Below are 230,686 nucleotides of genomic sequence, written 5' to 3' on the forward strand. Positions count from 1 at the left end.
GCCAATCACATTCATGCTGGATAACGTTTGACTAGCGACTTGCCCCAGACTGTCGCCTGTCACGAGTGCCAGTGCTCCTTCACGCTCAGCCAGCATCGTTGCAATTCGCAGCATAGACCGTCTCATTAGCGTAATAATCAGATTATCCTGTCCAGTGCGCGTAAAGGCCGTCTGCACCTCTGTAAACGGGACAAGGTGGATTTTGATCCGACCCGCATAGCCTGCTAATACCCTTGCCAAATCAATAACCTTTTCTTTCGCACGCTCACTTGTAAATGGATAGCTATAAAAATGTACACATTCGATTTCCAATCCTCTACGCATGGAAGACCATCCTGCTACCGGGCTGTCAATTCCACCAGACAGCAGCAGCATAGCTTTACCGTTCGTTCCTAACGGAAAGCCCCCTACAGCCATAATAACATCGCTGAATATATAGGCCGCCTGCTCTCTAACCTCCACACGTAACTCAATATCTGGTTGATGTACATCGACCCTCAACGCTTGAAACTCTCGCAATATAGGAGAACCAATTAAATGATTCATCTCTTGTGAGGAATGAGCAAACTCCTTCCATACTCTGCGGGCATTTACCTTGAACGTCGTTCCCTCGGTCACATTCAGCTCAACCATCAAAGCTACAGCGGTCTCAATGATAGCACCCAGCTCGACAGGAGCCATTTTGACAGGACTTATTGTCGTGATGCCAAACACTTTTTGTAACACCTGAATGATCTGTTCATAAGGTTCTCCACCGAGAACCACATAAATCCGTCCAAATTCCTTCCGCAAAGAAGCACCGGGAAAGGGTTTGAGCAGCAGCTTCACGTGATTCAGTACAGCCTTTTCAAAACGAGTCCGATTCTTCCCTTTTAATGTAAATTCACCGAAGCGAAGTAACAGCATATCATAGTGCATTTTAACGTTTCCACCTTTCAAGGGATTCCAGCTTGGCTACAGCCTTTCGCAGTGCAAGTATAAGCTCATCGATATCCTGTTCCGTATGTTCATCACCGAAGCTGATACGAATGCCGCCAGACGCTTCCGCCTCATTGCATCCCATCGCCAGCAGCACCCGACTGGGTTCAGCCAATTTAGAAGAGCAAGCCGATTTGGTGGATACTACCACACCCAGTTGCTCCAGCGTATGCAGCATTACCTCGGCTTTCATGCCCGGATACGAAAAGTGGACAATATGTGGCGCTTCTTCCCCGCTGTTCAGCCGCAGTTGAGGGAGTGTCTTCACCTCTGCGACCACCCGTTCTCTCCACTCGGTCATACGGCGTGCTGTCTCTACTTGCCGTTCGCCCGCCAACCGTATCGCCTTAGACATACCGACAAGCACCGGTACATTTTCCGTACCTGCACGAAAACCCTGCTCCTGAGAGCCGCCACTATGCAGTGGGAAAAGCTCTACACCTTCCCGAACGAATAGTAGTCCAGCACCTTTGGGTCCACGCAACTTATGCGCAGAGAGACTGTACAGATCAGCCTGCCATCCCCGGATATCAACCGGTAGCTTTCCAAACCCCTGTACACCGTCAATATGAAATAGTACACGGGGGAACTGTTTCTTCAGCGCAACTCCGATATCATGCAACGGTTGCACCCTTCCCGTCTCATTATTGACATGCATGATACTGACTAAAATCGTATCTTTACGGACAGCGGCACAAACCTGTTCGGCGCTCACATGCCCTTCTGCATCGACAGGTAAAAATGTAACCTCAAAGCCCAGATTTGTCAGTTGTCTGCAAGCTTCATACACAGACGGGTGCTCTGTCGATACAGTAACAATATGCTTGCCTCTGGTCTGATACTGCAAAGCTGCTCCCTTGATAGCAAGATTGTTGCTTTCCGTTGCCCCAGATGTGAAGACAATCTCTGATGGATACACTCCCAAAGCCGCAGCACATACTTCGCGCGAACGCTTAAGCAACTTATCCGCATCCTCTCCATATCGATGCATCGAGGATGGATTCCCGTAGTGGCGTCTCATGACCTCGGCAACTGTTGTAATCACCTCTTCAAAAGGCGGAGTTGTCGCGGCATAATCAAAATATTTCATTGCACTCCCCTTTTCCGCTCTATAACTGCTGCAACAAAAAAAGACCAAAACAGGGAAAGGCCGCTACATTATAGCGACACCCTTTCCCCATATTGATCCTGTCTGCGGACCTAATCTAATTGAAATTACGCACTTTTTCGTTGTAAGCTATAGGGCTTAGATCGTATATTTTTCACGTGCCTTTTGAATTTTGGTAATATATCTTTGCGTTTCCACCGGAAGCTTGTCCAGTACAGCCATTAACTGTTCATCACTATTTACACCAAGCCGCTGCACTCGTCCGGGACCTGCATTATATGCAGCCAGCGCCATATTTTCTTGTCCGTTAAATCGTTTAATCTGGTAGGACAAATAACGAACACCGGCATCAATATTTTGAACAGGATCATATGGGTCGCTGACTCCCAGGCCTTGAGCCGTAGCATCCATAAGCTGCATAAGCCCTTTGGCTCCGGCCGAAGAAGTGACCGACGGATTAAACGAAGATTCCGTATCAATAACCGCTTTAATCAACGCTACTGGAACGCCGTATTTCTGGCTAGCCTCGTTAATCAAATCATCATATGCTGTAGGTGTTGTGGGTCCGTCTGTTGCTGTGCTGGAAGGAGCGGGGTACAATGACGAAGCCGTCCCCCTCGAAGGTCCCAATTGAAGCCATAGCAAACCGTTTTCGTCTCTGGTAACATCACTTGAATTTTCTCGTGTCACAGCACCATCTGTTTCCAACTGACCTACTTGTTCCAGTAATCCGGAAAAAGCGTCCGTTGTACCCGTCTGGGTTGTAGCACTCATATTATTTAACAGCTGCATGTCTAACATGGACTTGGACACGCGCGGATCAATTTGCATGTGGCGTTCCCAACTTTCTATAGTTGTTATATCCCAAATAGCTTGTCATTACTGCTATGATACAACTTTTTACTATGTACTTCCATACCTTTTGATGAAAAAAGCTCCGTTTCTGTCGAAAAGACAGCGGAGCTTTATAGATCAGCTTTAATGTAATTATATCACTAAGATGATTTTTCTTGGATATACAAAAGAAAACTGAGCTTGTTCTCCAGTAGGGTCAACGAACGAACGGGATAAAAGCAAAATAACTCAATGTCGCCAGCGCTCCCAGACCAATCGACCAAATGCCGGTCGTTTTGCTGCCATTCACATAAGCATAAAAACCTAAAACTGCAGCAATAGGTCCCAGCACAATTGACCACATAAACAATGAGGCAATTCCTGCAGCCAGACCAATATAGCCAGAAATACGGCCACTATTGTTTATAACCTGCTCTTCACCCTTAACCTCATGTCGAGTCACAGCTGAGCCGGGAGCAACCTCTGCTGCATATTCCTCACGATCATTACGGCGCTTGGCAGATCGTTCATGAATGTGACGGGGGTAATCTACACGTTCGCGGCTAACATGCTCTTTACTCTGATGCTTGTCATTTTCATGATCTTCCATAATAAACTGCACCTCCAAATGCGAAATGAATCGCGTAATAAAATTTACACGGACTTCGGCTTAAAAGTGTGGCAACAGGTTGCGGCTGACGTGGCAGCCTTATCACGTTCTTCTGAACTGAAGCTTTCTCCCGCATATTCTTCTTTAAATTTCTTACCGGCATGACCATCAACTTCAATCATGATCAAATCTGCCTTGCACAAGTTGTTTTCTCCCCAATAATGGCAATTGGCTACGCTACACTTAACGATTGGCTTGGCCTCTTGGCTCATGATCATCACCTCGGATTCATTGTCCCCCCGCTACCCTGCACCTATGCGTTCATGGTATATGGCAGTTGGTGACATACGAAAAAAGCCGTTTCCTTCACCTCCTCCAAAATGGCAGGAAGCAAGTAGAAAACGGCTTGCTTGTCTTGTTTTAGTTTTTGATTAGAAATGATCTTCCCCGTTGAATGCTTTAGGCATGAGTACGTCGAGTCTGCATCCGGCGCTGAGTCAAATAGTCACTTTCATAATAAGTCAGATCATCACGCAATTCTTCAAAATTTTTCGTAATGTCCATGATCACTTCGCGAGCGGCTGGCACTGGCGTTTTACGGAAGCGAATAGCATCTTGTCCCGTATACGCATAGCGTCCATCCTCTGCGTAAGATTCATTTTTGGGATAAAAAAAGCTGTTCACGCAGTCATGGTAAACGTTATACAATGCCTTTTCCGCAAAATCGACGTCAAAATTGGCACGGCGTAAAGCCACACCCAGCTTTTCATAAGATACTTCGGAAAAAACAAGGACATGACGGAGATCCGACAAAAAGCCTTTGTAAAAAAGTACGGACTCCTCATTGCCATCTACAGCAAGTTGCGGCAGAGCATGCTCATTGAGGAATGTTTCCACCCGTTTCACGGCAGTTTTCAGTCTCTCCTGCGCCGACTCACATAATTTTTGTACGTTGACTGCTGACATCAAGGCAGCTCCCCCTTATTTGTTGCTTGTTCATCAATTTGGTTACCCGAAAATAGTCCCTTCTAACCGAAAGAGCTGTAATTTTCAGTATTTATCCTACCACAAATGAGCATTGAAAGGTATAAAAACATGCCAACCTCCTCACGCTAAACCATAAATTTATGAATACTCAAGGAGGACGGTCCCATGTCTCGGCGAAAATGGTTAAACCCCCTGCTCGGAGCAGCTGCCGGGGTGCTTCTCATCACACTGATGCTGCCTTCCCGTGATCACCGCCATACACCGCAGCCCGAATATACGGCCAAGATGGTTCCGCAACAAGAGAAGCAGCTCAAAAAAGGAATGTTGGCTTTGGACCTGTCGGCTACGGATACCCTCACACGCATGGATGCAAGGCAGGATATTCAATACGTGATGCGGGAGCTTGATGGTAAAACTGCTGATCAGAAAAGACAGTTTACTCGCACACTGCAGCAATCGCACAGTCATCTTCATACGTTACTGTGGATTCACACACGCGACGGGAACACGAGCACCTATACGGGCAGCAAAGCACAAACTCGTCTGCTCAGTCATCCTCAAATCAAAAGCAGCTTGGCTGCGGCTCGCCGTTCCGTCATGCAAAATAAATCCTACGAATCTGCTGCATTTCAGGCTGAAGGCGGTAAATATTTTGTCATGGCAGAACCATCGGCTGACGGAACATGCGGCGTTGCTGCCCTGGTCAGTCAGCAAGTATTGCGTGACGTGGAGAAGCATCAGCGGAAGAATTTGCGTTTAATTCCCTATCCAAAAGAAGGCAGCTACAAAATCGAATCCGTACATCCCGACACATTGCACGATATTACTGTCAAGACGGGCCATGACAACGAAAATGCAAGCCATTATTTCGAAAACGAAATTGTCGTTCGCTTCCGTCACAATCCTGATTCACGACAGTTGCAGGAAATTGCAGCAGATTTACACTGTGCGCCAGGCCGCAAGCTTGGTTATACCTATGTATTTCATTCGGATAAGATGAACTTCAAGGAACTAAAGCAATATTTTTCAAGAAAGTGGAACCCGCTTTATACTGAGCCTCACTATATGTATCTAACCAATGAGAAAACACCTATCAAAGCGGACAGCTCTATCCCCAATGATTTGCTCTTTTCCCGCTATCAATGGAATCTGCCGGCTACTGAAACCAACCGGGGTTGGAAATTAAGCAAAGGCAGCAAGGACGTAATTGTCGCTGTCGTAGATACGGGAGTAGATTTGGATCACCCCGACCTAAAAGGTCAAATCCTTTCAGGTCATAACGTGGTAAATCCGTCTGAAAAGCCTTATGATGACGTCGGTCACGGAACGCACGTCGCTGGCATCATTTCTGCCCTCGTGAATAATGGTGAGGGGGTCGCTGGCATGACATGGTACAACAAAGTCATGCCGATTAAGGTACTTGACCAATCCGGCTCCGGTACGACTTACTCGGTTGCAGAAGGTATTATATGGGCAGCTGATCATGGGGCCAAGGTCATCAATTTAAGTCTGGGCAATTACGCACAAGCTGAATTTTTGCATGATGCGATCAAATACGCCTATGATAAAGATGTCGTATTAGTTGCAGCCACAGGTAATGACAATACGGAACGACCTGGCTATCCAGCAGCGTATCCAGAAGTATTTGCCGTTTCCGCTACAGATTCTTCTATGCACCGTGCATCCTTTTCTAACTATGGAGATTATGTAGACGTCATGGCTCCAGGTGCAAGTATCGCCAGTACGTACCCAGGAAATCAATATGCTGCACTGTCAGGCACTTCAATGGCCAGTCCCCATGTATCAGCGCTTGCTGCACTGATTCGATCCATTAACCCCGATCTGACCAACAAAGAGGTAATGGAATTAATGAGAAGCAGCGTAATTGACTTGGGCACACCAGGGCATGACAAATATTTCGGGTATGGTCAAATTGACGTGTATAAAGCGTTGAAAGCAGCACAACGTCCATATGTTCCTTTGCAATTCTATCCACAGCATTTAAGTGACAAGTTAAAATCAATTTTAAAGAAACTGGAAACGTAAGATTCCTTATTGGAAAAAAGCAGCCATGTTGCTCCATGGCTGCTTTTTTGGGCTTTATTAACGCTTGGAACTGCTGCGAACAGAACGCTTGCCATGGCTGCGAGTATGACAGCAAGGTTCTCCAGGATCCTTTATACTCACCGGAAATACGTGATGAGGCACAGGTACAATGTGCGTCTGATTTACAATTTCAATCGGATGAACCACAGGCACGACTTGTGGGAAAAATTGATGATTTACAAATTGGATCGGTGGGCACACGATCGGGTCGTAAGGGCAATGACTCATAATGTGCAACTCCTTTCGGTGAATTAGTACAGCATATTAAGAAGGCAGGTGCTGTGCTTGGATGTTTACCCCCTAATACAAATATCCCTTATAAAATAGGCTTCCGCTCAACAATGACCGAACGATCAAGCAGTTCACCCAACAAACGGCACAGTTTGTGAAGACCTGTTTTAAGTGTTTCCTTGTCCGCATACGAAAAAGAAATACGGATATGATTACTGTCCATACCACCTGCATAGCATACTGCCCCAGGTAAAAAGGAAACGCCTTCTCGGTCAGCCAGCCGCTCCAATTCTGGAATATCCACATTAGGAGGAAGCTTAATCCACACATTTAGGCCGCCTTCGGGAGCATACCAGCTGACCTCTGGCGGAGCATAGCGCTGGAGCGTGTGCAATGCGACTGTCAACCGATCCCGCATTTGTTCCCGCAACCAAACAAGATGCTGATCAAGTCGGTTCTTGATAAAGGGCAGTAGCGCTTTTTGCGTTAATAGAGGGCTCCCCAAATCTGTAGTAGACTTGGCAGCCACCAAACGATCCATTACACTGCCCGTGGCCGCTACACAAGCTATACGGCAGCCGGGAGCAACGGTTTTGCTAAAGCTTTTGATATATATCACATGTCCAGACTGATCATGCGCCTTGATAGAGAGTGGCGGCTTTGTTCTATAATAAAGGTCGGAAAATGGATCATCTTCAACAATGAGACAATGGTAACTTTGAGCTAGATCCAGTAATTGTGTGCGTCTGGCCATCGTTAAAGTTACTCCGGTAGGATTATGAAAAGTGGGTATCGTGTAGATCAGTTTTGGGGGATGAGTGTCGCAAAGACGTGTGAGGATATCGATCCGCATGCCCTGCTCATCCATCGGAATCATAATTACTTTGGCACCACGACTGGTAAACACATCAATGGCCCCCGTATATGTAGGAGCCTCCATGTAGACAACATCTCCAGAACCAACAAAAGTACGTGCCACCAAGTCAATCCCCTGTTGGGCACCACTGGTTACGAGTAGCTGTTCTGCCACTGTGCATATACTGCGTTCGTTCAAGTGATCTACAAACACTTCCCTCAGCGCTAAATCACCTTCAAAAGTCCCATATGCTGCCATTGCATCGGGATTTCCAGAGGATAGACGTTGAGTATCAGCAATGATTTCGCGTGTAGGAAGAAGCTCCGGTTGAATTGCTGCTATATGAAAAGAATAGGGAACCTGTCTGCTATGGTTAAAGTTTCTCCATAGCTGTGCGCGCGGCAAATAATCGATCAGCGACATTTGCCATGACAAATCCTGCGCTCCATCTCGTTGAACAGCTACCGAAGGCTCTGCTACATAGCAACCTTTTCCCTGTGTACAGGTAACCAAATGAATAGACTCCAGCTCAGCATACGCCTTGCTTACAGTTACGGGACTTACCGCAAGTAGGCTGGACAGATGACGGACAGACGGAAGCTTTGTGCCCTGAGGCAGCAATCCAGACTGGATGCGATCTGCTAATGTTTTGGCAATCTGTAAATATAATTTGACACTGCTATTGCGGCTGAGATCAATATGCATCGGAACTGTCCCCTCCAAAAATCAACTGTTACATTTAGACGTTTACTGTTATACTTCATTATCGATATAATACAACAAATTTCATAGTACAGTATAGAACACAGGAGATGATTGGATTGGAACACAAATTTTCGGGTATGGCTCGTACTCAGGGCTCGTCCATGGTAAGGGACATTTTAAAGCTGACACAGGGAACAGATGTGTTATCTCTGGCAGGCGGCCTTCCTGCCGATGCCTTTTTCCCCATCGAAGCTGTTGCTAAAGCCTATGAGCGGGTATTTCGCCTCGGCGGTACTACCGCTCTTCAATACGGCCTAACCGAGGGCTACATTCCTCTACGGGAACGTCTTGCAGCAATCATGTCATCCCAAGGCATCTCCGTCACCAGAGATAATATCATTATGACGACGGGCTCACAGCAGACTATTGATCTGGTTTCGCGTGTGTTGCTCGATCCGCAGGATACTGTATTGGTGGAGTCCCCTACTTATTTGGCGGCTCTTCAGGTATTTAATTCCTATGGTGCCAACATTGTCAGTGTAGATACAGACTCTAACGGTATGCAATTAGAAGATCTTGAAGCCAAGATCAAAAAACATCAGCCTAAATTCGTGTATGTCATCCCCACCTTCTCCAACCCGGCAGGAAGTGTTTGGAGTATGGAACGCAGAACAGGCGTTGTTGAACTATGCCGTAAATACGGCACTTTGATTTTTGAAGATGATCCTTACGGACGTCTTAAATTTGACGAAAACCTTAACTTTCCATCCCTTTTCTCAATTGATCAACAGTTAGGTGGAGACAGTCATGTAATGTACACTTCTACATTCTCTAAAACTGTCGCTCCAGGTGTTCGCTCTGGATGGTTGGTAGCCGATCAAGCTATCGTCGTTAAAGTCGCGAATGCCAAACAATCTGCCGATCTGCACTCCAGCAGTATTGATCAACGTGCTTTGAATGAGTTACTGGACTTTTTTGACTTGGACGGACATATTCGTACCGTGTCCGCCGAGTACCACACTCGTATGCTGCGTCTCACATCGCTGATGAAAGAACGCCAATGGGAAGGAATCACATGGAATGATGCACTTGGCGGTATGTTTATGTGGGTTACCCTACCTGAGGGCTTCCGTTCTGACCGGTTGCTGCAACTCGCAATTCAGGAAGGAGTCGCATTTGTGCCTGGACAAGTCTTCTATGCTGACCTGAGCGGCAGCAACCATATGCGAATCAACTTCACGCATACCGATCCTTCCCTGCTTCCAAAAGCAGTTGACCGATTGGATCGAGCACTGAAGATGTACACAGAGGAAAGTGTGGTAAAAAGCGTACGCTGATGGGGTTGGCAGAACACGTACGTGAGGCCCGCTTCACGTTGTTTTTACGATCGCTGTTATCCCTGATTCGTTTGGATTTTGAATAGTGGTGGAATCTGGGACAAAAGCCGCACGCCTCGCTTCTACAGATTCAAATGCGTTGCTACGCTGACTACGTGCCTCTTCCTCGCACGTTTTTACGGTAGAGGGAGTAAAAATTAAAATGAAAGCCTCCAGTAATTATGCTTGGGGGCTTCATCCTAAAAATGCACTATTTCTGCGCAAATACGGTATGTTAAAAAGGGTGTGTCATGATTCCCACAGGAATATGACACACCCTTTTTAATTCAATAAATACATTTGGATTAAAGGCTTTCATGCAAACAGGTCATTTACAAAAGTTAAATTCATACATTTTAAGGTGTTGCAGTGGGGAAAGTTTTCCGTAAGCCGGGTTCTGTGCTATTCGTGGTACAGACGGGAACTACCCTCCCACTACAAGCGACAATCATCTATCTAGGCCGAACATTGCTATTCAGCTCCAGCGACCAACCTAGACACGCCTCGGGCTAAGGCTGCTTCGCGAAGAAGCTGTGTCCCATTAGGTCTTGCTCCAGATGGGGTTTACCAGGAACGAAGTCACCAGCGTTCCTCGGGGTCTCTTACACCTCGGTTCCATCCTTGCCTGTGCCGCAAGCGGCCATCGGCGGTCCATTTCTGTGGCACTATCCTTCAACTCGCGCTGACTGGACGTTATCCAGCATCCTGCCCTATGGAGCCCGGACTTTCCTCTCGCGGCTTACGCCGCCAGCGATTGTCTGTCAAACTTTCCGAACAACATTACATAGTATACAGGGAACGCGCGCACGTTACAACCCTGAAAATATTGTAAAAAGTAGAAAGCACCTTTATTTTCTCATAGACGTTGAGGTTTTACAGAAATTGAAAAGGTTCAGTTTCCACCTGAGATACATGTACTTCCGTTGAGTATCGACCTTCTGCCAAGCATTTACGCATCCACTCTGCAGTTTTAGGCTTCATAATCTTTTCAGCGTTATGTCCAGGGTCAATAATAGCAATCCCCGCCATAAGGGCATCCTGAGCCGTGTGATAATCAATATCCCCCGTGACTAATACATCAGCCCCCTTAAAAAGCGACTTGTTCACATAACGGCTGCCAGAGCCCCCAAGCACGGCTGCCTTTTTGATCGTACGATCTAAGTCGCCCACCACACGTACATGCTCGACGTTGAGACCGTTTTTCACAACATCGACAAACTCCCGTAACGTACAGGCTTCCTTAAGCTTGCCGACCCGCCCCAAACCAAAGCTACGGCCTTGCAAATCCATATGGTACAGGTCATAAGCCACCTCTTCATAAGGATGAGCCTTCAGCATCGCTTGAACAACTTTATTGCGTACACCCTGCGGTACAATGGTCTCAATACGAACCTCTTCACTACGTTCCATTTTACCCGGCTCACCCAAAAACGGCTGTGTGCCTTCACCCGGCACAAAAGTTCCGTAGCCGTCAATGTTAAAGCTGCAATGGCTGTAGTTGCCAATATGTCCAGCTCCCGCCCCCAGTACGGCATCCAGTACCCGTTGATGATGTGTTTTAGGTACGAAAACAACAAGCTTGAACAATTGCTCGGTGTGAACATCCTCCAACGTACCTTCACTTTGAATACCCAGTGCTTCCGCCATCCAGTCATTCATGCCGTCCTCAGCCGTATCCAGATTCGTATGACTGATGTAGACAGCAATATCATTCTTGATCAGCTTTTCATACAATCTGCCCGCAGGCTGATCCGTGTTCAAAGCTTTAAGTGGGCGGAATATAATCGCATGATGCGCAATAATGAGGTCTGCTTTTATGCGGATTGCCTCTTCGACAACCTCATCATTAACATCCAGGGCTACTAATATGCTTTTGATTTCCTTTTGCAGACTACCCAGCTGAAGCCCGATTCTATCGTCTGGAACTGCCAAGTATTTTGGAGCCAGCTGCTCCATGTAGCTAATTACTGTCTGTCCTTTGGCAAACATGCAAGTACCTCCTCTAGCTGTTCAATTTGCTTGCGCAATTGTTCCCGCTTATGCTGTGCGGATTCCTGATCTGACCGTGCCACTTGTGCCAGCACATCCTGAAGCTTGCGAATCTCCAATTTCCATTTATAAAAAAAGATTTCATTCGGTGCTTTAACCAATAGCGGCCCGAGTTGCATTAACAAATCCTGTGTCAGTACCAGCGAACTATCGGGAAGTTTCCATGGTTGATACAGCTCATCCTGTTTCAGTGGGCTTACCGAATCAGGTACTGCCGTCAGAATCTCATATATTTTTCCATCTTCTTCCATAATATGTTCACTTGTTAGTACCCATTGATGTTCGATGAGCCATCGGCGTAAAATATCCTCGCCTACGTTAGGCTGTAGAACAAGTTGTTTTACTGAAACAAGCTTGTCTTTCCCTTGCTCTAGAATGGAAGCGATCAAGGCACCACCCATGCCGGCTATTGTAATAACATCAACCTCATTGGCCTTAATTACAGCCAAGCCATCTCCCTTTCTAACCGCAATGCGATTAGTAAGACCTGCTTCGGCCACCTGCTTTTGAGCCGCACGCAACGGCCCATCGTTGACTTCACCCGCCACGGCTTGCGGTACTCTGCCACTACGCACTGCAGCCACAGGGAGTAGCCCATGATCCGAGCCAATATCCGCAAGTCTGCTCCCGGCAGGAATTTGTTCCATAATATATTGTAATCGTTGAGAAAGTTTCATGACGTCACCCACGTAATCCATTTTTTTCGAGTCCAAAATAAAATCCCTACAACAAATGCCAACTTCAGTATGCTGTAAAACACCACATCTCCCGCTGCTTGATGGCGCAGGATAATCATGTCTGCTTCAGCCATGAATGCTAGTGTCATGCCTATAGCGAAATAAACCAAAGCGAGACGCGGAAAGCGGCGATGCACCCACCAGCTTAACCAGATCAACAATACTGCGTGCAAAATCCAAAATGCCTCAAGCATCACTAAAGTTGCTGTAGGCCAGTAGCGGCCTATAAAGACCGCGTACACTAAAAGCAGCCCAGCAAGACCACAGTAATGAAGTAAGCTGATCCGCAAAGTTAACCCTACAAGACACCATACTACACCGCATAGGCCTACGAGAAAAAGAAACCAAACCTTAGCTTCACCTTGATGGAGCTGAATGATCCACACACCCGAACCCAGCATAATCGCACTGCCTAAAGTGCTCAACATCGCACTCATACTCTTTTCGGAAGACCGCCAAAATGCGGCCACTCCATAGCAAATCGTAGTAACTGCACTTGCCGAGAATATTTGCATTGCCAACGGAAAAGCGGTAAAATAAAAACCGATCAAACAAATGCAGGAAATAATGACAAAACCAAGAAGCCAAGCGATCCCATGCCCGTGTCTAAGATATGTAAGCAGCCCGGTGTTATTACGGTTCTGGCTCTGCGACGGCTCTTCGTCCTCCCGATACAGGTTAGACAAAAAATCGCAATATTGCTCAGGGAGCAGCCGACTTCGCCGCCAATGCTCAATTTCATGTAACAGTATTGCCCGTTTTTTCTCCTGGTCCAAGCTTCTTCCCCTCCACCAAGGCTGCCATGAGATAAAAAAAGACCCCCTGCGCGCTTCAAGCCGCAGAAGGTCCGCAATGTTACGCTTCTATTCGAGGAAATCCTTCAGTCGCTTACTGCGGCTTGGATGGCGCAACTTACGCAGCGCTTTGGCCTCAATCTGACGAATACGTTCACGTGTAACACCGAACACTTTACCCACTTCTTCAAGGGTTCTGGTTCTTCCGTCGTCCAAACCAAAGCGGAGACGCAAAACATTCTCTTCCCGTTCGGTTAACGTATCCAGTACATCCTCGAGCTGTTCCTTCAGAAGTTCATAGGCAGCCGCATCTGCAGGCGCCAATGCTTCTTGATCCTCAATGAAATCCCCCAGATGTGAGTCATCCTCTTCACCAATTGGTGTTTCCAATGAAACAGGTTCTTGGGCAATTTTCATAATTTCCCGTACTTTTTCCACGCTCAGCTCCATCTCGGCAGCCACTTCCTCCGGCGTAGGTTCGCGCCCCAACTCTTGCAACAGTTGACGCGATACGCGAATCAGCTTGTTGATCGTTTCCACCATATGCACCGGAATACGGATTGTTCTCGCCTGATCGGCTATTGCGCGCGTAATGGCCTGACGAATCCACCAGGTTGCATACGTACTGAATTTAAAGCCTTTTTCGTAATCAAATTTTTCTACTGCCTTAATCAAACCCATATTACCTTCCTGAATCAGATCCAGGAAAAGCATTCCGCGACCAACATAACGTTTGGCAATACTTACAACCAGACGCAAGTTCGCTTCTGCCAACCGACGCTTAGCTTCTTCATCGCCGTTATTGATCCGTTTGGCAAGCTCCACCTCATCATCAGCAGAAAGCAACGGTACACGACCGATTTCCTTCAAGTACATCCGGACCGGGTCATTAATTTTAATACCGGGAGGCAGGCTCAGATCGTCATCGAAATTAAAATCATCCCCATCATTGTTTTCCGGGTCGTCATTTTGACGCAATCTGGTAACTTCTTCGTCGTTGTCATTCACAACTTCAATCCCCAAGTCACCCAGTTGCTCATAAAACTCATCCATTTGCTCGGGGTCCTGATCAAACGGCGACAGTTTTTCCATGATATCTTTGTAGTTCAGAGAAGAACTTTTTTTACCCAACTCAATCAGTTGATCTTTGACCTGATCCAGTGTTAGTTCCGTCTCCAGTTCAGTATGCTGATCATTCGCCATCTTTCGACTCCCTCCTCCCTAGAAACATCCGACCTCTGTGTGTTCATTGTCTCTCTAGGGCTATAATCTCACTTGCAATTTGTGCTGCGCGCAAAAAGTCACCCAAGCGCTCAGCGGCTCTCATTTCTTCCCTTTTCAAATCCAGTTGCTCCTGCAATGGAAATTTTCGCACCTGATGAATATAATCATCCAAAATGTGCGGTGCCCATACGCCTGGAGCATCCATCATCATGATCGAACTTACGTTCTTCTCCAGCCGGTCGTCTTGCAAAGATGAAATAAAACGGCTTGTATCTGGTAACTTCCCTTGCGCGTAATAGGCATATAGATAAGCAGCAATTGCTGCATGATCCTCAATATTAAAGGCGTCGCCCAGATGCTTTTCTACATACTCTGCAGCTTCTAAATCCTGCATCATCCAGTGAAGCAGCCTGCGCTCAGCCACATGGTAAGCCGGCAACAGATTAGGTGTGGAGACCTGCCCTTTTTTATGCCTACCATTATTCCACCCATTTTCGTTATTATCCCCAAAGTTCTGTTTTTTTTGCAGGGATTGACGGAGTAAATTGCATTCTTGCTTCAAGGTTTCAAAATCCACCTTAACTTCGGCTGATACTTCGCGCAGATACACTTCCCGCTCGGTCGGGGATGACAGAGGTGCAATGACATTTAATGCTTCGCGGGAATACGCGATTCTTCCTTCTTCCTCTTGCAGTATATGGTTTTTTTTCAGATATATAAGCTTAAATTTCACCGTTGAAACAGCACTTTCGATAATTTGGCGCTGGAATCGTTCGCCGCCGTATTGCCGGATAAAATCATCCGGGTCCATACCGTCACTGACCAGCGCTACTTTCACGTGAAGCCCCGCATTTTCCAACAGCGGAAAATTTTTAAGCGCAGCAGCTTGTCCTGCCCGGTCACCATCATAACAAATAATAACCTCGTCGCACAGTCCTTTTAACATCGTAGCATGGTGCTCCGTTAGAGCAGTGCCCATGGCGGCCACCCCATTTTGTACGCCAGCTTCCCACGCCGAGATAACATCACCATAGCCTTCAAAAAGAACACTTTGGCGTAGCTTGCGAATTGAGGTTTTAGCTTGATGGAGATTGTACAGCGTTCGGCTCTTGTTGAATAGCTTGGTCTCCGGTGAATTCAAATACTTCGGCTGTCCCTCACCAAGTATACGGCCTGCAAAGGCAATAACTTTTCCGTTGCGATTCCAAATGGGAAACATGATACGATCTCTGAATCGATCCACATATCCATCACCCTCATGCCGGGGAGAAATAAGCCCTCCCTTTTCCATCTCCACGGGATCAAAAGAACGCTTCTCCAGAAACTGAACAATCGTATCCCATCGGTTGGGTGCATAGCCAATTTGAAATTGATCAATGATCTTGTCACTGAATCCCCGTGAGCGCAAGTATTCCATGGCTGGTTTGCCGTGCTCCGTATTTTTAAGCAAAAAATGGTACATCTTAGAAGTTAACTCATACGCTTGCAACAGCCTGTCCAACTCAGGATGCTGATGCGATGAATCACGTCCCTGCCATTCGCCGAGCGGGATATGACTTTCTTCTGCCATTGTCCTGACAGCTTCGGGAAAGGATAGTCCTTCGATTTCCATCATAAATTTGATGGCATTGCCTCCCGCGCCGCAGCCGTAGCAGTAAAAAATCTGACGATCCGGTGTCACGGTGAATGAAGGGGTTTTTTCGGAATGAAAAGGGCAGAGGCCTTTCATATATTTCCCCTGCTTGGTCAAATGCACGTACTTGCTTACCGTATCTACAATATCATGATGTTGTAAAACCGACTCAATGATATCGTCCGGTATGTTACCTTGTCCGGCACTCATATTAACCACCTTCATCTCTTTAGCACGTAAATATAATTCGATACCGTTACTCATTCTCCTGCAAGCGAAGTAAAAGTTTTGTCAGTTTATGTTGAAAAACTTCACGATCCTCTAATGTAAACGGTTTAGGACCTTTTCCATAACGTCCTTTTTTCCGTTCTTTGGCAGAAGTATGACGTCGGTCAAGCATGAAATCTATCGAATCGTTTCGATACATAGCTCCGCGAAAAGACATCACTTCACAACCTTTTGCCAAGGCAAGTGCAGCAAGACCATAATCATTGGTGGTTACAATATCTCCGCGGCGGATATGATTGGCAATATAGAGATCGGCACTTTGGTCGCTTCGGTCTACTTTAACGACGCTTACGCCTTCGCTGCCCTGAATGAGATGATCATATGAAGATACCATAATAACCTCAATATGAAAACGGGAAGCTATCTCCGCAATTTCACTTTTAACAGGACAAGCGTCCCCGTCAACAACGATCCGCACATCCAGTAAAGTTCCTGTTCCCTCCATGAGCATCCCCCATCTCCATCCGCATTCGAGTAAAATACGGAACGGCTGCAAGATTACTCTTACACCGTTCCGTATATTTATACCCATTTTTTCAAGTTGTTCATACTACCACAACTGACGTTTAAACTACAAGCTTGGAAAAATCGGCAAAACGCTTCAGTTCTGAGTCAATAGCAGCCAGCAATGCCAAACGATTATTACGAACAGCATCATCCTCAGCCATAACCATAACGGAATCAAAGAATGCCGTCACCGCAGGGGTAATGGATGAAGCAAGCGCTAACGCTCGTGTCGCATCACCTTCCTGTAAAGCTACGCTATAAGATTCATAAGCGCTAGACCATGCTTCGTAAAGCGTTTTTTCGCCTTGCTCCGTAAACTCACTCGTATTAACTAACTTATGCACTGCTTTAGCAGCCAGATTGCCTACACGATTAAAGGATTCAACTGTTGCTTTGAATACCTCACCTGTTTGTACGGCAGTCATTAATGCAGTTCCGCGGTTAACAACGGAAGTGACGTCGTCATATCCAGCTGCAAGCACAGCATCCACAACGTCATAGCGAAGTGTCTCAGACAATAGCTTCTTCACGCGCAATCCGAAAAACTCATGTAATTCTTTACGTATTTCATCCGCGGAACGTTTCATATTTCCAAGGTTCCCGTGCACATCAAGCGCGATATTGAACACATCAGACAACGTAGCCGAAAGCTTACGATCCAACAAGATCTGCACAATACCTGCTGCCTGACGACGAAGCGCGTAAGGGTCCTGTGAACCTGTTGGAATAATACCGATGGAGAAGCAGCCTGTAATGGTATCTATCTTGTCTGCGATACTTACAATCGCTCCAACATTCGTTGAAGGAACTGTTTCTCCTGCATAACGCGGTTGGTAATGCTCAAACACCGCTCTCGCCACTTCTTCCTTCTCTCCAGCCTTACGAGCATAATCCTCACCCATCACACCTTGCAGTTCAGGGAACTCATATACCATTTGTGTTACTAGGTCAAATTTACAAATATCTGCTGCTCGACTAACCGATTCCTGTGTATCTGAGGAAACGTGAAGTTTCTCTGCCAGAGCATCAGCAATACGGCGAATCCGGCGCACTTTGTCTCCAACCGTTCCCAGCTCTTCGTGGAAAACGATACTTTCCAGTTTCGAGAGTGCATCTTTAATTTCCAGCTTCTGATCTTCTTCATAAAAGAATTTGGCATCAGACAGCCGCGCACGCAATACTTTTTCATTCCCTTTAGCAATGACTTCCAGCGATTGACTTCCTCCGTTACGTACCGTAACAAAGTATGGCAGCAGCTCTCCTGTGCGATCCAGCACTGGGAAATAGCGTTGATGTTCACGCATGGAAGTAATGAGTACATCCTTCGGAATATTCAGGAACGCAGGATCAAAACCTCCGAACAGTACTGTTGGGGTTTCCACCAAATACAGCACTTCTTCCAGCAGATCATCCTTGACCGCAATCGTCCAATCTTTTTCGGCAGCCAGCGCTTCAATTTGCTTTACAATAAGCGTTTGACGTTCCTCAATGTCCACAATGACATGCTGCTTGCGAAGTACTTCAACATAGTCAGCTGGACTTGCTACAACGGCATCCTGTCCCAGGAAACGATGCCCTCTTGTCACATTTCCTGACTGCACGCCGGCAATCTCCAAATTAACAATATCGTTACCAAACAAGGCAATCAACCAGCGGATCGGACGAACAAATTTAAAGTCATAACTTGCCCAACGCATGAATTTAGGGAATGTCATGGCATGTAAAATGTGCAATAAACCTTCGGATAGTACATCCGCTGTTGGTACACCTATGCTGCTCTTAGTGGCGTAAATATATTCCACGCCTCCAAGCTCCTTGAATGTGAACTGTTCAGGATCAACACCTTGGCTGCGAGCAAAGCCTAGTGCAGCCTTGCTCCAGTTACCAGCTTCGTCGAGTGCGATTTTGCGGGAAGGACCTTTAACTTCTTCGTTAATATCTTCTTGCTTCTCCGCTACTTCCTTGACAAGTACCGCCAAACGGCGAGGTGTAGCATAAGCCTCTACAGCACCGTAAGCAATACGTGAGCTGTCAAGCCACGCCGTCATACGCTGCTTCAACTGCTGAATCGCATTGGGGATAAAACGTGCAGGGACTTCTTCCAACCCGATCTCAAACAATAAATCCTTAGACATTTGCCGCACCTCCTTTCTTCAACAGCGGGAAGCCCAGCTTCTCGCGCTCCTCCAGATAGGTCGCAGCCACCTGACGCGCCAAATTACGTACTCGTATAATAAACCCAGTCCGTTCCGTCACACTGATCGCTCCGCGAGCGTCCAGCAAGTTGAACGCATGAGAACATTTCAGCACATAATCATAGGCTGGAAATACAAGATGCTGCGCCATCGCTTTATTTGCCTCTTCTTCATACATATTAAAAAGAGTAAAGAGCATTTTGACGTCAGATACTTCGAACGTATACTTGGAATGCTCAAATTCAGGCTGGTGGAAAACATCACCGTACGTGATTCCATTGACCCACTCCAAATCGAACACATTCTCCTTGTCCTGGATGTAGGAAGCAAGACGTTCCATACCATACGTGATTTCTACGGCAACCGGACTGGCATCAATACCGCCCACTTGCTGGAAATAGGTGAATTGGGTAATTTCCATACCGTCCAACCATACTTCCCAACCTAAGCCCCACGCTCCCAACGTCGGTGCTTCCCAGTTGTCTTCAACGAAACGAATATCATGCTCCAGAGGGTTAATGCCCAAACGGCTCAAACTCTCCAAATACAATTCCTGAATGTTATCCGGTGAAGGCTTCAAAACTACTTGGAACTGATGATGCTGATACAGGCGATTCGGGTTCTCACCATAACGTCCGTCTGACGGACGACGAGAAGGCTCAACATAAGCTACATTCCAAGGCTCAGGTCCGATCGAACGTAAATACGTCATTGGGTTCATCGTGCCTGCCCCTTTTTCCGTGTCATACGGCTGTACAATAATACAGTTGTGTTCTGCCCAAAATTGTTGCAGCGTTAAAATCATCTGCTGAAAATTCATTGGTACACGCTCCCTTTCTACTTCCCTCAAATGTTGGTGATTTCTTCTCATTAAGCTCGTATGTACAGGGCTGTTTTATCCCAAAAGCCTTGCTAGAGACAGCAAAAAGCCCCCGCCTCTACGCCTGTACAGACGTAGGGACGAGAGCTGACTCCCGCGGTTCCACCCTACTTGATTGCGATCCTACACACCAATCAGATCGTAATCCTCTTTTCCGTGTCCATTCAGATGCTCCCGAGTGCCTTGTTCACGAAGAATTCCCGCTGGGCTTACACCGTCCCCAACTCGCTAATTACAGAGAATACATCCCGCTACTTTCTCGTTCAATGCATCTGCTCCCGAAGGAGATATATAGTAGGATATTACACGTTTTCAGCAATACAGTCAAGAGAATAGGGCGTTTCACATATCGTACTTGTCGAGCTGATCCAAGAAATTGCGGGATTTCAGCTTGACCTCCAACTGCATATCCATGAACTGACGCATGACATGTTTGATCTCCAACTTAGTGGAGTCCTTCACGTCAATGTTGCCGAGCCGATTCAAATCCATTCTGGCGAACAAGCGCAGCAACTTCAATGTACGTGGAGTCACGCTCAATGCAGCTGGATCAAAATGCTTGTAGCTCCGACACAAAACTCCGCCTAGCCTCGGACTGACAAACATATCTTCATCAGCACATTGTTGACCACTTGAAATACATGCATCAAGCTGAGGAGCATATCCGGCCGCCTGCAATATTTTAAATTCATAAATACTCATGACGATCAGCGGATCTTTGCCACTCTCCAGCGCCTCCAAACATGCCTTTAGCTGCTTAAACCAGAACGCACCTGTTTCCTCATCCTGTAACACCCGATCGAGTAATTCACAAGCATAAGAAGCGTAAGCAGCCTTAGTTATATCCTCGCGTAATGTATGGTGGGATTGGATGATTTCACCGGCATTCAACGTGCCTAAGCCTGTGTTTCGAAAAAAAACGAATTCACCGTACGTAAACGGCTGCGTTAAAGCAGCGTGACGGCTTTTGGACTTTTTTGCACCTCTGACCAGCACGCCTGCTTTGCCTCCGCTTTCGGTGCAAAGCGTAATAATTTTGTTCCCCTCACCGTAATCCATACTGCGGATGACGATTCCTTCCACCCTGTAAAGCATGCCTCTTCCCCCAAACATTCGCGAAGAAGCCAGTGGCTTGTACTATTCACGGGCTTCTTCATGCTCGTCCGACTCTCCCTCATCCGTGTCTTGCTCCCTTGTCACGGCGCTCTCCCGATATAACAGATACGCACCGACATCTCCAGTCATCGCAAAATACTTCCACGAAAAATCTCGCAATTGTATTCATCCTTTCTTCGGAAATGACGTTTGCATCTCAAAAATAGGATGATGCGAAGAGGGGAGAAGTATGCGATGAAATAAATGGATTGCGTTAAAAAAGGCTGCTGTATGTAGATTGGAATACCGCTTCGCAAATGATTTGATCTTACGATCGCTGTTACCCCCGAATTTATTTGAATGTACAAACATACAAAGGGTTAAATTCGGGGGTAAAGGCGAACGCTATCGCTTCTTCAGATTCAAATCCTTCGCTCCGCTACAACGTGCATACAGATAACCTTTTTTTAAAACGTTCGTTATTTCATCACTGGAAGAAAAGGGTGAAAAAGGGCAAGAGTTAAGCGCCGCATATGCGCGGCGCTTTGAATGACCAGTAGACTGTTACTTATCTCAGTCATAGAGATCGGGACGGCTTTTTTATGATGCTTACAACAACTATACATATTTATTTAATATCAATTTTTTTAGCCTCAATAAACCCTTGAACTAAAGTAACGTAGAATCGAATTCTGTTTTTAAGCGTCGCGATGGAAGCCAAGGTCACGAAGGACGCGGTCCTGGTTGCGCCAGTCTTTTTTGACCTTAACCCAAAGTTCCAGGAAAATCTTGGAGCCTAGCAGGTTTTGGATATCCTGGCGGGCCTGTTTGCCCACCTCTTTGAGCATGGCTCCCTGTTTGCCGATAATGATCCCCTTCTGGGAGTCACGCTCTACAAAAATAACAGCCATAATATGCACTACCCCATTATCCTGCACTTTCATGTCTTCAATCATAACGGCAATAGAATGGGGTACTTCCTCACGTGTCATATGCAGAATTTTTTCCCGAACCAGCTCGGCAATAACAAACTGTTCTGGATGATCGGTAATTTGATCATCCGGATAATATTGCGGACCTTCTGGTAAGTATTTTTGCACCTGCTCCAGCAGGGTGTTTACATTGTTGCCCATTTTGGCCGAGATCGGTACGATTTCAGCAAAGTCGTACAACTTGCGATACTGCTCAATCAGGGGTAACAACGCTTCCGGCTCAATGCGATCAATTTTATTCAGCACCAAGATAACTGGCGTTTTTACTTGTTTAAGCTGTTCCGCAATAAAACGGTCGCCACCGCCTAGACCTTCAGCAGCGTCAATAAGAAAAAGTACCGCTTCTACTTCACCCAACGTATTAAAAGCAGTCTGATTCATGTAGTCGCCTAATTTTGACTGGCGCTTATGAATCCCGGGTGTATCCAAAAATACAATTTGCGTGTCCTCTGTAGTAAATACGCCGTGAATTTTGTTGCGTGTAGTTTGTGGCTTGTCTGACATAATGGCGATCTTCTGCCCAATGACGTGGTTCATCAGTGTTGATTTTCCGACATTGGGTCTGCCAACAATTGCGACAAAGCCTGATTTAAAGTGTTTCTTAGCCATTTCATTTCCTCCAGCGCGATTAAGCACCTATTTTATTTTGGTTTTTCCATTAAAACAGCGAACTAATTAACGTCAACATAGGCCTATAAAACACAAATATACCAATAATTACAGCAAAAACCGCTGCCAGGAGCACGGCTCCGGCGGCGGTGTCTTTAGCCGCTTTGGCCAGCGGATGAATATCAGGTGAGATGAGATCCACCGCTGCTTCAACAGCGGTGTTGAACAGTTCGGCTACAATGACTATAGCGATAGCCACGCAGACGAAGAACCAGTCGAGCCGGGAGATGTGCAGAGTTAAGCCTGCTACAATGACAAGGAGCGCCACGGCCACATGTATCCGCATATTTACTTGCGTACGCAGAGCATACATCACGCCTTCTGCCGCATAGCGAAAGGTCATTCTCCAAGGCTGACGTCTCATTACCTTGTCAACCCCGCTTGAGCCAGTACAGCTTCCTGTTTGCCCATCATTTCAGCTTCACTCACATCATCCTGATGATCATAGCCTAACAGATGCAGAAAGCCGTGAACAAACAAAAAACCGATTTCACGCTCAATGGAATGTCCGTATTCTTCGCTCTGAGCTTGCGCTGTCTGTACAGAGATTATAATATCCCCCAGAACATCCGGTACATCATTCAATGAATTTTCTTCATTCGGTTCGTAAATAATTTCAAGCTCTTCATCCAGTGTCTCCTTCATAGCAAAAGACAACACATCGGTGGGACGATCAATTCCCCGATAGTCCCTGTTCAACTCATGAATTTGCTCATCATTAACGAAGGTAAGGGCTACCTCACCGTCTGTGACTCCTTCCACTCTGCCTGCCTCCTCTAATAAGGTGTTCAGCAGCGTAATTAAAGATTCGTTAATTACCATATCGTTTTGTTCATTATTCCAAGCTAATTGAAGGCCCATGCCAACCGCTCCTTTTAATTCTAGTGCTCTACCCGTGCTTCATGCACAAGTTATATTAAGCTTTTCCGTTTTCAGACTTGGGCCTTTCCTCTGGATACTCAATACGGGAATGGAAAATCCCCATTACTGTTTCCTTGAGGGTTTGAGCCACGATATCAAGCTCCCGCATGGTCAGCTCGCAGTCGTTAAATTGGTGATCATCAAGACGGCTCTTAATAATTTTCTCAATCATGGATTCAATCTGTTCCACCGTCGGCTTCCGTAAGGAACGAACTGCTGCCTCCACACTATCAGCAATTCCCACCACAGCAGACTCTTTAGACTGAGCCTTCGGTCCCGGATAACGGAAATCATCCTCCGTGAAGTCAGGCTCCACCCCCCGCTCTTCAGCCTCACGCAACGCCTTGTGATAAAAATAGTGTAAGAATGTCGTTCCGTGGTGCTGCTCGGCAATATCGCGAATTGGCTTGGGTAGCTTGTAATCCAATTGCATTTCCACGCCGTCACGAGCATGGGCGATAATGATGGATTTGCTAAGCTTGGGCTCTATTGAATCATGTGGATTTTCCAACCCATTTTGATTTTCAATGAAGTACGAAGGCCTCTTGGTTTTACCAATATCATGATAATACGAACCAACCCGGCACAACAAGCCGTTTGCTCCTATAGCCTCCGCTGCGGCCTCTGACAGATTACCCACCATTACACTATGATGATACGTTCCCGGTGTCTCCGTAAGCAGCTTGCGGAGCAATGGATGGTTGGGATTCGACAGCTCAACAAGCTTCAGTGCCGACAAGATACCAAAAGTAGACTCAAAAAATGGCATTAGCCCAATAACAAGTATTGCTGTTATCAGACCGCCTGCAAAAGCAAAAGCTACCCCATAGAGCGTCGTCGTTTGAGTCCAATTCCCTTGGTCAATCAGTGCCAGAGAAAAAACAGACAGGGCACCGAACAGGCATACCATAATCGCCCCTTTGAACAGTGTTGAACGCTGGCTGGCTCGATGGGTAGAGAAAATCGCTGCCAGACAGACCACAATAGCAAAAAAACCAAAATTAAAGTCAAAAATTTGTCCCTGACGGACATTCAAAATAACACTTGCCAATATACTGAATATAACGGCACATACAAAAGCCAACGACATATCAAGCAACAGCGTTACGAGCATAGCTCCAAGCGCGATAGGCGCCAGATAGCCGAGATAGGAACGTTCACTGTTCTGCAGTATAGAAATTAACATCATTGCTCCAACTGTTATCACAAAGATTAATACTAGCATGAGCAACTGCGCATTATTATACTTGAAGTTTCGTGTTCGTGATTGGAATTGACGAATATACATAAACAGGCCCAATGCCAGCATCATAGACAACATCAGCAGCCCAAATTGTGGCCAATAATTGATTTTATCCTTGAGCAATTCATTTTCATCAAGCAGTGTATAGATTTCCTGGGTAATAATCTCACCCTTCTTGACGAGTACTTCACCCTGTTTAATGTAAACTGTCGGTGTATCTTCACGAGCCTGTACCTTGGCGTCCTTCGTAGCTGTATCATCATAAAACTTGTTGGCGGTAATCACAAGCCTTGCAAGTTCCTGAACAACCTCCCGTGAAGTACGCTTAGTAAGCGAGCTTGTACTAACCCGCTCAGCTACTTTTGCTCGGGCTGTCTGAGCATCCGTAATTTGATCATTCATCAACCCTGTCACAATCTCACGGGCAACAGGCCGCATTTCAGCAATATCCTCAGATGTAAGGCGCGGAATTTTAATGAATGTCTCCTCTGGAATTCGGTACGTTTGCTCTTTCGTTTTTTCCAGCACTTCATCCAGCAGCTTATCTGGGTAGGCATCCGCATTACGGCTGTTATTCACAAAATTTTGCACAAATTCCCGTGCACGTTGCGGAATCTCATCCTTATAAATCGAAATCTTATCTGCTCTGGAAACCTGATCATCCTGATTGAGCCGTTCAATTCGATCCAAAATACCAGTAATCAGGTTATCGTTGCGAACGGGCACAATGGTATACATGGGCTGCACACGTTCAGCTGATTCCTCTTGAGCCTTCAAAGTCGCCTTACTGTTAGGAAGCTGCATCGGGGCGACAATTTCCTTTTCACTCGGTTGATTTACCCGAATATCATAACGCTCGGGAAGCAGCTTGGACGCAAAGCCTACATAAAAAAGAACCACCAAAAATAAAAACAGAAGATAGCGTGTCGCCACGCTATACTTCCATCCATTTATTCTATGCTGGAACGTTTTCCCTTTAGATAATTCCTTCGAGGTCATCTAAAACAATCCCTCTCCATCATCTTTTTCAAGGCAGCTACACTGCTCATTTTATACTTTTTCTGATCGTACACACCATACTCGTGATTGAATGGCTATCCATGATTTTCGGCAACACGGTCATAAGCAACAATGATTTTTTGAACGAGGGAATGACGGACAACATCCTCTTCTGCAAACTGGACAAAGCCTATTTCCTCAATCCCTTGTAAAATCGCATTCGCTTCAATCAGACCGGATTTTTTGCCACGAGGCAAATCAATTTGCGTGACATCGCCGGTAATAACCATTTTGGAGCCGAAGCCAAGTCGAGTCAAAAACATTTTCATTTGCTCGGGTGTGGTGTTTTGCGCTTCGTCCAAAATAATAAATGAATCATCCAGCGTACGTCCCCGCATATAAGCCAAAGGTGCAATTTCTATTAACCCGCGCTCCAGTGCCTTTGCTGTCTGCTCTGGGCCCATCACATCGTATAGGGCATCATACAATGGACGTAAATACGGATCAACCTTTTCCTGTAAATCCCCTGGTAAAAAACCTAAATTTTCACCTGCTTCCACCGCAGGGCGAGTCAGTACAATGCGCTTGACTGAACCTTCCTTCAGGGCAGCTACGGCCAGCACTACAGCCAGATAGGTTTTACCAGTACCCGCCGGGCCAATTCCAAATACAATATCGCGTTTCTTAATCGTGGTTACATAGTGCTTTTGTCCAATCGTTTTGACGCGAATCGGTTTACCCCGAAACGTCGTCGTAATTTCACCCTTGAACAAATCGAGCAGCTGATCAGCGCGCAAATCTTTGGCCAATTCAATCGCATAATGGACATCCCTTTCGGTCAGTATATACCCATTGCGAATTAACTGGAGTAATACATCGAACAATTGTTCGAGCACTTCCACCTCGTTTGCATTACCAAAAACATTAACTTCTGCCTCACGAGATGCTATTTTTGCTGGAATAGCGGCTTCGATTAATTTTAAAAAGGAATCCTGCGGGCCAAATAACGCCTGTCCTTCTCCCGCATTGTTCAATGCAATTTGTATGCTGCGTTGTTGTTCTGCCAAATAGCCTCATTCTCCTTGGTTATGAACTAACGGAAGTTCTTCCGCAATATCCTGCTCCACTTCAAAAAGCACTTTCATATAAACTTTACCATTCTCTCTCTTCTCATGCAAAATTTTTTGGCTCATTATTTTCGTTCCTTTGCCGTATTTAGCTAAAATATCAGCTCGCGCGCCTTCTATTCCTGACATTTTCGCTTCGGCTTCCGTAAGCTTCTGCTCTTGTATCTTTGTCTCCCTCACACTTTCGGTCATCCAACCCATTGGAAGTTTGTAGGAACGCCATGTTAGCGGATCATGTTCAACAGTTGTTTTATGTGTAGAATAAGGTATTTTCCCATATCCCCACAATTGTATCGCACGGTTGCCTAACACCAGATACAAGCGGTCGTGACTTGTACCTGTATACGTGCTGCTGCGTTGCACCGTGGGACTGCTAATTTCGTATTCATGCCATACAAGACCCTTAACCTCTCCTTTGGCTACGACCTGCTGCTGATTCTCCTCATCTCCAAGCGTTCCCGAGATGAGAATGGCTCCTTTTTTGACACGCGTATTTTTATGCACGACAGGACGACCCTGCTCGGCAAAAATTTCAGTGACTACCGCGTCTGCCTTACTGATGATATGACGTGGGCTGTAGAGCGGCGCAGGGGTAGGCTGTGAAGCTTCAACAACCTGAATCGTTACCAAAGTACCCTGCTTTTCCACACCGATCCAGGATGCCTCTGGAAGCTTCTGCATGAGCGCACGGGAAAGCTTGTCTTGACTGGAAAGACGAAAGCTCCATTGAAACGGATACAACCCCTCCTGTCGGGCGGCTTTGAGAACGGATTCCGTTGAGAGCTTATCATTCCCCTTCACTTCAATGTCCCAGATAAGCGAAGACATCAGCAGGAGACCTATCCAGAACAAAGCCAATCCAGCCAGAAAAAATTTACGTTTGGCAAGTCGTATAACAGTAAAGGGAAGCCCTTGCCGCTTCAGAACATGCATTTTACAGCCTGTCCTTCTCAAAAGCGGGCGTAGGAGGAAGACGTGCGGCAGCAGAAGGTTCATTTCTGCATGTCTAGTACCCATCGGCCGCACGTTCCAAACAGGTATATGTTGATCGGTGAGTAAATTAATAAAAGCTTCCACACTTTCGCCCTTGACAGCAAGGGTAACCGTGCCATGCAGCTTTGCTAAAGCAGGATGTTTCACGAGCCTTCCTCCGTTCCTTCCATTTGGATATCCGTTATATGTCCCTCCACACTTACCTGCTCTGGCAGAATAGACGTAATGACTAGATCATGGCCGGACACCCTCAGCCTGCCTTGCGCAAGTGCAAGTACGAGCTGATCCGGCGTAAAATCCACCACGCCCCGGTGATTCTCCACATAAAGCTGGCGGCTGCCGATGAGGGTTAACCGCGGCAAGTCAAATAGAATGTCCTGCGGAAGTTCCAGCGTCTCGCTGGCCCACTTTCGCAGTTTGCGGCTCATCCTGCTCATACGGCGAAATCTCCTTTCCCGTCATCAAAACATCTGTTATCCAACGGCTCATAGTTGTTTTGATGACAGCACGCTGCTATTTTTTCATCTTCTGTTATTGCCATTCGGACCCATAGATGTTTCATGGCAGCTACGCTGCTGGCTTTTCATCATATATTCTTATTATCAGTGAACACCATTACACCAGCGCCACAGATATCTGTTCTGTACATTTTATGATCCAGTCCCCGCATTTATGAGGCTAAACTTACAATTCGTAGCTGCTACTATATTGCAGAGGCAAAAGATGGGTTCTTTCAAAATTCACAACCAAAAAAGCCAACCTCGTTTTCATATCGAAAACAAGGTTGGCTTTTTTGATTTTCATTATATGACACGGTTATTTCTCGGTATCTCGATTCAAAAGAGAGTTTTTTCTAGAGTATAAGAAGTAAATAGCCATACCAATGACAAGCCAAATAATAAAGCGAATAAATGTCTGACCATTCAAATTAAGAATGAGCACCCCACATGAAACGATAGCCAGGATTGGAATATACGGAACTCCAGGACATCGGAAGGCCCTTGGCAAATCAGGTTGTGTTTTTCTCATAACGATGACGGCGATCGAAATCAGAATAAATGCTGACAGGGTTCCAATGTTCACCAAACTAGCTAACTCATCCAGCGGGATCAGCCCACCCATTAATGCAGATAAAGTACCGAAAAACAACGTGCTAATGTAGGGCGTTTTATATTTGGAATGAACCTTGGATAATACTTTGGGGACTAAGCCGTCACGTGACATAGCAAACATAATGCGAGTTTGACCATAGAGCATAACCAGCATGACCGTTGTCATTCCTAAGATAGCTCCTATATCTATAATACCTGCAACCCAATTCTGACCTGCAACCTGCAATACCAATGACACAGGGTGAGAGATACCTTCAAATTGCATAAACGGTACTATACCAGTCATAATCGCGCTAACAACGACATACAAAAATGTACAAACAACAAGTGAGAAAATAATGCCTCGCGGTAAATCACGAGCGGGATTTTTGGTTTCTTCAGCCGCTGATGAAACAGCATCAAAACCAATAAAAGCAAAAAACACAAGAGCTGCGGCTCCAAACACCCCACTGAACCCAAACGGTATAAACGGTGTCCAGTTATCTGGCTTCACATATTTAAAAGCAACGATGATAAACAATAAAATAACAACAATTTTTACGATTACCATGATGTTGTTTATCCGTTTTGATTCTTTTATCCCAAAATAAAGTAAGAACGTGATACCCATCAAAATTAAAAAAGCTGGGAGATTAAAATAAGTCGTTTGGTCTTTTAAAGCCCCAGGTGCAGCAGTGAATTCAAGCGGAATGTGAAGGCCAATTCCATTCAAAAATGATACAAAGTAACCCGACCAACCTGCGGAAACGGCGCTGGCTGCCAGCATGTATTCCAAAATCAAATCCCATCCAATAATAAAGGCCAATAGTTCCCCCATCGTTGCATATGTAAAAGTGTAAACAGAACCGGATACTGGAACGGTGGATGCAAACTCCGCATAAGCCAATGCTGCGAATAAACAGGCGAGTCCCGCAATCACAAAAGAAAGAACCAAGCCTGGACCAGCTGTAACTGCTCCCGTACCTGTCAACACAAAAATCCCTGTTCCAATAATGGCTCCAATTCCAAGCATCGTTAAATCAAACGCACCCAGTTCCCTTTTGAGTGCTTTTTCCCCCCGCGTAGCAGCAATCAATTGATCAATGCTCTTCTTTCTGAACAAGCTATTCCCCATCCATTCCATCCTCCTAAAAATTAATTTTTCATTTTTATAACCTCGTTTTATCACCTCAATTTAAATCAAATTTTAGCTAAATATGGAGTTAATTTCATAAGTATCTATCATTGAGAACATTATATATAAAAAAGAAAAAATGAAAACTGCTTTCGGAAAGCCTCATTCATATTGTTACATTTGATCATTTTTCACGAATATATTTTCATAAATGAGACGCTAAATTAGACAAAATGCCACCATTTTAGATGACAACAAATGTGAGAAAGCTAGAGCACACAAGGGATTATCACATTCGTTGTCAGGTAATTAGAGCATTTGTCGGTAATTCACTTTTTATTCTGAGCATGCTTATGTATTCCCAAAACATCACAAAAAAAGATCCGCCACAGCCAAAGCCGTGACGGATCCACTATCATTTTAACGTCTTCCTCCACCCATGTAGCGCTTGGAACGCGGAGGACCTAATATTTCTGACCAAATCACACCTTTGCGCAGATCAGCCGTATCCACCCTATTACGGTCTTGCGAAGCTATCTCTGGCGCATCTGTAATTTCCCCTGACTCCCTCGCGTTGGATATACGATCGAGACGGGCTAAAACCATTCTGCGTTCTTCTTCCATAGCACGGATCCGATCCTCTAGAGTCGAACCGTTATCTAATGAATCCCGGTCCATCCGTTCTTCCGTTTCTGACAGATCGCCCACTTCTTCTATCCGACGAGCTTCCATAACCGCCCGTCGTTCATTAGGAAATTGACGTTGCAACTCACCAGCAACATCCTGCTGACGCTGCTCTTGCCCATGTTCCGTTGTGAAGGGTCTGGATGACGTCGAGGGCCCGCGAGAACCATGATCACCCCCAAAGGTAGGCATACCTTTTCGCGGCGGTGATTTTCGCCCTGTACCTTGGATGCTTTTCCCCAAAAAGGACACCAAAGCAAAGCCAATCACGATCAGGATGTACAAATGTTCAAAGATCCAGCTGATAAAGTTCATTACTCACCACCTAGCTGCCGTAATTCATCGGCTATGTCCCGTTATTAATCCCGGTTCTTGTTGTCATTCCCCGAGTTCTCATTCGGTTTGCTTAAGGAGCCACGCATTTGCGTATCCGCCTCAATATTTTTCAAATTCATATAGTCCATGACGCCAAGTTTCCCGCCGCGCAGCGCTTCAGCCATGGCCAGCGGCACTTCGGATTCGGATTCCACCACGCGTGCTCTCATTTCTACAACACGCGCCTTCATTTCCTGCTCCTGCGCTACAGCCATCGCACGCCGCTCTTCCGCTTTTGCCTGCGCAATACGTTTGTCGGCTTCCGCCTGCTCTGTTTGCAGAAAAGCACCGATATTTTTACCTACATCAACGTCCGCAATATCAATGGACAAGATTTCAAATGCTGTCCCGGCATCCAAACCTTTGGACAATACAGTTCTTGAAATTGAATCTGGATTCTCCAATACGTCCTTATGCGAGTTACTGGAACCTACGGTTGTAACAATACCTTCACCGACCCGTGCAATAATCGTTTCTTCTCCGGCACCCCCAACAAGTCGATCAATGTTGGCACGCACCGTAACACGAGCTTTAACCTTTACTTCGATACCATCCTTGGCGACCGCAGCCACAATAGGTGTCTCAATAACACGCGGATTAACGCTCATTTGGACCGCTTGCAGAACATCCCGTCCCGCAAGGTCAATCGCTGCCGCACGTTCAAACTCAAGCGGAATGTTAGCTCGCTGCGCAGCAATCAACGCATTGATCACTCGGTCTACATTCCCTCCTGCGAGAAAATGGCTTTCCAGCTGGTTGATGTTCAAGCCCAGACCCGCCTTGGTTGCCTTAATGAGCGGATTGACAATTCGGCTTGGCGTGACGCGCCGTAACCGCATAGCTACCAGCGTAATGATACCAATGCGCACACCCGAAGCCAATGCTGAAATCCACAGCATCACCGGGAAGAAACTGAAAAATACGCTCAATACAATAATCACTACAACGGCAATCAGCAAAACGCTGACAATACCCGATTCGAACACTCGCATCATCCTCCATTAATCTAATTCTTTGTTGTTTACTTGTTTAGACGCTAGTGTCTGCCTTGACCACAATTCGCCCACCTTCTACTTTGGATACTATAATCGGCATATCTGTAGCAATAAACTCGCCGTTCGTTACAACATCGACTCGCTCATCAGCGATCAGCACCGTTCCGGCTGGACGAAGTGGTGTCAGACTGACACCCCTTTGACCTAATAGCATTTCCCGGTTCACAACTGAAGAAAAACCTTGGTCAGCCGTTAAACTTTCTTTAAGTATAAAACGGTTCCATATCCCTCGGTCCTTGAATACAACCGCGATGATCGCCACCACGGCAACCGCAGCTGCAAAGGCAATGCCCAAAGATATAAACGCGTGCTGCATGTTGTATGCTGCGCGAACAACTCCGGCGACAAGACTGACTGAACCCAAAATGCCCAAAATACCAAAGCTTGGGATGAACATTTCAAGGATAAGCAGAGCCAGACCGATAATAAACAACAACCACGTCTCCGAACCTGCAAAACCAGCGATATAATTGCCGAAAAAATACAACCCAAATCCGAGTATGCCCAAAATTCCCGGTACCCCAAAACCAGGTACGAGCAGCTCAATAACGACACCCGCGATGCCGATAAATAAAAGCAACGTCTGCACAATTGGGTTGGTCAATATCTCGGCTGCTTTTTCAGCCCATGTTCGCTCCACATGAATGACATCATCCGTGCTATAACCCATCCACTGGATAACTTCTTGTTCGGAAGACGCGATGTGATCCGCATAACCCAACTCCAGCGCTTCCTCACTGGTTAAAGAAATGATCTGACCATTTTCCTTATTAAAGTTCATCTCTGGAATAGATATGGTCGTTTTAGAGTCGACCATACCTCTGGCAATATCCGGATTACGTCCGCCAGCTTCTGCGGCAGATGCCATGCTACTCTTCCACCAGGCTATCGTTTTTGGATCTGTGATAGCCTGCCCCCTGCCGTCTACTAACGCTGCTGCTCCGATAATACTCCCCGGTTTCATAACAATTTTGTTTGCGCTCAACGCAATATAGCTACCCGCTGAGGCCGCTTCGCCCCTTATATAGGCTACGGTCGGAATTGGACTGTCTTTAATCAGTTTGCCCAGCTTCTCCGCTGTATCTACCCGTCCACCGGGAGTGTTAATATCCAGTAAAATCAGACCTGCTTTGAAATCTGCTGCTTCTGCAAATCCACGTTCCATAAATTTGCCCAGACCTTGCTCAATTTCCTGATCAACTGGTATAACAAACACAGCTCCACCTTTAGTTTGGGCCGCCGCTGATTCGGAATGAACTAAGGGTAACAGCAAAACGGATACCATAATCCACAACGTTAAAAAGATCAATTTGCGACTGGAGTGGTGATGTTCTCTATGCATTTCTCTCCCCCCTTTCGATCTTTCTATGTTACAGCATACCAAACTTTGTTAGACAAACTATACAGTTTTCAGGATTTAATGTGAAATTATTGGGTATATTGCTAATCCTGACGGCTGTCAGATACTTTACGCACCCAACGGACATCACGTTTCACACAATTAACGATAACGCTTACATATAAGGATCTTCTCATCATTACATTCTATGGTAGGCATCGCATATATAGAAATAACACCCTCTGTAAACAGAGGGTGTTGTGTTTTCCTGTTTGTCGCAGGTTTATTGCAGAAATTGCTGAACCGCTTGGTTCACGAGCTTACCGTCAGCGCGGCCTTTTACCTTAGGCATCAAGGCCGTCATTACTTTCCCCATCTCGGCTTTCGAAGAAGCACCGGTTTCCTGGATGGTCTGCTGTACAATAACTTTAATTTCTTCCTCAGAAAGTTGTTCGGGAAGGTACTGAGCGATGATCTCTATTTCTGCTTTAGTGCTTGTCGCAAGTTCATCACGACCGGCTTTTTCAAATTCATGGAGGGCATCTTTTCGCTGTTTGATCTCACGACTCAGAATATCAAGCACTTCGTTGTCGTCCAAATCCCGTTTCAAATCTATTTCAAGATTTTTAATCGTAGAACGAACCATTCGAATGGTGGAGAGTTTGAACTTGTCCTTACTCTTCATTGCTTGCTTCATATCTTCGTTCAATCGTTCGCTCAAATTCATGATTGCTTAGATCCTCCTAGAACTTTCTCTTACGAGCAGCCTCGGACTTTTTCTTGCGCTTTACGCTTGGCTTTTCATAATGCTTGCGTTTCTTCACCTCAGCCAATACGCCATCCTTAGCAATGGAACGTTTAAAGCGACGAAGTGCAGCATCAATTGTCTCGTTTTTGCGAACTTTAGTTTCAGACACCAGTTTTCCCTCCCTCCGACCAGACCGTCCAAGAGCAATAACACGGTTCATCAAATTTTATTATAGGTGAAACGGAAACCAGGTGTCAACCTATAAGAAAAAATGAATACATAAAGGGCTATTTTTCTCCATTCACTTCCGTATTACTGAAAAGACAAGCTCTGTCATTTTTTAAGAATGTGAGTCCGAAATACCTGTCAAGGCACCCAATTTGGCGCCGCCCAGTAAGTGATAATGCAGATGCCCCACCGCTTGTCCACTATCCGGGCCACAGTTGTTAATCAACCGATAGCCAGACTCAGCGATTCCTAACTTTTTCGCAACCTCAACCGCAACACGATGAATCTCCGCGATAAGAGGAAGATCCTCCTCCGTCACAGCGTTCATCGAAGGAATATATTTTTTGGGAATAATGAGCACGTGTACTGGCGCCGCAGGCTGGATGTCATGAAATGCGAGCACATTGTCGGTTTCCAACACCTTTTTGCTGGGGATGGTTCCATCCACAATTTTCAAAAACAGATCGTCCATTCAAAACCCTCCTTTGGCAGTGAGCCGATCATAAGTAAATAGGCATAAACAGCCCTTGCTCTCGGCATTCAAAGTTATGTATTTCCCACACTGAATAGAAACATATACAGCCATGTTTGGTTATACTTATGTTTCTATATGTATCATAACGGAAAAAGGGTCTTAATACCAGTTTCCCTTACTAACTTCCTCTATAATAGCTTTCACCCCTGCATCAATTTGATCCAACTGCGCGCGCGAAATACTTATGCGCAAAAACTTCTCTTGTTCCCTATAGCCTGATAAATAAAAGCCTTTGCCAGCTACAACCTGGATGTTCCTGGCGGAAAGACACTGTACCAAGCGTTCCAAATTCACCGTCCGAGGCAGTTTAAACTGCATATAAACTCCTGAGGTTACAGCTGAAGTCTGAACGTATCCGGCCTGATTGTATCGGTCCACAGCCTTGTTAAGAGCACGAACGCGCTCCGAATACAGTTTGCATATCGTGTGCTTGTGGCGTTCATACATTCCATTTTTAATATAAATATCAAGCGCCGCCTGAGACAAAATAGATGTGTCGACATATCTTTTATAGGTATTAAACGTCTTCAATAGGGCTTCTGGCAATACCGCAACTCCTAATCGCAAGCCGGGGAAAATGATTTTCGAGAAGCTTTTCAAATAAATAACATGGTCCGTCTGGTCGTATGCATAAATGGGATCAAACAGATGATCGGCCCCCAAATCTGCCATATAGTCATCTTCTACGATGTACACATCATATTTGGCGGCTAAGGCAGCTATCGCTTTTCGCTCCTCTGTGTTGTAAGAGACTCCTAATGGATTATGATATCTTGACATGGTATAAAAAAACTTGATGCTCTCGTTCTTAAATTGATTCTCCAATTCGTGAAAATCCATACCTTCCGCTGTCCGGACGATGGTACTGACGGGTATGTTCTCTTCCTCCAGAAAACGCAAATATATATCGTAACTTGGCTGCTCGACCAAAACCTTTTCTTTGCCATTGGGAAACGGCATTTTAGCGAGTATCTCCAATGCCTGCTGAACACCCGAAGTAACGATAATCCGATCCATTTTTGCAAACACCTGAGTATCAGCTAAATGGGAAACCAACGTATGACGCAGTGTTTCCAGTCCTTGCGAATCGCCATAAGTGAACAGATGATATTTGTAGGTGTCAATAGCCTGATTCAAACAATGTTGGAAATCCAGATAAGGGAATACATTTAAATCCGGGGAGGCCGAAGCAAAATCAACGAAGTCTTGCATATGGCTATGGTGTAAATCGCCCGAATTTTCCACTACATAGTATCCACTTTGCGGTATGGAATAGATGGCGTGTTTCTTTTCAAGTTCAGCGTATGCCCGCAAAATCGTGCTTTTGCTGCACCTGTATAATTCAGAAGCCTCACGGACCGACGGCAGCTTGTAACCTGATTTATATTGTCCCTCGCGAATTTTAAGTTCTATATCCAATAAAATTGAAACGTATTTTTTCACAATATCCTCCCACCTGCTCTTTACATACTCATTACATGCTCATTTCATTACATGCCTATTCCGTCTGATGTTTCTTTACACGCTAGATGTTACCATGGTTTATAGATAAACAGGATACCTCATTTCATTGAACTGTACTGATACAGTTTTAATTATTGGACCATATTTGGGATGGTTTACGTGAAAAAGAGGCTGTTTCTTCATAATGGAAGAAACAGCCTTGCATGGTGATGATGTATGGATGCGCCTACAGTTCTTGTACTGTACAAGAACTGTAGGCGGGAGAGAGCAGAGAATTCACTATATCTGGCGACTAAGGAATTAGGATTAGTAATAAGGCAGCAAGCTAATCGCTGTCAACGCTGCAAGTGGCAGAATCAAACGATTAAAGCGACGGCGTCCGTATGGGAACCCATATGCATAAGCGGGTACTGGATACGGGTACGGGTACGGATGCGGATACGGAGGATAAGACGCATAGCCACCATAAGCACGGGAGCCGCAGCCACAATTGTTAGGCGGATATGGGAGATTAACATTGACATTCTCCATCTCGTCTCCACCCATAGGAACGGCTAAGTATATCTTTTCATCATCCACATGCTCTACAATGCCGTCATACATTGTCCCGTCCTTCACCCATACGCATACATAACGATGCATATGCTTTTGACATAGTGCTTTAGCATCCGTCTGTTCCGGTGCTGTAACTTTTTCGGTTGTCATGCTTTTTTCCATGGTTGTTTCCTCCTAGGCTCTTGCATGTATACCGTATGTTATTCAAAAACGGGCTATTTGCTACATCAAATTGGGCGAATTCCGGCTTGCAAAAAAAAGAAGCACCCCGGGAGCTCTTCGCAGAGCCCCTCTGAACGGACGTATGACGGGAAGATTTCTTCCGCAGCATACGTCCGCCGGGGTGCTGTATGATTAACTTGTCGGCTTGGCTGTATTATAACAATAGTTTGAAACTGTATCTGTGACCTGTATCACATTACTTCAAAAAGTTTCCATAACCACACGTGAGCCGCCTCCAGCCTGCTCTGCTGGAAGAACAACTAGCTTGCGCGGCAGACGGGCCCGTAGTTCAGGCACATGACTAATCACACCAACAGACAATTGATCGTGGTGCAGCTTTTCCAGTGAGGTGATCACTGTGTCAAGCAGCTCAGGGTCCAACGTTCCAAAGCCTTCATCCAGAAAGAAAAATTGCAGAGGGTATTGGCCCCGCAATTGAATTTGAGCCGACAGCGCAAGCGCAAGCGACAAGGAGGTCAAGAACGTTTCGCCACCGGACAAGGTCGATACTGGACGTTTGACCCCACCGTTGGCATCGTCACTAATGACAAAACCACCGCTGGAATCTACCTCTAGCGCGTAACGCTGCTTGGTCAGAAAACGCAGGCGGCGTGAAGCCGATTGACTGACCTGCATGAGCTGCTCCTCGGCAATATATTCAACAAAGGCATTGCCGCGAAAAACAGACTGGAGCTTGGACATTTTTTCCGCTTCGCTACGCAAATGTATACGATTGGACTCCAGCTTCATCCAGCGGACGTGCCGATGCTGCAAGTCCTCTAAATCACGCTCAGCCTTGGCGCGATTCTGAAGCGCCTCTTCGTCGCGTGCACGGCAATCACGTAGCTGTGCAGTGGCCGTTTCCCACTGTTCCTCTGTTACCGTTGCTCCATTCAGCTGCTCTTCGACATGTTTTAAGCGGGAAGACAGCTCTTTTTCCCGTTCTCGATGCAAGCTCACTTCACGCTCATAGCGTGCGGCTTCTTCCGGTCCCAGGCAGCATTCCATGACCTCTGCTTCCGTAGCAAAAGAGGAGGCTTCCAGACGGCTGCCCCAACGGGACTCTGCCATCAGCCGTCTCTCTTCTGCCGAGTCGGAGGCCTGCCGGGCAATCAGTGAAGCATGGACGGCTTGCTGTTTGCGTTCTTCCGCTTCGGTACGGCGGCGTGCCGCGGCTTCGGCTCCGTTTTTCAGCCCCAATAGTCGCGAGGACGCTTCTTCCAGCAATGAAGCCGCTTGGCCATCTCCAACCCATTTTCGGAGCTGTGCTAGCTTTTCACGAAGCGAATCATCTTTGCTTTGGAGCCCTGTACGACGGGCAATAATGATTTTGTCCTCCTCGATGATACTCTGCTGTATCTGTTGAACACGCGCCGCCTTTCCTTCGAGGAAGGTCACACTCGTCTCCAGCCGGGACCGCAGCTCTTCCGCACGCCCATCGCGCTCCTGCATGGCACGGTAACGCTCCGCAGCTTCGCTCGGAGCGACATCCGGCAGCTGCGCCGCCCATTCGGCGCGCAGCCCCTCGCTGCGCGTGGTGCATGCCTCGCGCTTGCTGCGTGCCTGCGTCAGCGCTGCAGCTGCTGCCTCCTGCTCGGCAGCAGCACGGATGCGCCGCTGCTGTCCGGCGGCGTCTGCCTCGCGCAGCGCCTGTGCCTCGGCAGGCAGCGCATGCGCACGTGCGGCTAGCTCTGCCGCAGCACGCTCCAGCGCCGTGCAGCGTTCCACCCAAGCGGCAATACCGCGCGGCTCTGCTGGCGCTGCCACAGGCGTGAAAGGCTCGCCCGTGGCGGCAGCGCCGCTGTCTGCGGTGGCGGGCTGCGCCAGCAAGCTGCGCTGCTCGTGCAACTGCTGGCGCAGTGTGAGGCGCAGCTCCTGCAAACCAAGCCGCAGGCGGTGCAGCTCATCTGGCGCAGCGGCATCCGCGCTATGCGCCGCGACGACGGCAGGCGCGGGATGATGCAGCGAGCCGCACACTGCGCACGGCTCGCCTTCGCGCAACTCGGCAGCGAGATGCTGTGCGAGACGCCCCAGCTCCTCGGCACGGAGCTCGTGGCGCAGTTGTTCTTCCTCGGAGGCCAGTGACGACATATCGGCGGTGATCTCTGCCTCCAACGTCAGCAATGCCTCAATGCCATCAGCTGCCTGTGCAGCAAGGGCAGAACGTCGTGCCTCTGTCTCCTGTGTCTCCTGGTCCGTCAGCTTTAAACGTTCGTCAGCTTGCGCAAGCCGTTTCTCCTGAGCGGTGTACTCCAGTTCAGCTTCACGCAATTGCTCATCCGCGATTTCCAGCTGTTGCAACCGTTGCACAGCCTCTTGCAGCATACGCCGCTCATCTGCCCGCACTTCATTTTGCTTTAGCTCTTGTTGAAGCTCCTGCTGTCGCTTCAAGCCTCGCGTCTGTAGCTCTTGTTCCTTTGCGAGTCCTTCTGCATGTTCAGCAAGGGTTTGTTCGCTTTGCACAAGCTCGGCCGCCAGACGGTCTCGTTCAATACGCAATGCTTCCGTATCACGCTCCAGTTGAAGTGCCTGCTCTAGTTGGTCGATCCGAAGCAATAGCTTCGGTTCTTCGGCACTGAGTGCTTGCCGGGCCTGCTCATCTGCTTGCGCAGACACAAGCGCAGCCTCCTGCGCGGTAGCGGCCAGGACTTCCATTTCTTCGGCACTCTTTTGCCGTTTTTCCGCTTCAGCACTGGCTTCCTTCCAATCCGTCAGCGCAGGCAACAATGCCTCGGCTGCAGATGCTTGTCGAAGCTTGTGCTCCAGCAAAGCAATGCCTGGCTCCTGTGCTGCCAACTGCCCCAGCTCGTTCGATCTTTGGCTGAGCTCGACAACCAGCTCACGGGTTTTGTTTAGCGCCTCCCATTCACGTGAGACACGCTCTAGCTCACGACGCGAAGCTTCTGCATTGGCAATCGCCTCTTTGAGACGCAACTCTACATGTTCAAGCGCTTCAGCACTGGCATCCCCCAGCCCTTGCTGCTCCGCCTCTAACGCTTTCAGTGCGGTATCGTTATCTTTCACACGACGGCTTAGCTTCTGTGCAAGTTGGTCTCCGTACTTCTCCAGATGGAACAAACGCTGTAGCATCTGTCTGCGTTCACTGCCTTTTAAGGACAAGAATTCCGCAAACTTTCCCTGCGGCAACACGACAGCTCGTGTAAAATCGTCCATTTTCAGACCGATATACTCCTCCACACAGCGCGTCACATCCTGCACCTTATCGGCAAGCACTTCCTCGCCATCCTCTGTTAACGCAATAAAACGGCTAAGCGTATTATTAACCGATACGCCTCCAGCACGTTTGAAACGTCGTTCTACACGGTAACGACGAGGCCCTTGAGCTGACATTAATTCAAACGTAAATGCAACAGACAATGTATCCTCAGCATGATTCATAATGCCTTGTGTACCATTCACTGCCCGCTCCACTTTACCGTACATAGCCAACGTAATGGCATCCAGCAGCGTTGATTTTCCACTACCCGTTGGGCCAAATATCCCGAACAGTCCAGTTTCGGTCAAATCGTCAAAGCGAATTTCCTGCGACTCCCGGTAGCTTTGCAACCCCGCCAGTTTTAGAAGGATTGGTTTCATGCGTCATCCTCCTCAGCGTGGTCTCTTGCATCATCCTGTTCCACCAGTTCCAGAAACAACTGCACTAATCCGTCATCTGGCTGTGCTCCACCTGTCTGCCGCTGATAGAATGCCCGGAACAACTCATGCACTGGCAGTTCTGATCGTTGGTGCTCCAGCTGTGCGGCAGCCATTTCTGGATACATTGGGCGAATATGAATGATGCCTTCACGGCTTTTGCGCAGCCGCTGAATATCTCCCATCGACATCGCTTCATCCAGCGTAATTTCCAGATCAATAAAGGCATCGGCATCCAATCCTTCGTCCAGCCAGCGATATACTTCCTCCAGACCTCCCCGTGCGCGCCACCTCACTAATGGGCGTCCACTGGTAATATACAGTTCCTCGACCTGAGCAGGCTTGCCAGCAACCACGTCAATTAACGTAACCGATTTGGCTTGTCCGGCTTCGGAAAAGCTATAAGCCAGCGGCGAGCCACTGTAACGCATCAGCCCGTCTCCCTTCACATATTGGGGACGATGCAAATGTCCTAGAGCCGTATACTGTGCCCCAATACTCAAAGCAGACGGATCTACGGTATACGCCCCCCCGACCTGAATCGGGCGTTCCGAGTCCGACTCCAGCCCGCCGAGCACATAAATATGGCTCATCGACAAATTAACGGTGTCAGGCCGAAATGCTGTACCCAGTTGTGACATCAGCAAGCCCACACGGCGACTGTATGCCTCGCGCAAGACTGTTTCATCTCCGTCTTCAGACAATAGCTCGTTCAGACGAGACTCGGACGGATATGGCAAGGCTGCAATGCATGCCATTTCACCCGTTCGCGGTGTACGAACGCGTACCGCTTCCCCATGGGGCAGTCCCAGCAACGTAATTCCACGCCCGCTCACCAGCGGTGTGACCGAGGATACCCTTTCCGGCTGATCATGATTGCCCGCAATGACGACTAGTGGTCTTCCTCCAGCCGTGAGACGGGCAGACGTTTCATAAAACAATTGCTCGGCTGCGGCCGAAGGATTGACTGAGTCGTATACGTCTCCAGCCATCATAATCAAATCAGCCTGCTGATCGTCAGCCATTTTCGCCAACTCTTCCAAAAACGCCTCCTGCTCCTTCAAACGGCTGCGTCCTTCCAACGTGCGGCCCAAATGCCAATCACCCGTATGCAAAATCCGCATGCTATTCCTCCTCTCCCTATCTATATAACTACAGCTGTACACTCTCTCCAGCTTCTAAAAAATACAGCCACTTCTCAGCAACCTTTTTGCTTGTAATCTCTTCGATCACACGGGCATACAGCTCCAATTGAAAACGATATTGGTCTATTAAATGGGACAATGTACGATATTCAGATATCCGATCTGTTTTATAATCCACCAGCACGAGTCCTTCGGGAGTTTCAAATAGACAGTCAATAATCCCGTTCATCAGCACTTTATCGCCGTCCTGTCCACCTTCCGAATCTGTTTCTTGTCCTGGTGACATCGATGGTAAGCTGTGGTTCCAGTAATCGGTTGCCCGCATGGTATAAGTAAACGGAAGCTCTCTTTGAACATGGGATGCCCCCAGCATTCTGCTACCCAGCTCACTAGTGAAAAAGCGTAATATTTTATCCGTATCTAGCGCCTTTGCATGAACATCCAGTAACATACGCTGATTGAGCAAACGAGCCTTGGTTTCCTCAATAACTTCGGCGCTCATCCCCCCATCTAATGGCAAATGCAGCATCAACGTATGATAGACTGTTCCTCGTTCCGTTGGAGTCAGTCGCTGATTCCCCATAAACTTAGGTCTGCGCAAGTGTAATTGACTTCCCCCAGTGTGAGAATCCTCCCGATCCTCCGGTGACTCTGCTAGTAGAGAGTTAGATAGATTCAGCCAATCGTCCGAACCCATCTCCTGCATTTCCAGCCATCTTTTCATCTCAGTAACCGATGTATTGGCTGCCGTCTTGCCAGCCCGTTCATACGGATAGATCCAGGAAAGAGCAGCTTCAATATCCGTTTCACTCTCTTCGTTCAAGTCGATTAGCTCCGCATTTCTCAGTGCTTCTGTCTTCTTTTGGCGCTCTTCGCCCGACACCTCTTCCTCATGATCTGAGTTCACACGAGAGCCGGAAAGTGTTTCCGAGGCGACGATTTTAAATAACCAGTCTGTTCCCGGCATATGTTCCAGCCTGTGATAGTACCCATCCTGATCACCTGCCGCTTCCCTCAACAAAGTAGCAGAAGGATGCCGAATCAAAGCAGGACCTACCCAGTCCAGATAACTGCGGCCTGCCGCCAGCATATAGTCTGGTAAGACCGTTTCCGTATGTTCTTTGGCACGTGCCCAACCCGCTGCGCGCGAAGCGAGATCCTTCACAGTTCCGGTCATAATCAGCTTTTCACGCGGACGCGTAAGCGCCACGTATAACACCCGCATTTCCTCAGCCAATAGCTCCAGCTGTGAGCGTCGGCGGATCGCTAAATTAGGCAGCGTAGGGTAGCTGACACGATTTTGTTCCTCCACATATTTAGGACCAAACCCCAACTCCTTGTGCATAAGAAACGGCGCATTGAGATCCTGTTGATTGAACATTTTTGCTGTCCCGGCAATAAACACGATAGGGAATTCAAGTCCTTTACTTTTATGAATGGTCATAATACGGACAGCCTGATCGGGTTCAGTCCCCCCGCTAATGGATCCTAAATCACCGCCTCGCTCCCGTAGACGGGAAATGAAGGTCAGAAATCGGAACAATCCTCGGTTGGACGTAGAAGTCTCATACTGTCTCGCTCGGTCATATAGCGCCCGCAAATTGCTTTGACGCTGTGAGCCGCCAGGCAGTCCACCGACCCAATCCAGATATCCTGTTTCCTCCAGCACATTCCAAATCAATGCACTTAAGCTTCCTTGTCGGGCTTCCTGCCGCCAGGCTTTCAAATTACGCAAAAATGAACGTAGTCGGGCTGATAACGTATTCCCATCATTTCTATTACCAAAGTCAGATGAAGATAAAGAGTCCTTAGGGAAAATATCCAACTTCATGATGTCAGCTGAGATCCCTTTTTCACTTTCTTCCAGTGGGTCAGCTTCTGCCGCCGCCAGCAATGCGTCATAAAATAATCCATCCGGCTTCTCCAACCGAATTTGTGCAAGTTCATCTTCAGTCAAGCCGACAATCGGCGAACGAAGCACGGATGCAAGCGGGATGTCCTGCTGCGGATTATCAATAATGTGCAGCAGAGACAACATCACCTCAACTTCAGTTGCTTTAAAAAAGCCTGTCGTCTGCTCCCCTGAAGCCGGAATGCCCTCAAGCCGCAGTTCCTCTACAATTAGGGGGGCCCACACGCTTGCGGAACGAAGCAAAATGACGATATCGCCGTAGACTGCCGGGCGCATCGCTTTTAATCCTCTGTCGTAAATCAACAGTGGTTGTCCAGTGTCTCCGGTCAGTTCTTTAATCCGTTGCGCGATCGCACGAGCCTCTAACTGTGCCGTTTCTAGCTCCGCAAGCTCAGCCAGCTCACTTTCCTGTAGAGCAGATTCGTCCCCCGTTTCGGACAGCTCCGAAGCCTCGGAAAGACCCTGTCCACCCTTATCAACTAAGAGCAGCTCAGGTGCATATACAGATGCGGTGTCTTGATCCGACGGGTCGGGATAGGATGCGCCGTGTACCAGCCAGGCTCGTTCATCGTACTCAATTTCCGCCACATCCACACTCATAATCTGGCGGAACACCAAATTGACCGCATCGACAACTTCCTGCCGACTGCGGAAATTACGCGCCAGATCAACTAAAAAACCATCTTCCTGCTCCTGCATGCCGTACCGTTGATACTTATTCAAAAACAGACCCGGCTCCGCCAGCCGAAACCGATAAATACTCTGTTTCACATCGCCCACCATAAAACGGTTACCCGGTTCCTCCCGTGATACCAGCCTAACGATATCTTCCTGTACGGTATTCGTATCCTGATACTCATCCAACAGCACCTCGTCAAATTGCGCCTTGTATTCGAGTGCAGCGTCGGAAGGTAGCAGCTTGTACGGAGTAGAATCGGGATGTCGTAATATTTTCAGACAATAATGTTCCAAATCCCCGAAATCCACCAACCCTTTTGACTGCTTGTGCTGTTGAAATCGTTCCCCGAATACAATTACGGTTTCTACCAACTCGTCCATCAGCGGAGCCGCGGCGTGCAGCTCCTCCCAATAGGCTTCTGCTCTCCTGCCAAACAGGGAAGACTTCATATCTGTAATCATTTTTTTGGCTGCTTCGCGCAGCGTCTTAACCCGTTCCTGCAATGCTGGCTCAGTCTGATCTTTTTTGACGGGCTTGAGCTTACCGAAGGCAGCTGCCTGAAAATGATTATATAGAGATGCCCACGGCTGTGTCTCCAGCTCCTGCAGTAATCCCTTCACCATCGTCGCATCCTCTTGCAGCGTCACGGCATAAGGTGCAGGACCGCCGGGCTGCATAGCTATTTCATGCGCCTGTTCCAGCAAGCTCGCTGCTCCGCGCAAAGAAAGTACGGCATCCGCCAAAATGCTGCGAACCCAGGGAGTCTCTCCCAAAGCAACTACATCCTGTACACGAAATGCTGCCGCTGTCTCCCGCAGCCAATGTTCTGGCCAAGGATGACTTTGAGAAAAATCATACAACCGCTGAACAAGCACGTACATTGCATCATCGGTGCGTTCTCCACTAAACCAGTCGACCAGTCTGCGGAATGTACTGCCTTCATCATGAGCCTCATATTTCTCCTCAAACAGTTCTTCTAGAAGCTCCTGACGCAGCAATTCTGTCTCATGCTCATTCATAATCCGAAAACCGGGATCAAGGGGAATGGCCTGATAATGCCTGCGGATGACCTCCATACAAAATGAGTGAAGCGTCGTAATCGAGGCCCGATTCAGCAACGATAGCTGACGGCGTACATGCTCACTTTCCGGTTCCTGCTCCAGTACACGTTCCAACGCTTCGCGTATCCGTTGACGCATTTCGGCGGCTGCAGCCTTCGTAAAGGTTGCTACCAGCAACCGATCCACGCTGAAGCCAAGCTGGGGATCGACAATTTTACGAATAATACGCTCTACGAGCACCGCTGTTTTACCTGACCCTGCCGCTGCCGCGACCAGCATGTTGTTACCCGATTCCGAAATGGCACGCCACTGGTCATCGCTCCACATACTGCCTTCCGGCTTCGGCATGTCTTTAGTGTTTGACGTGCCTATCATCGGTCCATTCCTCCTTTCCCTTCCTGTGTATGACCCAACAGATTCCAGATTTGATCCTTACCGGGTTTACCCCATTGATTGTAGCCACTGCCCTCCAGACTGTCGTCAAATTGACAAACAGGCTTAAAAGAACAGAAGGTACAAGCCGTCTCTTGCTGGATTCGATAAGGTTCAATGGCCACATCGCCCTCTGTCATCCGTGTGCCAATCGTCCGAATATTATTACGCACCGAAGCTAGCAGGCTGTCCCACTGTTCCGGCGAAGCAACCGAAGCACTGCTATAAAAACTGCCGTCTGCTTTCACCGCAACAGGTAAAATAGAGGAATATCCTTTGTCCAATGCTGTATCCATTTGTCCAACTACATCCCGATCCGCAAGCAATAATCCCTTCATCTTAAAACGTTTCAAAAGCTCCTGACGAGCCTGTTCTGCGCTAAGACCGTTAGGCGACTGCAACATCGGATTGTGGACGTGAAAATACAGGGTACCCGCTGGATAAGCTGTCTCGCCCAACCATTCCTCCGCCGCATTCAGCAACACATCCAGGTAGGTGAGCATTTGCAAGGACAGGCCATAGTACACTTCATGCAGCTTGAGATCCTTTTGGCTAGATTTGTAATCGATGACACGCAAAAGTAACCCCTTTTCTCCCTCTGCCACATCTACACGGTCAATCCGTCCGACAATTTCCATCACAACGCCGTTATCTAACCGGAAGCTTAACGGAGGAAGCTGCTGACCCGGTCCAAAGTCCAACTCCAGCCCAATCGGCTCAAAACTACCTCTTCGCGCATGTTCACCTAAAATCAACGAAGCACGGCTCACGATGTCTTTCAATTTGCGCAAAATGTAGCCATACCGCTTGGAACTCATTAAAATCTCGCCTTGCAGACGAGGAGCCAAACGCTCCACTGTACTTTCCGCCTCTTGTCGGCATTCCTCGGTGCTGAGGCTGCCCCAGCTGACATTGCGTTTACGCAGATTGATCGCCATCTCTCCAAGCGCTGCATGGAATAATTGTCCGATATCCGGGGCCTTCAGGCGATACATTTGGCGTTCCTTCAAACGAAGACCGTGAGAGGCAAAGTGCGAAAATGGACATGCCACAAAACGTTCCATACGAGATACGCTGGTACGCAGCTTGCTACCGTACAGACGGCGGCTCGTTTCCTTCTGCATTTCGGCATGGTTCTCATAAAAAAGTGAGGTCAACAGCTGACGCAGCTTGTCCTTCTCACGCCCTTGCTGGCCTGCATACCAGTTATATACCTCCCACCAAGGAGATAAAATGTCACTGCCACGTCGCCAATGCCGTAATTGCGCAATGAGCTGCGGCAAAGCCTCGGACGGATGAGAAGCATACTCCCATTGCGTCGTCCAAGCATCCCCAGGCAAAGGGTATCCAGCCAACGGACGTTCGTCCAGACTAGGAAACAGGTGCCGCACATGTCGTACTAACTCAGACGGCAACAATGACTTGCCCTCTTCATCAGTCACTGCATAGCTCATCCACAGGCTTTTACCGGCTGAAGTAAGGGCCGTATAAGCGAGAAAACGTTCGTCCAACAGACGTCTTGTCATATCCGGCGCCAGCTCTACGCCTTGTTCGTTTAATGCCGTACGCTCCTGCTCATTCAGCACACCGTCCTCATGGAACACAGCCGGCATCACACCTTCGTTCATACCTAGCACAAAGGCATGTTGAATACCGGATACACGCGTACGGTCCGTGTTTCCGACTAGAACCTGATCCAGAGCCGGCGGAACAAGTCCCATACGGAACTCGGCCAATCCCGTTTCCAGCACACCTGCAAACAAAGAGGTATCCAGCCTCTCATCACCCATCATTTCGACGATTTGATCCAGTAGTTCAAGCACTGCATCCCATACCTGACGATGCTCCTTGGCCTGCTCAGGTTTTCCTGCTTCCTCTGCCTGATGAATGAAGGCGTCCAGCTTGTGGCCGATTTCTGCATCTTCCAGTAACAGATATACCGCTTCACACTTCTCAAGTGCAGTTCGTGCCTTGCCCACACGTTTCTCAAACGCACGTAAAGGCGTCACGATCACATCCCGGCATAGCTCCATCAAATCCAACGTTTCATCCCGCCTACGGTTCCGTTCCTGCTCCTCCAGCTCCAATGACAAGCTGGGCACAGCCTGCCACGGCCGACCATCTGTCCAACGGCTGCCTTGTATTCCGCAGGCCAGAACATAGTTTTCCAAACGGTCCATCTCCTCGCGGCTCACCCGACCGTCCAGCGGCAGTAGAAGGTCTGTTTTGACCGCACGGAATACATCCTCATATCGCCAACGCCGCTGCACGATATCCAGCGAAGCCCGAATCAATTCCACCAAAGGATGATGTAATACACTTCTTCGCTGATCCAGAAATACTGGAACCTCATACTGTTTGAATATCGGTTCCACCCATGGCTCATAATCTTCAATATGACGTACAAACAGAGCCATCTCCCGGTAACGCGCGCCTTCCTCTCGGGCCAGACGGCGCATTTCGCGTACAGCCCCTTCCAGCTCTGCACGGCGATTAGCCGCAGTGTACAGTTTTATGCCCTCCGGCTGTTCTTCTGTCCACTGCTCTCGTAGCTGCTGCAGCCGCATCCGTTGTTCCTGATTCCGTAACCCTGTACGATGTTCAAAGTTAGCCTCCAAATACGCCAACGCCGGACGCTCCTTAAATCTCGGCAGCGGATCAGGGCGTAGTAATTGTGTCTGCGTCTCTATCATCAGCTCGTCTGCCATTCCTTTGAGCTTTACATACGTAGCCGCCGAAGGATGAAACAAATCCAGCTCATGCGGAAGCTGTCCGCTCTCGTAGCTACGGTTGCAAGTCAGCGCCACCGTCAACGAAGAGGCATGCAGCATAAGTTGCTCCACCACCTTGTATTCATGTGGTGTAAATCTACGGTAGCCATCCATCCAAATGTCTGCTCCACGCACAAGGGAAGACTCCGCAATCTGTTCTGCCAGCATACGCAACGTATCTTCACCGTCTATATATTTAAGCGTCAGCTCTCGTTCAAAATCCTCGTAGATTAGACTGATATCTTTGAGCTTGCCGCGCAAAATCGGAGTTGACTCTCCCACAGCGTTCATTCGCTCCAGTTGCTCGGGTACAGACCGAGTATCATTTCCATACTGCTTTAGCTCCGTAAACAATGTATTCAACCGATCCACAAAGCCGAGCTGGTCTCCCGAATCCTTAAACAAGCTCAGTTCATCCTTGCGACGACGAATAATTTTATATAAAAGCATCTTCTTGCCTTCTTCCGTTACAGGCACCAGTGCTGAACCCCCGGTTTCCTGCATAACTAAATAGGCAAGACGATGAAATCCCATCACTTGGGCGCGCACCGACCCCTGAATACCGTTTCCGGCTTCTGTAAGTAACGCATGCTCGGAAGCAAATGACGATTGCTCCGGTACAAGTAACAGCATAGGCTTACCTAGCGGCTCCTCGCGTAACATAGACGTCATTTCATTGCGGATTAACGTACTTTTACCACTACCAGAGCGGCCAATCAACAAGCGGACCGACATGATGCGGCCTCCTTTCCAACGAACAACATTCTATTAAACAGTATAGCATATCAGGCAAGGGAGAAAAGAACGTACGTTTGCCATGTTGTAGCAATTCATCCTCCCCCTAAAAATAAATCAGTCCCGCAGGTTGGCTTGGTGCATGCCTTCTCTACAGGACTGATTTATACCTAAAATGAGTCTATTTTACCTATTTAATCACCAAAAAGGCGATTGACTTTGACTTTGTATGAAACCTAAAGCTGTGTCCGGCTGCGCACCTCAAAGATGGCGAATTTCAAGTAATGGCCTTCCTCCACACCCAAAATTTGAGGATGGTCCTTACCAGCCGCTCTCCAGTCTACCAGACGAAGGATTTTGCCGGCATCTGCCGCCGCTTCCTTAATGGTGTCCAAAAACAGCTCTGGCCGCATATGGAACGAACAGCTCGCTGTCACCAGATAGCCGCCCTCATTGACAAGTTTCATCCCATGCAGGTTGATATCTTTATACCCACGTGTAGCTCCTTTGACAGCGTTCTTCGTTTTGGCAAAGGCTGGCGGATCGAGAATGACCACATCAAAGGTGCGTCCGCCACCTGCTGTCAGCGGCTTGGATGTATCTCCTTTGCCCCCGGCTCGTGCATTGCGTTCCTCTACGCCTTTCACTTGATTGCGCAAATATTGAAAAGCATCGTCGACGACAAACTCGACGCGTTCCTCAAAACCGTTCAGCTTGACATTATCCCGCGCACTTTCAATCGCATGCTCAGAAATATCAAGACATGTTACTTTTTTAGCACCATGTTTACATGCATTGAGCGTAAAGCTTCCCGTATGTGAAAAACATTCCAATACGGTTGCGCCATCCCAGAATGGGAATTCAACAACCTTACCACTTTTATTCACTGGCTTCATGACCGTAGTGCCCGCATCCCCTGAGTCTGCAGCTACTTCTTGTAGCGTAATTCCACTACGTGCTCCCCAACCTGTCATCAACGGTGCTATAGCCGCACGATTTTCACGCTGGTCAAAGAAATACCCCGTCTTCTGGCCCTCTACGATATCAACCTTGATTTGCAGGCCATTTTCCGTCACCACCACATGACGCGGGCAATCACCGTACAAAGGACCCTTCGTTTGTTCCAATCCTTCCAGCTCACGGATGGATACATCACTGCGCTCATATATACCAGCAGGACCCACTACTTCAACGAGCGCATCCCTGATTTCTTCCCTGCGCAGATCCATGCCAAGCGTTAACAACTGCACGACTAACACATCACCAAATCGATCTACAATCAGTCCAGGCAAAAAATCAGCCTCGCCGTACACCAACCGATAAGCGTTTCCCCCGGTCACAAAACGTTCGCGGTGCTCCAGACATTTGCGAAAGCGTTGGGCAAAAAAGTTTTGATCCATTGCTTCCAGCGGCTCGTAGGACATCACACGTACTGTAATTTGTGAAGCCGGATTATAGTAACCTGTCGCCAAATAACGCCCCTGATGGTTAACGATGCTGACCAAATCGCCTGCCTCTGGGTCACCCTCAATCTTGGCTATTTCGTTTTTAAACACCCAAGGGTGTGCGTGCTCCAGCCTTTTTTTACGGCTGCGTTCTAATATTACTGAAGGCAAAATCCTTCACTCCCATTCTTGGATTACTCAAAGTGTTAAAACGTTGTTCGATAGGGGCGCGGCTCCGCGGATCATTTGATCTTACGATCACTGTTGCTTTTCCAGATTCAAATGATCCGCTTCGCTACTGCCCGCCTGTATATCGACGTCACGCTTTTAAAGCTTGTGAAGATACTACAAAAATTATCGTTCTATAAAAAAACAGCTCGGCCATGCTTGTCATGGCTGTCCTCGGTAGATCATAGGCTGTTACATAAGTATTTTCACCTAGAAAAGGGGGCTATGCCCGTGTTTATACATGTTATACTCCCGCTGTGCGGCGGGCTGTTTATTTTTTTGGGCGGGATGAAGCTGATGGAAGCAGCCCTCCGGCATTTGGCCGGCCCCTTCCTCACCCGCTGGCTGAACCGCGCCACAGTTTCCCCTTGGCGGGGCATGCTGTTCAGCTCAGGCATTACCGCCTTGCTGCAAAGCAGCACCGCCGTAACGGTGCTGACGATCGGACTGGTTAACGCCGGGCTATTGACCTACGGCCGCACGCTCGGCATCATTCTCGGCACCAATATCGGCACCTGCCTGACCACCGAGCTGATGGGGCTCCAGCTTGGCATGCTGGCTGTTCCGCTGCTCTGCGGCTCATTGCTATGCTGGAGCACTGCCGTCCTGTGGGGTGAAGCTGTCCCCAATCGCCAGTATGCGTCCGCCGGAGCTTCACCCGGCTCCAATGGGCTTAGCCGTCCGCAGGCTGTACAATATATCAGCCTCGTCTTTGCTGGATTTTCGCTGATTCTGGCAGGTATCCGCGTAATGCAAACAGTCGGCCCCTGGATTGAGCAGGCCGGACTATTCCGCTGGTTTCTTGATCACGCTGCGGCCAACATGTGGTGGGCCTTCGCTGCTGGAGCCTGTCTGACCGCGCTGGTTCACAGTAGCGCAGCCGTCATTGGCATGGCGATCAGCCTTGCCGCTGCGGGAGCCTTGCCAGCCGATGTGGGGATCGCCATCGTCATCGGCTCCAATGTAGGCACCTGCGTAACCGCCCTCATTGCCGCTGTTGGCGGCAGCGTGTCCGGCAAATTTGTAGCCTGGTCCCACGTGCTGCTGAACGTAGGCGGAGCCTTGCTCTTTATGCCGTTGATCCCTGGTCTGGAGATGGCCGCTGCCTGGATATCTACCGAGCCCGGAGTCAAAGTAGCCCATGCCCAAACTCTGTTTAACGTTATTAGCTCTCTGCTGGTCTTGCCTCTCTGCTATCTACCTGTGTGGACGCGTTTAGAGGATCGTATATCTCCCGACAGAATCAAACATTAATTCCTAGCATGGACAGCGCCTTGCTTAAAATGACATCATTATTGTCATATCCACCCTGGCGCTGGAGACGCCATGCTTCCTCAGGCGTATGCCACGCAACTCCTTTAATTTCTTCGATCTGTGCCTGTAAATCCCCATCCAGTGCCTCTACGAGATAATAGTGTACTTCTTTATCTACTTCCCCAAATTCTGGATGATGATACGTATAAGCAATCATATCTACATGCTGGATAATCCGCCCGTTCAACCCTGTTTCCTCGCGAATTTCACGTAAAGCCGTCTGTTCGATTGTTTCTCCCAACTCCATTTTCCCTTTAGCCAAGGATACCTTGCCATATCGGTCAGTAATGAGCTGAATTTCAAGTTGCTCCCCCTGTTTGCGAAACACAACGCCGCCTGCGGAAATTTCCTTTTTTGCTGCCATCCTGTAATCTCCCTTCCTTGCGCAACAAGGATTCCGTCCTCTCTGTAAGGAAAGGCGAAATCCTTGTTTGCCATCTCTATTGCCTGTTCAGGCTTTTTTTGTTCTTACAGAGCTGTTTGCAGCCCATTCTCTAGTACGCGAACCAATTGGCCTTCACTTTCATTAATGCCCGCCTTCGTCAGCTTCACGCGGCATACCTTGCCAACCAGATCCTCAGTACCTTCAAACGCCAGTTGAATATAATTGTCACTATATCCATGGAGTATGCCGCTATCTTCGGTCCCTTTCGGTGCAACTTCCGGAATGACCTCCAGCACCTGACCTACAAACTTCTCAGCATACGCCAATTGCATCTGCTCTGACAGTTGTATCAGCTCATGCACTCGTTCATTTTTCACGTCTTCGTCCACCTGATCCTCCATACGCGCCGCAGGAGTTCCGCTGCGCTTGGAGTACGGGAACACGTGCATTTCCGAAAAACCGATTTTTTTCATCAACTCATAGCCATTGCGGAACATTTCATCCGTCTCCCCAGGGAAGCCGACAATCACGTCCGTTGTAATCGCTACATCTGGCATTGCTTTGCGAATCATAAGCATTTTGTTATAAAACTCTTCTGTCGTGTACTTGCGACGCATCCGTTTCAACACGGTGTCGTCCCCCGCCTGAAGCGGTATGTGAAAATGACGAACCAGCTTGGTGGAACGATTCAGTACATCAAGCATTTTTTCATCAATCTGGCTGGCTTCAATCGAACTGATACGGATACGCTCCAGCCCTTCCACCTTCTCCAGATCCCACAGCAGATCAGACAGGTCATAGTTTTCCATGTCGTCACCATAACCGCCAGTGTGGATACCTGTGAGCACAATTTCCTTGTAGCCCGCGTGTACCAATTGACGCGCCTGTGCAATAATGCTCGCGGCGTCACGACTGCGGGATAGCCCCCGCGACCACGGAATGATGCAGAAGGTACAGAAGTTATTGCAACCATCCTGAATTTTCAAAAATGCCCGAGTATGATTAGCAAAATCAGGCACATCCATTTCCTCAAATACACGCGTTTTCATAATATTGCGCACGGCGTTCACCGGTTGACGCGTCCCTTGAATTTCCTGCACGAACGGAATGATTTTGTCCCGATCCTGAGTCCCGATAACGAGATCAACGCCAGGAATATCCATAATTTCGGCAGGAGAAGTTTGGGCGTAACAGCCCGTCACTGCCACAATGGCATCTGGATTCCGGCGAATCGCGCGGCGAATAATCTGACGACTCTTTTTATCGCCGGTATTCGTAACGGTACATGTATTAATAAGATAGACGTCAGCAGTCTGCTCATCAAAGTCCACCTGTTCATAACCTTCATTTTTAAACAGCTGCCAGATCGCTTCTGTATCATAAAAGTTAACCTTACAGCCCAATGTGTAAAATGCCACTGACGGCATATTAAACCCCTCCCATTTCTCCTGTCTCATATAAAATGCATGCCAATGCAGCCATTCCTGCGGTCTCCGCACGCAAAATACGTCTTCCCAGTCCTGTAGACTGGGCTCCAGCCTGCTCGGCTTCCAGGCTTTCCGCTTCAGTAAAGCCACCTTCCGGGCCTACCACCAGCAGAACACGCGGCATGTCCGTCGACGCCCATTGTCCTGCCAAAGGTTGGATTACATCCCGTAGCTGTTTACCCTGCTCTTTTTCATAACAATAACATATCAAATCATACCCAGCAAAAGAAGCCAGAAGTTCTTTCCACGTCATGGGCGCGCTAATTTCTGGAATCCGGTTACGGTGGCTTTGTTCAGCCGCTTCCTTCACAATCTTGCGCCAACGCTCCAGTCGCTTGCCTTCTTTTTTGGCATCATACTGCACGACCGTACGCTCGGACAAAAACGGTACAAACCCGGTTGCTCCGATTTCTGTACATTTTTGCATCACCGTCTCCATCTTGTCTCCTTTAGGAAGACTCTGAGCGATGGTGACCTGCACATGCGGTTCAGAGGTCATCTTTAGCAGCTCAATAATCGTCGCCGTAACATGATCCTGCTCAATCGTATCCAAAGCAACCAGCGCTTCTCTAGATACCCCGTCACTAACTATAATTTTGTCACCACTACGGCCCCGCATGACTTTGGCGATATGCCGCGCGTCCTCACCCGCAACAATCACGTGATCTTCTAGAAATTGCTCTGCCGGAATAAAATAACGCTGCATTCTCTCTCACACCTATTCCTGGATTTTGCAAAATCCTCATTCTAAAAATAACTGTTATCCACTAACGTTCCGTACAAAATCCGAATAAATCACCAAGCAACATCATATCATCTTTTGCGCCTGTATGACCAGTCTGTTCCCTCTTCCATTCAGGTTATACCTACCTATTCTCGTAAAAAAAGGAGCCCTTAGGCTCCGAATAATCCAGTGATATAAAAAGAGAACTGCAAAAACTGTATATAAATCATCTGGGCCAGCGTGTAAAGAGGTTCAATCGTTACAGCTCGAACCTGCGGAATGACCAGTATAAGTAGAAAAATAAAGATCGACCACTGTTCAAACTGCTGGAGTTTGCGGCGTACAGGAGTAGGGGCCACATCTTCCACAATCCGGTATCCATCCAGTGGAGGCAGTGGGATCAAATTAAAGATAAATAAAAACAGATTTAAATTGATCAGGGCATTGATAAACAAGTAGATTGCTTGAGCCACCCGTTGGTTCTCCATCCCCGGCAATACTTGAAAATGAAGGAGCACGGCATAGATCAAAGTAGTAACAAATGCAAGCAACAGATTGCTGAGCGGACCCGCAGCCGATACGATAATGCCCATGAGGCGCGGACGGCTAAAATTGTCACGATTAACCGGAACTGGCTTGGCCCAGCCAAAGCCTCCGATCAACAGCAGCAGCGTACCCAGCAGGTCAATATGCACTGCCGGATTTAAAGTCACGCGCCCAAGTAGCTTGGCTGTAGGGTCGCCAAATTTATTGGCATAATATGCATGTGCAAACTCATGAACCGTGAACGATATGATCACAGCCAGTAAATAAAAGGGAAGAACATTTAAATTTACACGAAAAATATTTTGTAAAAAATCCATACTTACCTCTTTCTCGCCACAAACGCCAGCCAATCTTCATCCCGGCTTATTTCGGCAATCTCAAAGCCAGCTGCTTTCAATGCAGTTTCGACAACTTCTTCTTTGTTCTTCCAAATCCCTGAAGCAATATAAATACCACCTGGTTGCAGGGCTTTATATACATCATCAATGAACAGCAGAATAATCTCTGCCAATATATTAGCTACCACCAGCTTGACCGGTAACTGGATACCCAGCGTTGGATCGCTCGCATTAAGCACGGATAGCAAATCACTTTCTTTAATGGTAATGCGTTCCTCCAGTCCGTTCAAACGCGTATTTTCCCGCGCACTGGATACTGCCACCGGGTCCAGATCCAAGGCAAGTACATGCTTCGCTCCCAGCTTTACAGCTCCAATGGCCAAAATACCGGAACCCGTGCCGACATCAATGACTTCTTCCCCGCCCTTAATTACAGATTCCAGCGTTCTCAGACAAAGGGATGTCGTAGGATGCGTTCCTGTCCCAAAGGCCATACCAGGGTCCAGCTCAATGATTTTTTCCTCTTCACTCGCAGGCTCATAGTCTTCCCAAGTGGGTTTAATCGTCAGACGGTCCGACACACGCAAAGGCTTGAAATATTGCTTCCAAGCATTTGCCCAGTCATCCTCATCAACTGTTTTCAGTTCATACTGAACCTCACCAGGGTCAATATCGAAAGTTCTCAATTCTTCGACGCGCGGCTCAATTTGCGAACGAATACGATCCATGTCCACTTCTTCGGCAAAATAGCCTTTGATGATCGCTTGTCCTTCAGGTATGTCGTTCAAAGGCCGATCATACCACTGTCCATAGGACGTATCCCGCGGCTTGTTGAGCGAACCGGATTCTTCAATGGAAACCCCTCCTGCACCTGCTTCGTGCAGAAAATTCGAAATCATTTCGATGGCTTCTTCGGTTGTATGTATTGTAATTTCATTCCACAACATGTTTTTCATTTCCTCCTCATTTCACATGCATACATTACATTGTACTATATACATGCATAGGAGTTCAAAAAAGCTAATATTATCGGTGCTCAAAATATTTTTTGTAGAGCTTGTATTTGTTGTCCTCTCTTTTAGTCCAAGCACCCTTAACTCTAGTACATACAATACAATATACTAGAAAAGGAGTGATTTAGTATGGCAAAGGCGGTGTTAGATTATAATGCCAGTGTTATTACACCTATCACGAATGGTATCAATCTACCTGTTCCGATTTCTCCAGCCGGACTTGGAATTGCTACGACGTCTGTATTTATTGATCCTGCTATTTCTGGAGCTGTCAACAACCGAGTAGAGTTAAAAGCCTCGATTGGACTACGTTTTGTCGGTGCCGGCAACATTAGAGTGCTTGTACGGATTTGGAGAGCCGGCAAGGAAATTTATTACGGACTGGAATCCAATGTCTTCGATAACAATATTATTCTTAATGTCGAAACGGTAGACGTTGCGCCTCTGGGCGTGCAAAACTACCAACTGATTATTGAAAATCAAACGCCTGCGACTACTGCTTTCGTCGCCGGTCCTCTTGTTTTTAGTGCAACAGCATACAACGGATAATGAATAGAAAGAGGAAAGAACACAAATAAGACGGGCTATCCCACAAATTATCCTTATTAATGGAGATAACCCGTCTTATTAAATTCTACTCATTGTCGTTTATGATACGTTGCTGACGACGGTCAGCTACTTCGCTACGCCGGATCGCTTCTAGATCCTCAGCATCTGCCTGATCTGCCGAGAACTCAACATCTTCATTTTTAGCAGATTGCATGCGTTTGATTTTCTCCGTTTTGGTCAGCACTTTATCAAACCGTTTGTTTTTGGACATCGGTCACTACTCCCTCCAAACTTTTCACAGCATTCCACCCGCTTGTTCCACGATGGACATCGCCTGATGATGAATGGATTCATCCACCACAGCAGTCAACAAAATATCGCGGCCCGTCGGTCCGCCCTGTCCTCCATCACTCATGCCACTGGCGGACGGATCAGCCGCAGCCAGTATTGCTGGAGTTGCATCTGTAAAGTCCACGCCCTGTGTCAGTGAGGACAAGCTGCTAATCTGTCCTGAAAATACAGGCAATCCGGCGTTGCCAGTAGACTGCCGCGGATACCGGCTAAATCGGTCTATCGACACATCGGCTACCCGGAGAGCTTCCAGTTTTCTAGCGGCTCCCTGTGCTTCCTCAGGACTTTTGAAATACGCCAAAATATTTTTTTCGCCCATCTCAAAATCTCCCTGTGTAGTATTGAGCGTAACTGCTCTTCAAAAGCATAGAGCGTTACGCTTTGTTATATCCTGCTCATCGGCACGATTTTATATTCCCTACGAAGGCTAGACGGATCAGGCAGGCCAAGACTGTGAACCATAGTTTGTGAAGAATATAACTTTTACGGGTGTAAAGTAGCAGCAGGAGCTTCACCTGACTTGGCCACTCCTGTCTCCCATGCAGCACGAATGACAGCATCCCGTACCTTTTGAACCACCTTCGGATTAAAAACATTCGGTATGATATAAGTTTCACTTAGCTCCTCAGGACAGATCGCATCAGCGATGGCAAGTCCGGCAGCCAGTTTCATTTCCTCATTAATCGTCGTAGCATGGCAATCTAGAGCACCCCGGAAAATTCCCGGGAAGCATAGCACATTGTTAATCTGATTTGGAAAATCGGAGCGGCCGGTAGCAAGCACACGTACATGAGGTGCGGCTACAGCCGGATCAATTTCCGGCTTCGGATTCGCCATGGCGAACACGATAGGATCAGTTGCCATGCTCTGTATATCCTCCACAGTCAGTATATTCGGGCCTGACACACCGATGAATACATCAGCTCCCACAATCACATCGGATAAACTTCCACTTAAATTGTGCGGATTAGTCATGTTCGCATACTCTGTCCAATGCGGGTTACTGTACTCCACGTCACGATGAATAGCTCCCTGTCGATCAACGCCAATCAGATTGCGCACACCTGCCTTAAGCAGCATACGGGAGCAGGCCATACCCGCCGCACCAATCCCTGCAAATACAACTTTAACATCCTCCATTTTTTTGCCACATACCTTTAATGCATTGACCAGACCCGCTAATACAACAACTGCCGTACCATGCTGATCATCATGAAATACTGGAATGTCCAGTTCCTGCTTCAACCGTCTCTCGATTTCAAAACAGCGTGGCGAAGATATATCTTCCAAATTAATACCGCCAAAGGCAGGAGCAATCATTTTGACAATTTGAACAATTTCATCAGCGTCCTTCGTGTTGAGACAGATTGGGAAGGCGTCAACACCTGCAAATTGTTTGAACAACACTGCTTTACCCTCCATCACAGGCATAGCGGCCTCCGGTCCGATATCTCCTAACCCAAGTACCGCAGTTCCGTCTGATACGACTGCTACTGTATTCTTTTTGATCGTTAATTGATACGCTTTGGCTGGGTCATTGGCGATTTCCATACAGATTTCAGCTACACCCGGCGTATACACTTTGGACAACCCCTCCATCGTTTCAATTGGTTTCTTTGGTAAGGTCTCCATTTTGCCACCTGCGTGTAATTCTCTAATTTCATCTATTAAACTGCTCATATTTTTCTCCGTCCTTTCATGTCTCTTTTTGGATATGAAACTCAGTCCTGTGTATAAAACTCATCAGCTCCAAAATTGGAGTAACAAAGTTGCTAAAATGACCGTGCCTGCCCCGCCAATACGTGTTGCAATTTGTGCAAAAGGCATCAGTTCCATCCGATTGGACGCAGACAGAATGGCTACATCTCCCGTGCCCCCTAATCCACCGCGACAGCTAGTCACCAAAGCAGCTTCTACGGGATACATGTGAATCCATTTTCCTGTGAAGTATCCGGTAACAATCAATGCAACTACAACAGATGCGCAGGTAATGGCATAAGGAACCGTTAAAATCCCAACTACACTATCCAAAGGTACATACAAAATACCCAATCCCACCATCAAGGGCCACGTCAGACTTGCCGTTATACATTTGTACAAGTGAAAAGCTCCCTGCTCCAATGTGCTCGGCATGATCTGAATACACTTTATTAATGCCGCCGCCAGAATCATGAGGATCGGACCTGGAATATGGAGATACGGCTCCAGCAGCTTACCCACAATAAAGAAAGTACAGGCCAACAGCAGACCCCCTCCCATCAATGGAAAAGAAATCGATTGTTCCAGACTTGCCGGGGCTAACTTGTCTGCATCTTTATCTAGTTTTAGTAACTTCCCGTTACCTGAAGTTTTTGGATTTTTCTCTGCTAATCTCTTCAGAACACCCGCACCTATGATTGCAACAATGTTCCCAATTATTGCAGCCGGGATAAACTGGGATACGAATACTGCCGAATCCTTGCCCAGCACCAATCCATAAGAAATGGACAACGGTAAAATGCCTTCCCCAATCCCACCGGAGATAATTGGAATGATGATGAAAAAAAATGTATGATAGGCGCTATAGCCAAAAGCCATACCCACCACCATTCCCACGCCAACAGCTGCAATAGATCCTATAATAATGGGGGCAAAAATTTTGACAATTCCGTTCATCAGCATTTTGCGATCCATGCCAAGAATACTTCCCGTTACTAGACATGCGATGTAGAAGTAAAGAAAATTCGAGGTTTTCATCAGCGTGTGTACTGCACCCATCGCAGATGGACTAAACATATTCCAAAATACCATTAACGATGGAACCATAAGAGATAAAATGGCCGGCCCGCCAATATGCTTAAGCAACGGAAGTTTGGCCCCTAGATCACTGAGCAGTATACCTAAAATCATGATGACGGCAAACCCGCCCAACAGATCGTTTGGAAGTCTTTCAGTAACTGCAGCTGCATAAACAATCAGCGCGATTACGGCATAGAGTGGAAGAGGAATAACCCCCAACTTTACCCTACCCAGCATTCTGATGCCATCTACAAAATTTTTACTCCATCTTTGCCCCTTTTGAATGACAGGCTGATTCGTAGCATTTTCCATAAATCTCCCTCCATAAAGTGAAGAATGATGATCATGTTTCCATTCTACACCTTGGAAAACGCTTTATTTGGTTTTATAACTAATCATTCACTTTTGTAATTAAAGTAATCAGAAAGAAGATTTAAATAAAACTATTCATGATGCCTTCTGCCTGTGGCAATATTCGGTATTGGTAAACAGGGCGCCCTATGGTACCGTATATGGTTTCCATGGAAAGAGCCTCAATCTCTGTCATAAAAGCCAGGTATTTGCGCATAGACACCCTGGATATCCCTGCGCTCTCCGCAATATCCTCGGTGGAAAATAGCACCTTATTATGCCGCTGGATACAATTCCATATCATAGCCAGCGTGGATTTAGTTATGCCTTTGGGCAACCGTGCCAAGTCTTTAGTCAAGCTTTTATGATAAATCAGTCGGTCCAGTTCCTCCTGAGAAAGTAGACTGTGCTCACGCACGATGCTAATGTGCTCTCGGTACCCCGTGAGGGCCTCCAAAAAACGGTTAAAGTGGAACGGCTTAATCAAGTAATCCACCGCGCCGAAGTTCATCGCTTTTTTGACACTGTTCATGTCACTTGCAGCCGAGATGACAATGACATCTATATTTACACCTGTCTTCCGTATGAATGACAGTAGATCGAGGCCATTGCTTTCCTGCATATACACATCTAGCAATATCAGATCAATGGCCTGTTCAGCTATATATTTCTTAGCCTCTTCCACAGAAGAAGCCCAGCCCCCACATCGAAAACCTTCCACCTGCTCCATATATTTGCGGTTAAATTCCGCAACCATCGGATCATCTTCTACAATCAGGACATTAATCATGTTCATCATTCCCCGCTATAATGTATGGAATCGTAATCTGAAAACAGCACCCTTGCTCGGCTGGGTTCAACTTTATACTTCCCTGTAATCTTTTCACGCTTTGCGTCACCAGATAAAGGCCCATTCCTCGTGACTCTCCCTTGGTCGAAAAACCTTTTTCAAATATAGCCTTTACATGCCCTTCCGGTATACCCGGACCATTATCGCACATGATACAGGTCAGATAGCCGTTCTTCTGGCTTTCCTCATAATAAAGTGAAAGAGTAATCCGCTTGTGCTCCAAAGATTCCATCGCCTCCACCGCATTATCAAACAGATTGCCAAGAATAGTAATCAGTTCATGCGTCGTTTGAGTTTGACTGGATTCGGGCAAGTAACTACCTGGAGTCAGTTCAAAATTCACCCCTACCTCTCTGGCCCGGCTTAATTTCCCCAACACAAATCCCGCCATAACCGGGTCCCTGATCTGCCGGGTGATGGAGCCAATCTCCACTTGATGATGCTCAACGGCATCCATAATGTAATGCTCCAGTTTATCGTACATTCGTAAGTGTACCATCCCCATAATGACATGCAGCTTGTTCATAAATTCATGAGCCTGCGCACGTAGTGCTTCCGTGTACAGGGACACTCCTGTCAAACGTTCCGCAAGCTGGTTCATCTCCGTTTTATCCCGAAAGGTTACAATTGCTCCAACAATTTCCCCTTTGACCCGTATCGGAACACTGGTGGTCAGCAAGGTTATTCCACCCAGCTCCATTTCCTCATCCATCTGTGGAGTACTCGCTTCCAAGACCTCTTGCAATCGAAAAGCGGATAGATAAACGGTAATTTCCTGTCCGGAGAATGAGAAATCTTCAATCCCCGCTTGTCTAAGCAAACGTATCGCTTCTGCATTCATCAGCATGACGCGACCGAATTCATCCACCGCAATAACTCCTTCCTTGATGGATTGCAACATAGCGCTGCGTTCCTCCAGCAAGCGTGCGATTTCCGGCGGCTCCAGACCAACTAGCATATTTTTGATTTTACGAGCCAGCACAACCGCACCTCCAGTGCCAATCAACATTCCGATGCCAATGGCGATAGCAATAAGACGATTGTTGCCTTCCTGAGCCATCTGTACATCTTGCATGGATATACCCACAACAATCGCCCCTACCTGCTTCCCCGTTGAACTAAACACGGGGGAAAAGGCTCGCATGGACAAGCCCAATGTTCCCTTCGCAACGGACACGCTCTCATGGCCATGAAGTGAAGTATACTCGTCTCCGCCGACAAAGGCTTTGCCGATCATCCTAGCATCCGGGTGCGTTTTACGAATTCCCTTCATATCCATAGCCACGATAAACTGGATGTGATTTGCTGCTGAAACCCTCTTCACATACTCCTGCATGGAAGGAGACGAACCCGTCCCTTGCAATTGCTCGGCAATAAGTGGCGTATGGGCGAGTGTACGCGCGATGGACATTGCCTTTTCTTCCAGTCCCTTCTCAGTTTCATGCTCCACTCTCTCAGCAAATAACAGGGTTACAGGCAGAAGCACAAGTGCCATAACTAGACATACTAGCAGTGTAATTAGGCCTCTGAGCTTTAATAGCGGTTTACCCCGACGTAGCTTGAGCTGTACATTTCCGATGGAACTCACCCTTTCTACTTGATATTAAGTCTCAACAGTTCAACATGCCTATACAAAAATGGTTATGTATGTGTTTACGTGAATATAAAAAAAGGAACTATCCCGCAATTACGGAATAGTTTCCTTTGATTCATGGTTGAAGCTCCGCGATTCCTAATTGGGCTTAGTCGCCTCGGAAGGCGCGCTTTACACGGTCAAAAAAAGACTGCTCATTCTCATGTGTCTGCTCTCCGCTAAGCGAAGAGAATTGACGCAGCAAATCCTTTTGTTCCTCACTCAACTTACTAGGCGTTACCACAACGACCTTAATATGCTGGTCACCCTGACCTACGCCACGCAGTTTTGGCACACCTTTTCCTTTAAGACGGAAGTAAGTACCTGTTTGCGTACCTGCTGGAACTTTCAGCTTCACTTTCTCGGTCAACGTCGGGATCTCGACTTCATCTCCCAATGCTGCCTGTGAGAACGTCAGCGGAATTTCACAATAGATATCGTCTCCCTCACGCTCAAAGAAGTCGTGCGATTTCACACGGAACACGACGTACAAGTCACCTGCCGGTCCTCCGTTGACACCGCCTTCGCCTTCACCGTTAATACGCATTTGTGCGCCGTCATCCACACCCGCTGGAATGCGGATATGAATTTTACGTTGCTTCCGTACCCGACCCGAACCGCTACAAGTCGTACATTTTTCTTTAATGATTTTACCGGAACCGCCGCAATTGGAGCAGGCGCGTCGATTAACCATACGACCAAACGGTGTATTCTGCACCACTTCTTCCTGTCCGCTGCCGTGGCAGACGGAGCAGGTTTGTGGTTGAGTACCCGCTTTGGCTCCCGTACCGTGACACGTATCACATGTTTCCGTACGTTCAATATGAATGTCGGTTTCTTTACCGAACACCGCTTCCTTGAATTCAATCGTCATCGTATATTGAAGATCGTTCCCACGTTGCGGTGCATTCGGATCACGTCGACCGTTGCCGCCGCCAAAGAACATATCAAAAATATCGCCAAACCCGCCACCGAAGTCGGCGCCACCACCGAAGCCGCCTCCCATGCCCTGGTTCGGGTCTACATGACCATACTGGTCGTATCTTGCCCGCTTCTGACCATCGCTGAGAACATCGTAAGCTTCTTTCACTTCTTTAAATTTAGTTTCCGCGTCCGCAGCCTTGTTCACGTCCGGATGATACTGACGCGCAAGCTTACGGTAAGCCTTTTTGACTTCTTCATCCGAAGCGCCCTTCGCGACGCCCAGCACCTCATAATAATCACGCTTATCAGCCAATGTTCCACCCCCATGCCTACAACGTGTCTGCACTACATATAAAAGGAAAGCCAAAGGCACGGGATGACCCGGCTTTGACCTTCCCATCATTTCAAGGCAGTACAACCCGTAATATGCTTATTTATCTTGGAAATAACTGTTACCCTTCGGCTAATTGTTATTTATCAAGGCAGCTACGCTGCAATTACTATTCAGTATATCATAACGCATCGGTGTACCGTAAAGCTACCACATACCCGATCCGTAGCTTAGTCTTTCTTCTGGTCTTCGTCAACAACTTCATAGTCCGCGTCAACCACATTGTCGCGGCCTTTGCTGTCTGCTGCACCATCTTGAGCTTGTTGAGCCTGTGCTTCTTGAGCAGCTTGCTCATACAGCTTCACAGACAATTGCTGAACGATTTCAGTCAGTTCTTCAGTAGCTTTTTTGATGTCTTCCAGGTTGTCGGTTTCCAGCGTTTTTTGCAGATTTTCTTTAGCTGCATTTGCTTTTTCGACTTCGCCTGCATCCGCTTTTTCGCCCAGATCTTTAATCGTTTTGTCTACGGAGTAGATCAGTTGATCCGCAGCGTTTTTCGCTTCTACCAAATCTTTGCGTTTTTTATCTTCTTCCGCATGCAACTCGGCATCCTTCATCATACGTTCTACTTCCTCATCGCTCAAGCCGCTCGAAGATGTGATCGTAATTTTTTGGCTTTTACCTGTGCCTTTATCTGTAGCGGATACGTTCACAATACCGTTCGCATCCAGATCAAAGGTAACTTCGATTTGTGGTACACCACGTGGTGCTGGTGGAATATCTCCCAATTGGAAACGCCCCAACGTTTTGTTGCCTGCTGCCATTTCACGTTCACCTTGCAACACGTGAATTTCTACGCTAGGCTGATTGTCGGCATACGTCGAGAATACCTGCGATTTGCTCGTAGGGATCGTCGTGTTACGATCAATCATTTTAGTAAATACGCCACCTGCAGTTTCAATACCGAGGGACAGTGGAGTTACGTCAAGGAGAACGACGTCTTTCACATCACCAGTCAGTACACCCGCTTGAACTGCCGCGCCCAAAGCTACCACTTCATCAGGGTTTACGCCTTTGTGAGGTTCTTTACCTGTCAGCTTTTTGATTGCTTCTTGTACAGCCGGAATACGTGTGGAACCGCCGACCAGAACGATTTTGTCGATGTCGCTGGCACTCATGCCTGCATCTTTCATCGCTTGACGAGTAGGTCCCAAAGTACGTTCTACCAGACCTTCAGACAATTCTTCAAATTTCGCACGAGTCAGGTTCAACTCCAAATGCTGTGGAACGCCATCAGCTACTGTGATAAATGGCAAAGAAATCGTCGTTGTCAGTACGCCAGACAGTTCTTTTTTCGCTTTTTCCGCTGCATCTTTCAGACGTTGTACAGCAGCTTTATCTTTGCTCAGGTCAATGCCTTGATCTTTTTTGAACTCATTTACGAGATAATCAATAATCACTTGGTCAAAGTCATCGCCACCCAGCTTGTTATCGCCGCTTGTTGCTTTAACTTCGAAGAAACCGTCGCCCAGTTCCAGAATGGATACGTCGAATGTACCACCACCGAGGTCATACACGAGGATCGTTTGGTCTTCGGATTTTTCCATACCGTATGCCAATGCTGCTGCTGTTGGCTCATTGACAATCCGCAGAACTTCCAGACCGGCAATTTTACCTGCATCCTTGGTTGCTTGACGTTGACCGTCATTGAAGTAAGCTGGAACAGTGATAACAGCTTGAGAAACCGTTTGTCCCAGGTAAGCTTCAGCATCGGATTTCAGCTTTTGCAAAATCATAGCGGAAATTTCCTGTGCGGAATATTCCTTGCCGTCAATGCTTTCTTTATGATTTGTACCCATGTGACGCTTGATGGACATGATTGTACGATCTGGGTTCGTAATTGCTTGGCGCTTTGCCGTTTCCCCTACAGTACGTTCTCCATCTTTTTTGAAGCCAACAACGGAAGGGGTTGTGCGTGCGCCTTCCGGATTTGGAATAACGACCGCTTCGCCGCCCTCCATAACAGCCACACAAGAGTTGGTTGTACCTAAGTCAATACCGATTACTTTGCTCATCGGACAATTCCTCCTTCTGTATATACGAGGCCCGCAGGCCAGAATGGTTGAATCAAAATGATGTATTTCTAATGTATATTGAAAAAGCTACATGCTCACTTTTACCATCGCTGGACGAAGCACCTTGTCCTTCAGCATGTATCCTTTTTGTACCTCTTCAACGACGATGCCTTCCTCATGCTCTTCGCTCTCCACCTGCATAATAGCCTGATGGAAATCAGGATTAAACGGTTGTCCCACCGAATTCATGGCCGTTACTCCCTCTGCCTGAAGCACACTCTCAAACTGGCGGAAAATCATTTCCACGCCTTTGCTGAATGACTCAGACTCCGCTCCTTGCGGTGCTGTTGCCAGCGCACGCTCGAAGTTATCCAAAACAGGTACCAACTCGGTAACCAGCTTCATAGATGCATATTTGGCAAGGTCTTCTTTTTCTTTCAGCGTACGACGGCGAAAATTATCAAAATCCGCCTGAGCGCGTAAAAACCGTTGCTGATGCTCTTCCGCCTGAGCGCGAAGCTTAGTCAGCTCTGTTTCGCTTTCTTGGTCTTCCAGTGCCGCCGCTTCATTAACCGGCTCTTCCTGCTGGCTCGTTTCGGCGGCTTCCTCTGTGCTTACATTTTGTTGTTTTTCTTCTTGGAAAGCTTGTTCTTCCTTCAAAATGTTTCACCTCCTTCAAGTCATAACTACCTTTACAAAAACACGCAACAATGCACCCGCGCAGGATACAAGCCGTATCCCGGCGCGGAACATGTAGTACCGCAACCTATGCGGTCTTGTTCTATTTAAACCGCTGCGTTAGCATTGCGGTCAAATCCTTAGACAGGATACCCAAAATATTAATAACTCTCGCATATTCCATCCGTGTCGGACCCAGTATGCCTATAGTGCCCAACGCTTCTCCGTCTACTGCATACGTAGCAGTAATTAGGCTACAATTGGCAAACGCCTCATGATCATTTTCAGTGCCGATGCGGACTTGAATTTCAGGTGCTCCGGCAACAGGTGTCATTAGTTTAAGTAGCGTTGGTGTTTCCTCCAGCAGATCGAGAATATGTTTAACCTTTTCTACATCTTTAAATTCAGGTTGATTGAGCATGTTCGTCGCACCGCTCAAATACAAGCGCTGATCCGATTCATTATCCAGTGCTTTATCCAGCACCTTCATAGCGTCCTCAAAATGAGACACATGCTTCTCCATCTCCTGACCAAGTGCGGTGTAAAGACGTGATTTAAGCTGATAAATCGGCACACCGACCAGCTTGCTGTTCAGTAAATTCACAACCTTCTCCATCTCGGAAATCGAAATTCCCGGTGGAATATCTACCGTTTTATTCTCCACCTGACCGGTATTGGTCACGATTATCGCCACAGCCGTCGTTTCGTTGAGCGGCAGCAGCTGAAAATGACGCAATGAAGTATGAAAAACCTCCGGCCCAAGCAGGATGGAAGTATAATTGGTCATATGGGACAAAATGCCTGACGCATGCTGGATCACTTGCTCCATTACATTCAGCTTTTCGGCGTAAAAGGCTTTCAGTTCCCGCATTTCCATAGGCTTCAGCGTATTCAGTGGCACCAGATGGTCCACATAATAACGATAACCTTTATGAGACGGGATGCGTCCCGCTGAAGTATGGGGTTGCTCCAGATAGCCCTGTTCCTCCAAATCCGACATTTCATTACGGATCGTGGCCGGGCTGAATCCGACATCCTGCCTTTTGGATATGCTGCGGGAACCCACTGGCTCAGCCGAACGAATGTAGTCATCAATAATCGCATTCAGAATGAGTCTCTGACGTTCGGTTAACAAGCGAATCCCCCCTTGTTGTTTATCCATAATAGCATGATTGTTAAATGGAATCATTAGCACTCGTTCGCGATGAGTGCTAACCGTTAATACAAAAATACCAAACCGACCTGATCATTGTCAAGTCAGATCAGTATTTTCAATAAACAAGATTTATCACAACAGTTTAGTTTACTGGAATGAATCCACAACGTTTACGATTTTTCACGAAAAATCTCAATATCCAGCGTATAAAAACCGTATTTATGTATAGTGACACAGAAAATAGAAAAATTCGAGACTATGGCTCCATACCATTATAGCTTCTTTGTCCTTTAGGAGGAATTAAATTTGAGAACTAATCGCCGCAATCTTTTATACGCATCGATCGCACTTTTACCTACAATTTGTATGTTTCAGATTTTAATTGAGTTGTTTCCGTATACAGGACTAGGAAGAATAGTTGCTTTGCCATTGGTTTTCATCCTGAATGCAGCCCTTATTATTTCAGTCATCCATTTAATTCGTAAATTAAGCCCCCTGTGTTGTGCCTTAATCTTGGTTCCTACAATACTTTTAAGCATATGGAATACCATTTTGTTTTACCCTCAAGAATTCAGTCCAAGTATTCCCAAGCAAATAAAATACAGTATATCGGCAATACAACATTACGATGATTTAACACTAGCCGGTTGGGAAGGATATACATATAGTCCAAGCAGAAGCGGAGCGTCTGAAAGATATGTTGTCGCCTTGTATAAATATAAACACCGAGTTCCATTAGACGGCACTGCATACTTTTATAATGATACTGATTATCATAAGGACCATCCCATAAGAAGCCTGAATGGAATACCTTCCGAACTGGAGCCTCATCATCAATTCATTTGGTGGTTGCTCAAAACATATGAGAAATGAATCAGGATTAAACAATGTAGGCTGTATAATATACGCATGATTAGGTCCTGAGGAAAAAAGAACTGACCTCATTATTGACAGGTCAGTTCAGTACTTTCAACACTGCGATTTCATCACAATTGTTTTGTTTACTACAGTGAATGCAGTCGGTCCATACCTTTTCAGGGAAAATCTCTTTGCTTACTACATCAAAACCGTTTTTTATAAAAAAGGAGACCTCGTAGGTCAATGCCATAATTTTAGGAATACGTTGCCGCCGTGCTTCTATAATAAGGCCCTCCACGAGCTTGGAGCCAATACCCATACCTTTGTGTCCCTCAGAGATGCCAAGGGAGCGAATCTCTACCAGATCAGCGCCCAATTTGCATAAAGAACCACAACCAACAACTTCGCCGTCCACCTCTGCAACAATAAACAGCTCCAGTTGGCGCGTAAGCACTTCCCTCGAACGTGGCAGCATAATCCCCCGCTCTGCATAGCCGCTAATCATTTGATATAAAGGCTCCACATCCTCAGGAACCGCACTTCTGCACAATACATCTTTACACACTGAAGCCATCTTGCTCTCCTCCTGCCGCTTGCCGCATATAATGAATAAATATACAACATAACGCATAGAATCGCAATACTCCATTTACCCTGCTATGACAGAATGGTGTTATAAAATGATCGTCCCAGCTTATAAAGTTGAAACGTACTGTACTGAAGCCTACGACTTATGAATTTACCGTGATAGAACCGATGAACTCTGCAAATACATCATTTCCGAATAAAATGCCGCGTTCACTCAAGCGATAACCGTCCTCAATGGATTCGATTAACCCGGCATTAAGCATTTTTCCGAGAGGAGCAGTAAATGTATCCTCTAGCGCCTGACCGAATTGAGCTTCAAAGCGGGACTTAGAAACGCCCTCTAGCATTCTCAAACCGACCATAAGAAAATCCTCCATAGCTTCCGCCGCTGGCACCTCAAAGCTATCCAGACGTGGCAAACCATTACGACTAGCCTCCACATAAGGGTTAATACCCTTAATGTTCATATGACGCTCTCTGCCAACATATCCATGTGCCCCTGCGCCGAGACCGTAATAGTCTTCATTTCGCCAATAGGTCATGTTGTGCTTGCTCCCCAAACCTGGTTTTGCGAAATTGCTAATCTCATACTGCTCATAACCCGCTTCTTTCATGCGACGCATGAGAAGTAAATACATTTCCAGTTCATCATCCTCGTGTGGAAGCGGTAGCTGATTTTTCTGATACAGCGTGTGGAAGAGCGTGTTTTCTTCAACCTTCAAGCTGTAGATAGAGTAATGAGGAAGCTCCAGCTCTAGTGCTCTACTCACGCTTTCATGCAGCATGTCCACCGTTTGATTCGGCAAACCAAACATCAGGTCAATCGACAAGTTGTCCAAGCCGACCTTACGGGCGTTTTCCAAACTACGATATACGTCATCTGTACTGTGAATACGACCTATGCCTGTGAGTAGCTCATTCTGAAAAGCCTGTACACCAAAGCTCAGTCGATTGACGCCGCCTTCTTTCATCACAGAGAGTTTTTCAAAATCAGTGGTGCCTGGATTGGCTTCCATGGAAAACTCAATATCTTCCGCCCAATGTGGGAAATAGGTTCGGACACTCTTCAAAAAATATTCCATTTCCTTCGGGTTTAGGGTTGTTGGTGTTCCACCCCCGACAAAAATGGTTTTAATCTCTCCTGGCGGGTGAAGCTTGACTGTATATTCCATCTCCCGTTCCAGTGCATACAGATATTCCATAACAGGTTGATCCTTGAGCACATAAGAGTTGAAATCACAGTAAAAGCATTTATTCGTGCAAAAAGGTATATGCAGGTAAACCGCTTGAGGGGCGGATGAATGTTCATGTTTTTGTATGGATGCGGTCATACCGATCCTCCTTGTCAATTCAGGGAATAGTGAAAAAATGCGCCGAGTCGTGTTCAACCGCTTCGTGTTCCTTTTGATCTTCTGATCGCTGTTACTCCAGATTCAAATGAACCACTCCCCTGCTGTACCAACATCGGTCATTTTTTTGTGGTGTAGGTGTTGCAGTAAGAGTAAAGCATCTTTAGAAATACGCTAAAGATGCTGTTGTTATACTATTTTTGCAACTGAGATAACAAACACTCCATCTCTGGATAGCTTGCTCAAATAAATAACGTCCATTCTCCATGCACGGCAAATGCCCCATGAAAGAATGGACGAATACCGCTTGGAATCAAGCGGATCGTAATACCTTAGGGTACTCACAGAGTAATTGTACCTAAGCTACTACAGGATCATGCTGTTGTTGCTTATGTGTATTCAATTCATATACACAATTCTGATGTATCGAATTCAATACGATGCTGCTGATTCAAGCGGCTTTACTCATCTATTTTCAGTACCGCCATAAATGCTTCCTGTGGTACTTCTACGTTACCGACCTGCTTCATACGCTTCTTGCCCTCTTTTTGCTTTTCAAGCAGCTTCCGTTTACGAGAAATATCGCCGCCGTAGCATTTGGCCAAGACGTTTTTACGCATCGCCTTAACGGTTTCACGCGCCACAACCTTTGTTCCCACAGATGCCTGGATCGGCACCTCGAACATTTGACGCGGGATGAGCTCGCGCAGCTTCTCACAGATAATACGTCCGCGATGATAAGCCCGATCTCTATGCACGATGAACGACAGCGCATCGACCTGCTCGCCATTCAACAAAATATCCATTTTCACCAGGTTGGACTGGCGATAGCCTGAAATCTCATAATCAAAGGAAGCATAGCCTTTGGTACTTGATTTAAGCTGATCGAAGAAATCATATACGATTTCAGACAGCGGAATTTGATACGTAATGGTTACCCGTGTCGTATCCAGGTATTCCATATTTACGTATTCTCCACGCTTGGTTTGACAAAGCTCCATCACCGTACCTACGTAATCATTAGGGACGATAATACCTGCTTTTACATAAGGCTCTTCCACATGTTCAATCCGTCCGATTTCCGGATAATTCGATGGATTGTCGATCTGGATCGTTTCCCCATTCGTCAACTTTATGCGGTAAATAACGCTTGGTGCTGTTGTAATCAGCGGAATGTTAAATTCACGTTCAATCCGTTCCTGAATAACGTCCATATGAAGCAGACCAAGGAATCCACAACGGAAGCCAAAACCCAACGCGCTTGATGTTTCTGGCTCAAAGCTGAGCGAAGCATCGTTCAACTGTAGCTTTTCAAGCGCCTCACGCAGATCGTTATACTCCGATGTTTCGATTGGATACAGACCGCAATAAACCATCGGATTTATTTTGCGATAACCTGGCATCGGTTCTAATGTTGGTTTTTTTGCATCTGTCACCGTATCCCCGACACGCGTATCGCCCACATGCTTAATTCCGGCAACGATAAAGCCAACATCACCGATATTCAGCTCGTCCACGATGTTCATACGCGGCATAAAAGCACCAACTTCAATAACCTCAAACGTTTTGTCAGTCGCCATCATTTTAATTTTCGAACCGGCTCGGATACTACCATCCACGACGCGAACATATACGATAACGCCTTTATAAGGATCATAGTGCGAATCGAAAATGAGTGCCTTGAGCGGATTATCCGGATTACCTTGCGGAGCAGGTACACTTCTGACCACCTGCTCCAAAATTTCCTTGATACCGATTCCAGCTTTGGCTGAAGCATGTACGGTCTCGCTTGTATCCAAGCCGATAACATCCTCGATTTCCTGTTTTACCCGCTCAGGATCAGCACTTGGCAAATCAATCTTGTTAAGCACCGGCAAAATCTCCAGATTGTTATCCAACGCCAAATATACGTTAGCCAACGTCTGTGCCTCGATTCCCTGCGCGGCGTCTACTACCAGCAAAGCACCTTCACAGGCCGCCAAACTACGGGATACCTCATACGTAAAATCGACGTGTCCCGGTGTATCAATCAAATTCAAAATGTACTCTTCGCCGTCATCGGCCTTATAAGTGAGTCGCACTGCCTGGAGCTTGATCGTAATTCCGCGCTCCCGTTCCAGTTCCATCTGGTCAAGCACTTGCTCCTGCATTTCACGAGAAGTGAGTGCACCGGTATATTCTAAAATCCGGTCAGCCAGCGTGGATTTACCATGGTCTATATGTGCAATGATACTAAAGTTCCGAATTTTACGTTGTCTTGCCAAAATGTCAGTCATGCCTTACCCCCACACAATGCCTAGTGTCAATCAGCTTATTATAGCAGTTGTAAGGGGGGTCAGCAATATTTCTATTCTGTTACTCCGTCAAATACAGATACGACCCATCGAATGCCCTGTCTCGACAGGTTTTGAAGCAACCCAGCTGTTTTGTCCGCCATGGTATCCACCGAGGCTTGCTGTTCCTTGACGGCCAGCAGTTCACGCGGTGTCTCCAGGCCCTGAGTATTGACATGCTGCACAGTCGTCGAATACCACCTGGATGCCCCGTGCTCCGTCTGTTCCTCATTTTCTTCCCTTCCAGTAGCTTCGTTTATACCCACTCCCGTTGCCGGCTCAACATTAACATTTCCACTTGTGCTATACGTACCGCTATATGCACGAGTGTTAACTGCGGGTGTATCCTCAATAACCGTCTGTTCATATCCGACTTTCTGTTGATTTACCGATTGAATCGTATCCCCATTCCATTCCGGTCCATACACTGAACGCAGGCCAGATCCTGCCAGTTGCATACCGAGTAGAATACCTGCCCCCATGAGCAGTACAAATCCAAGTGCTTTCTTACGAAAATGTCCAGACATTCCCCTTCCCCCTTACCGCTACCTCATTTAATTGCCGCTGTTGCTCTTTTTTGTATCCGATACGTTAGTGCCCGCTTTCTGAGCTTTCTGATCTTCCCAATACACTTCACCGATCATGTCCGCCAAAACGTCCGAGGTACGTTTTAACTCCTCCTCGGTGTTGTCAACACCTCCGATTTCGATCAAAATACTGTGGGAAGACAAGCTTTGATTGTACTCACCGTTGTTGCCTTTGCCACCATCTTTCCCCCATACACCACGTGATACGCCGTGATACGATTTTTCCAGCTTTTCATGAATACGAGCAGCAAAAGCTTCATTCTCGCGCCAATTTTTGTTGTCATGCCCGATAATAAAATATACCTTGGCATAGGAAAGCCCATTAATGGTTGCTGTTGTTTTTCCGTGACGTTGTGAATCCCGATGGATATCAAGTAAATAAGTTAAACCTTTATTTCCAGCTAAAGCTTCCTTGACTGTTTCGCGTGAATATTTATAGGAGTAGTTCCAATTGTAATTTTGAACTGTAGTGGCATAATCCTTGTTTACATGCAACGTGGATATCCCTTGCTTTTCCAGCCTCTTCTTTACAAAGTCCCCTACCCTTGACACATTAGCTGATTTAGAACCTGAATTAGGATTGGAACTGGTTTTGCTGAGTAGTGGGTTATATGCTTCTCTGGGATGAGAATGGTAGATTAATATACGCTTGTCCCCTTTGGCTGTATCACTTGGATGATCCTCACGTACCGGGTCTGTTTCCGGTGTTGTCGGAATATCCGGCGTAGTAGTTGGTGGATTCTCAGATGTATCTGAGCCACCAGGGGCATCCGTCGTCCCCTGATCGGGCTGATAATCCGTAGGACCCTCTACCTTGGTGTTCCCCGAACCCTTGCGCAGCAAGACAGGTGCTCCTGCAGACATACCAGGAATCTCACGAGAAATGAGACTTTTAGGGTCCTGCGGATTAATACCTGTAAGCATCTGAAAAACAAAAGGCGACCATTGTTCACCCGACAACGAAGATTGCTGCTTCTTTTGTGCCAAATGAGGTACTTCCATACCTAGCATATCCGCGAAAAAACCGCTGGACACCGAACCTGCCAATCCTTTCATGGAAGAAACAGGAGAGGTTTGTAGACGATTTTCTGCCAATCCCCCTAGCCCCAAAACGACAAATAAAAGCGCCGAGCCCATGATCAGCAGCACAAGCGTATGTCCCATCGCCAAAATTTCGATACCTTTTCTTCTCCATCTTCCGACGTTCCAGGTCTGAATTTTTTTCATGTGAGCCTTGTCCTCCTTCGTCCCGTCGAAACCCGCTTTATTTAGGAACATAGGGTTCCTATCTGCTACGGAAATCTCTTATACTTCAACTCTATGAACGGAGAACAATTGCTAGAACACAAAAAATCTCTACTACAGGTATATCACCTCCCTTTTTGAAAGAGATTAGATTCCTGTTAAATAGAGACTTTTGTGTATGAAATACGATTTTATCAACCCTTGATTAATGCGTATATGCGGCGACATTGCCAGGATCAACAGCTTCGTGCAGAGCAGCGTTCAATCCAGTAGCAATGATGTTCGCGATATCTTCAATAAATTCATCAATCTCTTTAGGAGTCACAATCAGATCATGCCCCAGCGGTTGTAGGACCTCTCTCACAAGCCCAAGTCTCTCAGGTTCTGAAATATCGTCCAGCATCCCCAGGATTGCTTTTGTAGAAGCCTTTTCTTTGGTAAAATGTGTTTTCATCAGTTCAATTACGTTATTGACAATGGTCGAAGCGTAGCATACCGTTGGTACGCCGATAGCGATACACGGAACGCCCATAATATCCTTGGTGATACCGCGCCGCTTGTTGCCAATACCTGAACCTGGATGTATCCCGATATCGGCCACCTGAATGGTCGTGTTGACACGCTCCAGTGAACGTGACGCCAGAGCGTCAATGGCAATAATCAGTTCTGGCTTTGTGCGATCCACGATGCCTTGAACAATTTCACTGGACTCGATCCCCGTAATACCCAGGACGCCCGGTGCAATTGCGCTCACATCTCGATAGCCCGGGTTGATTTGATCAGGTGTCAGTTCAAAAAATTGACGAGTCACCATTAAATTTTCAACGACAAGCGGACCCAGCGAATCGGGAGTGACGTTCCAGTTGCCCAGACCTACCACCAGTACCTTTGCCGTATTAGAGATTCCTATTTTTTGTATAAAATGCTCCATTTCTTTTGCAAATGCAATAGCGACACGTTGCTGGAGCCCCGTGTCGCCTTCACGCAAGCCGGGTACTTCTAGCGTGACGTAATGTCCTTGTACCCGCCCAATACGGTTGGCTCCTTCTTCATTCAGTACATCCAGCCGTGTGATTTTGATTCCGTTATCTTCCTCCACGTTCTCACTTATGCCCGCCAAAGGTACAGGCTGATCCCGTTCGGCCAGTTCTCTTGCCTCTAATGCCAAATCCGTGCGTACCGCATACTTCTGCAAATCCAGATCCATCTTTTAAGCCTCCTTGGATACCATCTTTGACTATAGTGTGCGAGACACCCAACAGGTTTATGCACATCCATTTTCATCCTGTAATTCGCATCGCCTCAGAATGTTTTCTTATTGCAATTTGAGGTGTGGCATGCTAAAATATTTTAAGTTGTGAAACGTTTGTGTTCATAAGTAATGCCTTTACAGGAGGTGAATGTAATGCCAAACATCAAATCCGCTATCAAACGCGTTAAAACTAGCGACAAACGCCGCGCGTTGAACGCTTCCCAAAAATCTGCGCTTCGTACAGCAGTAAAAGCTGCCGATACAGCGTTGGTAGGTAACGAAGCTGAAACTGCTGCTGCTGCTTTCAAAGTAGCTTCCCAAAAGCTGGACAAGGCTGTAACTAAAGGTCTGATCCACAAAAATGCAGCTGCTCGCAAGAAATCCCGCTTGGCGAAAAAACTTAACGCTCTTACAGCTCAAGCGTAAGCAAGAGCTACTTTCATACGTTAATGAAAAAAACCTGACCAGCCTTGGCTGATCAGGTTTTTTTAGTTTATAACTTTTATTAATTTATAGAGTCAGCTTTTCACGATACATTAGCTGACTCTATAACAGCACATGGGGGGAATTAGATTGAAGCCCCGGCACCCATTTTCATCAAAAATAGTTCTAGTCCCAGTACCTTGTCAACGACACCTGTTTTCATATGATAATCCAGCTCGCCCAATTCGTAGAGAAGCTGACGCAGCTGCTCAGGGCGAAACCTCCGCGCTTGGTCTCCTGCAACTTTCACCCCATAAGGATGCAAACTAAGCTGACTCGCAATTTGTTGCTGGGAATAGCTTTGACCTGCCAGCTCTTTGACCTGCAACATAATACGGAACTGGCGCGTGATTAAAGCGGCAATCTTGATCGGTTCCTCTTTTTGCTTAAGCAACTCATAGAAAATACTGAGTGCCTTATCCAGCCGCAAATTAGCCAGATCCTCAACCATCGCAAATACGTTTTGCTCTGTGTTACGAGGCACCAGGGATTCTATATCAGCGGATGAGATGGTTCCCTGTGCTCCTGCGTACAAGCAGAGCTTGTCTATCTCAGCAGCCAAGGATTGCAACCCGGTACCTGTGAATTGAATGAGGCTTTCAGCAGCTCCTGCAGCCAATTGCACTTCTCTTTCTCCTGCACGCTTATGAATCCAAGCCACAAGATCATCTCCACCCATTGGAGCAAAAGCAATAACCGAAGCATCACTTTTCAGTTTTTTGACAATCTTTTTCCGTTCATCCAACTTTTCAGCCTGAACCGTAAAAACGATGACGCTATAGTCAGTCGGGTTATCCATATAAGTCAACAGCGTCTCAAGCCGGTGCTCTATCTTACCGCTATCTTTGCCTGCTGCAAATACACTGGTATCCCGTACAATAATCAGCTTCTTTGGTACCAGAAAAGGCGCTGTTTCCGCCTCCTCCACGACCACCTCAATGGGCGTTTCGGTTAAATCATAAGGAATGATGGCGAAGTCACGGTGCTCCTCTTCCACCACTTTCTCTTTAAGCATCTCAACAAACTGCTTCATTTGATATTTTTCACTGCCGTATAGCAAATACACTGGCGAAATGTCGCCTTTGCGAATAGCCTTAGAGGCTGTTTTTACATCCATTTTCCGTTCCCCCCACCCACTGATCGTACCCGACATCCGAACGGAAGGCAAGTCATGATACAAACGAAGGGACCCTGCCTATAGGCAGGATCCCTTCACCACCATCTATATCAACACGGCAGCAGAAAGCTCTAGAAACTTTCGGCCGTCGGGATACGACGTCGGTTCATATAGTTTATTCTCTGTTTTTAAAAGTGTGTCAACTTACGGAAACTATTTTCCAGTGCTGCGCGGGACGGTGTACGTATATTTACTCGCTGTCCCATCCTGCTCCGTCTCATACATAAAGGTCTGGCTGTCTTCTGACCAGCTTCCTTTGACCCAAGCACCTTTTAAAGTACGGACTTCCAGGGTTGTTCGGTCTACACCGTTATCGGAAAGCTTATACACTTTCAGCTTTTTGCCCTCAATAGCCACCGCATAGCTACCATCAGGCGAGTTGAGCTGATCTGTAGAGCCGGATTGGGCACTATAGCTGGAAGCATTATCGTTGTCTGGAGAGACCAGTGAATTAGATACAAAGCCTTCTTTACGAACTGGGTCTTGTGACACGGATGATTGCTGATCATTAGAAGCTGCATTGCTGCTATCCGTTCCCAAGGCATTCCCCGAATCCTTAGTGATGCTTTTGGAAGTCGTGTCTTTCGACGTTTCATTTGACGCAATTCGATCCTGTACCTTCAAATCCTGACTAAGCGACGAAGAAGAATCATTCGTACTTGTGTTACCATTATTATTATCCTGAGCGGTACCCGTACCCGCTAGGGGTGCTTTTTCCATTTTCGGTTCTAACTGTTCATCAGGAGCAATCGTGGGTTGATCAGATTTTTCCTGACTTAACTGTTTGTCCTCAGATTTAGAAGCATCTGCAGCAGACGGATTTTCCTTTGCCAGCTGACGATCCGTACGTAGCTGTCCCTGCCCTGCATCCTGACGAGAAGAATGTTCAGCTGGTGTAGACTTCGTCGAATCTTCCTCCCCAGCTCGCTGATCGTCACGTTTCCCAGCATCCCGTTTGGAAGAGTTCTTTTCATCGTCTGCATTGGTTGCACCTTGTTTGCTCAGGTCAGGTTCTTTATCCGCAGGTGGCTGAGATGCATCCGTTCCTTGCCCCTGCTCTGACGGCTGCTGTGTAGAATCCGAACCAATGGCTGCATCACGACCTCCACTGCCATTGGCTGTATCTGTAATTTCCGTCTGATTTTGCGGATTCGTCACTTCGGGCGTCTGGGTTGTAAGTATGCCTTCCGCATCCTGCACTGTTTTAGGCTCGAAGTTAAATACTACAATCCCCAGCACAACAGCAGCGGCAGCCACGCCCATAGCAGCGCGCCCAGCCATTCGATTCCACCAAGGTGTAGGCTGGGTACGCTGTCTAGGCACTGGTCCAGGCTCTACAGCCACAGGCTGCATTTCCTGAAGCGCACTTCCCTGCTCTTCACGTGCGCGGTCAATGGCATCAAGCTGAGGCATGATGGAATCCACCAGGCTGAACGCCGGGGAAACCGCAGGCAATTCCTCCAGCTCGCGAGAGAGTGTCTGAAGAATAAGAAATTTTTCCGCACAGTCCGGGCAAGTCGCAATATGGTTCATTAATTGGGACGTTTCTTCTTCGCCCAGCTCATGATCCACATAACGCTGCATCCAATCCATCACCTCTTCCCCACACTTCATCCTGATACACCACCTTTCTGATATTCCTGAAGTAGCCCTTGCAATTGCTGTCTTGCACGATATAAGTATGACTTGACCGTATTTAGCGGCAAATCCAGAGAATCTGCAATCTCGTTATAGGAAAAATCCTGCAGATATCTTAAGACAATTACCGTCCGGTGGTGCTCCGGAAGTTGTTGTATAGCCTCACGAACATCCTGTGCCATATAAGAGGTCAACACCTCGACCTCCACGTTTTGGGGATCGTTGAATATCATGTCGTGCTCGTCAATGGAAACCGAGGGCTTCGTTCTTCTGAATTTGTCGATGCATATATTCGTTACAATGCGTTGGACCCAGGTTTTAAACTGCGCTTTTTCCTCATAAGAGTTAATTTTGGAATAGATCCGTATGAGGGCTTCTTGTGAAGCATCCATGGCGTCCTGCTCATTGTTTAGAATGTAATATGCCGTACGGTACACATGCTGTTCTATCTCTCTTAATAGGGTAATGAGAGCGTCGCGATCGCCCGATTGAGCGGCTCGAATGAGTCCCTGCTCTACCACAAAGGATCCCCCTCTCCCTGCAATATTACAGACGTATCCATTTTGCAAATTGTTGCAGGATAGACGTCTGACACTAATTTTATTTTTTTAACAAAAAAAATTATACCAAAAAGCCCAGAATCCCCAGCATATCCTCCCTTAGAATAACAGAAAAAGGGAAGGTAGTCACCTTCCCCTAGCTCCTACATACATCTAAATGCTAGCCTATCGAGCTGCAAGATCATATTGTTACTTCTTGGAAACCAAAAAATCAGATATGAGTTCTAATTGATAAGTCAGAGCAATCGGATCTTGAAAATAAAAATCATCGATTGAGTATTGATATACTTTACCTGATTTAACGGCAGAAAGGTTCTTCCACACACTTTTAGATAAAATATCTTTTCCTTGGTCTGCTCCGTCGCCTCGAATACCCAACATTAAAAAATCGGCATCGCCCAGCATCTCCGGTAAAGCCTCTATTGAAATGCTGGCCCACCCCTTCTCGAACGCTGACTTTTCTACCTTCGCAGGAGCATGAAGTCCCAGCTCATCATAAAGTATGGCTCCTCCACGTCCATAAGATTTTCCATATAGATATAATTCTTTTCCTGTAATCTCAAAAATAGCTATTTTTTTACCCGAATCAATGACGTCAGACAAAGCCTGTTTCTTCTCAGCAATCTTGGTTGCAAAGTCAGCCAGGCAATTTTTCGCTTCCTGCTCCTTGTTTAACACTTTGCCCAGCTCCATCAAACGGTCCTTATATTGATATTTACCATATGGGATAAACACTGTAGGCGCTATTTTTTTCAGATTTTCATATGCTTTCTCATCATAGGTAATGATCAGATCCGGCTTCAGGGTAATCACCTTTTCAAGGGATAATGCGGAACTGTCACCGATATTTGCAACACCATTCAAATATTTTTTATAATATGGAGCATCAAATACAGTGTCTGGAGCCCCTACAGGTGTAATACCAAGTGCTAGCACATCACCTACATAATCACCGACTGCCACTACGACACGCTGGGGATGCTCAGGAAGAGTAATTGTACCTTTATCACTTTCATATGTACGCGTGGCAGCTTCATCCCCGGTTGATGTGGTCTTGGAAGCAGTCGATTGACCGCTTTCTGTTACAGTCCCACCCCCACTTGTAGCGCATGCGCTCAATACCAGCATTAACGAAATGATGAACAAACAAGCTGATGCTCTAAATTTAAAATAACTCACAATATTCCTCCTGTTAATAATGATTCTCATTTTCATTACTCATATGATTCTATCAAAGCTTACAGCTACTGTCCATGCAGATTGGATTCAAAGCAAACAGCCCACTCCTGAGAGTGAGCACCCGTTTTAGTTTGTTGTTGTATTCGTATTTGTTTTGTACTGTTTGCGTTGGTACCGCACACTCAGTTTTCCTTGCTGCGCTCGAATCTGGATCTCTCCCATCGTATCTGTTCGATATATAGCAGAATCAACTGCCGATAAACGTTCCAATACCGCTTCATTCGGATGTCCGTAAGTATTGGTCGCACCGACCGAAATAACGGATACTTTCGGTCGCCAGTAGGATAACCACTCTTCCGAGGTGGAATACTTGCTACCGTGATGTGCTATTTTCATGACGTCTACAGCTTTCCCGACAGCCCCCGTTGCTCCCTTATCTTTCACACTTGATGAAAAACGAGTTAATTCAGAGAGCAACGACGACTCTGCTGCATCATCCATATCTCCTGTGAACAAAAAAGAGGCTCCCTCCATCTCCAATATCATGGCAACAGAGTAATGATTTTGCTCCTTCATAACAGGCAACTGCTCAGATTCGTTCTCCGGTGGCGTAAACGGATAGAGAAAGCGGATTTTCGTAGCCTGGTCTGGCTCCCATTCCATACTATGATGTGCACCGTACAGCTTGATCTGCTTGTCTAAAGCCGTGTTCAACAGCTTACGGAATGGGGCTTTATCTGTCAGGGTACCATTAAAAAACAAGGTAGATACGGGAATCTGGTCAAGCACAGCCTGTAGTCCTCCGGCATGATCATGATCTCCGTGTGTTAAAATGACAGCGTCCAGCCGATGTACACCTCGTTGTTTTAGCAAGGGCACAATCGTATCTTCACCTACCTCGTAGGGATCTGCGCGTTTGCGCCAAGCATTTTTCCCTGTAGCAAAGTCCATTGTACCCCCGCCATCTACCAAAATATGTTTCCCGCCCGGCGTGGTAATTAAAATGCTGTCACCTTGGCCCACATCCAAATATTGAACCACCCCCGTATTTCTCCCACCAGGAGATTGATAACCTGTATACAATATGCCAAGCCAGGCGATAACACTTAGAGCCAGTGCCAAATGACTATAACCATTCCACTGTCGACGCGCAAATTTCCCTGCTCCCTCAGGTTCATGAGCTGTATTAAAAACAGCAGCCCATTCGGCAGAAGCCGCTAATCCCGTATACACGGGTGATGATATGGGAGTGGAATTCAAAACAGAATTATCGTCTGTTTGCCTGCGAGATGTCAGCCACGTTTTAAGCCAGTACAGAACACTATACAGAGCTGCGTAATACGCCATGACCCACAGAATGGAGGAAGACGGCCAAATACTCACATAAGCATCATCCACATTCAGCCATTTCACTAGTAAAAAGGTCAAATCGTTCAATTGCTCTGCCGGCCACGCAAGAATACGAGCCCCATCCCCCCACAAAAAAGAAAGCCCCATCGCCACCGTACCTATTGGAAGCACGATATATGTAATAAGGGGTACAAGCACAAAATTGGCCGCAAATGATAACAGCGAAAATTGATTAAAGTAGAATACCGTCATTGGAAACGAAACAAGCTGTGCCGTAATTGTAATCGCAACCTCACCTCCGATTAGGAAAGGCCATTTGGCGAAAAACGGCTTCATAAGCGGCATATAAATGAGCAACCCACCTGTCACCAAAAAGGAAAGCTGAAAGCTGACGCTAAGAAGATAATATGGATTCCAAATCAGCATGAGCAACGCGGATATACTTAGAATATTAAGTCCGTCTTTGAGCATACCTCGTCGGGCTGCAAACAAGCCGATCATCGCCATAATTCCTGCCCTCACAACAGAGGGAGAAGCACCTGTCAGCAGGACATAAGCCGGAATGAGTATCATCACGACTGTAAGAGATGTCTCGCGGCTAACTCGTAACAGCCTGAGTAAATATAATAGTGTAGCTGCATATACTGCCACATGCATGCCCGATATTGCTAAAATATGCGTTAAACCAAGCTGCATAAACTCGTTATATGTTGCTGGGTCCAACTCATCTGTTACCCCAAGCACCAGTCCTTTCATATATCCTGCGTGATGAAGTGATGTAAATGCCGATTCCATTCTCTGCCCTAGTTGCTCCCTTAACTGATCATTCCATCTGAACAAAGTGTAGCGGTTCCACAGTGAAGCCTCCTGCTTCTGTAACGAGGCTGCTCCATCGCCTTTGAAAAGCCAGTGGATTTCCTGTGTGTGCAGGTATTCACTGTAATCAAAGCCGCCAAAGTTCCCCGCTTTTGCAGGAGCCTTTAAGGTGCCACGCACTAGGATTGCATCTCCACGTTGCCACGCTGCCGCAAGTTGCTGTTCCTGCTTGGCAGCCAACTTGATATGAACAATGACCTGTTCAGAAATTGGTGTACGATTCTCGTCCTTTTTCGAATGACTTCCGTAGTGATTGATTGAGGTGACTCTCATCTCAAACTGTGTTCGGTCACCATCTACCTGTACTTTAGAAGCGATAAGCCCTGCTATTTGAACAGGCATGTCTTCCACCATAGAAGACGATACATGAAGAGCATCGGGAATACTGCTAACATTATGCGTATCATGCCAAAACCAATGAAATCCACCCCCGCTGAATGCAAGCCAAAGTAATACCATATGCCGGATGGGGATTTTCATCCATAAAGCTATAAGCGGAAAGATCAGGGTAACCCCCGCCCAGAGTAACAAAAGCATATGTCCAGAATACAGACATGCTCCCGCACTTCCTGTAATCCAACAAACAGTAAGGGTCAATATAGGTCTAGTTAACACAAGCTTAGCTTGAATACAATCACCTTCCGGTAGCAAACATTGCTTTCTGTCCAAAAAACACAAAATAAAAAGAACCTCTGACAAAATAGCATTCGTCAGAGGTTCTTCCTCGTTTACTTTTTTAATTCATTACATCCATCAGCGTTTCTTTTGGTGGATGATAGGTTTTCAGCATACGAAAGGCGATTCCCTTTTCCTCCATCATAGCACGAACCTTGTCGGCATCTTTGGGATAAGGTCGGTGGTATACAATCTCCACAATACCGCTGTTCGCCAACATATTGGCACACGTCCAGCATGGCTGGTCGGTGACATATACTGAAGAGCCTTCACGATCAATTCGGTCAGTAAACAGCAGCAGGTTCTGCTCCGCATGAATAGTGCGAATACAACGCTGCTTCTTAACCATTTCCTCGCGCCCATCACGGTGAACGACCTCATACTCCTCTGAGATCATGCAGCCTGCCTCAGAACAGTCAGGTACCCCGGATGGTGCTCCATTATAGGCCGTCCCCAAAAGCTTTTTACCTTGTACAAGTACGGCTCCAACATGACGCCGCGCACAGCGCGAACGGGTGGATACCATATAAGCGATATCCATGAAATAGGTGTCCCAGTCCTTGCGTACATCTGCACTCATTTCCATCTCTCCCGTATAAACAAGTTAAAACGTAAACCATATCCGCTACCGCCGTTCTCAGGACCTGTACATTATAATCTTATATAAGTTACAAACTGACATACGGCTTCATTTTAGCCAACATTTTAGCTCCGATTCCCTTTACGTGATCCAAATCGTTCACACGTTTGAACGCCCCGTGCTGATTACGGTAGTTCAGTATAGCCTCGGCTTTTTTAGCCCCAACCCCTGGTAATTCCATTAACTCAGCAGCAGTCGCCGTGTTGATGTTTACCTTTTTTTCGCCGGAATCGGGTGTAGTAACCGAATCACTTACCCTATTGGTCCTACTCGTCGTTGCACCACTCGAACTGACAATACCTGTGTCTGAGCTCGGATTCGCAACACCTGACTGCTTTACGGTACTTGAATTTCCCGCAATAGAGTTTTCGCTCACAGCAGCAGATACACCAGTAGAAATCTGCACAGTATCACGTTTCACATTGTCAGCGGCTTCGGCATTCCTACTGCGCTCAGCTTTGTCTGAAGGTTCTTTTACAACAGGCTTTTTCTGGGCGTAGTCACTGCTGCGCTGCGACTTATTTGGCTCTGTCTCCATCGCCACAGCCTGCTCCACCTTATGGTTAAGTAAAGTCCACTCTTCTTGCGGCTCAGAGCGCTGTCCTCCGGCAAATAAAATAAGTCCACTCCCGATTACAGCAAGCGTTATCGCTGTTCCTGTCCATACACGTTTCATTTCCGTATCGTCCCCTACTCCACATGGATTTCGGGAAATTGAGCCGACTGAAAACACCGTCTCAATCAAACAGAGCAAGTCTGTCCAATTCCCGTTAAACCGGAGGGTGCAAACAACCTCCATACGGTCTCGCTGTGAGCATTTTCACAAAAAAGTGGTACGACCCCGGGGACGATCTAACATGCTCAGACATAAAATTCGTCATGTCGGCCAAGACCAGGCGCATACACTAAGAAGAATGACAGCTGACAGCACAGCGTCTATACCGCAAAGTATGAAAGGAGGACGTTGAACAATGAAAGTTGGATTTATCGGGACTGGCAGCATGGGAAGTCTGCTAATTGAGTCTTTTATTAATTCTAACGCACTCAAGCCGCAGCAAATATCAGCAAGCAATCGAACGCATTCCAAGGTAACCGAGCTAGCCCGTCGCTATCCAGGTTTGCATGCAGCCCAAAGCAACCGTGAAACGGCAGCGGAAAGCGATGTTCTGTTTATCTGTGTGAAGCCGCTGGAATCAAAAGCCGTAACGGATGAAATACGCGACGTCATTACAGAAGAGCAAATCGTCGTATCTATCACAAGCCCGGTGCAGATTCGTATTTTGGAACATGCACTGAAAGCCAAAGTATCCAAAATTATTCCAAGTATCACCCACCAAGTGGGCAGCGGAGCCTCACTGTGCATCCATGGAAGCCGGATTACAGAGGAGGATCGCACCCTTCTGGAAGAGCTTATGTCCCACATCAGCAGGCCGATTCGGGTTAAAGAATCTTATACTCGGATCACGTCGGATTTTTCGAGTTGTGGTCCTGCTTTCTTGGCCTTTTTTATGGACCAGTGGATTCAAGCCGCAGTTCAAGCTACAGGTATAGACCGTACGGAGCTATGCGCCCTGGCCGGTGAAATGATCATCGGCACTGGAAAGCTGCTCACGGAAGGCGGGATGACACCAGCCGAGTTACAGGCCAGAGTGGCGGTTCCGGGAGGTATTACCGCCGAAGCTCTCGCATTGTTGGACATCAGCCTGCATAGCGTCTTTCCCGAGCTAATACAGGCCACGCACAACAAGTATGAAGAGGACATGCAAAAGGTAGATGTCTCCTTCGGCTTAAAGCCGATTAACCGGCAACAATATTAACCAGTTTACCTGGAACAGCAATTACCTTGCGGATCGTTTTGCCGGCCAGTGCCTGCTGAACATTGTCCAACGACACAGCGAATGCCTCCATCGCTTTAGCATCAAGGTCCTTGGCAATCGTTGCACGCTGTACGATTTTACCATTTACTTGCACAACAATTTCCACTTCGGCGTCCACCGTCCATGCTTCATCATAAGCAGGCCAAGCCGCGTAGGTAATGCTATCATTGTGCCCCAGCAGCTGCCACAATTCCTCAGCCAGATGGGGTGCAAGCGGCGACAGCATTTGCACGAAGTTTTCCATTGCTGCACGCGGCAGAAGGTCTGCTTTGTATGCATCGTTGGTGAAGATCATCAGCTGGCTGATCGCTGTATTGAAGCGCAGCGCATCCAGATCTTCGGTTACTTTTTTCAGCGTTTTATGCCAAGTACGATTGAACTCATCGCTACCGCCGTCATTTGTAATTTTATCGTTCAGGCTACCATCCTCGGAAACAAACAGGCGCCATACGCGGGACAGAAAACGATGTGCTCCCTCTACCCCATTCTCATTCCATGGCTTGGTCGCTTCCAGCGGCCCCATAAACATCTCATAAATACGCAGCGTATCGGCGCCAAACGTATTGACAATATCATCAGGATTAATGACATTACCGCGTGATTTACTCATTTTTTCATTGTTGTTGCCTAAAATCATACCCTGGTTGACCAGCTTATAAAAAGGCTCTTTCGTTTCCACTACGCCGATATCATACAGTACCTTATGCCAGAAACGGGCATACAGCAAGTGAAGAACCGCATGTTCCGCTCCGCCAATATACAAATCAACAGGCATCCATTCACGCTGTTTTTCTTTGGATACAAGCTCTTTGTCATTTTTCGGATCAATAAAGCGCAGGTAATACCAACAACTTCCTGCCCATTGCGGCATTGTATTCGTCTCGCGGCGTGCTTTCATACCTGTCTCAGGATCAATGGTTTCCACCCAATCTGTTGCGTTCGCCAGCGGGGATTCACCTGTACCTGAAGGCTTGATATTGTCCATCTCCGGCAGTACGAGCGGAAGTTGGTCCTCAGGAACCGTTTTGATCGTTCCATCCTCCAGATGAATTACCGGAATCGGCTCGCCCCAATAGCGTTGACGGCTGAACAGCCAGTCACGCAGGCGGTAGGTGACTTTGCCGTGTCCTTTGCCCTCGGCTTCCAGCCATTCAATCATCTTCGGAATCGCTTCCTCGTTGGTAAGTCCATTCAGCGGGCCTGAATTGACATGCGGTCCATCCTCAGTATATGGCTCATTAGCCACATCTCCACCTTGGACAACCTCAATGATATTCAATCCGAATTGCTTGGCAAATTCCCAGTCACGCGCATCGTGAGCAGGTACAGCCATAATCGCTCCAGTTCCGTAGCCTGCCAGTACATAGTCAGCAATCCAGATCGGCAGCTTTTCGCCGTTCACCGGGTTCACTGCATAAGCTCCTGTGAATACGCCTGTTTTATCCTTGGCCAGATCCGTACGCTCCAGATCGCTTTTACGAGCAGCTTGTTCACGGTACTGTTGTACAGCATCCTTTTGCTCAGGCGTAGTGATAATATCCACCAATTCCTGCTCTGGTGCCAGCACACAGTAGCTTGCGCCGAACAGTGTATCTGGGCGGGTTGTAAATACTGTGAGTTGCTCGTCATAGCCTTCAATTGGAAAACGAACCTCAGCCCCGGTAGACTTACCGATCCAGTTCCGCTGCATATCCTTAATACTCTCAGACCAATCCAGTTCCTCCAGATCATCCAGCAGACGATCCGCGTATTCCGTAATTTTCAGCATCCATTGACGCATTGGTTTACGGACGACCGGATGACCGCCACGCTCACTCTTGCCGTCAATAACTTCTTCATTCGCCAGCACTGTTCCCAGCGCTGGGCACCAGTTCACGGGTACTTCAGCTACATATGCAAGGCCGCGCTTGTACAGCTGGATGAAGATCCACTGTGTCCATTTGTAATAATCAGGGTCCGTCGTGCTGATTTCACGATCCCAGTCGTAGGAGAAGCCGAGCGATTTGATTTGACGGCGGAAGTTATTTACGTTTTTCACCGTAATTTCGCGTGGGTGCTCCCCTGTATCCAGCGCATGCTGCTCGGCAGGCAGACCGAAGGCGTCCCAACCCATCGGATGCAATACGTTGTAGCCGCGCATTCTTTTATAACGTGAAACAATATCCGTAGCTGTGTAGCCCTCTGGGTGGCCTACATGCAGGCCGGCTCCAGATGGGTACGGAAACATATCCAAAGCATAAAACTTCGGTTTGCCCGGCTCTTCCCCGGTGCGGAACGTCTTGTTCTCATCCCAATATTTCTGCCATTTTGGTTCAATACTTTGCGGTTGATAGCCGTGCTTCGGCTGTGTGTCTGTCATTGTCTTTTCCTCCTCAAACGGTATGCAACAAAAAAACCTCTGCATCCCGTAGCGTGTCAGCGCTAGGGACGAGAGGTTATATTCCCGTGGTACCACCCTAGTTAGCAGAAAGCGTTCTTCGCGTTCTACTCCCTTTGCACCTGATAACGGAGGTGATCCGATGCGGGTTAATAACAGGATACAAGCACCTGTAAAGGCGTTCCTGCGTTGGACGCATATCTCCGAGGCGAGTTCACTTTGCGCTGTCAACCGGCTTGCACCACCCGCCGGCTCTCTATATGTCCAGACAAAGCTACTATTCCTCATCAGCGATTGTTTAACCGTTAATAATGGCACTATTATATTGAAAACCGCGAAAAAAGTCAAATAAGGACTATCTTTGGTGTTAAAGACCCTCTTCATACTAATTGTTCATGACACATGCATACGAATGTTTTATAATAACTTCGAATTAAATTGATGCAAATTGAGTTGAGTTGAGATAAGAAAGGTGAGCTGAGACATGGCACAGATTAAAATTTTCGGAATAAAAGAAGCTCTAAATCCAATCAAAAAGCAGCTTTCAGAGGTGATTCATTCTGCTGTGGTGGATGCATTCAAATACCCTCCAGACAAGAGGTTTCATCGTTTTTTCCCTATGGATCAGGAAGACTTTATATATGCCGATGGTCGCTCTGAGGCGTACACCATTATTGAAATCAGTATCTTTGAAGGCAGAACGACAGAAGCTAAGAAGCAGCTCATCCAGCTGTTATTCCAACGAATTATGGACCATTTTGGCATTGCTCCACAGGATCTTGAGATTACTATATTTGAAACGCCCAAACAGAACTGGGGTATTCGGGGTGTACCGGGTGATGAGCTTCAGTTGAACTATAAAGTGAATATATGAGTGCAAAAAGACGCCCTTCATGTCATCATGAAAAGCGTCTTTCTTTTCCTAAATTTGCTCAATGAGTCTTCACTATTTTACAGCAACATAAAACAGTCTCGCCGCGTCATCTTCTGCTTCTACCCATTCAAAATCCGCATATACCTTCACATCACGAAAACCTGCTTTGGACAATTCTGCTTTCATCCAGTCTGGATCATAGGCACGCTGTACATGAATTTCCTCGAAACGCTGATACAGATCGCGTCCTTCATGTTCTGCTTTCGCAAAGATACTAAGATGATGCTCAATTTCACAACGGGGAGTGTCCAACGCACATGTCCAGATATATGAGATAGAGCGATCATCCAGTACGAATGGCTGCTCTTCATCATAACGTAAAAACGTCTGGGGATGATGTACATCGAACAAGAAGGTTCCGCCAGGCTTCAGTCCAGCATGAGTTCTAAGAAAAGTAGAAATTATATCTTCTTCCTCCAACAAGTAATTCAGACAATCGCAAAAAGAAATTACAGAATCCACAGGCTCGGGTAAAATCCATTCTCTCATATCCTGCTGTATCCAGCGAACGCTTCCCTCACGAAACAATCGCTGTCCCTGGGGAGTGGTTTCCATTTTGCGACGGGCTACTGCCAGCATGTCAGAGGATAAGTCGATTCCAGACACTTCGAAGCCCGAGTTAACTAGGGGAATCGTAATCGAACCCGTTCCACAGCCCAGTTCGGCCACCGTATGCGGCATACCGTACTGATCCCAAGCCTGCCGTGCAAAGCGTAACCAGTCCGGGTACGGCATGTCCTGCATCAGCTCATCATACACATAGGCAAACTTCCGGTAAGAAGCCATTTTTTATTCCCCATTCCCGTCCTTCGGTTTCGGCATTTTCTCCACCAGGTAGGTCCAGTTTTCCTTTTGTGTAACCATTCCTTCCTTCATCAGCTTGCCCATCGCACGCTTGAAGGCGGATTTACTGATACCAAACCGTTGCTTGATAATATCCGGCGGCGTTGCGTCGGAGTAAGGCATGCCGCCACCCGGACGCTCTTTCAGAAAAGCAATTAATCGATCCGCATCCTCATCACGACCTACTTCCTTGCGTGGCGACATCGCCAGATTGACCCGACCGTCTTCGCGAACAAGTGTGACCCGTACCTTAACCTCTTCACCCAAGCGAAGCATCCGGTTGCGTTCCGAGGAGTGAATCATCCCAATCGCACCAAAACCAAGCACACCTCCGTCCACCAGAACGAATGTGCCCATTTGAAGCGGCTTGTACACAGTCGCCTGCACCCACGTATTCAGCCACGAATCAGGGGCGTGGAAGCACAACGGAGCCAGTTCCTGTTCCCCTGCCAGCTTAGCCCGCAGTCTACCTTGCTTGTCATGCTCCATAATGGCATACACATAGTCGCCCACCCGAGGATGTAAATCTCGGTTTTCTGGCAACTCACGAATCGGCAGCAAAAGCTGACGACCCAATCCCATCTCCAGGAAACAACCCAAACGCGGATGCACATCAGCCACTTCAAGCTTTGCCATTTCGCCCAACGACAAGAACGGCTTTTTCATGGTTGCGGCCAAGCGGTCCTCTGTATCGTGAAAAATAAATACCTCCAACCGTTCACCAACTTCAATTTCACGTGTCAGCTCCGTATAATGCAGCAGCACATCCTGCTCACCAACAGTGAGAAAGTAGCCGAAAGGAGATACCTCACGATCCACCATAATGGTGACATAAGTACCGGCGATCAAACTCATACCTTTTCCACAACCTTAGCATCCGACCAGAGTCGTTCAATGTTATAGTATTCGCGCTCGTCGCGATGGAAGACATGCACTACGACATCCCCCAAATCCATTAGAACCCAACGGGCGGAATCCATTCCTTCGATTCCTTTGATGGTTACACCTTCATCATGAGCGCGTTTGCGAATTTCTGTTGCAATCGCCTGTACCTGTGTATCCGAATTACCGTGGCAGATAACAAAATAATCAGCTACTAGTGATATTCCCCGCAAATCCAGTGCGACAATATTCATTGCCTTTTTATCATTTGCAGCATCAACCGCTGTTTGCATTAATTGCTCATTAGTTAGGGTCATTCATGAACCTCCGTTTTTCTCTGTTTTAGTTGTTGAATCAAGTCATTACGCGACAAGACTGTTAGTGGAAAAATAACCTTTTTCTTTTCCAGCAACAATGAAATCGTGGAGTCAAATCCAGCGATAAGGCCCTGCTCCAAGCTTTTCTTTGCCTGTTTACGGATATGCTCAACCCCCGGAAAATCCCGTCCCGGTTCGATGTAATCAGCGAGACACACGACTTTATCCAGCAGGCTCATACCTACGCGTCCTGACGTATGCCAGCGGATCGCATTCCTTATTTCCGGATCATCCACTCCGTAATCTCTTGCTGCAACGCAGTATCCTACCTCTGAATGCCAGAGCTGCTTGTCATGTTCCAAAAGCTCCTGATCACATTCGGGATGACTGCGAATCACCTCTTCCATCTGCTGAACAGGCCAATACTTCGCTACATCATGCAAAATAGCCGCCAGTTCTGCCTTATCCGGATCTGCTCCATAGCGCTTCGCAAGCTCCACTGAGGTATGCATAACACCTAGTGTGTGCTTCCAGCGCTTTTCAGGCATTTGACCAGATACGGCTTCCATTAATTGCTCACGGCTGTACTTCATACAAACCGCCCCTTGTAATATAGTCATGCACACGATCAGGTACAAGATAACGGATAGTGCGCCCTTCCGCAGCACGCTCTCGAATATCCGTCGACGAAATATCCACCACCGGCATATCCGCCAGCAGTACCTTGTCCTGCAAATAATGCGGCAACTCATCCAACGCAAGCTGGAACCCTGGGCGCCGAACACCAATAAAACAAATTCGCTGCGCCAGCTCCTCAATTCCCTGCCAATGAGGCAAGTAGTTCACCATATCCGCACCAATAATAAAATAAAAATCCACAGCAGAGTGCAACTCCTGAAGCTCCTTGATCGTGTCAATGGTATAGGATACTCCCCCACGAAGCACTTCAATATCAAGCACTTCAAAAGCAGGATGACCCGCTACCGCTTCACTCGTCATCTCCAGACGCTCCTTACCGCTCGCCCCCGCCTGATGCTTGTGCGGAGGAATATGAGAAGGCATAAACCATACTTGATCCAGCCCATAGGCATCTCTTGCCGCTTCTCCAGCCAGCAGATGTCCAATATGAATCGGGTCAAATGTACCACCCATAATACCGATTTTCATAATTTTCTCCCCGCGTGTTATCCTCTAGGCAACTCGATTTCCTTATGATCACGGGATTCTTTGTACAAAATAATAGTGCTCCCGATGATCTGTACAAGCTCAGAACCTGTCTCCGCGGCCAGTTCTTCCGCAATTTCATGCTTGTCGTCCAAACAGTTGTTCAAAATTTGCACTTTCATCAGCTCACGCTTTTCAATCGCATCGTTGATGTGACGCATAAGATGCTCATTCGTACCGTTTTTACCTACTTGAAAAACCGGGTCCAAATGATGCGCCATTGAACGCAAATATCTTTTTTGTTTACCTGTTAACATGTATATTTAACCCCTTCGTCGCCACATATACAATGCAGCATTTCCATAATTTTAATGTACAATCTTACTTACGACAGGCTACTCAGCACAGCCGCTCTCATTTGCTCTACAGCAGGGACAACCCCTGTAAAATACTCAAAAGCCACAGCCCCCTGGTACACGAACATGCCCAAACCCCCATGTACAGTGCAGCCGCGCTGTTCACGGCTTTCCTGTAAAAGTCTCGTTTCCAGCGGGTTGTAGATCAAATCACTCACAATGATTCCCTCCGGAATCAAGCTCGTTTCCAGTGGAAGCTCATCCGCTAAAGGAGACATTCCCACCGAGGTTGTGTTAATCAACACATTCACTGTGGCGAGCACGCTCTTGGCATCTTCGTTGGAATAACCCCTCACTGGGATCGCTTCCGTCGTCCACTCTAATGCCAGTTGCTCAGCTTTGTCACGTGTTCGGTTCAAAATAATAACCGATTCCGGTTGCTCCTCCAACAGAGCATGAATCACGCCACGAGCAGCCCCTCCGGCTCCAAGAACAGCAATTCTTGCGCCCTTCAACTCGACAGAAGTCTCTTCTTTGAGGGAACGTACGTAGCCAATTCCGTCCGTGTTATAGCCCTTAAGACGTCCATTGTCATTCACTATCGTATTGACAGCGCCAATGAGTCTGGCCCCTTCATCAATCTCATCCAGATATTTCATAACCTCAACTTTATGGGGAATCGTCACATTGACTCCGCGGAAATGCAAAGCGCGAATCCCCTTCATGGCATCTTCCAGCTGATCCGGTTTGACATGAAGAGGTACAAAATCTCCTTCAATCCCCGCTGCCTGTAAAGCTATTTTATGCATAAGAGGCGATTTGGAGTGCTTGATCGGATCACCCAATACGCCCAATAGTACAAGACCTTGTTCGGTCGCTTCAGACTCCCCGCTGTTCATCGTTGCTCTCCCCCATATTGCAAAATATTAGGCCGCACAAATACATGAATGGCGGCAGGAACCAGTACACCTGTTCCTTGCCGCCCTATAACATGGTTACAGCAACGTTATATCAACGCAGGCCGCAAAAGCACACGGACTCCCCGAGGAGCATGAACCGCAATCAGAGCTCCGTTCTCGCTATTTACCCTGATCCATCCCAAACCGGAAATGTAGATGTCCGATGGAGATTTGCGTGGAACGCGGAACTCATGTCTTGTCCATTCCGGCATCTCTGCCAATTGATCGCGTGTTGGCGGAGATAACAATTCCCCGGCATGATCAGCGAACAACTGATCAGCTCGCTCCAGCTTCGTGCGATGTATCTTAAGACCACCGTTAATGTAGCAGGTAAATGATTGGTGCTGACCCTCCACAAAATCAAATCGGGCCATACCGCCGAAAAACAATGTTTGTCCGGCATCAAGCTGATATGCAGCAGGCTTCAGCGGCTTGTCCGGCATAATAGCGCTCAAGTCCTGACGGGAGACGATTTCGCTGAATCGCCAAGGGTATACAATACCCGGAGTATCAATAATGTGCTTGCCGTCGTCGAGCGGAATATTCACCATATCGAGTGTAGTCCCCGGGTAACGGGACGTTGTGAGTTCCTGCTCCATATCGCTATAATCACGAATCAAGCGGTTAATAAGCGTCGATTTACCCACATTTGTCGCTCCGACTACATATACATCGCGGTTACCACGGAGCTCAGATACCACATCCAACAGACGGTCAAAGCCCTGATTTTTTTTAGCTGAGCACAGTACGATTTCTTCCGTGCGTAGTCCTTGCTCTTTCGCTTGCTTTTGTACCCAGTTACGTACCTTGTTCCAATTCGTTACCTTAGGCAGCAAATCGGTCTTGTTCACAGCCAGTATAACTGGATTGGAGCCTACAAAGCGTTGCAAACCGGAAATCAAGCTACCTTCAAAATCAAAAATATCTACAATGTGGATGACGAGCGCATCTTTGTCGCCAATCTGGCTGAGCAGCTTCAAGAACTCATCTTGATCCACCGTAACTGAAGACGTCTCATTATAGTTTTTGATCCGGAAGCAACGCTGACAGATGACAGGTTCGCGAGTAAGCAATTTTTCAGGAATATATCCCGGAAGCTCCGGGCTAGTGGTCTGCACGGTGATACCGCAACCACTACATTTGACGGCAGTGCCGCCGTCAGGTCTTTCAGTCATTCTTCTTTTCCTCCTCAAGCCATAAGCCTTTCTTACGTAACCTTGTGAGCGCGATTCGCTCCAACCGCCGATTAAATCGGGTCATGACTCCTTCATCATGAATGGATATCGGTAGCACCAACACCGTATGCAATCCCAGTCGGTTGCCTCCCAATACATCCGTCAACATTTGGTCCCCGACCATAATAGTCTCTTCCGGAGTCAGCCCCATCATACGGATGGCTCTACGAAAAGACGAGTTGGAGGGCTTCCGTGCGGCATGTATAAATTCAATGTCCAAAGGCGTAGCAAACACGGATACACGGTCCATATTGTTGTTAGACACGATGACAAGCTTAAAACCCGCCTGTTTGACCTTCTCAAACCAGGCCACCAGCTCGGGAGTCGCATTCGGCGCTTTTGCACCGACCAGCGTGTTATCTAGATCCGTAATAATGCCGCGATATCCTTGAGCATACAAGCCCTCAAGATCAATATCAAAGACGGTATTCACCCGTAATTTGGGCATCAGCATTTCAAACAACGTCGGTCACCTCAGTTTCATACGACAAACTATACCATATTACTATGGCTTAGTAAAAAGCTATCCGCAACAAACGGACAGCTTTTTCACTAAATATATAGCTAAAGATTAAAATAGACGGCGTTTGGACCTAATCAAAAATAGACTAGTCTTGATCCTTCTGATCCGACGCAGCTTTTCGTCCAGCCCATCGTTTTATCCATCCTTCTTTGTGTAACAGAGATGCCTGCTGGCGAACCATATGCCAATCTTCTGCGGTTACGGATGAGGGGCTATAACGCGCTTGTTCAAATCGGCCAAGCAGCTGATGTAAAATTGAAGCGTGTTCCGGTACTTCTAGCGACCATCTATCAACTGATTCCCTCAGCGTCTCGTGACTGGCGCGGACAAATCCCCTTCTTCGCATGTACCTTAACCAGTGCTCAGTTTCGACGACCACCTTTTCATCCAGGGTCAGCGGCTTACCTCTGCGTAAGCGCAGCAGGTAAAAGTGAATGTCTGCGCGATTACGCCAGACGATATAAGCAGCCCACAGCAGCAGAATTGCAGCAGCAGAACCTATGATTACAGGATGAATCTTTGAACCTTCTTCTGGATTAGTCTGCGGGGTTTGTTCAGGCTGTTCTGGTTCAGGCTGATCTTTAACCTCAGGGACTTCTGGAGTCTTTGAATCCTCCTGTTCCGTAAGCAGCGGCATATCAAAACCAGGCGTAGCTTCTACAGGAACCCAACCGTATTCACCTAAATATACTTCCGCCCAGGAATGAGCATCCGCATTTGTCACGGAGTAAGAGGACATATTTTCGTCATTTTCGCCCGTTGTTGCATCATCTGAAAATGTCTGCTGACCAGGTGCATATCCTTTAACCCAACGGGCTGGAACCCCAACAGAGCGAGCCATCATGACTAATGAGGTGGAATAATAATCGCAATAGCCCTCCCGAATCTCAAACAGAAAGGCATCCACAAAATCTCTGCTTCTTTTCCGTGAGAGGTCCGGGTTGTTCGTATATGCATAATTTTGCTGCAAATACTGCTGTAGTAATCCGACTTTTTCATACGGCGTTTTCGCCGTTGACGTTACGTTCTGAGCCAAATCACGAACCCGCTGTGGCAACTCATCTGGAATTTGTAGATAGGCATCCTGTTTGTTTTTTCCGTACAACTCATTAAAAGTTTTTGTGCGTAGCTCTTTCTCAGGGATCACAGGGACATGTGATACCAGAGTATACGTTTTAGGATAAGCAGTTCTTCGGGAGGATGGATTCCAAAGCAGTTCCGCCTGTTCCGGGTTCCAACGTAACCCATCTGCCCGTGAATCTCTGTCCACCGATTGAACACGCTGCACCGAGTAGGCGCCAAACAAAACAGGATAGCTCTGGTCATTTTGCATCGTAATGGTCTGAACGACCTGCTCCGTCGAATGCCGCGTTTCTTGTGTGTTTTCAAGCTCTGCGGTCATTGGAACATCATTTAGCGTTTGATCATCGTTGCCCCCGTCACTCCAACCTGTACCAGAATAGGTTCGTTTCGTTTCCCCCCGCCAATAGCTTCGCTGAGTGGTCGTGATGGTCATGACAGGAGAATAATCAAAATTAAAACCTCCACCCAACCGATTATCCTGGCGACTATAACCTGATGCGGTGTTCATCCGCTGATTCAATGCCCCAGATCCATTGCTAATCCCGGCGGTGGTTGAGCTATTTCTCTGGGTCCACGCTGTATAGGGATCCGTCAAAGCTGGCTGTACCTCTGGCATATTGACACCAGCCATAATAATGAGCGCAAAAATGACCGCAATATTGGCTGCTATTTTATATGGATAGCGTCGAATATGCTTCCAGCCTTGAGGATAATGCTGCCGAAAATACTGAAGATGCTGTGTCACTAGCCAACCCATACCAGCAAAGACGATCCAGGCAACTTCCTCCCACAGCACAGTAGGCGTAAAGGAATCAAGCACTGCCAGCGCGGCGATATTAATACCCACAAAAACAAGAATCCGCTGCTTCGTTGTAACGATGAGCGGCACCATTTCAATAACTAGCCAAGCGATAAGGGAAAACCAAATATAAGGAGACATATTGGATATAAATTGGTCCAGGCGATTGGCTACCCCTCCGAAGGGGATAATGATGGAGTAAGACACCAATGTCCGATACAAAATAAAAAACAGCGCCGCCGCCTTAACAATAAATTCAATCCAAGGACGAAATGGTAGTACAATCTTCACCAGAGCCAGCATTGTAATGGTCATCAGTACAAGTGCTCTTGTCTCTTCAAGCCATAATTCGGAAGCAAAAGAAACCCATTGCATGGCAATAATAATAATCCATAAAAATGTAAAAGCGGGGGCCCAGGAACCCTTTAACGATTGTAACCAGCTCTTCATAGTGTCCCTCCCCCCATTACAGCCGGGAGCTCTTCAAGGCTCTCAACATCGTAGCCCTTGATTCCCCTTGCACGAAGCATGCTCATCCATTCTTCAGCTTCTCCCTCAGCAGAACCTTCTCCTATATAGACATGGCACGGAGTCATCCCCCGAGTATCGGCCCAGCGAAGAAGCTCCATCGCCTGATAATCCTTCAGCGGACTAATCAGTATAAAATAACAGCCTTGCGGAAACTGACGCACACTGCTTTCTACAGCGGATTTCAAGCTACCTTGTGAAGTTGTGTGTATGTCTACCAAGTGATGCATCATTCGTTGTCGTTCCATTGTCTGCTCACTTGGCTGAAAGACAGTGCCTTTTTCTCCAGCTGTGCACAATCCAACCCCCATTCGCTCCCGTCCACCATATTCCAGCAATGAAGCGGTAGAGGATACAGCTAGCTCAAACTGTTCGGCGTTTACATAATGCTTCATGTGTACGTCCAGCACAAGCATCGTTTTTGGAACGGTCTCATGCTCAAATTCCTTGGATTTCCAGCTACCTGTACGAGCCGTCGCATTCCAATGGATGCGCGAAAACCGATCTCCATATACATAGTCCCGTACACCGTTAATTTGTGTCGTTTCACGCCGCGTTCGAGTTTGAACGGTCTGCGGTCCAGACATCCTTGAGCGACGGTCATTCATCTGCCAATATGGAATGAATACCGTTCGGGGCAGCACCCGAAATTCACCGCGTGCGTTCAAGCTGCCTTTGTGCTCCAACAGACCGAAGATGTCCTCACTCACACATTCCGTTTCCTCAAAGTGATAGCTTCCTCGCTCTAAAGCAGGAGTCTGAAATGTAAGCTGACCGCCCCCTTTTAGACTGGGAATGACACTGTCCTCAAACGACCAGGATTCACCTGTATGTCGCTTGAGGACCTCACGGACAATGACATAGGGTAACGGAAGAAAACCAGGTATACTGAGGCTCAGCTTTACATGCACCTGATCTCCCGCATGCAGCAGTTCTCCAAACTGCGAGCCTTGCGAAAGCTGCCGGGAGCCTTGCACACGGCGAACTCCGCTCAGACCAACAATCCATAAATAAACGATTAACAGCGTAACCATAGACAACAGCATGACCGACGTCTTGCCGCCCTGAAACAACAAATATAGCAGGCACACCACCCATATGACCACCAGAAGCCAGATGCGGCCTGACAGCCGTGGAAGCCTGCGCTTCCTTTTGACCATATTCATTCCCTAAGGACGCTCCATTCGTACGGGTACATGAGCCTGCCGAAGGACAGCCTGCAGCACGGACTGGGCACTGGAACTGTCCAGACGCGCCTCGGGACGCAGCAACAAACGATGCGTTAGCACATAAGGTGCCAGCGCCTTCACATCATCAGGCAGCACATAGTCACGGTTGTCCAGAAAAGCGTATGCCTTCGCAGCCATTACAAAAGCAAGCGCCGCCCGGGGGCTAGCTCCCAGCAGCACGGATGGATGTTCTCTTGTCGCACGAACGATATCAAGTAAATAGGACGTCACTGCTTCGTCCATATAAATCCCTCTAATTTCCTGCTGGATGTCAGCAATCTGCTCCATATGAGCTACAGCCTCCAGGCGGTCTGCTGGCTGGCCTGCCTGATGATGAAGCAGCATGTTTCGCTCCGTCTCCATGTCAGGATAACCCAAGCTGATTTTGAGCATAAAACGATCTAACTGTGCTTCCGGCAGCATATAAGTGCCTTCAAAATCAATCGGATTTTGTGTCGCACACAGCATAAAAGGATGAGGCAACATATGAGTGTCCCCATCCACTGTCACACTGCGTTCCTCCATAACCTCCAGCAGAGCCGACTGGGTTTTCGTCGTCGCTCGGTTAATTTCGTCCGCCAGCAAAATATTAGTCATCACAGGACCCGGACGGAAATAAAAACGCTCGTCCCGTGGATGAAATATGGATACCCCTGTAATATCACTCGGGAGAATATCAGGATTACATTGAACACGGCGGTAATCACCGCGCATGGATTTGGCAAGAGCCTTGATCATTTGCGTTTTTCCCGTACCCGGAACGTCCTCGATCAGAATGTGTCCACCCGCCAGCATAGCCGTAAGCAGTAATTTTATTTCAAAGGATTTACCTAATATACATGATTCCAGATTAGAACGGATTGCAGATACAATCTGCACAGATTCTTGACGTACGGGCATAGCTCTGTAAACCTCCTAGATAGCAACATGTTTCCTATTATTGTACATGAAGGTGGGCACAGAGTACACTTAACCCCCTGCCCGTATTATTCAAACTCTATCCTTCTTTCGATCTTTCATGTGCAGAACAATTAAAAACCCTTCGGTCATTAGATCCGAAGGGCACATGTATATAATCATTTATTTTTATGTCAAATCTAAAGTACGCTGCTTTTATATGCTTCCTTTTGGACGAACAAACAAGCATGCCAGAAAAGAGAAAATAATCGCAGAGGAAATTCCTGCACTTGTCAGACTAAAGATCCCTGTAATGACACCCAGCCATCCGTCCTTCTCCAATTCGGTTAATGCGCCGTGTACAAGTGAGTTACCAAAACTGGTAATTGGAATGGTCGCACCCGCCCCTGCAAATTTAATAAGCGGATCGTATATCCCAACAGCATCAGCAATTGCACCTGCAACCACTAACGTACTCATCGTATGTGCCGGCGTCATTTTGAACACATCCATCATCAACTGGCCCACAACACAAATGGCACCACCCACTAAAAAAGCCCATAGAAATATCATACTGTTCCTCCCGCTTCAAAAGCTACAGCATGTGCAACACAAGGAATGCTTTCACCCTGCTGTGTAGTCAAAGGAGATAATAACGCTCCGGTCGCCACGACCAGTACCTTTTGCAGCTCTCCTTTTTCGATCCGCTTCAACAAATGCCCGTAGGTTACAACAGCCGAGCAGCCACAACCACTGCCTCCTGCAATGACTTTCTTTTGCTTATTGATGTCGTAAATCAGCAAACCGCAATCATTAAATTCCGTCTGATTCATATCGAACCCATCTTTTTTGAGCAGCTCCTTGGCAATTGGTAGCCCCACTGAGGCTAAATCGCCCGTTACAATGAGATCATAGTAACCAGGGTCACGGCCAGTGTCTCGAAAATGAGACAACAGCGTATCCGCAGCCGCGGGAGCCATGGCTCCACCCATATTAAAAGGGTCTTTAATGCCCATGTCCATTACACGTCCAATGGTAGCACAATCCACCACCGTTCCTGACTTGGCATGTCCTACAATTGCGGCGCCGGAACCGGTAACAGTATACTGAGCCGTAGGGGGCTTCTGTGATCCGTATTCATTAGGATAGCGGAATTGTTTTTCTACAGTACAGTTATGGCTGGTCGTACCCGCCATCACGTAGTCACCGGCCTCTGAGTCCACAATAAGTGCGGCTAAGGCTAAGCTTTCCATTGATGTTGAACAGGCTCCAAAAACACCCAAATAGGGAATAGCCAGCTTGCTTGCCGAGAAGGAGCTACTGACAATCTGATTCATCAGATCACCACTAATAAAAAACTGCACTTCTTCTTTGTTCAAATTGGCATTAATTAGCGCCAGCTCTGTAGAATGCTCAATCAATCTACGTTCCGCTTTTTCCCACGTTTTCTCGTTGATTTCTATATTGTCATAAATATAATCAAAATCTGTGGACAACGGCCCCTCTCCTTCATCCGGGCCCACAACAGTGGCACTTCCAATGATGCGCGGTCTTGATTCAAACTTCCAGGTTTGTCCTCCCTGTCTTCTCATAAGTGATTGCCTCCCACACCAAGGATGGCATATATAACGCCTACGATAAATGCAGCCACCACCCCGAATACGACAACCGAGCCTGCAAGTTTGAACATATTCGCGCCCACTCCGAGCACCAGTCCCTCAGAACGATATTCCAATGCAGCCGAACACATGGAGTTAGCAAAGCCTGTAATGGGCACAGCGGTTCCTGCTCCTGCCCATTGAGCAACCTTATCGTAAACCCCGATACAGGTTAATATGACCGCCAACAAGATCATCATCGATGAGGTCGGCGGGGCGGCCTCCTTGGCTGATATGTGCATTCCTGCCATAAAAGCCTCTTGAATCGCCTGTCCAATCACACATATCCCGCCTCCAACCAGAAAAGCGCGCACACAATTGGCAAATACTTTTCTCGAGGGTTCATGCTTTTGTGAAATATTCTGATAGTCCTTCTCATTTATGGACAGCGGCGACGTATTGGTACGAAAACCGCGCTGCCCGGATTTAGCTGGCATCATTCACCACCCCTTATCTGTAAGTTTTCGCGCTTGGCGGTTCGAATTGCTTGGGTCTTTTTCATTATGAGCTTTTTGGAGAAATGTTATGTCAGGAAAATGATATCGTGGACATTCGATACAAATCCATTCATACTGAATACATGACGACCACTGGTTAATTAATAAGGAGTGAGGTATACATCATGGAATCAAAAACATTGGAATTGTTTAAAACCTTAACGGAGTTTCCTTCCATTCCTGGACATGAGCGTGAGTTGCGGGCATGGGTTAAGGAACGAATATCCGGTTATACCGATGAAATCGTGCAAGATCGACTGGGCAGTCTTTTTGGGGTGCTACGCGGTCAAGAGAGTGGACCACGTGTAATGGTGGCAGGCCATCTGGATGAAGTCGGTTTTATCGTGAATGGTATTACGGAAACTGGAATGATTCGTTTTCAGCCGGTTGGAGGCTGGTGGAGCCAAGCCATTATGTCACAACGTCTTCAAGTATTGACACCAAAAGGCCCAGTTATCGGTGTAGTTGGCTCTGTCTCGCCTCATTTGCTGGATGAATCGCAACGCAGCAAACCTATGGACATCAAGCATATGTATCTGGATATCGGCGTAGACAGCAGACAAGAGGCGCAGGACCTGGGGATCGTACCAGGAACGGCCATTGCGCCGATCTGTGATTTCACTCCACTGGCAAATCCTAAAAAAATTATGGCTAAAGCATGGGATAACCGCTACGGTGTAGGCTTGGCTATTGAACTGCTTGAAGCATTACATAAAGAAAAAGACAAGCTTCCCAATACATTGTATGCAGGGGCCACTGTTCAAGAAGAAGTGGGACTGCGTGGTGCACGTACAGCGGCCAATCTGATTCAGCCGGATATATTCTTTGCACTGGATTGCAGTGCAGCCAACGATATGGGCGGCGACCCGAATGCTTACGGGCACCTCGGTAAAGGCGCACTGCTGCGGGTATTTGATCCAGGTATGATTACACATCGCGGGATTGTGGAGTACGTGCAAGACATGGCGGAAACTCACAAAATCAAGTATCAATATTTCATCTCCACAGGGGGAACCGATGCAGGTCAAGTGCACTTGAGCGGAATTGGCGTGCCATCCACTGTCATAGGCATCTGTGGACGATACATCCATACTTCCTCGTCCATTATTCACACTGATGATTATGATGCAGCCAAAGAGCTGATCATCAAGCTGGTTCAAAATCTGGATCGTACAACGCTGAATACCATTATTGAACGAGCCTAAGTTGTAACAGAGAATCGCAATCTATAAAAAAACAGTCAAGACACGTACAACGTGCATTGACTGTTTTTTTAATTTAATAGAAACAAAAGATAGAATATATCAAATCAAATGCTTATAACGAAGCAAAGCAATCACTACAAGTACAGTAGTTAAAGCAATACAGACGTTTTCTATCTTAGCTCCCTTCCGGGTTCCGGTACTCATCAATTTAAATCGCAGCTTCCATTTGAACGGCGGCAAAGGTTTAATTCCATTATTCGTCAAGGAATCTGCCAGTAAATGCAGCAAATATGCCATACCTCCAGCCAGCCATATGCTGTCACCGTGCAAACGTGTCGTACCATAAAGCAGCGCAGTCCATGCGACTGTCCCGTATACCGTATGTGTCAACCCTCGGTGTGGGACTAACGTACAAATGATCAGCAGACACCCGGCGATATAATTCCACGGTGCATATGATTCTCCATACCAGGCTAGGCCGATACCAATTAGAAAGATAATAACCTTGCGCATGGATCGTGAAGGCATAAAAGAAGCACTGATCATCAGCAAAGCCAAAACAAGATTCCATGGCGGTGGAGCCAAACGGGTGAAAAATACCCAACCAGCAGCCCCAATCATTAGAAGCTGTATAAGCCTAAGCATTTTGGTTGGGAGCGCACGGCTCACGAGCATGGAGTTAGGCTCGTCAATATCCGGCAACAGTGAACCGACCACAGCAGCTGCCACGGCAGCCGGGGTCACTTCGTATCCACTTAAAGCTAATACCGACAGGGAGACCCCGGTTCCAATAATCAAATGGGCTCTTCCCATCATGGTGCAAAACATCCTTTCGTTGCAGCATACAACAGAGTTCACATCACTCCATTTGAATCAGCATGATTCGATTGTATACGACAAACAAAAAGAGAACAATAGTTCGCTTATTCTATTTAAAAGACTTCATCCAAAAGTCCTAGTTTCGTCCTCATTACTTAATCCTCCCCTTATTCTTTATCTGTACAACCATTTCTAAAAAAACACGCCATATGGCCTATGAGTATGTTGACAAACATCTTCAATATTTTCTTTTTGCCTCAAAGTCCTATTGTACAATTTGAAATATTAGGTAATATAGTGTTTATATTTACTATATGAATCTATTAAATGAATAAGGAGGAAATGTTATGCAAAAAATATCGACGTTCCGAAAGTTCAAAACCATCGGTCTAACATCGTTGCTAAGTCTTGTATTATTCGCCCTTCCCGCTTCAGCTGCTTGGAATGATACATACACGGGGTACGCCACATATACAGGATCAGGTTACTCTGGAGGGGCATTACTGCTTGATCCCATCCCTTCGGATGCCAAAATTACAGCGCTTAATCGCACACAACTGAATTATAACGGAATCAAAGCTGCATTAGCTGGAGCCTATTTGGAAGTTCAAGGTCCCAAAGGGAAAACAACCGTATATGTAACTGATCTTTACCCTGAAGGTCCAAGTGGCGCGCTCGATCTGTCCCCAAACGCGTTCAACCTGATTGGCAATCAAATAGACGGAAAAATTAATATTTCGTGGAAAGTGGTCAAAGCTCCGGTTAACGGCAATGTCTCCTACCGCATTAAAGAAGGCAGCAGCCAATGGTGGGCAGCCATTCAAGTACGCAATCATAAATATCCGGTCTTGAAGATGGAAGTCCAACAAAACGGACAATGGCTCAATCTCGAAAAACAGGATTACAACCACTTTCTAGGTACTAACTTAGGAAAACAACCTCTGAAAATACGGATTACGGACATTCGCGGTGTCGTGCTAAACGACACAATCCCAGCTCTAGCGGAAAATGGTACAGGCGGAGCCTATATCGTTAATGGTAACGTTCAATTTCCTGACTAGTTGCAGTACCGTCATCTTTCCTTCTTTTATTTGAATACACAAACCCGGCCGGGAACCGACGCAATCCAATGCGTATAAGTGTTCCTGGCCCTTTTACGAAAAAATCATTATTTTTCACAAAGAATCGGTTTGTTCACTGTCCTGTTCACAAGATCACACGTATAATGAATACATAAATAGGATGTACTTTACAGCTACGTGCACACAGACAGGAGGCCTGTTCATATGAGCAATTTCAAAAAGCATCACAAGCTTCACAGCAAATTGCTGGTCAGCATTACGTTATGTATTACGCTAACGTTGCTGGTATCCACCACTGTGTATTATTTTTACTATATTCGCGTGGAAAAGGAGCAGGCATTCGAGGCCAATCACAACAGCTTGACGTTGAGAAGCAAAGAAGTTATTAACATGACATCTATTGCTCAGTCGTTGGCATTCCAAATGTATCGCAGCAGTACCCTGTCCAAGTTGTTGTATTATCCAAAACCTAATGTATATGATGTAACCGCTGCCATGACCGAATTGAACAATTATCTTAACTCTATGCCGTATATCGAATCCATCTACGTGTTTAACCCTAAAAGCGGCACCTTCTACATTGCTTCCTCACAAGGTCAAAACGGGCTATTCAGCAAACATGAACTGGCTGATACAGATATCATTCGCGTGCTGGATCATTATCAGGACTATAAACCCTTTACGCCTATTCCACGCACGTATCCACTGCTGTCTGCCTCAGACTCCAGAGCTGAAGTAGAGCAAGCAAGCCCAGATATCGCAGCCTATACGTATTTATGTTATGACGCAATTAACTCGAACGAAGCGATAAATTCGGCTGTGATTGTGAATGTGTCGGCGGCCTGGATGAACAAGGAAATGGCGGCGAATCCAATCTCAGGCGGGACCGCTTATATTTTAGACGATCAGGGCAGACTGTTGTCTGGTACAACATTGACAGACGAAACTTTGAACGAAAAAGAACAGCTATGGCTGCACACGAGAGTCAAAAAACAAGAAACAGGCTATTTTGTAGAAGACTTTCATGGTAAAAGATCACTCATTTCCTACACCTCCCCGGATGGACTAGGTTGGCAGTATATTAGTGTCACACCGTATGAAAGCGTTATCAAAATGGCAAGTGTTATTCGTAATGCGATGTTACTGATAGCCGCTATCATTGCATTGGCAGGATTCGTGGCTTCGTGGCTGCTGTCCAAAATGCTGTATACGCCTATTGGCCAAATTGTTGTGCATATGAATTCACTGGAATCAGAGAAACGAAACAGTATGTACACGATCCGGCAAAACATTTTAAAAAATGTGATCCGGGGAATCCGAAATCTTCCTACCGGTGAAGAACCGGAACGATTGCGCGAGCTTGGGATTACGTTCCAGTTTGACAAAGACTACCGCCTTGTGCTGCTGCGCATAGATGAATATACCCGATGGCAAAGCGAACGTGGACCTGATCTGCTACCCTATAAGTTTGCAATCATGAACATTGCTTCTGAAATATGCGGACAGACGTACCAGGTGGAGACCGTTGATATGGATGAGGACAGTGTACTGCTGATGCTTAACATTCTCGATCCCGCAGAGCATACAGACACTGTACTGCTAGAAACCTTATTACGCCAAATACGTGAAGCTTGCTTTGAATATTTGAAGCTGAGTGTTTCATTAACTTACAGTGCCATCACGAGTCAACCAGAACGGCTGCATCTGCTGTACCGCCAAGTACAAGACGCATCTATGCACCGATTTTTTCAGGGGCACAGATGCATTATTAATGCGCAAAACACTACAGAGGAGGATATCCAAAATACTTACGTATATCCAGCCGATAAAGAGAAAAAAATGCTAGATATGCTACTGTCTGGTCATACGGAGGATGCACACAGTATGTTCAAAGAATTATTGATGCATATGGAAAAATATCCTTTTTCCTCTGTTCAAGTGGCGATATCCCGGCTCATCATGAGTGTAAATAATGCTGTTCGGCATATCAGTGAGCTCAATGGATTTGCTATAGAATCTAAATCTGAATTACCATCCGCTGATCGGTTAGAGACCGCTGAGAATCTTATTGATCATTATCAATTGGTCTTTGATCATATTCGCTCCAGTCTATCGGAAAAACGAAACACGAAGCAGGAACGACTGATACGGCAAATTAATGAACGAATGGAGCAAGCCTATACGGACCCCAATTTTTGTCTCAATCAGATTGCGGAAGAACTGGATATGTCGCCGATCTATGTCAGTAGGCTATATAAGCAACAGACCATGTCAACTATCGTGGACGTCATCCAACAACTTCGTATTCGCAAGGCCTGTGAGCTGCTGGAACAGACCGACTGGTCCGTAGCTGACGTAGCAGAACAAACCGGATTTGCGAGTAGCTCTTATTTCCATCGTATGTTCAAACGTAGCTTGGGTGTAACACCGACAGATTTTCGCCGTTCTAAAGCAAATGCGCAATAAGTAAACTGCTCTACACGCCTGCTCCGAGAACGGAACATTGCTCCCAAAAAATAGACTGACATTAAAAAAGCAAGCCTCCAACTTTCTGGAGACTTGCTTTTTTCTTTATCACAATTCTTTATGTTTTATTTAATCCCCTTCTCCTTTACATAGGCTTCCCATTGTTTTGTATATTCGGTTTGAATTTTCTCCAAACCAGCTTGGTTTGCCTTTTGCAAGAAGGTCTGCAAGCCTTGATCTACATTGTCGATCAGTCCAGCTTGGAGCGGATACAGATATTGCTTCTCAACCTGTTCTAGAGCTGCTTTTTCTGCTTGATATGTCGTGTAGTCCTCTGCAAAGCCTGTAAACAGGTCAGGCTTCTGGATTTTATCCAGCTCGGCAAAAATTTTCTTCACACGGTCAAAGCCAGAATCAAACAGCATGTATTCCGGGTTACGCCAAGCCCAACTATTCATACCTTCGCGTGAAAATCCATTAGTACTGCCGCTACCTATCATTTGGTAGTAACCATCTTTGACTTCGTAGTTTTTGCCTTCAATACCATATTGCGTGAGCAGGTTATAGCGTTTGTCCGTCACCAGCTTTTCATAAAAGGCCAATGCGCGCGCTGGATTCGGGCTGCTTTTTGGAATCGCAAAGCCGTTATGAATCGGATGCACTGGAGTTGCATAACCTGTCGTCAAAGGGAATGGGTAGTACTCGAGCTTCCAGTCCGGGTGAGATGCTTTGAGCTTAATGACCATATCATTAAACCGGGTTGGATTGTCACCGAAAATACTCGCTGCTTTACCAGAAGTCACTTGATCCTGAAGCGTATCTTTTACGTTTAATACGTTTTTGGGAATGAATCCTTTATCGGCCCAGCGTTTGTAAGTGTTCAGCTCTTCCTTTTGTTCATCCGAGCCCCAATATTTATAAACCTCTGTTGGTTTTTCATATTTAATACCAATACCATAAGGCAAGGCACCTACACTCTTCGTTACTAATTCGGTATATCGGTCATGCAGATTTCCCTTGATATCGCTGTTCAGAGATACGGTTTTCATATTTGGCTCATGCTGACGTATCCCATCCATATAAGCCTCGTAACTTTTGATATCTGTCGGTTTAGGCAAATTGTACTTCTCTCGTAAATCCTCACGCCATACAAAGCCGTTAGTGACATACTCTTTATACGTGCCAGGCACGGTATAAATTTTGCCTCCGATTTTAACTCCATCCCACATGTCCTGAGGCACAAATTTTTGCAAGGCAGGTGCAGCCTTAGGCAGCAGATCGTCTAGCGGCAGGAATGCGCCCTTTTTGGCATAGGCCTGATACTGCGTCCAATCTGCAGTGAAGATCAGGTCGATAGGCTGACCCGAAGACAATAACAGCTTATATTTTTGATCCCAGTCTGTCCACGTCGTATAGTTAAATTTGACGGTGGCATTCAGATCTTTTTCCGCCAACTTATTGATCTCTGTCTCAATGGTAGGCAAGTCCTTAGGAGCATCCCCCAGCATATAAAATTGCAGCTGTACTTTCTGGGATTTATCATCCTCTCCATTTGCTTTTTGAGCGCTGTTTCCACTACCTTCTCCACATCCGGCTAATAGCGCCGTGATGACCATTACTGCAATCAGGATGGACATGCGTTGTTTTCTTTTCTTTGTGAATGTCATGTGAATCCTCCCTTTGAAATGGTAGTCTGATTAAATAAAACGCTTACAAAGAGTGCTATTTAGATGGCACAACGTCAGCACGTCATGCCATCACAGTCCTTGAGTGCCACTTTAGCCTTTTACCGCACCAATGGTCAATCCCTTAACAAAATAGCGCTGTACGAACGGGTACAGCAGCAAAATAGGTCCAGTAACTACGATCGCCATTGCCATTTTGGTCGACTCTGTCGGCATATCGTTGGAAAGGGTTACGCCAGTACCTGCACCCATTTGAGCGATAAATTGCATGGAGTTAATTACATTATACAGATAATATTGCAACTGGTATTTATGCGGATCGTTAATAAAGAGTGAGGAGGAGAACCAGTCATTCCAGTAAGCCAAGGCCAGAAACAGCCCCACAGTGGCAATCCCCGGTGTAGATAAAGGCAGCACAATTCGATAGTAAATTTTAAAATCACCCGCACCGTCAATTTTAGCGGACTCGAACAGTTCTTCCGGCATGGAAGAACGAATGAAGTTTTTCATCAAAATGATCAGAAACGGAGTCATCAATCCCGGGAAAATAAGCACTGTATACGTATCAAGCAATCCTAAATACTTCGTCAGCATAATGTACCAAGGTACCAACCCACCTCCGAACAGCGTCGTAAAGTAAATATAGAATGAAAACGCATTGCGGTATTTAAAATCTTTGCGTGCCAGCACATATCCTGCCATCGTCATCAGGAACAGGCCCAACGTCGTGCCTACAACCGTGGTAAAAATTGTCACCCCGTACGCCCTTAACACCTCTTCAGGAAAGGTGAACACCGTCCGGTAACCTTCCAGTGAGAATTGCTGTGGTATAAAGTGATATCCATCCCTGATAATCGATTCATTACTGGTCAGTGAAGCCGAAATAATAAGTAGGAACGGGAGTAAACAAGCAATAGAAGCAATAATGATAATCACATAAGAGATGATTTTAAAAATTCGAGTGTATACATCCTCTTTGATCGCCATCCGTTTGGGTCCTCCTTTCTAGAATAAGGCATATTCGTCGTTCAACTTGCGGATGATGTAGTTCACGGTCATGATCAGTACAAAGCCGAACAAGGATTGGTACACGCCTGCTGCCGAAGCCATCCCCACATCAAAAGTCACTTTCAAGGAACGGTACACATAAGTGTCCAAAATATCCGTCGTATTGTACAGCACCCCATTGTTGCCGATTAATTGATAGAAAAGATCAAATTGTCCTTTCATAATACTACCAAGCGCAAACAACAGCAGCACAACGAATGTCGATTTAAGCATCGGAACGGTAATGTACCAGATTCGTTGAAAAATGTTGGCTCCATCCATTTTAGCTGCCTCATAATATTCGTCACTGATCCCTGTAATTGCTGCCAGATAGATCACCATACTGTAGCCGAGATTTTTCCATAAATAGAACAGGATAATCAGGAAAATCCATACCCATGGTTTGTTGTATACATCCACGCGTTCACCACCAAATTGCAGCAGCAGCGTATTCAGGAAACCATTATCATAATTAAATATGTTATACACGATGACACTTAGAATAACGAAAGAAACAAAATAAGGCAGGAACATCACGGATTGAGCGATCTTTTTAAAGTAGCGGCCTCGCAGCTCATTCAGTAAAATAGCGAGAACAATCGCTAGCACGTTACCGAGTAAAATAAACGCTGCGTTGTATCCGACCGTATTCAATGTCAGTTTTGTCAGCGTGCCGGATTGCCATAGAAAGCGAAAATTTTGGAGTCCGACAAACTTGGCATCAAACAGGCTGGTATTGAAGTCGAACTGGGTAAATGCATAATAAATACCCACCATAGGAATGTAGGAATTAATGAAGAAAAAAATTAAAGTGGGCAACAACATCAGAAATAATACCCGATTGCGGAACAGTTCATAGAAAAAACCGTGTTTCCTACCCGTTCCCAGCCTCTTACCGTTCAGGCGGGAATCCGTTGCAAGCATTGCAGAATTTTTGGGCATAGGCTGATTCAATGTGAGTCACTCCCCCTCTGTGTACGTTACCGACAGCAAGGTTTGTAGCACCGCCGCCGTATAACTATATTTTATGTAAGCGCATTCAAAATGAAAAGTGAAGCCTCTCATACTTCATGAACAAAGGAGTGTCCGGAGGAGTGAACAATTCGGATATTTGTGAAGTTTTGTGTAATATGAGGCGTCTGATCGACGCCTTGAGCCCATTCACAAAGCATATTTGAACGATCTACTCTACTCCTTTTGCCCACCCTGGAATGTGGTTTCATCCTGTTTTACCCGAAATCCGATTTTCTTTGCCTGCTCCAGCAGCTCAGCGGCATTATCCTGCGGCTTATATCCGATTAGTTCTTCCAAGTAGCTAATGTCATAATAATTATCCGTATTGGCTGACGTACCGTACAAATTAAGATAGCTTATCTCTGGACGAGCTTCTATACAGCAGACGGTCAGACGGATCATATCGCGCTCGGAGATCCAAATATGAGCGGCGCGCTCCGAATGGGGCCGATCATCCCCAGGAAAATTTCCGATACGGATATTAATTGAAGATATTTTGCCCTGATCGGCATACAGTCGTCCCAACAGTTCAATGTAGCACTTACTCAATCCATAAAAACTGTCTGGTCGGTAGGGATCTTCTACATCTATGCTTTCGCCTACTTTATAAAACCCTGTGGCATGATTGGAACTGGCAAAAACAATGCGTTTTACCCCATTTTTCACCGCAGCTTCATACAACTTGTAGGCTCCACTAACATTGCCAGACAGCACTTTGCCGAGGAAATCCCCTTCATCCTTGATCCATGCAAAATGAAGTACTGTATCCACTCCGCGTGTAAGCTCATCCAGTCGTGCAGCATCATGTATATCCATTTCCACAATCCCTGCCTCTTCATCCCTCTTCACATCAGCGGCGGTTATTTCATATTTACCTTCCGCTTGTAGCCCTTCATACAATACTTTCCCAATTGTACCTGCCGCACCTGTAATCAATAATTTTCGTGCCATCGTCCGCATCTCCCTTCTTAGCTTGGTTGTATGCTGTCATCCATATCATAATTTTAACCAACTCCCCAGGGAGGAAACCCCTTAAACTCTCGAATTCGGTAGGTCATAATCCACTTAACTGTATCACCTGTCGGCATATAAAAAGGGACCCTGCTATTGTGCAAGAGTCCCTTGTTGTTACTTTGTTTCAAATTCTATGTTTCGAGTTCTATCTTTCAATTTCTTTGTTTCAACTACTACGCTCAAGCTTGTCGTACTACTCTCGCTCTGCGATTAACCAAATAAATGCTAAGCCCGATTAAGATCAACCCGATAAGCAGGAAAGCCGTAATCGCTTCGCCCAGCACCAACGAGCTGACAAATACTGAAATCACAGGCACCAAAAATGTATAGGAAGCGACCTTACTGGCATCCCCCGAATTGACCAGCGTGAAATACAGCAGCCAGGATAGTGAAATTCCCAGCACCGTGCCGAATATCAGCCCTGACACATACGGGACATTCCATACGATATCCGACCAGTTTTCCGTCACCGTTCCAGCTCCCGTCAGCACGATGCCTCCCAGTGTACATTGAAATGCAACCAGCCACAGCGAATCCACACGCTGGTTTACCTTTTTCACATATACCGTTCCCAATGCCCAGCTCACGGCTGTAATAATGGCGATGATTACACCTGCCACAGCCACATGCCCTGAAAATCCGCCCACACTGACAGCTGCAACGCCCAAAAATCCGATGATCAATCCAATCACCTTGAGTCTGGACATCGCTTCTCCCAGCCACATCCATGCAAAAATACCGACCAGCACAGGCTGGAGATATACCAGCACAGAAAACAAGCCGGAGGGGACGTACATCAGTCCCACTGTTTGCAGGCCATAAAACAGTACCACGTTAAAAATACCTGAAATAGCATACACCCGCCAATTTTCTTTCCAACGAATGCGATTCCATCTCGGTACTAAAATTGCTCCTAATAGCAGACCGCCCAGCAGTGTACGTAGCCCTGCAAACAACAATGGAGGTGTGAATTCCAATGCCACTTTATAAATGGGCCAAGAAATGCCCCACAATACAACCAGTAGCGCGATCATCATCATCCGCTTGGCTGTCGTTAACTCTCCCATGACGCTATCGCTCCTCTATGAAAAAAATCACTAGACTTTATATACTACGCCTGCAGAACAACTTTATCAAACAAAAAATATGTATTGGAAAGCTCCACCTTTCATGCCCGCTTGTTCATCGAGGTATGTCTTCGGACAGAGGAATCCAGTCATTTGCCTATGTTACAATATACCAAAAAGACTTATAAAGCTTATAAGGATAGGAGGTTGTCTGCACTTGATTTATATCATCAAATTTTTGTACAGCTTTGTGCTCCCTCCCGGTTTGTTCATTCTCGTGATGGCAGGGCTCGTGATCTGGATATGGAAAAGGGCACGTATACCTGCGGTCGTACTGCTTCTTGTCACATTGCTGCTGTACGCTTCCTCGACCAATCTGGCTGGAGATTTGTTAATCAGTAGCCTGGAAAAACAGTACCCACAACCCCGTACCGTTCAAGGCGATGTCATTGTCGTGCTTGGGGGCGGAGCCACACAGGGAACCCCCGACATCAATGGACAAGGCAATCTGCTAGGATCTGCAGCCAATCGACTGCTCACTGCGGCCAGATTGCACGAAGCAACAGGCTTACCCATTCTTTTCTCCGGCGGGCAAGTGTTTGGAGACAGTGGAAATGAAGCGAATATTGCGCAAAGGCAGCTGCTAGGACTCGGTATTCCAGCAAAGGATATCCTGATCGAAAACCGTTCTTTGAACACACAGCAAAATGCCGTATATACATCCCAAATTTTAGAAAAACATCAACTCACTAGACCTGTTCTGGTGACCTCCGCTTTCCATATGCCACGTGCTGCACTGGAATTTCAGCGTGCAGGCATGCAAGCCATAGCTTATCCTACCGACTATCTGGCAAGTGAAAAGCTGTCACTGTATGCTGGCAAGCTCTCGCCGTCTGCTGGGGCCATGTCTACAACCGGAACAGCCCTCAAGGAATACCTAGGAATTCTTGCATTAAAGCTTAAATAATGTGATGTCTAATCGTATAGCGGCACATAGCACAAACAAGCGTCTTGCGCTCGCAGGTATAAGCCTGTAAGCTAGCAAGGCGCTTGATCTACCCTTACATATTCTAATCCAAGAAAATATCTGATATTTGTTCTTCCGATATGACCTTAAAGCCTTCCTTTTTTAACAAAGCCGAGGTTACCCCGTTACCTGCTATTTTACGATTTTCGAATGACCCATTATATATTGCTGCTGATCCGCAGGACGGGCTGTTTTCTTTTAAAACAACAAGTGTTGCGTTAACCTCTCTGGCTATATTCAAGGCTTCATACGCACCTCTAATGTACATATCGCTAACATCGTTGCCTGAGAACTCGACCACCTTGGCTGTGCCGTTCAGCACATCCTCGCCTGTCCCTCCAACAATCTCAGCAGGCTCTCTCGGAGTCACAAAGCCCCCCAAAAGCTCAGGACAGATCGTCACAGCTTTCTTTTCCTCTACCAACTTCTGAATATGTACATCCAGACTATCGGTCCCGTTATATCGTACCTTCATGCCAGCCAAACACGAACTTACCAGAATCATTAGTTCCACCTCATATCCATTGCATTCACTATTAAGTAGTTAAAGTATAAACAAATTTTCTAGTAGAGTCATCGTACGAAAATTTTGACTCGCCACTACGTCCGCGTTCCGTAAGGATATTCTTCCAGCTGATGACATAATCGTAATCATGATCCTGCACTCTACCCATACCCTTTTGAACTCTGTTCGAAATACAAGTAATGAAAAAAGACCCTGATTAGGGCCTTCAAATACTGCGGAGTTCTACGTATCTTCTTTGTCATTTATCCTTTCTGTTTGTAAGTAAAATAAATTCACTCTTGCTATAAGTCGTAATTTAAGATATATTATTAATTAAATAATCATTCATTTAATTAAAGTTTAGTTTAAAGAGAGGGGAATACATTTGGCAAGACCCATCAATGAAGAAAAAAGACTGGAGCGGCGTAAACGTATCCTAGAAGAAGCTGTTGTCCTGTTCGCAGAAAGTGGATATTCTAATACCACAACGGCTATCATTGCGCAGAGTGTGGGAGTGACTCCTGGAACCATTTTTCAATATTTCCCCAGCAAAGAAGCTTTATACTACGCCGCTGTCCTTGAGCCGCTTGCTGATATTCAGGCGAAATCGCTTGCTTGTCTACAACAGGAGGGGACGCCGGGCGTATTGATTAAGAACATGGTGGCAGAACAATTCAACCGTATCTACTTCTATATAAATGAATTGCGGCTTGTTCAATCTGTCTTAGGACAACGAATAAGATTCCCTGAACTTACACAGAAGGTCCTTGAAAGTATAAAGGTAATGACAGATGCAATCGAATGCGTCTATGCCAAGGGACAGTTAATGGGAGAATTCAACAAAAGCTTTTCTCCAGCAATGATCTCTCGTGCCTATATCTCTTTCCTAAATGGAGTGGGCTTAACTCTTGGAGAAAGTATTATTCATCATCCCGAGTGGGAAAATCTGAAGGGGCATGCCTTTTATTTGTTCGCTCCCATACAACCTAAAGAAAAACTGGAGGAATCTGAATGAATCAGGCATCATTACAACCCGATCTGACAATTAACGTTCGTGTGAAAAAACGAAAGAAAATTTTATGGAGCCTAGGGATCGTGCTTTTGCTTGTAATGGCTCTTGTATTTTTTATATCTTATAAAGTAGTAGACACCTTGTTGCACCATCCTAGAGACACTAATGTCAGCTACGGATTGAATATCGATAAAACTCCCTACGAAGAGGTCGAGTTCAAGAGTTTGAAAAATGATAATACGATTAGAGGTTCCTTCTTTCCTGCAAGTGGTCTTTCTGGTAAAGCAAGTAATAAGACAATTATTGTCGTCCATGGATATACGAGCAATCGTTTAGTCAAAGGGCGGACCCAAAAGTTAGTAGAGCATTTCGTTCCGAAAGGCTACAATGTATTGGCATTTGACCTCAGCTCACAAGGTAAATCCGATGGTGATTTGATTACACTGGGCTTCAATGAAAAATACGATTTGCTAGGAGCTGTAAGCTATTTAAAATCCAGAGACCATACGGGTGATAAGATTGGAGTTATCGGCTTTTCAATGGGTGCTGCTACTTCTTTGCTAGCCGCAAGTGAAAGTGATGACATCAAAGCCGTAATTGCAGATAGTCCTTTTCGTAATGCTGGTCTATTTCTGAGAGAGGGTTTGCCCTTCTTTTCAGGTTTACCTGCATTTCCATTCAGTTATACATCGACATGGATGGCAAATTGGGCCTTTAAGGTTGATCTTGATTCCATATCTCCTATGGATGCGGTAAAAAAGATGCAAGACAAGCCAGTTATGCTCATTCATGGTACTGGAGATCAGCAAATTAGTTATAAAAATACAGAAATTATTTACGATTCCTTAAAAGATAACCCAAAAGCAGAAGTATGGTACCCGCAAAATACGGAGCACATCGATGCCATCAACCATTACCCCACTGAATATTTCAAAAGAGTAGATCGCTTTTTGGATGAGTATGTAGGAAAATAAATTCAGTCCAAGAGAGCCAACTAGCGCAGGAGCTTGTCCTGACGAAGTAAAAATACCCAATAATATCAAGCATTTTTAGCCTGTAGTGTAGAAAACCACTACAGGCTTTTATTTGCGCTTTAAATGAAAATACATAGCAAAATAGTTATTATTTAAGCGAAAAGGAGCAGTTGTTTTTATAAGATAGCCTTAGATAAGAATATTGGATGGGCAGAGGGGAATGCAATTTAAACACGCCTCTGAAAAGAAGCAAGTAATTGAATTATAAAAAGACCTAAAAAGGCCCTGTTAAGGGCCTCAAGCGGCTTCATATATCTCCTTATCCATTACCCCTTCTGCTTGTAAAACTCATGGTACAACTTCATCAGCGCGCGCTTTTCGATTCGTGACACGTACGAGCGCGAAATTCCCAGTTCTCGTGCAATTTCCCGCTGTGTTCGTTCTTCTCCTCCGGCTTCCAGGCCGAAGCGGCCGATCACCACTTCTTTTTCACGCTCATCTAAAATATCCAGGTTGCGATAGATTTTACTTTTCTCAATTTTGAGCTGTACTTTATCTACAATATCATCCGCCTCGGTGCCGAGGATATCAATCAAAGTAATCTCGTTGCCTTCCTTATCAGTCCCTATAGGATCGTGGAGAGATACGTCTTTGCGTGTTTTTTTTAGGGATCGTAAATGCATAAGAATTTCATTTTCTATACAACGGGCTGCAAATGTTGCCAGCTTGGTGCCTTTCCCAGTCTGAAAGCTTTCAATGGCCTTGATCAGTCCGATGGTACCGATGGATATAAGATCCTCCAAATCTTCGCCGGTGTTATCGAATTTTTTCACAATATGGGCCACCAGCCGTAGGTTATGTTCAATGAGTGTGTTACGGGAGTGTGCGTTGCCTTCGGCAAACAGCTTTAGGTGTCGAGCTTCCTCTTTCTCAGTCAATGGCTGCGGAAAGGCGTTGTTTTTCACGTAGGAAACGAGCAGCGTCAATTCCTTGATGAACAGAGCGATAGCGCTAAATAGTCCGGGCACGGATGACACCTCCTGAGGTAGTTGCGAACTTACCGGCCTTTGTTACTTACCGGGCTTGCGGTCTGTTTATTGTATGTAGGCAGGTGCCCATCCGTGCCTGTACTCCGAAAACTGCTCCGTAACAATTTGCCAGATACCTTTCTGGAGCAACCTCCGATACTAAATTCGAAACGTAGAGATCTCTTCGACACAAATCAACGCACTCCATATAGCCAGAGGGAAACCCGGGATAGCTTTACATTATTCATCACTTGGTTTCCTCCTTTTCTTTCAGCAGAGTATTAACTTCTTTCTAAATATGACAATGGGAGTGGGGAATAGACCATTGTATCTCCATCTTCATCTCGTTTTAAAACAATAGGAAACTCAGCACCATTACTTTCATCGCCTCAATTCAGAATCACATCTATTTTGTCGGTAAGCACATTAAATCCACCTATTACAAAATCATTATATTCTTGGGAAGCCGTGTACTTCTCAAATAATTTTCTTTTATATTCCTCAACAGTACTAAAACAAACTTCCCAATCCAAAGGGAATATGCCGTCTCCCAAATAATAAGTGTATATTTTCATATTCTATCCATTCCCATTCTCGCACCTCAATTAGTTATTTATATTCTAAACATGCAACTCCCCGCCCGCAAATGAGCTTGCTATTATGATGTTGGACCGCTTAAACACTAGTATGCATTCCATCATCAAGGAATATATTCATAGAGAGTTCCATATAAATGATATAAATCAACCTTTTCACCACATTCAAAATTAAACTTAAGGAGGAATTTCAACATGGCAAAATTCAGTCAAAATCCAGATAACTATACTTTTTCCGTAGATCCTGTTGTTATAGGAGAGGAAAATGTTTCAACCAACGGGGATTCTAAAAATACTTTTCCGAAAAATGTTTTAGTCGATAATAATCTCTATTGGGAGAGCAGTTTAAGCGGTAAAGGTGGAGAAATCATCTTCAAATTAGATACAGGTAAGACGATCAATGATATTCTTTTAGCTCAGCCATCTTCTCGAGCTTTTATACTTTCATTTTCTTTTCACGGCTCTAATGACGGAGAAAATTGGTTTAGGTTAGGTGAAGTCGAAACTTTGCCAACCACTGCAAAAACAACTTATCAATTTAGTAATGAGATTCCTTTTTCATATTATAAAATAACTGTACTTTCATCCGGCTTGAGTAGTACAACCTCCTATTATGGTATACGATATATTCAGCTTAAAACCGCACTCATTAATGGCGTTCCTGCCTACAGAGCATCCAATATAAACCCCGCTATTGCAGAATAAGTTAGTACACACAAAAAAGGGGCTGGCCAATGCCGCCCCTTGATTTATTCTATTTCATTTGAAGCATGTTATAAATCATCTCTGCCGCTTCCGCACGTGTGACCTCCTGCTTGGCACGGAAGCTACCATCTGGATATCCTTGTACTAAATTAATCTCGGTTAGGCCAAGTACATCCTTTCTGGCCCACTCTACAATTTGAGAGGAATCTGAGTATGCACTGCTTTCTTGCTGTGGTGTAGCCTTAATAATGTTATTCACCATTTTAGCCGCTTGCTCACGGTTAATGACCCGATCTGGGCCAAATTCTCTACTACTAAACCCGCGAGCGACCTGATCTTTAATCGCCGTTTTGAGCAGATCAACGTACCACGCCGATGGACTGATATCCTCGAAGCCTAAAGTCACATCCGTTTCAAGTGGTAATTTCAAGGAACGGACAAGCATCGAAGTAAACTCCATACGCGTCACAGGTCTGTTCGGCTCAAATAGCATGTGAGTTGTTCCCTTTACTACACCCAAATCGGCAAGCACATTTATTTTTTCTTTATTAAATACCCGTTCAATGTCGCTAAAATGATTTGGCTTCTTCTCAACGGTTGAATGTTGAATATACTCTGTTTCTAACGATTCCTTTACAACAGGCTGAATCGGTTTTACACTCTCCGCCCCTCCTGCTCCACCACCTGCGTCCGCAGTATTACCCGTTGTTTTTCCATTCGCTTGTTTTGCCTCTGTGCGTTTTCCTTGACTATTTTCTGCCCATAGTTGAACTTTATACAATCGCTTCTCTTTAAGTTGTCTCCAGATATAGCTTCGATCCTTACCACGATATAGCTCTGTTCCTCCTTCACTAGCGAGAACGAAAATATCATTTTTATGTTCTGACTCCCAATGGATGATAAACTCACTATTCGTTGTTTCCGTCTTCAAAAACGCAAACGCTGGAGACGGCAGCGTCTCGACCTGATCTTCTGTCTGCTTACCTTCACCACTTGTGTTCAATGGCTTGACGGTAATACGATACAATGTAGAACTATCTAATCCATCTACTTTAAATTCATGGGAGGTCGTATGACCGATAAGCCCCCCGTTTTGGTAGACATTGTAAGCATCTGCACCCGGAGCTTCTTTCCACGTAACAAGCAAATCGGTATCCGTTACGCTTTTCATAACCAATCTACTATCCGGTATTTGACCTGGCAACGTACGATGCGTAAAGGGAGCTAGATTACCTCTCCCCGTTGTATTCATGGCCTGTATACCAAACGAGTAAATTACACCAGGCTGGATATTTGAAAGCTTAATATGGGCATCTCTGGTGTCAAAAACTTCCCCCGTATCTCTGCGGATTACAGTGTATTGAAAAGCGCTCTTGATTTCATCCCAGCTCAGCAAAATCTGGCCATCCTCAAGTTCTGTAACATTAACATTTTGTGCTTGAGGAGGAAGTGTCAGCAGCTTACCCAACGCTGGCTGGCTGAAACCACTACTGTTCCCACTGCTCACTTGAAAATCATAGTTTTTCCCACCTGTTAAACCAGATACAACTACATGTGGTTCCGTACTATAATAATCTTGACCGTCGATCGTTACCTTATATTGAGTTGCCCCATCAACCGGGGCCCATATCAATGTGGCATCGTGCTCACGAACATCTTCAGCTGCAAGTTGCACAGCCGAATCAGGTAGTGTTAATGCGTTGATAGATGTATCTTTACCTGTACCACTTCGATTGTAGGCTCGTATTTTAATATTGGCAGATCTACCCGCAGGCAAGCCCTCAAAAGTATAAGAATGGATACCACGCGCAACCCGCACCTTCGGTTCATCGTTAACATTCAAGATGTATCCTTCAGCCCCCTGCACATCCTGCCACGCAACACCGATAGCATACACATCCTTCGTCACACTCGATATTGTAGTTACTCGATCAGGTAAAGTGATGACTCCCAGATGAGCATAGTCTCCGAATCCTGTTGCATTTGCAGCGGAAACGTTATAACCATACTCTGTTCCCGCCTGAAGATCACTATCGGTGAATTCTGTATACACATCGTTATAAACCGATACTTTGTCACGTTCTAGGGCGTAGTAGGTGGCAGTGATTACAGAATTCCACTTCAAGTCGATTCCATCTTCTCTTACAGTTACATTCCGGAATCCGTTCGGGCTGTCTGGTAGACTTAGAAAAGATACATGCTTTTCTGTACCCTCTCCAGTGTCATTAATAGCTGATACAGAAACATCGTAATATTTACCAGGCTTCATTCCCGTAATTGGATTATACACATCCTGTGTAACCGTATCCTTAAATATGATTTCTCCCGTACTTACGTCTGCTGCTGTAATGTTATATTTGTTAGCTGAGAAAACTGGCGTAAAATCAGCCATGATTTCTGTAGAATGACGAGAGACAGGTTGTAACTGGATATGATCAGGAGCATCAGGTAACGTTAATACATGGACTCGATTGGAATATGCATTGCCTCCTACATGGTTACTGGAACGCACTTCATATTCGTATTGCCGTCCTCCTTGTAGCCCCCTAACTGTAAAAGAATTTGTTGGATGCGTAACATCCCAAACCTCATTAGTTGTTAGATTTCGGACTGTATAAACGTAACCATCATCAAGGCCCGACGGGAGAGTCCACTGCAAATCAGCTTCCGTATTTCGTACGGATGTCGCAGAGAGCACAACCGGTTGGGGCTGCTTTTGAATGCACAGAGCACTGCTAACTGTTTCATAAATATTACCCACCCTGTCTTTGACCTTGGCATGAACATACCATTCACCTTCATTTGAAAGATCCATCTGGAGTGTTGTATCGGCTGCAGTATCCCAGTTTTCAGGTGAATCAGGGCTGTTCGTGATTTTATACTGCATTGTCGACGACTCAATCCCCGAATGCTGATCGGCATATCGTATCCTCACATGAATAGGGGTATCTTTCCATTCACGCGAATCCGGCGTCAGTTGGATCGTCGGTGGTTCCAAATCAATATAAGACATTACGGATACTGGATCACTTCGATTCCCAGCTGCATCTACAGCTTGGGCAGTCACTTTTATGATACCCGAATCCTTTAATATTCCCAACGAACCAGGCACATAGGTGCCAGAACCCAATTGATATTCATAATGTACTGCTGTAGTATCCGTCGCACCCGATAGAGCAAACTCCACTGGCTTATTGGTATATCGAGTAGGTGTCGTCACCTCGGAAAACGTAACTTTTGGAGGCGTTGGCTTGGTTCGATCAATCATAACCGATTGAGTCACGATTGGACTAGACACGTCGAGATTATTGATCGTCCGTGCTGCTAATTCGTAAGTCCCTTCTGCGTTTAATGTAAAAGTGCCATTGTATGTCCGCCACTCCCCTAATGGACCCAAGCGATACTGTGTCATCTTAATTCCATTTGTAGAGTCACTTCCTGAATCAATAGCTATATTTACATGACGGATCGTTGGCCCTTTCTCGCTAGCCCGAATGGCAGGAGCAGTTGGTCCCTTTTTATCAATCGTGATTTCTTTGCTTACTTCTTGGCTCACATTACCTACGCTGTCAATGGAGCGTGCATAAACCGTGCTTTTACCATCTTTATTCACATGAAACACTCCATCGTAGTCCTGCCAATCTTGATTCACAACGCCCGTCAAACGAAATTGAGTATGGGCTAGTCCAGAATAATCGTCTGTTCCCGGTTGTAATGAAATGGTATAGTCATTACTGTTTCCCGTTGCGTTTAGGATGGGTGGAGTGGGTGGCATCTTGTCTATTCGGACATTCCCGGAAGAAAGACCACTATACTGGTTATTTACGTCCACCGTTCGGGCATAGATCGTATTTACACCATGGTCATAGACAGTGAAAGGCCCGGTGTATTGCTGAAATGCTCCTCCATTCAGGCTATATTCATAGTATTTTAGTCCTTCAGGAGCCACGTCTCCATTTATCCACACGGTTACGGGTTCTTTGGTCCATCCTGTGATCGCTTGTCCCTCTGTGCCTGCATGAATCTGCGGTGGTTTAGGCATTAAGTCCGATTTGGGAATAACACGGATTCCAAACTTGGATACTTCATTGCTTGTCTGTTGGTTAGTTCCCATCGCTCTGAAATATCGAACATCCCTTAATGTAATAGAGTCGGTGATATCTAACCATTTTCCCTGATAATATCTATCCGCATAGAATTTCGTTACATTAGTCCATGTATATAAGTTTGTTCCATTAGGCCTCCAACTGTCGCCTGCTGCGTTATTAGATGCATATATATCAGTATGATAAGACCCTTCAATGTAAACAAAAATCCTGTAATCCGAAGTCTTAATGGATCTTCCAATATCAATAAAACGATTTGTCGGCTGCGTAATACCATCACATTTATACCCGGCCGAACCCATGCCAGTATATACTTCCGTTGCTCCTACCCCATTTCCTGACCAAGAACCCCAACTATCGCCTCCACCCGGCAAATTGTTTTGGCAAAAAGGGCCCCCCATGATCTCCTGAGCAGCAGCTGATACCCTTTCCGGAAATATGGGAATCATCGTTAATAGTAGGAATACAGCCAAAAATCCATATACCCACTTCCTTACCTTTCGCTTATTTTTTCGATACATACACTTCTCCTTACTTTATTTTATTTTCAAAGAGTTTTACAAACTCGCTTCGGGTAAATAGAAAAAGCACCTCAAACGAAGGCGTTAATGCCTAGGTTTGAGGTGCTTCCTCTATATCACGAGTATGTTTTGAAGCTATTATACTTCGTTCCAAGCAGGATGTAAACAGAACTGACAAATTATTTGAAGATATTAATGAATCTGAACGCCCAAGTTCCGAAAAAATCCTCGCATATTCTGCATGTAAGAATCCTGAGTAGCGGAAGATTCCTTAAGAAGATTTTGCATACTGTTCATAAAAGCAGAAGCTGATGTCGTATCCGCTTTGTCAAACCGATTGTTTAGCGGTGTGTTATTGAGCAACTCTGCGTTCTGTCCCGTACGTTCCTTGTATTTCTCAATCCAATCGGGATGTTGAGGAACCTTTTGCGCAAAATTTAACAGTTGGCTCAGCCCATTTCCTCCACCTTTAATATCATTCATGTACGCAGTATATTTTTGAGGATCAACCTGCTTCATCACTTCCGACAGCTTGACATAATCCTCAGGAGCACCTGACGGACGATCTATTGGAGTCGTGTAGCTAATATCTCCGGTCTCTGGATCAGTGGATCGTGTCAAAGCAATACTAGCAATCTGGTTCATGGTTTCCAGAAACTCTTTGGCCTTGTCGCCTTCCATGTAATGATCGGCAATATACTTGGATTGAGTAACTCCCATCTCCAGCAGCACAGCTCGTTGACTCTCATCCGTTACTGTTCCGTCGACGATAAAATTAGATTCAATCATACTGTACACTGCATTAGACACTTCTTCTGGCTGACCTTCCAAAACCCGGTTTAATGAATCATTGATCTGTGTTGTACCGAAATACTTGGCAGCCTGTGATACAATAGCTCCTTCCGCCAACTGTCTACCGGCTTCACTAATCTCCACGGAGTCTTGAACTACCACTCTGGAGACCTGTTCTTCATGAAGCTGGGGTGGTGGAGCTTGCTTGCTTGTCGGATTGATCCGTAAGCTACTTGCATTAAGAATCGCTTGTTGTGCTCTAAGAGGTCCAAAATTCATTCTATTTCCTCCTGTCATGTTTGTAACAGGCAATCTAAGGCGTATGTATAGTGTAATGTGACCCTGTTTCTATATATATCGGACAAAGCATATATGGAATGAACATATGCTTTGTCCTAAAATTGAACAAATATTGAAACGAACTACTTTTGTTTCAGATATAAAATATTCAAGCAACAAGTTACCTTAAGTGTTAGCTTAATAACCCGTCCATCAGCCGCCATAAATACTATAGGCAAAGTGATATACAATATCTGTGTCTATAATCGAAGTACCTGACACCTGAACGGCTACCCCTGATAGATCATAGTAGTGTGTAAAACTGATGGCTCCAGACAGGTATTCCGCTATACTTCCAGTGGAAGATGGCAGGGAAAGAGTCACACTAAAGGCTCCATTCTGGTCCGTATAAGCTGTGCCTGTACGAGTACGATTTCCGCTGCTTTCAGTCCAGTTCTGATTCAACCAAGTCACATCAACAGGCGCATTTGCCACTGGATAACCATCAGTTGTCTTAACTACCCCCTTCACGGTAAGGTTGCTGCGTTGATTAACCCGATAATGACGACCATATGAGTAGTTCGGATAATCATTAGGACCATTAACAGAATCATAGCCGGTAATTTCAATTTTGCCAGCCCGAAGCACTGGCTTCAGTGTAAGTGTGTATAAATGATTGGGTGAATACTGATTGGTTGTGTACACTCGCACATAGTAGGTTCCTGTATTTAAGCTGACATTATGGTTCGTTTGCGGCAAAAGCGCCATTTGGTTTCCTGTAAGAGCTCCGTAGACTTCCGCTTTGTAGCCATAACCGTCCGAAACACTATCAAGCTTTACGTTCAAAGCATCATAATTGCGGCTGGCAGGGATCGTAACTTGGTACCAGTCATTATCAATGCCTGAATGAATGGAGCGTGAATTAAGCGATGAACCGCCCGTACTAAAGGTAAAGTTATAGGCATGGAAAGCACTCTCATCTGGTTCATATGCATCGTAGCTGGAGCTTGTATCGACCGTTAGATAGAAAGGATCATTGATGCTGGAACCCTTTTTGGCATGAACAGCAATCGCATATGCCTTTTCATATCCGGTAGCGTTACGGGTTCCTACGTTCTCAGGAAGTGAGGCAGCCCCCTGTTCATAATTGTTAAAATAAGTACCATAGGTGGATGCGTCAATGGCATTAGGATTAATGTCACCTGTCGTCATATCAAACTCATATAAGTATAAGTCATAGTCAAGCTGGGCTGAAAATGGACCATCCAACTGGGACTGCAACAATTCACCAGGCTGCAAATAGATCGGATATAAAAATTGTGTGCCTCCCTCTTGCGTAATCGTACCGGAATACGTAGCAGAGGAAACTGTGGCTGATGCAGCCATTGGGTTTGCTTTCAGCGAAGAAATGGGTTCCCTTTTCAATGATGTTGTCTCTGGTGTCTTGAAGTTGAGATTTTCTTGCATGACATAAACCGAAGACGTAACGTTGTCTGGCTTGTCTGCTCGCGTTAAACGCTTAATCACGTCTTCATTTCCAGTTGTTAGCTGAATATCGGATTCCACTTTAATCGCTTGATCCGATGTAGCCTCCGTACTTTCACTCGCATTCGCAGTCATTCCGAAAGCAAACAGGAGCATCATGCTTAACATCACTGCAATAGCCTTTTTGAACCTCTTCATACTGAAATCCCCTCTCAAATGGTTTAAGGAATTCCCGCTATCCCCGGATAAACCAGGGCGATTTCTAGGCTGTATGGCTCTATCATAATACATTATTGGTTCAAATGGAATATACTTCTTAAAACATTCTTATTTGTAATTCCATGTGAATAGGTTTAGGTTAATCAACTTAATTTTGACACTATTTTACCATAAAAATCCTACCATTCTCTTATTTATACGATATAATCAAATAATATGGATAGTTCTTTAAGACTATTAAATAAATCGAATTACCCATAACATACATAAAAAAGGGGAATACAGATGAAAAAACTTAGCGTGTTTATGTTAGTATTATGTTGCTTCTCCATTTTGGCAGCCTGCTCTACCGATCCGATAAAAAAAGATTTAATCACGTATGTAAATGATGGAATGCTTCCTTTGGCACAAGATGAAAAAGCAGTTACTGATAAGTATGAAGCTGTGACTGGAGATAACTTTACAGATGATGTTACACTATATAATGCTTTAAAAGACGATATCATCCCGGAATACACCAAATTTGTTGATAAGTTAGAAGCTGTAAAGACGGAAACTCCTGAGGTAAGAGCCGTCCACGAAACCTACATCAAGGCCGCTAGTACTCAAAAGGAAGCCTTCATTAAGATGCTCGATGCATTGGATAAACAGGATCTGAACTTAATCAATGAAAGTAACACTAAGCTCAGCGAAGGTAGAAAGCTATTCAGAGATTTTGGTGAACAGGTCAACACACTTGCCAAAGAGCATGATGTGGAGATGAATAAGAAATAAATATTAAAACTCCCTTGATGGGAGTTTTTTTATATACTTATGAATATTCGAAGCAAATTACCGCTTTACTTAATTCTTGGTCGTAAAATAAATAGACGGTATCCGCCCCACATGCTTGAAAATAATATCCGGTAATGGAACCGATATAGGTAAAAGTCTCACCATTGGGACGCTTAGGCACATGAAGCAAATTGGTTTGCTCGAACTGTAGCATCTCTTCCAGAGATTCGTCATATTCCTTCATGTAACTTTGAGCCTTGTCAGACTGAAAAGCGATATCCTCCAAAATACCGTTAACTTCTGGGAAACTCAGTCCCCAACCACTGGATTGCTTTTCCTCAAAATCACGGGTGAGCTCTTCCACAGTCTTTTTGGCCTCCCCAAAGGAGGAATATGGATAAATTTTATTGTTTTCCAGGAAAAATGCTTTGCGAGCTTGGTAGTCTTGTTCATTAGCCATGTACACCTGTTCCAGTCCGTCCAACGCCATGACTTCTCTCTTCATACGTAGGTACGCTTTATCCCCGGTAGACTTTAGCGCTTCATAGGTAGCTTCCAATTGCTCTTTCTGATGAAGACTAAAATAATTCCAGTCTGTTTCGAATTTGTATTTGCCGTCAATTACATCGAAACCCAGCATATCTTCCTTGGTATATGAGGTATGAAATTGCTGAGTATTTTCACCCACACAGCCTTCGTATATTTCTTTTACGGAAACAAAATGCAGCCACTCGTCCTGCTCCGGGAATAAAAACTGAAGATTAATCGAGCAAATCGGCAGAAAGTGCTTGCGATGATGTTCAAGATTGCTGGCAAATACGTCCTCGTATGCTGGAAAACGTTTGATGAATCTCTCAGGTATGTTCATGGTACTCCCCCTATATTGTATGGTTTTCCGGCAGCCTTCTGATCTGAAACGTTCCTTCAATGGAAATCACACTATAGAGTTCATCAAATCCTTCTTCGTAGCTTGGGACCTCTAGTTTACTCATTACACTTTTAATACCGATCTCAGGAATATACTCTTTGCCTGTACGCTGCCCATTACGCTTAATAGATTCTGCAAAATCGGGCTCAAAATAGTAGCCAATAATTTTAAATCCCTTATTTTTACAAGCATCTATATATTTCTTCCGTTCTATAACAGTGGCATTTGTATTGTCTACAACAAAGCGCTGCATGGTTTCGATGGAGGCTTGTAGATAAATATTTTCCCTATTCCGTGTTTTAAGCATATCAAGGTTTATTCGCATATGTGTTTTGAAGAAATATTCTATATAAAATGTCGACTTGCCCGAAGCCTGAATTCCTATAAAAATGACACACTCCAAATCTACACACCCTTGTCCAAGTATACATATTGGTTAATATAATCTCTATTTTGTGAAAAAATCGGTGTCTCATGATCAACATCCCACTTGCTTCTGACGGCTTCGCCTTTGTTGTACTGCTGCTTAGTAATGCAAATTCCCCGCTTTTGCCAGACCGGAAGATCGTTCCAGTTTAGCTCTTTTTCCACAAAAAGCTTGTCTTGTAGCTGATTTCCGTTCAATCCTTCTAGTTCTGAATGCCTGAAATGGGCTTGAGCTACCATAGAAATGCTATTTTTAGTAGCATCTTGTTGTCTCCATAGAAAGTAGTTTGTAACCTCATCCTGGGGCAAAACCCATGCTCTCGCATCAAAAGTGGCTAAAGGCTGACATGGGTAAACCTTTTGGATTTCCTCATTAAATTTGGCTGTAGCCAGCGAGGCAGATATGGACACCATCTTTTGAAGATTATTTTCAAACCAGGATTGCGTCGTTAATTTATCATCATTCGTAAGAAGCAGTGAGATTTCATCGCTCTGTTGATACACCAATTTACATCCCATAATGTTATAGGCCAAATATTTACACGTCTCCCATAATGCAAAAATTAGTTTCTCATCAAAAGGCTTCGTCATCCCCCGTGTAAAGGTATGAAAATGCGCACCATCAATTCTGATGATTACGGGTAAACGGCGTGGTAGGCTTAATCTATAGGCATTTTCATATTCCTTCATCCTATTTCCAAAATCATTTTTTTTCATAAACTATGTAGGTTCCTTTCCTGATCCGTGATTTACGTACGCAGTAAAACAATGTATATCTTTCCCAATAGACGCTATAAGAATTGTAACAAATTGACTTATACATCGCTAGGAATTAAGCAAGACAAAAAAACTTAGCAGATGGACTTGCAGAGTCTTTCATTTTTTCTTGGTATCTATTCCCCAAATGTTAGGCTATAATAATTTCAGTTTTACTTTATTCCGATATGAAAAGGACGATATATATGAGCCAAAATCCATCTTCCATTCCGCGTCCGTTAGTCAGGGCTAATCAATGGGTAATTGTTTTATCTGTAGTTTTCACTTGGATCACAGGGGGATATGGGGTGCTAGTTATTCCTCTTATCGCGGGGTTGCTCGGCGTCCTTTTTAACTTCAATCCGGTAATGCGGATAGCCAAGCTTTTCTTGAAGAAAAGCCCCTCCTCGTATATGCAGGAGGACCGAGAGCAGCAAAGGTTTAATCAGCTTCTTGCCGTCTTTTTTCTGTTGGTCGCTTGGGTAGGATTTATGCTCCAGTGGAGTATTGTCGCTTATGTATTCTCGGCCATGGTCCTGGTGGCGGCCTTGGTGGCTATCCTTGGTTTTTGCATAGGATGTTTTGTTCTCTACCAATGGTCCCAATATCAATATCGAAGAAGAAAAAACGTGTAAACAGAAAAAACTCTCTATTCATTCCATTTCAATTAGGACATCGTTAATTAAATCGAGGGTGTAGCCGAACTCTCCAACAATATGGATGCTATATCGGTTCCGCGTTCTTTTTATTTTGCGGTAATATTATCTTCAAATACAAAAACGGAGATGGCTATATCTTCCTCCACTTTAATATCTGAAAAGAGGTGCAGCAGCCGGGAACCCATGTAATCTTCCAGTTCTTTATTGAAGTGTGTGGGATATATTTTTTGAACCATTTTGGTTCGAGCTGCATGTACCATCTCTTTACCGGATTCTTCTTGTGCCAGAAACTTTTCGGATGGGGTTAAATTTCCATACAGCATTGTGATGGCCATATTATCTACAAAGGTTGTATGTATGCGCTCCGGGCCTTTCCCAAACAGCTCTTTACGTACTTTTCGAATAATTTCGTTAAAACCCGTTTCCCTTCTCATATCGCACCGCTCTCCTAAAATCTACTAAAATCCCTATTACTATATCCATCATAACCGATTCCTCTCCTATAAAACAGAGACTAGCGAAAGTGATTTTTGGAACATGATTTTATCTAAAATTATAAGCGTTCATTAATTTTGAGTAACATTTCCTCTAAAATTTTCTTCTCCTCTTCAGTCAGGGCTTGAACAATTTCGTCCTCCACCTTTTGAAAAGAGTCGCTAAAAGCTTCAATCAATTCAATGGCTTTTGGTAAAACATAAATATTTTTTTGCCGCTCATTATTGGCCGGGATTTTGCGCTCGATGAATCCTTTTTGCTCAAGACCTTGAAGTATGCTTGTAATGCTGGCTCCGCGCAGATGAAACCGATCGGCCAGATCCTTCTGAATTAAATTATTTTCTTGATTCTCGTAGATATATCTAATCATTTTTCCTTGTTGAGCATTTAATCCCAACTCTTTTATGCTCTCGTCCGCTCTTTTCTTTAACTTAAGACCAATAATCTGAAACAAATCCAGATAAACCGTATCCTTTTGGGTTTTCATAATCGTACCTCCTCAAATTATTAGAAGTCTAATTGTCAGTAAATAAACTATATAAATCTCTAAACTGTTTGTCAAACGAAAATTAGTTTATTGACAGTTATAAAGCTAATAGTTAGAATTCTAAGTGTTTAAAACTGACCACTAAGGAGGAACGACATGAAGAATGTAACTCAAAGCAGCTCTACAGTAGAAAAAGTTACAGCGATTACGAATGTACGTATTTTCGATGGAGAAAAAGTTATTGAGCCCAGAAATGTTGTCATCCATGGGGAAACCATTATTTCGGTAGGCGGAGACCTTCCGACGCATGCAACGATCATCGATGGGGAAAATGCGACATTATTGCCTGGCCTGATTGATGCGCATGTCCACACTTCAATCGGTGGGTTACGAGATGCTTTAAAATTCGGCGTCACGACAGAACTCGAAATGAACGGCAGTTTTACAGAAAGAGGGCGCAAGATCCAGTTGAAAAACGTGAATGACGTCGCCGAAGTCCGTTCCGCCGGCACAGCGATCACTGCTCCAGGTGGTCATCCGGATGAATTATTGCAGGATGAGGATGAAATTCCTGAGTTCGTATTAAAGGAATTGGAGAAGTTACCCAAGGAAGACCGGGAAGCTATGCTAGCCGCCTACGCTCACGATCACGAAAAAGTGCCCCAAGTGACGACAGTGGAAGAAGCGATCAAACATGTGCATACCCAAGTGGAGAGTGGCGCCGACTTTATTAAAATCATGATTGAAGAAGGGACGGTCTTGGGTGCCCCTGGACTGCCTATTTTAAGCGACGAGATTTTAAAAGCAGCCGTGGCAGAAGCCCATAAGCTCGATAAAATAGTCATAGCTCACGTCTTGACGGCTCACTCTTCGCAAACCGCCATCGATATGGGAGTCGACGGATTGGGTCACTTATTTCTCGACAGGCCCGAATACACATCTGAGTTGGTGAAATCCATAGCGGATTCAGACGCATTTGTTATACCGTGCTTGGTATTGAACTCATCCATTCTGGGGAATCCGGCATCAGAATTGGCGAATGATCCACGTGTTTATTCCAAATTAAGTCCGGAATGGATCGATATTTTGAACTCAAGCTTCCATACTTTCCCGCAAGGCATTTTGGAGAATAGCTTTAAAAATGTGATGGATCTTCACCGTGCCGGTGTGGATATTCTGGTCGGGACGGATGTCGCCCCCGTTCCTGTTCCCAATCTTGGCGGCCTCGCTCATGGAGCCAGCGTTCATCATGAAATGCAATTACTGGTTGAGGCCGGATTTACTCCCATAGAAGCGCTTCAGTCGGCTACCGCGAAACCGGCCCGTTGCTTTGGGCTTAACGATCGCGGCTGTATTGCCGAAGGTTCGCTTGCTGATCTTATACTAGTAAACGGTGATCCGACAACCAACATCTCGGATACTTTGTCGATCAAATCCGTATGGTTAAAAGGTGTGCAACAACTATGTTAATCGGAGCCTATCGAACAGGAACAACTTTCTAATCTCATTTGTATGACTTCCATTTTTACTTTCCGAGGATAGCTTAATCTTGTTGCCAACGCAAAAACACCTTCAAGGTTATCCCCATATCTTACGACATGGGGTTTCACTTTGAAGGTGTTTTAATTGCAAGGAACATTGTAAAAATGTACAAACAGTGACCCCAAATACTTTCGCCATGCACTGTTTGTCATAAAATATAGGACTTACTCGTAAGCACCGATGTTCACAGCGGCTCCCTGTACTCTTGGCTTCCCGTCGATATCCAGTGTTCCAATGATGGCACGTTCCGTGTTCCCGGCATCGATCGCAGGTGACGAAGACTGCAAATGGAAGTCGCTGTTCGCGGCATTCACGAATTTAGGATCGGCAAATAGAGAATGCGTATCGTTGCCGGTCCCCGATTTGTACGTGGAGAAACCTGTATATTCTTTATTTCTCCAGATCCAGTTGGCTTCCGAGCTGCCGCTCGGAGCAAAATATAAATTATAATCCACAACATTGCCGGAATTTTTGGTGTATCCATTGGAGATCAGCATATCCGTGGAGCTGGCCACGAAAATATTGTTTTTGATCACGTTGTTTCGCGTATCATATTGAACCAAAAGCTGACCGCTTCCGTCGTCAAACGTATCGTTCTTGTATAGTGTATTGTTCACGATCTTGCAGTTTACCGTGGAGCCACGCTCCTCATTGTAACCGCCCATGGCAATGCCGGTCAGTCGGTTGTTATATATCACGTTGCTGCGGACCGTAATATTACTGGTTGCTTTACCGGCGTGCTCAGAGGCAATTTCGACGCCGATATCGTTGTTGTAGCTGTAGTTCTGCTCAATAATGCTGTCCTTGCCTCCATCTACATAAATGCCGCCTGCCGAGTTGTCATCGCTCTTGTAAGATGGGTTATTTTGAACTGAATTATTATACACCCGATTGCCCTTCACCAACCCGTTCCGCGCCTGATCGTAAGCGGTATTCGGCGCAGTTCCCTCAAAGCCGATCAAATCAATCCCGATGTTGTCATTATCGTGAATGAGGTTGTTGGTCGCCACAAAGCCATCCACGTTGCCGTTTAAAACGAGCGATTCGCTGGAGCCCAGCACGAGATTGTACAGCTCATTGCCGCTGATCGTAAGGTCGTGAATCGAAGCCGGAGCTTTCGTGCCGTAAACAGCGATACCATGAGCATCCCGACCCAGCCGATCTTTGCCGGTCGGGGTGACCGTGTTTTTGATGTCATGGATTTTGTTGTTGGACAGATTAATGAAGCCGCCCGAACCGTGGACATAAATTCCTACAGGCACCACGTTCTTGGAAGCAGTGGTAAAATTGCGGATTTCAAACCCCTGAACAGTAACGTAATTGACATCGGACAGTTCGATCAGCCCTTCGTTCCCGCTGACCGAAAGTCCGCTGCCATCAATAATGGCGGTCTCTGTCCCATAGTTGGTGAACACAATGGGACCCTGCGAAGCGGAGCCAGAGCGGGTAATCTTTAATTTCTGCTTGTACACGCCGCCTCGGACGTAAACCGTGCTGCCCGCAGGAGCCACGTCGGCCGCGTGCTGCAACGTCTTCCACGGCGCGTCGCTCGTTCCTGCGTTGGAGTCGCTGCCGCTCGTGGCCACATAATATTCTGTACCGGCCGCGGAAGCGGCGGGAGGTTGCACATTTCCGGCCACCAGACCAAGTCCGAAAGCCATGGCTAAGCCTACCAGAAACATTTGCCCGAATTTCTTCATGTTCCTCATCCCCCTTTGTTTTCCTTGTAAATTGTACCATAATTCCACTAAATCTGTTCTATGGCATCGGCCATTAGTGCAACCTGATCCGCGATATCAAGGACCGGGAGGTCACCGTAATCGCTGTCGAAAGAAACAAGAAACCCTGCGTTTTAGTAATCGCAGGGTTTCTTGGTGATCTAAGCTGCTCTATAACGTTGCCGTAGCTGCCCTATCGGCAGACTGTGCATGTTCTTACTCCAGACGGACTACTCCTTTACCAGTCGATTAGAAAGCATCAACATGATAAAAGAGAATAAAATGATGACGGCTACCCAGCTCCAGGAGAGTGTCATATTTCCGACCTCGGACGCAGTGTAAATTGCTGTAGGCAGAGTTTGGGTCTGTTCAGGAATATTACCTGCAAGCATCAACGTAGCGCCAAATTCCCCTAACCCTCGGGCAAATCCGAGAATATATCCTGAAATGAGCGGTCGATAGGCAAGGGGCATCGTAATGTGGCGAAACACTTGCCATTCGTTGGCACCTTGCGCACGTGCAGCCTGCTCTACCTCCGGGTCTACAGCTTCAAATCCTGCTTTAATCGTACGGTAAGCCAGTGGAAAAGCAACAACTACGGCCGCCACCACTGCAGCTCCCCACGTAAATACAATCGTCTGCTCGAACAGGCTTTCGAAGGCTGTGCCGATCCAGCTTTTCCTTCCCAGCAAGATGAGCAAAATAAAGCCGACAACAGTGGGAGGCAAAACGAGCGGAAGAAGTAGGACGGTCTCGATCACGCTGGTTCCCCTCCGCGGCGTGCAGTTCGCCATCATTCGCGCTACCACAGTAGCTAATAAAAAGACGATGATGCTGGCGACGACAGCGACTTTAACAGATACGATAACCGGAGGAAGAAAAGCTGACCAATCCAACGGGACCCCCTCCTTTAGCTGTGAATTCTATTTTCCCGTCATTTCTGTAGGGGCTGAAAATCCATCTTTACTGAACACACTCATTGCTTCATCTGTCCGTAGAAAATCAAGAAACTCGCCTGCTTCCTGGCTATGTTTGGTTGCTTTTACAATGCCTTCAGGATACAGGATGGGTGCATGCAATTCCTCGGGCACTTCCAGTGCTATGACCGTTTTATCGGATGATTTGGCATCCGTTAGATAGACGAGTCCTGCATCGGCGTTGCCTGTTTCAACATAATTTAATACCTGTCTTACGTCCTTGGCGAATACCATCTTAGGTTCCAGCTTGTCCCATAGTCCAGCCTTCGTTAACGATTCTTTGGAATACTGTCCGGCGGGAACGGTAGTAGGCTCCCCAACAGCCACTTTCAGGAAAGAAGGACCCATCAGGTCATTGAGCGTAATGCTTTTGTTATCTGTGCTTTTCGCCTTATCTTGCGGAATAACCACAACCAGTTTATTTTGAAGCAGCACGTTATCCTTTTCCACCAATGAAGCATCGGTTAATGCCTTCATTTGCTTCATGCCTGCCGAAATAAATACGTCAGCGGGTGCGCCTTGCTCAATTTGTTTTTGTAATGTACCGGATGAAGCGTAGTTAAAGGTAAGTTTGATATCTGGGTGCTGTTTCTCATACTGGCCTTTGAGCGTATTCAGACTATCTTGAAGACTTGCAGCGGCAGATACAACTAGTTCTGTCTTGGGTGCGGACTGTGCCGATTGTACAGCAGCCGGAGACGAGCAGCCCGCCAGAACCCATGCCAACAATCCAACGAACGTGAATATGTACCCAAATTTCTTTTTCAACTTGTTTTTCCCCTATCCTATAAATTCCAAAATGAGATGACGAAATGTGATAGCGAAAATAAGGAAACATTGTACATCTCATAACGGGTCGAATCTATTGGGTCAACCCAAATATTTGTGATAAATCGATCTCGCCTCGGCGATGTCCTTCGTGCCATGAATTAAGACGCGTCCATCCTGAAAAAGAACGATTCGATGCGTTCCGATAACAACGGATACCAGGTATGGATTATGCTCCACCTTGCCCCCCTGACGGGATAACAAACGTGCCGCTTCATTCAGATCACGTACAGTACCCGGGGCAGGGCGGATTTGAACCGTATCTCGTCCGCACAAGACAGCCGTTTTAGCCTGATGCTCCGATTGTAAAAAAGGATACACTGGGTGCTCACCACACGTTGGGCAATCGGCTTTCTTCATGGCGCTGATTTGAATCGCCTGATGCTGATTGTTCCACAGATCGAAAGAAATCAGCTTATTTTGCAAAGCCGAATCGTCCCCGGTGAGCAGCTTCAATGCTTCGGCGCTTTGATAAGCGGCCACCATCTGTACAGCCGGGCTAATCACACCGACCGTATCACAGGTCGCACCGCCAAGCGGTACGGTCCCGAGCAGGCAATGCAGGCACGGTGTCTGCCCTGGCACGATGGTAAAGGTTGTCCCATAGCTGCCCACACACGCTCCATAAATCCAGGGAATTCGGTGCTTGACCGCATAATCGTTCATAAGCAGACGTGTATCGAAATTATCGGTGGCATCTACGATAAGATCCACTCCTGCTGCGATATCGTCGATTTCCTCCAGCGAGACGTCCCGGACTAGCGCACGAATGTCCACGTCCGAATTGATTTGCTGCAATCGCTTCTGCGCGGCCACTGCCTTGGGGATCTGACCACGGGCATCCGCTTCGTCATAGAGCTGTTGGCGCTGCAAATTGCTCCAATCTACATAATCACGGTCTACCAACGTCAGCCGTCCGATGCCCGCTCGCACCAGCATGTCAGCATTGGCAGTGCCCAGTGCGCCGGCCCCCACCATCAGCACGTGCTTACTACGGATATTTTGCTGGCCTGTCGGTCCAATTTTCGAGAATAATTCCTGTCTAGAATAACGGGCATGAGACGTATGCGCATGTGCTTGTGCAGCAACTTCCATTTTCTGGATCTTGTCCATTTCTGACATCGTTGATTTACGCCCCCATACTTATCCATTGATAGCTACAAGTTGATTAGACAAGCTAAAAGTTCAAATGTCCTCGCCCTTATGCGAAAGCTTTGGAGTATTTTGAGGATTCCAGCCACCCAGCTGATGCCCCTTCCATTCTGAGCCATCCTCCCACACTTCCTTTTTCCAAATCGGTACGATTTGCTTTAACCGTTCAATGGCATGGCGGCTGGCTTCGTAGCAAGTATCGCGGTGTGCAGCAGAGACAGCAATCACCACACTCGTCTCTCCAATTCTTACTGTGCCAAGCCGATGTGTAATCGCAGTACGTGTAGAAGGCCAACGCTCTGCAATTTCGTCACCAATCTGCTTCATTGTGTTCATGGCCATCGGGACATACGCCTCATATTCAAGCAGCACCGTTCGTTGACCTTGCGTAAATTCCCGAGTCGTACCATTGAAGGTCAGCGAAGCGCCATGAGAAGGGTCGAGCACCTTTGAGGTTACTTCATCGGCATCAATCGGGTCGTACGTAATGGCAAATAAGCCACATTTTGAAACGACCGTCTCCATCCCGGGTGCTGACTGATGAAGAGCAATTGTATCTGATGGAAGCACAAGTTCATCTGGAGAAGCCAACTTTTTATGATGGGTAAAAAAAGAACCTGGCAGTTGTGAAGTCACTTCCGGGTACAGCTCATTCAGCCTTTTTCGAATGTCTGCAATGGTCACCGCTTCCTGTGAAAGTTCTACCGTGATCACATCACCAAGTTGCTCCGCCATACCTACGAATAGCTGAATACGGTATTGCATATGATCTGCCCCCTTGCACCTATTCTATCGAATTCATCTATTCTATTAATAGAATTTACCCTCCTGAAACCGGAGGAATAATCGCAATCTCATCATGGATACTTACGAGGTCCTCAGGAGAGGCGTAGGCTTGATTTCTGGCAACAAAAGAACCTTGCAACTGGGCTGCTGCTTCAGGGAAACATTCGGATAGCAAGTCTTTTAACGCGGCAACGCTCATCGTTTCTTGATCAGTAGGCACCGTGATTATAGGCCCTCCCATTTGTTCCGCAAGTCCGGCAAATACTTGAATATGATAGTTCATTTAACATACCCTCCTTTTCAGTACAGTGACTGTCCACCACATATGTACCAAGAAAAACCAACATGAATGAATACCCCGAAAGGTTTTATTCCATGCTGGTTAACTATGACGGTGTACAATGAGGATTTGTATATTATATTTTAGATTCAACCAGTTCATCAATCCGCTCGGTGTGCGTATATACATTCAGAGAATGACTGCGTATAAAGCCGACGGTTGTAATTCCCAGATCCTCAGCCAACTCAAGTGCAAGCTCTGTGGGAGCTGACTTGGACAACACAACTTCACAGCCAATCTTCGCAACCTTCAACAAAATTTCAGACGAAATGCGCCCGCTGAATACTATGATTTTGTCTTGTAATACAATATCATGTTTTAGGCAATGCCCATAGATTTTATCCAGCGCATTGTGTCGGCCGATATCTATTCTGGACAGGATCATCCCGTCTTTATCGCACAACGCTGCATTATGAACACCACCGGTCTCTTGGAACGTAAGTGCCGAGCTTTGCATTAAATTCATCAAGCGGAAACAATCGTCAAAAGACAGCGTAACATGGGTGTCATTCATTCTTTTTGCCACTTTGGCATCATTCATAAAATAAAAGCCCTGTCTGCTTTTTCCGCAGCAGGAGGTAATGTACCGTTTGGAATGAAAGTTTTGATAAAACTCATTCATTCGACGGGTTTTAATATGAACAAAACCTTCTTTTTCCTGAACCCAAATATCTTCAATATCATCGTACCGTTGAATGACGCCTTCAGAGGCCAAAAAACCTACTGCCATATCCTCCACATACTCTGGTGTACAAACCATGGTAGCAAATTCCTGCTGATTGATTTTGATGGTCACCGGATGCTCCGTCACCACAGTGTCTTCAAAACGCTTGATCTGACCGTCACGATAACGTAGAATCTCACGTTTTACCTCAGCTGGCTTTTCCATGTGCTCCACTCCCTTGTTTCTGACAGGCGGGCTCTTCGGCTCACCCGCCGATGTGTGACATTTCAATTTTAGACGTTGCTTGCTGTGTATGATTCAGTCGTTCCTCTGAATAGCGGTCGGTACGTTCTCTCCAAACACGCTCAATGTAAGCTTTAATCTCGTCATCGGACTGTTCGGAACGCAGCATCGCGCGAAGCTTGTACCCTTGAGAGGCAAACAGGCACGTGTACAAGGAGCCTTCAGCAGAAATTCTCGCTCGTGTACATGTGGAGCAGAAGGCGTCCGTAACAGACGAAATAATGCCGATTTCCCCTTCTCTGTCCTGATACCTGTAGCGCGTCGCCACCTCACCTTTGTACTGGGGTGGAACAGGCTCTAACGGCATATGCTCATGAATGGCTTCGATGATCTGCTGCTTGGAAACGACCTGATCCAATTTCCAGCCATTGGTGTTGCCTACATCCATAAACTCAACAAAACGTAAAATATGCTTTTTCTTTTGGAAATAGTCAGCCATGGGAACAATATCCTGATCGTTAAAGCCCTTTTGCACGACCATATTTATTTTCACCTGCATCCCTGCTTGAGCGGCAGCCTCAATACCATCCAGCACCGCCTTTACACTGCTTCTGCCCCCGTTCATTTGGCGGAACCGATCATCATCGAGCGAATCCAGACTAACCGTCACTCTTTTCAGTCCCGCCTCTCGCAGTGCTACAGCATATTTAGGCAAAAATACGCCGTTTGTCGTCATTGCAATATCTTCAACGCCATCGAGTTGAGTTAACGAATGAATAAGCAAGGACAAATTTTTCCTCAGCAACGGCTCACCACCAGTAATACGCAACTTCGTAACGCCCAGCGAGACAAAAATACGGGAAAGGCGCGTAATTTCCTCAAAGGTCAATATTTTTTCTTTTGGCAAAAACGGATAGTCATGGCCAAATATTTCTTCCGGCATACAATATCGGCACCGAAAATTACATCGGTCTATGACGGATATTCTTAAGTCCCGTAACGGACGATTCCATTGATCGTCGCTCCGGTTCGCCATCCTGTTCACCTCAATCCGTCTTCATTAATAAAACTCTTTACACTCTAAATTGGAACGGCATTTCCATTCATTTTATACTGAACCAAAAAACCGGCATCACAACAACTTCTTCGCTTATGAATATCGAAGAATCTGCTAAATGCCGGTTAATTTATCTACATCAGGATTTTACGAATCCCACTTCATGTGATATAGAAAAATCAAACTAACAAGCGCTGCGACAAATAAAATATACGCGGTTCCCACGCACACTCCATTTACGATTGCTCTGAAATAGATTACATTCCTATTGTTAGCAATCCTGGAACGTTTGTCAATGATTTTTCGATTTCTCAAACGATAATCATTATCAATTAAAAAATTAATAATGTACCGTTGAACTATCTTAAATTTTACGTTATAGTTACACGAGATAACATGCAGAAAATGACATATCTAAGTTATTCAGAAGTTATTGATATACAGACGGTGCGTACTGTTTGTTATTAATACATATTCAAATGGCGGATTGGCCTCCAGGACCTAGAGCTTGGTCACTACTCCACCATAAACACAAGTGCTGAAACACGAGCACTTGTGTTTATGGTGGAGTTTTTTTATTCCTAATTTTTAAATTTAAAATCTGAAAGGAGCCTGAACCGTGACTGATAGTACGATCAAAATTACATTAAACGGACAGGAACTGAAAACGAAGAACAGCGCAACGATCCTTGAAGTGATTAACGAAAACAACATCGCTCATCCCCAGCTGTGTTACGTTCCCGAAGTCGATCCGATCCGCACCTGTGACACATGTATCGTGGAAGTGGACGGAAAACTTATGCGTTCCTGCTCAACACTGGCTTCGGATGGAATGAATATTCATTTACACTCGGATCGCGCGAAAGCAGCTCAAACCGAGGCTATGGACCGATTGCTAGAAAATCATCTCCTCTACTGCACAGTGTGCGATAACAACAACGGTAATTGTACTTTGCATAATACAGCAGAGCTTATGGAGATTGAACATCAAAAATATCCGTATCAACCGAAAGTTGACCCGGCAGAAGTAGATATGTCTCATCCCTTCTATCGATATGACCCCAATCAATGTATTGCATGCGGCCAATGCGTAGAGGTATGCCAAAACCTTCAGGTCAATGAAACGCTGTCCCTCGACTGGGAAGCTGAACGCCCTCGCGTCATATGGGATGACAGGGTTGCGATTAATGATTCCTCCTGCGTCAGCTGCGGTCAGTGTGTAACCGTCTGCCCATGCAATGCCTTGATGGAGAAATCTATGCTGGGAGAAGCAGGCTTCATGAGTGGCGTGAACAAGGATTTATTAAATCCGATGGTGGATTTAATAAAGGAAGTGGAGCCGGGCTATAGTGGGATTTTTGCTATTTCCGAAGTCGAAGCAGCAATGCGTGAAACCCGTACGAAAAAAACGAAAACCGTCTGTACGTTTTGCGGTGTAGGTTGCAGCTTTGAGGTTTGGACCAAAGGCCGCAAAATTTTGAAGGTACAACCTACCTCTGAGGGACCTGTTAACGGTATCTCGACATGCGTAAAAGGGAAATTTGGCTGGGATTTTGTGAACAGCGATCAGCGTTTGACCTCCCCTTTAATTCGTCAAGGTGACGAATTTGTGGAAGCTACCTGGGAAGAAGCCTTGAGCCTGATGGCCAGCAAAATGGGAACTATTCAAGAAACTTACGGCGGTGAGGCACTCGGCTTTATTTCTTCGTCCAAATTTACCAATGAAGAAAACTATTTGATGCAAAAGTTGGCTCGTCAGGTCTTCCAAACGAATAACGTCGATAATTGCTCACGGTATTGCCAATCTCCTGCGTCATGGGGGCTGCAATACACCGGAGGCATCGGTGGGGACAGCGGTACGATTAAAGACATTGCCAAAGCAGGTTTGGTCATGCTGGTCGGTTGCGCGCCGGGAGAAGGACATCCAGTGCTGGCTACTCGTATCAAACGTGCGCATAAGCTGCACGGTCAAAAGTTGATCTCGGTCGACCTGCGCAAGCATGAAATGGCAGAACGCGCAGATCTGTTCATTCGTCCGAAGCAAGGTACTGATTATGTATGGTTATCCGCTGTAGCCAAATACATCATTGAGCAAAACTGGCATGATGCAAAATTCATTGAAGAGCATGTAAACTTCTATCCTGAATATTTGAAGTTGCTAGATCGTTTCACCCTGGAATTTGCCGAACAGGAAACTGGTATTTCCAAAGAGACACTGATTCAGGTAGCGACTATGATTCACGAAGCCGACGGCACTGCCATTTGCTGGGGCATGGGTGTGACGCAAAACATCGCAGGCTCTTACACTTCGATTGCAATTGCCAACCTACTGCTGGTGACTGGAAACTTTATGCGTCCGGGTGCAGGCGCATATCCGCTTCGCGGACATAACAATGTTCAGGGTGCTGCCGATATGGGTACAATGCCGGATATTTTCCCGGGCTATCAGCCCGTGACGAACGATGTCGTTCGTGCCAAGTTCGAAGCGGCCTACGGCGTACAAATTCCAGGTCAACGCGGACTAGACAACATTCAGATGCTGGAAGCTATTGAAACAGGTAAGCTCAAAGCGATGTATATCGCTGGAGAAGAGATGGCATGGGTGGATGCCGACTCCAACCATACCCAAGAAATGCTGGCGAATTTGGATTTCCTTGTCGTTCAGGATGTATTTTTGAGCAAAACAGCTGAATTCGCCGATGTCATTTTGCCAGCCGTACCTTCACTCGAAAAAGACGGAACCTTTACGAACACCGAACGTCGTGTCCAGCGTTTATATGAAGCACTCCGCCCTATGGGAGACAGTAAACCGGATTGGTGGATTTTCAGCCAATTTGCCAAGCACATGGGATTTGATTGGGATTACAGCCATCCAAGTGAAATTTTCGAGGAAATGGCGTCGCTCACTCCATTTTTCTCCCAATGTAATTATGACGTATTGGAAGGCTGGAACAGCTTCCACTGGGGATCGCCGGATGGTAGCAATACACCGCTGCTGCACAGCAACGGCTTTAACTTTCCGGATAAAAAAGCGCGATTGGGACTTTTCGAATATGTACCACCGAAAGAGTACCCCGTTGAATTCGATTTGACCTTAAATAATGGTCGACTGCTCGAACAGTTTCATGAAGGAAATATGACGACCAAATCAGCGGGTATTCAGCTCAAACTTCCAAAAGTATTTGTGGAAGTGTCACCTGAATTGGCTGAGGAGCGCGGAATCACTAATGGATCGCTGGTTCGATTGGAATCCCCTTATGGTGCGGTCAAGCTACGCGTTCTGGTTACAGACCGGGTGCAGGGAACTGAAATTTATGTGCCGATGCACTCTACCAGCCATGATGGTGCGGTCAATCTGTTAACTGGTGGAGCGTTCGATGTGGTCACCCGTACACCGGCCTATAAACAAGCCAAAGTACGGATGCAAATTTTGGAGGTAGACGGTCAAAATCCACTACCACGTATCAATCCGCGTTACAAAAAGCGTCATCCGCAAAATGGGGTTGAAGTGGACCGTAAGTGGAATCGTCCCGGTTACGTCGATTTAGTGGATCAAAAATAAGGAGGTCAAGCCGTGGCTAAGCCTATTTCAATTGTGAGAAAACGCATTTTGACAGAAGAAGAACGGCAAAAACAATCGCTGGATCAGCTTACTGCTGATTTGGCGGACAATGGGGCGGCATTGCAGAAGACACTTGAAATCGTACGTGAGCTGCACGATAGTGGTCTTCTCGAAGCAGCTCAGTCTATGCTAAAGGCTAAAGAAAGCATCGCCAAAATCGCTGTAGGACAAGCGACGCGTAAGCCTGTGACGAACATCATCAATAATCTCATGGGAGCAGCAGGGATGCTGTCTGAGGTAGACCCCGAGCTGATGAAAAAGCTGGCAAACAGCGTTACTAATGGCCTGAACGAAGCCGATAAACATCTAAAGCAGAATAAAAAGACTCGTCTGCGCGATCTTATGAAGGCGATGAATGATCCAGATGTAAACCGGGCAATGGGATTTGGCATTCATTTTCTCAAAGGAGTAGGAAAAAGTTTGTCTGATAAATAGCTCATAGAGCGTGAAGATGGAAGACTAGTAACAACAGACAATAAAAAGAGCTGGCTCCGAAAACGGGGGCAGCTCTTTTTATTTATTTTTTATCCACCTGCAATAGCGTCACCGTTTTAAGAGAAACGGCATCTTTTATTTGCTCCTCTGCGATGACCTTGAGCTTAAGCAAACTGGCAATCTTCGACGTATCCGGCTTGGAAAACAAGCGCCATAGCTGCGGATCAGGCAGTGAATCATACAGCTTTGTATGATCGTATTCCTTGCGGTGCTGCTGTATAATCTTGACTCGGTAGTTGCCAATTTCCCAATCTGATACTTCCTGCTGTGCACAATGTGCGGTAATGTCATTACGCAAATCAGTCAGTTCACCTTCAATTTCTTTTTGCTTTTGCTTTAACTGGTAGTAGCGACGCACCTTGTTTTCCAATCCCATCACGCTCCTCTGCTTACATATGTATGTTTGCAGAAGCGTTTTAGGACAAGTTTTTTGATGTTAGGATTGAAGGCATAACTGCAAAAGCATTTCCCGGGTAATGGAAAGATCCATAAGTTGAGAGCATCATCATCCAAACTTTATTTCAGGATTTTGCAAAATCCTCATTTAGGTACATTCGCCCCTGGATTTACAGGTCCTGCTCCTTGGGATTTCCCCTTACGCTTCATATAATTGGCCCAGTATGCCGTCAGAATAGGTACTAAAATCGAGGTCACAATGACCGAAGCAGCAACTAAGGCCGTTGCAGATTGCGCTACAGGCAGAAACTCAGGCTTGATGTTGGCCACAATGACTGGATTGGCTACTGCTGCACCTGCTGTACTGGAGGCTGCAATCCCTGCTGTACCGTTGCCACCACCGATATATTTATCAGCCAAAATCAGCGGAATACCTGTAACGATAATGACAAAAATACCTAATAAAATACCAAGCATACCTGTCTGGACAATGACACTCAGGTCAATGGAACAACCAAGTGCAAAACCGAAAAATGGAATCAAAGCTTGCGTTGCGTTCCCAAAATATTTTCGGAAATCATGATCCAGATTGCCCAACATAAATCCGACCAAAAATGGTAATACCGCTCCCACAAATGTTTGCGGTTCAAAAACGGCCAGCCCGGTGCTACCCAAAATAATCATGGTCACCAACGGACCCGATTCCAGTGACATCAGTACAAATGCTCCTGCCTCTTCCTTGGAGCCATACTGCTGCATAATGGAGGCGTATAACCCGCCGTTCGTCATATCCATAGCCGAGATCAGCGCCAGCACCGACAAACCTGCAAATAGTCCACTTTCTACACCACCAACAGGCAGCAATCTGGATGCAATGATCGCCACTACCCACGCAACCGCGATTTTAGTCAATACGAGCGTTCCTGATTTACGCAATACAGTACCCGTCGCTCGCACATCTATAGAAGCACCCATACAAAAAAACCACACTGCTAAAATGGGTACCGTACCTGTCATCAGCCCCTTGGTAAAAGATCCAAAATAGTCGCCTGCCCATGGAGTAAATGTATGAAAAAGTGCGCCAATAAACAGCGGCACCAGCATAATGCCCCCTGGAATTTTATCAATGTTTTGTTTGATTTTCATTACTTCGTTCAACCCTTTCGTTTTTGCCAATGCAAAAACAAGGCTGTATTACTTGCGGCTCAAGCCGAGCTCGGGAATCAGTCTTGCGAAGGTATCATGACTCTCCTTCAGTTGCTGCGCGAATGCCTCTGCATCCTGGACACGCAATCCCAACCCATGCTTACGCATTTCCTCCCTGAATTCCTCGTCTTTCGTCCCCTTGATCAGTGCATCCGTCAGCGTTTGAGCAACTTCATCCGGTGTATCCTTGGGTACAGCCAGCCCTCTCCAAGTACCGATAAAATGTACACGCAGCCCAGTGGCTTGTTGTAGTGTCGGCACTTTTGGAAACGCTTCCGAAATAGTGTCTGCCTGGATCGCCAGTATGCGAAGTTTCCCTTCGTCCACGTATTTCTTCACTTCTGCGGGACTGACGGGTACAGCATCCACAAATCCGCTCATCAAAGCGGAGACGGCTGGGCCTGCTCCCTCATAAGGGATATGGGTAAAGCGGACTCCGCTTTTCTGCTCCAGCATTGCGGCAGCAAGGTGCCATATGCTCCCCGTGCCTGCATTCCCCATTTTGAGCTTGCCGGGATGGGCCCCAGCATCCTCCAGAAATGCCTCCGCTGTCTTCCATGGTGCATCCGCCCGGACCGTAATGGCGGAAGGGTCCATATTGGTTTGAAGCAGCGGCTTAAATCGCTCATAGGTGAGCGGTAGCAGTCCCAAATGAGGCAACGTAGTCAGCTCAGCGACCAGATACGTTACGGTATAACCGTCCGCCTGCGCCTCAGCCCCTTCCATCAGCCCGACAGAACCGCCTCCCCCCGTTCGATTAACGACGATGATCGGCTGACCGAGATGCTTTTCGGCGGCTTTCGCCAACGCTCTCGCGGTAATATCTGTACCGCCTCCGGCTGCATAAGGAACGACGAGTGTTATTGGCTTCGTAGGAAATATACGGCTGTGATCCTGCAAGGTGCGGTGATCCACATATTCACTGATACTCAAGGCAGAAAGCATAGCTACTCCCGCCGCAACCAGCACATATTTTTGCCATGGCTTTTTCTTCATTACGTTTCCTCTTCTCCAAAAATGAACTGGGCCCGTCATGCGCCCGTTTTCACCTCCAACGTTTTCGGTCTTGTTGTTTGCGTTTACATGAAGTCAATGTACCGCAACGTGGAGGGCTACAGCTATCGCTTAATCTTCGTATTTATCTTCTATTTCGCCAAAGTATCGACCTTTTGACCGATCTGCATATTCATTGGAAGATTTGCTGATTTGTCTGAATTTCCCTGGGGTCACTTGTTTGTGCTTGCGGAATACCCGGATAAAGCTGTTCTCATTTCGGTATCCGACCTGTTCTGCAATTTCACCGATTTTCAAATGGGTTTCACATAGTAATGTGCATGCCTTTTTTACGCGTAATCCAGTCAAATAATCGTAAACAGTGGTCCCCGTTTCTTCCTTGAACATACTGCTCACTGAGGACACGCTCATGTGAACATGATCCGCAATTTCCTGAAGCCCGATGTTCAAATGCAAATGATGTTCCATATATTCGATCATCTCTTGTACACGCACAAAATCTTTGGACTGGATGCGGCCGTTCCATTTTTCTTCAATATCAGTCAACATAATGACCAGCAATACCTCAATGTCTTGAAGGTCTAGCGTCAGAATCTGATTCCAGTGGTAATCAGCAAGCTGATCCGGCGGCGTCACACTCTGAGTGGCACACCATTTTAGCAAATCTTCCAGCAATTCATGAACAAACAAGTAGACCTGAGCTGGGGATGTTCTGTGGAGTCGAAGTTCTTCTACCCAGTGTCTGATTAGCTTTACACTTGCACCATGTTCCTGTGACTCCAGGGCACGAATCATTTCCACACGCCGATTGTCCAGCAATGTTGAATCCTGAATCTGCTCCTTTGACTGTTCATCCACTGTGTTATCCTTTTTCACACTTATGCTGCTGTCTATATTCGTATATGAACGTCCATACCCCTCATACAAACGCAAATTAAGGGCCTCTTTTCCTTTTATAAAAGACGCCCGTGCCTCTCGAATATCCGTGACCATATGACCAATTCCTATAGAAATGGTCAAAGGAAGATACTCACCGACAACCTGAATCAGCCTATCCACGCTTTTGTGAAGCAAAATGCTCTCTTGGAGGTCAGTCTCTGTACCAACTTCATTCGAACTCTCGCTGAACTGTAGCAGCACAATAAAACCACTTTCCTCCTCCGGCGAGCATACTGCTTTCCAGTGAGGTTCGAGCATCTCTAGCAAAATATTGTTCAGCGCATACTTGAGCAGCATTTTATCTTCTTCTGGAAAGCTTGCGGCCCACGCAGAATACCGGTCAATGGACACGATCATGACAAACAAAGAATTGTCGTCCCAATCGGAAAAATACTGTTCCCATTTCATACGCATTTCCTGTATGCCCATTCTACGCTGGATGACATCTTCCATATATTTGGAACGCAGCTCCGGCAAGCTTCGCTCAACCACCAATGATTTGCGGTGAAACTCTCCAACCAGTTTGCTAATCACAGATTCCAGGTCATACAATCCTCCTTGGCGCGTTCCCTTATTGCCCGAATTTAATAGGCTATTAATTTTCTTCATGGGGCGAAAAGCTGCATAATTGTAATAGTAAACTGCTGAGCACCCAGCCAGTATGGAGATAAAGGCAAGCCACAGCATCATATTGCGCGCCAGCTTTACATTTTTCAGCAGCTTGTCCATCGGAACGAGCGATACTAGACGCCAGCCCGTTACATCAGAAAAGGTTTGGTTCGCCATATATTCCATGTCCCCTATCTCCACATAAGCATAGGGGCTCACATCCAGCTCTTTCAAAATCCTGCCCATATCATTTAAGGGTAAGGACGATCTCAGCTTGGGATAGATCAACTCGCCGTCCAGATCATACACGTATTGCGAGTTGGATAAATGAATATATAGTTTGGAAAAAAAACGATCGTAATCCAGATTGATTAGCACCGCACCCATGACCCGACCATTCTCTACTATGGGCCTGGCCAGCGAAAGCAGCTCTACCGTCCCCTGCTCACGATCGGTGCCGTACCATCTCCGCTTAATCAACAACGGCTTTTTTTGAATGTCCTGAATCCAGGGAACCCATGTGGTATCCGGTGCCTGCTTCCAATCAGGCATGTAACCATAATTGCTGGATACGAGAGCATGATTGTCCAAAGAAATAACTTCAACCGAATAAATTTCTTCGTGCGAAGAAAGGGTTTTCAAGTATTTCTGAAGCCGATCTATGACGGAGGCCTTGTCTTCCAGCGATTCCCCATCTGTTTGGACACGTACAAAGGCCTCTACGTCTGGATGATATGCTGCGTCCAGCGCCTTGTTATCAGACTCACGAAAAGCCCGATTGGTCACATCCAGATTGATTTGCAGCAATTCTATATTGGGTGTGTTCAGCTCGGTATCCAAACCTTCACGGTATCGTGAATACGATAGCAAGCCGATCACGCTAATTACAAGCGACACGCACAGAGTGAGCAGTAGAATCAATCTTGTCTGTTTATTTTTCAATATCAATCGAAGCTTAAGTCGCAACATTCCCGTAACTTCATCCTTCCGGACTTCGTTGTCCATCTTCCTCTTGCCAATATACGTGGTGACATATTCTCCCTAAATCTATTTGACGTAAGAGTTGGAATTCCCTGCCTATGTATATCAAACTTAATATAAGGATTCATATAAAAAAGAAGAAGCCTCCCTGTACTGTATAAGGTAGAACTCCTTCTTTGGCACTGCTTGTATCATTATTCAGCAAAAACAGATACTCGCTGCACAGGTTTTAGCTAGTCTATTCCACCTGAAAACGATCCAGCTCCCGCTGCATCTCTTCGCGAATCTGACGAAGCTCTTTTACCTTCTCAGCCGATTCCTCAAATGAACGCTTCTGCTCCACCGTGGAAGCCGTAATCTCTTCACTGCCTGCGGCGGACTGCTGAGTGATTGCGCTGATATTTTCAATAGCTTGCTGCACCTGTACGCTCAGTTCTCGCGATACATTCATGTCCGTTGATAGCTTGCTGACTTGGCCGGCAATTTGCTGCACTTTGCCACTAATCTCTGTAAACGATTCTCCGGTTGAGGAGGTTGCCTTCTCCTGCTCACGGAACAGCTCCTGACTTTGCGCTACAGAAGTCTTCACCTTACCCATAGCCTGCGTGATACTGTCAACAGCAGTATAAATTTTCTTTACAGCAGACTCTGATTGATTCGCCAGCTTTTTCACTTCATTGGCAACAACAGCAAAACCTTTTCCTGCTTCACCTGCACGTGCAGCCTCAATAGAAGCATTCAAGGACAACAGCGATGTTTGGCTGGCAATTTCGGAGACATATCCAGTCATGGTTGTAATCTCGGCTGCATTAGCCTCCAGCTCCTTGACCGTCTGCTCCACTTCGGACATGGCTGAACGATTTTCTGCAACAATACGCAGTTGATCGCTCATGACCCGCGTACCCTGCTCAATGACACGCAAAGCATCCTCACTATACGCAGTCGATTGTGTGGTCTCCAGCAGATTCGATTCAAACTTCTGCTGCATCTCGTCCACAACGCCAACTGTCGACGACAGATCCTCAGCAATTTTCTGACTGCCTATTGCCAGTTCCTCTGTTGACGTGCTGACTTGTGTCACAATTTCCTTCATAGCCTCATTATGCTGATCAATATCCCGAGCCATCAGATCGACACGATTACCCGCCTGATCAATGGAGAGTACAATGCTGCGCAAGTTCCCGATCATCACCCGGAAAGATTCATTGAGCTCGTCCAGCTCATCGCGTCCCTTCGTTTGTGCGAGCTGCACTGTCAGATTCCCCTCAGCAATTTGCTTTGCGGCATCCGTTAACTTGCGTGTTCTAAGGGCAAGCTGCCTGGAGGTATATGTATTATATAGCCCAACCGCCACCAGAAGTATAACTGCACCTGCCAAGGCCAATTGCCATGTAAAACGAATGCTCTTGGTCAAATCTTCTGTGTATTGGTCATAACGTGCCTTGGTCAGCAGATCCAGCATAAATACATCGTTCTGAATCCCTTGGGCACGCATGGCCTCCCGCTTGGACTCCGGGCTGTTTTGGGTACTCATGGCTTTCTCCGTTGCTACTTTCAATTGGCTAAATTTTGTTTTAATCGTATTCAGTCGCTTTTGCTGCGCTTCGGTTTGCATCATACCCTGTGAAAGCAAAGCAATCGTCTTTTCAGACTGAGTCAGTTGATTTTGCACATCGGCTTTGTTGCTCTCCGTCATGGAAGCTGAATAATTTTGCAGTGCCTGCCCTGACTGAATCAAATAGGCATTGAGCTGCTGTACATTCAACATAGCCGGAACAAGATTACTGCTTTGCGAGTTAATACGAATTAATTCAAAAATGATATAAGCCACTAAAGCCAGGCAAGCGATCAGGGAAATCATCGCGTTCAGCACCAGTTTACCTTGCAGTTTCATCAGCATTCATCCTCCGTTTGCAAAAATTTATTGGGTGGGAACAGTAAGTGTGCCGGATTTGATTTTTTCCATTAAATCATCCATCACCTTTTGCTGATCCGGCTTCAGTGTCACGACACGAATAGGTGCCAGACCTATACCATCTTCCGCAAGACCAAACACCATGTCCTTCTCCGTAAATTTTCTTTGATGATCTGCAAAGCCTTTGACTACTGTATAAATTGCACTGTCTACATTTTTAATCATCGAGGTCACTACCGCTTTTTCCGCAATGAAAAACTGGTCGCTATCGACCCCGATGGCGAATTTTTGCTGCTTCTGTACTTCTTGTAGCGCACCCACGCCCGTAAGGCCTGCTGCTGCATAGATGACATCAATCTGATCCTGATTGATCATGTCATCTGCAATTTGCGTACCCAGCTCCGGCTTTCCAAAATCTCCTGCATACGTAGCGGTGACTTTGGCATTAGGCTCGACTGAGTGAACCCCTGCACTATATCCAATTTCAAACTTTTTCAGCAGAGGAGATTCCACGCCTCCGAGAAAGCCCACCTGTTCAGTGCGACTCGTTAAACCTGCGACAACTCCGGCCATAAAGCTACCTTCTTCTTCTTTAAAGGTGATAGAGGCCACATTCGGTAAATCTGATTTCTCATCCACGATTAAAAATTTACGGTCCGGATATTTTTTGGCAACGCTTTCCAGACTGTCCTTGACCATGTAACCCAATCCAACGATTAAATCAGCTTTTTCTTGAGCAAGCTGTTCAAAAGCCGCATCATACGTCTTGGTCTCCGTTATTTCTCGGTATTCAAAAACAATTTTCCCCTCATCCCGTGCTTTGACCAAACCTCGAAAAGCCGCGTCGCTGTAAGATTGGTCACCCAGACCAATATCTGACAGTACGATTCCCACCTTAATGGGCTGGACCTTGGTTTGTGCTACCGATTGCCCACATGCACATAGCAATAATGCAAAGATTGTGACAATGGGAATCCACCTAAAAGTTAACAATATAGCTCGCTTCTTCATGACATATCACCTCAGCATAATTTGGAAATCCCCAACATCTTTATATCGGTTATAAAAGCATATTTTTTCATAATAATTTCTGTAAATTCAGTTCTTCTATTTTATTATGAAAAAATAGAAGGGACTGACCACCAGGCTCGAATAACATCGCCTAACAATCAGTCCCCAATCTTATTTACTTTTACTCCATTTGGAAGCAATCACTTCGGTTTTACTTTCTATGAGATCCATGACTTCCTCGCGGTGTTTCGTCTTGAATAAATCAATCATGTCCATCAAGTCGTTGCGGTCTAATAATTTAACCCCGTTGACAGCAGCAAGTGTTTTACAGGATTCCGTATAACGGCCGGAGGTGATGACGAGGGACTTGTCAGCTGCATAATAACGCATAGAGGTATAGATCTCCTGCACTGCTCCCAAACCTACCGGATGTTGTACCCCATAACGTTTGGCCTGTATGACAACTCTGACGCCTTCACGGTCTGTAAAAACCAGATCCGCTCCAAAATCCCGGCTACTGGTTGTTTTATAGATATCCTTATAGCCAAGCGCGGATAATAACCGCTGCAAATAAAGCTCAAATTCCGACCCATCCTCCATACGATCTATATCCTGAATTCCAATTTTGCGCGGGTCCAGATCACGTAAAATCCGATTTCTGCGACCACGTACCAGTCCTCTGATGATGAGCGCAAACAACACTAAAAGTACAATGAGTCCTATTCCTAATTCCTTGTATGTCAATAATTTCTCTAGCAACATCCAACTCTCCCTTTTCTACCATAAGCGTAGCCGTATCATCCTTAACAGGGAACTCCCCTATGCACGCTGACTCCTGTATTACATCTCTCTTTATCACATAACAATAGCCCCGCCAGATTCGACGGGGCTATCTTCGTCTTGCCTCAAAGCTGTCTAAACTCCATACTCCGCATTATTATTCGCGATTCAGCAAAGATTCTCCGGCAATACCAGGCTGAGTCATTTGGTACGGGTCCAATATAATGTCCAGCTCCTCCTCGGTCAGTACATTGTACAGCAAGCACAGCTCGCGCACCGATTTCCCAGTCGTAATTGCTTCGCGAGCAATGCGTGATACCACCTCATATCCAAGGTGCGGATTAAGCGCTGTAATAATGCCTACACTGTTCTCTACATATTCACGACAACGCTCCACATTCGCTTCAATTCCTTCCACACAATGAATGCGGAAGACGTGGAAGCCCTGCTTCATAATTTCCAGCGATTGCAGTAGGTTGTACACCAGTACGGGTTCCATTACATTCAGCTCGAGCTGACCAGCCTCTGAAGCCAAGCAGATTGTATGATCATTACCAATGACCTGAAAAGCAATTTGGTTAATGACCTCACACATCACCGGATTTACCTTGCCCGGCATAATGGATGACCCTGGCTGGCGGGCAGGCAGACTCAGTTCCCCGAGACCCGCACGTGGTCCGGAAGCCATCAAACGGATGTCATTTGCCACCTTAGACATATTCATCATACAAATTTTCAAGGCGGCAGACACTTCAGTATAAGCATCCGTATTTTGTGTAGCATCTACAAGATTTTCGTCAGCTTCCACAGGGAAGCCACTGACGTCTGCCAGTACCTCTGCGACACGCTGAATATAACGACGGTCTGCGTTCAGGCCAGTACCCACCGCAGTTGCACCCATATTAATCGTTAGCAGGTGCTGCTTGGTCGCACGGACGCGTCCGATATCACGACCCAGCACACGCGCATAAGCCTGAAACTCCTGCCCTAATCGAATCGGCACTGCATCCTGCAAGTGAGTTCGCCCCATTTTAATCACACTATCAAACTCATTTGCCTTGCGGGAGAATGCTTCCTGAAGCTCACTCATGGTAGCTAACAGCTTATCAATCATACTTAATACAGCCAAGTGTACGGCTGTAGGAAAAGCATCGTTCGTCGATTGCGCCATATTAACATGATTATTAGGACTGATCTCCTGATAATCTCCGCGTTGCTTGCCAATCAGCTCCAGCGCGCGGTTCGCAATCACTTCATTTGTATTCATATTAATGGACGTGCCTGCGCCGCCTTGAATCGGATCGACGATGAAATGATCATGCAACTGTCCTTGTATAATCTCATCAGCAGCCTGAATAATGGCCTCTGCTTTGGGGCGGTGTAAACGGGTTAGTTCCATATTTACCGTCGCTGCTCCCTTTTTTACAATCGCCATGGCTTTAATCAACTCAGGGTGCAGTTTTTGGCCTGTAATTGGAAAATTTTCTTTTGCCCTCAACGTTTGTACACCATAATAGGCATCTGATGGCACTTCCTTGGTACCTAAAAAATCATGCTCCAACCTCATATTCTCTGATTCCTCCGCTGTGTTTGCTACGTTCTTCAATTCAGTACAGCCAAATTGACATAAAAAGACCTTCTCTGATCCCCCTCTTCATTATACGTTTCTATTCCCGTGCTTTTCCAGTTGAATAAACGCGGAAAAAGCTATGTAATCCTATGACAAGTTATGATTACCCGTATATACCACACTTATTCGGTAAATGCTCAGCTATGACTTGAATACGGATTTAACGGCTTATAATAATATCGAGTGGCATGAAGCTGACCATCGGCTGATTGAGCATACCCCGGAATAACACCAGCTTCTACGAACCCGATCGACTCGTATAGTCCATTGGAGGGATCACCCACCCGTGTATCTAGCACCAGTAACGTTCTATCCTGACTTAGTGCCTCTTCTTCCGCTGCCTTCATTAACTGTCGTGCGATCCCCAGTCTGCGTCCGGACGGATGCACCATAAGCTTTGCAATTTCCGCACGATGAATAGCGTTAGCTTTTTGCGCCAAATGCAGCTGGACCGTCCCTACAGGTACTCCGTCCTTCTCGGCAATCCACAGAACTACGCCGTCCTCAAGTACATTGTTCCAATAAGCTGTTGCTTCCTGATAACCTAATGGGGGTAAGAAACCTATAGATGCACCGTCTGCAACCACGTCGATTAACAGTCGACTTAGCGAATCTGCCAGGGCTTCGTTCAGAGCTTGAACAGGGTAGACTCTCATTTCGTTAGACATTGTGATTCCTCCCGATGAGTTCGATAACATACAATAAAGAAAGCAAACTATCTTTTTAGGATAGTTTACTTTCCATGATACTTCGTTTACTTCATCGTTCTCATTTCCATTACTGCTCTGCCATATAAAAGAACTCCCACAGATGACCATCCAAATCCTGAAAGCTCCATCCATACATAAAACCATGATCTTGAGGTTCGTTCGAGGGCTTGCCGCCCGCTTCCAAAGCCTTGTGGACGATCTCGTCTACCTTTTCTCGACTCTCCACCGATAAGGCAACAATTGCTTCTGTGCTTTTTGTGGCATCTGAAATTTCCTTTGTCGTGAACGCTTTAAAACGTTCTTCAACCAATAACATGACAAAAATATGCTCACTAACAACCATACAGGTTGCATGTTCATCAGTGAACTGAGCGCTGAATTCAAATCCGATGGTAGTGAAAAAATCAATGGACTGTTGCAGATTTTTAACTGGCAAATTCACAAAAATTTGTTTAGCTGTTACTCCCACGACATTTCACCTCTTCATTCGTCATTCATTCTACTTTATCATACTATCTCTCCACAAAAGATAACTTAACTATCGTATAAAGTCAATCAATCTGACATTTGTATAGTGAAGTTTCCTATTCCCAATGTAGCTTATCCAGTGTGCGAGATAATACAGCCGCAGCTTCTGCCCTCGTCACGGATGTAGCCGGGCCAAAACGGCCTTTCTCGTCTCCCTTCATAATACCTAGTCCAGACAAAGTCTTCACAGCCGGAGCTGCCCATGTAGAAATCTCCTGCGCATCCGATAATGATACGGATATACTTTCAATCACTTCTCCTGTATGTTCTTCTGTGTTCCCAGCGAAGCGCAAGGCTCTCTCTATGATCACAGCCAGTTCCTCCTTCGATACCGGTGTATCGGGACGGAAGCTTCCGTCAGCATACCCGTTGATCAGCCCGGCTGCTGCTGCGGTACGTACGGAATCCGCATACCACGATTCGGTTTGAACGTCGTCAAAGCTCGTCAGCGTGCGATCTGTACGCTCCAGTCCAAGCACACGAACCAGCATCGCTGCCAGTTCAGAGCGTCGCATCTGGCCTTCAGGCTCAAAATGCACGTTCGCTAAGTCCCTTTCACGAGTCGCACTAGCTGTAGAGGCTGTTGAATGGGTCCCCGTCACAAGCAGGCGAGTTGCCAACCGTGTAATGTCTTGCTGCGCCCAATGGCCGGATATATCCATGAACGTTCTGACTTCACCAGAAGCCCCGCCATCAAGCACAGCGTAAGTCCCTCCCGAACGTCCATACACGGTTATTTCCTCACCCGCAGCGTGAAAAGGAACAGGTTGATAGGACAGCTGTCCGGCTTGGTTGGTCGATACCTTCACTACAGCAAGCTGGTCTGCATCGCCCGTTGCAGGAACACGTAACAGATAACGTTCATACCCACTACCAGAATCTCCGTTACCTGCCAAAAGCTGTTTCCGTCCATCCTCGTTTCTCAGCTCAGCGGCGATATCCAAAGCCTGTAACAGTTTGCGCCCTGTCGGAACATCCAAGCGTTTAGCCAGTTCTTCGTTCGAAATGATGGAAAAATTCAAGGAAATTTGTTTTGCAGACACCTGCCAGGTATCAGCCAGTTTCTGAAGAGACAAACGACTTGTTGCTATCTCATATCCACCTTGTGGCGTTTCCACTCGAAGGGTACGAATACGGTCGTTCAAGACGGCTCCCAAAGCTTCCCCGCTTAAATGAACCTCGTACATCCTCGCTTCTACTTGCTCCCCTGCACGGATCACAAGCGTACCCTTCGCACCGTTTTGAATCGCCTTTTGTATTTCAGCAGCCGTTACTTGAGCAACTGCCTGTTTCAGTCCGTTTTGCTCCACTCCGCTCATTACAGACTTGACTTGCACCACATTTGTACCAGACAGGCTGCTTCCATCGGGCTCACTACTGGCAGTCTGACCCTGTCCATTTACCGTTCCATTCACGTTACCGCTACTGCCATTTCCAGTGTTACCGTTTCCCTCGTTATCCTGCTGATCCTCATCATCATCGTCATTTCGGCCACTCCCACCCTCTGTCGGTGGTTCTTCCGTTTTGCGCGGCACATCTATTTGCGCAACCAACGGATCATGATCACTGACCCGCCCGTCTGCCGCACTAAAGTCCGCATTCATATGAACGATATCCAGCACGGATGTTTTGCTCAGTGATGGGCTGACCAGCATATGATCCAATGTTTGCGAGTTACCTTCATAAATATAGGAGTACCGTTCCTTTTCATCCAAATGGTCAATCAGATTGGTCAATTCCTGCCCCCGTAGCAAAGCCAGCGTTTCCGAAAATTGAAAATCATTCAGGTCACCGAGCACCACCATATTGGCCTTAGGGTTTACTTGCAGTACCGACTTTACAAAGCCATTCACAATCGTTGCAATCTTCGCACGCTGTATTTCGCTGCTTCGCACAGGCGGCTGAATTCCTCCAAATGGCGCTTGATCGCCCCCTTTGGAATTAAAATGGTTAGCGACCACAATCACCTGCTGGCCTTCAAACTCAAATTCAGCGGCCAACGGCTTGCGCGAGTCTTCAAATGACGCATTCAGGGGATCAATCCGACCCGGGTTGAGAGAGAGTCCCTGCACTCCATAAGTGACAGACGTAACTGAATCCCCCTTGGGCTTGTCGGTCAGCGTAACACGTTGCGGATTGTACAAGAAGCCAACACGGATGTTGCCACCGGGGGCACCGCCATCCTTATTATTTTCAGGGCCAATATCTGTAAAATTGTATTCCGGGCCTCCATGAGCACGAATCGCCTCTATGAGCACACGGAAGCTTTCGGAAGCGTCTGTGGTGCCATCATCTTTCTCACCGTTATTATCCTGTACTTCCAACAATCCTACGATATCCGGATGATTCAAATTTACAGCGATAGCCTGCCCCAGCTGATCTATCCGTTTTCCATCACCGGGATCGAAGTTTTCCACATTAAAAGAAGCTACTGTCAGCTTACGATCATCGCGTCTCAAATGCGTATTGGCTGGCTGGAGGCCGCCAGGTACAACATCCGGCATACGCTCTGGCAGCAGCTTATAATTGCTAAAGCTATAGCTCACCACACCTGTGATAGGACCCGCAAAACGATCGCCTGTCTTCAACGATGTCGAAGGCTTCGCATCAATCAGAATCCGTTGCGGGTTCAGACTTCTTTCTGTCAGCATGAGTCCGCCTGCCTCCGTTACAACCTCACCTGTGTTTGGACCGTTATCAATTCGGACTGGAATTTCATAGCCATAAGGACCAATCACAGTGGCATCCTTCAACTCTACACGCATGCCTTCCAGGCTTTCGAAAAAGTCCAAGCCATCCTCCTGTGGATCAAACACCGTCATTCCGTCATGATCCACAACAGATGTCGGCATCACACGTCCCTGCTCACCTAGCAAAATTGGAGCTGGCAATGTACGGTCATTGGCAATTACCTTAACCAAAGAAGCCACAATTTCTGTTGTCGTGAGGTCGATTGGCTTACTTGCATATGTTCTTTCCGTGTATTCCTTCACCGAACCGCTAACCCTTACCTCATCCCCTACCTGCGCACCGTGACTAGGCTTGTACACTAAAATGGCCTCTGATGTTTTTTCATCCTGATCCACTTGATCATCCAACTCTTGGATATAGAAGCTGCTCCCCTTCACCATCGTGACAACGCCTTCAATATCCGCTACTTTTTGTCCTTCATATGGAGAACGGTGTGCTGCCCACTGTATATCGTGGATGCGAAGCTTTTTAGGAAAATAGACATCTGCATATACACTTGCCCCTACAGTTACAGGTGAAGGTTGCACCTCTTTTCCTGCAAAAGATGCAGGCTCTGCCGAAGCTTTTCCACTGGACAACCCTACCGGTCCTCCAGCTGAAAGCACCAGTATGACACTGAGCCATGTGATCCCGAACCTTTTTAATTTCGTGGGTAATATTTTTACTATGTATTCTTGTTTCATCAAAAGATACTCCCCTCCCCATTTTTACTATGATTACGCTTACAAATATATTCTTCTTTTAAGATACCATAAATTAGTCAATTTAGTACCTGAATTATGTAAAATGAATTCTTCTTGCCGTAGCATATTCAGATCAAATTATTGTAAACTTGTTCTAATACAGAAAAAGGTGGCACATACGCTATGGAGCATTTGCTTAACGATCAGGTTAAAAACATTCAAATCAGCGGCATCCGCAAAATCGCCAACAAAGTTGCCGCATTACCCGGGACCCTGTCATTAACGATCGGACAGCCGGATTTCCCTACCCCTGCGCATATTATGGAAGCTGCCCATCGGGCGATTAACGAAGGACGCACCTCCTATACACCTAATCCGGGACTGCCGGAATTAAGAGAAGCCGCAGCGGCGTTTGTAGCTCGTAAATACGGCCTGAATTACCGTGGACAGGATGAGGTTATCGTAACGAATGGAGCCAGTGAAGCGCTGGATATTACTTTACGCACGATTTTGTCACCCGGCGATGAAGTTGTTCTACCTGTCCCGATCTACCCAGGGTACGAGCCATTGATCCGTTTGTCAGGCGGCATTCCTGTGTTTGCCGATACCCGCAACAGCGGCTTCAAGCTCACGGCCGAGGTGCTGGAGCCTTATCTGACCGAACGGACAAAAGCAATCATTCTCGGATATCCTTCGAATCCAACCGGACGAGTGATGAGCCGTGAAGAACTGGAAGCGGTCGCGGATTTACTGAAGGAGCGCGATCTGTTTATCATTTCGGATGAAATATACAGTGAACTGATTTACGATACACCCCACGTGTCCATTGCAGCTCTACCAGGTATGCGGGAGCGTACCATCGTCATCAACGGTCTGTCCAAATCACATTCCATGACGGGATGGCGCATTGGTTTTACACTTGCACCCGCTGAAATTACACAGCACATGGTCAAAGTCCATCAGTACAACGTAACCTGTGCCAGCTCGATTAGCCAATATGCTGCCCTGGAAGCCTTGACCACTGGTGTCGATGATGCACTTCCGATGCGTGAGGAATACCGCAAGCGTCGTGATTATGTACATGGAAGGCTGACAGACATGGGTATCCCGCTGGAGAAACCCGAGGGAGCCTTTTACCTTTTCCCTTCCATCGCGCATTTTGGATTAAGCTCTATGGATTTTACCTTGAAGCTGCTGGAAGAGCATGGAGTGGCTGTCGTACCTGGAGATGCCTTTTCTTCCTATGGCGAAGGATACATTCGCTTGTCTTATGCTTACGGGCAGGATGTGCTGGAGCAAGGGTTGGATAAAATAGAGAGGTTTGTTAGGGGAATTGTGAGGAGTTAAGGTGGGAGAGGCGCTACGCAGTCCATTTGATCTTCCGATCGCTGTTGCTGGGGGATTCTTGGATTGGATAAAACATTTATAGGTAAGAATCCCTCAGCAAAGGCGAACGCTACCGCTTCTCCAGATTCAAATGGCCCGCTTCGCTCACTGCCCACCTTAAAGTCCCACAATTCTCTAACGTGTGTGTGGAGTATGGGAAAAGAAGTACAATACTCACCCGCCTCGCACGGTGAGTAAACATAAAAAAGGCCTCTGTGCCACCCGTACAGGTGGTTCAGAGGCCTTTTCGCTCTACTCCCACGGCTATCGGCGTAGGGATTCATGGGGGTGACTAGCTTTAAGCACGGCGTAGCGGAGGGGGCGGAATGGTGCTGGACAAGCGAAGCGGTCGCCTTTAAATTGAGATTTTCACCTTTAAATATTCAATCATAAAAATCGGAATTTAACAGCGATGGTAAGCACCATCCGCCACCGCAGCGACCTTTAAAGCACCAACCCCTAATCTCAACGCCACTCCCCTACTTTAAATGCATTTTGAATTGCAGGAACAATTCGTTGTAATGAGCGAGCATGCGCTTGCCCAGATTGTTGTACACTTCCAGCTTGTCTGTAATTTCGGACGGAGGGTAAAAACGCTCGTCGCCAGAGATATCTTCAGGCAACAACTTCTTTCCGTCCTCGTTGGGTGTGGAGTACCCTACAAACTCGGCATTTTGGGCGGCTACATCGGGCTGCATCATGAAATTGATGAACTTATGAGCCGCATCCACATGGGTAGCGGTTTTTGGAATAACTATATTGTCAAACCACAGGTTGGACCCTTCATCTGGCACGATGTAATCCAGCTTGTCGTTCTCATCCATGATTTCAGACGCATCACCGGACCATACAACTCCAGCAGCAGCTTCCTCGTTTGCCAGCAGCATTTTAATCTCGTCACCGACAACCGCTTTGACATTGGGTGCTAATTTCTCCAACTTCGTCAATGCCTGCTGCAAATGTGCCTCATTCGTATCGTTCAAGGAATAGTGAAGGCTGTTCAGTGACATCCCTACGACTTCCCTCGCACCATCAACCAACAGTAGATTATTACGCAGCTTTGGATTCCACAGACCGTTCCAGCTATGAAAATCAATGCCTTTCGTCAGCTCCGGGTTAAACACAATCCCGACTGTACCCCAAAAATACGGTACCGAGTATTCATTATTCGGGTCGAACGAAAGGTTTAGAAAATGAGAATCCACATGCTTCAAATTCGGCAGCTTGCTGTGGTCCAACGGGAGCAACAAGTGCTCCTGCTTCATTTTAGCCAAAGCATATTCCGAGGGAACCGCTACATCAAACGAAGTTCCTCCCTGCTCGATTTTCGTCAGCATCGCCTCATTGGAATCAAACGTCTGATAAATGACAGTAATCCCCGTCTCCTTCTGAAACCGTTCCAACAGCTCGGGGTCAATGTAGTCTCCCCAGTTGTACACCGTCAGTGTGTTGCCACCGGAGTAGCCTTGACTGGAATTCAACCATGCGGCCACCCCCATCAGCCCAAACGAGATGATGAAAATCGACAGAAACACGCGCACAAGTGACTTCATCTAGGCACCCCCATTTCTGCCGCAGGCTCTTTTTTACCATTACGATTCGCCTTGCGCATAATAAAGTAGTAACCCACCACCAGCAGCACAGTAAACAGGAAAATGAGCGTGGATAGCGCATTGATGGACAAGGAAACCCCTTGACGGGCACGTGAGTATATTTCCACTGATAAGGTCGAATAGCCACTGCCTGTCACAAAAAAGGTTACCGCAAAATCATCCAGCGAGTACGTTAACGCCATAAAGAAGCCCGCATAAATCCCTGGCTTGATAAAGGGTAGAATCACCTTGGTCAGCACATCCATTCGGCTGGCACCCAAATCACGCGCGGCATCGACCAGAGATGGACTCATTTCCTGCAACCGCGGCAAAATCATAATGACCGCAATCGGCACACTAAATGCAATATGGGATAATAAAACGGAGTAGAAACCCAGCTTAATCCCGACCATCGTGAACAAAATGAGGAAGGAAGCGCCAATAATGACGTCCGGGTTCACGATCAATACATTATTGAGCGATAGCAGCGTGTTTTTGACTCGACGGTTCTGCATCTGATGAATAGCCAGCGCCCCCATGATGCCAATAATCGTAGCCAACGCAGACGACAGCAAAGCAATCACCAAGGTGTTAATGACAATAATGATCAAGCGAGTGTCGGCAAACACCTCTTTGTAATATTGGAGTGTAAAACCTTCAAACTCATGCATCGTCCCGCCACTGTTGAAGGAATAGTACATCAAATACAAAATAGGTGCGTACAACACGAGAAAAACAATAACCAAATATATATTCCCAAATCGGTTTTTATTTACCATGCCGCACCCTCCGTTTCGTTCCCGAGGTGAGCAGCATAATGATCCCCATCGCCAAAATCAGGAACACGGCAACCGTAGAGCCCATACCCCAATCCTGAGTAACCAGAAAATGCTGCTCTATCGCCGTCCCCAGTGTAATCACACGGTTACCTGCAATCAGGCGGGTAATCATAAACAGCGATAACGCTGGAATAAACACAGCCATGCAACCGGATCGCACACCCGCAAGCGTTAACGGGAAAATAACCCTGCGAAACGCAGTCCACTTGGAGGCTCCCAAATCTCGGGCAGCGTCCAGCAATGAAGGGTTTAACCCTTCCAACGCGTTATAAATGGGCAAAATCATAAAAGGCACAAAAATATAAACCGACACAAACACAAAGCTGGAGCTGGTAAACAATAATTGCTGACCTCCCAACCCAACCATACCTAACACCGTATTCACCGGACCATAGGTTCCGAAAATCCCGATAAAAGCATACGTTTTGAGTAGCAAGTTAATCCAGGTCGGCAAAATAATGAGCAACAGCCACAGCTGCTTATGCTTGGTGCGTGTGAGCAAATATGCTGCCGGGTAAGCAACTAACAGTGAAAATACTGTGATCAGAAATGCATACCAAAACGAACTAAGCGTCATGCTCAAATAAACAGGTGTCAGAAACTGAGCATAGTTGTTGAAGGTGAGATGACCATCCACATCAAATAGTGAATAGTAAAACACAAGTACAACTGGAGCCGCCACAAACAGCACAATCCATAAATAGTAAGGCAGCAGATACGCTGCTCTCGTATTACCGGACATGCTGATCCACCTCTTCATAGGCTTCCAGACGCCGATCAAATTCTTCTTCTGTTTCCCCAAACCGCATCACATGGATCGCTTCCGGGTCAAATCGCAGACCGATTTCACTGCCCAGCTCCGCCTTTTTGGTAGAATGCACGAGCCACTCCTGACCCGAATCATCATAGCAGCTTATTTCATAGTGAACACCACGGAACAATTGGGTATCTACCTTCACACGCAGCTTGCCTTCAGCAACATTCGTAATCTCCAAGTCCTCCGGCCGGATCACAATTTCAATGGGTTCGTTCGGACGTAATCCTCCGTCGACACACTCAAACTGTCGACCGTTAAATTCCACTTGATAATCTGCAATCATCCGTCCTGGGACAATGTTAGATTCGCCGATGAAATCAGCAACAAACCGATTGATCGGCTCATCATAAATATCATTAGGCGTACCACTCTGCTCAATCTTACCTTTGTTCATAACAAAAATTTCGTCCGACATGGCCAGTGCTTCCTCCTGATCATGCGTAACGAAAATAAAAGTAATTCCAAGGCGCTGCTGCATTTCGCGCAAAATGTACTGCATTTCTGTACGAAGCTTTAAATCCAGTGCAGACAACGGTTCATCCAACAAGAGAACATCAGGCTCATTGACGATAGCCCGTGCGATGGCTACACGCTGACGCTGTCCCCCGGACATCTCAGAAATTTCTCGCTCACCGTAGCCTTCCAGATTGACAAAGGACAACGCCTGTGTCACCTTCTCCTGAATGTCCTTTTTGTTCATCTTTTTGATGCGCAGACCAAAGGCTACATTTTCAAACACATTCAGATGGGGAAATAGCGCATAATCTTGAAAAACCGTATTAACCTGCCGCTCATTGGCTGGAACACGATTAATGAGTTTTCCATTTAAATAAATAGAGCCTTCTGTCGGCTCTGCAAAACCTGCAATCATACGCAGAATCGTCGTTTTACCACAGCCGGAAGGCCCCAGCAGTGTATAAAATTTACCACGCTCAATCTCAAAGCTGACGTCCGCCAGCACTGGGGGATCGTTGTCATATTGCTTGGTCACCCGTTCAAATCGGATGATGGTTTGCTCTCCCATAACACCCTCCTTCAAAAAATTCGACTTCATTCCATTTCATTCTTTTCATTAAACCTATTTATTCAGGGCGTATCATTTACCCTTGAGACTTCCAGGTAAAATAGTCTGTCAGCACACGAATGGCTACACCAATCGCTTCCTCCGCAGGCTCCAGCTTGGCATGATGCAAACCATAAGGCGTATCAACACCAAGCCAGAACATCAGACCGGGAATTCGCTCCAGAAAATACCCGAAGTCTTCTCCGGTCATCGCTTCTCCGCATTCAATAAGCTGCACATCTTGCCGATTACGGACCCAGTTCATGAATTCCTGGGTTACCTGAGCTTCATTGTACACTTGCAAATAATTGGAGCCATAATGAATCTCGGCATGACATTCAAATCCAGCCTCCACACCGCGCACTAGTGCTTCAATCCGTGATTTAACCAGCTTCATCGTATCGGCTGACAACGTTCGGATCGTACCCTCCAAACGGGCGGTTTCCGCGATAATATTTTGCTTCGTGCCTCCGCTAACCTTACCCACGGTAATGACCGCTGCATCGAGTGGATTCACATTACGGGCTACAACCGTCTGTAATTGTCCCACCAGCTGACAAGCAGCCACTACCATATCATTCGCCTTGTGTGGATACGCAGCATGCCCCCCCATACCCTTCAGGTCGATGAAAAGCTCCGACGTATTGGCAAATAGGATGCCCGGGCGAGTCGCAATTGTGCCAACAGGATATTCGGGCGCAACATGCAGTGCGACAATTTCATCGGGTATCCAGTCTGCCAGCTCCGTGCTGTCCCGCATAGGCAAGGCTCCGCCCGGCCCTTCCTCAGCAGGTTGAAACAGCACAACCAGGTCATCCTTAATCGGATGGCTTGCAAAGTGAGTAACTATTCCCAATCCAATCGTCATATGTAAATCGTGTCCACAAGCATGCATATAGCCGGGATGGGTCGAACGAAAATCGTACCCTGTCTCTTCTTCAATCGGCAAACCGTCCATATCACAACGATATCCATAGCGGCGTTCAGGAGCCGTTCCATGAATGAACACTAACACGCCCGTACGCCATGTACGAATGTCCAACCGCTCCTGAGGGAGCGTTTCCAAATAATCCAGCAAATATTGTTGTGTTTTGTATTCCTCAAAACCCGGTTCGGGAATTTGGTGTAAATCCCTTCGTATTTGGACAAAAGAACGATAGTCGACCGTACTCATTGCTACTACGCCTCCTCTTTATAGCTCATCAGCTCTATCTGGCAAAAGAACAAAAGGACAAAAGCCCGGCGCAGCCGCCGAGCCTTGTCCGTTGTGCTTCGTCCCTAAGTTAGGCTGTCAGTGCATCATGCTTCTGACAAGGAATCGTTCACCTTTGGTACATTAAAAAACTTTTGCCTTCTTACAGAACGCGCAGTTCTTTCAAAATCTCAGTTTTAGATTTGGTCTTATCGTCGACCTGTTTGATCACACGTGCAGGTGTACCCGCCACTACGGAGTATTCAGGCACATCTTCAGTTACGACAGCTCCGGCTGCAACAACTGCACCTTTACCAATTCGCACGCCTTCCAATACAACCGAGTTTGCACCGATCAATACATCGTCTTCTACTACAACTGGCTGTGCAGATGGTGGTTCAATGACACCCGCCAGGACAACGCCTGCACCGATGTGACACATGTTACCTACTTTAACACGACCGCCCAGCACAGCATTCATATCAATCATCGTGCCTTCACCAATCGTAACGCCGATGTTAATCACTGCACCCATCATGATGACTGCGTTGTTACCGATGCCAACCATATCACGAATATATGCGCCTGGCTCAATGCGGGCATTGATGCCTTTCAGATCGAGCATAGGAACAGCAGAGTTACGGCGGTCATTTTCCACCACATAGTCTTCTTCTTTAGCGTTTACGCTATCCAGTACAGGCTTGATATCAGCCCAATCCCCAAATACAACACCACTGTCTCCAGAAATAAAAGCTTGAACATTCTCGCCAAAAGATGCGGAAGCCAAGGCTCCTTTTACATATACTTTAACAGGCGTCTTTTTCTTGCTGTTTTTAATCACGTTGATGACTTCTTGTGTATTCATTTCGATGGACATAGTAAATCTAACAACTCCTTCATCGCTTCATACGACTTCGCAAGCCGGAATGATCTTATTCTCTCATCCTTTATAGCACAAAAGTGCAGGTCTCGCAATTATAGATTAGACCCTTATAGCTCTAACCTAGCCCTTAAAATAACAATTTCCAGCGGCATGACTGCCTTAAATTCATAATTGTAAGCCGCCGAGCCATCCCACATCAAAGTAGGGTTATTTATTAGCTTGCAGGCTCTCCAGCGATGTATAAATGAAGGATTCGAATCCTTCAGCAGGTTCACCTTGTGGAATGTTCACTTTCACGATGAAACCGCCTGTTTTATTTTCTACAACAATATATTGTTGTGTCATCTTCGAACTGCTCGCTTGTAAGAACAGACGGCTACTGGATAATGCTTCAGGTATGGCTGCTTTGTCCAGCTTTTGCACCTTACCGAAGGAAGCTAGATCCTTCTCGCCTTCTTTTTGAAGCTCGTCCAGATTAAAATCGGAGGGCAGCTTCGTAATTTCAGCATAATAGTTATCATCTACAGCCAAGGCAACACGGTTTTGATCGGGAAACAGGGACATTGGATCAAACACATACAGTGAATATCCCTCTCCTTTTGCCAACGTTGCTGTCTGCTTTTCCTTTTTCCCTTCAAGGGTAAGCTCAAAAGTTTGAGTTTTCGAGCGTTCTCCGCCTACTGCTTGACCAGAACTTCCGTTTTGATTGCCATCTGTTGCAGCTTCTGTTTTTTGTATTTTCGTTAAAGTCAGTTGCTTCGCCGTCGCGTCGCCCTCTACTGCTTTTTCGTTGTATTCAAACGCCACTGTATCGCCTTCTTTAAGTCCAGCTATTACCGTGTCCAGTCCCTCCCCCAATTGGAAGGATTGGGCTTCGCCATTGGTTTCAATCTCTACCGTATGCGGGTCAGCAGCTCCATTGTATACACCTGTGCCTTTTTTAACCTCTGGCTCAGCGATTGGCTCCGGTTTAACTTGCGGCTGCTGTTGCGTTTGCGGTTGGTCTGACCCTTGAGGTGCGGTGTTATTGGTTTGCGGTTTCGTTCCACAGGCTGACAGAGCCAGCACTGCCACTACAGTCAGTAGTATGATTGAAAATGTGTTTTGTTTTTTCATAAAATCCACCTCCACTATGATAGACGAGCTTGTGCAGCAAAAGTTCTACGCAGCATCTCACTTAAAACCCTACCTCCTGCTCCCGTTTATTATATTCTCAGGATTTTGCAAAATCCTAATACCACGGGAATGTCAGGTACGGTATAATGGGCTGTATTAAACCCAATTTTCGAGATACCGCTTGGAAGGAACATAAACGTATTTATTTTCCTCCATACGGATGGAGCTGCCACATGAATCAAGCACACAAACCGTCGTTTTCCTTTGAATTATTGTACATCATAGGTATTATCGCTATTTCGTTCTCCTCGATCTTCGTAAGATGGTCTGAAGCCGAGGTGTCCGTCATCGCTATGTACCGTTTGTACCTAACCAATCTGATCATGCTGCCTTTGGTCTGGAAGTACCGCACTGAGCTGTTTAGCCTGACCCGCAAGCAGTGGATGCTGATCCTCTGGTCCGGTATTGCGCTGGGGCTGCATTTTTTGCTCTGGATGGGCTCACTGCGACTGACCACCGTTGCAAGCTCTACCGTTATTATGACATTGGAGCCGATCCTTGTCATGCTCGGTTCTTTTTTGTTTTTCCGGACGGGCACGAATCGCGCTATGCTCATCGGAATGGGTATGGCTTTTATCGGCTCACTGGCCATCGGAGCTGGAGACTTCAATGTCTCGGGACAAGCCCTGCTCGGGGACGCACTGTCCTTCTTGGGTATGGTAGCCGTGTCCATCCATATGCTGATGGGCAAGCATCTGCGCGAGCATTTGAGCGCGTTTGTGTATAATTTTTGGGTTTTCGCCATCGCAGCCACCTCACTTGCGCTGTATAATGTGGTCAATGCCATTCCTTTTACCGGATACGCTCCACGGGAATGGGGACTGTTCCTGCTGCTTGCCATTGTGCCTACGCTGTTCGGACATTACCTGTTTAACTGGCTACTCAAATACATTAACGCCACCGCGGTGTCGATGGCGGTACTCGGCGAACCCGTTATTTCTTCCCTGCTAGCTTGGGTGCTGCTCGGGGAAAGGTTGTCTACTTTACAATTTGGTGCAGGCTTTTTCATCCTGTTCGGGGTATGGATTTTTATCCGATACGGAGCGGATTTTAAAAAGAAAGTCATCCACCAAAGTGAGTTGCCCGACACTGAGCATCCCCTGAAGGCCAGCTCTTAACTTATTTACCCCATTTTCATAAACCATACTCAACGGATTAAATTTACTGTTAAATAAAGGAAGGCGGAATCCTCTATGAAATCCATCGTATCCAAACGCTGGCTGCTGGCCCGATTGTATGAGCCGGACATGATCATTGCTGACTGCCGTTCCCTGCTCGGACAAGCCGGGGCTGGACGGACTCAATTTAATGAAGACCATATTCCAGGGGCGGTTCACTTCGATTTGGAAGAAGACCTTACTGCTCCTCTTGGTGAGCATGGGGGTCGCCATCCATTACCTGATGTGGATACACTTGCCGCACGTCTGAGTCGTGTCGGGATCAACGCAGGTTCACGCATCGTCGCTTATGATGACCAAGGCGGTATGATGGCTTCCCGCTTCTGGTGGCTCCTGCGCTACCTCGGGCATGAGCAGGTGTACGTACTGGAAGAAGGCTACAGTGCCTGGAAGGAAGCAAAATTCCCCGTTACGGCAGATCAGCCGATTCGCATTCCCTCGACCTTTGTGGCAAATGTTCGGCCACAAATGCTCACAAGTATGCAAGAGGTGCACCGTGTATCCAAAGATTCGCTTCCTGGTGGCTCTTCCATATTGATTGATTCGAGAGAGCGGCCGCGCTACCTGGGACTGGAAGAGCCCATAGATCAAGCTGCGGGGCATATCCCAGGTGCGGTGAATTTCTTTTGGAAAGAGGTCTTGGACGAAAAAGGTAGCTTTAAAAATGAGGAACAATTGCAGCAGCACTTTGCCGACCTTGATCCAAGCGCAGAAATTATCGTGTATTGCGGTTCCGGCGTATCCGCCTGTCCCAATGTACTCGCCTTGAATGAAGCTGGATTTAGCAAGGTCCGTTTATATCCGGGAAGCTGGAGCGACTGGATCAGTTATGAGGAGAATCCGGTGGCGACCGGGGAGGAATAAAAAGTTTTCAACGGATATACAGGTTCTAAAGACAAATACACTGTCCTAGCGATTAGGCTTACGGCAGTGTATTTGTCTTTGTTTAAAAGCACAAAAAAATCCACTTGAGATAAGTGAAGCAATACAACGATGTAGTTGAAGTTGCTTGCTTTTTTGAATAGCTATCCAATCTTTTGAACAAATATATATCTTAATTCATACTCTTTCTGTTGTTTTTCTGCATATATCAGAGTTTCTCTTATGGAACCCGTTTCTAATATATTCAAACCATTAAAATGTTCTTTTAAATCTTCTTCAGTAAAGAAGTGAGCATATTTCCCTTTCTTGTATTCATATGTTCCTTCCTCAATTTCCCTACCCACACCATTATTAAAATCACAATCAGAAAAACATGTGAAATACATTACTCCCAATTCCTTCAAATGCTTCACGCAATTCTGTATCAGTTTTTTTCGATCTTCTAACAAAAATAAATGCAATAAATCATAACAATATATTCCATCATACTTTTGGCATGTACTAAACTCTAATACCGATTCTTGAATAAAATTCGTTTTTAAGTCCCATTCTTTTGCTAGATCTATAGCTGAACTAGATATCTCAATTCCATCAACCTGAAAATAAGAAGAGAACGCCTTCGTATTTCTTCCATATCCAGCACCAGGAACCAAAATATCATGTACATTATTCTTTTTGAACAAATCTATAGCTTGGGTTACAGTTTGACTTGGTTCACAACCCCAAATCATCCCTTCTTCAGTAAATCTTTTGTTCCAATAATCCCCCATATGATTCACCCGCCTATATACTCACATAGCTTTTCTTTTAAGTTCATCAATCTGTCTGATATGATGTTGATCATGCCAGATAAAATCTCTTAAATATGATATTACAGTAAACTTCCCGTCAGCATATTCTTTAGTAAACTTGTCGTCTTCAAAACTCTCTATACTCTCCAATATCATGTTACGGTACTGAATAGTTATTTTAATTAATTCTTCTTTCGTTTTTGTTTTTCCATATTCAATAGCATCCTGATTAAATTGTTCAAAATCCATATGTGTTAATGTCAAAGGTTTATTGTTCAATATGGGACTTATTGCTGCTTCAAAAAAGTATTTATCCCACAGTAGTATATGACTTACGATATCCTGAACTGACCATTTACCTTCAGCAATCGTTATTTGCCAATCCATTTCACGAATCTCAGAAACAAAACGGATCCATTCTTTGAACTCCTCTAGTAACCGTGACTTCTCATTCATGGTATCACGCTCCTTTTTTCAAATTGCAATTATTTAGGATAACGTTTTTGTATTCACGCTCCCCCAAAGGGGTTGTCTGCTGAAAATCCTTTTTCGAGACTCCTTCTCGCAGACCTAGGCTCCGTAAGGAGATGCAGTTGAATATTAAGTATAGGATATCCACCACATTTTTTTGAGCTACTAACATCTTCTAATCCCACATAACTCACCTGATAAATAAGACGAATGTTCTGTCCTAACCAAACCAGAAAATCACTCTTACATCTTCAGCATTCCCTAATTTCAATAATTTTGGATTTGTTTCATTGATGAAGTTCGAACATGTATTCATAATATTTCTGTATTCCATAAATTGATCACAATAATAATTTTCATCCCATTTAAAATTAATTAAATCCTTCAATAATAGCCAACTGTGGTCATAAAAATCATCTTTATCCTCGAATGCAACTTCACTCAATTCAGGGGAAATATCCACTGGAAGACCTCTTGGCAAAGATATAAACTTTAGATTATGATCATTCCTAGTATTCGATAGAATACTAAATAAATCATAGTTTCTATCCCCACTGTAAAATTCATAAGGATCACTTGGTTTCAATTTAGAAGTCTTGTGTTCTGGATACAGATAGTAATAAGGGTTAACAGTCCACTTATCTACACTTAACCAAGTAGCAGTATCTATTATTTTTTGCTTACTCTTTTTAATTTCTCTCCAAGTACTATCAATCTGCTCATATTCTTCTCTGAAGTACCTTTTCTCTACAAAAAAACAAATATCTGTACCCATATAACCTCCCATAGTATTTTTTGCATATACCCTACTTTTAAAATCTCTGTACTGTACCAAATGAAATCTTCATATTGGGCGCATATACTAACCAAGATTCAACACTGAATCTTTTAGAAAATGTTGCTTCTGCTTCATATTGTTTTTGAGCTTCCATTTCGTTTAATCCTCTAGATAATAAAACGTTGATCACTTTTGAAACATCATTAGGTTCTTGTCCCAAGCCTTCTTCTTTCAAAGAACTATAAAGCACGTTTTTACTTTCCATGTCCATGTTTTGATCAAGAAAGTTCACCTTATCGCTAACCCTACATCCTACATTTCTTAAGCCTAATTGGCTTAGCATGATCGGTATTTGTATGCCTATATTTCCGTCCTTACTCGTACGCTTATGATCTCTCTCATATAATTCCTGTAAAATACCTAACTGGATGACATTGCTTTGTTCAATTCCATCTAGATAATAATTCGCCGTATTACCAATCCAATGTGGTTCAAAACAGATAACCATTCCGTTATCCTGAACACAATCAATCATCTTCTGTAGAATGCTCTTTGGATTAGGCATATGTAATAAAAAAGCATGACTGACTGCTATGTCATACTCCTTTTCTAATTCCACGTCTTCAATATCACACAATATAAACTCAGTATCATAAGAGAGTTTTGAAAATGTTTTATTGGCTTGCTTAATTAATTCCATGCCTTTGTCAATGCCAGTATATGTTGATCCATTTGGTAGCAATGGAAGAAGCTTTAGTCCTAAATATCCAAAACCGCATCCATAATCTATGATCTTTACAGGTTTATTTATCTTCCAAACCTTTTGTATAAGAAATTCCAAGTAATCATCGTTATAATACAACCAGCGGGTATTTCTTAGATAATCAATTTTATTGTCCCAATAATATTCAGACATAAAAGATTCTCCTTGTTATTTAGTTTGGCGATTTCAGCTAACGTTTCTGTATTCATACCCCCGAAAGGATTAAGGTGCTTCAGCAACGAGTCGAATACTTAGCCTTGCAAGGTTGATCGCCTGATCCCCTTCCCAGCTCATACCTCCGGACGACCCAAGGGCGATAGGCTCGCAGCGTGAATACTGTGATATCTACTTACGTCGCTTCTTTGAATAACTAATTCCTAATAGCTAAAATCTAAATACTTACAAAATGTAATTCTTTAAAATATCTAGTTCGTCTTTCAAATTAGTTTCTATTTTTTCAATCCAATCATTTGGATTTCTAATTTTAGTTGGAAAGCTGCTCTTATTCTCAAGATAATATTTCAATTGAAGATAACTACTAATCGGAAAATCTTGAGCATACCATTGTTTTCTATATCCTAAAATTCCATGATCCTTTAGTAATACTTCCATTGATTGTACAACCTCTGATATGAATTCATTAAAGTTACATTCTTCACTGAACTCTAATTTCCCTGGGTGTGTCTTTATCCCATCTTCATAGACAGTTATATTAACTTGCACTATTTCTTGTGATTTCTTTACAATTTTCCAGTTATGTATAGCTGGTTCCGAATCCCAATCAAAGTTAACAATACTTTTAACTTCATCCGCAGGTGTACATTCAGGCAACAACACTTCAATTGCTCTTACTAAGTCAATTAATGGCTCAGAGAGATAGCTTGGAGAAATATAAATTTCCGAATTTTCAATTCGAAGATGTACATCTGCCCAACCAATATTACTTAGTGTATAAGTAAATTTCATGTATATTCTCCTTTACAATATTACCGTTATTTCGGCTAACGTTTGTGTATTCACGAACATGCGAACCTTAAGGCTCTGTAGAAGCTATCCGCTACGTGGTTAAGTTCTCAGACGGTCCACTGAATTCGCTTCTTGGGTCGCATCTAGTGGACCAAGGAAGCGAAAGTGGCCACAGTGTGAATTACGATGTTAGGTGGAATGCACTGAAATACTCACATAATTAATTCAATTTTCCCTTTAGGGCTCTACTCGAACTAATACCTCTTCCATAGTCATTTCTGGAGTTATAATTATCGTTTTGTTTAGGTTCCGACTTAAATCTTTTAGGAAGTTCATGAGTACATCTATTTTTTTCTCTGAGTCTATCTGTATTGGTGAAATATCAAATTCAATAACGCTTCCTTCATAAAAATGCCCACAAATATCAATTTCACTATATTCAATAGTTATCCCAATACTTGCTTCTTTTTTTATTCTTAACAATTCAGCAATATCCCTAATTCTAGTTATTAGCCCATCTATAGTCACTCGATAATTAATTCTATTACTTTCCAAATGATCAAAAATTAGAGCCCATACTTGGATGTCTGTATCCAATATATAAATGTCCCTTAGACTTCCATCTTTAAAGAATACTTCATTCATTAGTTCATAATAATTCATGCAAACCTCCTAACACTCCGTATTTCACCTAACGTTCTTATATCTACAAGCCCTCACTATCTATTAGCTTCTAATCTTCATTCATTCTATCTGCTCGTATCCAGCTCATTTCCTCAATGTTTAATAATTCTTTAAACTCTTCTACTAACTGATGCTCATATTTCAGTTGTGTATAGTAATTATTATTTAAAATATCGTCTAATTGTTTTATTCGCTCATTATCTAGTTCAAAAAATCTAAATGTTTTTAGATTGCAATTTGTAAACTGTTTTGCTATTTTCTCATTGTATTCATTAGATCTCAGTACTTCTTCAATTAATTCAGTTCTGATTTTGTCCCCTCTAGGGTCGACATATAAAAATTCAATGTGATCTTCCTCTGGATATCTTTCTTCTGCAAGCTTAATAATTGAAGTATCTAATAACACATATGATATATGAAGACTTGCTATCTGTTGTGAATTGTAAACTACACGGTATCCCCAACAGTGATCTTCAAAATTATAAAAATATAACACTGGGATTTTTTCTGAAATTTGAAATAGACTTTCTGGAATTTCTTCACTTTCTTCTGTATCTTTGGTTACGAAAACAAACCATTTGTCATTTAAATCCTCCGCGTATATAGGATCATGCTCAAGAATTGCTTCTTTATATTTCAATAGTGATAAGCTTCCTGAAGTAAATTCACTCATTGTTTTGGCTCCTTTTTGTTTTTTTAGTCATATTTCAGCTAACGTTCTTGCATTCATGAACCCCTAAGGGGTTGTCTGCTGAAATTCCTCTCCGAAATCCACCTCGCAGACCCATACTCCGTAAGGAGCCGCTGCTTGAATATGATGTTAGGCGATACCCTTGATCTCTTTTGAGTTCCTTAAAATAATCCCTATTACTACTGTATTTTAACTTCTCAAATCAACAACCATCGTGATTGATGAATCAACTTTCCCAACTTCTTTAAATCCGAATCTCTCGTAGAGTTTCATTGCCGCTGCATTGCTCGGATCAACACTGAGGGATAATTTTTTTTATATTCCTCTTCCTAGCTTCTTTAAATAATTCATCCATTAAGGCCATTCCGATTTTCCTCCCCCTGTATTCTTTTAACAAAGCCATTCCTAGTTCGGGTACATCATTATCAATAAATCCAAATCCCTTATTATCCTCGTTAAAATATCGAACTGTTATTGATCCGACGGGTTCACCCTCATGGTTCATTGCTATAAATCCAAAATCCCCCTCTCTTCCCCAACCTTCAATATACTTTGATATATAAGGGTCTTTTATTATCGCTTTATCGAATGGCTCTTGACCTTCTGGGACAAATAATGATTCATATAACATCTCCCATAAAAAAACACATCATCTTCTATTATTGGTCGGATTCTGTATTGCATCATTGAAGTTACCTCATTTCTAGATTCTCAAAGGTTTCACCTAACGTTTCTGTATTCCTGAACCCGAAGGGGTTGTCTGCAAAATCCCTCTTCGAAATCCAACTCGCAGACCTAGGCTCCATTTTAGCAGCAGCTTGAATAATATTTTAAATGTCACTTCCTTCATTGATTTCCTCAACGTAAATTTTTGTTCAACTTCTTTGTCAGTATTATTTCCAGAGGTTCATTCTCAAACATTAAACATCCAGCATCTCTATATCCAAGCTTCCTATAAAAATGTTGAGCTCCTTCATTCGACTGTGTTGAGGTCATGACCATTTCAAATCCTTTTTGTTTCATTAATTCTTCCCAATACTGGACAACTTTTTTACCAATACCTGTTCCTCTATACTCCTCATCTATCCATATCATATTCATAAATGGTGTGTTGTCCCAAAAAAATCCGTATCTCATCCAACCTATTTCTTGATTGGATTCTCTAATTATTAGAATTTCATTTTCTTTTATTTTTGGTCTTATCAGTGTCTTATGTATGTGCTTGTCTCTTAACGAGATATACTCATAATCTGATTCAATCGCAAAATCAATCTTCATTGTAAATCCTCCCTTTCACTCTTTTCATTAAATATCTTCTTGGTAACACTTAGCACTGATGTCTCATAACGTTTGTACATTACATAAGTTTATAAAGTCTTTTCAAAAATGTATAAGTCACCTTCTTCTCTAACTTTGGTAAACCCACACTTTGAATAGAAGTGATGATTCTTCACACTCCAGCTAGGATTGCTCCCCCGATTATTTCTCCATTAAAGAGCACCTTGAAATATTCGCAATTTTGCATCATCTCTTCTTGCCAACTTATGGAGTCATATCCTATTGGCCCAACGGTTTCATTATTCTTAAAATGCTTTGGTTCATCCTCAAAACTGGCCTTTTGTATTTCAGCAAGTTTTTGTGCATCATTTTTTCTAGCTTTTTCTAGTGTCAGCACCCAACATACCTCCATTGTCTTTTTATTTTTTCTGGGGTTGTCTGCTGAAATCCCTCCTCCAACTCCATCCCGACAGGCCAAAGCTCCGTGAGGATTCTTATGCTTGAATATTATGTTATCAGAAGTTACCGAACTTCTTCACTATGCATTCAAAATCAATCAGCAAATTTTTTTATCAGCGAATTTTCTTATGTGGTCTTTTTTCATTTTGTAGTTTGATTATTAGTTCATATACATCTCTTTCACTTTTCTGAGCTTTTAGTGACTCTTCTTCTGTTATTTCTATTTCTATCATTTGAACCACTATTCCACCAGCATCAAAACTAATGAATATTCCCCCATCTCTTCGGATTATATTAATCCCATACTTGGCAAAGAGTATATCCATAAAATGACCTCCAGATCTTTCGCGTTCTTTATACTATAGTTTTTAGTACTTTTGAGATCTTATTATTATGTTTTAGTAATTCAAGAATTTCTGATAACGTTTGTGTATAAAGCCTCTAAATTAGAGGCTCATATGGACGATGTTCGTTCGTGTCCCTCGACACCACAGTTCAGCAAATTCCAAAATTGTTCAACCATAACCGATGCCGGATATGGCATCGAACGGGTAATCCACCATTCCACTACCCCCACTGCCGCTGAAATTAAAAATTGCACCGTAATGTCCCTGTTCATATCCTGATCGAGGTTGATCGAATCCAGATGCTCGCACAGACTTTGCCGAAACATTGTCTCCATTTGGTTCCGAAAAACCGTACTTCCCTTGTTCGTTAGCATTCTAGAGTAGAATGAAGCATGCTGCTCCAAATATTCAAACGTGCGCAGTAGTGCGGTTTTGGAAGGGACATGAAAGAAGTTATCTTCAGACATACAATTGTGTAGTAACTCGTTAATTTGAGCTTCCATGCATTGATCGCGCAGATCATACTTGTCAGCGAAATGCAAATAAACCGTTCCGCGATTGACATTCGCTTCCTCCGCAATTTGATTGATCGTAATTCTCTCGAATTCCTTTTCTGACATCAGCCTCATAAAAGCATCAATAATGGCTTGCCTCGATTTTTGAATACGCCTGTCCATATCCTTCTCCCCTTTGCACCATCCTAAAAAATGAACATTTCGAAGTCCTCTGTTGAAAAATCAACAACCACGCTTGTTTTAACCATTGAACCCCATATACCGCTCTGTTACATTCACTTTATAAAATTTATGTTGATGATTCAACATATGTTCAATTTTAGAGGAGCTGTAATCATGAAAGCTATTGTTTTACAATCTTTGGATAATTTAATTTACATTGAATTAGGAGGGTTTAAAAATTGAAACTTACAGGAAACACGATTTTTATTACAGGCGGCGGTTCGGGAATTGGACGTGCGTTAGCAGAAGCTCTCCACAATCTTGGAAACAAGGTTATTATCTCCGGTCGACGTAAAGAGCGTCTGGAGGAGACGATCAAAGCGAATCCCGGCATGTCCGCAGTGGAATTGAATGTACAAGATCCTGCCAGCATAGAGGCGGCCGCCAAGCAGTTAATCAAAGAATACCCGAATGTTAATGTCTTGATTAACAATGCTGGCATCATACAGTCCGATGACGCGGCGGGCATGATCGATGAGGATGTTTTGATTTCGACTGTCACTACAAACTTGCTAGGTCCCATTCGGTTGACTTCTGCATTCATCGAGCATTTGAAGTCCAAAGAAGAAGCGGTTGTCATCAACACGACTTCAATACTTGGATTTGTACCATTAGCGACAACTGCTGTATACTCCGCGACGAAGGCAGCACTTCATACCTATACGCTGTCTCAAAGGTACTTGCTTAAAGACACATCGGTAAAAGTAATAGAAATTGTGCCCCCATGGGTTCAAAGCAACAACGATGAACCGCGTGCGATGCCACTTGATTCATTCATTGATGCAACAATAAAGATACTTGGCACGGATACAGACGAAGTTCTGGTGGAAGAAGCGAAAATGTTTCGAAATAACCCTGGCCCGAACGAAGGTATTTTTGTGACCCAGCTTAACGATACGATGAATTCTGAACCTCCAAAGATTCATTGATCCACCTGTGATTCAATTTGCAAAAATTTAGGCGAACATAAAGTAGACACTCAGCTCCGTCTACTCTATGTTCATTTTATTGCAACTTGCACGTGGAGTAAGAAAAAGCGCCAAGCAGTCACACTCATGTTTACCTCTTAAATAATTTTGTTGATTTCACATAGTGTTTGGGTATTCCTGAAGTTCAAACACCCCTTTGTTAGGTGATGTCAGGGACATCCTCGATTTACTAAAAAAATGTTTTCATGATCTTACTTCATTTAAAAATCTTGTTATTATCGGTAGGTCGGGAGGACTTATTTGATTAGGTATCTTGTTTAAATCAAAAAATCGTATATCTTGTACTTCAGCTTCATCACCTTTAATTATTCCACTGTATTCTTTACATATATAAGCTGCAACTACGTTATATACTTCATCTCCATGAGGATATCGATAGTAAAGTTCCGGGCCTGAAAATATATCAAGTAATTCTAACTCTTCAGCTTCTAAGCCTACCTCTTCAAAAAGTTCCCGGCTTGCAACCTCCTTCATATTCTCACCAGGCTCCATTGAACCTCCTGGTAATCCCCATAGACCATTGTCAGTTCTCTGTTGCAATAATAATCGTCCCTCATCATCTATGAGAATCACACATGCTCCTGCCATAATTATAGGTCGGGTACCTACTAACTCTCTTAATTCTCTTATGTAATTCAATATCTTCACGCCCCTTTGAGATCCTCCAACAGACCAAGGCTCCGTTAGGAGCCACTGCTTGAATTTGACGTTATACGACGGATTCACTTTTTGAGTCTGCTTTCGTCAATGGACAAGGCACATAGCACAGGTGGCTCTGCCACTTAGCTGGTTAAATGTATCCGGTGAATCCGCTCCTCCCAATGCCTCTTCCGCAACAAGGGTCGGGCTTGTCCCGGCCACTACATTGAATACGATGTTAGATGATGTCACTCACTTCTTCGAGTTGCATTCAAAGTAATTATTATTCTTGTTTCCATTTATGTGCTTCGAGTAGTTTTCCAGTTTCATAATACTCTATTACTTCAAGCATAGGAATTAATTCTATACAAATGTTATCGCAATAATTGCCTAACTGACCACCAGCAACCAGAAGAATTTCCCTGTTTCCCTGTTTATCATTCATAAGAGTATATATATTACCATCAATTGTAATAGACACTATGAAATATTCCGGTCCGCCTCCAACTAATGCTGAATCTGTGTCTGATACCTCAAAAAAAACTAATGTAAATTTATCTCCGTCGAGTTTTCTTAAAAAACTTAAAGTGTCTGCCCATTTAGGATTTATAACTATTTCTTCATTGAACGTGATCCCATTCCATTCATCAATACTAATAGATTTTATCATTTTTTCTTTGCATCCTTTATAGATGGTTTTATTTATTTGGGTGCTTTCATCTAACGGTTCTGTATTCACGACCCCAGCGAGTGCTGGGGTGTCCTGCTGCTATCTCCTTCTCCGAAATCCTTCTACGGGTCGAGGGGCTATGCTCGATGCGTGAGTACTAGGTTATCAGATGGACTATGACAATTTAAAGGATATTCACAAAATTTCTTCTCCCTTTAATATTTCATTTGAGAACTGGTCCACAGCCAACCACGTTGAAACATCTTCTTCGACATTCTTATTCCAAGCAACTAAAAAATGTACTTGGCATATCTCATTAGAATCAATTAGTGTCATGGGAATTGTAATGCCTTTATCAGAACTTAAGATAAAACCGTACTTTTCAAAGTCAGAGTTCAAACATAGCGATTTAGGAATCATATCTCCTTGATTTCTTCTTGCCATTAACATATCACCGTCTTGTGTTCCCAAGTGTAAACGGTATACCTGATTCTCGTATTCGACAGCTTCAAGATCTTCCCCAGTATTAAATCCATAATCTGTCCAACTGTAACCCTCCTTCCAGGAAGCAGAAAAGCTGCACGTACTTATTTGAGTGTTCGCATAAGGCTTTATTCTAAATACTGCTCCCCAACATTCTTCTACTGTCAGATGTAAAGCGAGATTGAGCTTGGGTCTACAGACAACTAGCTCACAATCAAATGAATCATAATAATATTTATATAATGACCCACCATTTTTGAGTTTATAACTTTGTTCTGGTTTGTTCTGGATGATAGAAGTTATCAGAGATTGTGAGTGAAAATTCAATTATACCAAGAGGAGTATGAATTTGTGGCTGTAAGAGATTGTTTACTTTAATTAAGACTTGTTCTCCATGAAATAGCTTCATTATTTCCCTCCTCATAGTCTTTCTAATAACGTTCCTGTATTCATGAACTCAAAGGGGCTATCTACTGAAATCCCTCTTCGAAACCCAACTCGCAGACCTAGGCTTCGAAGGAGACGCAGCTTGAATATTATATTATGCGAAGCTTCTTTGAGGACTCTTTTGAACCGATATCTACAATTCTTTGTTTAAAATAAACTCAAAAAATCTTCATCAGACACTAAATGATTATCTTTTATAAATGTCTCTAACTCATTCAAATAATTATTACAGAGTTTGATATATTTATCTCCATATTGATCTTGAATCTTATTTGAATTGGTTTCAATATTAATGATTTCTTTACGTGCTCTTCTTAAAAATAATATTGAACTTGTATAATTATCACTTAGACATAAAGAAATTGAATTGTTAATATAGCAGACCAAGCCATAGAATACAGAATTTCTTCTTAATCCTGTCCATTGCTTATGAATCTCTTCGGTATTTAATTTTTTGGCTAACTCAAAGACATGAGAATTCAAAAACATCCGGTATTCCTCCATCTTTAAGCAGTTTCGCATAACGTTCCTGTATTCATGAACCCCAAAGGGGTTGATATACTTCTCCGAAATTCCTCCAGCAGACCAAGGCTCCAAAGGAGCCGCTGCTTGAATATTATGTTATAGGATGTAGACATCTTCTCTGAATTAACTAATGCGTGTTCGCAAAATCCAAGAATGCCGTTAAATTTGTTGAATTAGAAGCATGAAACGACGATACGATTCAACGGTCGCCGTGATTCCCAGTTAGAAAAACCAACGTGTTCAGCACGCTTACGACCGTAACATGTAAAAAGAACGTTTCCTAGTCGAATACTTTTTCAATAAAATTGAAAAAAAACCAATTCCTATCAACTTGTTTCGTCAAGACAGTGAGCATGTTCAAGGCCTTTTGGTTTAATTTCGATTCAGATTCGGTTTAAAGGTTTGCATACACACCAAAATATATGTTTCTATTTTCAGATTGAGTAATAGTATATTAAATGAGATAATAGATTAAAACTAATCAAGGCATTAGGTGATCACAATGAAAAAAAGGCAACTTTATGCAGTAGATTTTTTTTGTTCAGGCGGCGGTATGACTTGCGGATTAAAAATGTCTGGAATTCAAGTTATAGCTGGAATAGATATTGATTCTAAAGTAAAAAAAACTTATGAATTTAATAATCCAGATTCATTATTTATACAACAAGATGTTACCACATTAAATGAATTAGAGTTAGCTAAATATATTGATATAAAAGTTAATGATGATAATATGATTTTCGTTGGATGTAGCCCCTGTCAGTATTGGTCTATTATAAATACTAACAAAGAAAAGGCCACTCAATCTAAAGATTTGTTAAATGAATTTAAAAGATTTGTTTTATTTTATACCCCTGGCTATGTTGTGGTAGAAAATGTTCCTGGACTCATGAAAAAAGCGAAAGAAAGTGGTTTAGATGCTTTTATCCAGGAATTAGAACACTTAGGTTATACAGTAGAGTATGGCATTTTCAACCTAAACGAATATGGAGTTCCACAAACTCGCAAGAGGTTTTCTTTAATTGCAACACGTATTACTAAAAATAAGATTACCCCAGAAAAATCCTTACAATATTTAATAGTTAAAGATGTAATTGGACAAGCCAATGGATTTGCTCCAGTTTCTGCAGGTCATAGAGATGATAGTGATTTTCAACATACCGTTGCACAATTAAGTGCTGAAAATTTAAAAGTTATAAGTGAAACTCCTAGTAATTTAACGAAATCCATAAAAAACCGTGCTTTTTTTAATGGAACAGGTTTTTCAGATAGTTATAGTAGAATGAGCTGGGATAAACCAGCTCCAACCATAACAACTCGTTTTTTAAGTGTGTCAAATGGTCGTTTTGCACATCCCGAAGAAAATCGTGCCATTTCTTTAAGAGAAGGTGCTTCTTTACAAACATTCCCGAAAAATTATGTTTTTCATGATTCTAGCATTCACAAAATGGCGCAAATGATAGGAAATGCTGTTCCACCTGAATTTGCAAAACGTATAGGAGAAGCGATAATAAATGATTACGCAGATAGAAAAAGAAATTAAAGACCTTGAGAATATGTTTGATACAGATTCCAAACGCAAAATATTCCCAAAACATATTGACTACATAAGGTTCCCTTCTTTCAAAAATTTTGAACCTGGCTTGAAAGTGAATTTTAATTTTCCGATTGTATTCTTGACTGGAACAAATGGAAGTGGAAAAAGTTCTATTCTACAGGCTTTATATGGTTCTCCCGAGAACAGTAGTATAGGTGATTTTTGGTTTAACACATCTTTAGATCCTATTAATGATTTAAACGGTAATCGTCATTGTTTTATTTGTGGATTCACTACAGAATACACAAAAACTAAAGCAGAAATTATAAAAACCAGGATTCACAGGACTGACAAAAACGGAAAAGTTATACCTGAATATTGGGAGCCATCACGACCAATAAAACGATTCCAAATGGAATTTAACGAAGACGATGTAGACCCCAGAGAAGCCTCTAAGACTCGATGGAATTTACAAAACAGAAAAGTTTACTACATGGATTTTAGATATTCACTTAGTGCTTTTGATAAGTATTTTTATTTTGGAAAAAGACCTGATCAGTTAAAAACTAAACAAGACGTAATTAGAGAACGTTCAATAAAATTAAAAAGGGCATTTGAAAAAAATATTGAACAAACCTATTACAAACGTAAAGTAGATCGTCCAATAACAATAAGTGAAGAAGCATTGATAGCGATCAGTGATATTTTAGGTAAAAAGTACGTTGAAGCTAAAATATTAGAACATGACTTATATGATTCTGATACTGAAAAAGGGTTTGCAATAAGGTATATAACTGAGGAACTCAGTTATTCTGAGGCATTCGCCGGAAGCGGAGAAATAGCAGTAGTTAAATTGGTGAACGACTTAATAAATGTTGAAAATAATAGCTTGGTGCTACTGGATGAGCCAGAAACCTCTTTACACCCCTTAGCTCAAAAAAAGTTAATTCAATTTATACTTCAACAGATCAAGAAGAAAAAACTTCAGGTCGTAATCTCAACTCATTCGCCTGATATGTTAGAGTCAGTACCTAGTCGGGCTATAAATGTTTTTTATGAAAATCATGCAACTGGTAAAATTTCTGTGCACGAAAATGTACATCCGCAAAATGCCTTTGTTTTTATTGGACATTCTAACATTCAAAAAAAAGTAATTATAGTAGAAGATCAACTTGCCAAAATGGTCGTAGAAAGTGTTTTACTTAAAAGTCTTAATACTGAGCTATTTGAAGTCAGCTACTCACCTGGCGGAGAAAGCAGCATCAAGCAAGAAAACATGGTTGTTTATGCTAAAACTAAAGATAAAAATAAATTTATTATATTTGATGGAGATCAAAGGAAAGACAAATTTAATTTAGCTGACTTGACACAAAGAGAAGAAAATTCAGTGGATCTAGCGAACAAAATTTTTAAGATAGTAGGCGAAAATATAAAATTTCAACAGGATAGTAATTTTAGTGAAGAAAAGAAAATAAAACAATATAAAGAGTACATTGATTTCCATTATAATAATGTTTTCTTTCTGCCTAAACTTATTCCTGAAGATATTATTTGGGATGAAGAAATAGCAAAGAGAGAAGCTGAAAGTCGTGGTCTTTATGATGAACTGATGAAAAAAAACAACACAAAAGATAAATTTAATCTAATAGCAGAGTGCATGTTCGGATCCAGAACTTCCTCAGATCAAATTAAAACTTATGAGTATTTTTTAACAAAGTGGATAAAACAAGAATCAAAAGATTACTTAGAAATTCTAGAAATTATAAACTCAATTAAGAATAGATGATTTAATATTTAAATTTCACTTCAATCAAAAATTAAACAAGTAGATTAATCTCCTAATATAAGTAGATTAATCTACTTATATTATTACTAGAGCGTGTAAGCAAACTTCTAATTATGATGTTTCTATATGTATTCTTCTAAACTATAGGTGATTTGATACAACTCGTTATTCTAAGATAATGCATTTTTATAAATTCTATGATTAAAATGACCTACTCATCATGTTGATCCTCTAGTAGTTCTAAAACATAGTTAATCTTCCTTTCATTTCTTGTTTTTTTATAATCCCATACTTCATTTGCTTTGCATCAGTTAAATCAACCTCTGGTAGAGAATGATTCGAAACTTTAAAAATAATTACCCATATTTTCCTCTCTGGTCTACTTCCTATAACGTTCCCTGTATTCACGAACCCTCACCACCTTAAGAGACGAAGTCCCGACCGCGACGCGGTTAGGTGGTGCAGGGTTGTTCGCTTGAGTCCGCTTCCCTATTTATCTCCTCTAGCGAACCAAGGGCCGAATGGACCGCAGCGTGAATACGATGTTATCAGATTCCGGCACTTCATTGAATAACATTCAAATGGTTTTAATATTTTTTTCCCAGCAACGCGGTAAGCTCAAATCTTCAATAATTTTGGGGTTGTCCGGATCTCCTGTACCAAAGATAATTCTACCAGGCTCCCAATCCATTAAAATCTTGTTTACTAATTTTGTTACCTGTGTTCTTACGCTTGGTTTTTTTAAAATAGAGAGCGATTCCTCGAAATTATCACATATATAATGAAGTGTATTATTTTTACATCGGTGCAAGCTCCCGGAATATATCCTATCATCCTTCAGAAATATTGTAATTGCCAATGAGGGCTGCATTGGGTTTATATATATCGTGCAGATAGAATCTTGTTTCCACGAGGTACTGCTCAATTTCTTAGTTACATTACTATTAATAGTATTACTGTAACTACTATTGCAGCATGGACAGTGTTCAATCTCTAGTGGACTATCGACCAATACCAACTGTATTTCCTTACCAACCCAAACAATCTCTTCGAGAACTTTATCCAATAATAAATCCATAGGGCCTTCTATTAAATGAAATACACGTTCAAATTCAATTTTTTCGTCATCCCATTGAAAAATTAATCTTAATGAATGGATTTTATCATAGTCCCCATAAGTATTTAATACTGCAAAAACTTTTGGGTTCTTTTGTGAAGCTTCTTTTACAAAGGCTTCCCAAGATTGCTTATACTCTCGAATTTCAACTTCTGTTAATTCAAGATGATTAGGTTCGTTATATGCTTGTGGTCTATGGTGTAGATCGTGATCCTTTACACAGAGAACAGCCAGATTTTCCTCAACTGTATTAGAATTATCACCATCAATGTGGTGGAAATGAACACCTAGTCCTCTCTTTTTACAAACACAACAGACACCTACGTTTTTTTGAATTAGTATATCCTTTAGTTTTGGATTCGGAGATACTCTCATTTAGGCTCCCCTTTTTGCTGGTTTCTGATAACGTCTTATTTACGAACTTCAGAAAAAATGTTCTCTTTGTCATATTCACGAACTTCGTGAATCCTGCACTTTGTTCCTGATTCCCGCACTTTCTGCGTTTCAATCCTCCAGCCCGCTCATCCGATCCAACGGACTTTGAATCCGCCCAATGTCCCGTCTGCTCACATGTGTATACCGCTCCGTCGTTCGCACACTCTGATGCCCTAGCAGTTCCTGAATATAGCGAAGATCAATCCCATTCTCCAGCAAGTGGGTCGCAAAGGAATGCCTTAGCGAATGGATACTCACCTGTTTGCGAATGCCCGCTTCAGCCAGCGCTTTTTCAAACACTTTCTGCGCTGAACGTTCCGTCAGGTGGCGGCCTTCCCTCTGCCCTGGAAACAGCCAGTCTGCTGGCTGCTCCACCCCTATATACTGCTCGACCACCGCAAAAGCCGCTTCGGATAGCAGCGTTTGCCGATCCTTCCTGCCCTTTCCCTGACGAACTTTCAGTACTTTCCGTTCACGGTCGCAGTCTTCAAGACGCAACCTCACCACTTCGCTTACCCGCAGCCCGGATGTATACGTCAGGTACAGAATAGCCTTATGCTTTAGATTTTTCACTGCTTTCAACAGACGCATAACCTCATTCAGGGACAGCAGTTTACTCTCCTTTTTCGGACGAACATAGGCGGCGGATTTGGGCTGCTTTAGCACATGGCGAAAGTAAAATTTCAGCGCGCTGATCGCTTGGTTAACATAAGCGTGCGAAAGGCCTTTTTCGAGCAGCGCCAACGCATATTTTTGCACCGTCGCATCATTTATGCTTGCTTCGGTCCCTTGCAATCTTGCAAAAAAGCGTTCCGTTTGCGATATGTATGCTTTGCTGCTGTAGCCCCTTGCCACCAATGCATCGCGCATTTCTTGCCGCTGATCCGGGTTCCATTCACCTCGTTCCGAAGAAAAGGGAACCGCATCAGCCTACGCGTCCCGCCGATCGTTTTTTCATCCCGATAAAGTAGGTTTATCTTCATCTCACTTGCCTCCTTAGTATATCAGCCGTTCAAAAAATTGGAAATCTAATTTTACACAAAAAAAGGGACTTAAGATGGATATTCATCTTAAGTCCCTGATTCTTTCAGAGTAAATTATTGATCCATTAAGTCCAATTTACATTAACATAAAATGTCTTACCTTTACTTGTCCAGTTCCTCCGTCACATCATACCATAGCATCGCCGCCACCTACCGTGTTATTCAACCTTAAACTGGCTTAATTCGTCTTGAAGCTTATTGGACAATTGATTTAATTGTTTGGATAGTTCAGCAACCTGTTCGAAGCTCTCCAATTGTTCCTGCGTGCTGGCACTAACCTCTTCGGTTGAAGCGGAATTCTCTTCGGTGGTGGAAGAGATGATCTCCAGCGCCTGCAAAATCTCATCTTTGTGCTTGTGGACTTTGGAGGTGTTGGTGCTGATCTGAATCATTCGCAATTTCAAATCTTCTAAATCCTTGTTAATGCTAAAGAATACTTGCTTCGTGTCCTCCACCGATCTCGCATTTTCTTCTGCAATTTTCAGACCATGAACTGTATGCTCAACCGATACACTGGTTTTTTCTTCAATCACGCGTACCTTCTTATAGATTTCCTGTGTGGCCAGTGCAGTCTGCTCAGCCAGCTTGCGAACCTCCCCGGCAACAACAGCAAACCCTTTGCCCTGTTCTCCTGCACGTGCAGCTTCAATGGAAGCATTGAGCGCCAGCAGGTTGGTCTGCGTTGCAATTTGGTTGACCGTATCCACGATGCTCGAAATCTCATGACGGCTCAGATCAATCTCCTGAATAATAGATGACATCGCTTGTGTGGAATTGTGATTTTCTTCTGCCCATCTGGATAACTGATCTACTACAGCAAGCCCCTGTCCGCTTTGCTCAGCAGAGATTTGCACCATCGTTTCGATGGCTTTGGCATCATTGGCAATTTCGTCAATTTGGCCGGATAATGCTCCGGTTTTTTGTAAAATGTTATCCGTTTCGATAGATTGGTAGTTCGTTGCATTGGCAATTTCATTAATTGCTGTCGCCGTATCGTTCATCGTGATCGCGGTTCTGGAAGAAATGGATTGCAAATCATGAGAAGACTGATTCAAGACTTGAGCTGAGCCACCCACCATTTGGAGCATGCCTTGAATTTTTTGAACCATATTGTAAATTCCTTGAGAAATTTGTCCGATTTCATTGTTGGATTGCGTATCAAACTGAACGGTCAAATCTCCATTTTCAATCAGCTTGATTTTTGCAAGCAATTTCGGGATTGATCTCAACAGATAACGGAGCGTTATATAACAAATCACAACGAGCAGGATGGTGGCTGCCGCAAAACCGCCAATGGTAAGCCAGGTAAAGGTTTTTAATTCTGTGAGCACCTCTTCTTCAGAAATAGTTAAGCCTACAGACCACCCCGTATCTTTACTGGTTGCATACCCAATATAACGACGTTCCCCATTATCATTAATTAGCTGTACTCCGGACTCACCAGCAATCATTTTCTTTCCAATCTCCCCAAGATCACCTGTGCTTTCGTTAATCTTTTCTTTCAGCACTTTATTTTGATCGGGGTGATACAAAATATCTCCTGTTTTGGACGCAAGAATCGAATAACCTGTGCTTCCAAGCGAATAGCTTTGCATAACGGCAGGGATGTCTTTGAAAGCAATATCGACAGCAGCAAATCCGATTAATTGATTACTTCTATCTTTAATCGGATAGAAAATGCCCATCAGCACATTACCCGAATTGACGTCCTTATAGGGTTCTGAGTAGTATAAACCGTCTGCTTCAACGGCTGGCTTGAAGTATGGGCGTGTATGGATATCGAAATCAGGTTTAGAAGCAACACCATCATTCTGAAGAAAGAAGCCTTTACCAGATATTCCTGCAATCCAGGCGTCGGCAAAAGATGGCTCTGCCTTTACAATGGCTGCCAAAGTCGCTACTGTTTCCGCAGCATAAGGAGAAGTTTTCACCATTTCTGCCGATGGGGTGGTTTCTAAATATTGCTTAAAAAGATTATTTGTTGACATTTGTTTGACAAGTGATCCCTTTTCCTTAAACAACGCATCGAATTGAGTGACAACGGCCTGCGTCTTGGTCTGGAGCATGGCCTCTTGCTGCTTGACAAGTATGCTTTGCGTGCTTGCAAACATGAACGTCCCCAAGGTTGCAAAGACGACAACGATAATGACTAACAAGACCATGGCCAATGTGTTGGCGATGCTGGATGATCTGAATATGCTCTTCTTAATATTTTGTGACATGCTGCCATCTCCCCGAGGAATATTGAGCGAAAAGCTCTTAGATAATATGTCGGAAGTTTGCAGCTGTTTTAATAGGTTTTTAGTATATACAATTTAAAGTTTTGCTATCTGATTCCTCATAGATTCCCTCCCGACCTGTTCCGTAACTCCAGCAAAAGATTAGGGCAGCACAAAGAGCCTCCGTCAGACGTAGGCTCTTTACTAAAAGCTATATATGAGAACGCAGGGTTTTGCGGATTTAGAGCATTTCAGCGATCCGTAAACTCAACCCTCATCCTCCGTCGTTAACTCAACTGCATCGTTGTGATACACGTATCGTTTTTCTCATATGTAGAGAATTCAGTTTCAGCCGTTTTACCTTCATGATTCACGCTAATGCGGTATGTTTTATCCCTCGGTAGCCATAGATCAATAAAACCATTGGATTGTGATTTCATGGCGGCATTCTCCATGATGACATTCCCTTCGGAGTCGTGAACGGTCACATTGAACGCACCGTTTTTTATTTCGCCTTGGCAGCCCGTTAGACTATGAGTTGCACATGGGTGGGTCTGTTCCACATATGGTGCAATCGAAACAAAAAACTCGTTGTCAGGCAAATCATAATTCATGGTCTGAGTATCGTCCCCTGTCACAATCAACTGACTGGAATTAATGGAAGCGGACTGGGGTGTTGCCTTACCTGCACTGATATCATGCACCAATTGCTTGATGTCTGTCGTCTCGTGGTTTTCCGCCCCTTCTTTCTGAATATTTCCTGCAATTAGGTATGTCCCCAATGCGGCAACAACCAACCCTGAAGCGACTAAGATTCCTTTTTTCATTTGGAGTTCATCTCCTCGTCTGTTTTGTATTATTATAAGGGAGAATGCACCATAATGGGAAAAATGGGGTGCTGAAGTCACCAGATATTCACATATCCGTGTTGTGATTCAGTTATATTTGTATCACATTAGAGGATTACCGATGAGCGAAGGAGCATGAGCAGCTCTGCTGTCTCAACGTACAAACACCCCACCACTCCTATGGAGCCATGGGGCACAATTCTTTTTAACGATCCCGGTTCACGATATAATTCATTAAGTGCTTCAAAAAAGCAATATTACGTGGGATCTCTTCCAATGCTTCCATCGCGAGGCAATAGTGTTCCCACATCTCTTTACTGGCACCTTCAAGACCAAGGATGGACACGAAATTCGAATTGTTATTATCAGAATCTTGGCCAACAGGTTTTCCGAGTAAGAGCATATCTCCTTCCACATCAAGCAAATCATCTTTAATCTGAAAAGCAATCCCCATATGATAGGCAAATTTCTTCAAAGCAGCAATTTCCGACTCCTTGACCTGTGCAAGCATGGCTGGCATAACCAGACAAGCCTCAAACGCCACTCCTGTTTTGTAAAAGCACACCATATTCAGCTGCTCCAAGGTCAGTGCCTTTCCTTTGGAATCCAGATCCATCGCCTGCCCCATACACATATCTTCTGCTTTCTGGGCCGAGTATTGTATCAAAGCAAGCACCGTTTCAGCATTGAACTGGTCAAGTGACGATTGTTCCCCAATCGCCTTCTGGATCAGATACAGACCGGTTAGTTCCGCGGTGGCGCTATTGTGCACCTGATGCAAGGTCTGACGCCCTCTACGGGTAGACGCATTATCCTGGGAAGGAAGATCATCAAAGATCAGGGAGGCTGTATGCATATATTCCAATGATCTCAGAAGAGGCACAATTGCCGATGCATCTAATCCATATTCGTTCACGCCCATGACCCAAGTCAATATAGGCCGTATCCGCTTCCCGTCCCCTTCGAGACTGTAATTTGCAGCCTCAATAAGCTGTTCTTTCATGGCCGGAATCCCTTGAGGCTTGATAATTTTCAATTGGTTGTTAATCTGCTCACGGACCATTTTGACCGTATTGAAAAAGTCTTCCTTTTCCCTCGCATCGTTTTTCAGATGGGTAATCATCTGGTCCCGAAGCAGCTTATCTAAGAAATCTACATCATCCGCTTTTTGTACCATCTTCTGAATGAGATTATTAAATTCCGGATTTCCGGATGCAAAGATCTCCATCGTTTCATTATACTTTTCAATACCTACACGTTCTTTATAACGTTTGAGCCCATTCATTGCACGATCCAGTATCACCTCACGAGCCATGGCATCGGAGTCATACACGTTATGGATAAAATAGGAAATAACCGCCCAGTATAATTCAAAGGGATTGATCAAATCCGGTCTCTGATGATGATATTTTAAATAGTAGGTATAAGGTGTTACCGCACCGTCTCTCATATCGTCAACCATATCCGCAAAATCATCAGCAAGCTGATTATAGATACCATAAAAGAATGTTCGTTGCTCAAAGCCCTCATCCGCAGGAGCACTAATCACGGAACGGACAATCAACCGGGACGAAGAGGACTTCAAAATAACGGGTATATAAAGCTCTTCATTGGTATAAGTAGCTCTCGTTAGGTCCTTAATACGGTCAATATCTTGAGAATGAAAAAAGACATAGGACTGCTCGAAAAAGGTTTGCTGTGTGTCTGGCCGCTGATGTTCCTTAATATACTCAAATGCACCCGAGAGCTCCGAATGTATGTATTGAATCAACTCCATATGATTTCCGGTCCAATCGCCCAACTCAGGCACAGATCCACTGAGAAGCGCGGCACGTATCATACGGGAATATTGTTCTTTTTCTTCAACCGTCAAAACCTGAGAATCGAGAAGATCATCAATGAAAGGATAGGTTAGACCATAGGAGTACCCAAGCCTGATGGCTTCATCAAGTCTGCGAGCACGTTCCACAGGCAACACTGTATCGTCCATTTCTTCCATCACATGCAGAATAACCCCGATAATGATCTTAATCAGTTTGCGCTGGGCTTGCTCGGCATCCATCTCTTTGGGAATATGGGAGGATACGGACCTAAGTTTGTTGATCACCCAAATTATCGCGGTTTCTATACCTTCCCTCTGGGCCCACCGATACACCCCGGCCAAATTCATAAATTCCGGTTGGTCTCCCCCGTTTGCACTGGTGGATTGGATCAAGTGTTTTTTTACGTCTGCAATGACACGCTGAATCCGGGTATGTGTGTCAGGAGAATTCAGAGCTTTGCCTAGGTCCCTCATATAAATATAGGAGACACTTCGGTCCAGATAATCATCCAATTTGCCTGTATAATTCAGCCATTGAATGTATCTATTATAGTCCCGAGTATCAGGTTTTCTCTTTCTCCGTGAAAAAAAGGATAACCATGAGGAATGATGAATATGATTTTTTTTCCACTTTTGAATGTCTTCTGTCAGGGTAGTCACATAAGATTTGTCTAAGACCTGATCATACAGTAATGCAAAATACTGAATCGCCTTCCGCTCAGCCAGCTGATATCCTGTATTGGCTTGTAATTTTTCATTCATATAATGCATTACCTCTACTTCTCATTTTGTTAAACATGGTTGCATTTCTCCCTGAGGGAACGAATTCGGATCATGTTTTTATCTTTATACGGAAAATAATCTGTGAGGTTACGAAATTTAATGGGGTCGAGGCGATATAAGAAGTACTCCCAAGAGGTGAATCGTCATGAAATATAGTGAACAAAAAAAGCTGGCTCTGCTCCATAAGAAAAGCAGCCCAGCTTGATCTTTATAGATGTTCCCCTTAGAGTGTTTGGTCCTTCTCAACCTTCTGCCATAAAGCCTCAGTCAGTTCATCTATCGTCTCCTTCATCGCCAGCTTCTCGCGCCAACGACTCGGGATACCACTTATTCCGTAATAAGCTCCTGCAATTTGCCCGTACACCGCCCCGGTCGTATCGGCATCATCCCCCAGATTCACTGCCAGCAGTGCGCCCTCTTCAAATGAAGTCGAATGGTGGAATGCCCACAACGCAGCCTCAAGGGAACGAATGACATACCCGGTTCCTTGTATTTCGGGCGGCTCTTTATACCGGTAAGATCCCCGAATTATTTCTTCAATGGCTGCCGAATAAGCGGGCTCGTCCTGCCGCCACTTATAACAGACGTCCGCCGATAACATGGATTCTTTGTCCGCTCCTCGCAGACCTGCTACAAGGATTGAAGCAAGCACAGCACAGGACTCCACACTTTCGGCTGCTCCATGGGTGGTTCGCGAGCTCATCTCAGCGTACTTCAGCGCCTCTTCCGGACGGTTCGCATAGGCCATAGCCACAGGTGCAAGCCTCATAATAGAGCCATTGCCGGCAGTCATGGGGTCAACGGCCCCGCTGTATGGATCTCCGTTAGCTTCGAAGCGATGCAGTGCTGCTCTCGTTGCACCACCGATATCAAAGCACGTTCCCGTGCTGCTCATATATCCCAAGTGATACCAATTAGTGTATCGGCGCATTTGATCTGCCGGATCAAAGCCATCTTTACGTACCATACTCTCGGCCAAGCAGAGCGCCATCGACGTATCGTCTGTCCACTGGCCCGGCTTTAACCCAAATACACCGCCGCCCACGATATCCGTTACAGGTTCAAATGTACCTGGACTGCTGAATTCCACAGTGGTTCCCAAAGCATCGCCCACAGCCAGCCCAACCAGACATCCCAAAAAACGATCCTTGATAAGTGCCATTTTGGTTTTACGCCCCTTTTCAAATGTAATAACTAACGCATATTTTCCCATCTCGCCAGGAAGGAAGCCCGACACTGCCATTTATTCGTAGCTTAAGGCCTTACAACGACTATCCGGTTTCAATTCAATGAAAATTCCTGCCTCTTGATGGTAAACGAGTGGAAACCGCTCCGTATCTACATATTCCCGCACACCGCTTGAAAGCCGCCATACCTGAAGCGGGACTCCTTTTCCCCATAAGAATAATCGGTCGTCGCAAATGGCCATATCCGCTTGGGGGTAAGGAAAAGCCCCGTCTTCAACAGGCTTACAATTTAGGGATGGGATCGCTGGAAGCACACGCCGGTACCCGGGCTGGGTCATATCGAATAGGACAACAGCCGGTTCAACTCCTTCCTCTCCCCAATCTTCCTCCTCCAGCAAATCGGCATCCATCTGTCCCCAAACCGCCAATGTATCGGGTCCTGTCCAGTACACCGGCCCATCCCAATCTATGGTTTGCCAAAGATGGCGAACTGACGGACCCTTCTCCGATTCCCATGGGTTCATCAGCCAATCGGATAAGGACCAAGTTCGGACCACTCCTAATGGAGCCCATACCCATCCCGTATCCGCAATCCACTTTCCACCTGGTGAAATCAGCAGCCTCCCATGAAAATAATCTAGATAGTGCTCATTTTTGCTTTCGCTGTTATAAACAGGAGTAGGTCTTGCTGTCAAAAGCATGCCTGTTTCTACATCCGTCAGATCAAGCCGGTTCCATTCCGTCCCATGGACAAGAATACATGCACCATCTTGGTGTACAAATGCCAGGGGAAACATACTTTTATCGTAGTGATATTCGTCCCGTGATAATTGCATTTTTCCTTGAGCATGGACTAAATCATACACTGCCGCATGCCGTCCAAAACGATTGGAGATAGCTACGTAGCTGCCGTCAGAACTGGTAACCATTTGGACAGGTTGCATGGGATTAAAATCAGGAATACAAATACGTGTGCACAATTCTGCGCTGCCAGACCGAAGTTCTAGTCTCCACAGTTCTGCTTGTGTGTTTAGTGCCAGCAGGGTTATGCTTTCCTGAGAGTCGCCCTGTAGTGGATGAATGGCTGTAAGGCGTCCGATAGACGATGGTAAATCAGGTAAAGAAACGTGATGGAATGGCATGATTAATCCCCTTTTACTCTAGATAAATAATAATTTATACCCGCATTTGTGAAGCTTGCTTTATCGACAAAAAATCTGATATCAAGCAATGCAGTCAATACTTTCATAAAAACTCCCGGTTTTTTCTTGCAAAACAACTTAAGATATGTAATTTCGCTAGGATCTCTTTTGAGAACAAAATAGGAGTAATTCATCAAGATCAAATGGGAGATGAACTGCTCTGTTGGAGATTGATGCTCATTGATACAGTCTATCAGCACCTCTAATACCCTATTTTTATTAGATTTGTAGGCTTGCATAAACATCGTTGCTTCTACAAATGGCTTGTTGAAATCATCGAATGGAAAATCATATACATCATGACTACCCAGCATAAAGTTGACCCATTGGCCTTGTAAAAATTTTATTTTTTCCAGCGCTGCTTGTGTATCCATATCCATCTTATTTTTGTTAATATGTTCATGCAAAATGTTAATAAGAATGTGCAGATCATAATATTGTGCGTCTTCCATTCTGTACATGACCCTATTATTTTCAATCGTTAGACGATCATAAATGTCGTCACCTAAACCCAGTTCAAATAAAAGATGTTGGAGGAAAAGTAGTCTGTCCTGAGCAAACGTGAATTCATTGCCTCTCTCTCTTAGATGTGAAACTTGATATTGATAATAAAAACAAAATAAGTTTTTTCTCCTATAAGCAACATCTTTATGTATATCAAAAACATTAAAAATGAGCGAAAGCAATCGAATCAGGCGTTCAGCATCCAGTTCGCTTCGAATGACATGATCCATTTTTGTAAATAGCGACCTGTCAAACAGATCATGCCATCGCACTAGAGAAACATAATCCTGCTCGTTTATATTCAGGGTTAATATTCTTAAATTTTGCTCTTGATCGGGATAAGAATAAAATAGATATTCATGACTTAAATCAGAAATACGCTCATTAAAATAAGCTCTTAATTTGTAATCGTATATTTTAGAAAATGACATGCTTATCCTCCTTACAAGTAAGCCTGAGCATATTAAACTAAGCACAAAACATGTTCGAACTCCTATATTGTAAAATTAATCTAGATAGTCTGGCAAGGCGGCACAATCACAGAAACATATGTTCCCCATGTCTATATTATGATATCTTTACGATAGAAGTAAAACGTGATGTCAAAGGTCATAGCCTACAATTAGAAAGGAATGGACACCTATGAAACAGTTAAGCGAAGCTCTGGCCCGTTTTGTACAACAACAAAACTTGTATAATGAAGCCTACGGGCTGTTCCAAAACCACGACATCCAGCCCCGGATGGAGAAAATTTCAGATTGCTGGGACAGCCAGATTCCTGTATCCCCCGAACTTGAGTATCTGTATAGCCATTATGAAATGATCGATGCTAAGGCAGCAGGTACACACAAATTGAAAAATGCGGCAGTTGAAATCGGGGATGCTGCTGTCCTCTTTTTTGCTGCACCAGAACACCTATATCGCCAACAACTAGGCTATCGCTGGATTACATCTGGTGAGCTTGTCCAAGAATCTTCTTCGTGGCCGCCCCATCATGTCGTGATTGCCACTTTTAATGACGATCCAATCATTGTCGATACTAGCGCACCCGATTCCCCTGTATATGCTGCATTCGAAGGCGGTGCGCCGCAGCAGGTGGCTGACTCTTTGGCTAACTTCTTTACGGCTCTTTCCATCCTGATTGAAGGTGCCTGTACCTTTAAGGGAGAAGTGAAAGATGAGGACACATACGAAACCAAAACAGCATATATCGAGCACGTAAAACCATTGCTGCATCCGCTGTTGAGCGAAAATCAAACCACATATTTAATGGAATACCTATCCCTTTGTTAGAAATCCTTTTTTTGAAGAGAGGTGGAGCTTATATGATCTATATCGCATTACTGCGGGGCATCAATGTTGGCGGCAATAACAAGATCGAGATGAAGAAGCTCAAGCAAACGTTTGAAAATGCAGGTATGGGGCATGTGACGACTTACATTAATTCTGGAAACATTATTTTTTCTAGTCAAGGTCAGTCCAACGAGGAATTATCGCTCATATTGGAACAGGCGATTCTGGAGGATTTTAGCTTACCCATCCGTGTCATCGTCCGTAATATAAAGGAGATTCAGAGCATTATGGAGGCACTGCCGAATGAATGGTCTAATGATACACAGATGAAAAGTGATGTATTGTTCCTGTGGGATGAAATTAACGATATTTCCGTTCTGGACAAGCTACCTTTGAAACCGGGAATAGGCCATGTAATATATACGAACGGGGCCGTTCTGTTTTCTGTCAGCAAAGAACAAGTCACAAAAAGCGGGTTAACGAAATTAGTCGGCTCCAAGCTGTATCAGCAAATGACGGTGCGGAATGTGAACACAACTCGTCAGATTTATAAGCTGATGCAAATGGCTGAACAGGAAGAACTACGGGATACGGACTCCTGACTGTAGTCCAAAAGCAATCTTAGAAGAGTAAACTCAAAAAAGGGAGCCTTTTTACGGCTCCCCAACTGTTTTTCTTCGATGTAATGTTTTCCCTAGTCTTTGTGTATTGGCCTCGTTAAATTTTAAAGCCTTCGACCATTTCATTCAGTCGGGCCGCGCTTTCCTTCACCTGATCAGACTGGTGTGCCACTTCAATTGATTTCTCCGTCGATGAAACCATATTCTCTGCAATGTGCTGAGTGGATATAGCAGACTGTTCGCTGGCTGTTGCAATCTCATGAATCGCTCTTACCATGGTTTGGATGGTTTCATTCACCTGCTTAGAGGTGGCGTTCAAATCATTGACCGTGTTCGTATGCTCCACGGCATCATTGTAATATTGTCCTGCTGTATCCTCAAGCAGCTGATAATCCTTGCCTACCTGGGCTTGCAGGAAGTGCAATAATTCTTCGGCATTAGTAGTTAAATTCTCAACAGATTGCACAACTTCTTGAGTAACACTCTGAATTTGGTCTACCGCGTGTTTGGAGCCGTCTGCCAACTTGCGAATCTCGTTAGCCACAACCGCAAACCCTTTACCTGACTCACCCGCACGAGCCGCTTCAATGGATGCATTTAGAGCCAGCAAATTGGTTTGTGCCGTAATTTCTAAGATGGACTGAGAAAGTAAACGAATTTGGTCTACGCCCTTGGCTCGTTCTAGCGCTTCCTTCATCTTTTCATTGGCCTTCCGGTAAATTTCCTTGGCTGCTTTATTGGATTCACTAGCCGCATGCTTCAATGTTTCGGCTTTTACACTTGTATCATTGGCAGACTGAGCTCTTTCTTGAGTTTTGACCGAAATGTACTCTGCTGCCCGCTGCATTTCTTCCGCAGAATGGTTCATATTTTCGGTGTATGCCGAAGTCTCTTCCATAGCTGCTGACAGCTGTTCGACCGTGGCAGATACATCTCTAATCCGCTCATTGAGATCTGTCATATTATGATTCGTCTGGTCACTCAGTTGGTTAATTTGGCGTGACTCATTGATAACCCCCGTTATGACCATTGAGGTTGAATCTGTCATTTGTTGAATGGCACGAGCAATGACAGCGATCTCATTATTTCCTTTGAGCAAGGTAGGATCAAGTGCTGCCGTTAAATTCCCTTGGGTAATCTCCTCACAGTATTTCGTAATTGTACTCATCCGAAAACGGATATTTCGAATGGCCGCAAAGGAGATAGTGATAAGAATAGCCAGCACGAGGGCCAGAACCGTGATCAAAACAATTGTACGCATTTTAATCTCATTTTGCGTATTTTGATATAAGTTGGCGGATTGCTCATTGTTATAATCTGAAATCGTAGTCAACATCGTAACAATTGCCGTACTGGATTTATTAATCCGGCCTCTCTCTTCCGTGTCATACGTTCCGCTATTTTTTTTGACTGCCATGATTTGCTCAATATCCTGATAATATGTGTCTATACTCCCCCGTAGTTCCTCGTATAATTTCTGTTCCTTAGCATCCAAATTCCTTTGTGAGAATTCATTTAGCCCGGTTGTAACGCTATCTTTTCCTTTCTGCACTTGCTTATACTGTTTGTCTGTGTACTCCTTATTGTCAAGTATTTTGGTATAATTAGCCCGCATATTATAGAAATCACTTTTGACTTCAAGAATATTCGTTTGGTGTTGAAAGCGATCCACATACAAAATACCTTGACCTTCTTTAGCTTGATACATACCGATAACCCCTACCAACGATACAATGAGTAAACCCACTAAGCTGATTACAATCATGGAGATCATCGTTGTCGTAACCTTTAAATCTCTAAAACCTTTTCCTTTTTTAGTCCTGTCTGATAGCTCGTTACTCATCCAAACCCCTCCAGATCGTCTATGGATAATAGTTCACGCTGCAGATCACAGAACGTGATGATATATATATCTATATATCGGTAGAAAGCGCTTAAATTTATAAGTAAAATAACGGTACTGCAAAAATAAGAATATTATAGTAGGCAACTTCATATTTGGATTTGCTATGTAACTCAAAATTTTAGATATTCATGGGCTTAAAGAATTTGCTAAACTAGAAGAGGAGTCCTTACACGAAGTGGGGCACATATAAAAAACGAACGCTGAATGATGGGAGAGAAAGTATTGTGACAAACATACAAAATAAAAAACAAGTATATATAATCCACGGATACACAGCTTCGCCAGCCGATCATTGGTTCCCTTGGTTACAAGACAAATTACAGGAAGATGGAGTATCGGTAGGTATACTGGAGATGCCCAACTCGCAATCCCCCAAACTTAATGAGTGGATCGAGCATCTATTACAAAATATTAAAGTTCTACATAAAGACACCTATTTTATTGGTCATAGCTTGGGATGTGTATCCATATTAAGATACCTACAGCAAGTAAGTATCCCAGAACCACTTGGTGGTCTCGTTTTCGTTTCCGGTTTTACTGATCCAGTGCCGAGTCTACCGTCATTAGATGAATTTACAAATGGCCATTTGGATTATCAGCAAATCATGGATTCGCTAAAAGCGCGTTCAGTTATCGCTTCAAAGGATGACACAATTGTGCCCTTTGCACTCAGTAAGAAACTAGCTGAAGACATCCAAGCCGATTTCCATGAAGTAGACCATGGAGGACACTTTTTACAAAGTGACGGTTTTACCACCTTACCGATGGTACATCAAGTGTTAATTGAAATGATGAATGCAAATAAGTAGCATGACAGGCTTAGTTTGAAAACTTACATAACCCGCAAAATGGAACCGGCGAAGGGTTCATTATTGCGGGTTCAATACATCAATATAATGCCCATTTTTCCGTACACAGCTCTATAAATGAATGGGCAACCTGTTCACATTCGTCATATCCCAAACTACCAGAATGAGCAAAAAGAACGGGATACTCATTGTTTCTTTTTTCCTCTCTCATATCAAACATATAGTGGTTTCCGCACCCATCCATCGCAAACGATACAGCACCCGGCATATATTCCGGTAACTCGTAGGCAAGGTTCATTTCTCTCAAATCTTCGGTATTAAAAAACTGAAAATAACGTTCTCCATTTTGAAACTCCCCGCCGTTAGAGTATCTCAAAAAATCCATATAGCTGTCAGGAAATTGCCCTTGGGGCAGATGCCAGCTCACAGGATCTAAAGGTTTATATTGATCATAGAATGGAGACGACTTTGGAAAAGGGTTCACTTGTCTTTGCTTGATTTCGTGAATCTCTTGTTCCGATAGCTTTATGTTCCATGTTTTCAAAAAATTTACGATTTGTTCATCCGTTGCTTCCAGACTTTTTACAAACTGCTGTTCAAAGTGAATACTCCACATATCAGCCAACCTCCATACCTCGATGCCTCTAAGAGTTGTTGTTTCTACCGAGCAAGCTATTCCTTATCTACTACCGCCTGCCATACTTTTGTAATGTCTATAGGCGACTTGCTGCTGGTCTCCCCTCCACCTTCCCGAGTCCATAGCGGCGGATAATATGCAAATACCTCTCCCGGCTGAAGTTGCTCCATATCCTTCTGCCAACCGTTCCAGCGGAATGTCTGGTAGAACAAGTCCAAATCTCCCTCAGCCAACCAGCCCAAGAAACCGGAATAGGCCAGCTCTGTGGATTCCCATTCCAATGCATCTGGTGCAAAATAGTAGATATGACCGCTACGTCCAAATTTTCCTGTATCCAATCCAAAAAATCCACCTGCTGCATCATAAGCCACAATCAGCATCCCCTCAAGTGCAGGAACACTTTCTGGCTCCTGAAGCCCGTTCCATGAGGTCAAGCTACCAAAAATTCCAGAGCCACCCGCACCCAGCAAGGTGATCCAACCGTAATCAAACACGATTCCTCCTGTCTCATAGGCAACTGTTCCCAAATACGATTTCGTACTCACCTGCAAACGGTACAGCGTGTCCCCCGTAGCGGATTCCGATTCGGCCGATACAATGTGATGTGAATTCTGGCCTTCTTTCAGAATATTTCTGACCTCTTCCCATGCATGGTTATCCTTATCCACCAGTTCTTCAACCGTTAAAGTATGCATGTTCATTCCCCTTCCCGCGTATTCCAAAATTCACTTTCAACCTGCGAACTGATGTTTGAAAACCTGCGTTTGATCTAAAATCACCCACTGATTCACTTCGTCGTATCCTTTTACAATGGCCGTGACCTCATGCTTCGGATACATCCACTCGGATGGTGTCTTTTCCTCATATGTACGAGTGTCTGACAATCCGACCGCATGATGCTGGAAAATATGAATAAGCGTACCGTGTGGGAAAAATACTTCAATATAACCCTTTACCTTAGTTCCAACGGGCAGTGCATTTTTGATTTGATGCCATTCCTGGTTGAAGGTGCGAAGATAATTGGACCAGACTTCTTCAAACTCTTTTTTTGTAATTTGCGTATAATAGGGCTCTGTATATTCAATCGCTTTCTCAGCTAATAAGAAATGATACTGCTCGTGCTTGCGATTAGAGGCGATATACGTGCCGTCATCCTGGATAACAATTTGCCGATAGGCTACGCCATCCGAATCTATTTCAAAATACCAGGTTCCCATGCCTGGTTCCGGGCAATCCTTAAGATATTTCATGGGCCCCTCCTATTAAAAAATTCAATTCGTTTGTATCACTTTTTCCCGCCATAGGTTCTTGCCAAATATGCGAGATATTCCGAACGCGTCAGTCCTCCCGTTTGACGGTTGAACTTATCATACGAAATGTCTTCCGGGAATCCGAATTCGGCCAGTGCTTTTCGACGCTCATCCTGATATAACGGATTATCGAGCGTTTTGTACCACTCCCGCTCTTCCCAGGAGCCAAAACAGTCGGCAACGACACTTGAATACACACCGTTATTTAAAAATTTTCGTGAGGACTTGAACACGGTCTCCCCTTCCGGTTTGGAAACCGTGCCCGTTCCCCAGGATAGACTATATGTTCTTTCTTTTCTACTATCCGTACTACAGCCATAGCCGATGGGGAACACAATATCCTCTTCAACTAACAGCTTATGTCCAACCCGCTCGTAGGCACCCCGCATAAAGGAATCATCCATAATAATCCAGGTTGTTTCGGATAACGGGGCGGATGTGATAGATTCCAAAGCTGTTGAACGGTCACGACTCGTAAACAAATATGGACGTACGAATAAAGGCATGGTCATGACACTGTTCCAAATGCTTTCCTCTGCAAACAACTGATCCTTTTGCATTTGGCGCAGATCTCCAATGACCAGTACATATCCATCTGTGAAAAGGTCTATTTCCACGCGGAAGATGTCTCCCGGTACCGTTTTATAACGCTGATTTTTCATATGCTTCAGTCGGTGCAGCCTGTGATCGTAATCCTTGGGCACAAGTGACGGATATTGCTGAAGCCAATCGATGATCTCTTCTTTACTATGTAAATGCTCACATCCCGTAATAGGGAGTTTCACACCCGTTTTGCTATTCACAGCAGTAACATAACTAAGAGGACGATCCCTTCGAATGCCTGCTGAAAAGGTTACGCCTTCTGCCTTGATGCTCGAAACACTTGTGTAATTCAGCTTTTTCTCTTTGCCACGAGCCGTTTTAGGCAAAACAAATGCCTGGTCACGCGTAAGAATCTCTACATCGGATTCTCCATAGGTATCCTCAGTGGAAGAAATTCGCTTGCGAATAACATCCCCATCCATACAAATAAAGTATCCATCTTTAATTTCTATCACATCCCAATGCTCTTCCAGCACCTCCAGCCCGAAGTACGGTCGTAACGCGTTCGTTAGCCAACGATTCATCTGTTCCTCCAGTTCCAAGTACATCTCAATGCACCCGGGTTCAATTTTCCCAAAGATTATAACATAACGTAGCATGTAGCTCGTTTATTCCTACACTGTTCCAGCTTGGACCAACTCCTCCTGAATCCAGCTACTGCTGGTAGAAAGCTGGAGCAAGTCGGCAGCGATCTGTTTGACCTGCTCTTGCAACACGTGTGACTGATCCGTTCCTTCCAGAAAGCGACTCAAAAAATGAAGAAATACGTCTACCTTCCTAAGCAGCATCAATATAGGCAAAGCATCAATCTCGTTGTGGCTTAAATGAACCTGGCGGCTGAATCCCCGGCAAAAATCCCGAACGGCTGTCTCCTCCTCCGGTTGTCCCAAAAATCCTGATAAGATGACCGCCGGCTCCATGACCCGAACGTCTAGCGTACAAAATTCAAAATCAAGCAGTGCAGTTACTAGACTATGATCCGAATCCTTTACTAACAAATTGGAAGCGTTCAAGTCTCCATGTACAAGCTGATGCGGCAACTCTTCCAATGCATGAAGCGAATCTGCAATCTCTTCATAAGCTTCCCCTATTAATCGCAGTTCTTCATGCAAATCCTTTAGAGGCTCAGGCGGATGTAAACAAAAGCCCTGAACCGTTTCCCGGTTACACAATGGATAGGATTGCTGCAAAGCATAATACGGTCGATAGACTGGGGTCATATCAAGATTGACTGTCGCAAGCACAGCCGATAATTCGCCCGTAGCCTCGCCAAAAGAATAGGCAAAGCTTGAATCCTGCTCCAGGGGTGATATACCTTCTATGTATTTGAACAGACACACATATTTACCGCTTTCCTTCTCCAGTTGAGCAAGCGTCTCTCCCGTGACCGTCGGAATAGGCTGGGGTATTCTGAATGATAGAGAATGCTTACTCAGCTCCTGCAAAACCGCATGCTCAAATTCAATTTTATCCCGATCCCTGTGTGTATCGTAGACGCGCAGCACCACGCTTCGTCCACCACTCTTAACAAAATACGTCGTATTATTCCAACCCCCGGTTCGTCTCTGCAACGTTCCGTTCCACTCCGGCCAGTGCCGTCTTAGTATTGCTTCCAAGGATGTATCCTCCCTTCTTCGTGTCCATAGCATCGGCTGCCCCCGGCATGCGAGAAGTATGGTTATAATAGCTTTACAGGTAATTTCATTATTTTAGCATAGCAGATAGCCTATTTTATAGCAGAGGGCGACTCTAATTCACAAGAATTTAAACCGAAGGAGGAATACCTCTTCCGCAAGCTAACCGTCCTGTGTTTGTCCAAAGAGTTTTATCCTACGTTTTTCCAGTAGCATTAAGGAGAGTTAAAAGGCTCACTTACAATGTGATCGAGTCTTTTTAAACAGGACGTACACAAAAAAACAGGACTGATTAATCAGCCCTGTCTTGTACATCATACCCCTTTAGTCAATCTGGATCTGTCTGCGGGAACGATCGTCACCCTGACGTTTAGGAATTTCAAGTTTCAATACACCTTGATCCAGTTTTGCCTTAATGCCTTCTTCATCAACATGATCCACATAGAAGCGTCGGACAAATTCCCCAGAACGGCGCTCCCGTCGAATCATTTTATTCGTATCATCCTTCTCTTCATGATATTCATTCCGTTTAGCACGGATCGTCAAATAATTATGGGTAATATCGATGTCGATATCTTCTTTTGCAATGCCTGGAAGCTCAGCTTCCACCAGATATCTGTCGTTTTCTTCACGAATATCCGTCCGAAACGTCTGAGAGTTGCTGCCAAATGGAGCAAGCCAGTGGTCATCAACCATACCATTGAAGGATTTAAACATTTGTCCAAAGAAGTCTTCATTTCTTTTACGAAATGGGACCAGATCAAACATGAAAATCAGCTCCTTTTAATTGGTTGTTGTTTGTGTTCCTTACGATTCATATTATAGTACCGAATAGAGCGAGGCTCAAAGTTCAAAAGAGGCTGAAAATACTGAAATAACCCGATCCTAAGCGATCTGTCAAAAATAGTTTTAGATTTCAATCAATTTGACCTTTTTTGACCTTTTGACTTCACAAGAGACTACATATTCTTTGGCAGCCAACTCAGGCTTGCCCTGCTATCGCTTGTTCCGGTGTAGAAGCTGGGTACAAGTGACAGGCTACCTGCCGCCCCGGTGCAGCTTCGGCAAAGATGGGCTGTACTTTGCTGCATATCTCCATGGCTGCCGGGCAGCGGTTATGAAACGCACAACCACTTGGCGGATTTTCTGGACTGGGCACATCCCCTTTAAGTACAATCCGATCACGCTTCGCTTCCGGATCAGCTACAGGTACCGCAGACATTAGCGCCTTTGTATACGGATGCAGCGGCTCTCTGAACACTGCTTGGGTCGGTGCGAGTTCGACCAGCTTGCCCAGGTACATCACACCCACGCGGTCGCTGATAAATTTGACGACCGACAGATCATGGGAAATGAACATATACGTCAGGTCATATTGTTTTTGCAGGTCCTTCATCAGATTGAGCACTTGCGCCTGAATCGACACATCGAGGGCCGAGACTGGCTCGTCACACACGATAAATTTGGGATGAAGCGCCAGTGCCCTTGCGATCCCGATCCGCTGGCGTTGACCACCCGAGAACTCATGCGGATAACGATGGGCGTGATAAGGAGACAATCCGACCACTTCGAGCAGCTCGTCCACCCGCTCTTTGAGCTGCGTTTTGCTTAGCTTTTCATGCGTGATGAGCGGTTCTTCCAGCACCTGCTGTACCGTCCATCTGGGATCAAGCGAAGCAAACGGATCTTGAAACACCATCTGCATATCCGTTCTGAATTTGCGCAGCTGCTCTGTGTTTAGCTTACGTATATCCGTGCCATTAAACAGAATCTCTCCATCCGTCGGTTCGATCAATCTGAGAATTGCCCGTCCAGTTGTGGATTTGCCGCAGCCGGATTCTCCCACGATTGCCAGGGTTTCACCCTGCTTTACAGTCAGGTTAATACCATCCACCGCTTTGACTACTCCCACTTGTTTGGAAAAAAGTCCTTTTTTGATCGGATAGTGTTTTTTCAAATTACGTATTTCAAGCAGTGTACTCATGATATCCCTCCTGCTGTAGCAAGCAGCGGCTTTTGTGTCCGGGTTCCACTTCTGTAAGCTCCGGGGCCTCTGCACGGCAAATTTCCTTAGCAAACTGACAACGCGGTGCAAAGCGGCAGCCTTTTGGCATATCGAGCGGGTTGGGAACCTGGCCCGGAATGGAAGCCAGACGCTCCTGATCACTGTTCAATTGCGGCAGTGAGGCTAGCAAACTTTGTGTATACGGATGCTTGGGATCTTTAAAAAGCGTTTTTACATCGGTTTCTTCTACCACTTGTCCGGCGTACATAATCACGACCCGATCGCACATTTCAGCAACGACACCAAGGTCATGAGTAATCATCAGAATGGAAGTTCCTTCGGACTTCTGCAGCTCACGCATCAAGTCAAGAATCTGTGCTTGAATGGTTACATCGAGTGCCGTTGTCGGTTCATCGGCGATCAGCAGCTTCGGATTGCACACCATCGCCATCGCAATCATCACCCGTTGGCGCATACCGCCCGAGAGTTCATGCGGATAAGAAGCGGCTACTTTTTCTGGACGTGGAATTCCTACTTTCGTCAGCATTTCCACAGCCATGTCTTTTGCTTTGTGTTTGCTTACACCGTGGTGGTAGCGGGCAGACTCCGCAATTTGCTTGCCGATTTTGAACACAGGATTTAGCGAAGTCATGGGCTCCTGAAAAATCATAGCCATCTCGTTGCCACGAATCGAGCGCATTTTCCGCTCCGAAAAATCCAGCATGTTTTCACCGTTAAACCGTACTTCCCCAGCGGCTACTTTCCCAAGTCCCTTGGGGAGGAGCTGCATAATGGAAAGGGAGGTAATGCTCTTGCCGCACCCGGATTCGCCAACGATTCCGAGTGTTTCGCCTTTGCCAACCGATAGATCGACGCCGTCCACAGCCCGGATGGTGCCAGCCGCAGTCTTGAACTCCGTCCGGAGGTTGGTTACTTCAAGCAGTTGTGCCATGCCCTCTTCCTCCTCCTTGTCCATCATTGATCCTTCATGTTCTTTTTTTCTTAGGGAATAAGCTTATTCAGACTTACCCATCGTTTGCAGATGCCTCATGGTACCGTACAATTTAGTAATATGTTGAAACTCCTTTTCCGAATGAAAAGAGCATTGCCCACGTCCATAAGCTTTGGCTGTTTCTACAGCCAATTTGGCCGCCAGCGCAATATCGCTTTCGTGGCTGGCCCCCGTTGCACTGCCTGGGACAGGAGCAGCGGCCGTGATGGCTACACCAACCACTGGAGCGGAAGTTGCCACCGCTGGTTGCAAAATGCTGTTGATGTGATACAGGTCGTTACCATAAGGTGTGATGTCCTGCGTAGTTACAGCAAACGTGACACACGGTTCGCCAGTAACGGTCTGAACAATATCGACGAGGTCTTCACTAATTCGTAGCACATAGCCTTCACGTACAGTAGGGGAAATGGCAATACCTTTATGGTTAATGACCCGATTCCCTTTGGTCGTATCAATGGACAGGATCGCTTCCATTTCGGGTGTCACTTCATATTTGTTCATCGTCAAAATATCTACGGGTGAATCCATAAATGGAACCGGATCATGGGGCTGAGTAGGTGCATCTGGACAAATATGTGTACAGATAATCACATCTCCATCAAGCACATCTCCTTTGGACTGCATGCTCAAAAGTTTAGCCGCCGCAGAAATTGCCGCTGCCGCACCGTCACCATCGGATACAAATCCGATCATCTCCGGTCGTGCTCCAAGTCCACCAAGTCGCCCTACTACACCCAAGGTTGGAGAATCGCCCCCCTGAATGCGACCCGTTTTACCGGCAATGACAATTTTAATAAAATCCGTAGACCCCTTTTCACCTTTCACGGTGGAGACCGTAATCTCCGCTTGACCCAGTTGTTCCAAATAAGCTTTGACTTCTGCCCCGCTGGCAAACGGACTATCCAAAAGGTCATAGACTTCAAAAACTTGTTTCATCATACGGCAGATCCCCTTATGCTTCTTTTTGTGTTGTTTTCAGATATTTAAGCGCCGTCAAGGCGTATACTTTCGCAGATTGAATGATCTGCCATACCGGAGCTTTTTCATTAAAATTGTGAATGGTCGACAGTTCGGCAGGACCGTATTGCAATACCGGGATATTGTATTTGCGGAATGCACGTGCGTCGCTGGTTGCCCATTGCAGTACGCCATAGGCCTCTTTACCGCTGACCTCAGCGATAGATTCCACAAGTTCCTGTACAATCGGCTCGGTTGGAGGGGTCCAGTTGGCATTACCATAAAATCCGAATTGTTTGGGTTCCGCGTCAATGCCTACACTTGCAAGCAATTCTTTGGCTTTGGCCAGTACATCCCGGTGGTCTACGCCAAATGGAACACGGGAATCCACTTGCACTGTGCAACGGTCTGCAACCACATTGACTTTGGTGCCTCCCTGAATCGTACCAATGTTCACTGTTACATGATCAAACGCTTGTCCATAGCTTGGGTTCTCCCGTTCACTTGCATAACGCTTGGAAATTTCAATGATCTCTTTGACTTCTTCCGGGATGTCCGGCTTGATGTCCCACAGTTGTTGCAGCGCTTCAATTCCTTTTGCTGCCTTCAAAATAGCACTTTCACCTGCTATCGGCTGCAAACTGCCATGACCCGGTGTGCCTTCAACGGTAAATTCAAACCAGCAGCTTCCTTTTTGCCCGATGGTCGGGTTTTGCGGGCCTGAAGGCTCTGCGATCACAGCAGCTGTTCCTTCAATCAGCTTTCTTTCCAGCACCCAAGGTACTCCAAGATGTCCCCCGGTTTCCTCGTCTGGAACTACAAGCAACGACAACGCACCTTCGAGTGGTACGCCTAGTTTGGAGAACAGCGCAACGGTAAATATTAATCCGCCCAGTCCGGCTTTCATGTCCGAAGCACCGCGACCCAGGAGATAGCCATCACGTATTTCACCACAAAACGGATCAAAATCCCAACGAGTACGATCCCCTGCCGGCACAACGTCTGTATGCCCACAGAAAATCAGTTTTTTTCCGTCCGCCGTTTCAGCGCCATAATCAGAAATGAGATTCCACATATTCGGCCCGGATTCATGCACCGTTGTTTCTATACCTGCTTCTTTAAGATAGTCCATAATGAACTGACTAATTTCGCGTGAATCACCTGGAGGATTTTCCGAAGGAAATTGAATCAACCGCGAGCATAGCTCAAGCAATTCGTCCTGCCGTTTATCTATTTCATCAAGAACTAACGTTTTCCAATCTGTCATTTCCATTCAGTCCCTTCACGTTTTCCATTTAGCCAACTACATTTTTTACGATCCATCGGGATCAGCTTCCTCCTTCAGGTGTAAAATGATAGCCTTCGGCTGTAAAAACCGAAGGCATAAGGTAAGATCACAACTTACTCTTTATTCAATGAATAGAATCGGATAACCTCATCTGGGTAGTAGACATATCCAGTGACGTCTTTGCTCATGCCAACAACGCGATTGTATTCATACAGGTACGCCCATGGCGAATCTTGATTTATAAGTTCTTGTGCTTTGCCATACAGCTCTTTACGTTTATTTTCATCTTGCTCTTTGCCTGCTTGTTCCCAAAGCTTATCCACTTCTGCATTAGCGTAATGCATATAATTCGATGAACCGCCGCTGTACATCAGAAACCCGAGATGATAACCAGGGTCGTTGACGAAGGAAGTCCATTTGGAAATGTATGCTGTCAGGTTGCCTTCTCGTTGCTGTTCAAGGAACTGTGCACGAGCAACATTGACAACATTCATCTTTACGCCAATCTTGGCAAGTTCAGCTTGAATCAATACAGCATCATCTGCCCAGTCCTGGAAGCCGGAACCCAGTGTCAGGTCAAAATTAAACCCATTAGGATAACCCGCTTCTGTAAGCAGCTGTTTTGCTTTGTCCAGGTCGTGCTTGTAGCTGTAGCCCGCATCGGTGTAGCCAGGCGTGTTACTCGCTACAGAACTCTTCATTTGCTTTGCTTGACCGTACATGACATCGTCGATTAATTGGTCGTAAGGAATAGCATAAGCAATTGCTTGACGCACTTTTGGATCATTAAAAGGTTTGACTTTGTTATTCATGGCGAAATACAGAATCCGGTTACTTGCATTGGATTGAACCTTCAGATCAGCGTTGGTTTCCAGCTTCGAAACATCCTTTGCAGGAATCTCAATCGCCATGTCGACATCGCCTTTATCCAGCAGAAGTACACGGTTGGAAGCTTCCTTGGTAAACTTCATCGTTACTTTGCTCAGATTTGGCGCTCCTTGCCAGTAGCTGTCATTAGCATTAAAGACAGCTTCTGTCGCAGGGTCCCATTTTTCAAGCTTGAACGGACCTGAACCTGCCGCATGTGTTTTCAAATAGTCGCCGTCGCCATTTTCTTTGACAAGCACATCATCCACAATGGAGAAGTTGTACAATGACAGGATTTGCAGAAACATATGATTGGGTTGGGACAATGTAACGACAACGGTGTGCTCATCTGGCGCTGTAGCGGTTTTAATGGAGCTCATACCATACAGAAAGCTACCTGAATCGGAATTTTTAAGCCGTTCAAAGGAATACAACACGGAATTGGCGGTTAGCGGATTGCCGCTTTGGAATTTAACGTCTTTACGCAGATGAAGCGTATAAGTCATGTTATCAGCGGACACATCCCATTTTTCAGCCAGCATGGGCTTAATGGCTTCCGTATCTGCCACTTCGCCGCTATCCGTAGACTTTTTGCCGTAGGTCACAAGCTGATCATAGAGCGCAAGCACAAGGGTGTCCGATGTAAGATCACTTGCTTCAGCAGGGTCCATGGTTGACCCTCCTTCAGAGTAAGCAAGTGTAATCGTCTTTGGTGGGGATGGGGCATCTGCGCCTTTCTCTCCAGATGAAGCGGACGGGCTGTTAGCATTGCTCGCACAGCCTGCCGTCCATAGCAACGTAGACAAGACGACAATTAGAGAAAGATTTTTTTTCAACATGGCTTACGTTCTCCCCTTTAATGATATATTTATTTTTATTTGCTAGAGCGCAGTCTTGGATCAAGAACATCCCGCAAACCGTCTCCAAGCAAATTGAAGCCCAAAATAGCTGTCGCAATTCCAAGACCCGGGAAAGTTACAATCCACCACTCACCGGAAATGATATACGCTCGCCCTTCCGAAATCATTGCGCCCCACTCGGCAATCGGGGGTTTCACACCGAGTCCCAGGAAGCTGAGACTGGCTGAGGTCAGGATGGCGAAGCCCATTCCAAGCGTTGCATTCACAAGCAGTGGGGCAAGTGCATTAGGCAAGATGTGGCGAAACAGGATCGTTCCGTTCTTTACACCAATCGCCCGGCTGGCCTCAACAAACTCCTTTTCCCGGAGAGAGATGGTTTGTCCGTGAATCAGCCTGGCGAATTCGGGTATGCCTACAATACCCACGGCGATAAGTGCACTCATCAGTCCTGGTCCCATCGCTGCAGCAATAGCCATGGCGAGTACCAGCGACGGGAAAGCCAACAGTATATCCATACAGCGCATAATAATGCTGCCCATTCGACCGCCATAGAAACCTGCGATGGCTCCAAGCGGTACGCCGATGATAAATGAGATCGACACGGCGATCATCCCGGTCCATATGCTGATTCTGGCTCCGTAAATGACACGGCTGAGAATGTCGCGTCCGTAATTATCGGTCCCAAACCAATGTTCTACACTTGGCGGTAGCAGCTTGTTCGCCGGGTCGGTTACATAAGGATCATGTGGAACGATCCATGATGAGAGGATGGCAATGAGCGTCCAGCCAACGATAAAAATGAATCCGATTAAAGCGAGTTTATTGCCAAACAGTAATCGCCAAAAGGTCTTACGTTTCGGTATAGCGGCTGCATTGGGCTGAGGTACAGCCGCTTTTGCCACCAAATCACTTGCAGTGCTCATCCGAGTACCTCCCCCTACTTTTGTGCTTCATTGTTATCACTCGTACCGGATACGTGGGTCAATCAATCCGTAAACCAAGTCGACTCCAAGATTGATAAAGCTGTAAATCAGCGCACTTACGAGGGTAAATGCTTGAATCGGTGCGTAATCAGCTGCCAAAATGGAGTCCGTCACATAACTGCCCACTCCTGGCCAGGTAAAAATGGTTTCGGTAATAACGGCTCCACCAATCAGGTACCCAACCTGCAAACCAAGTACGGTAAGCGTTGGAATAAAAGCGTTAATGAGTGCGTGCTTATAGATGACAATTCCTTCGCGCAGACCTTTGGCTCTGGCTGTGCGAACAAAATCCTGACCGATGACTTCCAGCATGCTGGAGCGCATCATCCGTGCCACAATCGCCATAGTGCCTGTGCTGAGACAGACAGCTGGTAGAACCAAATGGGATAAACTGCTTTTTAAAGCTACAAAATCACCGGTCATCAGACTATCGAGTACATAAAGTCCCGTAACGTGCGTCGGCGGATTGATATCACCGCTAATTCGACCCATGGGCGCAGGAGCGATGCCCCATTTAGCATAGAAAATATAAATGAATAACAGGCCAATCCAGAAAATGGGCATACATGCACCGATCAAGGAAAACACGCGTGAAATGTGATCAACAATCGATTCTTTACGGGTTGCCGCCAGAATACCGATCGGGATTGCCACCAGAATCGCAATAACCAAGCTTGCCAGTGCCAACTCGATGGTTGCTGGAAACCGGGTAGCAAAGTCGCTTGCCACTGACTGTCCGGTGTGATAAGCCTGACCCAGATCACCATGGAACAATCCCACTACATAATGAAAGAATTGAATGTACTTCGGTTGATCCAGTCCCATACTGCTGCGAATATTTTCAATCGTCTCGGGTGTAGCCTGTTCCCCCGCAAGCATCACAGCAGGATCACCTGGAAGCACTCTTGAGATCATGAATGTAATGACGACAATACCAAGCAGTGCTGGAATCATTTGTACCAATCTACGTAGTGTGTATACGGCCACAGTTCGTCCCCCCTTATCCGTAACCCCTCGTCTATTTGTCATCTTTCTTTTCATCACTTGTTATTTTTATCATTGTACTAAGGAACAAGAACGGTTTCCACGTCCTGAATAACTAAAAATAATGACGAAATTTGTCGTTTGTGCACTAAAGTGACTCAATATGTAGTTTGAATGTTATGTATTATCTGGTTTGAGAAATCAAAAACAGCATAATGCAAAACAGGCAATCCCCTTTTAAAAGGAAATCGCTTGTTTTTTGTAAATATGGATTGTAGTATTAGGTCGATCAGGAAAGGAGAATCACAGTATTGGAAACGAACTACAGAAAGCTGTTGGATCAGATGATGACACCCTATGATGAAATGCTGCAGAGTCTACTAGGTAATCACGCCGATTTTTCGAAGGTCGATTATTTGGAAAAGCACAGTGAGAAATATGGAAAGAGTGATGCCAATTATACCAATCGCTTGAAGGTGCTTTTGGCTATGTATAATCGCGAGGATCGATATGCCCCGCATTACGAACCGATTGTTAGAAGGTTGCTCGTTAATGAGATTATAAACAGGGAAACGAACAGTTTTCAGGGGATTGGCGATGCTCTGTATTACGCCGTTTTTTTACTGCAAAAGTATGAGCGTGAGCAGGACCAAATCTTGTTCCAGCAGGCCAAGGAGGCCAATTTCGATACATATGCCGGGTTTGACCCAGAGTTGATTTTGGAAAATTATTTATTCAGCAAAGATGCAGCTAATATCGAGGATTGCATCAATATCGCGAGCGAGCTCGGGGAAGATGTTTATATATCATTATTTATCGATTTGTGGATCAAGGATCAGACGGATTGGAACAAAGAAAATTTGCAGACACTCGTTTATCATGAGAGATGGCGCAACCATGCAGAAGGTGAAATTGAAGCTCTTAAAAAGCTGACCGAAATAGAGAAAACCGAAGGGAATCATCATAACTACTGTTCTACTGCATCTAGCCTAGCAGAGAAGTTCATTGAAGCAGGACGATTAAATGAGGCATGGAGAATGATGGAAACCATTATTCCGCTTATTACTAAGGAAGAAGAATGGTTTCTGTACGGACTTGGTCGCAATATTATTACGGCCTCTATCCACATCATCTTCCATTTTGGAGCAGAAAGCCGGCAGGCTGCTTCGTTATGGCAAACGATAAAAGAGATTCTTCAACCTGCCGCTAACCATATGGGGACCGATCAATATCAGCTTGCTGTATCTGTTAGCAAATTTATGGGAGGTACCAAATTGGAGCAGAGGTTAATCAGACTTCAGAAGCAAAGGTAGTAATCCAGTTGCGATGAGGGGGCTGTCGCGCGTTCTGCAAAGAACGAGGCATTCGACTCAGCGCTGCCGTTCGGTCGCCCCTCGAAGCAGCGGTTCAAAGGTATATCCAGTATTGTCTTCGGCTACAGCTCGAATCATTCCGCAGCACGCTCCTCTTCTTCCAGCACCCTGTACATTCCTTTCCTCCACTTCACCGCATCTTCGCCACCAATATGAAATAGACAATTGAGACCTTTTGACTATCATTCAAACCAGCAAACAAAATAGGCTTCTCGTGAATATAGCGCGAAAGCCTATGGGTTCATCAAATTATTTGGCCTTCTGAGATACCAGTTCACTATTCCCTTTTCTCTTTCTTATCCCCAACATAATGACGGCCATAACAGCTACCAGAACTGCTATAAGAGCAAAAGGAATATATTTATCCACCCGATATAGCGTCGTTGTCAAAATAGGAGCCATAATCGCAGAAATGCCTTGGACAGTAGCCACCAGACCAGCGGCTCCTCCTTGCTGTTCTTTACTGACAGAAAGAGAAGCCCCGGCCATAAATCCAGGCATTAGCAAGCCTGTACCTATACCAAACATAAAGAACGCAAAATAGTAAACGACCATGCTGGCTGACATGAGGAATAGCAGCATACCGACAATAAGGAACAGAGAGCCGAGCAAAATCATTGGCTTGGGTTGCCATTTAAGCCATTTCATTTGAACGATCTGTACAATCAACATCGCCGCCCCAGAAAACATAAGCCCAAAGGAAACCACTCTTGCTGTTTCTTCGGATGAAAGGCCTAATTGATCTTGAAAATAAAATCCGCCTATAACCTGGATGGTCACAATACTAATCATCGTAACCAAACCTGCAAACAAATACATTCGTAGACCAGGTTGAAAAGGGTTAATCCGAGCTGGCTTTTGCTGAATAACAGGCTTGGCAGACGGAATTGCCAGCAAGGCCACTACAAATGCTACAGCCGCAATCACGATTCCAAAATACAAAGGCCACAGCAAGCCTATTAAAGTAAAGGCGCCTGCAATAGCGGGCCCAAATACTAATCCAAGTCCATTGGCCGCGCTAATGATAGCCATGCCACTACCTCGATCTTCGCCCTCGGTCACGTCTCCCATGTAAGCTTGGGAGGATGACAATACCGCCGGGATAAACCCGCCGATCAAGCCGCGTGTAACAATCAGCAGGACTAACAGCATTCCCCCGCTGAGCCAACCCTTTAATCCTGCAAAAAGAGTAAGCGTAAACAGCAAGCAGCTTACACACATCCCTATGAATCCAAGCAAAATCACAGGCTTGCGTCCCTTTGCATCACTCAGATTCCCCCAAATTGGAGCCATTAAGGCCATCGTTATGGAGCCAAGCGATATAATTAACCCAGAATGACTTTCTCTTAACCCCAGCTCACGAATAAGGGGCGGCATAATTGGAGCAATGAGCATGAGCCCTAGCATAGCCACAAAAACACTGAAAAAGATGCTCCCTTTGATTCTATTCATCCTCGCACACTCCTCTGGTATAGATTCTCTCTATGCAGAAGTATACGGAGCATACCAAGAAACTACTGCCTGTATACGGATAAATTTGCGGTTAAACGGATTTAATTTAGCAAATAAAACAGCGGCCAGCCTTCAGGACAGTATAAGATGATCTTAATTCTATGATCCAATGGGTTCCGTTGATTATAGTGGCCTTGACGCATAGTTCACCTGAGGGCCGTAACATGATACGAAGTTTAGACGGTTTCATCGCTGACAAGATGAAAGGGCTTAACTTCCTGACATGTTATTACGATATATGATGTACAGTCTTTTTACCCTTTAGTAACTAGCGCAGTTGTGGGTTGAGTCTGTATATCGATGTCTAAGGGGGAAATGCAGTGAAAACAAAGATAGGATCAAATATGAAGGTGAGATCACTAAGAACGAAGTTAACCATAATGTGCTTAATTATTTTAATTGTACCCACATTCGTAATTGGAATCAGTTCTTATTTTGTTTCCAAGAATGAAATGAATGAATCAGGCAAAGTGGCACTTAAGAATAGTGTGCAAATGGTAATTGGTATGATTAGTTTCCTCAATGGGCAAGTCGAAGCCGGTAATTTAACATTGGAGGAAGCACAGGAAAAACTGCGCATCGAGCTGCTCGGTGTAAAAGATGCTAATAACAAAAGACCGATAAAGATTAAATATACTGTAGGTAAAACAGGTTATCCGTGGGCAGTCAACCAAGATGCCGTTTCAATGATGAACCCTTCAAATGAAGGCCAGAATTTAATGAATGCCGTGTCGGAAGACGGTGTGCATGTGGGAAAAGAGTTTGTAGAAGTCGGTACAAACGGCGGGGGATTCGTCACTTATAAATGGGCTTTACCTGGTACAGATCAAGTGGAGACGAAAATTTCTTATGTTGAAAAGGATCCTTATTGGGGATGGATCATCGGTTCTGGAGCATATTTTAACGAATTTAACAGCGGGGCGACCAAAGTCCTTTATATTGTCCTGATTATTACGACTGTTGCGGTTATTCTGGGAGCAATTATCGTAAGCTTTGTTTCGGGACGTTTTACGAAGCCTATCATCATGATTGCAAAGCGGCTTAACGCAGTTGCGGACGGTGATTTAACGGTCGAAGAAGTCAAAATTCATTCAAAAGATGAGATCGGCGAGCTTGCACAGGACTTCAATCATATGATTAAAAATATTAGATTTCTGATCGGTGAGGTAAATCTGTCCACAAAGCAGGTAGCTACTTCCTCGAAAGAATTGACCCTTGGAGCAGAGCACACTGGACAGGCAACCGAGCACATCACCATCGCGATTCAAGAATCGGCGGCCGGTGCTAAGGAGCAGCAGATGATGCTCCAGAAGACAACCAGCTCGCTTGAAGAAATTTCAATAGGTATGCAGCGGATCACGGAGAGCTCCTTGGCCATTGCTGATTCGTCTGCAGACGCGATGGAAATGGCGAGCGTTGGTGGTACTGCTGTACAACATACGGTGAAGCAAATGGACCTGATTAACCATTCCGTCAATGAAACCGATGCGGTTATGAGAATGTTGGATGAACGCACTCAACAGATCGACACGATGCTGCATGCCATTACGGATATTGCACAGCAGACCAACCTGCTTGCCTTAAATGCTTCGATTGAGGCTGCTCGTGCAGGCGAAGAAGGCCGCGGTTTCTCCGTCGTTGCTTCAGAGGTAAGAAAGCTGGCCGAACAATCGAACCAGTCTTCCGGGCAGATTTCCGAGTTGATTCAGAATATGCGCAAAGATATGGAGCATTCGCTTAAGACCATGGAACGCGTAAAACAGGATGTCGACTCTGGTATTAAAATTGCCAGTGAGACGGAGCAGCAGTTTAACAAAATTGTGACGTCCACCAATCATATCGCACAGCAAACAGAAGAGCTCGCGAGCATCACGCAGCAAATAACCGCAAGTGTCCAAGAAATTTCGGCGAGCGGAGAGAATGTATCAAGTCTGGCGCTTCAAGCGGCGGACAACTCGCAGAATATTGCAGCGTCTGCAGAAGAGCAGTTGGCTTCAATGCAGCAGATCACCAGCCTGGCAACGACCTTGTCGGATATGTCTCAGAAGTTACAGGATCTAACGGTCAAATTTAGATACTAGTGGAATAAACTGTAGTTTCCAATATGGTTTCATTAAAAGCCTTCTTACCGTGAGATTAGCATTAGTTCATGGTAAGAAGGCTCATTTTTTTCCGAAAACGTCGCGCTAAACTGACCATTCGTATTATGAAGGGCTCGCAAATCGTGATCTGTTAATTGGGCATGGTTTTTGTCGATTTTGTTCAGAATTGGTTCAGAAGCATTTAGTATAGTAATCCAGTAGTGTAAGAAATCATATTAGCAGGTTAGTCATCATGAAGGATCTTAGTCTAATCATCGTGACACCGGAAATTTATGGAGGAAGTTTATGAGTAAAATCAAGTCTTTTTGTTTATCTTATCTTGCTCTTATCGTCTTATTTGGGACCTGGTCATGGAGTTTTTCTGGGAGTGCTGTGTATGCGACCTCCTCACCAGTACCAAGTGTAACAGATGCTGTGTATGCTACTGAAACCACGGTAACGAGTTGGACAAATCCTTCTAAACAAGGTCAATCCGTAACGTTTAGCATCAAAACCATCTCAACCCCACAAATTACGAAGGATTTAACTGGCACCGTGGTTCTTATGGATGGTACGAATATATTAGATACGCTTACGATGACGCCAAATGGGATTGCAAATGGATATGCCACTGCGACCTATACCACAAGCAATTTAAGTGTGGGAAGTCACCCGATTACTGCTATATATAGTGGGGATGCTCGATTTGTCCCGAGTACCTCTGAAGCGTATATACAGGTTATAAATGGAGATGCAGACACTGGGAATACTGGCGGAACTGGTGCTACTACTGGTAACGGCAGCAGTAGCAGTAAAAAAGATAAGAAGGATAGTACAGATAGTAGTGAGTCTATTTCTTCTAGCGAAACAACCACACCTTCATCACCATCGGTTTTACCGACAGATTTGCCGACTCCGGAAATCATGCCAGTAGAGCAATCAGAGGTTGTGCATGAAAAATATATAACCGGTTATCAGGATGGCACATTCCGACCGGACCAGTCGATTACACGAGCTGAAACTGCCGCGATGATGGCTAGAATTATGAAGTTGGAAACAAAAGAAAGCTTATTGGCATACAAAGATGTACCTAGCACGTATTGGGCGAAAGATTCGATTATAGCACTCACGACACAACACTTCATGAATGGATATGCAGATGGAACATTTCGGCCAGAGCAACCCATTACCCGTGCAGAAATGGCAGCAATACTCGCATCCTGGAAGCAGCTTAAAGGAACGCAAACCGCAGCATCTCCTTATACCGATATCGAAAAGCATTGGGCAAGAGATTCAATTAAAGCGCTAGCTGAAGCAGGATGGATTACTGGTTTTAACGACAGCAGCTTCCAACCCAATCAATATATAACACGAGTAGAAACCGTTACAATTTTGAACACCATCTTAAAACGAGGACCCCTGGAAGGTACGACCCAGGCTACATGGAAGGATGTACCCGCAGATTACTGGGCATTCAAAAATATTGAAGAAGCGTCTCGTACCCATACTTCAACCATCAATTCAGAGGGTACTGAAACTATCTTGAATTAAGCACCAAATAAAAGCTGGAATCCTTTCTATACAGGGTTCCAGCTTTTTATTTACCTGATATTTTTAAAAAACGGTCAAAAAATAAATTTTAAAATACCTTCTTTAAGGAGGATGGCTTCACTCCGTATTCCCGGAAAAATTGCTCTGAAAATGCACTCACATTGCTATATCCTACAGCCATCGCAGCTTCAGTCACATTGCTTTCTTGGCTTCGGAGCAGCTTCATCGCATAATCGAGACGAATTTGGCGCAAATATTCAAATACAGTAGTTCCAAAGCAGGCTTTGAATCCTTTTTTTAATTTAAAATCGTTTAATCCAACCTTTTGGGATAATGTGATCAGCGAAGGTGGATCAATCATGCTGGATTCAAGTATCTCCCGAGCCATATGCAGCTTTCTGACATCTTCTTTAGACAAACCTTCGGGCATAGGTGTTAAATCAAATAATTGAATCATAAATCGATTTAAAATCTCAAGTGCCGCTGCTTCCATTAACAAAGGCGATTTATGCACACTTTTCAAGTCTTTGATCAAATGTTCAATCATCACTATACTTCTGTGATCCAGTTCAAAACTAAAGTGATGGAATGCAGTTCCCTTAAGAATTTGATTAAATTCAATAGCTACCTGCCGACGAGCCGCTAACTGTGAAGCCGCATAATTAAACAACGAAATCGGAATGCCAAGTGCAAATGATTGGTATTGTTCGTTAACCGGAGGATGGAAACATGCTTTGAAATCCTGTAAAAAAATAAGAGCACCCTGCCCCATCGGGAGTGTATAATCCAGACCAGCCACATTCACATGACGTTGACCGGAAAGCGCAAATTGAAGTTCAATCATTTGTCCTCTGGAAGAAAAATTGGTCGGATACGGCTCGTGATATTGAATGTGCGAATATACAATTTCAATTCCGCTGTAAGTTGTAACTCGGTAAATATGCCCATGACCCGCTTCCGGTAACATCATATACGTATGCTCATTCTGTTGTCTAAACGGAGTTTTTTCCAAATAATGCTGATATATTAATGATAACGAGTTTGAATTCACAAGCGTCCACCTCAAATGTTTTCATTCATTCCGATGCTCCAAATGAGAATCGTTATCAATAATAGTAGCTGAATTTGAATGGTTTGACCAGACCTATTGGAGTAAGCTCAACTCTTCATACAGTTTTAAGAAGCCTCTATACTATCTCTTTACAAGATTTGCTGAATGAGTGACCCGATTTCTCCCGCCACTTTTGGAAGCATATAGTGCCAAATCCGCTTGATGAACAATCGTTTGTTCCGTATCCTCTTGCGTAACCGTTGCCACACCAATACTCACAGTAATGGTATATTCTCCCCAATCCATCGAGGCTGTCGTGGAGCGGTATCTTTCTGCTGTACGAATGGCTTCTTCTTGATCGTTGTCTGGAAGAATAATTACGAACTCCTCGCCCCCATATCGAGCGACAATGTCCCTGTCCCGTGACATGGATTGCAGTAATTCTGCCAGATTCGTAAGCACCAGGTCGCCGACCGGATGACCATAAGTATCGTTAATACTTTTGAAACGATCAATATCAATGATAAGCAGCGAAAAAGATATTCCACTCTCACGAAAAGACGCGAGGCTAGCTAGTAATTGTCCTTGGAAATACCTTCTATTTTTAAGACCAGTCAACGGGTCCGTTGAGGCCATCGTTTCTAGCTGTAGATTGATCCTTACTAGCTCCTGCTGTTTAACTTCATATTCTTCGTGCAACCGTTCAAGCTTCTGGTTCGCTTCATTTGTAGCCTGATATAATTCCTGAAGCTTGGTTTTGGTCTGCAAAATATCTCTCTCATGTTCAATTCGCTTACGCATCATAAGCACTACACAATCAATAACAGTTTCTCCGTTGCGCTCCTGACGTACCCCATTTAGAAGTACAGGCACATCCTGTCGATCACTTGTCCGAAACGAGAAGTACATCTCATCGACATGCCCGTACAACTGAATATAGGGATAAAAATAAGTATGAAAAAATAGCTTGTTGGTAACAGACATTGTGGATTCAATAGGCCGTCCAAGCAATTCATTACGATCATAAAGTAGCATATCCAATAAAGTTTGATTCACCGATTGAATGAAGCCAGAATCCGAGATTGAGAAATATCCACAGGGAGCTTTATCTAATTGAGTATCCATTTCATAACTGCCTTTCTTCTGATATTACACACTGGCTAAATACTCTTTAATCAGCTCGCTTGTTTCTCCAGGTTGACTTAAGTGAGGATAATGCCCCTTTGCCCTCATCTGTTGAAGCCTGCTGTTTTTAAGATGAGTACGTAAATAATCCCCTACCTCAATCGGAGCAATGCTATCGTCCGAGCACTGGAGAATCAGTGTAGGAACTGAAGCATGCTGGAGATCGACACGGCAATCCGAAAAAAAAGTCACTTCCGCAAATTGTCGTGCAATATGAGGGTCTCTTGAGCAAAAGGTTTTCTCCAACTCTTCGGTTAATTCCTGTCGTTCAGGATTCTGCATAACAATGGGTGCCAGGTAACTAGCCCAGCCAATAAAGTTCATTTGCATCATATCAAGCAATTCATCAATGTCACTCTTATCGAAGCCTCCATAGTAAGAAGGCAGGTCATTCACATAACGAGGAGAGGGACCGAGCATGACGATGCGCTCAAAATATTGGGGATTGCGGATAGAAGCAAGCATTCCGATCATACTACTAACGGAGTGTCCGACGAATATGACATTTTTTAATTCTAGCGCTTCCATAATATCTAGCACATCTTGGGCATACCCTTGCAAGTCACTGTATTTTTCTGAATCATAGTACTTAATTTGAGAATCTCCAGAGCCTACGTAATCAAATAAGACGATTTGGTAGTTGTCGATAAAGCTAGGGACGATATAACGCCACATATCCTGATCGCATCCAAAGCCATGAGCAAATACGATCGTTTGGCTACCTGAGCCCAGCACTTTTACATTATTACGTACGAGAATGTCAACGGTCATTATAAATCACCTCTCTGAGGTAGTATCTGTTCTATCGGCTTCTTTTCATTATTATATCGGAAAAGATTTGCTTATGGATAATGAATCTCATTCAGAAATCCAACGTTCAATGATTTCCTTCACCTTTTGTACATGCTGTTTGGATAATGAACAAACCATAACTAGTTCGTTTTTCTGATTCGTATCTATCCAATATTCAACGTCATCCTCTTCATTAACCGCTTCTTGTATGATCCTAATGGATTTGTGACTCGTTTTTGATTTAGCCGAAAAAATGGGGTTCATATCCATGATTTTCTGACCATTAGAAAAGGATGTATTGTAATAAGGAATTATCCATTTCTCTTTATCCTGTTCTTTTAACAAATTCAGAAATACATGTACCCAATATTCTTCTAGTTCGGAGTAACTCTGTTCATTTAACTCATTCAAATTCATACATGTAACCACCCATCTTATACACTGATTGTCTGACGGCTTGCAAGGATTGTTCAATACGCCCTGTTGCTTCCTTGGTGCCCATAGACATTTTGCGGATTTCTGTAGCGACAACCCCGTCATTTTCATCCCATGTGTTTAGTGAAACAGCGCGTACCGATTGAACATTGGCACGCGCTGACGGTATGACTTTTATGAAACAGGCACTAAGATTTAATCTAACTGCTCTCCATTGGTTTCGATTACATTCTTATACCAATAAAAGCTCTTCTTTCTGGATCTGGCAAGTGTCCCATTGCCTTCATTATCCTTATCGACGTATATAAACCCATAACGCTTTTTCATTTCACCGGTTCCCGCGCTTACCAGATCAATACATCCCCAAGGCGTATACCCTATTAGGTCTACTCCATCAGCAATCGCTTCTTTCATTTGCTCAATGTGTTGCTTCAGATAATCAATTCGATAATCATCGTGAATGGAGCCGTCTTCTTCCACGGTATCTACGGCGCCAAGGCCATTTTCAACAACCATTAACGGGATTTCATATCGGTTATAAATATTATTGAGGGACCATCTCAATCCCTGTGGATCGATCTGCCAATCCCAGGCACTTGCTTTCAAATGAGGATTCTTTAAGCCCATAGATAAATTCCCTCCCACCTTCTCCTGGTTAGGATCGGCACTGACACAAGTAGAGGAATAATAGCTGAAGGTATAGAAATCTACGCAGCCTTCTTTTAAGATGTCCTCATCCTCTTCTTGTATTTTGATCTGAATATTATGATCTCTAAAATAGCGTTTGGCAAATCCCGGATAAGCTCCTCTTACTTGAACATCTGAGCATAGGAAATTACTTAAGTTATCCTTTTGTTGAGCCAGTAGAATATCATCAGGATGACATGTAAGTGGGTAGGAACACATATATGCAATCATACAACCGATTTTAAAGTCCTTGTTGATTTCATGACCCAGCTTTACAGCCTTTGCACTGGCAATAAATTGATGATGCAACGCCTGATACAGAACCTGCTCATCCTTCACTGTAGCATGGGCAAGCTCTCCATTCCCCTCCGGCATCATAGCTCCAGCCATGAACGCGCCAAATGACAAGGTTAAAATATTGATTTCATTAAAAGTTAACCAGTATTTTACGACATCTTTGTATCTATTAAAAAGCACTTCACAATATCTCACATAAAAATCTACGACTCTGCGATCTGACCAACCATTATATTTTTGGGTCAAATGAAACGGTGCTTCATAATGTGAGATTGTAACCAAAGGCTCAATATTATACTTTTTCAATTCTGCGAATACACGATCATAGAACTGCAAGCCTTGCTCATTCGGCTCTGCATCATCTCCGTTAGGAAATATTCTTGACCACGCAATGGACATTCTAAAGACCTTGAATCCCATTTCCGCAAATAAGCGGATATCCTCTTGATAGCGGTGGAAAAAATCAATAGCTTCGTGACTCGGATAGTTCACTCCTTCTTCCAGTATTGGTGTAATTCTTCGGGAAGTCGTATGCGTTCCAGCCGTGATCACATCCGCAGTGCTTAAGCCTTTACCTTCTTCATTATATCCACCTTCAAATTGGTTGGCAGCCGTTGCACCTCCCCATAAAAATCCTTGTGGAAATTCCAATTTAGTTGTATTTTTCATTGTTTAACTCCTCCTCAACGTTTAATTAAGATCAGACTACGACGGTCAATAAATCCTCTTGATACTCAATCGCCTTCTTCTCTGTTTCAATGACATCCAGGTAATTCGTAGTATTGGCAACGATAACAGGTGTGGTCAAAACATAACCAGCCTCTTTTATAGCTTCCATATCAAACTCCATAAGCAGCTGGCCTTTTTTAACAGCATCTCCCTGTTTCACTTTAGGATAAAAATGTTTGCCTTTTAATTTGACCGTATCTTTGCCTACATGGATGAGGACCTCAACACCGTGGTCACTTGTAATTCCAATCGCATGACCTGACGAAAATAATGATGTTAATACACCATCTACAGGTGAAACGACCTTACCTTCAGAAGGTTCAATGGCAATCCCTTTACCCAGAGCACCTGTTGAAAAGGCTTCATCTGTTACTTCAGATAAAGACTTCACTTCACCTTTTAATGGACTCATCACCGTCTCTTGTTTTACTAAAACTTCTCCTCTTGCCGCTCCTGGTGTACTGTCTTCCTTTTTTGCTTCTTTCACTTCATCATCTTTAAATCCGCCAAAGAACATAAGCAAGAAACCTAATACAAAGCTTACCAGGATACCGATAACAGCCCCATAAAATCCGTTGTCTATTCCTGCCGGACTGATATAGCTCGGGATAGCGAAAATACCCAATCCACCAATAATGTAGCCTTTAGTTCCCATCATTCCTATAATACCGCCGCCTACTGCGGATGCTATACAGCTTAAAATAAATGGTTTCTTACGTGGTAATGTAATCCCGTAAATTGCTGGTTCTGTCACACCAAAAATCCCGGAGATGACAGCTGGAATGGAAAGTGATCTCAGTTTTACATTTTTGGTTTTAAACAAAATCGCCAGTACGACGCCTGTCTGAGCAAAGGAAGCTCCCAGTGTAGCCGCAAGAATCGGATCGAATTTAAGCACTGCTAAATTGTTCATAGCGATAGGAACAAGTCCCCAGTGTAATCCAAAGATAACAAACACTTGCCAGAAAGCGCCCATGAGCATACCTTCAATAATCGGACTTAAGTTATACACAAAGAGGGTTCCAGCACCAAGCAGTTGACCTGCCCAAGTCGAGAGAGGTCCAATCGCAATCAACGCTAAGGGTACAATAACTAACAATGTGAAAAACGGAACCAAAAATGTTCTCACGACGCTAGGGATTACCTTTTTAAAGAAGTTTTCTATTTTTGAGCCTACATAGGTGGATATGATAATCGGAAGAACGGTTGACGCATAACTCATCAGAATGACCGGAATACCTAAGAAGGTGATATATACCGGTGACTCAAATATAGTACCGCTAAATAGAGTGTATAGCGGTTTGCCCGAAGCTGTTATCGTGCTAAATGTCGGATATACAAGCGATGCACCTATAGCCATACCTATAAAAATGTTGGCATTGAATTTTTTAGCTGACGTATACCCCAGGAAAATAGGAAAGAAGTAAAACAAACAATCACCTAAAGCATTGAGAATTTGATAGGTACCCGATGTAGTGGCCAGCCAGCCCAAAGCTACAAATAAGGCGGTGAAGCCCTTAATCATACCTGTGGCACTTAAGACACCCAGCGTGGGTGTAAATACACCTGAAATGGTATCAATGAATCTATTGAACAAACTCATTTTTTCACCTGATGCTTCTTCTGAATCTCCTGTCTGAAAACCGCCTACAGCAGTAACATCAGCATAAACCTCAGGTACATGGTTACCTATAACAACCTGGTATTGCCCGCCACTCTTTACCACAGTGACAACACCATCCATATTTTTCAAAACCTCTGTATTGGCTTTACTTTCATCTTTTAGTTTGAAGCGCAAGCGTGTAATACAATGAGTTAGACTATTCACATTTTCTTTGCCGCCGACATTTCTGATGATGTCTTTTGCTAATGTCTCATACTTCATTGTAACTTCCCCTTTATTTGTATTTATAAAAAAAAGCGAAACCAAATAGATCAAATTCGATCTAGGTTGGTTTCGCCTGCATTACCAGTAACAATCCAAGAGTTATTCAATTTTGTCTTTGGGTCACACGCTGAATATGAATCGTTATATACAGCTTTTCCTCATCTGACAATACCATATCCAAGTATTTCTCAATCTTCAGCATGCAGCCATAAGCCTTTTTGTACTTTGTTTTCACTTGCCTCCACAAAAAATCGTCTTCCAGTTCTGCTTTTTCTTTTTTATTTAATCGCTGAAAGAAGAATCTTAAATGTGTAATA

Annotated in this window: 206 protein-coding genes, 1 other RNA gene, 1 pseudogene and 1 other annotated feature (2 of these 209 running past the window's edge); of the genes and pseudogenes, 32 read left to right on the top strand and 176 right to left on the bottom strand. The window is 45.1% G+C overall.

Annotation, left to right across the window (positions count from 1 at the left end; all coding sequences use genetic code 11):
• The 6 genes from thiI to MHI21_RS17010 all read right to left on the bottom strand — a co-directional run.
• A protein-coding gene (gene thiI / locus MHI21_RS16985; RefSeq protein ID WP_341163618.1) for a tRNA uracil 4-sulfurtransferase ThiI crosses the window boundary here: on the bottom strand, window positions 1–918 show its 5' portion. The gene continues 309 nt to the left of window position 1, outside the view; the window shows 918 of its 1,227 coding nt (coding positions 1–918); it begins with the start codon at window positions 916–918; its stop codon lies off the left edge, out of view.
• Window position 919: 1 nt separating this feature from the next.
• Window positions 920–2,068, bottom strand: a complete 1,149-nt coding sequence (locus MHI21_RS16990) for a cysteine desulfurase family protein (protein WP_341163617.1) — start codon at window positions 2,066–2,068, stop codon at window positions 920–922.
• 156 nt (window positions 2,069–2,224) lie between these two features.
• Window positions 2,225–2,917 carry a lytic transglycosylase domain-containing protein gene (locus MHI21_RS16995; protein ID WP_341163616.1) on the bottom strand — a complete coding sequence of 231 codons (693 nt, stop codon included), beginning with the start codon at window positions 2,915–2,917 and terminating at the stop codon, window positions 2,225–2,227.
• A 220-nt stretch (window positions 2,918–3,137) separates the two neighbouring features.
• Window positions 3,138–3,530 carry a hypothetical protein gene (locus MHI21_RS17000; protein WP_341163615.1) on the bottom strand — a complete coding sequence of 131 codons (393 nt, stop codon included), beginning with the start codon at window positions 3,528–3,530 and terminating at the stop codon, window positions 3,138–3,140.
• Window positions 3,531–3,574: 44 nt separating this feature from the next.
• Entirely contained in the window at window positions 3,575–3,802 is a 228-nt protein-coding gene (locus MHI21_RS17005) for a DUF1540 domain-containing protein (protein WP_013311120.1), read from the bottom strand.
• A 187-nt stretch (window positions 3,803–3,989) separates the two neighbouring features.
• Window positions 3,990–4,496 (bottom strand): YpuI family protein, encoded by a 507-nt coding sequence (locus MHI21_RS17010; protein WP_016821571.1) that lies wholly within the window; start codon window positions 4,494–4,496, stop codon window positions 3,990–3,992.
• 186 nt (window positions 4,497–4,682) lie between these two features.
• Here MHI21_RS17010 and MHI21_RS17015 point away from each other — a divergent pair, with 186 nt between their 5' ends.
• Window positions 4,683–6,563 (top strand): S8 family peptidase, encoded by a 1,881-nt coding sequence (locus MHI21_RS17015; RefSeq protein WP_342418569.1) that lies wholly within the window; start codon window positions 4,683–4,685, stop codon window positions 6,561–6,563.
• Between the two features lie 57 nt (window positions 6,564–6,620).
• Here MHI21_RS17015 and MHI21_RS17020 read toward each other — a convergent pair whose 3' ends face one another.
• Complete coding sequence (locus tag MHI21_RS17020) at window positions 6,621–6,851, bottom strand: hypothetical protein (RefSeq protein WP_081112406.1); 231 nt, start codon at window positions 6,849–6,851, stop codon at window positions 6,621–6,623.
• A gap of 88 nt (window positions 6,852–6,939) precedes the next feature.
• Window positions 6,940–8,415 (bottom strand): PLP-dependent aminotransferase family protein, encoded by a 1,476-nt coding sequence (locus MHI21_RS17025; protein ID WP_341163613.1) that lies wholly within the window; start codon window positions 8,413–8,415, stop codon window positions 6,940–6,942.
• 116 nt (window positions 8,416–8,531) lie between these two features.
• On the opposite strand from MHI21_RS17025, the gene MHI21_RS17030 reads away from it, so the two are divergent.
• Window positions 8,532–9,752, top strand: a complete 1,221-nt coding sequence (locus MHI21_RS17030) for a PLP-dependent aminotransferase family protein (protein WP_165178400.1) — start codon at window positions 8,532–8,534, stop codon at window positions 9,750–9,752.
• A 410-nt stretch (window positions 9,753–10,162) separates the two neighbouring features.
• Here the strand turns inward: MHI21_RS17030 and rnpB are convergent.
• The 32 genes from rnpB to MHI21_RS17190 all read right to left on the bottom strand — a co-directional run bounded on the left by rnpB (window position 10,163) and on the right by MHI21_RS17190 (window position 51,573).
• Window positions 10,163–10,561, bottom strand: an RNA gene (gene rnpB / locus MHI21_RS17035) — RNase P RNA component class A.
• 103 nt (window positions 10,562–10,664) lie between these two features.
• A complete protein-coding gene (locus tag MHI21_RS17040; RefSeq protein WP_341163612.1) occupies window positions 10,665–11,780 on the bottom strand; it encodes a Nif3-like dinuclear metal center hexameric protein in 1,116 nt (371 codons plus the stop codon).
• Window positions 11,756–12,517 carry a tRNA (adenine(22)-N(1))-methyltransferase TrmK gene (locus MHI21_RS17045; protein ID WP_341163611.1) on the bottom strand — a complete coding sequence of 254 codons (762 nt, stop codon included), beginning with the start codon at window positions 12,515–12,517 and terminating at the stop codon, window positions 11,756–11,758. Before MHI21_RS17045 ends, MHI21_RS17040 begins: the two co-directional genes overlap by 25 nt.
• Window positions 12,514–13,353, bottom strand: a complete 840-nt coding sequence (locus MHI21_RS17050) for a hypothetical protein (protein ID WP_165178403.1) — start codon at window positions 13,351–13,353, stop codon at window positions 12,514–12,516. Before MHI21_RS17050 ends, MHI21_RS17045 begins: the two co-directional genes overlap by 4 nt.
• 87 nt (window positions 13,354–13,440) lie before the next feature.
• On the bottom strand, window positions 13,441–14,574 hold the full coding sequence (rpoD, locus tag MHI21_RS17055; RefSeq protein ID WP_007431230.1) for an RNA polymerase sigma factor RpoD: 1,134 nt from the start codon (window positions 14,572–14,574) through the stop codon (window positions 13,441–13,443).
• Between the two features lie 43 nt (window positions 14,575–14,617).
• Complete coding sequence (gene dnaG / locus MHI21_RS17060; RefSeq protein ID WP_341163610.1) at window positions 14,618–16,492, bottom strand: DNA primase; 1,875 nt, start codon at window positions 16,490–16,492, stop codon at window positions 14,618–14,620.
• A complete protein-coding gene (locus tag MHI21_RS17065; protein WP_254325260.1) occupies window positions 16,485–16,961 on the bottom strand; it encodes a YaiI/YqxD family protein in 477 nt (158 codons plus the stop codon). Before MHI21_RS17065 ends, dnaG begins: the two co-directional genes overlap by 8 nt.
• 121 nt (window positions 16,962–17,082) lie before the next feature.
• Complete coding sequence (gene glyS, locus MHI21_RS17070) at window positions 17,083–19,158, bottom strand: glycine--tRNA ligase subunit beta (protein WP_342418570.1); 2,076 nt, start codon at window positions 19,156–19,158, stop codon at window positions 17,083–17,085.
• Complete coding sequence (gene glyQ, locus MHI21_RS17075; RefSeq protein ID WP_023989480.1) at window positions 19,151–20,038, bottom strand: glycine--tRNA ligase subunit alpha; 888 nt, start codon at window positions 20,036–20,038, stop codon at window positions 19,151–19,153. The genes glyS and glyQ overlap by 8 nt, the downstream gene beginning before the upstream one ends.
• 402 nt (window positions 20,039–20,440) lie before the next feature.
• Window positions 20,441–21,193 carry a DNA repair protein RecO gene (recO, locus tag MHI21_RS17080; protein WP_013311133.1) on the bottom strand — a complete coding sequence of 251 codons (753 nt, stop codon included), beginning with the start codon at window positions 21,191–21,193 and terminating at the stop codon, window positions 20,441–20,443.
• Window positions 21,194–21,235: 42 nt separating this feature from the next.
• The gene (locus MHI21_RS17085) at window positions 21,236–21,373 is read right to left on the bottom strand and encodes a YqzL family protein (protein ID WP_013372137.1); all 138 of its coding nucleotides are present in this window, start codon (window positions 21,371–21,373) and stop codon (window positions 21,236–21,238) included.
• 518 nt (window positions 21,374–21,891) lie between these two features.
• Complete coding sequence (gene era / locus MHI21_RS17090; RefSeq protein ID WP_039272276.1) at window positions 21,892–22,794, bottom strand: GTPase Era; 903 nt, start codon at window positions 22,792–22,794, stop codon at window positions 21,892–21,894.
• A 49-nt stretch (window positions 22,795–22,843) separates the two neighbouring features.
• Window positions 22,844–23,218 carry a diacylglycerol kinase family protein gene (locus MHI21_RS17095; RefSeq protein WP_342418571.1) on the bottom strand — a complete coding sequence of 125 codons (375 nt, stop codon included), beginning with the start codon at window positions 23,216–23,218 and terminating at the stop codon, window positions 22,844–22,846.
• Window positions 23,218–23,715: an rRNA maturation RNase YbeY gene (ybeY, locus tag MHI21_RS17100; RefSeq protein WP_025722123.1), complete on the bottom strand. Its 498-nt coding sequence runs from the start codon at window positions 23,713–23,715 to the stop codon at window positions 23,218–23,220. The genes MHI21_RS17095 and ybeY overlap by 1 nt, the downstream gene beginning before the upstream one ends.
• Before the next feature lie 55 nt (window positions 23,716–23,770).
• Complete coding sequence (locus tag MHI21_RS17105; protein ID WP_165178406.1) at window positions 23,771–26,017, bottom strand: HDIG domain-containing metalloprotein; 2,247 nt, start codon at window positions 26,015–26,017, stop codon at window positions 23,771–23,773.
• 95 nt (window positions 26,018–26,112) lie between these two features.
• Window positions 26,113–27,084 carry a PhoH family protein gene (locus MHI21_RS17110; RefSeq protein ID WP_165178407.1) on the bottom strand — a complete coding sequence of 324 codons (972 nt, stop codon included), beginning with the start codon at window positions 27,082–27,084 and terminating at the stop codon, window positions 26,113–26,115.
• A gap of 6 nt (window positions 27,085–27,090) precedes the next feature.
• Window positions 27,091–28,284, bottom strand: a complete 1,194-nt coding sequence (yqfD, locus tag MHI21_RS17115) for a sporulation protein YqfD (protein WP_103049614.1) — start codon at window positions 28,282–28,284, stop codon at window positions 27,091–27,093.
• Window positions 28,281–28,574: a sporulation protein YqfC gene (gene yqfC, locus MHI21_RS17120; protein WP_029517796.1), complete on the bottom strand. Its 294-nt coding sequence runs from the start codon at window positions 28,572–28,574 to the stop codon at window positions 28,281–28,283. Before yqfC ends, yqfD begins: the two co-directional genes overlap by 4 nt.
• Before the next feature lie 379 nt (window positions 28,575–28,953).
• Window positions 28,954–30,363 carry an amino acid permease gene (locus MHI21_RS17125; RefSeq protein ID WP_165178409.1) on the bottom strand — a complete coding sequence of 470 codons (1,410 nt, stop codon included), beginning with the start codon at window positions 30,361–30,363 and terminating at the stop codon, window positions 28,954–28,956.
• A 420-nt stretch (window positions 30,364–30,783) separates the two neighbouring features.
• A complete protein-coding gene (locus tag MHI21_RS17130; protein ID WP_341163607.1) occupies window positions 30,784–31,362 on the bottom strand; it encodes a hypothetical protein in 579 nt (192 codons plus the stop codon).
• A gap of 44 nt (window positions 31,363–31,406) precedes the next feature.
• A complete protein-coding gene (gene floA, locus MHI21_RS17135; RefSeq protein WP_285061061.1) occupies window positions 31,407–32,408 on the bottom strand; it encodes a flotillin-like protein FloA in 1,002 nt (333 codons plus the stop codon).
• A 43-nt stretch (window positions 32,409–32,451) separates the two neighbouring features.
• A complete protein-coding gene (locus MHI21_RS17140; RefSeq protein ID WP_342418572.1) occupies window positions 32,452–33,819 on the bottom strand; it encodes an NfeD family protein in 1,368 nt (455 codons plus the stop codon).
• A 280-nt stretch (window positions 33,820–34,099) separates the two neighbouring features.
• On the bottom strand, window positions 34,100–34,543 hold the full coding sequence (locus MHI21_RS17145; protein ID WP_013311146.1) for a GatB/YqeY domain-containing protein: 444 nt from the start codon (window positions 34,541–34,543) through the stop codon (window positions 34,100–34,102).
• 16 nt (window positions 34,544–34,559) lie between these two features.
• Window positions 34,560–34,733, bottom strand: a complete 174-nt coding sequence (gene rpsU, locus MHI21_RS17150) for a 30S ribosomal protein S21 (protein WP_005547957.1) — start codon at window positions 34,731–34,733, stop codon at window positions 34,560–34,562.
• A 171-nt stretch (window positions 34,734–34,904) separates the two neighbouring features.
• Window positions 34,905–35,264 (bottom strand): histidine triad nucleotide-binding protein, encoded by a 360-nt coding sequence (locus MHI21_RS17155; RefSeq protein WP_025722131.1) that lies wholly within the window; start codon window positions 35,262–35,264, stop codon window positions 34,905–34,907.
• 162 nt (window positions 35,265–35,426) lie between these two features.
• A complete protein-coding gene (locus MHI21_RS17160) occupies window positions 35,427–36,770 on the bottom strand; it encodes a PLP-dependent aminotransferase family protein (protein WP_342418573.1) in 1,344 nt (447 codons plus the stop codon).
• A gap of 327 nt (window positions 36,771–37,097) precedes the next feature.
• Window positions 37,098–37,508, bottom strand: coding sequence for a hypothetical protein (locus MHI21_RS17165; protein ID WP_342418574.1), 411 nt, complete (start codon window positions 37,506–37,508; stop codon window positions 37,098–37,100).
• A 261-nt stretch (window positions 37,509–37,769) separates the two neighbouring features.
• The gene (locus MHI21_RS17170) at window positions 37,770–41,165 is read right to left on the bottom strand and encodes an SMC family ATPase (protein ID WP_342418575.1); all 3,396 of its coding nucleotides are present in this window, start codon (window positions 41,163–41,165) and stop codon (window positions 37,770–37,772) included.
• Window positions 41,162–42,346, bottom strand: a complete 1,185-nt coding sequence (locus MHI21_RS17175) for an exonuclease SbcCD subunit D (protein ID WP_165178415.1) — start codon at window positions 42,344–42,346, stop codon at window positions 41,162–41,164. Before MHI21_RS17175 ends, MHI21_RS17170 begins: the two co-directional genes overlap by 4 nt.
• Before the next feature lie 28 nt (window positions 42,347–42,374).
• Window positions 42,375–46,394: a helicase-exonuclease AddAB subunit AddA gene (gene addA / locus MHI21_RS17180; RefSeq protein WP_342418576.1), complete on the bottom strand. Its 4,020-nt coding sequence runs from the start codon at window positions 46,392–46,394 to the stop codon at window positions 42,375–42,377.
• Window positions 46,391–49,957 (bottom strand): helicase-exonuclease AddAB subunit AddB, encoded by a 3,567-nt coding sequence (gene addB, locus MHI21_RS17185; RefSeq protein ID WP_342418577.1) that lies wholly within the window; start codon window positions 49,955–49,957, stop codon window positions 46,391–46,393. The genes addA and addB overlap by 4 nt, the downstream gene beginning before the upstream one ends.
• A gap of 236 nt (window positions 49,958–50,193) precedes the next feature.
• Complete coding sequence (locus MHI21_RS17190; protein ID WP_342418578.1) at window positions 50,194–51,573, bottom strand: class I SAM-dependent rRNA methyltransferase; 1,380 nt, start codon at window positions 51,571–51,573, stop codon at window positions 50,194–50,196.
• A gap of 288 nt (window positions 51,574–51,861) precedes the next feature.
• Here MHI21_RS17190 and MHI21_RS17195 point away from each other — a divergent pair, with 288 nt between their 5' ends.
• A complete protein-coding gene (locus MHI21_RS17195) occupies window positions 51,862–52,884 on the top strand; it encodes a Na/Pi symporter (protein ID WP_342418579.1) in 1,023 nt (340 codons plus the stop codon).
• Here the strand turns inward: MHI21_RS17195 and MHI21_RS17200 are convergent.
• The 5 genes from MHI21_RS17200 to prmA form a co-directional block, all read right to left on the bottom strand.
• The gene (locus tag MHI21_RS17200; RefSeq protein WP_023989501.1) at window positions 52,874–53,308 is read right to left on the bottom strand and encodes an NUDIX domain-containing protein; all 435 of its coding nucleotides are present in this window, start codon (window positions 53,306–53,308) and stop codon (window positions 52,874–52,876) included. The two genes, MHI21_RS17195 and MHI21_RS17200, sit on opposite strands and share 11 nt — an antisense overlap.
• A 104-nt stretch (window positions 53,309–53,412) precedes the next feature.
• Window positions 53,413–54,756: a tRNA (N(6)-L-threonylcarbamoyladenosine(37)-C(2))-methylthiotransferase MtaB gene (gene mtaB, locus MHI21_RS17205; RefSeq protein ID WP_342418580.1), complete on the bottom strand. Its 1,344-nt coding sequence runs from the start codon at window positions 54,754–54,756 to the stop codon at window positions 53,413–53,415.
• A gap of 1 nt (window position 54,757) precedes the next feature.
• Entirely contained in the window at window positions 54,758–55,522 is a 765-nt protein-coding gene (locus MHI21_RS17210; RefSeq protein WP_342418581.1) for a 16S rRNA (uracil(1498)-N(3))-methyltransferase, read from the bottom strand.
• Window positions 55,523–55,710: 188 nt separating this feature from the next.
• The gene (locus MHI21_RS17215; protein ID WP_023989504.1) at window positions 55,711–56,403 is read right to left on the bottom strand and encodes a site-2 protease family protein; all 693 of its coding nucleotides are present in this window, start codon (window positions 56,401–56,403) and stop codon (window positions 55,711–55,713) included.
• A 2-nt stretch (window positions 56,404–56,405) separates the two neighbouring features.
• The gene (prmA, locus tag MHI21_RS17220) at window positions 56,406–57,371 is read right to left on the bottom strand and encodes a 50S ribosomal protein L11 methyltransferase (protein ID WP_165178421.1); all 966 of its coding nucleotides are present in this window, start codon (window positions 57,369–57,371) and stop codon (window positions 56,406–56,408) included.
• A gap of 195 nt (window positions 57,372–57,566) precedes the next feature.
• Between prmA and MHI21_RS17225 the strand changes: the two genes are divergently transcribed.
• Entirely contained in the window at window positions 57,567–57,986 is a 420-nt protein-coding gene (locus MHI21_RS17225; RefSeq protein ID WP_342418582.1) for a hypothetical protein, read from the top strand.
• Between the two features lie 85 nt (window positions 57,987–58,071).
• Here MHI21_RS17225 and MHI21_RS17230 read toward each other — a convergent pair whose 3' ends face one another.
• The 10 genes from MHI21_RS17230 to hrcA all read right to left on the bottom strand — a co-directional run bounded on the left by MHI21_RS17230 (window position 58,072) and on the right by hrcA (window position 69,092).
• On the bottom strand, window positions 58,072–58,257 hold the full coding sequence (locus tag MHI21_RS17230) for a YfhD family protein (RefSeq protein ID WP_069290020.1): 186 nt from the start codon (window positions 58,255–58,257) through the stop codon (window positions 58,072–58,074).
• Between the two features lie 24 nt (window positions 58,258–58,281).
• Window positions 58,282–58,656: a hypothetical protein gene (locus MHI21_RS17235; protein WP_013311164.1), complete on the bottom strand. Its 375-nt coding sequence runs from the start codon at window positions 58,654–58,656 to the stop codon at window positions 58,282–58,284.
• A 164-nt stretch (window positions 58,657–58,820) separates the two neighbouring features.
• On the bottom strand, window positions 58,821–60,017 hold the full coding sequence (locus MHI21_RS17240) for a malic enzyme-like NAD(P)-binding protein (protein ID WP_025723348.1): 1,197 nt from the start codon (window positions 60,015–60,017) through the stop codon (window positions 58,821–58,823).
• Window positions 60,018–60,080: 63 nt separating this feature from the next.
• Window positions 60,081–61,427, bottom strand: coding sequence for a 2-hydroxycarboxylate transporter family protein (locus tag MHI21_RS17245; protein ID WP_341163597.1), 1,347 nt, complete (start codon window positions 61,425–61,427; stop codon window positions 60,081–60,083).
• Between the two features lie 121 nt (window positions 61,428–61,548).
• Window positions 61,549–62,256 (bottom strand): two-component system response regulator DcuR, encoded by a 708-nt coding sequence (gene dcuR, locus MHI21_RS17250; RefSeq protein ID WP_342418583.1) that lies wholly within the window; start codon window positions 62,254–62,256, stop codon window positions 61,549–61,551.
• Window positions 62,249–63,904: a DcuS/MalK family sensor histidine kinase gene (gene dcuS / locus MHI21_RS17255; protein ID WP_342418584.1), complete on the bottom strand. Its 1,656-nt coding sequence runs from the start codon at window positions 63,902–63,904 to the stop codon at window positions 62,249–62,251. Before dcuS ends, dcuR begins: the two co-directional genes overlap by 8 nt.
• Window positions 63,905–64,058: 154 nt before the next feature.
• Window positions 64,059–65,186: a molecular chaperone DnaJ gene (gene dnaJ, locus MHI21_RS17260; RefSeq protein ID WP_220025626.1), complete on the bottom strand. Its 1,128-nt coding sequence runs from the start codon at window positions 65,184–65,186 to the stop codon at window positions 64,059–64,061.
• 248 nt (window positions 65,187–65,434) lie between these two features.
• Window positions 65,435–67,279 carry a molecular chaperone DnaK gene (gene dnaK / locus MHI21_RS17265; RefSeq protein ID WP_013311171.1) on the bottom strand — a complete coding sequence of 615 codons (1,845 nt, stop codon included), beginning with the start codon at window positions 67,277–67,279 and terminating at the stop codon, window positions 65,435–65,437.
• An 87-nt stretch (window positions 67,280–67,366) separates the two neighbouring features.
• Window positions 67,367–67,939: a nucleotide exchange factor GrpE gene (grpE, locus tag MHI21_RS17270; protein ID WP_013311172.1), complete on the bottom strand. Its 573-nt coding sequence runs from the start codon at window positions 67,937–67,939 to the stop codon at window positions 67,367–67,369.
• Window positions 67,940–68,060: 121 nt separating this feature from the next.
• Window positions 68,061–69,092 (bottom strand): heat-inducible transcriptional repressor HrcA, encoded by a 1,032-nt coding sequence (gene hrcA, locus MHI21_RS17275; RefSeq protein ID WP_013372178.1) that lies wholly within the window; start codon window positions 69,090–69,092, stop codon window positions 68,061–68,063.
• A gap of 327 nt (window positions 69,093–69,419) precedes the next feature.
• On the opposite strand from hrcA, the gene MHI21_RS17280 reads away from it, so the two are divergent.
• Window positions 69,420–69,986 carry a hypothetical protein gene (locus tag MHI21_RS17280; RefSeq protein WP_342418585.1) on the top strand — a complete coding sequence of 189 codons (567 nt, stop codon included), beginning with the start codon at window positions 69,420–69,422 and terminating at the stop codon, window positions 69,984–69,986.
• Between the two features lie 82 nt (window positions 69,987–70,068).
• Here the strand turns inward: MHI21_RS17280 and MHI21_RS17285 are convergent, their stop codons facing one another.
• The 6 genes from MHI21_RS17285 to gpr form a co-directional block, all read right to left on the bottom strand.
• Window positions 70,069–70,545, bottom strand: coding sequence for an N-acetyltransferase (locus tag MHI21_RS17285; RefSeq protein ID WP_013311174.1), 477 nt, complete (start codon window positions 70,543–70,545; stop codon window positions 70,069–70,071).
• Window positions 70,546–70,702: 157 nt separating this feature from the next.
• On the bottom strand, window positions 70,703–71,890 hold the full coding sequence (hemW, locus tag MHI21_RS17290; protein ID WP_342418586.1) for a radical SAM family heme chaperone HemW: 1,188 nt from the start codon (window positions 71,888–71,890) through the stop codon (window positions 70,703–70,705).
• A 479-nt stretch (window positions 71,891–72,369) separates the two neighbouring features.
• Entirely contained in the window at window positions 72,370–74,184 is a 1,815-nt protein-coding gene (gene lepA / locus MHI21_RS17295; RefSeq protein ID WP_342418587.1) for a translation elongation factor 4, read from the bottom strand.
• Between the two features lie 71 nt (window positions 74,185–74,255).
• Window positions 74,256–74,768, bottom strand: a complete 513-nt coding sequence (locus MHI21_RS17300) for a hypothetical protein (protein ID WP_342418588.1) — start codon at window positions 74,766–74,768, stop codon at window positions 74,256–74,258.
• A gap of 27 nt (window positions 74,769–74,795) precedes the next feature.
• On the bottom strand, window positions 74,796–76,055 hold the full coding sequence (locus MHI21_RS17305; RefSeq protein ID WP_342418589.1) for a stage II sporulation protein P: 1,260 nt from the start codon (window positions 76,053–76,055) through the stop codon (window positions 74,796–74,798).
• Window positions 76,056–76,278: 223 nt separating this feature from the next.
• Window positions 76,279–77,280, bottom strand: coding sequence for a GPR endopeptidase (gene gpr / locus MHI21_RS17310; RefSeq protein WP_039272306.1), 1,002 nt, complete (start codon window positions 77,278–77,280; stop codon window positions 76,279–76,281).
• Window positions 77,281–77,478: 198 nt separating this feature from the next.
• Between gpr and rpsT the strand changes: the two genes are divergently transcribed.
• The gene (rpsT, locus tag MHI21_RS17315; protein WP_013311181.1) at window positions 77,479–77,751 is read left to right on the top strand and encodes a 30S ribosomal protein S20; all 273 of its coding nucleotides are present in this window, start codon (window positions 77,479–77,481) and stop codon (window positions 77,749–77,751) included.
• Window positions 77,752–77,893: 142 nt separating this feature from the next.
• Here the strand turns inward: rpsT and holA are convergent, their stop codons facing one another.
• The 8 genes from holA to MHI21_RS17355 all read right to left on the bottom strand — a co-directional run bounded on the left by holA (window position 77,894) and on the right by MHI21_RS17355 (window position 86,579).
• Window positions 77,894–78,925, bottom strand: coding sequence for a DNA polymerase III subunit delta (gene holA, locus MHI21_RS17320; RefSeq protein WP_029515366.1), 1,032 nt, complete (start codon window positions 78,923–78,925; stop codon window positions 77,894–77,896).
• A gap of 213 nt (window positions 78,926–79,138) precedes the next feature.
• On the bottom strand, window positions 79,139–80,599 hold the full coding sequence (locus tag MHI21_RS17325; RefSeq protein ID WP_342418590.1) for an anti-sigma factor: 1,461 nt from the start codon (window positions 80,597–80,599) through the stop codon (window positions 79,139–79,141).
• On the bottom strand, window positions 80,596–81,144 hold the full coding sequence (locus MHI21_RS17330) for a sigma-70 family RNA polymerase sigma factor (RefSeq protein WP_013311184.1): 549 nt from the start codon (window positions 81,142–81,144) through the stop codon (window positions 80,596–80,598). Before MHI21_RS17330 ends, MHI21_RS17325 begins: the two co-directional genes overlap by 4 nt.
• A gap of 228 nt (window positions 81,145–81,372) precedes the next feature.
• Window positions 81,373–82,362: an iron-hydroxamate ABC transporter substrate-binding protein gene (locus MHI21_RS17335; RefSeq protein WP_342418591.1), complete on the bottom strand. Its 990-nt coding sequence runs from the start codon at window positions 82,360–82,362 to the stop codon at window positions 81,373–81,375.
• Between the two features lie 126 nt (window positions 82,363–82,488).
• Window positions 82,489–85,062: a ComEC/Rec2 family competence protein gene (locus MHI21_RS17340; RefSeq protein ID WP_342420220.1), complete on the bottom strand. Its 2,574-nt coding sequence runs from the start codon at window positions 85,060–85,062 to the stop codon at window positions 82,489–82,491.
• A complete protein-coding gene (locus MHI21_RS17345; RefSeq protein ID WP_341163795.1) occupies window positions 84,992–85,144 on the bottom strand; it encodes a hypothetical protein in 153 nt (50 codons plus the stop codon). The genes MHI21_RS17340 and MHI21_RS17345 overlap by 71 nt, the downstream gene beginning before the upstream one ends.
• A 180-nt stretch (window positions 85,145–85,324) precedes the next feature.
• The gene (locus tag MHI21_RS17350) at window positions 85,325–85,843 is read right to left on the bottom strand and encodes a dCMP deaminase family protein (RefSeq protein ID WP_025723414.1); all 519 of its coding nucleotides are present in this window, start codon (window positions 85,841–85,843) and stop codon (window positions 85,325–85,327) included.
• A gap of 88 nt (window positions 85,844–85,931) precedes the next feature.
• Window positions 85,932–86,579 (bottom strand): helix-hairpin-helix domain-containing protein, encoded by a 648-nt coding sequence (locus tag MHI21_RS17355; RefSeq protein WP_341163589.1) that lies wholly within the window; start codon window positions 86,577–86,579, stop codon window positions 85,932–85,934.
• 295 nt (window positions 86,580–86,874) lie between these two features.
• Between MHI21_RS17355 and comER the strand changes: the two genes are divergently transcribed.
• Window positions 86,875–87,720: a late competence protein ComER gene (gene comER / locus MHI21_RS17360; protein ID WP_165178435.1), complete on the top strand. Its 846-nt coding sequence runs from the start codon at window positions 86,875–86,877 to the stop codon at window positions 87,718–87,720.
• On the opposite strand, the gene leuS is transcribed toward comER, so the two are convergent.
• Entirely contained in the window at window positions 87,701–90,139 is a 2,439-nt protein-coding gene (gene leuS / locus MHI21_RS17365) for a leucine--tRNA ligase (protein ID WP_103049583.1), read from the bottom strand. The genes comER and leuS overlap by 20 nt on opposite strands.
• A gap of 61 nt (window positions 90,140–90,200) precedes the next feature.
• Window positions 90,201–90,457, bottom strand: a binding site (T-box leader).
• A 184-nt stretch (window positions 90,458–90,641) separates the two neighbouring features.
• Between leuS and MHI21_RS17370 the strand changes: the two genes are divergently transcribed.
• Window positions 90,642–91,031 (top strand): tautomerase family protein, encoded by a 390-nt coding sequence (locus MHI21_RS17370; protein WP_160789315.1) that lies wholly within the window; start codon window positions 90,642–90,644, stop codon window positions 91,029–91,031.
• Window positions 91,032–91,103: 72 nt separating this feature from the next.
• On the opposite strand, the gene MHI21_RS17375 is transcribed toward MHI21_RS17370, so the two are convergent.
• The 15 genes from MHI21_RS17375 to spoVAC all read right to left on the bottom strand — a co-directional run bounded on the left by MHI21_RS17375 (window position 91,104) and on the right by spoVAC (window position 104,001).
• Window positions 91,104–91,877 carry a class I SAM-dependent methyltransferase gene (locus MHI21_RS17375; protein ID WP_341163588.1) on the bottom strand — a complete coding sequence of 258 codons (774 nt, stop codon included), beginning with the start codon at window positions 91,875–91,877 and terminating at the stop codon, window positions 91,104–91,106.
• Window positions 91,878–91,880: 3 nt separating this feature from the next.
• The gene (locus MHI21_RS17380; RefSeq protein WP_029515375.1) at window positions 91,881–92,789 is read right to left on the bottom strand and encodes a S1-like domain-containing RNA-binding protein; all 909 of its coding nucleotides are present in this window, start codon (window positions 92,787–92,789) and stop codon (window positions 91,881–91,883) included.
• Window positions 92,786–93,133 carry a ribosome silencing factor gene (gene rsfS, locus MHI21_RS17385; protein WP_013311194.1) on the bottom strand — a complete coding sequence of 116 codons (348 nt, stop codon included), beginning with the start codon at window positions 93,131–93,133 and terminating at the stop codon, window positions 92,786–92,788. Before rsfS ends, MHI21_RS17380 begins: the two co-directional genes overlap by 4 nt.
• A complete protein-coding gene (gene yqeK / locus MHI21_RS17390) occupies window positions 93,130–93,726 on the bottom strand; it encodes a bis(5'-nucleosyl)-tetraphosphatase (symmetrical) YqeK (RefSeq protein ID WP_039272316.1) in 597 nt (198 codons plus the stop codon). Before yqeK ends, rsfS begins: the two co-directional genes overlap by 4 nt.
• Window positions 93,710–94,300: a nicotinate-nucleotide adenylyltransferase gene (nadD, locus tag MHI21_RS17395; RefSeq protein ID WP_071641885.1), complete on the bottom strand. Its 591-nt coding sequence runs from the start codon at window positions 94,298–94,300 to the stop codon at window positions 93,710–93,712. The genes yqeK and nadD overlap by 17 nt, the downstream gene beginning before the upstream one ends.
• Window positions 94,301–94,317: 17 nt before the next feature.
• A complete protein-coding gene (yhbY, locus tag MHI21_RS17400) occupies window positions 94,318–94,614 on the bottom strand; it encodes a ribosome assembly RNA-binding protein YhbY (RefSeq protein WP_013311197.1) in 297 nt (98 codons plus the stop codon).
• A gap of 68 nt (window positions 94,615–94,682) precedes the next feature.
• A complete protein-coding gene (gene aroE, locus MHI21_RS17405; protein WP_322160757.1) occupies window positions 94,683–95,552 on the bottom strand; it encodes a shikimate dehydrogenase in 870 nt (289 codons plus the stop codon).
• A gap of 107 nt (window positions 95,553–95,659) precedes the next feature.
• A complete protein-coding gene (gene yqeH / locus MHI21_RS17410; protein ID WP_039272319.1) occupies window positions 95,660–96,787 on the bottom strand; it encodes a ribosome biogenesis GTPase YqeH in 1,128 nt (375 codons plus the stop codon).
• Window positions 96,780–97,310: a YqeG family HAD IIIA-type phosphatase gene (locus MHI21_RS17415; protein WP_013311200.1), complete on the bottom strand. Its 531-nt coding sequence runs from the start codon at window positions 97,308–97,310 to the stop codon at window positions 96,780–96,782. The genes yqeH and MHI21_RS17415 overlap by 8 nt, the downstream gene beginning before the upstream one ends.
• Window positions 97,311–97,455: 145 nt before the next feature.
• A complete protein-coding gene (locus tag MHI21_RS17420) occupies window positions 97,456–99,702 on the bottom strand; it encodes a transglutaminase domain-containing protein (protein ID WP_342418592.1) in 2,247 nt (748 codons plus the stop codon).
• On the bottom strand, window positions 99,699–100,946 hold the full coding sequence (locus MHI21_RS17425; protein ID WP_165178438.1) for a DUF58 domain-containing protein: 1,248 nt from the start codon (window positions 100,944–100,946) through the stop codon (window positions 99,699–99,701). The genes MHI21_RS17420 and MHI21_RS17425 overlap by 4 nt, the downstream gene beginning before the upstream one ends.
• Before the next feature lie 3 nt (window positions 100,947–100,949).
• Complete coding sequence (locus MHI21_RS17430) at window positions 100,950–101,909, bottom strand: MoxR family ATPase (protein WP_342418593.1); 960 nt, start codon at window positions 101,907–101,909, stop codon at window positions 100,950–100,952.
• A gap of 213 nt (window positions 101,910–102,122) precedes the next feature.
• Complete coding sequence (gene spoVAE / locus MHI21_RS17435; RefSeq protein ID WP_013311204.1) at window positions 102,123–102,479, bottom strand: stage V sporulation protein AE; 357 nt, start codon at window positions 102,477–102,479, stop codon at window positions 102,123–102,125.
• Window positions 102,476–103,498, bottom strand: coding sequence for a stage V sporulation protein AD (spoVAD, locus tag MHI21_RS17440; RefSeq protein WP_075154476.1), 1,023 nt, complete (start codon window positions 103,496–103,498; stop codon window positions 102,476–102,478). Before spoVAD ends, spoVAE begins: the two co-directional genes overlap by 4 nt.
• Window positions 103,495–104,001, bottom strand: coding sequence for a stage V sporulation protein AC (gene spoVAC / locus MHI21_RS17445; RefSeq protein WP_025723396.1), 507 nt, complete (start codon window positions 103,999–104,001; stop codon window positions 103,495–103,497). The genes spoVAD and spoVAC overlap by 4 nt, the downstream gene beginning before the upstream one ends.
• Window positions 104,002–104,186: 185 nt before the next feature.
• Between spoVAC and MHI21_RS17450 the strand changes: the two genes are divergently transcribed.
• Entirely contained in the window at window positions 104,187–105,266 is a 1,080-nt protein-coding gene (locus MHI21_RS17450; protein ID WP_061830384.1) for a M42 family metallopeptidase, read from the top strand.
• A gap of 99 nt (window positions 105,267–105,365) precedes the next feature.
• Here the strand turns inward: MHI21_RS17450 and MHI21_RS17455 are convergent, their stop codons facing one another.
• Window positions 105,366–106,082, bottom strand: coding sequence for a metal-dependent hydrolase (locus MHI21_RS17455; RefSeq protein WP_165178440.1), 717 nt, complete (start codon window positions 106,080–106,082; stop codon window positions 105,366–105,368).
• Window positions 106,083–106,432: 350 nt separating this feature from the next.
• Between MHI21_RS17455 and MHI21_RS17460 the strand changes: the two genes are divergently transcribed.
• Window positions 106,433–107,146, top strand: a complete 714-nt coding sequence (locus MHI21_RS17460; RefSeq protein WP_061830386.1) for an expansin EXLX1 family cellulose-binding protein — start codon at window positions 106,433–106,435, stop codon at window positions 107,144–107,146.
• A gap of 225 nt (window positions 107,147–107,371) precedes the next feature.
• Window positions 107,372–109,633 carry an AraC family transcriptional regulator gene (locus tag MHI21_RS17465; protein ID WP_342418594.1) on the top strand — a complete coding sequence of 754 codons (2,262 nt, stop codon included), beginning with the start codon at window positions 107,372–107,374 and terminating at the stop codon, window positions 109,631–109,633.
• A gap of 125 nt (window positions 109,634–109,758) precedes the next feature.
• On the opposite strand, the gene MHI21_RS17470 is transcribed toward MHI21_RS17465, so the two are convergent.
• The 5 genes from MHI21_RS17470 to MHI21_RS17490 all read right to left on the bottom strand — a co-directional run bounded on the left by MHI21_RS17470 (window position 109,759) and on the right by MHI21_RS17490 (window position 115,460).
• The gene (locus tag MHI21_RS17470) at window positions 109,759–111,300 is read right to left on the bottom strand and encodes an extracellular solute-binding protein (RefSeq protein ID WP_342418595.1); all 1,542 of its coding nucleotides are present in this window, start codon (window positions 111,298–111,300) and stop codon (window positions 109,759–109,761) included.
• A 111-nt stretch (window positions 111,301–111,411) separates the two neighbouring features.
• Window positions 111,412–112,305: a carbohydrate ABC transporter permease gene (locus tag MHI21_RS17475; RefSeq protein ID WP_013311212.1), complete on the bottom strand. Its 894-nt coding sequence runs from the start codon at window positions 112,303–112,305 to the stop codon at window positions 111,412–111,414.
• A gap of 18 nt (window positions 112,306–112,323) precedes the next feature.
• Window positions 112,324–113,319 carry an ABC transporter permease subunit gene (locus MHI21_RS17480; protein ID WP_061830390.1) on the bottom strand — a complete coding sequence of 332 codons (996 nt, stop codon included), beginning with the start codon at window positions 113,317–113,319 and terminating at the stop codon, window positions 112,324–112,326.
• A 234-nt stretch (window positions 113,320–113,553) separates the two neighbouring features.
• Window positions 113,554–114,330: an NAD(P)-dependent oxidoreductase gene (locus MHI21_RS17485; RefSeq protein WP_342418596.1), complete on the bottom strand. Its 777-nt coding sequence runs from the start codon at window positions 114,328–114,330 to the stop codon at window positions 113,554–113,556.
• Window positions 114,331–114,572: 242 nt separating this feature from the next.
• Window positions 114,573–115,460: a DMT family transporter gene (locus MHI21_RS17490; RefSeq protein ID WP_023989546.1), complete on the bottom strand. Its 888-nt coding sequence runs from the start codon at window positions 115,458–115,460 to the stop codon at window positions 114,573–114,575.
• Between the two features lie 217 nt (window positions 115,461–115,677).
• Between MHI21_RS17490 and MHI21_RS17495 the strand changes: the two genes are divergently transcribed.
• The gene (locus MHI21_RS17495; RefSeq protein WP_342418597.1) at window positions 115,678–116,427 is read left to right on the top strand and encodes a YdcF family protein; all 750 of its coding nucleotides are present in this window, start codon (window positions 115,678–115,680) and stop codon (window positions 116,425–116,427) included.
• Between the two features lie 103 nt (window positions 116,428–116,530).
• Here the strand turns inward: MHI21_RS17495 and MHI21_RS17500 are convergent, their stop codons facing one another.
• On the bottom strand, window positions 116,531–116,992 hold the full coding sequence (locus MHI21_RS17500; RefSeq protein ID WP_061830393.1) for a DUF523 domain-containing protein: 462 nt from the start codon (window positions 116,990–116,992) through the stop codon (window positions 116,531–116,533).
• 385 nt (window positions 116,993–117,377) lie between these two features.
• Here MHI21_RS17500 and MHI21_RS17505 point away from each other — a divergent pair, with 385 nt between their 5' ends.
• Window positions 117,378–118,007: a TetR/AcrR family transcriptional regulator gene (locus MHI21_RS17505; protein ID WP_342418598.1), complete on the top strand. Its 630-nt coding sequence runs from the start codon at window positions 117,378–117,380 to the stop codon at window positions 118,005–118,007.
• On the top strand, window positions 118,004–118,978 hold the full coding sequence (locus MHI21_RS17510) for an alpha/beta hydrolase (RefSeq protein WP_342418599.1): 975 nt from the start codon (window positions 118,004–118,006) through the stop codon (window positions 118,976–118,978). Before MHI21_RS17505 ends, MHI21_RS17510 begins: the two co-directional genes overlap by 4 nt.
• A 326-nt stretch (window positions 118,979–119,304) precedes the next feature.
• Here the strand turns inward: MHI21_RS17510 and sigK are convergent, their stop codons facing one another.
• A complete protein-coding gene (sigK, locus tag MHI21_RS17515) occupies window positions 119,305–120,006 on the bottom strand; it encodes an RNA polymerase sporulation sigma factor SigK (RefSeq protein ID WP_013311218.1) in 702 nt (233 codons plus the stop codon).
• Between the two features lie 791 nt (window positions 120,007–120,797).
• On the opposite strand from sigK, the gene MHI21_RS17520 reads away from it, so the two are divergent.
• The gene (locus MHI21_RS17520; protein ID WP_342418600.1) at window positions 120,798–121,307 is read left to right on the top strand and encodes a discoidin domain-containing protein; all 510 of its coding nucleotides are present in this window, start codon (window positions 120,798–120,800) and stop codon (window positions 121,305–121,307) included.
• Between the two features lie 49 nt (window positions 121,308–121,356).
• On the opposite strand, the gene MHI21_RS17525 is transcribed toward MHI21_RS17520, so the two are convergent.
• The 3 genes from MHI21_RS17525 to MHI21_RS17535 form a co-directional block, all read right to left on the bottom strand.
• Window positions 121,357–125,934, bottom strand: coding sequence for a fibronectin type III domain-containing protein (locus tag MHI21_RS17525; protein WP_342418601.1), 4,578 nt, complete (start codon window positions 125,932–125,934; stop codon window positions 121,357–121,359).
• A gap of 192 nt (window positions 125,935–126,126) precedes the next feature.
• On the bottom strand, window positions 126,127–127,005 hold the full coding sequence (locus MHI21_RS17530; protein ID WP_341163577.1) for a hypothetical protein: 879 nt from the start codon (window positions 127,003–127,005) through the stop codon (window positions 126,127–126,129).
• A gap of 213 nt (window positions 127,006–127,218) precedes the next feature.
• Window positions 127,219–128,688, bottom strand: a complete 1,470-nt coding sequence (locus tag MHI21_RS17535) for a hypothetical protein (protein WP_023989556.1) — start codon at window positions 128,686–128,688, stop codon at window positions 127,219–127,221.
• Window positions 128,689–128,994: 306 nt separating this feature from the next.
• Between MHI21_RS17535 and MHI21_RS17540 the strand changes: the two genes are divergently transcribed.
• Window positions 128,995–129,483: a hypothetical protein gene (locus MHI21_RS17540; RefSeq protein WP_322174667.1), complete on the top strand. Its 489-nt coding sequence runs from the start codon at window positions 128,995–128,997 to the stop codon at window positions 129,481–129,483.
• 37 nt (window positions 129,484–129,520) lie between these two features.
• Here the strand turns inward: MHI21_RS17540 and MHI21_RS17545 are convergent, their stop codons facing one another.
• From MHI21_RS17545 to MHI21_RS17555, 3 genes are read right to left on the bottom strand one after another with little or no spacing between them, the layout of a single operon-like run.
• Entirely contained in the window at window positions 129,521–130,351 is an 831-nt protein-coding gene (locus tag MHI21_RS17545; RefSeq protein ID WP_342418602.1) for a siderophore biosynthesis protein, read from the bottom strand.
• 10 nt (window positions 130,352–130,361) lie between these two features.
• Complete coding sequence (locus MHI21_RS17550; protein ID WP_328800410.1) at window positions 130,362–130,814, bottom strand: ATP-binding protein; 453 nt, start codon at window positions 130,812–130,814, stop codon at window positions 130,362–130,364.
• Between the two features lie 2 nt (window positions 130,815–130,816).
• Complete coding sequence (locus MHI21_RS17555) at window positions 130,817–131,554, bottom strand: tRNA(His) guanylyltransferase Thg1 family protein (protein WP_342418603.1); 738 nt, start codon at window positions 131,552–131,554, stop codon at window positions 130,817–130,819.
• A 245-nt stretch (window positions 131,555–131,799) separates the two neighbouring features.
• Between MHI21_RS17555 and MHI21_RS17560 the strand changes: the two genes are divergently transcribed.
• The gene (locus MHI21_RS17560) at window positions 131,800–132,228 is read left to right on the top strand and encodes a DUF4395 domain-containing protein (protein WP_342418604.1); all 429 of its coding nucleotides are present in this window, start codon (window positions 131,800–131,802) and stop codon (window positions 132,226–132,228) included.
• Between the two features lie 110 nt (window positions 132,229–132,338).
• On the opposite strand, the gene MHI21_RS17565 is transcribed toward MHI21_RS17560, so the two are convergent.
• Window positions 132,339–132,686 carry a DUF2294 domain-containing protein gene (locus tag MHI21_RS17565; RefSeq protein WP_134903409.1) on the bottom strand — a complete coding sequence of 116 codons (348 nt, stop codon included), beginning with the start codon at window positions 132,684–132,686 and terminating at the stop codon, window positions 132,339–132,341.
• A gap of 119 nt (window positions 132,687–132,805) precedes the next feature.
• Entirely contained in the window at window positions 132,806–133,234 is a 429-nt protein-coding gene (locus MHI21_RS17570) for a MarR family transcriptional regulator (RefSeq protein WP_165178509.1), read from the bottom strand.
• A gap of 156 nt (window positions 133,235–133,390) precedes the next feature.
• Between MHI21_RS17570 and MHI21_RS17575 the strand changes: the two genes are divergently transcribed.
• Window positions 133,391–134,704 (top strand): amidohydrolase family protein, encoded by a 1,314-nt coding sequence (locus tag MHI21_RS17575; protein ID WP_342418605.1) that lies wholly within the window; start codon window positions 133,391–133,393, stop codon window positions 134,702–134,704.
• Window positions 134,705–134,940: 236 nt separating this feature from the next.
• On the opposite strand, the gene MHI21_RS17580 is transcribed toward MHI21_RS17575, so the two are convergent.
• The 8 genes from MHI21_RS17580 to moaA all read right to left on the bottom strand — a co-directional run bounded on the left by MHI21_RS17580 (window position 134,941) and on the right by moaA (window position 142,520).
• Window positions 134,941–136,476 carry a right-handed parallel beta-helix repeat-containing protein gene (locus tag MHI21_RS17580; RefSeq protein ID WP_341163573.1) on the bottom strand — a complete coding sequence of 512 codons (1,536 nt, stop codon included), beginning with the start codon at window positions 136,474–136,476 and terminating at the stop codon, window positions 134,941–134,943.
• A gap of 248 nt (window positions 136,477–136,724) precedes the next feature.
• On the bottom strand, window positions 136,725–137,390 hold the full coding sequence (gene modB / locus MHI21_RS17585; protein ID WP_341163572.1) for a molybdate ABC transporter permease subunit: 666 nt from the start codon (window positions 137,388–137,390) through the stop codon (window positions 136,725–136,727).
• Window positions 137,391–137,417: 27 nt separating this feature from the next.
• Entirely contained in the window at window positions 137,418–138,239 is an 822-nt protein-coding gene (gene modA / locus MHI21_RS17590) for a molybdate ABC transporter substrate-binding protein (protein WP_061829723.1), read from the bottom strand.
• A 102-nt stretch (window positions 138,240–138,341) separates the two neighbouring features.
• On the bottom strand, window positions 138,342–139,421 hold the full coding sequence (locus MHI21_RS17595; RefSeq protein ID WP_342418606.1) for a thiazole biosynthesis adenylyltransferase ThiF: 1,080 nt from the start codon (window positions 139,419–139,421) through the stop codon (window positions 138,342–138,344).
• A gap of 63 nt (window positions 139,422–139,484) precedes the next feature.
• Window positions 139,485–140,216, bottom strand: a complete 732-nt coding sequence (locus MHI21_RS17600; RefSeq protein WP_342418607.1) for a molybdenum cofactor biosynthesis protein MoaE — start codon at window positions 140,214–140,216, stop codon at window positions 139,485–139,487.
• 55 nt (window positions 140,217–140,271) lie between these two features.
• Window positions 140,272–140,520 carry a MoaD/ThiS family protein gene (locus MHI21_RS17605; protein ID WP_342418608.1) on the bottom strand — a complete coding sequence of 83 codons (249 nt, stop codon included), beginning with the start codon at window positions 140,518–140,520 and terminating at the stop codon, window positions 140,272–140,274.
• 133 nt (window positions 140,521–140,653) lie between these two features.
• The gene (gene fdhD, locus MHI21_RS17610; protein WP_165178516.1) at window positions 140,654–141,466 is read right to left on the bottom strand and encodes a formate dehydrogenase accessory sulfurtransferase FdhD; all 813 of its coding nucleotides are present in this window, start codon (window positions 141,464–141,466) and stop codon (window positions 140,654–140,656) included.
• A 40-nt stretch (window positions 141,467–141,506) separates the two neighbouring features.
• Window positions 141,507–142,520 (bottom strand): GTP 3',8-cyclase MoaA, encoded by a 1,014-nt coding sequence (moaA, locus tag MHI21_RS17615; protein WP_165178517.1) that lies wholly within the window; start codon window positions 142,518–142,520, stop codon window positions 141,507–141,509.
• 640 nt (window positions 142,521–143,160) lie between these two features.
• On the opposite strand from moaA, the gene fdhF reads away from it, so the two are divergent.
• Together fdhF and MHI21_RS17625 are read left to right on the top strand one after the other, a co-directional pair.
• Window positions 143,161–146,103, top strand: coding sequence for a formate dehydrogenase subunit alpha (gene fdhF, locus MHI21_RS17620; protein ID WP_342418609.1), 2,943 nt, complete (start codon window positions 143,161–143,163; stop codon window positions 146,101–146,103).
• A gap of 12 nt (window positions 146,104–146,115) precedes the next feature.
• Window positions 146,116–146,598, top strand: coding sequence for a DUF1641 domain-containing protein (locus MHI21_RS17625; protein ID WP_061829711.1), 483 nt, complete (start codon window positions 146,116–146,118; stop codon window positions 146,596–146,598).
• 82 nt (window positions 146,599–146,680) lie between these two features.
• On the opposite strand, the gene MHI21_RS17630 is transcribed toward MHI21_RS17625, so the two are convergent.
• The 11 genes from MHI21_RS17630 to MHI21_RS17680 all read right to left on the bottom strand — a co-directional run bounded on the left by MHI21_RS17630 (window position 146,681) and on the right by MHI21_RS17680 (window position 161,811).
• On the bottom strand, window positions 146,681–147,034 hold the full coding sequence (locus MHI21_RS17630; protein WP_013311244.1) for a hypothetical protein: 354 nt from the start codon (window positions 147,032–147,034) through the stop codon (window positions 146,681–146,683).
• Window positions 147,035–147,198: 164 nt separating this feature from the next.
• Complete coding sequence (kdgT, locus tag MHI21_RS17635) at window positions 147,199–148,200, bottom strand: 2-keto-3-deoxygluconate transporter (protein ID WP_341163566.1); 1,002 nt, start codon at window positions 148,198–148,200, stop codon at window positions 147,199–147,201.
• A gap of 48 nt (window positions 148,201–148,248) precedes the next feature.
• Window positions 148,249–149,256 (bottom strand): tripartite tricarboxylate transporter substrate binding protein, encoded by a 1,008-nt coding sequence (locus MHI21_RS17640; RefSeq protein ID WP_023989574.1) that lies wholly within the window; start codon window positions 149,254–149,256, stop codon window positions 148,249–148,251.
• Between the two features lie 129 nt (window positions 149,257–149,385).
• The gene (locus tag MHI21_RS17645) at window positions 149,386–151,827 is read right to left on the bottom strand and encodes an AraC family transcriptional regulator (RefSeq protein ID WP_342418610.1); all 2,442 of its coding nucleotides are present in this window, start codon (window positions 151,825–151,827) and stop codon (window positions 149,386–149,388) included.
• 214 nt (window positions 151,828–152,041) lie between these two features.
• Window positions 152,042–153,697 carry a methyl-accepting chemotaxis protein gene (locus MHI21_RS17650; RefSeq protein WP_341163564.1) on the bottom strand — a complete coding sequence of 552 codons (1,656 nt, stop codon included), beginning with the start codon at window positions 153,695–153,697 and terminating at the stop codon, window positions 152,042–152,044.
• 27 nt (window positions 153,698–153,724) lie between these two features.
• Entirely contained in the window at window positions 153,725–154,729 is a 1,005-nt protein-coding gene (locus MHI21_RS17655; RefSeq protein WP_342418611.1) for a BMP family ABC transporter substrate-binding protein, read from the bottom strand.
• Between the two features lie 171 nt (window positions 154,730–154,900).
• Window positions 154,901–155,491, bottom strand: coding sequence for a restriction endonuclease (locus MHI21_RS17660; protein ID WP_342418612.1), 591 nt, complete (start codon window positions 155,489–155,491; stop codon window positions 154,901–154,903).
• 175 nt (window positions 155,492–155,666) lie between these two features.
• On the bottom strand, window positions 155,667–157,076 hold the full coding sequence (gene aspA / locus MHI21_RS17665) for an aspartate ammonia-lyase (protein ID WP_103049539.1): 1,410 nt from the start codon (window positions 157,074–157,076) through the stop codon (window positions 155,667–155,669).
• Between the two features lie 200 nt (window positions 157,077–157,276).
• Window positions 157,277–157,807: a GNAT family N-acetyltransferase gene (locus MHI21_RS17670; RefSeq protein ID WP_342418613.1), complete on the bottom strand. Its 531-nt coding sequence runs from the start codon at window positions 157,805–157,807 to the stop codon at window positions 157,277–157,279.
• 109 nt (window positions 157,808–157,916) lie between these two features.
• Window positions 157,917–158,318 (bottom strand): VOC family protein, encoded by a 402-nt coding sequence (locus tag MHI21_RS17675; RefSeq protein ID WP_023989581.1) that lies wholly within the window; start codon window positions 158,316–158,318, stop codon window positions 157,917–157,919.
• A gap of 115 nt (window positions 158,319–158,433) precedes the next feature.
• On the bottom strand, window positions 158,434–161,811 hold the full coding sequence (locus MHI21_RS17680) for an S-layer homology domain-containing protein (RefSeq protein ID WP_342420221.1): 3,378 nt from the start codon (window positions 161,809–161,811) through the stop codon (window positions 158,434–158,436).
• 183 nt (window positions 161,812–161,994) lie between these two features.
• On the opposite strand from MHI21_RS17680, the gene MHI21_RS17685 reads away from it, so the two are divergent.
• The gene (locus MHI21_RS17685; RefSeq protein WP_342418614.1) at window positions 161,995–163,158 is read left to right on the top strand and encodes an aminotransferase A; all 1,164 of its coding nucleotides are present in this window, start codon (window positions 161,995–161,997) and stop codon (window positions 163,156–163,158) included.
• A gap of 518 nt (window positions 163,159–163,676) precedes the next feature.
• Here MHI21_RS17685 and MHI21_RS17690 read toward each other — a convergent pair.
• The 7 genes from MHI21_RS17690 to MHI21_RS17720 form a co-directional block, all read right to left on the bottom strand.
• Window positions 163,677–164,750: an ABC transporter substrate-binding protein gene (locus MHI21_RS17690; RefSeq protein WP_342418615.1), complete on the bottom strand. Its 1,074-nt coding sequence runs from the start codon at window positions 164,748–164,750 to the stop codon at window positions 163,677–163,679.
• Window positions 164,747–165,568 (bottom strand): ABC transporter permease, encoded by an 822-nt coding sequence (locus tag MHI21_RS17695; RefSeq protein WP_013311255.1) that lies wholly within the window; start codon window positions 165,566–165,568, stop codon window positions 164,747–164,749. Before MHI21_RS17695 ends, MHI21_RS17690 begins: the two co-directional genes overlap by 4 nt.
• Window positions 165,558–166,370 carry an ABC transporter permease gene (locus MHI21_RS17700; protein WP_165178529.1) on the bottom strand — a complete coding sequence of 271 codons (813 nt, stop codon included), beginning with the start codon at window positions 166,368–166,370 and terminating at the stop codon, window positions 165,558–165,560. The genes MHI21_RS17695 and MHI21_RS17700 overlap by 11 nt, the downstream gene beginning before the upstream one ends.
• Complete coding sequence (locus tag MHI21_RS17705; RefSeq protein WP_025720927.1) at window positions 166,360–167,469, bottom strand: ABC transporter ATP-binding protein; 1,110 nt, start codon at window positions 167,467–167,469, stop codon at window positions 166,360–166,362. Before MHI21_RS17705 ends, MHI21_RS17700 begins: the two co-directional genes overlap by 11 nt.
• 76 nt (window positions 167,470–167,545) lie before the next feature.
• On the bottom strand, window positions 167,546–168,682 hold the full coding sequence (locus tag MHI21_RS17710) for an N-acetyldiaminopimelate deacetylase (RefSeq protein WP_250260836.1): 1,137 nt from the start codon (window positions 168,680–168,682) through the stop codon (window positions 167,546–167,548).
• Window positions 168,683–168,863: 181 nt separating this feature from the next.
• The gene (dapD, locus tag MHI21_RS17715) at window positions 168,864–169,577 is read right to left on the bottom strand and encodes a 2,3,4,5-tetrahydropyridine-2,6-dicarboxylate N-acetyltransferase (RefSeq protein WP_342418616.1); all 714 of its coding nucleotides are present in this window, start codon (window positions 169,575–169,577) and stop codon (window positions 168,864–168,866) included.
• A gap of 213 nt (window positions 169,578–169,790) precedes the next feature.
• The gene (locus MHI21_RS17720; RefSeq protein WP_342418617.1) at window positions 169,791–170,699 is read right to left on the bottom strand and encodes a hypothetical protein; all 909 of its coding nucleotides are present in this window, start codon (window positions 170,697–170,699) and stop codon (window positions 169,791–169,793) included.
• A gap of 233 nt (window positions 170,700–170,932) precedes the next feature.
• On the opposite strand from MHI21_RS17720, the gene MHI21_RS17725 reads away from it, so the two are divergent.
• Together MHI21_RS17725 and MHI21_RS17730 are read left to right on the top strand one after the other, a co-directional pair.
• Window positions 170,933–171,877, top strand: coding sequence for a DMT family transporter (locus MHI21_RS17725; protein ID WP_342418618.1), 945 nt, complete (start codon window positions 170,933–170,935; stop codon window positions 171,875–171,877).
• Window positions 171,878–171,952: 75 nt separating this feature from the next.
• Window positions 171,953–172,801, top strand: a complete 849-nt coding sequence (locus MHI21_RS17730; RefSeq protein WP_342418619.1) for a sulfurtransferase — start codon at window positions 171,953–171,955, stop codon at window positions 172,799–172,801.
• 161 nt (window positions 172,802–172,962) lie between these two features.
• Here MHI21_RS17730 and MHI21_RS17735 read toward each other — a convergent pair whose 3' ends face one another.
• From MHI21_RS17735 to MHI21_RS17790, 12 genes and pseudogenes are all read right to left on the bottom strand, one after another.
• The gene (locus tag MHI21_RS17735; RefSeq protein ID WP_209943017.1) at window positions 172,963–173,589 is read right to left on the bottom strand and encodes a class I SAM-dependent methyltransferase; all 627 of its coding nucleotides are present in this window, start codon (window positions 173,587–173,589) and stop codon (window positions 172,963–172,965) included.
• Window positions 173,590–173,610: 21 nt separating this feature from the next.
• On the bottom strand, window positions 173,611–174,066 hold the full coding sequence (locus MHI21_RS17740) for a DinB family protein (protein ID WP_220029926.1): 456 nt from the start codon (window positions 174,064–174,066) through the stop codon (window positions 173,611–173,613).
• Between the two features lie 235 nt (window positions 174,067–174,301).
• Window positions 174,302–174,856: a hypothetical protein gene (locus MHI21_RS17745; RefSeq protein WP_342418620.1), complete on the bottom strand. Its 555-nt coding sequence runs from the start codon at window positions 174,854–174,856 to the stop codon at window positions 174,302–174,304.
• A 37-nt stretch (window positions 174,857–174,893) separates the two neighbouring features.
• A complete protein-coding gene (locus tag MHI21_RS17750) occupies window positions 174,894–175,775 on the bottom strand; it encodes a class I SAM-dependent methyltransferase (RefSeq protein ID WP_342418621.1) in 882 nt (293 codons plus the stop codon).
• A 246-nt stretch (window positions 175,776–176,021) separates the two neighbouring features.
• Window positions 176,022–176,588: a hypothetical protein gene (locus tag MHI21_RS17755; RefSeq protein WP_342418622.1), complete on the bottom strand. Its 567-nt coding sequence runs from the start codon at window positions 176,586–176,588 to the stop codon at window positions 176,022–176,024.
• A 237-nt stretch (window positions 176,589–176,825) separates the two neighbouring features.
• Complete coding sequence (locus MHI21_RS17760; RefSeq protein ID WP_336077613.1) at window positions 176,826–177,251, bottom strand: protein export chaperone secb; 426 nt, start codon at window positions 177,249–177,251, stop codon at window positions 176,826–176,828.
• 70 nt (window positions 177,252–177,321) lie between these two features.
• Complete coding sequence (locus MHI21_RS17765) at window positions 177,322–177,945, bottom strand: hypothetical protein (RefSeq protein ID WP_342418623.1); 624 nt, start codon at window positions 177,943–177,945, stop codon at window positions 177,322–177,324.
• 310 nt (window positions 177,946–178,255) lie between these two features.
• Window positions 178,256–178,594, bottom strand: a complete 339-nt coding sequence (locus MHI21_RS17770; protein WP_342418624.1) for a GNAT family N-acetyltransferase — start codon at window positions 178,592–178,594, stop codon at window positions 178,256–178,258.
• A gap of 227 nt (window positions 178,595–178,821) precedes the next feature.
• Entirely contained in the window at window positions 178,822–179,241 is a 420-nt protein-coding gene (locus MHI21_RS17775; RefSeq protein ID WP_341163555.1) for a GNAT family N-acetyltransferase, read from the bottom strand.
• A gap of 89 nt (window positions 179,242–179,330) precedes the next feature.
• Window positions 179,331–179,638 (bottom strand): annotated as a pseudogene (locus tag MHI21_RS17780) (hypothetical protein).
• Window positions 179,639–179,813: 175 nt separating this feature from the next.
• A complete protein-coding gene (locus MHI21_RS17785; protein WP_342418625.1) occupies window positions 179,814–180,026 on the bottom strand; it encodes a hypothetical protein in 213 nt (70 codons plus the stop codon).
• 128 nt (window positions 180,027–180,154) lie between these two features.
• Window positions 180,155–180,724, bottom strand: coding sequence for a TetR/AcrR family transcriptional regulator (locus MHI21_RS17790; protein ID WP_342418626.1), 570 nt, complete (start codon window positions 180,722–180,724; stop codon window positions 180,155–180,157).
• 239 nt (window positions 180,725–180,963) lie between these two features.
• On the opposite strand from MHI21_RS17790, the gene MHI21_RS17795 reads away from it, so the two are divergent.
• On the top strand, window positions 180,964–181,713 hold the full coding sequence (locus tag MHI21_RS17795; RefSeq protein ID WP_342418627.1) for an SDR family NAD(P)-dependent oxidoreductase: 750 nt from the start codon (window positions 180,964–180,966) through the stop codon (window positions 181,711–181,713).
• Between the two features lie 243 nt (window positions 181,714–181,956).
• Here MHI21_RS17795 and MHI21_RS17800 read toward each other — a convergent pair whose 3' ends face one another.
• The 4 genes from MHI21_RS17800 to MHI21_RS17815 all read right to left on the bottom strand — a co-directional run bounded on the left by MHI21_RS17800 (window position 181,957) and on the right by MHI21_RS17815 (window position 184,501).
• Window positions 181,957–182,412, bottom strand: coding sequence for an NUDIX domain-containing protein (locus MHI21_RS17800; RefSeq protein WP_071644342.1), 456 nt, complete (start codon window positions 182,410–182,412; stop codon window positions 181,957–181,959).
• A 283-nt stretch (window positions 182,413–182,695) separates the two neighbouring features.
• Entirely contained in the window at window positions 182,696–183,151 is a 456-nt protein-coding gene (locus tag MHI21_RS17805) for a hypothetical protein (RefSeq protein ID WP_342418628.1), read from the bottom strand.
• Between the two features lie 126 nt (window positions 183,152–183,277).
• Window positions 183,278–183,526, bottom strand: a complete 249-nt coding sequence (locus MHI21_RS17810) for a hypothetical protein (RefSeq protein WP_342418629.1) — start codon at window positions 183,524–183,526, stop codon at window positions 183,278–183,280.
• Between the two features lie 633 nt (window positions 183,527–184,159).
• Complete coding sequence (locus MHI21_RS17815; protein WP_342418630.1) at window positions 184,160–184,501, bottom strand: hypothetical protein; 342 nt, start codon at window positions 184,499–184,501, stop codon at window positions 184,160–184,162.
• A 538-nt stretch (window positions 184,502–185,039) separates the two neighbouring features.
• Here MHI21_RS17815 and MHI21_RS17820 point away from each other — a divergent pair.
• Entirely contained in the window at window positions 185,040–186,080 is a 1,041-nt protein-coding gene (locus MHI21_RS17820; protein WP_069081124.1) for a DNA cytosine methyltransferase, read from the top strand.
• Complete coding sequence (locus MHI21_RS17825; protein WP_069081125.1) at window positions 186,052–187,860, top strand: ATP-binding protein; 1,809 nt, start codon at window positions 186,052–186,054, stop codon at window positions 187,858–187,860. Before MHI21_RS17820 ends, MHI21_RS17825 begins: the two co-directional genes overlap by 29 nt.
• A gap of 240 nt (window positions 187,861–188,100) precedes the next feature.
• On the opposite strand, the gene MHI21_RS17830 is transcribed toward MHI21_RS17825, so the two are convergent.
• The 10 genes from MHI21_RS17830 to MHI21_RS17875 form a co-directional block, all read right to left on the bottom strand.
• Window positions 188,101–188,268 (bottom strand): hypothetical protein, encoded by a 168-nt coding sequence (locus tag MHI21_RS17830; protein ID WP_342418631.1) that lies wholly within the window; start codon window positions 188,266–188,268, stop codon window positions 188,101–188,103.
• Window positions 188,269–188,437: 169 nt separating this feature from the next.
• On the bottom strand, window positions 188,438–189,352 hold the full coding sequence (locus tag MHI21_RS17835) for an HNH endonuclease signature motif containing protein (protein ID WP_342418632.1): 915 nt from the start codon (window positions 189,350–189,352) through the stop codon (window positions 188,438–188,440).
• Between the two features lie 129 nt (window positions 189,353–189,481).
• Entirely contained in the window at window positions 189,482–190,282 is an 801-nt protein-coding gene (locus tag MHI21_RS17840) for a tyrosine-type recombinase/integrase (protein ID WP_342418633.1), read from the bottom strand.
• Entirely contained in the window at window positions 190,183–190,395 is a 213-nt protein-coding gene (locus MHI21_RS17845) for a hypothetical protein (RefSeq protein ID WP_342420250.1), read from the bottom strand. Before MHI21_RS17845 ends, MHI21_RS17840 begins: the two co-directional genes overlap by 100 nt.
• A 218-nt stretch (window positions 190,396–190,613) precedes the next feature.
• Window positions 190,614–192,677 carry a methyl-accepting chemotaxis protein gene (locus tag MHI21_RS17850; RefSeq protein WP_342418634.1) on the bottom strand — a complete coding sequence of 688 codons (2,064 nt, stop codon included), beginning with the start codon at window positions 192,675–192,677 and terminating at the stop codon, window positions 190,614–190,616.
• A gap of 284 nt (window positions 192,678–192,961) precedes the next feature.
• The gene (locus MHI21_RS17855; RefSeq protein ID WP_342418635.1) at window positions 192,962–193,501 is read right to left on the bottom strand and encodes a CueP family metal-binding protein; all 540 of its coding nucleotides are present in this window, start codon (window positions 193,499–193,501) and stop codon (window positions 192,962–192,964) included.
• A gap of 226 nt (window positions 193,502–193,727) precedes the next feature.
• On the bottom strand, window positions 193,728–196,115 hold the full coding sequence (locus MHI21_RS17860; protein ID WP_342418636.1) for a polyprenyl synthetase family protein: 2,388 nt from the start codon (window positions 196,113–196,115) through the stop codon (window positions 193,728–193,730).
• Window positions 196,116–196,350: 235 nt separating this feature from the next.
• Complete coding sequence (locus MHI21_RS17865) at window positions 196,351–197,289, bottom strand: ADP-ribosylglycohydrolase family protein (protein WP_342418637.1); 939 nt, start codon at window positions 197,287–197,289, stop codon at window positions 196,351–196,353.
• 81 nt (window positions 197,290–197,370) lie between these two features.
• On the bottom strand, window positions 197,371–198,456 hold the full coding sequence (locus MHI21_RS17870) for a hypothetical protein (protein WP_342418638.1): 1,086 nt from the start codon (window positions 198,454–198,456) through the stop codon (window positions 197,371–197,373).
• 2 nt (window positions 198,457–198,458) lie between these two features.
• Window positions 198,459–199,451, bottom strand: a complete 993-nt coding sequence (locus MHI21_RS17875) for a hypothetical protein (protein ID WP_342418639.1) — start codon at window positions 199,449–199,451, stop codon at window positions 198,459–198,461.
• Window positions 199,452–199,662: 211 nt separating this feature from the next.
• On the opposite strand from MHI21_RS17875, the gene MHI21_RS17880 reads away from it, so the two are divergent.
• Both MHI21_RS17880 and MHI21_RS17885 read left to right on the top strand, forming a co-directional pair.
• Window positions 199,663–200,313, top strand: a complete 651-nt coding sequence (locus tag MHI21_RS17880; protein WP_342418640.1) for a hypothetical protein — start codon at window positions 199,663–199,665, stop codon at window positions 200,311–200,313.
• A 32-nt stretch (window positions 200,314–200,345) separates the two neighbouring features.
• Window positions 200,346–200,915 (top strand): DUF1697 domain-containing protein, encoded by a 570-nt coding sequence (locus tag MHI21_RS17885; protein WP_342418641.1) that lies wholly within the window; start codon window positions 200,346–200,348, stop codon window positions 200,913–200,915.
• Between the two features lie 115 nt (window positions 200,916–201,030).
• Here the strand turns inward: MHI21_RS17885 and MHI21_RS17890 are convergent, their stop codons facing one another.
• Entirely contained in the window at window positions 201,031–202,776 is a 1,746-nt protein-coding gene (locus MHI21_RS17890; RefSeq protein ID WP_342418642.1) for a methyl-accepting chemotaxis protein, read from the bottom strand.
• A gap of 287 nt (window positions 202,777–203,063) precedes the next feature.
• On the opposite strand from MHI21_RS17890, the gene MHI21_RS17895 reads away from it, so the two are divergent.
• Window positions 203,064–203,648, top strand: a complete 585-nt coding sequence (locus MHI21_RS17895; RefSeq protein WP_061829653.1) for an alpha/beta hydrolase — start codon at window positions 203,064–203,066, stop codon at window positions 203,646–203,648.
• Between the two features lie 79 nt (window positions 203,649–203,727).
• Here MHI21_RS17895 and MHI21_RS17900 read toward each other — a convergent pair whose 3' ends face one another.
• The 13 genes from MHI21_RS17900 to MHI21_RS17960 all read right to left on the bottom strand — a co-directional run bounded on the left by MHI21_RS17900 (window position 203,728) and on the right by MHI21_RS17960 (window position 216,791).
• Window positions 203,728–204,264, bottom strand: coding sequence for an SMI1/KNR4 family protein (locus tag MHI21_RS17900; RefSeq protein ID WP_235309113.1), 537 nt, complete (start codon window positions 204,262–204,264; stop codon window positions 203,728–203,730).
• 56 nt (window positions 204,265–204,320) lie between these two features.
• A complete protein-coding gene (locus MHI21_RS17905) occupies window positions 204,321–204,980 on the bottom strand; it encodes a DUF2625 domain-containing protein (protein WP_342418643.1) in 660 nt (219 codons plus the stop codon).
• 36 nt (window positions 204,981–205,016) lie between these two features.
• Entirely contained in the window at window positions 205,017–205,535 is a 519-nt protein-coding gene (locus MHI21_RS17910; protein WP_341163531.1) for a hypothetical protein, read from the bottom strand.
• Between the two features lie 35 nt (window positions 205,536–205,570).
• The gene (locus MHI21_RS17915; RefSeq protein WP_342420222.1) at window positions 205,571–206,722 is read right to left on the bottom strand and encodes an immunity 26/phosphotriesterase HocA family protein; all 1,152 of its coding nucleotides are present in this window, start codon (window positions 206,720–206,722) and stop codon (window positions 205,571–205,573) included.
• Window positions 206,723–206,812: 90 nt separating this feature from the next.
• A complete protein-coding gene (locus tag MHI21_RS17920) occupies window positions 206,813–207,814 on the bottom strand; it encodes a phosphotransferase (protein WP_342418644.1) in 1,002 nt (333 codons plus the stop codon).
• 342 nt (window positions 207,815–208,156) lie between these two features.
• On the bottom strand, window positions 208,157–208,600 hold the full coding sequence (locus MHI21_RS17925) for an Hsp20/alpha crystallin family protein (RefSeq protein WP_165178567.1): 444 nt from the start codon (window positions 208,598–208,600) through the stop codon (window positions 208,157–208,159).
• Window positions 208,601–208,814: 214 nt separating this feature from the next.
• A complete protein-coding gene (locus tag MHI21_RS17930; RefSeq protein ID WP_342418645.1) occupies window positions 208,815–209,816 on the bottom strand; it encodes a dipeptide ABC transporter ATP-binding protein in 1,002 nt (333 codons plus the stop codon).
• A complete protein-coding gene (locus MHI21_RS17935; RefSeq protein WP_061829731.1) occupies window positions 209,800–210,789 on the bottom strand; it encodes an ABC transporter ATP-binding protein in 990 nt (329 codons plus the stop codon). The genes MHI21_RS17930 and MHI21_RS17935 overlap by 17 nt, the downstream gene beginning before the upstream one ends.
• Window positions 210,790–210,852: 63 nt before the next feature.
• Window positions 210,853–211,788, bottom strand: a complete 936-nt coding sequence (locus MHI21_RS17940; protein ID WP_341163528.1) for a DUF1177 domain-containing protein — start codon at window positions 211,786–211,788, stop codon at window positions 210,853–210,855.
• A 13-nt stretch (window positions 211,789–211,801) separates the two neighbouring features.
• On the bottom strand, window positions 211,802–213,073 hold the full coding sequence (locus MHI21_RS17945) for an ArgE/DapE family deacylase (protein ID WP_023989677.1): 1,272 nt from the start codon (window positions 213,071–213,073) through the stop codon (window positions 211,802–211,804).
• A 134-nt stretch (window positions 213,074–213,207) separates the two neighbouring features.
• Window positions 213,208–214,800: an ABC transporter substrate-binding protein gene (locus MHI21_RS17950; RefSeq protein WP_342418646.1), complete on the bottom strand. Its 1,593-nt coding sequence runs from the start codon at window positions 214,798–214,800 to the stop codon at window positions 213,208–213,210.
• A 35-nt stretch (window positions 214,801–214,835) separates the two neighbouring features.
• Window positions 214,836–215,744: an ABC transporter permease gene (locus tag MHI21_RS17955; RefSeq protein ID WP_342418647.1), complete on the bottom strand. Its 909-nt coding sequence runs from the start codon at window positions 215,742–215,744 to the stop codon at window positions 214,836–214,838.
• Between the two features lie 36 nt (window positions 215,745–215,780).
• The gene (locus MHI21_RS17960; protein ID WP_172828265.1) at window positions 215,781–216,791 is read right to left on the bottom strand and encodes an ABC transporter permease; all 1,011 of its coding nucleotides are present in this window, start codon (window positions 216,789–216,791) and stop codon (window positions 215,781–215,783) included.
• Between the two features lie 308 nt (window positions 216,792–217,099).
• Here MHI21_RS17960 and MHI21_RS17965 point away from each other — a divergent pair, with 308 nt between their 5' ends.
• The gene (locus tag MHI21_RS17965) at window positions 217,100–218,101 is read left to right on the top strand and encodes a hypothetical protein (protein WP_342418648.1); all 1,002 of its coding nucleotides are present in this window, start codon (window positions 217,100–217,102) and stop codon (window positions 218,099–218,101) included.
• A gap of 57 nt (window positions 218,102–218,158) precedes the next feature.
• Here the strand turns inward: MHI21_RS17965 and MHI21_RS17970 are convergent, their stop codons facing one another.
• Together MHI21_RS17970 and MHI21_RS17975 are read right to left on the bottom strand one after the other, a co-directional pair.
• Window positions 218,159–218,326 (bottom strand): hypothetical protein, encoded by a 168-nt coding sequence (locus MHI21_RS17970; RefSeq protein WP_342418649.1) that lies wholly within the window; start codon window positions 218,324–218,326, stop codon window positions 218,159–218,161.
• 84 nt (window positions 218,327–218,410) lie between these two features.
• Window positions 218,411–219,613 (bottom strand): MFS transporter, encoded by a 1,203-nt coding sequence (locus MHI21_RS17975; protein WP_342418650.1) that lies wholly within the window; start codon window positions 219,611–219,613, stop codon window positions 218,411–218,413.
• A 380-nt stretch (window positions 219,614–219,993) separates the two neighbouring features.
• Here MHI21_RS17975 and MHI21_RS17980 point away from each other — a divergent pair, with 380 nt between their 5' ends.
• Complete coding sequence (locus tag MHI21_RS17980; RefSeq protein WP_341163520.1) at window positions 219,994–221,754, top strand: methyl-accepting chemotaxis protein; 1,761 nt, start codon at window positions 219,994–219,996, stop codon at window positions 221,752–221,754.
• Window positions 221,755–222,060: 306 nt separating this feature from the next.
• Window positions 222,061–223,305 carry an S-layer homology domain-containing protein gene (locus tag MHI21_RS17985; protein WP_342418651.1) on the top strand — a complete coding sequence of 415 codons (1,245 nt, stop codon included), beginning with the start codon at window positions 222,061–222,063 and terminating at the stop codon, window positions 223,303–223,305.
• A gap of 88 nt (window positions 223,306–223,393) precedes the next feature.
• Here MHI21_RS17985 and MHI21_RS17990 read toward each other — a convergent pair whose 3' ends face one another.
• The 7 genes from MHI21_RS17990 to MHI21_RS18020 all read right to left on the bottom strand — a co-directional run.
• Entirely contained in the window at window positions 223,394–224,356 is a 963-nt protein-coding gene (locus MHI21_RS17990) for an AraC family transcriptional regulator (protein WP_342418652.1), read from the bottom strand.
• 141 nt (window positions 224,357–224,497) lie between these two features.
• Complete coding sequence (locus tag MHI21_RS17995) at window positions 224,498–225,481, bottom strand: sensor domain-containing diguanylate cyclase (RefSeq protein ID WP_342418653.1); 984 nt, start codon at window positions 225,479–225,481, stop codon at window positions 224,498–224,500.
• Between the two features lie 24 nt (window positions 225,482–225,505).
• On the bottom strand, window positions 225,506–226,312 hold the full coding sequence (locus tag MHI21_RS18000) for an alpha/beta hydrolase (RefSeq protein ID WP_342418654.1): 807 nt from the start codon (window positions 226,310–226,312) through the stop codon (window positions 225,506–225,508).
• Between the two features lie 87 nt (window positions 226,313–226,399).
• Window positions 226,400–226,750 carry a hypothetical protein gene (locus MHI21_RS18005; RefSeq protein WP_342418655.1) on the bottom strand — a complete coding sequence of 117 codons (351 nt, stop codon included), beginning with the start codon at window positions 226,748–226,750 and terminating at the stop codon, window positions 226,400–226,402.
• 213 nt (window positions 226,751–226,963) lie between these two features.
• A complete protein-coding gene (locus MHI21_RS18010) occupies window positions 226,964–228,421 on the bottom strand; it encodes a 6-phospho-beta-glucosidase (protein ID WP_342418656.1) in 1,458 nt (485 codons plus the stop codon).
• A 31-nt stretch (window positions 228,422–228,452) separates the two neighbouring features.
• Window positions 228,453–230,366: a beta-glucoside-specific PTS transporter subunit IIABC gene (locus tag MHI21_RS18015; protein ID WP_342418657.1), complete on the bottom strand. Its 1,914-nt coding sequence runs from the start codon at window positions 230,364–230,366 to the stop codon at window positions 228,453–228,455.
• A 106-nt stretch (window positions 230,367–230,472) separates the two neighbouring features.
• Window positions 230,473–230,686: the 3' end of a PRD domain-containing protein gene (locus MHI21_RS18020; RefSeq protein WP_342418658.1), read on the bottom strand. It continues 620 nt past the right edge of the window; only the last 214 of its 834 coding nucleotides appear in the window; its start codon lies beyond the right edge, outside the window; the stop codon is at window positions 230,473–230,475.

The organism is Paenibacillus sp. FSL H8-0168 (assembly GCF_038592955.1).
GTDB lineage: Bacteria > Bacillota > Bacilli > Paenibacillales > Paenibacillaceae > Paenibacillus > Paenibacillus polymyxa_B.

Coding starts and splice junctions, on each gene's coding strand:
- MHI21_RS16990 (WP_341163617.1), bottom strand. CDS start 2,068: ATGAAATATTTTGATTATGCCGCGACAACTCCGCCTTTTGAAGAGGTG.
- MHI21_RS16995 (WP_341163616.1), bottom strand. CDS start 2,917: ATGCAAATTGATCCGCGCGTGTCCAAGTCCATGTTAGACATGCAGCTG.
- MHI21_RS17000 (WP_341163615.1), bottom strand. CDS start 3,530: ATGGAAGATCATGAAAATGACAAGCATCAGAGTAAAGAGCATGTTAGC.
- MHI21_RS17005 (WP_013311120.1), bottom strand. CDS start 3,802: ATGAGCCAAGAGGCCAAGCCAATCGTTAAGTGTAGCGTAGCCAATTGC.
- MHI21_RS17010 (WP_016821571.1), bottom strand. CDS start 4,496: ATGTCAGCAGTCAACGTACAAAAATTATGTGAGTCGGCGCAGGAGAGA.
- MHI21_RS17015 (WP_342418569.1), top strand. CDS start 4,683: ATGTCTCGGCGAAAATGGTTAAACCCCCTGCTCGGAGCAGCTGCCGGG.
- MHI21_RS17020 (WP_081112406.1), bottom strand. CDS start 6,851: ATGAGTCATTGCCCTTACGACCCGATCGTGTGCCCACCGATCCAATTT.
- MHI21_RS17025 (WP_341163613.1), bottom strand. CDS start 8,415: ATGCATATTGATCTCAGCCGCAATAGCAGTGTCAAATTATATTTACAG.
- MHI21_RS17040 (WP_341163612.1), bottom strand. CDS start 11,780: ATGTTTGCCAAAGGACAGACAGTAATTAGCTACATGGAGCAGCTGGCT.
- MHI21_RS17045 (WP_341163611.1), bottom strand. CDS start 12,517: ATGAAACTTTCTCAACGATTACAATATATTATGGAACAAATTCCTGCC.
- rpoD (WP_007431230.1), bottom strand. CDS start 14,574: ATGGCGAATGATCAGCATACTGAACTGGAGACGGAACTAACACTGGAT.
- dnaG (WP_341163610.1), bottom strand. CDS start 16,492: ATGAGTAACGGTATCGAATTATATTTACGTGCTAAAGAGATGAAGGTG.
- MHI21_RS17065 (WP_254325260.1), bottom strand. CDS start 16,961: ATGGAGGGAACAGGAACTTTACTGGATGTGCGGATCGTTGTTGACGGG.
- glyS (WP_342418570.1), bottom strand. CDS start 19,158: ATGTCTAAGGATTTATTGTTTGAGATCGGGTTGGAAGAAGTCCCTGCA.
- glyQ (WP_023989480.1), bottom strand. CDS start 20,038: ATGAATTTTCAGCAGATGATTTTAACGCTGCAACAATTTTGGGCAGAA.
- recO (WP_013311133.1), bottom strand. CDS start 21,193: ATGCTTTACAGGGTGGAAGGAATCGTCATCCGCAGTATGGATTACGGT.
- era (WP_039272276.1), bottom strand. CDS start 22,794: ATGGCTAAGAAACACTTTAAATCAGGCTTTGTCGCAATTGTTGGCAGA.
- MHI21_RS17095 (WP_342418571.1), bottom strand. CDS start 23,218: ATGAGACGTCAGCCTTGGAGAATGACCTTTCGCTATGCGGCAGAAGGC.
- ybeY (WP_025722123.1), bottom strand. CDS start 23,715: ATGGGCCTTCAATTAGCTTGGAATAATGAACAAAACGATATGGTAATT.
- MHI21_RS17105 (WP_165178406.1), bottom strand. CDS start 26,017: ATGACCTCGAAGGAATTATCTAAAGGGAAAACGTTCCAGCATAGAATA.
- yqfC (WP_029517796.1), bottom strand. CDS start 28,574: ATGAGCAGGATGAGCCGCAAACTGCGAAAGTGGGCCAGCGAGACGCTG.
- MHI21_RS17125 (WP_165178409.1), bottom strand. CDS start 30,363: ATGGGGAATAGCTTGTTCAGAAAGAAGAGCATTGATCAATTGATTGCT.
- MHI21_RS17130 (WP_341163607.1), bottom strand. CDS start 31,362: ATGAACTTTATCAGCTGGATCTTTGAACATTTGTACATCCTGATCGTG.
- MHI21_RS17140 (WP_342418572.1), bottom strand. CDS start 33,819: ATGCATAGAGAACATCACCACTCCAGTCGCAAATTGATCTTTTTAACG.
- MHI21_RS17145 (WP_013311146.1), bottom strand. CDS start 34,543: ATGAATTTGAGCGAACGATTGAACGAAGATATGAAGCAAGCAATGAAG.
- MHI21_RS17155 (WP_025722131.1), bottom strand. CDS start 35,264: ATGGACGATCTGTTTTTGAAAATTGTGGATGGAACCATCCCCAGCAAA.
- MHI21_RS17165 (WP_342418574.1), bottom strand. CDS start 37,508: ATGGAAAAAAGCATGACAACCGAAAAAGTTACAGCACCGGAACAGACG.
- MHI21_RS17170 (WP_342418575.1), bottom strand. CDS start 41,165: ATGAAACCAATCCTTCTAAAACTGGCGGGGTTGCAAAGCTACCGGGAG.
- MHI21_RS17175 (WP_165178415.1), bottom strand. CDS start 42,346: ATGCGGATTTTGCATACGGGTGATTGGCATTTGGGCCGCACGTTGGAA.
- addA (WP_342418576.1), bottom strand. CDS start 46,394: ATGATAGGCACGTCAAACACTAAAGACATGCCGAAGCCGGAAGGCAGT.
- addB (WP_342418577.1), bottom strand. CDS start 49,957: ATGTCGGTCCGCTTGTTGATTGGCCGCTCTGGTAGTGGTAAAAGTACG.
- MHI21_RS17200 (WP_023989501.1), bottom strand. CDS start 53,308: ATGGCAGCAAAAAAGGAAATTTCCGCAGGCGGCGTTGTGTTTCGCAAA.
- mtaB (WP_342418580.1), bottom strand. CDS start 54,756: ATGCCGTCAGTGGCATTTTACACATTGGGCTGTAAGGTTAACTTTTAT.
- MHI21_RS17210 (WP_342418581.1), bottom strand. CDS start 55,522: ATGCAGCGTTATTTTATTCCGGCAGAGCAATTTCTAGAAGATCACGTG.
- MHI21_RS17215 (WP_023989504.1), bottom strand. CDS start 56,403: ATGGATTTTTTACAAAATATTTTTCGTGTAAATTTAAATGTTCTTCCC.
- prmA (WP_165178421.1), bottom strand. CDS start 57,371: ATGTTGTGGAATGAAATTACAATACATACAACCGAAGAAGCCATCGAA.
- MHI21_RS17225 (WP_342418582.1), top strand. CDS start 57,567: ATGGCAAAGGCGGTGTTAGATTATAATGCCAGTGTTATTACACCTATC.
- MHI21_RS17230 (WP_069290020.1), bottom strand. CDS start 58,257: ATGTCCAAAAACAAACGGTTTGATAAAGTGCTGACCAAAACGGAGAAA.
- MHI21_RS17235 (WP_013311164.1), bottom strand. CDS start 58,656: ATGGGCGAAAAAAATATTTTGGCGTATTTCAAAAGTCCTGAGGAAGCA.
- MHI21_RS17240 (WP_025723348.1), bottom strand. CDS start 60,017: ATGAGCAGTTTAATAGATGAAATTAGAGAATTACACGCAGGTGGCAAA.
- MHI21_RS17245 (WP_341163597.1), bottom strand. CDS start 61,427: ATGGAAAATGCTACGAATCAGCCTGTCATTCAAAAGGGGCAAAGATGG.
- dcuR (WP_342418583.1), bottom strand. CDS start 62,256: ATGATTAATGTCCTGATTGTAGAAGATGATCCGATGGTTGCGGAATTT.
- dnaK (WP_013311171.1), bottom strand. CDS start 67,279: ATGAGCAAAGTAATCGGTATTGACTTAGGTACAACCAACTCTTGTGTG.
- MHI21_RS17285 (WP_013311174.1), bottom strand. CDS start 70,545: ATGGCTTCAGTGTGTAAAGATGTATTGTGCAGAAGTGCGGTTCCTGAG.
- hemW (WP_342418586.1), bottom strand. CDS start 71,890: ATGACCGCATCCATACAAAAACATGAACATTCATCCGCCCCTCAAGCG.
- lepA (WP_342418587.1), bottom strand. CDS start 74,184: ATGACTGACATTTTGGCAAGACAACGTAAAATTCGGAACTTTAGTATC.
- MHI21_RS17300 (WP_342418588.1), bottom strand. CDS start 74,768: ATGTCTGGACATTTTCGTAAGAAAGCACTTGGATTTGTACTGCTCATG.
- MHI21_RS17305 (WP_342418589.1), bottom strand. CDS start 76,055: ATGAAAAAAATTCAGACCTGGAACGTCGGAAGATGGAGAAGAAAAGGT.
- gpr (WP_039272306.1), bottom strand. CDS start 77,280: ATGGATCTGGATTTGCAGAAGTATGCGGTACGCACGGATTTGGCATTA.
- rpsT (WP_013311181.1), top strand. CDS start 77,479: ATGCCAAACATCAAATCCGCTATCAAACGCGTTAAAACTAGCGACAAA.
- holA (WP_029515366.1), bottom strand. CDS start 78,925: ATGGATGTAAAAACAGCCTCTAAGGCTATTCGCAAAGGCGACATTTCG.
- MHI21_RS17325 (WP_342418590.1), bottom strand. CDS start 80,599: ATGAAGTGTGGGGAAGAGGTGATGGATTGGATGCAGCGTTATGTGGAT.
- MHI21_RS17345 (WP_341163795.1), bottom strand. CDS start 85,144: ATGTCTGTATTCTGGACATATGCTTTTGTTACTCTGGGCGGGGGTTAC.
- MHI21_RS17350 (WP_025723414.1), bottom strand. CDS start 85,843: ATGAGTGCAGATGTACGCAAGGACTGGGACACCTATTTCATGGATATC.
- MHI21_RS17355 (WP_341163589.1), bottom strand. CDS start 86,579: ATGAAACGTGTATGGACAGGAACAGCGATAACGCTTGCTGTAATCGGG.
- comER (WP_165178435.1), top strand. CDS start 86,875: ATGAAAGTTGGATTTATCGGGACTGGCAGCATGGGAAGTCTGCTAATT.
- leuS (WP_103049583.1), bottom strand. CDS start 90,139: ATGACAGACACACAGCCGAAGCACGGCTATCAACCGCAAAGTATTGAA.
- MHI21_RS17370 (WP_160789315.1), top strand. CDS start 90,642: ATGGCACAGATTAAAATTTTCGGAATAAAAGAAGCTCTAAATCCAATC.
- MHI21_RS17375 (WP_341163588.1), bottom strand. CDS start 91,877: ATGGCTTCTTACCGGAAGTTTGCCTATGTGTATGATGAGCTGATGCAG.
- MHI21_RS17380 (WP_029515375.1), bottom strand. CDS start 92,789: ATGAGTTTGATCGCCGGTACTTATGTCACCATTATGGTGGATCGTGAG.
- rsfS (WP_013311194.1), bottom strand. CDS start 93,133: ATGACCCTAACTAATGAGCAATTAATGCAAACAGCGGTTGATGCTGCA.
- yqeK (WP_039272316.1), bottom strand. CDS start 93,726: ATGAAGTACAGCCGTGAGCAATTAATGGAAGCCGTATCTGGTCAAATG.
- nadD (WP_071641885.1), bottom strand. CDS start 94,300: ATGAAAATCGGTATTATGGGTGGTACATTTGACCCGATTCATATTGGA.
- yhbY (WP_013311197.1), bottom strand. CDS start 94,614: ATGTTAACAGGTAAACAAAAAAGATATTTGCGTTCAATGGCGCATCAT.
- aroE (WP_322160757.1), bottom strand. CDS start 95,552: ATGAACAGCGGGGAGTCTGAAGCGACCGAACAAGGTCTTGTACTATTG.
- yqeH (WP_039272319.1), bottom strand. CDS start 96,787: ATGACTGAAAGACCTGACGGCGGCACTGCCGTCAAATGTAGTGGTTGC.
- MHI21_RS17420 (WP_342418592.1), bottom strand. CDS start 99,702: ATGAAGAGCTGGTTACAATCGTTAAAGGGTTCCTGGGCCCCCGCTTTT.
- MHI21_RS17425 (WP_165178438.1), bottom strand. CDS start 100,946: ATGAATATGGTCAAAAGGAAGCGCAGGCTTCCACGGCTGTCAGGCCGC.
- MHI21_RS17430 (WP_342418593.1), bottom strand. CDS start 101,909: ATGCCCGTACGTCAAGAATCTGTGCAGATTGTATCTGCAATCCGTTCT.
- spoVAE (WP_013311204.1), bottom strand. CDS start 102,479: ATGATATTTCTATGGGCTTTTTTAGTGGGTGGTGCCATTTGTGTTGTG.
- spoVAD (WP_075154476.1), bottom strand. CDS start 103,498: ATGAGAAGACAGGGAGGACAAACCTGGAAGTTTGAATCAAGACCGCGC.
- spoVAC (WP_025723396.1), bottom strand. CDS start 104,001: ATGCCAGCTAAATCCGGGCAGCGCGGTTTTCGTACCAATACGTCGCCG.
- MHI21_RS17450 (WP_061830384.1), top strand. CDS start 104,187: ATGGAATCAAAAACATTGGAATTGTTTAAAACCTTAACGGAGTTTCCT.
- MHI21_RS17455 (WP_165178440.1), bottom strand. CDS start 106,082: ATGATGGGAAGAGCCCATTTGATTATTGGAACCGGGGTCTCCCTGTCG.
- MHI21_RS17460 (WP_061830386.1), top strand. CDS start 106,433: ATGCAAAAAATATCGACGTTCCGAAAGTTCAAAACCATCGGTCTAACA.
- MHI21_RS17465 (WP_342418594.1), top strand. CDS start 107,372: ATGAGCAATTTCAAAAAGCATCACAAGCTTCACAGCAAATTGCTGGTC.
- MHI21_RS17470 (WP_342418595.1), bottom strand. CDS start 111,300: ATGACATTCACAAAGAAAAGAAAACAACGCATGTCCATCCTGATTGCA.
- MHI21_RS17475 (WP_013311212.1), bottom strand. CDS start 112,305: ATGGCGATCAAAGAGGATGTATACACTCGAATTTTTAAAATCATCTCT.
- MHI21_RS17485 (WP_342418596.1), bottom strand. CDS start 114,330: ATGGCACGAAAATTATTGATTACAGGTGCGGCAGGTACAATTGGGAAA.
- MHI21_RS17490 (WP_023989546.1), bottom strand. CDS start 115,460: ATGGGAGAGTTAACGACAGCCAAGCGGATGATGATGATCGCGCTACTG.
- MHI21_RS17500 (WP_061830393.1), bottom strand. CDS start 116,992: ATGATTCTGGTAAGTTCGTGTTTGGCTGGCATGAAGGTACGATATAAC.
- MHI21_RS17510 (WP_342418599.1), top strand. CDS start 118,004: ATGAATCAGGCATCATTACAACCCGATCTGACAATTAACGTTCGTGTG.
- MHI21_RS17520 (WP_342418600.1), top strand. CDS start 120,798: ATGGCAAAATTCAGTCAAAATCCAGATAACTATACTTTTTCCGTAGAT.
- MHI21_RS17525 (WP_342418601.1), bottom strand. CDS start 125,934: ATGTATCGAAAAAATAAGCGAAAGGTAAGGAAGTGGGTATATGGATTT.
- MHI21_RS17530 (WP_341163577.1), bottom strand. CDS start 127,005: ATGAATTTTGGACCTCTTAGAGCACAACAAGCGATTCTTAATGCAAGT.
- MHI21_RS17535 (WP_023989556.1), bottom strand. CDS start 128,688: ATGAAGAGGTTCAAAAAGGCTATTGCAGTGATGTTAAGCATGATGCTC.
- MHI21_RS17540 (WP_322174667.1), top strand. CDS start 128,995: ATGAAAAAACTTAGCGTGTTTATGTTAGTATTATGTTGCTTCTCCATT.
- MHI21_RS17545 (WP_342418602.1), bottom strand. CDS start 130,351: ATGAACATACCTGAGAGATTCATCAAACGTTTTCCAGCATACGAGGAC.
- MHI21_RS17555 (WP_342418603.1), bottom strand. CDS start 131,554: ATGAAAAAAAATGATTTTGGAAATAGGATGAAGGAATATGAAAATGCC.
- MHI21_RS17560 (WP_342418604.1), top strand. CDS start 131,800: ATGAGCCAAAATCCATCTTCCATTCCGCGTCCGTTAGTCAGGGCTAAT.
- MHI21_RS17565 (WP_134903409.1), bottom strand. CDS start 132,686: ATGAGAAGGGAAACGGGTTTTAACGAAATTATTCGAAAAGTACGTAAA.
- MHI21_RS17570 (WP_165178509.1), bottom strand. CDS start 133,234: ATGAAAACCCAAAAGGATACGGTTTATCTGGATTTGTTTCAGATTATT.
- MHI21_RS17575 (WP_342418605.1), top strand. CDS start 133,391: ATGAAGAATGTAACTCAAAGCAGCTCTACAGTAGAAAAAGTTACAGCG.
- MHI21_RS17580 (WP_341163573.1), bottom strand. CDS start 136,476: ATGAAGAAATTCGGGCAAATGTTTCTGGTAGGCTTAGCCATGGCTTTC.
- MHI21_RS17595 (WP_342418606.1), bottom strand. CDS start 139,421: ATGTCAGAAATGGACAAGATCCAGAAAATGGAAGTTGCTGCACAAGCA.
- MHI21_RS17600 (WP_342418607.1), bottom strand. CDS start 140,216: ATGCAATACCGTATTCAGCTATTCGTAGGTATGGCGGAGCAACTTGGT.
- MHI21_RS17605 (WP_342418608.1), bottom strand. CDS start 140,520: ATGAACTATCATATTCAAGTATTTGCCGGACTTGCGGAACAAATGGGA.
- fdhD (WP_165178516.1), bottom strand. CDS start 141,466: ATGGAAAAGCCAGCTGAGGTAAAACGTGAGATTCTACGTTATCGTGAC.
- moaA (WP_165178517.1), bottom strand. CDS start 142,520: ATGGCGAACCGGAGCGACGATCAATGGAATCGTCCGTTACGGGACTTA.
- MHI21_RS17630 (WP_013311244.1), bottom strand. CDS start 147,034: ATGGGATTGGAAAACAAGGTGCGTCGCTACTACCAGTTAAAGCAAAAG.
- kdgT (WP_341163566.1), bottom strand. CDS start 148,200: ATGAAAATCAAACAAAACATTGATAAAATTCCAGGGGGCATTATGCTG.
- MHI21_RS17640 (WP_023989574.1), bottom strand. CDS start 149,256: ATGAAGAAAAAGCCATGGCAAAAATATGTGCTGGTTGCGGCGGGAGTA.
- MHI21_RS17645 (WP_342418610.1), bottom strand. CDS start 151,827: ATGGACAACGAAGTCCGGAAGGATGAAGTTACGGGAATGTTGCGACTT.
- MHI21_RS17650 (WP_341163564.1), bottom strand. CDS start 153,697: ATGAAACTGCAAGGTAAACTGGTGCTGAACGCGATGATTTCCCTGATC.
- MHI21_RS17655 (WP_342418611.1), bottom strand. CDS start 154,729: ATGAAGAAGCGAGCTATATTGTTAACTTTTAGGTGGATTCCCATTGTC.
- MHI21_RS17660 (WP_342418612.1), bottom strand. CDS start 155,491: ATGTTGCTAGAGAAATTATTGACATACAAGGAATTAGGAATAGGACTC.
- aspA (WP_103049539.1), bottom strand. CDS start 157,076: ATGAGGTTGGAGCATGATTTTTTAGGTACCAAGGAAGTGCCATCAGAT.
- MHI21_RS17670 (WP_342418613.1), bottom strand. CDS start 157,807: ATGTCTAACGAAATGAGAGTCTACCCTGTTCAAGCTCTGAACGAAGCC.
- MHI21_RS17680 (WP_342420221.1), bottom strand. CDS start 161,811: ATGAAACAAGAATACATAGTAAAAATATTACCCACGAAATTAAAAAGG.
- MHI21_RS17685 (WP_342418614.1), top strand. CDS start 161,995: ATGGAGCATTTGCTTAACGATCAGGTTAAAAACATTCAAATCAGCGGC.
- MHI21_RS17690 (WP_342418615.1), bottom strand. CDS start 164,750: ATGAAGTCACTTGTGCGCGTGTTTCTGTCGATTTTCATCATCTCGTTT.
- MHI21_RS17695 (WP_013311255.1), bottom strand. CDS start 165,568: ATGGTAAATAAAAACCGATTTGGGAATATATATTTGGTTATTGTTTTT.
- MHI21_RS17700 (WP_165178529.1), bottom strand. CDS start 166,370: ATGTCCGGTAATACGAGAGCAGCGTATCTGCTGCCTTACTATTTATGG.
- MHI21_RS17705 (WP_025720927.1), bottom strand. CDS start 167,469: ATGGGAGAGCAAACCATCATCCGATTTGAACGGGTGACCAAGCAATAT.
- MHI21_RS17710 (WP_250260836.1), bottom strand. CDS start 168,682: ATGAGTACGGTCGACTATCGTTCTTTTGTCCAAATACGAAGGGATTTA.
- dapD (WP_342418616.1), bottom strand. CDS start 169,577: ATGTCCATCGAAATGAATACACAAGAAGTCATCAACGTGATTAAAAAC.
- MHI21_RS17720 (WP_342418617.1), bottom strand. CDS start 170,699: ATGAAAAAACAAAACACATTTTCAATCATACTACTGACTGTAGTGGCA.
- MHI21_RS17725 (WP_342418618.1), top strand. CDS start 170,933: ATGAATCAAGCACACAAACCGTCGTTTTCCTTTGAATTATTGTACATC.
- MHI21_RS17730 (WP_342418619.1), top strand. CDS start 171,953: ATGAAATCCATCGTATCCAAACGCTGGCTGCTGGCCCGATTGTATGAG.
- MHI21_RS17735 (WP_209943017.1), bottom strand. CDS start 173,589: ATGGGGGATTATTGGAACAAAAGATTTACTGAAGAAGGGATGATTTGG.
- MHI21_RS17740 (WP_220029926.1), bottom strand. CDS start 174,066: ATGAATGAGAAGTCACGGTTACTAGAGGAGTTCAAAGAATGGATCCGT.
- MHI21_RS17745 (WP_342418620.1), bottom strand. CDS start 174,856: ATGGGTACAGATATTTGTTTTTTTGTAGAGAAAAGGTACTTCAGAGAA.
- MHI21_RS17750 (WP_342418621.1), bottom strand. CDS start 175,775: ATGTCTGAATATTATTGGGACAATAAAATTGATTATCTAAGAAATACC.
- MHI21_RS17755 (WP_342418622.1), bottom strand. CDS start 176,588: ATGAAATTTACTTATACACTAAGTAATATTGGTTGGGCAGATGTACAT.
- MHI21_RS17760 (WP_336077613.1), bottom strand. CDS start 177,251: ATGAATTATTATGAACTAATGAATGAAGTATTCTTTAAAGATGGAAGT.
- MHI21_RS17765 (WP_342418623.1), bottom strand. CDS start 177,945: ATGAGTGAATTTACTTCAGGAAGCTTATCACTATTGAAATATAAAGAA.
- MHI21_RS17770 (WP_342418624.1), bottom strand. CDS start 178,594: ATGTTATATGAATCATTATTTGTCCCAGAAGGTCAAGAGCCATTCGAT.
- MHI21_RS17775 (WP_341163555.1), bottom strand. CDS start 179,241: ATGAAGATTGATTTTGCGATTGAATCAGATTATGAGTATATCTCGTTA.
- MHI21_RS17785 (WP_342418625.1), bottom strand. CDS start 180,026: ATGGATATACTCTTTGCCAAGTATGGGATTAATATAATCCGAAGAGAT.
- MHI21_RS17790 (WP_342418626.1), bottom strand. CDS start 180,724: ATGGACAGGCGTATTCAAAAATCGAGGCAAGCCATTATTGATGCTTTT.
- MHI21_RS17810 (WP_342418629.1), bottom strand. CDS start 183,526: ATGGCAAGAAGAAATCAAGGAGATATGATTCCTAAATCGCTATGTTTG.
- MHI21_RS17815 (WP_342418630.1), bottom strand. CDS start 184,501: ATGTTTTTGAATTCTCATGTCTTTGAGTTAGCCAAAAAATTAAATACC.
- MHI21_RS17820 (WP_069081124.1), top strand. CDS start 185,040: ATGAAAAAAAGGCAACTTTATGCAGTAGATTTTTTTTGTTCAGGCGGC.
- MHI21_RS17825 (WP_069081125.1), top strand. CDS start 186,052: ATGATTACGCAGATAGAAAAAGAAATTAAAGACCTTGAGAATATGTTT.
- MHI21_RS17835 (WP_342418632.1), bottom strand. CDS start 189,352: ATGAGAGTATCTCCGAATCCAAAACTAAAGGATATACTAATTCAAAAA.
- MHI21_RS17840 (WP_342418633.1), bottom strand. CDS start 190,282: ATGCGCGATGCATTGGTGGCAAGGGGCTACAGCAGCAAAGCATACATA.
- MHI21_RS17845 (WP_342420250.1), bottom strand. CDS start 190,395: ATGAAGATAAACCTACTTTATCGGGATGAAAAAACGATCGGCGGGACG.
- MHI21_RS17850 (WP_342418634.1), bottom strand. CDS start 192,677: ATGTCACAAAATATTAAGAAGAGCATATTCAGATCATCCAGCATCGCC.
- MHI21_RS17855 (WP_342418635.1), bottom strand. CDS start 193,501: ATGAAAAAAGGAATCTTAGTCGCTTCAGGGTTGGTTGTTGCCGCATTG.
- MHI21_RS17860 (WP_342418636.1), bottom strand. CDS start 196,115: ATGCATTATATGAATGAAAAATTACAAGCCAATACAGGATATCAGCTG.
- MHI21_RS17865 (WP_342418637.1), bottom strand. CDS start 197,289: ATGGCACTTATCAAGGATCGTTTTTTGGGATGTCTGGTTGGGCTGGCT.
- MHI21_RS17870 (WP_342418638.1), bottom strand. CDS start 198,456: ATGCCATTCCATCACGTTTCTTTACCTGATTTACCATCGTCTATCGGA.
- MHI21_RS17875 (WP_342418639.1), bottom strand. CDS start 199,451: ATGTCATTTTCTAAAATATACGATTACAAATTAAGAGCTTATTTTAAT.
- MHI21_RS17880 (WP_342418640.1), top strand. CDS start 199,663: ATGAAACAGTTAAGCGAAGCTCTGGCCCGTTTTGTACAACAACAAAAC.
- MHI21_RS17885 (WP_342418641.1), top strand. CDS start 200,346: ATGATCTATATCGCATTACTGCGGGGCATCAATGTTGGCGGCAATAAC.
- MHI21_RS17890 (WP_342418642.1), bottom strand. CDS start 202,776: ATGAGTAACGAGCTATCAGACAGGACTAAAAAAGGAAAAGGTTTTAGA.
- MHI21_RS17900 (WP_235309113.1), bottom strand. CDS start 204,264: ATGTGGAGTATTCACTTTGAACAGCAGTTTGTAAAAAGTCTGGAAGCA.
- MHI21_RS17905 (WP_342418643.1), bottom strand. CDS start 204,980: ATGCATACTTTAACGGTTGAAGAACTGGTGGATAAGGATAACCATGCA.
- MHI21_RS17910 (WP_341163531.1), bottom strand. CDS start 205,535: ATGAAATATCTTAAGGATTGCCCGGAACCAGGCATGGGAACCTGGTAT.
- MHI21_RS17915 (WP_342420222.1), bottom strand. CDS start 206,722: ATGAATCGTTGGCTAACGAACGCGTTACGACCGTACTTCGGGCTGGAG.
- MHI21_RS17925 (WP_165178567.1), bottom strand. CDS start 208,600: ATGTTTGATCTGGTCCCATTTCGTAAAAGAAATGAAGACTTCTTTGGA.
- MHI21_RS17930 (WP_342418645.1), bottom strand. CDS start 209,816: ATGAGTACACTGCTTGAAATACGTAATTTGAAAAAACACTATCCGATC.
- MHI21_RS17935 (WP_061829731.1), bottom strand. CDS start 210,789: ATGGCACAACTGCTTGAAGTAACCAACCTCCGGACGGAGTTCAAGACT.
- MHI21_RS17940 (WP_341163528.1), bottom strand. CDS start 211,788: ATGATGAAACAAGTTTTTGAAGTCTATGACCTTTTGGATAGTCCGTTT.
- MHI21_RS17945 (WP_023989677.1), bottom strand. CDS start 213,073: ATGACAGATTGGAAAACGTTAGTTCTTGATGAAATAGATAAACGGCAG.
- MHI21_RS17950 (WP_342418646.1), bottom strand. CDS start 214,800: ATGTTGAAAAAAAATCTTTCTCTAATTGTCGTCTTGTCTACGTTGCTA.
- MHI21_RS17955 (WP_342418647.1), bottom strand. CDS start 215,744: ATGAGCACTGCAAGTGATTTGGTGGCAAAAGCGGCTGTACCTCAGCCC.
- MHI21_RS17975 (WP_342418650.1), bottom strand. CDS start 219,613: ATGAATAGAATCAAAGGGAGCATCTTTTTCAGTGTTTTTGTGGCTATG.
- MHI21_RS17985 (WP_342418651.1), top strand. CDS start 222,061: ATGAGTAAAATCAAGTCTTTTTGTTTATCTTATCTTGCTCTTATCGTC.
- MHI21_RS17995 (WP_342418653.1), bottom strand. CDS start 225,481: ATGGATACTCAATTAGATAAAGCTCCCTGTGGATATTTCTCAATCTCG.
- MHI21_RS18000 (WP_342418654.1), bottom strand. CDS start 226,312: ATGACCGTTGACATTCTCGTACGTAATAATGTAAAAGTGCTGGGCTCA.
- MHI21_RS18005 (WP_342418655.1), bottom strand. CDS start 226,750: ATGAATTTGAATGAGTTAAATGAACAGAGTTACTCCGAACTAGAAGAA.
- MHI21_RS18010 (WP_342418656.1), bottom strand. CDS start 228,421: ATGAAAAATACAACTAAATTGGAATTTCCACAAGGATTTTTATGGGGA.
- MHI21_RS18015 (WP_342418657.1), bottom strand. CDS start 230,366: ATGAAGTATGAGACATTAGCAAAAGACATCATCAGAAATGTCGGCGGC.